The 230,686-nt window shown below is 61.6% G+C and carries 185 protein-coding genes, 2 tRNA genes, 1 pseudogene and 1 riboswitch (1 of these 189 cut by a window edge); of the genes and pseudogenes, 83 read left to right on the forward strand and 105 right to left on the reverse strand.

Annotation, left to right across the window (positions count from 1 at the left end; translation table 11 throughout):
* From M2400_RS03415 to M2400_RS03425, 3 genes are all read right to left on the reverse strand, one after another.
* The coding region (locus M2400_RS03415) for a contractile injection system protein, VgrG/Pvc8 family (protein ID WP_259195359.1) at positions 1 to 343 on the reverse strand (343 nt) is incomplete at its 3' end.
* A gap of 180 nt (positions 344 to 523) precedes the next feature.
* Positions 524 to 1,312: a response regulator transcription factor gene (locus tag M2400_RS03420; protein WP_177076254.1), complete on the reverse strand. Its 789-nt coding sequence runs from the start codon at positions 1,310 to 1,312 to the stop codon at positions 524 to 526.
* 113 nt (positions 1,313 to 1,425) lie between these two features.
* On the reverse strand, positions 1,426 to 1,911 hold the full coding sequence (locus M2400_RS03425) for a prepilin peptidase (RefSeq protein ID WP_177076252.1): 486 nt from the start codon (positions 1,909 to 1,911) through the stop codon (positions 1,426 to 1,428).
* Positions 1,912 to 1,982: 71 nt separating this feature from the next.
* Here M2400_RS03425 and M2400_RS03430 point away from each other — a divergent pair, with 71 nt between their 5' ends.
* Both M2400_RS03430 and M2400_RS03435 read left to right on the forward strand, forming a co-directional pair.
* The gene (locus M2400_RS03430; protein WP_177076250.1) at positions 1,983 to 2,423 is read left to right on the forward strand and encodes a TadE/TadG family type IV pilus assembly protein; all 441 of its coding nucleotides are present in this window, start codon (positions 1,983 to 1,985) and stop codon (positions 2,421 to 2,423) included.
* The gene (locus M2400_RS03435; RefSeq protein WP_259195357.1) at positions 2,420 to 5,167 is read left to right on the forward strand and encodes a PAS domain-containing protein; all 2,748 of its coding nucleotides are present in this window, start codon (positions 2,420 to 2,422) and stop codon (positions 5,165 to 5,167) included. The genes M2400_RS03430 and M2400_RS03435 overlap by 4 nt, the downstream gene beginning before the upstream one ends.
* Here M2400_RS03435 and M2400_RS03440 read toward each other — a convergent pair.
* From M2400_RS03440 to M2400_RS03460, 5 genes are all read right to left on the reverse strand, one after another.
* Positions 5,164 to 7,188 carry a pilus assembly protein TadG-related protein gene (locus M2400_RS03440; protein WP_259195356.1) on the reverse strand — a complete coding sequence of 675 codons (2,025 nt, stop codon included), beginning with the start codon at positions 7,186 to 7,188 and terminating at the stop codon, positions 5,164 to 5,166. The two genes, M2400_RS03435 and M2400_RS03440, sit on opposite strands and share 4 nt — an antisense overlap.
* Positions 7,189 to 7,279: 91 nt before the next feature.
* Positions 7,280 to 7,837, reverse strand: coding sequence for a DUF4136 domain-containing protein (locus M2400_RS03445; RefSeq protein ID WP_003212927.1), 558 nt, complete (start codon positions 7,835 to 7,837; stop codon positions 7,280 to 7,282).
* Between the two features lie 45 nt (positions 7,838 to 7,882).
* Positions 7,883 to 8,488 carry a DUF4136 domain-containing protein gene (locus tag M2400_RS03450; RefSeq protein ID WP_177076244.1) on the reverse strand — a complete coding sequence of 202 codons (606 nt, stop codon included), beginning with the start codon at positions 8,486 to 8,488 and terminating at the stop codon, positions 7,883 to 7,885.
* A gap of 24 nt (positions 8,489 to 8,512) precedes the next feature.
* Entirely contained in the window at positions 8,513 to 9,262 is a 750-nt protein-coding gene (locus M2400_RS03455; protein ID WP_076017967.1) for a methyltransferase domain-containing protein, read from the reverse strand.
* A complete protein-coding gene (locus M2400_RS03460) occupies positions 9,259 to 9,564 on the reverse strand; it encodes a MazG-like family protein (protein ID WP_177041441.1) in 306 nt (101 codons plus the stop codon). Before M2400_RS03460 ends, M2400_RS03455 begins: the two co-directional genes overlap by 4 nt.
* Positions 9,565 to 9,717: 153 nt before the next feature.
* Between M2400_RS03460 and M2400_RS03465 the strand changes: the two genes are divergently transcribed.
* The 3 genes from M2400_RS03465 (at position 9,718) to M2400_RS03475 (ending at position 12,111) form a co-directional block, all read left to right on the forward strand.
* Positions 9,718 to 10,011 carry a hypothetical protein gene (locus M2400_RS03465; protein ID WP_076017968.1) on the forward strand — a complete coding sequence of 98 codons (294 nt, stop codon included), beginning with the start codon at positions 9,718 to 9,720 and terminating at the stop codon, positions 10,009 to 10,011.
* A gap of 294 nt (positions 10,012 to 10,305) precedes the next feature.
* The gene (locus tag M2400_RS03470; RefSeq protein WP_177129885.1) at positions 10,306 to 10,608 is read left to right on the forward strand and encodes a DUF6124 family protein; all 303 of its coding nucleotides are present in this window, start codon (positions 10,306 to 10,308) and stop codon (positions 10,606 to 10,608) included.
* A 156-nt stretch (positions 10,609 to 10,764) separates the two neighbouring features.
* Positions 10,765 to 12,111, forward strand: coding sequence for an MATE family efflux transporter (locus tag M2400_RS03475; RefSeq protein WP_177041421.1), 1,347 nt, complete (start codon positions 10,765 to 10,767; stop codon positions 12,109 to 12,111).
* On the opposite strand, the gene M2400_RS03480 is transcribed toward M2400_RS03475, so the two are convergent.
* The 5 genes from M2400_RS03480 to M2400_RS03500 all read right to left on the reverse strand — a co-directional run bounded on the left by M2400_RS03480 (position 12,095) and on the right by M2400_RS03500 (position 17,527).
* Entirely contained in the window at positions 12,095 to 12,958 is an 864-nt protein-coding gene (locus M2400_RS03480; protein WP_259195353.1) for an alpha/beta hydrolase, read from the reverse strand. The genes M2400_RS03475 and M2400_RS03480 overlap by 17 nt on opposite strands.
* Before the next feature lie 167 nt (positions 12,959 to 13,125).
* A complete protein-coding gene (speA, locus tag M2400_RS03485) occupies positions 13,126 to 15,039 on the reverse strand; it encodes an arginine decarboxylase (protein ID WP_177041417.1) in 1,914 nt (637 codons plus the stop codon).
* Positions 15,040 to 15,251: 212 nt separating this feature from the next.
* On the reverse strand, positions 15,252 to 15,623 hold the full coding sequence (locus M2400_RS03490; RefSeq protein WP_167664869.1) for a translation initiation factor Sui1: 372 nt from the start codon (positions 15,621 to 15,623) through the stop codon (positions 15,252 to 15,254).
* 297 nt (positions 15,624 to 15,920) lie between these two features.
* A complete protein-coding gene (locus tag M2400_RS03495; RefSeq protein WP_063034071.1) occupies positions 15,921 to 16,457 on the reverse strand; it encodes an NUDIX hydrolase in 537 nt (178 codons plus the stop codon).
* A 2-nt stretch (positions 16,458 to 16,459) separates the two neighbouring features.
* Positions 16,460 to 17,527: a DUF2333 family protein gene (locus tag M2400_RS03500; RefSeq protein ID WP_259195347.1), complete on the reverse strand. Its 1,068-nt coding sequence runs from the start codon at positions 17,525 to 17,527 to the stop codon at positions 16,460 to 16,462.
* Between the two features lie 274 nt (positions 17,528 to 17,801).
* Between M2400_RS03500 and M2400_RS03505 the strand changes: the two genes are divergently transcribed.
* From M2400_RS03505 to M2400_RS03565, 13 genes and pseudogenes are all read left to right on the forward strand, one after another.
* Entirely contained in the window at positions 17,802 to 19,472 is a 1,671-nt protein-coding gene (locus tag M2400_RS03505) for a PleD family two-component system response regulator (RefSeq protein ID WP_259195346.1), read from the forward strand.
* A gap of 1,519 nt (positions 19,473 to 20,991) precedes the next feature.
* A pseudogene (locus tag M2400_RS33455) lies at positions 20,992 to 21,486 on the forward strand (methyl-accepting chemotaxis protein); the annotation flags it as partial.
* Between the two features lie 239 nt (positions 21,487 to 21,725).
* Complete coding sequence (gene aroQ, locus M2400_RS03515; protein WP_003217307.1) at positions 21,726 to 22,181, forward strand: type II 3-dehydroquinate dehydratase; 456 nt, start codon at positions 21,726 to 21,728, stop codon at positions 22,179 to 22,181.
* A gap of 25 nt (positions 22,182 to 22,206) precedes the next feature.
* A complete protein-coding gene (accB, locus tag M2400_RS03520) occupies positions 22,207 to 22,665 on the forward strand; it encodes an acetyl-CoA carboxylase biotin carboxyl carrier protein (protein ID WP_177041411.1) in 459 nt (152 codons plus the stop codon).
* A gap of 17 nt (positions 22,666 to 22,682) precedes the next feature.
* On the forward strand, positions 22,683 to 24,044 hold the full coding sequence (accC, locus tag M2400_RS03525) for an acetyl-CoA carboxylase biotin carboxylase subunit (RefSeq protein WP_177041409.1): 1,362 nt from the start codon (positions 22,683 to 22,685) through the stop codon (positions 24,042 to 24,044).
* Between the two features lie 291 nt (positions 24,045 to 24,335).
* The gene (gene prmA, locus M2400_RS03530) at positions 24,336 to 25,214 is read left to right on the forward strand and encodes a 50S ribosomal protein L11 methyltransferase (RefSeq protein WP_177120474.1); all 879 of its coding nucleotides are present in this window, start codon (positions 24,336 to 24,338) and stop codon (positions 25,212 to 25,214) included.
* 30 nt (positions 25,215 to 25,244) lie between these two features.
* Entirely contained in the window at positions 25,245 to 26,489 is a 1,245-nt protein-coding gene (locus M2400_RS03535; RefSeq protein ID WP_259195343.1) for a DUF3426 domain-containing protein, read from the forward strand.
* A 185-nt stretch (positions 26,490 to 26,674) separates the two neighbouring features.
* Positions 26,675 to 27,688 (forward strand): tRNA dihydrouridine synthase DusB, encoded by a 1,014-nt coding sequence (gene dusB / locus M2400_RS03540; protein ID WP_177076227.1) that lies wholly within the window; start codon positions 26,675 to 26,677, stop codon positions 27,686 to 27,688.
* Positions 27,685 to 28,005 carry a DNA-binding transcriptional regulator Fis gene (gene fis / locus M2400_RS03545; protein WP_003186237.1) on the forward strand — a complete coding sequence of 107 codons (321 nt, stop codon included), beginning with the start codon at positions 27,685 to 27,687 and terminating at the stop codon, positions 28,003 to 28,005. The genes dusB and fis overlap by 4 nt, the downstream gene beginning before the upstream one ends.
* Positions 28,006 to 28,086: 81 nt before the next feature.
* A complete protein-coding gene (gene purH / locus M2400_RS03550) occupies positions 28,087 to 29,694 on the forward strand; it encodes a bifunctional phosphoribosylaminoimidazolecarboxamide formyltransferase/IMP cyclohydrolase (protein WP_010174016.1) in 1,608 nt (535 codons plus the stop codon).
* Between the two features lie 167 nt (positions 29,695 to 29,861).
* The gene (gene purD, locus M2400_RS03555) at positions 29,862 to 31,154 is read left to right on the forward strand and encodes a phosphoribosylamine--glycine ligase (RefSeq protein WP_259195339.1); all 1,293 of its coding nucleotides are present in this window, start codon (positions 29,862 to 29,864) and stop codon (positions 31,152 to 31,154) included.
* A gap of 102 nt (positions 31,155 to 31,256) precedes the next feature.
* Positions 31,257 to 34,031, forward strand: a complete 2,775-nt coding sequence (locus M2400_RS03560) for a hybrid sensor histidine kinase/response regulator (RefSeq protein WP_177076223.1) — start codon at positions 31,257 to 31,259, stop codon at positions 34,029 to 34,031.
* Between the two features lie 158 nt (positions 34,032 to 34,189).
* A complete protein-coding gene (locus tag M2400_RS03565; RefSeq protein ID WP_003217330.1) occupies positions 34,190 to 34,786 on the forward strand; it encodes a MarC family protein in 597 nt (198 codons plus the stop codon).
* A 3-nt stretch (positions 34,787 to 34,789) separates the two neighbouring features.
* Here M2400_RS03565 and M2400_RS03570 read toward each other — a convergent pair whose 3' ends face one another.
* The 5 genes from M2400_RS03570 to cobG form a co-directional block, all read right to left on the reverse strand.
* On the reverse strand, positions 34,790 to 35,578 hold the full coding sequence (locus tag M2400_RS03570) for a hypothetical protein (protein ID WP_259195335.1): 789 nt from the start codon (positions 35,576 to 35,578) through the stop codon (positions 34,790 to 34,792).
* Between the two features lie 301 nt (positions 35,579 to 35,879).
* Positions 35,880 to 37,520 (reverse strand): precorrin-3B C(17)-methyltransferase, encoded by a 1,641-nt coding sequence (cobJ, locus tag M2400_RS03575; protein ID WP_259195334.1) that lies wholly within the window; start codon positions 37,518 to 37,520, stop codon positions 35,880 to 35,882.
* Entirely contained in the window at positions 37,520 to 38,251 is a 732-nt protein-coding gene (locus M2400_RS03580; RefSeq protein WP_177076217.1) for a precorrin-2 C(20)-methyltransferase, read from the reverse strand. Before M2400_RS03580 ends, cobJ begins: the two co-directional genes overlap by 1 nt.
* Positions 38,251 to 38,877: a precorrin-8X methylmutase gene (locus M2400_RS03585; protein WP_010174005.1), complete on the reverse strand. Its 627-nt coding sequence runs from the start codon at positions 38,875 to 38,877 to the stop codon at positions 38,251 to 38,253. Before M2400_RS03585 ends, M2400_RS03580 begins: the two co-directional genes overlap by 1 nt.
* Entirely contained in the window at positions 38,870 to 40,171 is a 1,302-nt protein-coding gene (gene cobG / locus M2400_RS03590; RefSeq protein ID WP_310503508.1) for a precorrin-3B synthase, read from the reverse strand. Before cobG ends, M2400_RS03585 begins: the two co-directional genes overlap by 8 nt.
* A gap of 95 nt (positions 40,172 to 40,266) precedes the next feature.
* Between cobG and cbiE the strand changes: the two genes are divergently transcribed.
* Positions 40,267 to 41,481, forward strand: a complete 1,215-nt coding sequence (gene cbiE, locus M2400_RS03595) for a precorrin-6y C5,15-methyltransferase (decarboxylating) subunit CbiE (RefSeq protein ID WP_259195333.1) — start codon at positions 40,267 to 40,269, stop codon at positions 41,479 to 41,481.
* On the forward strand, positions 41,478 to 42,197 hold the full coding sequence (locus tag M2400_RS03600; RefSeq protein WP_177076215.1) for a cobalt-precorrin-6A reductase: 720 nt from the start codon (positions 41,478 to 41,480) through the stop codon (positions 42,195 to 42,197). The genes cbiE and M2400_RS03600 overlap by 4 nt, the downstream gene beginning before the upstream one ends.
* 121 nt (positions 42,198 to 42,318) lie before the next feature.
* On the opposite strand, the gene M2400_RS03605 is transcribed toward M2400_RS03600, so the two are convergent.
* A complete protein-coding gene (locus M2400_RS03605) occupies positions 42,319 to 42,570 on the reverse strand; it encodes a DUF6124 family protein (RefSeq protein ID WP_177041387.1) in 252 nt (83 codons plus the stop codon).
* 395 nt (positions 42,571 to 42,965) lie between these two features.
* Between M2400_RS03605 and M2400_RS03610 the strand changes: the two genes are divergently transcribed.
* The 10 genes from M2400_RS03610 to M2400_RS03655 all read left to right on the forward strand — a co-directional run bounded on the left by M2400_RS03610 (position 42,966) and on the right by M2400_RS03655 (position 53,593).
* A complete protein-coding gene (locus tag M2400_RS03610) occupies positions 42,966 to 43,376 on the forward strand; it encodes a DNA-binding protein (RefSeq protein WP_259195331.1) in 411 nt (136 codons plus the stop codon).
* 135 nt (positions 43,377 to 43,511) lie between these two features.
* The gene (locus M2400_RS03615) at positions 43,512 to 43,907 is read left to right on the forward strand and encodes a DUF2946 domain-containing protein (protein ID WP_259195330.1); all 396 of its coding nucleotides are present in this window, start codon (positions 43,512 to 43,514) and stop codon (positions 43,905 to 43,907) included.
* A 46-nt stretch (positions 43,908 to 43,953) separates the two neighbouring features.
* The gene (locus M2400_RS03620) at positions 43,954 to 44,436 is read left to right on the forward strand and encodes a copper chaperone PCu(A)C (protein WP_076017993.1); all 483 of its coding nucleotides are present in this window, start codon (positions 43,954 to 43,956) and stop codon (positions 44,434 to 44,436) included.
* A gap of 64 nt (positions 44,437 to 44,500) precedes the next feature.
* The gene (locus M2400_RS03625) at positions 44,501 to 44,860 is read left to right on the forward strand and encodes a DUF2946 domain-containing protein (protein WP_177041381.1); all 360 of its coding nucleotides are present in this window, start codon (positions 44,501 to 44,503) and stop codon (positions 44,858 to 44,860) included.
* A 94-nt stretch (positions 44,861 to 44,954) separates the two neighbouring features.
* Positions 44,955 to 47,021, forward strand: coding sequence for a TonB-dependent copper receptor (locus M2400_RS03630; protein ID WP_259195329.1), 2,067 nt, complete (start codon positions 44,955 to 44,957; stop codon positions 47,019 to 47,021).
* A 118-nt stretch (positions 47,022 to 47,139) separates the two neighbouring features.
* Positions 47,140 to 48,522, forward strand: coding sequence for a PepSY domain-containing protein (locus M2400_RS03635; RefSeq protein WP_259195328.1), 1,383 nt, complete (start codon positions 47,140 to 47,142; stop codon positions 48,520 to 48,522).
* Between the two features lie 153 nt (positions 48,523 to 48,675).
* Positions 48,676 to 50,781, forward strand: coding sequence for a TonB-dependent siderophore receptor (locus tag M2400_RS03640; RefSeq protein ID WP_259195327.1), 2,106 nt, complete (start codon positions 48,676 to 48,678; stop codon positions 50,779 to 50,781).
* 72 nt (positions 50,782 to 50,853) lie between these two features.
* The gene (locus M2400_RS03645; protein WP_177041377.1) at positions 50,854 to 51,642 is read left to right on the forward strand and encodes an ABC transporter ATP-binding protein; all 789 of its coding nucleotides are present in this window, start codon (positions 50,854 to 50,856) and stop codon (positions 51,640 to 51,642) included.
* On the forward strand, positions 51,639 to 52,586 hold the full coding sequence (locus M2400_RS03650; RefSeq protein WP_177041375.1) for an ABC transporter substrate-binding protein: 948 nt from the start codon (positions 51,639 to 51,641) through the stop codon (positions 52,584 to 52,586). The genes M2400_RS03645 and M2400_RS03650 overlap by 4 nt, the downstream gene beginning before the upstream one ends.
* Complete coding sequence (locus M2400_RS03655; RefSeq protein ID WP_177041373.1) at positions 52,583 to 53,593, forward strand: iron ABC transporter permease; 1,011 nt, start codon at positions 52,583 to 52,585, stop codon at positions 53,591 to 53,593. The genes M2400_RS03650 and M2400_RS03655 overlap by 4 nt, the downstream gene beginning before the upstream one ends.
* A 47-nt stretch (positions 53,594 to 53,640) precedes the next feature.
* Here the strand turns inward: M2400_RS03655 and M2400_RS03660 are convergent, their stop codons facing one another.
* Positions 53,641 to 58,266, reverse strand: a complete 4,626-nt coding sequence (locus tag M2400_RS03660) for a DUF4329 domain-containing protein (RefSeq protein ID WP_259195326.1) — start codon at positions 58,264 to 58,266, stop codon at positions 53,641 to 53,643.
* A 242-nt stretch (positions 58,267 to 58,508) separates the two neighbouring features.
* Here M2400_RS03660 and urtA point away from each other — a divergent pair, with 242 nt between their 5' ends.
* The 11 genes from urtA to ureC all read left to right on the forward strand — a co-directional run bounded on the left by urtA (position 58,509) and on the right by ureC (position 68,555).
* The gene (gene urtA / locus M2400_RS03665) at positions 58,509 to 59,774 is read left to right on the forward strand and encodes an urea ABC transporter substrate-binding protein (RefSeq protein WP_177041371.1); all 1,266 of its coding nucleotides are present in this window, start codon (positions 58,509 to 58,511) and stop codon (positions 59,772 to 59,774) included.
* A gap of 141 nt (positions 59,775 to 59,915) precedes the next feature.
* Positions 59,916 to 61,418 carry an urea ABC transporter permease subunit UrtB gene (gene urtB, locus M2400_RS03670; RefSeq protein ID WP_259195324.1) on the forward strand — a complete coding sequence of 501 codons (1,503 nt, stop codon included), beginning with the start codon at positions 59,916 to 59,918 and terminating at the stop codon, positions 61,416 to 61,418.
* Positions 61,418 to 62,497 carry an urea ABC transporter permease subunit UrtC gene (gene urtC / locus M2400_RS03675; RefSeq protein WP_259195323.1) on the forward strand — a complete coding sequence of 360 codons (1,080 nt, stop codon included), beginning with the start codon at positions 61,418 to 61,420 and terminating at the stop codon, positions 62,495 to 62,497. The genes urtB and urtC overlap by 1 nt, the downstream gene beginning before the upstream one ends.
* Positions 62,494 to 63,354 carry an urea ABC transporter ATP-binding protein UrtD gene (urtD, locus tag M2400_RS03680; RefSeq protein WP_371132039.1) on the forward strand — a complete coding sequence of 287 codons (861 nt, stop codon included), beginning with the start codon at positions 62,494 to 62,496 and terminating at the stop codon, positions 63,352 to 63,354. Before urtC ends, urtD begins: the two co-directional genes overlap by 4 nt.
* Positions 63,355 to 63,470: 116 nt before the next feature.
* Positions 63,471 to 64,169: an urea ABC transporter ATP-binding subunit UrtE gene (gene urtE, locus M2400_RS03685; RefSeq protein ID WP_010173963.1), complete on the forward strand. Its 699-nt coding sequence runs from the start codon at positions 63,471 to 63,473 to the stop codon at positions 64,167 to 64,169.
* Positions 64,170 to 64,199: 30 nt separating this feature from the next.
* Entirely contained in the window at positions 64,200 to 65,039 is an 840-nt protein-coding gene (locus M2400_RS03690) for an urease accessory protein UreD (protein WP_177041367.1), read from the forward strand.
* Between the two features lie 3 nt (positions 65,040 to 65,042).
* Positions 65,043 to 65,345, forward strand: coding sequence for an urease subunit gamma (ureA, locus tag M2400_RS03695; protein ID WP_032878149.1), 303 nt, complete (start codon positions 65,043 to 65,045; stop codon positions 65,343 to 65,345).
* A gap of 9 nt (positions 65,346 to 65,354) precedes the next feature.
* Positions 65,355 to 65,876 carry a GNAT family N-acetyltransferase gene (locus M2400_RS03700; protein ID WP_177076200.1) on the forward strand — a complete coding sequence of 174 codons (522 nt, stop codon included), beginning with the start codon at positions 65,355 to 65,357 and terminating at the stop codon, positions 65,874 to 65,876.
* Between the two features lie 5 nt (positions 65,877 to 65,881).
* Positions 65,882 to 66,412 (forward strand): N-acetyltransferase, encoded by a 531-nt coding sequence (locus tag M2400_RS03705; RefSeq protein WP_010173956.1) that lies wholly within the window; start codon positions 65,882 to 65,884, stop codon positions 66,410 to 66,412.
* Positions 66,409 to 66,714, forward strand: a complete 306-nt coding sequence (locus tag M2400_RS03710) for an urease subunit beta (protein ID WP_177039716.1) — start codon at positions 66,409 to 66,411, stop codon at positions 66,712 to 66,714. The genes M2400_RS03705 and M2400_RS03710 overlap by 4 nt, the downstream gene beginning before the upstream one ends.
* A 140-nt stretch (positions 66,715 to 66,854) precedes the next feature.
* The gene (gene ureC, locus M2400_RS03715; RefSeq protein ID WP_177076196.1) at positions 66,855 to 68,555 is read left to right on the forward strand and encodes an urease subunit alpha; all 1,701 of its coding nucleotides are present in this window, start codon (positions 66,855 to 66,857) and stop codon (positions 68,553 to 68,555) included.
* Here ureC and M2400_RS03720 read toward each other — a convergent pair.
* The 6 genes from M2400_RS03720 to M2400_RS03745 all read right to left on the reverse strand — a co-directional run bounded on the left by M2400_RS03720 (position 68,552) and on the right by M2400_RS03745 (position 88,735).
* On the reverse strand, positions 68,552 to 73,699 hold the full coding sequence (locus tag M2400_RS03720) for a dermonecrotic toxin domain-containing protein (RefSeq protein WP_259195313.1): 5,148 nt from the start codon (positions 73,697 to 73,699) through the stop codon (positions 68,552 to 68,554). The two genes, ureC and M2400_RS03720, sit on opposite strands and share 4 nt — an antisense overlap.
* A gap of 198 nt (positions 73,700 to 73,897) precedes the next feature.
* On the reverse strand, positions 73,898 to 80,875 hold the full coding sequence (locus M2400_RS03725) for an NEL-type E3 ubiquitin ligase domain-containing protein (RefSeq protein ID WP_259195312.1): 6,978 nt from the start codon (positions 80,873 to 80,875) through the stop codon (positions 73,898 to 73,900).
* Positions 80,876 to 80,999: 124 nt separating this feature from the next.
* Entirely contained in the window at positions 81,000 to 87,008 is a 6,009-nt protein-coding gene (locus M2400_RS03730) for a dermonecrotic toxin domain-containing protein (RefSeq protein ID WP_259195310.1), read from the reverse strand.
* Entirely contained in the window at positions 87,005 to 87,361 is a 357-nt protein-coding gene (locus M2400_RS03735) for a hypothetical protein (protein ID WP_177114141.1), read from the reverse strand. The genes M2400_RS03730 and M2400_RS03735 overlap by 4 nt, the downstream gene beginning before the upstream one ends.
* Positions 87,362 to 87,479: 118 nt before the next feature.
* Positions 87,480 to 87,785 (reverse strand): chaperone modulator CbpM, encoded by a 306-nt coding sequence (locus M2400_RS03740; RefSeq protein ID WP_177041353.1) that lies wholly within the window; start codon positions 87,783 to 87,785, stop codon positions 87,480 to 87,482.
* Positions 87,786 to 87,787: 2 nt separating this feature from the next.
* Positions 87,788 to 88,735, reverse strand: coding sequence for a DnaJ C-terminal domain-containing protein (locus tag M2400_RS03745; RefSeq protein ID WP_177041351.1), 948 nt, complete (start codon positions 88,733 to 88,735; stop codon positions 87,788 to 87,790).
* Between the two features lie 288 nt (positions 88,736 to 89,023).
* Here M2400_RS03745 and M2400_RS03750 point away from each other — a divergent pair, with 288 nt between their 5' ends.
* Positions 89,024 to 90,292 carry an Hsp70 family protein gene (locus tag M2400_RS03750; protein ID WP_093202293.1) on the forward strand — a complete coding sequence of 423 codons (1,269 nt, stop codon included), beginning with the start codon at positions 89,024 to 89,026 and terminating at the stop codon, positions 90,290 to 90,292.
* Between the two features lie 117 nt (positions 90,293 to 90,409).
* Here the strand turns inward: M2400_RS03750 and M2400_RS03755 are convergent, their stop codons facing one another.
* From M2400_RS03755 to M2400_RS03765, 3 genes are all read right to left on the reverse strand, one after another.
* A complete protein-coding gene (locus tag M2400_RS03755; RefSeq protein ID WP_003217402.1) occupies positions 90,410 to 91,423 on the reverse strand; it encodes an AI-2E family transporter in 1,014 nt (337 codons plus the stop codon).
* A gap of 183 nt (positions 91,424 to 91,606) precedes the next feature.
* Positions 91,607 to 91,921 (reverse strand): PsiF family protein, encoded by a 315-nt coding sequence (locus M2400_RS03760; RefSeq protein WP_177041349.1) that lies wholly within the window; start codon positions 91,919 to 91,921, stop codon positions 91,607 to 91,609.
* A gap of 71 nt (positions 91,922 to 91,992) precedes the next feature.
* Entirely contained in the window at positions 91,993 to 92,781 is a 789-nt protein-coding gene (locus M2400_RS03765) for a helix-turn-helix transcriptional regulator (RefSeq protein ID WP_177041347.1), read from the reverse strand.
* A 97-nt stretch (positions 92,782 to 92,878) separates the two neighbouring features.
* On the opposite strand from M2400_RS03765, the gene M2400_RS03770 reads away from it, so the two are divergent.
* Positions 92,879 to 93,766 carry a DMT family transporter gene (locus M2400_RS03770; protein ID WP_259195309.1) on the forward strand — a complete coding sequence of 296 codons (888 nt, stop codon included), beginning with the start codon at positions 92,879 to 92,881 and terminating at the stop codon, positions 93,764 to 93,766.
* A 124-nt stretch (positions 93,767 to 93,890) separates the two neighbouring features.
* Here the strand turns inward: M2400_RS03770 and M2400_RS03775 are convergent, their stop codons facing one another.
* Positions 93,891 to 94,196 carry a multidrug efflux SMR transporter gene (locus tag M2400_RS03775; protein ID WP_177041343.1) on the reverse strand — a complete coding sequence of 102 codons (306 nt, stop codon included), beginning with the start codon at positions 94,194 to 94,196 and terminating at the stop codon, positions 93,891 to 93,893.
* A 1-nt stretch (position 94,197) separates the two neighbouring features.
* Positions 94,198 to 94,839, reverse strand: coding sequence for an FMN-dependent NADH-azoreductase (locus tag M2400_RS03780; RefSeq protein WP_259195308.1), 642 nt, complete (start codon positions 94,837 to 94,839; stop codon positions 94,198 to 94,200).
* A gap of 124 nt (positions 94,840 to 94,963) precedes the next feature.
* Between M2400_RS03780 and M2400_RS03785 the strand changes: the two genes are divergently transcribed.
* A complete protein-coding gene (locus tag M2400_RS03785) occupies positions 94,964 to 95,875 on the forward strand; it encodes a LysR substrate-binding domain-containing protein (protein WP_259195373.1) in 912 nt (303 codons plus the stop codon).
* Between the two features lie 99 nt (positions 95,876 to 95,974).
* Positions 95,975 to 96,505 carry a bacterioferritin gene (locus M2400_RS03790; protein ID WP_259195307.1) on the forward strand — a complete coding sequence of 177 codons (531 nt, stop codon included), beginning with the start codon at positions 95,975 to 95,977 and terminating at the stop codon, positions 96,503 to 96,505.
* Between the two features lie 128 nt (positions 96,506 to 96,633).
* Here the strand turns inward: M2400_RS03790 and M2400_RS03795 are convergent, their stop codons facing one another.
* On the reverse strand, positions 96,634 to 98,703 hold the full coding sequence (locus M2400_RS03795; RefSeq protein WP_177041337.1) for an AsmA family protein: 2,070 nt from the start codon (positions 98,701 to 98,703) through the stop codon (positions 96,634 to 96,636).
* Positions 98,704 to 99,071: 368 nt separating this feature from the next.
* Between M2400_RS03795 and M2400_RS03800 the strand changes: the two genes are divergently transcribed.
* The gene (locus M2400_RS03800) at positions 99,072 to 99,521 is read left to right on the forward strand and encodes a hypothetical protein (protein WP_177041335.1); all 450 of its coding nucleotides are present in this window, start codon (positions 99,072 to 99,074) and stop codon (positions 99,519 to 99,521) included.
* A 151-nt stretch (positions 99,522 to 99,672) separates the two neighbouring features.
* Positions 99,673 to 100,305, forward strand: a complete 633-nt coding sequence (locus M2400_RS03805) for a TetR family transcriptional regulator (RefSeq protein ID WP_177041333.1) — start codon at positions 99,673 to 99,675, stop codon at positions 100,303 to 100,305.
* A gap of 4 nt (positions 100,306 to 100,309) precedes the next feature.
* On the opposite strand, the gene M2400_RS03810 is transcribed toward M2400_RS03805, so the two are convergent.
* Positions 100,310 to 100,789, reverse strand: a complete 480-nt coding sequence (locus M2400_RS03810) for a C40 family peptidase (RefSeq protein WP_259195306.1) — start codon at positions 100,787 to 100,789, stop codon at positions 100,310 to 100,312.
* Between the two features lie 337 nt (positions 100,790 to 101,126).
* On the opposite strand from M2400_RS03810, the gene ureE reads away from it, so the two are divergent.
* From ureE to M2400_RS03835, 5 genes are all read left to right on the forward strand, one after another.
* Positions 101,127 to 101,627, forward strand: coding sequence for an urease accessory protein UreE (gene ureE / locus M2400_RS03815; protein WP_177041329.1), 501 nt, complete (start codon positions 101,127 to 101,129; stop codon positions 101,625 to 101,627).
* Positions 101,624 to 102,298, forward strand: coding sequence for an urease accessory protein UreF (locus M2400_RS03820; protein ID WP_177041327.1), 675 nt, complete (start codon positions 101,624 to 101,626; stop codon positions 102,296 to 102,298). The genes ureE and M2400_RS03820 overlap by 4 nt, the downstream gene beginning before the upstream one ends.
* 23 nt (positions 102,299 to 102,321) lie before the next feature.
* Positions 102,322 to 102,936, forward strand: coding sequence for an urease accessory protein UreG (gene ureG / locus M2400_RS03825; protein ID WP_003217431.1), 615 nt, complete (start codon positions 102,322 to 102,324; stop codon positions 102,934 to 102,936).
* A 24-nt stretch (positions 102,937 to 102,960) separates the two neighbouring features.
* Complete coding sequence (locus tag M2400_RS03830) at positions 102,961 to 103,533, forward strand: HupE/UreJ family protein (RefSeq protein WP_177076174.1); 573 nt, start codon at positions 102,961 to 102,963, stop codon at positions 103,531 to 103,533.
* 168 nt (positions 103,534 to 103,701) lie between these two features.
* Positions 103,702 to 104,832, forward strand: coding sequence for an AGE family epimerase/isomerase (locus M2400_RS03835; protein ID WP_177114145.1), 1,131 nt, complete (start codon positions 103,702 to 103,704; stop codon positions 104,830 to 104,832).
* Here the strand turns inward: M2400_RS03835 and M2400_RS03840 are convergent.
* The 9 genes from M2400_RS03840 to M2400_RS03880 form a co-directional block, all read right to left on the reverse strand.
* Positions 104,804 to 105,709: a cation diffusion facilitator family transporter gene (locus M2400_RS03840; RefSeq protein ID WP_177114147.1), complete on the reverse strand. Its 906-nt coding sequence runs from the start codon at positions 105,707 to 105,709 to the stop codon at positions 104,804 to 104,806. The two genes, M2400_RS03835 and M2400_RS03840, sit on opposite strands and share 29 nt — an antisense overlap.
* 224 nt (positions 105,710 to 105,933) lie before the next feature.
* A complete protein-coding gene (locus M2400_RS03845; protein ID WP_169386496.1) occupies positions 105,934 to 106,701 on the reverse strand; it encodes an SDR family oxidoreductase in 768 nt (255 codons plus the stop codon).
* A 792-nt stretch (positions 106,702 to 107,493) separates the two neighbouring features.
* On the reverse strand, positions 107,494 to 108,210 hold the full coding sequence (locus tag M2400_RS03850; RefSeq protein WP_003217439.1) for an ABC transporter ATP-binding protein: 717 nt from the start codon (positions 108,208 to 108,210) through the stop codon (positions 107,494 to 107,496).
* Positions 108,207 to 109,082 (reverse strand): ABC transporter ATP-binding protein, encoded by an 876-nt coding sequence (locus M2400_RS03855; RefSeq protein WP_010173909.1) that lies wholly within the window; start codon positions 109,080 to 109,082, stop codon positions 108,207 to 108,209. Before M2400_RS03855 ends, M2400_RS03850 begins: the two co-directional genes overlap by 4 nt.
* On the reverse strand, positions 109,079 to 110,356 hold the full coding sequence (gene livM / locus M2400_RS03860) for a high-affinity branched-chain amino acid ABC transporter permease LivM (protein WP_177041321.1): 1,278 nt from the start codon (positions 110,354 to 110,356) through the stop codon (positions 109,079 to 109,081). The genes M2400_RS03855 and livM overlap by 4 nt, the downstream gene beginning before the upstream one ends.
* A gap of 2 nt (positions 110,357 to 110,358) precedes the next feature.
* On the reverse strand, positions 110,359 to 111,273 hold the full coding sequence (locus tag M2400_RS03865) for an ABC transporter permease subunit (RefSeq protein ID WP_003217447.1): 915 nt from the start codon (positions 111,271 to 111,273) through the stop codon (positions 110,359 to 110,361).
* A 253-nt stretch (positions 111,274 to 111,526) separates the two neighbouring features.
* Positions 111,527 to 112,663: a branched-chain amino acid ABC transporter substrate-binding protein gene (locus M2400_RS03870; protein WP_177133081.1), complete on the reverse strand. Its 1,137-nt coding sequence runs from the start codon at positions 112,661 to 112,663 to the stop codon at positions 111,527 to 111,529.
* A 376-nt stretch (positions 112,664 to 113,039) separates the two neighbouring features.
* Positions 113,040 to 114,323, reverse strand: coding sequence for an FAD-binding oxidoreductase (locus M2400_RS03875; protein ID WP_177041317.1), 1,284 nt, complete (start codon positions 114,321 to 114,323; stop codon positions 113,040 to 113,042).
* Positions 114,324 to 114,479: 156 nt separating this feature from the next.
* Positions 114,480 to 115,970, reverse strand: a complete 1,491-nt coding sequence (locus tag M2400_RS03880; protein ID WP_177041315.1) for an aldehyde dehydrogenase family protein — start codon at positions 115,968 to 115,970, stop codon at positions 114,480 to 114,482.
* A 155-nt stretch (positions 115,971 to 116,125) separates the two neighbouring features.
* On the opposite strand from M2400_RS03880, the gene M2400_RS03885 reads away from it, so the two are divergent.
* The 3 genes from M2400_RS03885 to nadE all read left to right on the forward strand — a co-directional run bounded on the left by M2400_RS03885 (position 116,126) and on the right by nadE (position 119,281).
* Positions 116,126 to 117,022 (forward strand): LysR family transcriptional regulator, encoded by an 897-nt coding sequence (locus M2400_RS03885; protein WP_177041313.1) that lies wholly within the window; start codon positions 116,126 to 116,128, stop codon positions 117,020 to 117,022.
* A 213-nt stretch (positions 117,023 to 117,235) separates the two neighbouring features.
* Positions 117,236 to 118,450, forward strand: a complete 1,215-nt coding sequence (pncB, locus tag M2400_RS03890; RefSeq protein ID WP_177041311.1) for a nicotinate phosphoribosyltransferase — start codon at positions 117,236 to 117,238, stop codon at positions 118,448 to 118,450.
* 3 nt (positions 118,451 to 118,453) lie between these two features.
* Positions 118,454 to 119,281: an ammonia-dependent NAD(+) synthetase gene (gene nadE, locus M2400_RS03895; RefSeq protein WP_177041309.1), complete on the forward strand. Its 828-nt coding sequence runs from the start codon at positions 118,454 to 118,456 to the stop codon at positions 119,279 to 119,281.
* Positions 119,282 to 119,587: 306 nt separating this feature from the next.
* Here the strand turns inward: nadE and azu are convergent, their stop codons facing one another.
* Positions 119,588 to 120,034 (reverse strand): azurin, encoded by a 447-nt coding sequence (gene azu, locus M2400_RS03900; protein ID WP_177041307.1) that lies wholly within the window; start codon positions 120,032 to 120,034, stop codon positions 119,588 to 119,590.
* 337 nt (positions 120,035 to 120,371) lie between these two features.
* Between azu and M2400_RS03905 the strand changes: the two genes are divergently transcribed.
* On the forward strand, positions 120,372 to 120,959 hold the full coding sequence (locus tag M2400_RS03905; protein WP_063033377.1) for a TIGR00730 family Rossman fold protein: 588 nt from the start codon (positions 120,372 to 120,374) through the stop codon (positions 120,957 to 120,959).
* A 68-nt stretch (positions 120,960 to 121,027) separates the two neighbouring features.
* Complete coding sequence (locus tag M2400_RS03910; protein ID WP_010173886.1) at positions 121,028 to 121,216, forward strand: hypothetical protein; 189 nt, start codon at positions 121,028 to 121,030, stop codon at positions 121,214 to 121,216.
* A 109-nt stretch (positions 121,217 to 121,325) separates the two neighbouring features.
* Here the strand turns inward: M2400_RS03910 and M2400_RS03915 are convergent, their stop codons facing one another.
* The 13 genes from M2400_RS03915 to rnr form a co-directional block, all read right to left on the reverse strand.
* Positions 121,326 to 122,216 (reverse strand): transglutaminase family protein, encoded by an 891-nt coding sequence (locus M2400_RS03915; RefSeq protein WP_177041306.1) that lies wholly within the window; start codon positions 122,214 to 122,216, stop codon positions 121,326 to 121,328.
* Complete coding sequence (locus tag M2400_RS03920) at positions 122,216 to 124,702, reverse strand: circularly permuted type 2 ATP-grasp protein (protein ID WP_259195298.1); 2,487 nt, start codon at positions 124,700 to 124,702, stop codon at positions 122,216 to 122,218. The genes M2400_RS03915 and M2400_RS03920 overlap by 1 nt, the downstream gene beginning before the upstream one ends.
* Positions 124,703 to 124,855: 153 nt before the next feature.
* Complete coding sequence (locus M2400_RS03925) at positions 124,856 to 128,149, reverse strand: DUF2126 domain-containing protein (RefSeq protein ID WP_259195297.1); 3,294 nt, start codon at positions 128,147 to 128,149, stop codon at positions 124,856 to 124,858.
* 187 nt (positions 128,150 to 128,336) lie between these two features.
* Positions 128,337 to 128,786, reverse strand: coding sequence for a hypothetical protein (locus tag M2400_RS03930; RefSeq protein ID WP_259195296.1), 450 nt, complete (start codon positions 128,784 to 128,786; stop codon positions 128,337 to 128,339).
* Positions 128,783 to 129,703, reverse strand: coding sequence for an NAD synthetase (locus M2400_RS03935; protein WP_177041301.1), 921 nt, complete (start codon positions 129,701 to 129,703; stop codon positions 128,783 to 128,785). Before M2400_RS03935 ends, M2400_RS03930 begins: the two co-directional genes overlap by 4 nt.
* Positions 129,704 to 129,908: 205 nt before the next feature.
* Positions 129,909 to 132,212, reverse strand: a complete 2,304-nt coding sequence (locus tag M2400_RS03940) for a YgiQ family radical SAM protein (RefSeq protein ID WP_177041300.1) — start codon at positions 132,210 to 132,212, stop codon at positions 129,909 to 129,911.
* 99 nt (positions 132,213 to 132,311) lie between these two features.
* Positions 132,312 to 133,706, reverse strand: a complete 1,395-nt coding sequence (gene dnaB / locus M2400_RS03945) for a replicative DNA helicase (protein WP_064450415.1) — start codon at positions 133,704 to 133,706, stop codon at positions 132,312 to 132,314.
* Between the two features lie 120 nt (positions 133,707 to 133,826).
* Positions 133,827 to 134,273: a 50S ribosomal protein L9 gene (rplI, locus tag M2400_RS03950; RefSeq protein WP_003171376.1), complete on the reverse strand. Its 447-nt coding sequence runs from the start codon at positions 134,271 to 134,273 to the stop codon at positions 133,827 to 133,829.
* 18 nt (positions 134,274 to 134,291) lie between these two features.
* Positions 134,292 to 135,179, reverse strand: a complete 888-nt coding sequence (locus M2400_RS03955) for a hypothetical protein (protein ID WP_010173874.1) — start codon at positions 135,177 to 135,179, stop codon at positions 134,292 to 134,294.
* 36 nt (positions 135,180 to 135,215) lie between these two features.
* Positions 135,216 to 135,446: a 30S ribosomal protein S18 gene (rpsR, locus tag M2400_RS03960; protein WP_002551829.1), complete on the reverse strand. Its 231-nt coding sequence runs from the start codon at positions 135,444 to 135,446 to the stop codon at positions 135,216 to 135,218.
* Positions 135,447 to 135,474: 28 nt separating this feature from the next.
* The gene (gene rpsF, locus M2400_RS03965) at positions 135,475 to 135,897 is read right to left on the reverse strand and encodes a 30S ribosomal protein S6 (protein WP_003217491.1); all 423 of its coding nucleotides are present in this window, start codon (positions 135,895 to 135,897) and stop codon (positions 135,475 to 135,477) included.
* Positions 135,898 to 136,206: 309 nt separating this feature from the next.
* Positions 136,207 to 136,962 carry a 23S rRNA (guanosine(2251)-2'-O)-methyltransferase RlmB gene (gene rlmB, locus M2400_RS03970; RefSeq protein ID WP_177041299.1) on the reverse strand — a complete coding sequence of 252 codons (756 nt, stop codon included), beginning with the start codon at positions 136,960 to 136,962 and terminating at the stop codon, positions 136,207 to 136,209.
* Positions 136,959 to 139,592 (reverse strand): ribonuclease R, encoded by a 2,634-nt coding sequence (rnr, locus tag M2400_RS03975; protein ID WP_259195295.1) that lies wholly within the window; start codon positions 139,590 to 139,592, stop codon positions 136,959 to 136,961. The genes rlmB and rnr overlap by 4 nt, the downstream gene beginning before the upstream one ends.
* Before the next feature lie 224 nt (positions 139,593 to 139,816).
* Between rnr and M2400_RS03980 the strand changes: the two genes are divergently transcribed.
* From M2400_RS03980 to M2400_RS03995, 4 genes are all read left to right on the forward strand, one after another.
* A tRNA-Leu gene (locus M2400_RS03980) sits at positions 139,817 to 139,903 on the forward strand.
* Positions 139,904 to 140,079: 176 nt separating this feature from the next.
* Positions 140,080 to 140,166 (forward strand) — tRNA-Leu (locus M2400_RS03985).
* Positions 140,167 to 140,310: 144 nt separating this feature from the next.
* Positions 140,311 to 141,336, forward strand: coding sequence for an extracellular solute-binding protein (locus M2400_RS03990; protein WP_177041295.1), 1,026 nt, complete (start codon positions 140,311 to 140,313; stop codon positions 141,334 to 141,336).
* Positions 141,336 to 142,901, forward strand: a complete 1,566-nt coding sequence (locus M2400_RS03995) for an iron ABC transporter permease (RefSeq protein ID WP_259195294.1) — start codon at positions 141,336 to 141,338, stop codon at positions 142,899 to 142,901. Before M2400_RS03990 ends, M2400_RS03995 begins: the two co-directional genes overlap by 1 nt.
* 108 nt (positions 142,902 to 143,009) lie before the next feature.
* Here M2400_RS03995 and M2400_RS04000 read toward each other — a convergent pair whose 3' ends face one another.
* The 12 genes from M2400_RS04000 to M2400_RS04055 form a co-directional block, all read right to left on the reverse strand.
* A complete protein-coding gene (locus tag M2400_RS04000; RefSeq protein WP_177041291.1) occupies positions 143,010 to 144,944 on the reverse strand; it encodes a methyl-accepting chemotaxis protein in 1,935 nt (644 codons plus the stop codon).
* Between the two features lie 139 nt (positions 144,945 to 145,083).
* Positions 145,084 to 146,373 (reverse strand): adenylosuccinate synthase, encoded by a 1,290-nt coding sequence (locus tag M2400_RS04005; protein WP_177041289.1) that lies wholly within the window; start codon positions 146,371 to 146,373, stop codon positions 145,084 to 145,086.
* Between the two features lie 54 nt (positions 146,374 to 146,427).
* Positions 146,428 to 147,615 (reverse strand): ATP phosphoribosyltransferase regulatory subunit, encoded by a 1,188-nt coding sequence (locus tag M2400_RS04010; protein ID WP_093202353.1) that lies wholly within the window; start codon positions 147,613 to 147,615, stop codon positions 146,428 to 146,430.
* Between the two features lie 301 nt (positions 147,616 to 147,916).
* Positions 147,917 to 148,783, reverse strand: coding sequence for a protease modulator HflC (hflC, locus tag M2400_RS04015; protein ID WP_003217510.1), 867 nt, complete (start codon positions 148,781 to 148,783; stop codon positions 147,917 to 147,919).
* The gene (gene hflK, locus M2400_RS04020) at positions 148,783 to 149,961 is read right to left on the reverse strand and encodes an FtsH protease activity modulator HflK (protein WP_177041285.1); all 1,179 of its coding nucleotides are present in this window, start codon (positions 149,959 to 149,961) and stop codon (positions 148,783 to 148,785) included. The genes hflC and hflK overlap by 1 nt, the downstream gene beginning before the upstream one ends.
* A 96-nt stretch (positions 149,962 to 150,057) precedes the next feature.
* On the reverse strand, positions 150,058 to 151,359 hold the full coding sequence (hflX, locus tag M2400_RS04025) for a ribosome rescue GTPase HflX (RefSeq protein ID WP_177041283.1): 1,302 nt from the start codon (positions 151,357 to 151,359) through the stop codon (positions 150,058 to 150,060).
* A gap of 12 nt (positions 151,360 to 151,371) precedes the next feature.
* Positions 151,372 to 151,635, reverse strand: a complete 264-nt coding sequence (gene hfq, locus M2400_RS04030) for an RNA chaperone Hfq (protein WP_003217515.1) — start codon at positions 151,633 to 151,635, stop codon at positions 151,372 to 151,374.
* A gap of 94 nt (positions 151,636 to 151,729) precedes the next feature.
* The gene (gene miaA, locus M2400_RS04035) at positions 151,730 to 152,701 is read right to left on the reverse strand and encodes a tRNA (adenosine(37)-N6)-dimethylallyltransferase MiaA (protein ID WP_259195292.1); all 972 of its coding nucleotides are present in this window, start codon (positions 152,699 to 152,701) and stop codon (positions 151,730 to 151,732) included.
* Complete coding sequence (gene mutL / locus M2400_RS04040; protein ID WP_259195371.1) at positions 152,701 to 154,599, reverse strand: DNA mismatch repair endonuclease MutL; 1,899 nt, start codon at positions 154,597 to 154,599, stop codon at positions 152,701 to 152,703. Before mutL ends, miaA begins: the two co-directional genes overlap by 1 nt.
* Before the next feature lie 14 nt (positions 154,600 to 154,613).
* Positions 154,614 to 156,047, reverse strand: a complete 1,434-nt coding sequence (locus M2400_RS04045; protein ID WP_218170869.1) for an N-acetylmuramoyl-L-alanine amidase — start codon at positions 156,045 to 156,047, stop codon at positions 154,614 to 154,616.
* A 3-nt stretch (positions 156,048 to 156,050) separates the two neighbouring features.
* Entirely contained in the window at positions 156,051 to 156,521 is a 471-nt protein-coding gene (tsaE, locus tag M2400_RS04050) for a tRNA (adenosine(37)-N6)-threonylcarbamoyltransferase complex ATPase subunit type 1 TsaE (RefSeq protein ID WP_177114209.1), read from the reverse strand.
* Complete coding sequence (locus tag M2400_RS04055; RefSeq protein WP_259195289.1) at positions 156,509 to 157,369, reverse strand: NAD(P)H-hydrate dehydratase; 861 nt, start codon at positions 157,367 to 157,369, stop codon at positions 156,509 to 156,511. Before M2400_RS04055 ends, tsaE begins: the two co-directional genes overlap by 13 nt.
* Before the next feature lie 62 nt (positions 157,370 to 157,431).
* On the opposite strand from M2400_RS04055, the gene queG reads away from it, so the two are divergent.
* A complete protein-coding gene (queG, locus tag M2400_RS04060; RefSeq protein ID WP_177076150.1) occupies positions 157,432 to 158,514 on the forward strand; it encodes a tRNA epoxyqueuosine(34) reductase QueG in 1,083 nt (360 codons plus the stop codon).
* On the opposite strand, the gene M2400_RS04065 is transcribed toward queG, so the two are convergent.
* Both M2400_RS04065 and orn read right to left on the reverse strand, forming a co-directional pair.
* Positions 158,493 to 159,110 (reverse strand): trimeric intracellular cation channel family protein, encoded by a 618-nt coding sequence (locus M2400_RS04065; protein ID WP_176159752.1) that lies wholly within the window; start codon positions 159,108 to 159,110, stop codon positions 158,493 to 158,495. The two genes, queG and M2400_RS04065, sit on opposite strands and share 22 nt — an antisense overlap.
* 205 nt (positions 159,111 to 159,315) lie before the next feature.
* Complete coding sequence (orn, locus tag M2400_RS04070) at positions 159,316 to 159,858, reverse strand: oligoribonuclease (RefSeq protein ID WP_003217529.1); 543 nt, start codon at positions 159,856 to 159,858, stop codon at positions 159,316 to 159,318.
* 106 nt (positions 159,859 to 159,964) lie between these two features.
* Here orn and rsgA point away from each other — a divergent pair, with 106 nt between their 5' ends.
* On the forward strand, positions 159,965 to 160,996 hold the full coding sequence (rsgA, locus tag M2400_RS04075) for a small ribosomal subunit biogenesis GTPase RsgA (protein WP_177041275.1): 1,032 nt from the start codon (positions 159,965 to 159,967) through the stop codon (positions 160,994 to 160,996).
* 155 nt (positions 160,997 to 161,151) lie between these two features.
* On the opposite strand, the gene motB is transcribed toward rsgA, so the two are convergent.
* Together motB and motA are read right to left on the reverse strand one after the other, a co-directional pair.
* Positions 161,152 to 162,174, reverse strand: a complete 1,023-nt coding sequence (motB, locus tag M2400_RS04085; RefSeq protein ID WP_177076148.1) for a flagellar motor protein MotB — start codon at positions 162,172 to 162,174, stop codon at positions 161,152 to 161,154.
* A 3-nt stretch (positions 162,175 to 162,177) separates the two neighbouring features.
* A complete protein-coding gene (gene motA / locus M2400_RS04090; RefSeq protein ID WP_003217532.1) occupies positions 162,178 to 163,029 on the reverse strand; it encodes a flagellar motor stator protein MotA in 852 nt (283 codons plus the stop codon).
* A gap of 166 nt (positions 163,030 to 163,195) precedes the next feature.
* Here motA and M2400_RS04095 point away from each other — a divergent pair, with 166 nt between their 5' ends.
* The 3 genes from M2400_RS04095 to asd are packed head-to-tail and all read left to right on the forward strand — an operon-like array spanning position 163,196 to position 166,482.
* A complete protein-coding gene (locus M2400_RS04095) occupies positions 163,196 to 164,731 on the forward strand; it encodes an HDOD domain-containing protein (RefSeq protein ID WP_177041271.1) in 1,536 nt (511 codons plus the stop codon).
* A 58-nt stretch (positions 164,732 to 164,789) separates the two neighbouring features.
* The gene (locus M2400_RS04100; RefSeq protein WP_177120449.1) at positions 164,790 to 165,605 is read left to right on the forward strand and encodes a rhodanese-like domain-containing protein; all 816 of its coding nucleotides are present in this window, start codon (positions 164,790 to 164,792) and stop codon (positions 165,603 to 165,605) included.
* 16 nt (positions 165,606 to 165,621) lie between these two features.
* On the forward strand, positions 165,622 to 166,482 hold the full coding sequence (asd, locus tag M2400_RS04105) for an archaetidylserine decarboxylase (protein WP_177076142.1): 861 nt from the start codon (positions 165,622 to 165,624) through the stop codon (positions 166,480 to 166,482).
* Between the two features lie 86 nt (positions 166,483 to 166,568).
* On the opposite strand, the gene serB is transcribed toward asd, so the two are convergent.
* Complete coding sequence (serB, locus tag M2400_RS04110; RefSeq protein ID WP_003217536.1) at positions 166,569 to 167,783, reverse strand: phosphoserine phosphatase SerB; 1,215 nt, start codon at positions 167,781 to 167,783, stop codon at positions 166,569 to 166,571.
* Between the two features lie 134 nt (positions 167,784 to 167,917).
* Between serB and M2400_RS04115 the strand changes: the two genes are divergently transcribed.
* On the forward strand, positions 167,918 to 169,453 hold the full coding sequence (locus tag M2400_RS04115) for an AhpA/YtjB family protein (RefSeq protein ID WP_177076140.1): 1,536 nt from the start codon (positions 167,918 to 167,920) through the stop codon (positions 169,451 to 169,453).
* A 186-nt stretch (positions 169,454 to 169,639) separates the two neighbouring features.
* Here M2400_RS04115 and M2400_RS04120 read toward each other — a convergent pair whose 3' ends face one another.
* The 9 genes from M2400_RS04120 to M2400_RS04160 all read right to left on the reverse strand — a co-directional run bounded on the left by M2400_RS04120 (position 169,640) and on the right by M2400_RS04160 (position 178,892).
* The gene (locus tag M2400_RS04120; RefSeq protein WP_177041260.1) at positions 169,640 to 170,347 is read right to left on the reverse strand and encodes a membrane integrity-associated transporter subunit PqiC; all 708 of its coding nucleotides are present in this window, start codon (positions 170,345 to 170,347) and stop codon (positions 169,640 to 169,642) included.
* A gap of 177 nt (positions 170,348 to 170,524) precedes the next feature.
* A complete protein-coding gene (gene parC / locus M2400_RS04125) occupies positions 170,525 to 172,789 on the reverse strand; it encodes a DNA topoisomerase IV subunit A (protein ID WP_169386512.1) in 2,265 nt (754 codons plus the stop codon).
* Between the two features lie 10 nt (positions 172,790 to 172,799).
* Positions 172,800 to 173,321 (reverse strand): TIGR02281 family clan AA aspartic protease, encoded by a 522-nt coding sequence (locus tag M2400_RS04130; RefSeq protein ID WP_177041258.1) that lies wholly within the window; start codon positions 173,319 to 173,321, stop codon positions 172,800 to 172,802.
* Complete coding sequence (locus M2400_RS04135) at positions 173,318 to 174,313, reverse strand: esterase-like activity of phytase family protein (protein ID WP_259195284.1); 996 nt, start codon at positions 174,311 to 174,313, stop codon at positions 173,318 to 173,320. Before M2400_RS04135 ends, M2400_RS04130 begins: the two co-directional genes overlap by 4 nt.
* Positions 174,313 to 176,217, reverse strand: coding sequence for a DNA topoisomerase IV subunit B (parE, locus tag M2400_RS04140; RefSeq protein WP_177041254.1), 1,905 nt, complete (start codon positions 176,215 to 176,217; stop codon positions 174,313 to 174,315). The genes M2400_RS04135 and parE overlap by 1 nt, the downstream gene beginning before the upstream one ends.
* Positions 176,218 to 176,261: 44 nt before the next feature.
* Positions 176,262 to 176,870 (reverse strand): YqiA/YcfP family alpha/beta fold hydrolase, encoded by a 609-nt coding sequence (locus tag M2400_RS04145; protein WP_177041252.1) that lies wholly within the window; start codon positions 176,868 to 176,870, stop codon positions 176,262 to 176,264.
* A gap of 49 nt (positions 176,871 to 176,919) precedes the next feature.
* Positions 176,920 to 177,735 carry a 3',5'-cyclic-AMP phosphodiesterase gene (gene cpdA / locus M2400_RS04150; RefSeq protein ID WP_259195370.1) on the reverse strand — a complete coding sequence of 272 codons (816 nt, stop codon included), beginning with the start codon at positions 177,733 to 177,735 and terminating at the stop codon, positions 176,920 to 176,922.
* A gap of 99 nt (positions 177,736 to 177,834) precedes the next feature.
* Positions 177,835 to 178,284: a DUF1249 domain-containing protein gene (locus M2400_RS04155; RefSeq protein WP_003209507.1), complete on the reverse strand. Its 450-nt coding sequence runs from the start codon at positions 178,282 to 178,284 to the stop codon at positions 177,835 to 177,837.
* A complete protein-coding gene (locus tag M2400_RS04160) occupies positions 178,275 to 178,892 on the reverse strand; it encodes an NUDIX domain-containing protein (RefSeq protein WP_259195283.1) in 618 nt (205 codons plus the stop codon). Before M2400_RS04160 ends, M2400_RS04155 begins: the two co-directional genes overlap by 10 nt.
* Positions 178,893 to 179,103: 211 nt before the next feature.
* Between M2400_RS04160 and M2400_RS04165 the strand changes: the two genes are divergently transcribed.
* The gene (locus M2400_RS04165) at positions 179,104 to 179,850 is read left to right on the forward strand and encodes an RsiV family protein (RefSeq protein WP_177041247.1); all 747 of its coding nucleotides are present in this window, start codon (positions 179,104 to 179,106) and stop codon (positions 179,848 to 179,850) included.
* Here the strand turns inward: M2400_RS04165 and cytX are convergent.
* Together cytX and thiC are read right to left on the reverse strand one after the other, a co-directional pair.
* Entirely contained in the window at positions 179,819 to 181,108 is a 1,290-nt protein-coding gene (gene cytX, locus M2400_RS04170) for a putative hydroxymethylpyrimidine transporter CytX (protein ID WP_259195282.1), read from the reverse strand. The genes M2400_RS04165 and cytX overlap by 32 nt on opposite strands.
* Positions 181,109 to 181,297: 189 nt before the next feature.
* A complete protein-coding gene (gene thiC / locus M2400_RS04175; protein ID WP_177041244.1) occupies positions 181,298 to 183,187 on the reverse strand; it encodes a phosphomethylpyrimidine synthase ThiC in 1,890 nt (629 codons plus the stop codon).
* 148 nt (positions 183,188 to 183,335) lie between these two features.
* Positions 183,336 to 183,441, reverse strand: a riboswitch (TPP riboswitch).
* A 196-nt stretch (positions 183,442 to 183,637) separates the two neighbouring features.
* Between thiC and M2400_RS04180 the strand changes: the two genes are divergently transcribed.
* Positions 183,638 to 185,077 carry a TolC family outer membrane protein gene (locus M2400_RS04180; protein WP_177041242.1) on the forward strand — a complete coding sequence of 480 codons (1,440 nt, stop codon included), beginning with the start codon at positions 183,638 to 183,640 and terminating at the stop codon, positions 185,075 to 185,077.
* A 118-nt stretch (positions 185,078 to 185,195) separates the two neighbouring features.
* Here the strand turns inward: M2400_RS04180 and waaA are convergent, their stop codons facing one another.
* A complete protein-coding gene (waaA, locus tag M2400_RS04185; RefSeq protein ID WP_177041240.1) occupies positions 185,196 to 186,473 on the reverse strand; it encodes a lipid IV(A) 3-deoxy-D-manno-octulosonic acid transferase in 1,278 nt (425 codons plus the stop codon).
* 23 nt (positions 186,474 to 186,496) lie between these two features.
* A complete protein-coding gene (locus tag M2400_RS04190; protein WP_010169325.1) occupies positions 186,497 to 187,387 on the reverse strand; it encodes a LysR family transcriptional regulator in 891 nt (296 codons plus the stop codon).
* A gap of 199 nt (positions 187,388 to 187,586) precedes the next feature.
* Here M2400_RS04190 and M2400_RS04195 point away from each other — a divergent pair, with 199 nt between their 5' ends.
* From M2400_RS04195 to M2400_RS04210, 4 genes are all read left to right on the forward strand, one after another.
* Positions 187,587 to 187,922 carry a multidrug efflux SMR transporter gene (locus M2400_RS04195; RefSeq protein ID WP_177114223.1) on the forward strand — a complete coding sequence of 112 codons (336 nt, stop codon included), beginning with the start codon at positions 187,587 to 187,589 and terminating at the stop codon, positions 187,920 to 187,922.
* A gap of 122 nt (positions 187,923 to 188,044) precedes the next feature.
* Complete coding sequence (locus M2400_RS04200) at positions 188,045 to 189,220, forward strand: FAD-binding oxidoreductase (protein WP_259195281.1); 1,176 nt, start codon at positions 188,045 to 188,047, stop codon at positions 189,218 to 189,220.
* Entirely contained in the window at positions 189,217 to 190,029 is an 813-nt protein-coding gene (locus M2400_RS04205) for an aldo/keto reductase (protein ID WP_259195280.1), read from the forward strand. The genes M2400_RS04200 and M2400_RS04205 overlap by 4 nt, the downstream gene beginning before the upstream one ends.
* 41 nt (positions 190,030 to 190,070) lie before the next feature.
* Positions 190,071 to 191,039, forward strand: a complete 969-nt coding sequence (locus tag M2400_RS04210; RefSeq protein ID WP_259195279.1) for a metal ABC transporter ATPase — start codon at positions 190,071 to 190,073, stop codon at positions 191,037 to 191,039.
* Positions 191,040 to 191,165: 126 nt separating this feature from the next.
* Here the strand turns inward: M2400_RS04210 and hldE are convergent, their stop codons facing one another.
* Positions 191,166 to 192,587 carry a bifunctional D-glycero-beta-D-manno-heptose-7-phosphate kinase/D-glycero-beta-D-manno-heptose 1-phosphate adenylyltransferase HldE gene (gene hldE / locus M2400_RS04215; RefSeq protein WP_177041227.1) on the reverse strand — a complete coding sequence of 474 codons (1,422 nt, stop codon included), beginning with the start codon at positions 192,585 to 192,587 and terminating at the stop codon, positions 191,166 to 191,168.
* 156 nt (positions 192,588 to 192,743) lie between these two features.
* On the reverse strand, positions 192,744 to 194,549 hold the full coding sequence (gene msbA, locus M2400_RS04220) for a lipid A export permease/ATP-binding protein MsbA (RefSeq protein WP_177041225.1): 1,806 nt from the start codon (positions 194,547 to 194,549) through the stop codon (positions 192,744 to 192,746).
* Positions 194,550 to 194,708: 159 nt separating this feature from the next.
* Between msbA and M2400_RS04225 the strand changes: the two genes are divergently transcribed.
* Entirely contained in the window at positions 194,709 to 196,586 is a 1,878-nt protein-coding gene (locus M2400_RS04225; RefSeq protein ID WP_259195277.1) for a bifunctional O-antigen ligase/aminoglycoside phosphotransferase family protein, read from the forward strand.
* A 51-nt stretch (positions 196,587 to 196,637) separates the two neighbouring features.
* Here M2400_RS04225 and M2400_RS04230 read toward each other — a convergent pair whose 3' ends face one another.
* The 6 genes from M2400_RS04230 to M2400_RS04255 form a co-directional block, all read right to left on the reverse strand.
* Positions 196,638 to 197,522, reverse strand: coding sequence for a glycosyltransferase (locus M2400_RS04230; protein WP_177076117.1), 885 nt, complete (start codon positions 197,520 to 197,522; stop codon positions 196,638 to 196,640).
* Positions 197,519 to 198,667, reverse strand: a complete 1,149-nt coding sequence (locus M2400_RS04235; protein WP_177076115.1) for a glycosyltransferase family 4 protein — start codon at positions 198,665 to 198,667, stop codon at positions 197,519 to 197,521. Before M2400_RS04235 ends, M2400_RS04230 begins: the two co-directional genes overlap by 4 nt.
* 86 nt (positions 198,668 to 198,753) lie before the next feature.
* Positions 198,754 to 200,160, reverse strand: coding sequence for a PIG-L deacetylase family protein (locus tag M2400_RS04240; RefSeq protein WP_259195276.1), 1,407 nt, complete (start codon positions 200,158 to 200,160; stop codon positions 198,754 to 198,756).
* Positions 200,157 to 201,053: a GNAT family N-acetyltransferase gene (locus M2400_RS04245; RefSeq protein WP_177076111.1), complete on the reverse strand. Its 897-nt coding sequence runs from the start codon at positions 201,051 to 201,053 to the stop codon at positions 200,157 to 200,159. Before M2400_RS04245 ends, M2400_RS04240 begins: the two co-directional genes overlap by 4 nt.
* Complete coding sequence (locus M2400_RS04250; protein WP_259195275.1) at positions 201,054 to 202,811, reverse strand: carbamoyltransferase; 1,758 nt, start codon at positions 202,809 to 202,811, stop codon at positions 201,054 to 201,056. It abuts the gene before it with no gap.
* 142 nt (positions 202,812 to 202,953) lie between these two features.
* Positions 202,954 to 203,295: a YceK/YidQ family lipoprotein gene (locus M2400_RS04255; protein ID WP_177120441.1), complete on the reverse strand. Its 342-nt coding sequence runs from the start codon at positions 203,293 to 203,295 to the stop codon at positions 202,954 to 202,956.
* A 149-nt stretch (positions 203,296 to 203,444) separates the two neighbouring features.
* Between M2400_RS04255 and M2400_RS04260 the strand changes: the two genes are divergently transcribed.
* On the forward strand, positions 203,445 to 205,535 hold the full coding sequence (locus tag M2400_RS04260; RefSeq protein ID WP_259195274.1) for a TonB-dependent receptor: 2,091 nt from the start codon (positions 203,445 to 203,447) through the stop codon (positions 205,533 to 205,535).
* A 66-nt stretch (positions 205,536 to 205,601) separates the two neighbouring features.
* Here M2400_RS04260 and M2400_RS04265 read toward each other — a convergent pair whose 3' ends face one another.
* Genes M2400_RS04265 through glnE form a run of 8 tightly spaced genes read right to left on the reverse strand, consistent with a single transcriptional unit; the run spans position 205,602 to position 215,545 of the window.
* On the reverse strand, positions 205,602 to 207,044 hold the full coding sequence (locus tag M2400_RS04265) for a lipopolysaccharide kinase InaA family protein (protein WP_259195273.1): 1,443 nt from the start codon (positions 207,042 to 207,044) through the stop codon (positions 205,602 to 205,604).
* Positions 207,044 to 207,796 carry a lipopolysaccharide kinase InaA family protein gene (locus M2400_RS04270; protein WP_177041206.1) on the reverse strand — a complete coding sequence of 251 codons (753 nt, stop codon included), beginning with the start codon at positions 207,794 to 207,796 and terminating at the stop codon, positions 207,044 to 207,046. Before M2400_RS04270 ends, M2400_RS04265 begins: the two co-directional genes overlap by 1 nt.
* Positions 207,793 to 208,527 carry a lipopolysaccharide kinase InaA family protein gene (locus tag M2400_RS04275; RefSeq protein ID WP_177076103.1) on the reverse strand — a complete coding sequence of 245 codons (735 nt, stop codon included), beginning with the start codon at positions 208,525 to 208,527 and terminating at the stop codon, positions 207,793 to 207,795. Before M2400_RS04275 ends, M2400_RS04270 begins: the two co-directional genes overlap by 4 nt.
* A complete protein-coding gene (rfaP, locus tag M2400_RS04280; RefSeq protein ID WP_259195272.1) occupies positions 208,527 to 209,333 on the reverse strand; it encodes a lipopolysaccharide core heptose(I) kinase RfaP in 807 nt (268 codons plus the stop codon). Before rfaP ends, M2400_RS04275 begins: the two co-directional genes overlap by 1 nt.
* Positions 209,330 to 210,454 (reverse strand): glycosyltransferase family 4 protein, encoded by a 1,125-nt coding sequence (locus M2400_RS04285; protein WP_259195271.1) that lies wholly within the window; start codon positions 210,452 to 210,454, stop codon positions 209,330 to 209,332. Before M2400_RS04285 ends, rfaP begins: the two co-directional genes overlap by 4 nt.
* Entirely contained in the window at positions 210,454 to 211,512 is a 1,059-nt protein-coding gene (gene waaC / locus M2400_RS04290) for a lipopolysaccharide heptosyltransferase I (protein ID WP_177076099.1), read from the reverse strand. Before waaC ends, M2400_RS04285 begins: the two co-directional genes overlap by 1 nt.
* A gap of 1 nt (position 211,513) precedes the next feature.
* Complete coding sequence (waaF, locus tag M2400_RS04295; protein ID WP_177041197.1) at positions 211,514 to 212,548, reverse strand: lipopolysaccharide heptosyltransferase II; 1,035 nt, start codon at positions 212,546 to 212,548, stop codon at positions 211,514 to 211,516.
* Positions 212,549 to 212,605: 57 nt separating this feature from the next.
* Positions 212,606 to 215,545 carry a bifunctional [glutamate--ammonia ligase]-adenylyl-L-tyrosine phosphorylase/[glutamate--ammonia-ligase] adenylyltransferase gene (gene glnE, locus M2400_RS04300; protein ID WP_259195270.1) on the reverse strand — a complete coding sequence of 980 codons (2,940 nt, stop codon included), beginning with the start codon at positions 215,543 to 215,545 and terminating at the stop codon, positions 212,606 to 212,608.
* Between the two features lie 383 nt (positions 215,546 to 215,928).
* On the opposite strand from glnE, the gene aceE reads away from it, so the two are divergent.
* The 4 genes from aceE (at position 215,929) to msrA (ending at position 223,963) form a co-directional block, all read left to right on the forward strand.
* On the forward strand, positions 215,929 to 218,574 hold the full coding sequence (aceE, locus tag M2400_RS04305) for a pyruvate dehydrogenase (acetyl-transferring), homodimeric type (protein ID WP_177041194.1): 2,646 nt from the start codon (positions 215,929 to 215,931) through the stop codon (positions 218,572 to 218,574).
* A gap of 11 nt (positions 218,575 to 218,585) precedes the next feature.
* Entirely contained in the window at positions 218,586 to 220,235 is a 1,650-nt protein-coding gene (gene aceF / locus M2400_RS04310; protein WP_259195269.1) for a dihydrolipoyllysine-residue acetyltransferase, read from the forward strand.
* Positions 220,236 to 220,550: 315 nt separating this feature from the next.
* A complete protein-coding gene (locus M2400_RS04315; protein WP_259195268.1) occupies positions 220,551 to 223,241 on the forward strand; it encodes a bifunctional diguanylate cyclase/phosphodiesterase in 2,691 nt (896 codons plus the stop codon).
* 74 nt (positions 223,242 to 223,315) lie between these two features.
* The gene (gene msrA, locus M2400_RS04320; RefSeq protein ID WP_177041524.1) at positions 223,316 to 223,963 is read left to right on the forward strand and encodes a peptide-methionine (S)-S-oxide reductase MsrA; all 648 of its coding nucleotides are present in this window, start codon (positions 223,316 to 223,318) and stop codon (positions 223,961 to 223,963) included.
* A gap of 98 nt (positions 223,964 to 224,061) precedes the next feature.
* On the opposite strand, the gene M2400_RS04325 is transcribed toward msrA, so the two are convergent.
* The gene (locus M2400_RS04325) at positions 224,062 to 224,898 is read right to left on the reverse strand and encodes a 23S rRNA (adenine(2030)-N(6))-methyltransferase RlmJ (protein ID WP_076015494.1); all 837 of its coding nucleotides are present in this window, start codon (positions 224,896 to 224,898) and stop codon (positions 224,062 to 224,064) included.
* 174 nt (positions 224,899 to 225,072) lie between these two features.
* Between M2400_RS04325 and M2400_RS04330 the strand changes: the two genes are divergently transcribed.
* Complete coding sequence (locus tag M2400_RS04330; RefSeq protein ID WP_177076093.1) at positions 225,073 to 226,350, forward strand: O-acetylhomoserine aminocarboxypropyltransferase/cysteine synthase family protein; 1,278 nt, start codon at positions 225,073 to 225,075, stop codon at positions 226,348 to 226,350.
* Here the strand turns inward: M2400_RS04330 and M2400_RS04335 are convergent.
* Positions 226,336 to 227,049: a DUF4123 domain-containing protein gene (locus M2400_RS04335; RefSeq protein WP_259195266.1), complete on the reverse strand. Its 714-nt coding sequence runs from the start codon at positions 227,047 to 227,049 to the stop codon at positions 226,336 to 226,338. The genes M2400_RS04330 and M2400_RS04335 overlap by 15 nt on opposite strands.
* Positions 227,046 to 229,067 carry a type VI secretion system tip protein VgrG gene (locus M2400_RS04340; protein ID WP_259195265.1) on the reverse strand — a complete coding sequence of 674 codons (2,022 nt, stop codon included), beginning with the start codon at positions 229,065 to 229,067 and terminating at the stop codon, positions 227,046 to 227,048. The genes M2400_RS04335 and M2400_RS04340 overlap by 4 nt, the downstream gene beginning before the upstream one ends.
* 187 nt (positions 229,068 to 229,254) lie before the next feature.
* Between M2400_RS04340 and M2400_RS04345 the strand changes: the two genes are divergently transcribed.
* The 3 genes from M2400_RS04345 to M2400_RS04355 form a co-directional block, all read left to right on the forward strand.
* Positions 229,255 to 229,749, forward strand: coding sequence for a DUF2165 family protein (locus M2400_RS04345; protein WP_259195263.1), 495 nt, complete (start codon positions 229,255 to 229,257; stop codon positions 229,747 to 229,749).
* Positions 229,750 to 229,922: 173 nt separating this feature from the next.
* On the forward strand, positions 229,923 to 230,525 hold the full coding sequence (locus tag M2400_RS04350; RefSeq protein ID WP_259195262.1) for a hypothetical protein: 603 nt from the start codon (positions 229,923 to 229,925) through the stop codon (positions 230,523 to 230,525).
* Positions 230,515 to 230,686, forward strand: partial view of a hypothetical protein gene (locus tag M2400_RS04355; RefSeq protein ID WP_177120433.1) — the beginning only. The gene runs 218 nt beyond the window's last position; 172 of the gene's 390 nt are visible here — the first part of the coding sequence; its start codon is at positions 230,515 to 230,517; the stop codon falls past the right edge of the window. The genes M2400_RS04350 and M2400_RS04355 overlap by 11 nt, the downstream gene beginning before the upstream one ends.

Genomic DNA, 230,686 nt, shown 5'->3' on the forward strand with positions numbered 1-230,686 from the left:
GGGTGATTTCGTAGCGGGCTTCATCAACGGAGCCGGACAGGCGTTTGAAGCCGGTGACTACGCCATGCAGCGTGCGCAACTGCCTGGCAGGCGGCTGGATGAAACCGCGCATCGGCGATTGCTGCGGTGCGCTGTACAAGCTGAACGTGGCGTTCTGACCGAGCATTTTCTCGACAGCGATGTCGCGGGCGGTGCTGGTGAACTCCACGCGGTAGTTGAACAGTTCGCTCAGGCCTTCGGTGCCCTCGAAGGCGAGAACGTCGAGCCGTGCATCGACGTTGCGAACGGTGAGTTTGTGGCGACTGTGGTCGAAAAACGGGAAGGGTGATGCGCTGAAGGTCATGCCTTTTCATCCCTGGACTTTGCGAGAGGCCAGAGAGTAAAGATTTGCTATCTGCGAATAATGTCGGAAAGTTCGCCTTTGAAAGTAGGGTGCTTCCCAATTGGGTTTTGCCACCTACAAACTAGCGATCACCGTCACCATCGGGTGCTTGTGCCTAGGCGCCCTGAATACTCGGTAGGTTCAGTGGGCAGTAACACGCTGGCGCGCCGCGGAGTTACTCGGCGACAACGCCAGCGCCAACTGGGTGCGGTTGTGCATATGGGTCAGGCGCAGCACCTGGGACACGTAGAGTTTCACGGTGTTTTCAGTGATGCCCAGCTCACAGGCAATTTGATAGTTGGTCTGGCCCTTGCCTACCAGCCTTGCGACATCCAGCTGGCGCGGGGACAGTTGATTGAAGATCGCCGGGATTTCAACACGCTCGATGTCGCTGACGTCGCCATCCGCTTCATTCGGCACGGCGGATTGCGGGCTGCTGCGCACCTTGTCGAGGTCATGGTAAAGATCGTCAATGGACGCCGAAAGAAACTGCAGCTTCTGGTTCAGATTCCCCAGCTCAAGGTTTTTTTGCCGGTCTTGCAGCGCCACGGCCTGGCGCTGTAAGCCTTCCAGCAGTTCGTCCAGGTTGATTGGCTTCTGGTAGTAATCGGCAATCCCGGCGCGCAGGGCCTTGATCACGTCTTGCTTGTCTGCGCGACCGGTCAACATGATGGCCTCAAAAGCGCGCTGCTTGCCGGCCAGGCGTTGCAGGGCCTGGACCAGCTCGATCCCGTCCATCTCTGGCATATGCAGATCGCACAGCACCAAACCGATCCCGGCATCGTCGCGAAAGCGCTCGATAGCCTGCTGGCTGGAGTGGCAAGGGACACAACGGTAACCGTTGCTTTCAAGAAATTCGCAAAGCTCTTCCACGATCAGGGGCTGATCATCGACAACGAGCACTTTCACTTCAGAGGTAAGCTTGTTCACGCGCTACTCCATGCCTGGGCAAGCCAAAGACCGACCGATCCATTCCGACCACTTTCCTATACAACCTACCCATAAACGTAGACGTACTTTCCTACTATGTACATAGCGATACCCTACGTGGCGACTAATGGGATCCAAAGCCAGGCGAGGCCAAAACCGGCCAATAAAAACGGCACGAACGGCTGCTTGGCCGAACAGGCCGGATCCAGGTGCTGCAAGGTATTCCTAACCCCTTGATTCATCAGCGGCCACAGCCTGGGGGCCAGTAGTAGCCAAGCCGCGCTGGCGAGGCCTGCGCCGATAAACGTGCCCAGAATGTAGAGGGAGTTGGTCGCCAGTCCCAAGGCCGCGATCAGTTTCACGTCACCGGCCCCCAGACGGCCCAGCGCGTAGCCGGGCAGGGTGAACAGCAGCGCCAGGACAAAGGCCACGCCACCCTCGACAGCCGGCGCGCCGAGCCAGGTGGTACCGCTCCAAAGCAGGTAGACCAGCGCCAGCAGGCCGGCGCCGAGGGTCAAGCAGTTGGAGATCTGACGTACACGGATGTCTTGCACAGCGCACAGCGCCAGCCAAACAAATAGGACGAGGCTTTGAATCACGTAAAAAAAATCCCTTTTTGCTGAATGATTCTATGCTGATATCAGGTAGTAGCAGTCAGGGTAGACGAGTCATGAAAAAAGACCTCCCTAGAAAGCAGAAAGGTGCCGCCGCGCTGGAGTTCGCGATGGTCTTCATGATTTTTTTTGCCGTGTTTTATGGTTTGGTCAGCTACAGCCTGCCGTTACTGCTGATGCAGTCCTTTACCCAGGCCGCCGCCGAGGGCGTACGGCGCAGCGTCGCACTGGACCCCGCCACGGCCAGCTACCCAACGGCACTGCCCCAGCAGGCCATCGCTGCCGCCCAGGCGCAACTGACGTGGATCCCTCCCCAGTTCAAATTCCTTCCCACGTACGTCACGGCAACCTACACCCCGGCGGGCCTGTTGACGGTGTACATCAACTACCCGACGTCCAGCCTCCAGAGTGTGTTGCCGTTCCTGGTACTGCCAGGCTTTGGAACCGTCCCCGCCCTGCCCCCCACACTGTCCACCCAGTCGAGCATGCAGTTTTGACCTCAGGGGATAAACTGTTCGGCCGCCTGCTCGGACGCGGCAATCCGTTGGCCGCCGATGCGCAGACAGCGACGCCAACCACCGCCGCGCTGCTGTTCTACCTCGACACCCTGGGCCAGGTGGTGGACATCCAGGGCCCGCTTCGTCATCGACTGGAACCGCCCGGCACGCACTCGCAACAGCCGGCTTCGCTGCTCGAATACCTCACGCCACAGAGCAGCCTGGTGATCGAAGGCATGCCCGGCGACTGGCAAGGGCAAAGCCTGGACCTGGCGTTCAAGGGGCTTGCCGGGCAAACCCTGCATACCCGTGGCTGGGTGCAACCGGAGGGCAAGGGTTGGCTCCTGCAACTGCTGGACATTGGCGACCTGGTTGCCCATCGCCAACTCACCCAGGTACGCGAACACAATCAGCGCGTCAGCGATCAGATCAGCGAACATCTGCGGGTATGCAGCCTGGCACGCCTGCCCGAGGTGCTGCAGGACACGCTCCAGACCGTTTCCCAACACTGGCATATCCCCAGCGTCGCCCTTGCCGTGCTGGACGAGGCAGGCCAGGAGTGGCGTATCCAGGGCCATTACACCTCACACGATGCGCCGGCACTCTGGAGCAACGGGCAAGCCCTGGGCACCAGTCTCGACAGCCTGGGGGCCACGGCACCGGTGAGCCTGGAAGTACACCGTGGCCACAGCGACCACCCGCGCCTGCAAGGCCTGTTTGGCAATACCGATGGTTTTCTGGTGCCCTACCGCGACGCCCATGGCGTCGCCGCGTGGCTGCTGTGCGGCTTTTACCGGGCACAGGCCCACACCAACGACCGTGACTGGCTGCAACTGGCCGCCGCCGTCGCCACGCCCCTGCTCAACCGCCTGCGGGAACAGCGCCACCAGCAGCAGCTGGATCGCCTCGAAGCGCTGCAAGGGCTGCTCGGCACCGGCTGGTGGGAGTTGCCCCTCCACAGCGAAGACATCGAGCTCGCCCCGCAGCTGTTGCACACCCTCAGCCAGGGCGAGGCGGCCACCCGGCTATCGTTGCCGATGTGGCTCAACCTGATCCACCCCGCCGACCGGGAAGAACTCGCCAGCCGCCTGCAAGACCTGAAAAACCTGGGCAAGCCGCTCTCCACCAGCGTTCGCCTGCAACGTGCCGACGCGGGGTTGAACCCCATTTGGTACCGCGTGCAAGGACAAGCGCTGGGCTCGGGTGAGCACCGTCGGCTGGTGGGCTTCATGCTCGACATCAGCGACATAAAAAACCAGCAACAACAGGCGGCCGCCGCCCACGCACGGCTGGACAACCTGATCGCCAGTTCCCCGGCCGTGATCTACGTGCAGCGCTATGTCGAAGGCACGTTGCAACCGGTGTTCTTCAGCGACAGCCTGCTGCCATTGCTGGGCCGCACCCTGGCCGACTTCACCCCGGCGGCGCTGAACCAATGGGTCCACCCCGAAGACCGCGACCTCTACTTCGACCGCACCCGCCAACTGTTGCGTGAAGGCCACGTGAGCTGCCGCTACCGGGTGCTCGACAAACAGGGCGATTACCACTGGCTGCTGGATGAAGCCCGGCTGCTGCGCGACGACCTGGGCCTGCCCGTGGAAGCTGTGGGCCTGTGGCTGGACGTCACCGAATCGACCCTGGCCGCGCAACGGGTCAAGGACAGCGAGGAGCGCTATCGGATCCTGGTGGAAGACTCCCCGGCCATGATCTGCCGCTACCGCCCGGACCTGACCCTGACCTTCGGCAATACGCCCCTGGCCAACTACATGGAATGCCGGCCGGACCAGTTGCCGGGAATGAACCTCAGCCAATGGCTGTCGGCAGAACAACACGAGGCATTTGTGCAGCGCATCCGGCAACTGACCCCGGAGTTCCCCGTGAGCACCGCCGAAATCAGCCTGCAACTGCCGGGGCGTACACACGCCTGGTGGGTGTGGTCGGACCGTGGCGTATTCGACGAAGAGGGCCGGTTGCAGGAAGTGCAGGCCGTGGGCCGGGACAACACCGAAGTGCGCCGCTCCCAGCAGCAACTGACCCAGAGCGCCAAAATGGCCACCCTCGGCGAAATGGCCACGGGCCTCGCCCACGAGATCAACCAGCCGTTGAACGTGATGCGCATGGCCATCGTCAATGTGCTCAAGCGCCTGAGCAATGGCGATGCCCAAATCGACTACCTGACGGAAAAACTCCAGCGCATCGACGCCCAGGTCCAGCGCGCCGCCCGCGTGGTGGACCACATGCGCGTGTTCGGCCGCCGTTCGGAAGTCGAACAGCAGCCCTTCAACCCGGCGCAGGCGGTGGAAGGCACCTTGTCGTTGCTCAGTGAAGGCCTGCGCGGCAAAGGCGTTGAACTGCGCGTGGTACAGCCGGACGTTTCGGTGCAGGTCAAAGGTTATGTCGACCAGTTGGAACAAGTGCTGATCAACCTGATGGTCAATGCCCGCGACGCCCTGCTGAGCAAGCGCGAGCACAACCACGATTTGCAACCGTGGATCTCGGTGCAGATCGAGCACGACAGCCGCCATGTACGCATCTGGGTGGAGGACAACGGCGGCGGGATTGACCCGCGGCTGCTGGAGCGGATTTTCGAGCCGTTCTTCACCACTAAACCGATTGGCGTGGGCACCGGCCTGGGGTTGTCGGTGAGCTATGGCATTGTGGAGAGCATGGGCGGGCGGCTGAGCGTCGCCAACAGTGAGCATGGGGCGAAGTTTTGTGTGGAGTTGCCGGTGGTCGAGGCCTAGTTCACCAGGGCTGCTTGCCCGTGAGGCCGGCAACTGAGGTTGGCGCCCACTTCCACCGCATTCAGGTTCACCCCAAGGTTCGACAGCAAGGTGTTCACCAATGGATCGAGGATCGGGCTGAGCACTCCGCCGATAATCGTGCCCAGGGAGCTGTTGAGCCCGTTGAGCAGCGTGCCTGTCGTCTGTAGTAATCCGCCCAACAGATTGAACCCCGTCGGCTTGTAGACCTGGAACTGAATGCCGCTTAACGCGTTGCTGATGGCGCTCAACAGGTTGGTCGTCGACGAGGCGTAGTACTGCGCCGGTATGACGTTGATTTCGGGCGGCTGATTGTAGGTGTGAGGAGGCAGCGTTTGCACGGCGGCACCCACCTGAGCACTGACGCTGAGGCCTATGCCGCCACCGTAGAACGGCTTGCGGGTCGCCGGGTCGCACGTCGTCGGGCCGAGCCCCAACAACGGTTTGAAACAGGTAATCGCGCCGATATCGACCACCGGCAGCGGCGCGACCGGATCGAGAGCCGTGTTGTTGTTGAATGCGTTGATCAACTGCGGGCTCTGACCAATTTTCACGTTCACCAGTGAGGCGTTGGTTTGGGTGGTCAGGGTCTTGGTGGCATCACTGGCGCAGGTGAAGCCGGTGACATAGCTTTCAGCCGTACCCAGTTCCAGCACCACGTCGATCCTCGCCGCCGGCGGGTTCGAGGAAGAGGACAGCACTTGCAGGTCCGTACGCTGGCAATAGCCGCCCAGCACACACAACAGCGAACTCACCGTTCCGCCCAGGTTCAAGCTCAACAGGTTGTTCAACACGTCTGAAAGTGGCCCGACCAAGCCGTTCAAGGCGGTGTCCACCACCGGCAAGTCCAGCACCGGCAAGCCCAGAGTCAGGCCGACGCTCATTTGAGCCGTTCTTACATAAATTCGCGTCGCCGGGGTTTTATCTTTGGCATAGGTAGGGTCACCGATCGCTGACAACTGCGGTGGCTGAATCACCTTTACCTGAACACCTGCATTCACCAGCCCCGGGATATTCACCGGGATAGTTGCCACCACCCCGTTCTTGGTATTGGCCAATTGCACAAAGGCTTCCGCCAATTGGAACACGTTCAGGCTGGTGTTCAGCCCCGCCGACACCGCCCCTGTTTGCAACTGCAACAGGCTGCCCAGGGTCACATCCAAGTTGCCGATTATCGCCTTGATACTGGTGAGGCCACTGACCGCCACGCTGGCCGTACTGCCGCCGGCATTGAGCACTGTAATCGCCGCATCGAGTAGTTGGCTGATCTTGAGGTTCTTGGTCAACAGTTGATCGTAGGCCCCCGCCGTGACGCCTACATTCAACGCCAACTGGTTGAGGAAACTCAGCAAGTTGATGTTGGTGTCGACCAAGCCTTGCCAACCGGCCACGCTCAGGTTCAACGAACCGCCCAACAGTTGGCCGAACAGCAGGTTCAGCGCGGCCGACTTGGTCGAATCCACGGTGACCAGCGTTGATTTGATCGTCAGCTGTGCCTGGGGCGGCAGGATCTTCGGCGCCGCCACGGCGACGGCAGCCAGTTGGGTGTTCACGTTGTAGCCGCCACCATTGGCCATTGCCCATAGGCCCCCGGCAACACTGGTCATCACCGGGCGCGAAGCGGTCACCTGGATGGCGTCGGTCTTGGTCGAGTCGGCGGAGAACACCCGCTGGTTGGTGGCCCCGGTCGTCAGCACCCCACACTTCACTATCAGCGCACTTCCCGGCGGGATCACATAACCGTTGCGCACAGCACTGGCACCGGCATACGTGGGCGCGGTGTTGGTGGCGGCCAGGCAATCACCCTTGCGCTGCACCGCCTCCAGCGCCGCAATGTCGGCGATCGCCTGCAACTTGCGCTTTTCCATGTACAGGCGACCGCTGTCGACGACCAGCAGCAGAAACACCAAGGCGATGCCCAGGGTCGCGGCCGCCATCAAGCCAATCGCACCACGCTGCCCAGCAGGCCCGGCCACGCGGCCGCAACGAACTCGGGGAGACATCAAGCACTCCTTTGCCGGCTCAATGCCGGGCGCCTACTCTCCTGTGTTGAGGTTGAGTGTAGACAAGGCTGCGTGGCGTGCTGGCCGGATCTCAGTGCGGCGGGTAGTTGGAAAGCACCTTGGTCACCGTGGCACGAATCGCTGCGCTGCGGTCCTGCGGCTCGGGGGAACTGGCGAGGATCTGCTCATCGCTGCCACGCCACACCAGTTTGCCATCCTTGCCGTCGAGCAAATCAATCTGGATGGTCGCCACCTTGTAGGTGATGTTGCGGGTTTCGTTGTACATCGGCGCGCCCCAGTAACCATTCCACGGGCCGCCCCAGGCGCCGCCGTAGTTGGTGGTGACTTGTTGCTGGCGGTCTTCGACGATCAGGTAGGTCTGTACATTCAGGTCAGCCTTGGTGCCCGGCGCCGCAGGGCGCAGGCCACGTTGGTCGAGTTGCTCGCCCACGGCCTGGCGGATGCGCTGTTCGGTGAGGTCACTCTTGATCCGCGGGTCGTCCGGGCGGTATTGCAACGCGGGTTCTTTCCAGCTCCAACTGCGGTACGCGCCAAAGTCCCGGCTGGCGTCAAAATCGTGGTTGACCTGACTGGTCTGGCAACCGCCCAGCAACACAACAACAGCAAGTGCAGCGATACGACGAAGCATGGTTGTTCTCCAAAAGACGATCCGGGCCTGAGATGAGAATAGCTGCTAACTGGGCGGGTAGGCAGTCATTGCCTTTTGCATCGCCTCACGCAAGGCATCGGCGCGCTCGCCGAGGCTGCCCTGGCTCGCGGTTTCTGCGCTGGTGCTCCATACCGGCTGGCGGGTGCGGGCATCGAACAGGCTGATGCGCGCCACCGCCACCGTCACTTCATAGGTGCGTACCACCGGCACGCTGTTGTACATGCCGTAGCCGTTGCCATAGCGGTTATAGCCGCCGTAGCCGTAGCCATAATCGTCCTGGACCTGGCGCAGGCGTTTTTCCAGGCGCACATCGGCGCTCACCAGCAGGTCGGGGGCACGGTTGTCATGCAGGGGGCGCAGGCCACGCTGGTCGAGGGCGCCGCTGACCGCTTCGGCAATCTGCGCCGAATCGGCCCAGGCCGAACCCGCCGGCAACTGGTTGTTGAGCCAGGCCCAACTGCGGTAGGCGCCGTAGTCACGCACCGGCGCCGGGTAGGCGCTGGCATCAAAGGTATTGGCCGCCTGGGCAGGCGCCGGTGGCATCGGGGCAGACGCCGCCACATACGGGTTGGGGCTTTGGCAACCCGCCAGGCCCAGGCCCAGCAGGATCAGTCCAAGACAGCGCTTCATTTCGACCTCCGCAGACTGGGCCGCTTAAACCGGACGGCAGATCCAGTGCAAATAACGCCCAAGTCCGGCAAAGCTTGGGTGACGACGGTGTGCGAGCTCCATCTCCAACAAGTCCTGCAATTCGGCGCGTGCCTGGAATTCCACCGGCATATAGTCGTGGAACACCCGCACGCCACTCTGGGTTTCGACCTGCCACAGGCCCTCGAGTTGCGTCGCCAACTCCCGTGGGTCAAGGGGTTGTTGCGGCGTGAGGCTCTGTTTTTCGCCGGCCATGTCGTTCTTGCGCATTTTGCGGAAGTGGCCTTTGAGCAGGTTGCGGTAAATCAAGGCGTCGCGGTTGTAGAACGCCAGGGACAGCCAGCCACCGGGGGCGGTCAACTGGTGCAACACCGGCAGGATCGCGTGGGGCTCGGCCAGCCATTCCAGTACGGCGTGGCACAGCACCAGGTCGTAGGGTTCGGTGAGTTGGCCCAGCAGATCCTGCCACGGTGCTTGAATGAAAGTGGCCGTCTGCCCGGCTTCGGCGAAACGCTGGCGGGCGCCTTCGAGCATCGGCTCGGCAGGTTCGGCCAGGGTCACGTCGTGACCGCGTTCGGCCAGCCACAGCGACATATGGCCCAGGCCGGCGCCGATATCCAGCACCCGCAGTGGGCGATCCGGCAGCGCTTCAATCAGGTCGGCCTGGAGCACCGCCAGGCGAATCGCACCTTTGGCGCCGCCGTAGATCTTCTCGGCGAAACGGGTGGCCAACTGGTCGAAATGACGGTCGCTCATTTGGCAAACCGCCGTTCGCTGTCGGCCAGTTTGGCCTGTACCACTTGATCCATGTCCAACCCCAACTCGCTGCACAACAGCAGCAGATACAGCACGATGTCACCGACTTCCTGGCCGGCATGGGCGAGTTTGTCGGCGGGCAACTGGCGCGACTGGTCTTCGCTCAACCACTGGAAAATCTCCACCAGCTCGGCCATTTCAACACTGGCGGCCATCGCCAGGTTCTTGGGGCTGTGGAACTGCTTCCAGTCGTTGGTATCGCGGATGCGGTGCAGGCGTTCGGTGAGGTGTTCGAGATTCATGGGGCGCTCCTGAAGGTGCATAGCTTCGGGCGCAAGCCGCGCGAAGGCAAGTGAATCCCTGTAACGCGTAAACCTCTATGCTAGTAGGGAACTAGGGTTGAGTATTAACGACCAAAGCCTCAGCTACGCCCACCTTTTCATCAGGACACACACATGCAGGTAGAAAGCTTCTTCGAATGGCTGGGCCAGGCGCTCGGTTCCGTGATCCGCTTTATCGTCGACGGGCTCAGCGGGTTGTTCAATGCGCTGACCCACGCGGGCGGGAATTTTATCGACGGGCTGTCGCGTACGCTGGGCATGGATACCTCGATCATCAGCATCCTCACCCTGATCATCGGCCTGATGCTGCTGTACTCGGCGGTGCGCGCGTTCATGCGGGCGTCGATCATCATGGGGATTATCTGGTTGATGCTGGGGTTGTGGTTGTTGAGCTGGGTGGTTCGTTAATAAAGGGCCAGCAGGGTAAATCCCTTTAATTTGACGGACGTTTCCGAGACAATCTTTCGGCCTTGTGCCTGCCAGGACCGGTGGCTAGTCTTCGCTCCTTCACTGCATATCAGTGATCGGGTTTAGTCGCCCGGAATTAGTGAGCGCAAGTTGTCGCCATGCTTCATGGTGGCTGTGCGCAGGGCACCTTCGGGTGCGCCGGGTTCCACTAGCCGGTCGACTAACCTGCGTACAGCCGCCACCTTCGTTTAGTCGCGCGGGTGTCAGCTCCTTGCCTACTAGTGGAGTTACACCATGAATAAGATTGTCCCCGATCCACCCAGCGACATCCTCAACGACCGCGCCGCCTTCAATCGCGCCCTCGAACACTACCTGCCATCGCAAGGCTTCCACACCATCAACGAAGACCTGAGCTTCGAAGATTCCCTGCTCTACACCGCCAGCCTGCTGAGCAGCGCCTCGGCCACCGCGCTTGATTGCGGCGAGCTGCTGGAAAGTCCACAGCGGGCGAAGATCCTGGCCGTGTGGCACTTGCTGGAAATTGCCAAGACTACTGTCGACCGATCCATCGAATGCCTGCACCCGCGTAAGACTTAAACCTTCATTGCCTGGCCGTCAGCTATCGCAGGCAAGCCAGCTCCCACAGGAGGAATGCATTCCAAGTGTGGGAGCCGGGCTTGCCCGCGATAGCGATCGCCCAGGCAACAGATAAGCGTGCAGCCAGTTACACTACCGCCCCCCAAAGGAGCCCGCATGACTTCCCTGCTGACCGACTGGCGCGACCGCCCTACCCACCGCCGCGTGTGGGCCCTCGCCGCGCCGATGATCCTGTCGAACATCTCCGTGCCGCTGGTAGCGCTGGTGGACAGCATGGTCATCGGCCACCTGCCCCACGCCCATCAACTCGGCGCCGTGGCCGTGGGCGCCAGCCTCTATACCTTTCTCGCCTGGGCCATGGGCTTTTTGCGCATGGGCTCCACCGGCTTTGCCGCCCAGGCCGCCGGGCGGGGTGATGGTGCGGCGCTGCGGCAGATTCTGTTGCAGGGCTTGTTGCTGGCGCTGGGGCTGGCGATGTTGCTCGGCAGCATCGGCATTCCCTTAAGCGGCCTGGTGCTGGACTGGATGCAGCCCTCGCCCGAGCTGAACCAACTGACCCGCGAATTCTTCCACACCCGCCTCTTCGGCCTGCCCGCGGCCCTGGCCAGCTACGCCCTGGTGGGCTGGTTTCTCGGCACCCAGAACGCCCGCGCGCCGCTGGCGATTCTGCTGACCACCAACCTCGTCAACATTGCCCTCAACCTGTGGTTTGTCCTGGGTCTGGATTGGGGCGTGGTCGGCTCGGCCCGCGCCTCGGTGATCGCCGAATGGACCGGCGCCCTCCTCGGCCTGGCCCTCACCCAAAAAGCCCTGCGCGCCTACCCCGGCCATATCGCCTGGGCCGCCCTCAAACTGTGGCAAAGCTGGCGCCCGTTGCTGGCGGTAAACCGCGATATCTTCATCCGCAGCCTGGCCCTGCAATCGGTGTTTTTCATGATTACCGTGCAAGGCGCCCGCTTGGGTGATGCCACGGTAGCGGCAAACGCGCTGCTGCTAAACGGCTTACTGCTGACGGCTCACGCCCTGGACGGACTGGCCCACGCCGTGGAAGCGTTGTGCGGCCACGCCATCGGCGCCCACGACCGCCAGGCCTTGCGCCGCTCGCTGGTGGTGGCCTGTGGTTGGTCGTTGCTGGCCAGCGTCGGTTTCGCGATCCTGTTCGCCGTGTTCGGCCACCTGTTTATCGCCATGCAAACCGACATCCCGAGCGTGCGCGAAACCGCCGACATCTACCTGCCTTACCTGGCCGTGCTGCCGTTGATTGCAGTGTGGAGCTACCTGCTGGATGGCTTGTTCATCGGCGCCACCCGCGCCCGGGAAATGCGCAACGGCATGCTGCTGACGGTGGTGATTGTGCTGCCGTTCGCCTGGGCCTTGCAGGGGCTGGGCAACCACGGGCTGTGGATAACTTTCCTGCTGTTCATGGCCCTGCGCAGCCTCACGCTGTGGGCGATTGCCTGGCGCCTGAACAAACAGGACCGCTGGCTTACTGGCCCGGCGTGAACTTGATATACGCGGTGACCCGGTCCAGCACCGGCGCCAGCCAGCGCAGCGGCCGGGCCATGGACGCTACCAATGTCGCGTGGCTGGTTTTGCTGAAGTAGAACTCCTCAACCGGCACACCCGCCGCCCGCAGCTTGTTCGCCAGGCCGCCGGTGTTGCGCTTGGGGTTGACCAGGTTGTCGTCCACCGAGGCAATCAACAGGCTCGGCGGTGCGTCATGGCTGACGTGGTTGATAGGTTGGGAGTCGGGCGGCGAATCCGGGTAGAAGAACACCGGGCGCACATCGCGGTTTTCAATCGGCAGGAAATCATACGGCCCGGCCAGGCCGATCCAGCCTTTGAAGACTGACGGCGACAGGCCGACCCCGGCCAGCCACTGTGGATCCAGCGCCAGCATTGCGGCGTTGTAGGCACCGGAACTGTGGCCCATCACATAGAGCTTGCGGGGATCGCCGCCGTACTCGGCACTGTGCTGGTGCGCCCAGGCGACGGCTTGGGCGCCGTCCTGCAAAAACGCTGGGTAGCGCACTTGCGGGTAAAGCCGGTAATCGGCAATCACCACCACGATGCCGCGCGAGGCCAGGGCTTCGCCGACAAAACCGTAGTCATCCTTTGAGCCGCTGTTCCAGCTGCCGCCGTAGAAAAACACCACGACGGGTGCATCGGGCAAGGCGGTGACGGGACGGTAGATATCGAGTTTCTGGCGGGGATCGTCGCCGTAGGCGATGGAGGATGTTTTGGTGAAGGTGCTGGAGGGTGTGAGTGCGTTGAGCACTTTGATCGGGGAGCAGGCCGCGAGCAGAGTCGCGATGGCCAGGGTGAACACTTGCAGGAGTTTGCTCGACATCGTTCAGGCCCTATAAAGAGGGTACTGCCGAAACGCTGATCAAATGTGGGAGCTGGCTTGCCTGCGATGGCGGTGGGTCAGCCGGCCCATTGGCTGCCTGACCCACCGCCATCGCGGGCAAGCCCGGCTCCTACATTAGAGCCGGGTCGACCTTTGGAGCGGTGTACTTACGAGGACAGGTAAGACGAACGCGTCAGCCCAAGACGCAACGCATCCAGGAACTGAGTGCGCTCCGCCGCCGTGATCTTCGCGCTGGCGCACTTGTCACGGTAGTGAGTCATCAACTCCTCCGGCGACAAGTGCACGTAGCGCAGCATGTCTTCGATGGTGTCGTGGGTCTCGATCCCGGCGCTGTACACCGAACCGTCGTCACGCTGGTAGATGTTCACCGAGTCGGTGTCACCGAACAGGTTGTGCATGTCACCGAGGATTTCCTGGTAGGCACCCACCAGGAAGATCCCCAGCAGGTAATCCTCACCCTCTTTCACCGCGTGCACCGGCAAGCTGGTCTCGATGCTCTGCTCGTCGACGTACTGCTTGATCTTGCCGTCGGAGTCGCAGGTCAGGTCTTGCAGCACGGCACGGCGCAGCGGCTCTTCATCGAGGCGATGCAGCGGCAGGATCGGCAGTACCTGGCCGATGGCCCAGGTGTCCGGCAGGCTCTGGAATACCGAGAAGTTGCAGATGTACTTGTCGGCCAACTTGTCGTTGAGCTCGTCCAGCACCTGGCGGTGGGAACGCTGGCGGGCCTTGAGCGAGTCGTGCAGGCGGCGGCAGACGGCGAAGTAGCACTGCTCGGCCAGGGCTTTTTCGGCCAGGGTGATCTTGCCGTCGGCGTACTGGGTGGCCACGTCGCTCATGTAGTGGGTGGCGCGCCAGTAGGTTTCGGTGACCATTTCAATGTCGGTCGGGCCCAGCAGGTCCACCAGCCATTGCACGGTTTCCGGCAGGCTTTCCTTGTTCTCGATCACCGGCACGTCGTCGTTGTGTTTCTCGACGTCGGTGACTTGCACCACCAGCATGGCGTGGTGGGCGGTCAGGGAACGGCCGCTCTCGGAGAAGATGTTCGGGTGCGGCAGGCTCTGCGCATCGCAGAATTCCTTGAGCATGCCCACGACCACGCCGGCGTAGTCGTCCATGTCGTAGTTGATGGAGCTGGCGTTACGCGAGTGCGTACCGTCGTAGTCCACGCCCAGGCCGCCGCCCACGTCGATGTGGTCTACCGGCAGGCCGAGGTTGCGCAGTTCGCCGTAGTAACGAATGGCTTCCTTGAACCCGTGCTGGTAGTCGGCCAGGTTGGCGATCTGCGAGCCCATGTGGAAGTGCAGCAGGCGGATGCCCTGGTCCAGGCCGGCCGCGCGGAAGCGCTCGACCACCGACAGCAGTTGCGCCGCCGACAGACCGAATTTGGATTTCTCACCGCCGGTGTCTGCCCACTTGCTCGACGCCAGGGACGAGAGGCGCACCCGCAGGCCCACCTGAGGCTTGACCTTGAGGTTGGCGGCTTCTTCGATCACCAGGCCGACTTCGGATTCTTTCTCGATCACGATGAACACGTTGTGGCCGAGCTTCTGGCCCATCAGCGCGAGGCGGATGAACTCACGGTCCTTGTAACCGTTGCAGACGATGGTGCCGCCTTTCGGGGCCAGGGCCAGCACGGCCAGCAGCTCGGGCTTGGAGCCGGCTTCCAGGCCGATGGACACGTCCTGGGTGGCGATGATGTTCTCGATCACCGCTTCCTGCTGGTTCACCTTGATCGGGTACAGCGCGGTGTATTTGCTCTGGTATTCCAGGCGCTCGATGTTCGCGTCGAAGGCACCGGTCAGCTGGCGCACGCGGTCTTGCAGGATGTCGGGGAAGCGCACCAGCAACGGCAAGGACAGGCCGCTTTTGCGCAGCTCGTCGACTTGCTCGTACAGGTCGACGGGCGTGCTGTTCGGGCCGTTCGGACGGACTTCAACGCGACCGGCATCATTGATCGCGAAATACCCGGCCCCCCAATGGCGAATCCCGTAAACACTGCGGCTGTCCGCAACTGTCCATTGGCTGCCATCGTCTTTGCGTGTGCGTCGTACGGACATCGAAGTCCCCTATAAATGAAGTCGAAGTGCACCGGCCTGATCAGAGGCTGGCGCAGTCTAAAGAATGAAAATGACGATTTGCCTGTGAGAGGGGTAGACCCCACTTGCAGGACAGAGTTTAGACACCGGTCAGGAACAGGCTCTGTGAAAACCATGGGGACGACAGTTCGCGTTCAGCAAGCGGGTCATCGGGGTGGTTTTCACAGAGGCTGCTAGCCGCCGGATTTCTTCGCCTTGTAACCCAGCTTGATCAGCTCGGCCAACAGCAACTCGACGTGGTCGCCCTGAATCTCGATGATGCCGTCTTTCAGGGCGCCACCGGTGCCACAGCGCTTTTTCAGCGTGGTGGCCAGCTCCTTCAGGGCATCTTCGGCCAGGGGCACGCCGGTGATGGTGGTCACCGTCTTGCCGCCACGGCCCTTGCTCTCGCGACGTACGCGGGCAATACCATCGCCTTCGGGAATCAGGGTTGTTTTGCAGGTACACGCGTCCACGGGCTGGCGACAGTCCGGGCAGTGTCGACCTGCGTCGGTGGAAAATACCAGGCCACCAAGGGCGGCGAAGGATGCGGCTTTTTTGGCCACCGGCAATCCTCTTGGGAGGACAAAGACTGATCGGTGCGATCACCGACCGCGAAGCCCCACTCAGGCAGGGGCAGCGCTACTGAGCCGCAGGCATTCAACCCACTGTAGGAGCGAGCTTGCTCGCGAAGGTCGTCAACGATAACGCGGGCATTCAGGCAGCACGCGTCGTGCTTACGTTTTTCGCGAGCAAGCTCGCTCCTACAGGGTGAAGCAACAACGGTTCAGCTTGAAAAGTCGCGCAGTGTAACGGCAAAAAGGCCCCTTGCTAAGAGCCTAATGGCGCCAATTTATGCAACTTTAGCGACGCAGGGCCAAATAACGACGCAACCCTTCCTGGGCATCCGGGCAATAGGGCTTTTGCTCGGCCTCCTCCAGCACCGTCGCCAGTGGCAGAAAGCGGGCTTCCATGACTTCTTCCGGCTGGATCCGCAGCGGCCCGTCCCACACGGCCGAGAACGAAGTGCACCAGAGCCGGCTGTCGCCGTCTTCGAAATAGAAATGGTCGTGAGCGGTGAGTTCGACGCCGCTGACGCCCAATTCCTCTTCCAGCTCCCGGGCCGCCGACTCGGCGTAGGATTCGTGGGCCGCCACCATTCCGCCGGCCGCCGTGTCCCAGAACCCCGGGTACATGGCTTTGCTGAGGGTGCGCCGGTGCACACACAGCTCACCGGCCGAATTGAACAGGAAGATAAAGGTGCAGCGCCCGATCAGCCCTCGCTGGCGCAAATCGGAACGCACCAGGGAGCCGAGCAGGTTGTCCTGCTCGTCGACCCAGGCGATCAGTTCGGCGTCGGAGGCGGCGCGGTGCGCCGCCTCTCGGGTGGAAGCGTCCATCATCAACCCTGGTTCAGGAGCTGACGCAAGTCGATCACTGCAGCGTTGGCCCGGGAAATATAGTTGGCCATGACCAGCGAGTGGTTGGCCAGGATGCCAAAACCGCTGCCGTTCAGGATCATCGGGCTCCACACAGGTTCCTGCGAGGCTTCCAGCTCACGAATGATCTGGCGCACGCTGACGGTGGCGTTCTTCTTGGCCAGCACGTCGGCGAAGTCGACTTCGATGGCGCGCAGCAGGTGGGACAAGGCCCAGGCCTGGCCACGGGCCTCGTAGAACACGTTGTCGATCTGCATCCATGGGGTTTCCACCACTTCTTCATCGACCTGCGGCACTTCACCCGGCGCCAGCGCTTCGGTTTTCAGCGCGGTGTTGAGCTTGACCCGGCCCACACTGGCCGACAGCCGTTGCGACAGCGAACCCAGACGGGTCGCCACATCACCCAGCCAGTTGTTCAGGTTGTCGGCACGCGCATAGAACAGCGCGCCTTTCTGGTTTGGGTCAGACAAACGGGCTTCGTAGCGGCTCAGGGAGTTGATGCCTTCCTGGTATTCCGACTCGCTGGACGGCAGCACCCAGCTCTTGTTGTCGAAGTTGAAGCGCGGCTCGGCCTTGGCCAAATCTGCGTCTTCCGCCGACTGCGACTGCGAACGGGCGAAGTCCTTGCGCAGGGCACGGGTCAGGTCACGCACCTGCACCAGCACGCCGTATTCCCAGCTGGGCATGTTGTCCATCCACAGGCCCGGCGGGAAACGGTCGTTGGAAATGTAGCCACCCGGCTTGTTCAACAAGGTGCCGACTACGGTCTTGAGGGTTTCGACGGTGGTGAAACCCACCACCATTTGCTTGCCATCCTTCTCGGCGGCAATCTGCGCGTTCTGCTGCACCGGGAACAACGCGGGCTCTTCGCTCCAGTACCAGCCCAGGGCACCGGTGACCAACAGGTACAACGCAACCAGCGAGAGCAACGCACGGCTCATCAGCAGGTTACGGAAATAGCTGCGGGGGGCCGACTTGGTTTCGGGGGCCTGGCCCTTTGCACTGCCTGCGCGGTTTTTCCAGTCCAGCATGGCGATATCCTTTCAATCACTTGAGTTCAATAGCTACGACCACAACCCTACCCCATCGTGCCGAGCATCGGGGCGCTTTTAGTCGGGGTGGCGCGTATGCGCAGCTCGACTATAAAGGATGCACGCTTTTTACGCCCGCGCGACTGCAGGGTCGACAAATGAATATCCAGGACCTCGCAGTTAATTGACGTATGACACTCGTGCAAAGGAAAAGAGGTGCTAGCATAGAGCCATCAGTTCGACCTCAGCATGCAGCCTAACTAGTAGTCAGGATATGACCGAGCCAGAAGACCCCAGCCGTGAGCGTCTCAAGCACCATTTTGCCCAGCGGGTAATTCATCAGGCACGTCAAATTCTTGAGATCTGGCAGCGCCTGCAACGCAGCGAATGGTCGACCACTGACTTGTCCGAGCTCAGTGAGGCCAACCTGCGCCTGCTGCGTTTTGCCGAACGCTTCGAGCAGCCGGAACACGGCCAGTTGGCGCACCTGATCAGCGATTCACTCAAGGCCGTGGACGACAACCGCGGTCGCCTCAGCAGCCACCTGATCACCGAACTCAACCGTTTGATGCAGCGCCTGTCCCGCACCGGGCTGCGCCAGGGCGACCAGCTTGAGCAAACGCTCCTGCCGCCGATGCGCAAACCGATCTACGTGATGCTGGCCGACCACGACCGTGCCGAGCGCCTGGCCAAGCAGCTGGAGTTTTTTGGATTGAGCGCCCAGTCCCTCGACAGCGTGGCGGCGTTTCGCGCCTCGATGTCCGAGCGCTTGCCCGCGGCTATCGTGATGGATGTGGATTTCTGCGGCGCCGGCCTCGGCCTCAAGCTTGCCGCCGAAGCCCAGGAAGGCCTTGAACAAAAACTGCCGTTGCTGTTTTTCAGCCTGCACGAAACCGATACGCCCACGCGTCTCGCGGCCGTGCGCGCCGGCGGCCAGGAGTTCCTCACCGGAACCCTGGAGGCCTCGAGCCTGCTGGAAAAAATCGAAGTGCTGACCTGCGTCGCCCAGTACGAACCTTATAAAGTGCTGATCATCGATGACTCGCGGGCCCAGGCCATGCACACCGAGCGCCTGCTCAACAGCGCCGGCATCGTCACCCGCACCCTGATCGAACCGATCCAGGCCATGGCCGAGCTGGCGGACTTCCAGCCCGACCTGATCATCCTCGACATGTATATGCCGGCCTGCACCGGTACCGAACTGGCCAAGGTGATCCGCCACAATGACCGCTACGTCAGCGTGCCGATCATCTACCTCTCGGCCGAAGACGACCTGGACAAGCAACTGGACGCCATGAGCGAAGGCGGCGACGACTTCCTCACCAAGCCGATCAAGCCCCGGCACCTGATCACCACCGTACGCAACCGCGCGGCGCGGGCGCGCAACCTCAAGGCGCGGATGGTGCGCGACAGCCTCACCGGGCTGTACAACCACACCCACATCCTGCAACTGCTGGAAGACTGCAGCTTCCGCGCACGCCGCGAAAACAAGCCGCTGAGCTTTGCGATGCTCGACATCGACCACTTCAAGCGGGTCAACGACAGCCACGGCCACCCCATGGGCGACCGGGTGATCAAGAGCCTCGCACTGTTTCTCAAGCAGCGCTTGCGCAAGACCGACTATATAGGCCGTTACGGCGGCGAAGAATTTGCCATCGTGATGCCCGACACCGACCTCGACAGGGCCTGCCAGGTACTGGACGAGATCCGTGGGCGCTTCGCCGAAATTCACTACCCCGCCCAGCCGCAGGATTTGTGGTGCACGTTCAGTGCCGGCGTGGTGGAGCTCTGCGACGGCTCCGACAGCCTGATGATGGCCGCCCAGGCCGACGAGGCGCTGTACCGTGCCAAGGATGCCGGGCGTAACCGGGTCGCGTCGGCCCGGGCATCAAAGCAAAGTGCCACCTTTTCACCGGAATCCACCGAATCCGTCATAACTCTGTAATGGAAACGCAATAACTTCAGGCACTTACTTCTGCTGTCGGTTGAAACCACGCATGCGCCTGAAGCTGCTGACGAATCTGAACACCCTCCTGCTGGTCGCCGTTTGCCTGGCCCTGGGCGCGACACTCTGGTGGTCGCAACGCGCCCTGGAACGGCCTTACCTGCTGATGGAGCGCTACCTGGGCCTGTCGCAGACCTTTCAGAACCAGGCCGCGCGCAATATCGACGATTACCTCGCCAGCGGCGACGCCCTGCGCCTGAGCAGCGCCAGCCAGAGCCTGGAGAACCTGCTGCAGCACCTGGATGAGTTGCCGCCGGACCTGGCGCAGAACCTGCGACCCAGCCTTGCCGACCTGGATACCTTCAGCAAGACCGACCTGCTGGCCGCCGGCAAACTGGCCGGCGACCCGCAAGCCCTGCTGCTGCAAGCCGAACGCGAACTGGGTGCCAACCTGGAGCAATTGAACCGGTACGCCAGCGGGGTGAATTCGCCGGAGTCTGCGCGTTATTTGCCGCCTTTATTGGCCGCGTCCCAGCATCTGGCCAAACTCTCCCTGGCCCGGGACAAACTGGTGAGCAGCGGGCGCAGCGAACTGGCTGATGATGTGGAGCGCGAAGTCAGCAATATCCGCAGCCAGGCTGACGTGCTGGGGCAATTGCCCTTGCTGGGCGTGACGGCCAGCAGCGAGTCCAATACCGACGATTTCTCGGCCATGATGGGCCTGGAAAACACCGAAAAAACCGTAGCCCAGGACACCGGCGTCGACCTCAAGCGCGAGCTCAACAGCCTGCTGACTCGCTACCCCGCCGAGCTGAAACGCACCCGCGAGCAAATCCAGCAGCGCACCGAACTGGCCACCAGCACCCATCTGAAAATCAATGCGGTACAGCAGGCCATCGCCGGGCTGGAGCCCGTGGTGCGCGCCCAGCACGGGAAAATCCAGGGCGAAGTGCGCCTGATGCAAGGCGTGATGATCGGCCTGATTTTGCTGATCGCGCTGTTGATCGACACCTTGCAGCGGCACCTGGCACGGGTGCTGACCAACCTGGCGCCGGCCTTGTCCACCTGGGCCGAGGGCGATTTCAGCCAGCCCATTGCCTTGGGCAAGACCAACCGCGAACTGCACGATATCGAAGAATCCCTGAACCGCCTGCGCGCCTACCTGGTGGACCTGGTGGGCACCATCAGAGGCAACGCCGAGCAAGTGGCCGGCAGCAGCAGCGCGCTGGCGGAACTGAGCAGCGGCATGCACGACGGCGCCGAACGCCAGGCCGGTGACACCGCGCAGATTCGCGATTCCCTGGGCGAACTGGAGGCCACCATCCAACAGGTTGCCGGCGACGCCAGCCAGGCCGCCCAGGCCAGCCGCAGCGCAGGCGAGGCAGTGGAGCAGGGCCAACGGGTGATCGGCTTAAGCCTGACCGGGCTGCACGCCTTGGTGGGCGAAGTGCAGATCAATGCGCAGATGATCGAAAAACTCGCCGAGGAATCCGCGACCATCGGCGGCGTACTCACGGTGATTCGCTCGATTGCCGACCAGACCAACCTGCTGGCGCTGAACGCCGCCATCGAAGCCGCCCGCGCCGGTGAGGCCGGGCGCGGGTTCGCCGTGGTCGCCGACGAAGTTCGCTCCCTGGCCCAGCGCACCGCCGGCGCCACCGCCGAAATCCAGCACCTGATCGCCGGCCTGCAAACCGCCGCCCGGCAATCGGTGGAAGGCATGCGCGCCCAGGTCGAACACGCCGAAGCCACCGCCGAGCAAGCGCAGGCGGCTGACGGCGCGCTGGATGAAATCGTCGGGGCGATCCAGACCATTTCCGACACCGCCGTGCGGATTGCCGATGTCACTGCCCAGCAAAGTGGCGCTGTGAGTGAAATCCGCGATAACAGTGAGCGAATTCACCAGTTGGGCGAGGACAACTTGCTGCGAATTGGCCAGGGACGCCGCCAGGGAGAGCATTTGCTGGTACTGGGCGGGCAACTCAACACCGCCGTGCAGGCATTCCGCGTCTGACCCAATGTGGGAGCTGGCTTGCCTGCGATGGCGGTGAATCAGTCAAAAAACCTGACACTGACACACCGCCATCGCAGGCAAGCCAGCTCCCACACTGACCGGATTCAGCCTTGCGGTCACATATTTTGCGCAATCCTCGCTAATCGTGCTGCCTACTGCATAGAACTGGACAGTCACAAAGCCTTTGCGGCATAGTCGCCGGGTTCTACCGTGCCCACATCAATAACAAGGAACAGCCGATGGCGACCTTACTGGTTCTTCACGGACCCAACCTGAACCTGCTCGGCACCCGCGAACCGGGCGTCTACGGGGCAGTGACCCTCGAACAGATCAACCTCGATCTGGAACGACGGGCACGTGATGCCGGCCACCATCTGCTCTACCTGCAAAGCAATGCCGAGTACGAATTGATTGATCGCATCCATGCCGCGCGCAGCGAAGGCGTGGACTTTATCCTGATCAATCCCGCCGCTTTTACGCACACAAGCGTTGCATTACGTGACGCGCTGCTGGCGGTGAGCATCCCATTCATCGAAGTGCATTTATCGAACGTGCACAAACGCGAACCTTTCCGCCATCACTCTTACTTCTCCGACGTTGCGGTAGGAGTGATCTGCGGCCTTGGCGCCAGCGGTTACCGACTGGCCCTGGAGGCCGCCCTGGAACAGCTTGAAGACACGGCCAAGCGCCCCTGACCGACCCTTTGGGAGTTGATGATTCATGGATATCCGTAAAGTTAAGAAACTGATCGAACTGCTGGAAGAATCCGGTATCGACGAGCTGGAGATCAAGGAAGGCGAGGAATCCGTACGGATCAGCCGTCACAGCAAGACCCCGGCCCAACAGTTCTACGCGCCACAGATGCAAGCGCCAGCCCCTGCCGCTGCGCCAGTGGCTGCTCCGGTTGCGGCCGCTGCCGAAGCACCTGCTGCACCTAAACTGAACGGTTTCGTGGTCAAGTCGCCAATGGTCGGTACCTTCTACCGCACTCCGGCACCGACCTCGCCAGCCTTCGTTGAAGTCGGCGCAACCGTGAAAGTGGGCGACACCATCTGCATCGTTGAAGCGATGAAGATGATGAACCACATCACGGCTGAAAAAGCCGGCGTCATCGAATCCATCCTGGTAGAAAACGGTCAGCCGGTTGAGTACGACCAGCCGCTGTTCACCATCGTTTGAACCGCGGAGCGCCTTCGATGTTGAAACCTGCGAAGAAACTGCAAAAAGTCCTGATCGCCAACCGCGGCGAGATCGCGCTGCGTATCCTGCGCGCCTGTAAGGAAGAGGGCATCAAGACCGTCGCTGTTTACTCGACGGCCGATACCGAATTGATGCACGTGAAACTGGCGGACGAAAGCATTTGCATCGGCCCGCCACTGGCCACGAACTCGTACCTGAAAGTCTCGAACATCATCGCTGCCGCTGAAGTGACCGGCGCTGATGGCATCCACCCGGGCTACGGCTTCCTCGCGGAAAACGCCGACTTCGCCGAACAGGTGGAGAAATCCGGGTTTGCCTTCATCGGCCCGAAAGCCGAAACCATTCGCCTGATGGGCGACAAGGTATCGGCCAAGGACGCCATGATCGCTGCCGGCGTGCCAACCGTTCCAGGTTCCGACGGCCCGCTGCCTGAAGACGAGGCCACCGCCCTGCGCATTGGTCGCGAAGTCGGTTACCCGGTGATCATCAAGGCCGCCGGTGGCGGTGGTGGTCGCGGCATGCGCGTGGTGCACAAGGAAGAAGACCTGATCGAAGCCGCCAAGCAGACTCGCTCGGAAGCTGCCGCCTGGTTCGGCAACCCGATGGTCTACCTGGAAAAGTACCTGACCAACCCACGTCACGTGGAAGTGCAGGTGCTGTCCGACGGCCAGGGCCACGCCATCCACCTGGGCGACCGCGATTGCTCGCTGCAACGTCGTCACCAGAAGGTACTGGAAGAAGCTCCGGCACCGGGCCTGGACGAGACCGCTCGCCAGGAAGTACTGGCTCGCTGCGTCAAGGCGTGCATCGACATCAACTACCGTGGCGCGGGCACTTTCGAGTTCCTGTACGAGAACGGTCGCTTCTACTTCATCGAGATGAACACTCGTGTGCAGGTAGAGCACCCGGTTTCGGAAATGGTCACCGGTATCGACATCGTCAAGGAGATGCTGAGCATCGCCGCTGGCAACGAGCTGTCGTTTACCCAGGATGATGTGAAGATCCACGGCCACTCGCTGGAGTGCCGGATCAACGCCGAAGACCCGAAAACCTTTATCCCAAGCCCTGGCCTGGTCAAGCATTTCCACGCGCCCGGCGGCAACGGCGTACGTGTGGATTCGCACCTGTACAGCGGCTACAAGGTTCCGTCCAACTACGACTCGCTGATCGGCAAGCTGATCACCTGGGGCGCCACCCGCGACGAGGCCATGGCCCGTATGCGTAACGCCCTGGACGAAATCGTGGTAGACGGCATCAAGACCAACATCCCGCTGCATCGGGATCTGGTTCGCGATGAAGGCTTCTGCGAAGGTGGTGTGAACATTCACTACCTGGAACACAAGCTGGCTAATCAGTAAGCGAAGTGCTCCACCCAACAAAGCCGCCTTCGGGCGGCTTTGTTGTTTGTGGGATACAGAAAACACCACAAAACCCTCTGGGAGCTGGCTTTTGTGGGAGCCGGGCTTGCCCGCGATGCAGACACCTCGATTTATCAGCCAGACCGAGGCGACGCTATCGCAGGCAAGCCAGCTCCCACATTTAGCCTGCGTTCAGTCAGTGGTGTCGTCTTCTGCTGTTCGCTCGCGTAAACTTGCGCGTCTTTCGCAGCCCTACCCCGCTGCACACTCATTTTTTCAAAGGTGCCCGCCATGCCTTGGCTGCAAGTCCGTCTCGCCATCAGCCCAGAACAAGCCGAAACCTACGAAGACGCGTTCCTCGAAGTGGGCGCCGTGTCGGTGACCTTCATGGACGCCGAAGACCAGCCGATCTTCGAACCCGAGCTGAACACCACCCCACTGTGGTCCCACACCCATCTGCTGGCCCTGTTCGAAGACGGCACCGATGCCGCCAGCGTCCTGGCCCACATGGAACTGCTCACCGGCGGCCCGTTGCCGGAACATCACAGCGAAATCATCGAAGACCAGGACTGGGAACGCAGCTGGATGGACAACTTCCAGCCGATGCGTTTTGGCCAGCGCCTGTGGATCGTGCCGAGCTGGCACGCCGCCCCCGAGCCTGACGCGGTGAACCTGCTGCTGGACCCGGGCCTGGCGTTCGGCACCGGTACCCACCCGACCACCGCCCTGTGCCTGGAATGGCTCGACGGCCAGGACCTGCAAGACTGCAACGTGCTGGACTTCGGCTGCGGCTCGGGGATCCTGGCGATCGCCGCCCTGCTGCTGGGCGCCAAGGAAGCCGTCGGTACCGACATCGACGTGCAAGCCCTGGAAGCCTCCCGCGACAACGCCGGGCGCAATAACATCGCCGAAGAGAAATTCCCGCTGTACCTGCCGGAGCAATTGCCCCAGGTGCAGGCCGACGTGCTGGTGGCCAATATCCTGGCCGGGCCGCTGGTGGCCCTGGCGCCGCAGCTGTCGAGCCTGGTCAAGCCGGGCGGGCGCCTGGCGCTGTCGGGCATCCTCGCCGAACAGGGCGAAGACGTTGCCGCCGCCTACGCCCGGGATTTCGAGCTGGACCCGATCGCCAACCGCGACGGCTGGGTACGCATCAGCGGTCGTCGGCGCTAGAATGAGCGCCTGCATGAATCGGATGGCCGCATGACCGACAGTTTCGTCACCCAGTGCCCACATTGCCAAGCGCGCTTTCGCGTCAGCCATGCTCAATTGAGCGTGGCCCGTGGCGTGGTGCGCTGTGGCTCGTGCCTGCAAGTGTTCAACGCCGCTCGCCAATTGCTGGAGCAGCGGGCCAATGCGCCTGCGGCCCAGCCACCGGCAGCCGTAGAACCGCCACCCGAAGCACCGCGGGCCATCAGCCAGAAGCAATGGACCGCCGAAGAGCTGGACCTGGATAACCTGGACCTCGACGAAGAACTGGCCAAGCTGGAGCGCCGCGAGATTCAACACACCCAGCCTGTGGGTGCAGACCGTCGCCAACCCGGCGCCGACCGTCGGCAAAAGGAAGACTCCCTCAGCGCCAGCCGCGACACCGCCAAGGCCGAGGAAGAGCAATGGGCCGCCAGCCTGTTCAGCGAGCCGCGCGACGAAAGGGCACAAGCCCCGCAACCGAGCGACGACGAACCGCAACCCGCCAAGGCAAGCCCCGGCAAACCCAAGCGCACCGAACCGTCGATGTCGTTTGAAGCGGCCGAGCCTGACGACGAACCGCCGCTGCACGCAGCCGCCGTCGATGACGAACCCAATCCACCGGTGACCGCCGCAGCAGAAACGCCGGAACCCGAACTGCCGGAGCGCGCGCAGCCCAAACGCAAACGCCCTCGCCCAGAGGCGGGCGCCCACGACGACCTGCTGTCGGACCTGGAAGACGACCCACTGCACCTGTATTCCCAGAAGCGCTCTTCGGGCTGGGGCCGCCGCCTGTTCTGGGGCCTGTTGGTACTGTTGGCCGCCGCCGGCCTGGCAGGTCAATACGTCGCCTACCAATTCGACGACCTGGCACGCCAGGACGCCTACCGCCCGTGGTTCCAGGAACTGTGCCCGAAACTGGGCTGCACCGTGCCCTCACGCGTTGATATCGCCCACATCAAGAGCAGCAACCTGGTGGTGCGCAGCCACCCGGAGTTCGCCGGCGCCCTGGTAGTGGACGCGATCATCTATAACCGCGCGACATTCTCCCAACCGTTCCCGTTGCTGGAGCTACGCTTCGCTGACATGAACGGGAATATGATCGCCAGTCGTCGCTTCAAGCCGGCCGAGTACCTCAGCGGCGAGCTGGCAGGCCAGACCGAGATGCCCTCCCAGACGCCGATTCACATCGCCCTGGACATTCTCGACCCGGGCAACAAAGCGGTGAATTACAGCTTGAGCTTCCACTCCCCCGAGTGAAACGGGTCATCGGCCGGGGTTTGACGGCAGATTATTGACTGCACGGCCTTGGACCAAACCAGCGGCGATAAGAAAATAACTGTTCAGATTTTATCCAATTCAGCCTTTATCCAGTCATCGAGAGCGGGTATCATGCCAACCCTTTTTCGAACTCTAATGATCCGGCCCCACAACAGGGAAGTCCTATGTCGGCGGTACGCATCGGCCCATACACATTGCACAACGGCTTGATCCTCGCCCCGATGGCGGGTGTCACCGACCAGCCCTTTCGTCAGCTTTGCAAGCGTTTGGGCGCAGGGCTTGTAGTCTCGGAAATGGTCACCAGCGACATGAGCTTGTGGAACACCCGCAAATCGCGGATGCGCATGATCCACGAAGGTGATCCCGAGCCCCGCTCGGTACAGATCGCCGGCGGTGATGCGCAAATGCTGGCGGATGCGGCCCGGGCCAACGTGGAGTTGGGGGCGCAGATTATTGATATCAACATGGGTTGCCCGGCCAAGAAGGTCTGTAACAAGGCCGCAGGCTCTGCCCTGTTGAAGGATGAGCAGTTGGTGAGCGAGATCCTGCATGCCGTTGTCGCTGCAGTGGATGTGCCGGTTACCCTGAAGATCCGCACCGGCTGGGACCGGGACAACAAGAATGGCCTGACGGTGGCGAAGATCGCCGAGCAGGCGGGCATTACAGCGCTGGCGGTGCATGGCCGCACCCGCGCCGACCTTTACACCGGTGAAGCCGAGTACGACACCATTGCCGCGATCAAGCAGGCGGTGTCGATTCCCGTCTTTGCCAACGGCGACATCGATTCAGCCGAGAAAGCCCGGCGCGTGCTGCACGCGACCGGCGCCGATGGCCTGTTGATTGGCCGGGCTGCCCAGGGGCGGCCGTGGATTTTTCGTGAGATCGAGCACTTTCTGCGTACCGGCGAAATCATGCCGGCACCGGAGTTGATCGAGGTGGAACGTATTCTGCTAGAGCATCTGGCCGCCCTGCACGCCTTCTACGGAGACGTGATGGGAGTACGCATTGCTCGCAAGCATGTGGGCTGGTATCTCGCAACCTTGCCGGGCGCCAGGGAGTTTCGCGCCCACTTCAATCGTTTGGATGATACGGAAGCACAGTGCGCCAACGTTCGTGAGTTCTTCAGCGAGCGTTACAAGAGCCTGGTGACAGGGGACGGAGAAGGGGTGGCCGCATGACGATGATGACCGAGACTTTAGTGAGTGGAACAACACCCGTGAGCGACAACGTCAATTTGAAACAGCACCTCAACACGCCGAGCGAAGAAGGCCAGACCCTTCGCGGGAGTGTCGAGAAGGCGCTGCACAATTATTTCGCCCACCTTGAGGGCGCTGCCGTCACGGACGTGTACAACCTGGTGCTCTCCGAAGTCGAAGCGCCGTTGCTCGAAAGCGTGATGAACTACGTCAAGGGCAACCAGACCAAGGCCAGTGAGCTGCTCGGTCTGAACCGTGGCACGCTGCGCAAGAAACTCAAGCAGTACGATTTGCTGTAAGCATTCAATCAAACCAGAAAGGCGCCCGCGTAAAAACGGTCGCCTTTTTTGCTGACTCCTTTGCTTTTGATGGAAATTGAAATGACCGACCAGACTACCCGCCTGCCGATCCGCCGTGCCTTGATCAGTGTCTCCGACAAGACCGGGATCCTCGAATTTGCCCGGGAGCTGGAAGCCCTGGGCGTGGAGATTCTCTCCACCGGCGGGACCTTCAAACTGCTGCAGGACAACGGCGTGGCCGCAGTGGAAGTGGCGGACTACACCGGTTTCGCAGAAATGATGGACGGTCGGGTCAAGACCCTGCACCCGAAAATCCACGGCGGGATCCTCGGTCGTCGCGGTATCGACGACGCCATCATGACCGAGCACGGCATCAAGCCGATCGACCTGGTGGCCGTTAACCTCTACCCGTTCGAAGCCACCATCAACAAGCCAGGCTGCGACCTGCCGACCGCCATCGAAAACATCGATATCGGCGGCCCGACCATGGTTCGCTCCGCAGCAAAAAACCACAAAGACGTGGCCATCGTGGTGAACGCCAGCGACTACGCCAACGTGCTGGAAAGCCTGAAAGCCGGCGGCCTGACCTACGCCCAGCGCTTCGACCTGATGCTCAAGGCCTTCGAACACACCGCCGCCTACGACGGCATGATCGCCAACTACATGGGCACCGTGAACCAGGCGGCTGAAACCCTCAGCACAGAAGGCCGCAGCCAGTTCCCGCGCACCTTCAACAGCCAGTTCATCAAGGCCCAGGAAATGCGCTACGGCGAGAACCCGCACCAGAGCGCGGCGTTCTACGTTGAAGCCAAGCCTGCCGAAGTCGGCATCGCCACCGCAACCCAACTGCAAGGCAAAGAGCTGTCCTACAACAACGTGGCCGACACCGACGCCGCGCTGGAATGTGTGAAGAGCTTCGTCAAGCCCGCCTGCGTGATCGTCAAGCACGCCAACCCGTGCGGCGTGGCCGTGAGCCCGGACGCTGAAGGCGGCATCCGCCAGGCCTACGAACTGGCCTACGCCACCGACACCGAGTCGGCTTTCGGCGGCATCATCGCCTTCAACCGTGAGCTGGACGCCGAGACCGCCAAGGCGATCGTCGAGCGTCAGTTTGTTGAAGTGATCATTGCCCCGTCCGTGAGCGACGAAGCCCGCGCCATCGTTGCTGCCAAGGCCAATGTGCGCCTGCTGGCCTGCGGCGAGTGGTCGGCCGAGCGTGCCGCTGCCTGGGACTACAAGCGCGTCAACGGCGGCTTGCTGGTACAGAGCCGCGACATCGGCATGATCGGCAGCGCTGACCTGAAAGTAGTGACCAAGCGCGCCCCGACCGAACAGGAAATCAACGACCTGATCTTCGCCTGGAAAGTCGCCAAGTACGTTAAATCCAACGCCATCGTCTACGCCAAGAACCGCCAGACCATCGGTGTCGGCGCGGGCCAGATGAGCCGCGTGAACTCGGCACGTATTGCCGCGATCAAGGCGGAACATGCCGGCTTGCAGGTGCAGGGTTCGGTGATGGCGTCCGACGCATTCTTCCCGTTCCGTGATGGCCTGGACAACGCCGCGAAAGCCGGTGTTACCGCGGTGATCCAACCGGGCGGTTCGATGCGTGATGCTGAAGTCATCGCTGCTGCAGACGAAGCCGGCATCGCCATGGTCTTTACCGGCATGCGTCACTTCCGCCACTGATCCAATTGACTGGTGGGCACTGGCTCCTGTGGGAGCTGGCTTGCCTGCGATAGCATCACCTCGGTGCACCTGATACACCGAGGCGCCCGCATCGCAGGCAAGCCAGCTCCCACAGAAAAGCCACCCACCGTGGTCTTCAGAATTCAGCGTCATCCGAGGTTTTTGAAATGAATGTTTTGATCATTGGCAGCGGTGGCCGTGAACACGCCCTGGCCTGGAAAGTTGCCCAGGACCCGCGCGTCCAGAAAGTTTTCGTTGCACCCGGCAACGCCGGCACCGCCATTGAAGCCAAGTGCGAAAACGTCGCCATCGACGTGCTGGCCCTTGAGCAGCTGGCAGACTTTGCCGAGAAAAACGTTTCCCTGACCATCGTCGGGCCGGAAGTGCCGCTGGTAGCCGGCGTTGTGGACCTGTTCCGCAGCCGTGGCCTGGATTGCTTCGGCCCTACCGCCGGCGCTGCCCAGCTGGAAGGCTCGAAAGCCTTCACCAAGGACTTCCTGGCTCGCCACAAGATCCCGACTGCCGACTACCAGAACTTCACCGAGATCGAGCCAGCCCTGGCTTACCTGCGTGAGGTCGGTGCACCGATCGTGATCAAGGCCGACGGCCTGGCCGCCGGCAAAGGCGTGATCGTCGCTATGACCCTGAGTGAGGCCGAAGACGCCGTACGCGACATGCTCGCCGGCAACGCTTTCGGTGAAGCGGGTTCGCGCGTCGTCATCGAGGAGTTCCTCGACGGCGAAGAAGCCAGCTTCATCGTGATGGTCGACGGCAAGAACGTGCTGCCGATGGCCACCAGCCAGGACCACAAACGTGTTGGCGACGGCGACAGCGGCCCGAACACCGGCGGCATGGGTGCCTACTCCCCTGCCCCGGTAGTCACCGCCGAAGTGCACAAACGCGTGATGGACCTGGTGATCTGGCCAACCGTGCGCGGCATGGCCGACGAAGGCAATGTGTACACCGGTTTCCTGTACGCCGGCTTGATGATCGACAAGGCCGGCAACCCGAAAGTCATCGAGTTCAACTGCCGCTTCGGCGATCCGGAAACCCAACCGGTGATGCTGCGCCTGCAATCGAGCCTGGTGCTGCTGGTGGAAGCTGCGCTGGCCCAGGCCCTGGACAAGGTAGAAGCCCAGTGGGACCCGCGCCCGAGCGTCGGCATCGTGCTGGCCGCCGGCGGCTACCCGGCCGACTACGCCAAGGGCGATGTGATTGAAGGTCTGGATGCGGCTGCTACGCTGGAAGGCAAGGTGTTCCATGCGGGCACCGCGCTCAAGGATGGCAAGGTTGTCACCGCCGGTGGTCGCGTATTGTGCGCAACCGCCATGGGCAGCAGCGTAGATGCCGCCCAGCAACAGGCGTACATGCTGGCGGCAAAAATCGACTGGAAGGGCTGCTTCTATCGCACCGACATTGGCTACCGTGCCATTGCCCGCGAGCGTGGCGAAAGTCAGTAAACAGCTATCCGTTCGGTTAGGCAGGGGCGTTTTGCCCTTGCCCTACTCTTGTGGCCCCGCGCATAGTTATACCCATGCATCAACCTACGAAGGGATTTCGCCGTGCGCTGGCTCAGGATCGCCATAGGTTTCACTGTCAGTCTGCTGACCTTGCTCTGCTTGCTTCCGGCCCAGGCCGCCGCACAAGGCAGTGGCTGGGCGGTATTGCTTGATGAACAGGCCGATCTGCAACTGAGCGATATCCGCTCGCCCCGCTACATCAATCAATTCAGCCCCATCGAACTGGACCGGATTACCGCCGCGCAACCGGACGGTGCGTTGTGGGTACGTTTCAGGCTGCAACCCGGCAAGCACGAGCAAGTGCTGCGGGTATTCGCCCCTGACCTGTCACACCTGAACCTGTACGTACTCGACGGCGACACCCTGGTGGAGCAGCAAGCCACCGGCACCCGCCAGCCCCAGGCCGAGCGCCCGCTGCCCAGCAGCGACTTCATGCTGCCGATGCCTCAGAGCCAGAAGCCGCTGGACGTGTACCTGCGCCTGGTCTCGGAACACGAACTGCGCCCGTACATCACCCTGGAGCCCGCCGTACTGGCGGCGGCCAACCAGAACCAGACGCTGATCTACGGGCTGCTGTTCGGCTGCCTGGTGATGCTGATCCTGCACAACCTGACTCGCTACGCCTACCATCGCTCCCGCAGCAGCCTGTGGCTCGCCGCCTGCGAAGTGCTGTTGCTGCTCAGCCTGGCGCTGCTGCTCAATGTGGTGGGGCCATGGCTGCCGAACTGGCACGCGGTACAAACCCCCGGCGCCTACCTCGCCCTGCTGCTGACGGCGCCATGCGGGCTGATGTTCGCCTACCGTTTCTTTGCGCCCCTGGGCCCGCATCCGCTGAACAAGCTGTTGATGGCCGACATCCTGCTGATCGTCCTGGTCGGGCTGTTGCTGCTGTTCGTCAACACACTGCCCCTGAACATCATCACCTACGCCCTGGTGGCGCTGGCCGGCCTGAGCATGTTGTTCGTTTCGGCGTATCACTGGCAAAAAGGTTATCGCCCGGCGCGGCTGTTCATGCTGGCGATGGTGATCTTCAACATTGGCACCCTGATTATCCTGCCCGCATTGCTGGGCCTGACACTGGTGGCGCCCCAAGGTCTGATCGTCACCTTGCTCGGTTTTATCTGCCTCAGCGGCTTGTTGATGAGCCTGGCCCTGGGCGAACGCCAGCGCGCCATCACCGAAGACAACTTCAGCCTCAGCCGCGACCTGGCGGCCAGCAATGCCGAGATCGCCGCCAAGGCCGAGTTCCTGGCGAAGATCAGCCACGAAATCCGCACCCCCATGAACGGCGTGCTGGGCATGACCGAACTGCTGTTGGGCACGCCGCTGTCGGTCAAACAGCGGGACTATGTGCAAACCATCCACAGCGCCGGCAATGAACTGCTCACCCTGATCAACGAGATCCTCGACATCTCCAAGCTGGAGTCCGGGCAGATCGAACTGGACGACGTGCAATTCGACCTCAACGCGCTGATCGAAGACTGCCTGAGTATTTTCCGCGCCAAGGCCGAACAGCAGAACGTCGAGCTGATCAGCTTTATCCAGCCCCAGGTGCCACGGGTGATCAGCGGCGACCCGACCCGCCTGCGCCAGGCAATGTTGAGCCTGCTGGAAAACGCCCTGCAAAAAACCGATGAAGGCGAAGTGCTGATCGTCGTCGCGCTGGACGAGCGCAGCAGCAAACCGCGCCTGCGCATCGCCGTGCAAGACAGTGGCCTGCCAATGGAACCCGCCGAGCGCGACGCCCTGCTGCACAGCGAGTTGCACAGCAAGAATTTCCTCTCGGCCACACGCCTGAGCGGCCATCTGGGCCTGGTCATCGCCCGCCAGTTGATCCTGTTGATGAATGGCGAATTCGGCATCAAGAGCGGCAGCCAACAGGGCAGCACCTTGTGGCTGACCTTGCCGCTGGACCCGGAACGCCTCGAGCATCCGACCTCCGACCTCGACGGCCCGCTCCAGGGCGCTCGCGTGCTGGTGGTGGACGACAACGACACCTGCCGCAAAGTGCTGGTGCAGCAATGCACGGCCTGGGGCCTGAACGTCAGCGCTGTGCCTTCGGGCAAGGAAGCCCTGGCGCTGCTGCGCACCAAGGCGCACCTGCGGGACTATTTCGACGTGGTGCTGCTGGACCAGAACATGCCCGGCATGACCGGCATGCAACTGGCGGCGAAGATCAAGGAAGACCCGAGCCTGAACCACGACATATTGCTGATCATGCTCACCGGCATCAGCAACGCGCCGAGCAAGATCATCGCGCGCAACTGCGGGATCAAACGCATCCTCGCCAAACCCGTGGCCGGCTATACCCTCAAGACCACGCTTGCCGACGAGTTGACCCAGCGAAGCAAAGGCACCGTGCAACCTCGCCAGCCCGCGATCAGCGCGCCCGTCCCGGTGACGGTGCCGAGTGATTTCCGGATCCTGGTGGCGGAAGACAACAGCATCTCCACCAAGGTGATTCGCGGCATGCTCGGCAAGCTCAACCTGCAGCCCGACACTGCCAGCAACGGCGAAGAAGCCCTGCAAGCGATGAAGGCCCAGCGCTACGACCTGGTGTTGATGGACTGTGAAATGCCGATCCTCGACGGCTTCTCCGCCACCCAGCAACTGCGGGCGTGGGAAGTCAGCAACCAGCGCATTCGTACGCCGATCGTGGCGCTGACGGCGCACATTCTGTCAGAACACAAAGAGCGTGCACGCCAGGCCGGGATGGACGGGCACATGGCCAAGCCAGTGGAGTTGTCGCAACTGCGCGAGCTGGTGGAATATTGGGTGGCGCAACGGGCACAACGGCCGGAACACGCCCCTACCTGACCTGAAACAGGATCTCCCTGTGGGAGCTGCCTGCGATGGCGGTGTATCAGCCACAAACATGGGTGCCTGACACACCGCCATCGCAGGCAAGCCAGCTCCCACATTTGTTCCGTGGCGCCTGATAGACTCCCCACACGTCCCCGCCGCGAGCCGCGCCCATGCTCCATGTGTTATTCAGCGTTTACCTGAAGATGCTGGTGCTCTACAGCCCCTTCTTCGTGCTCTCCTGCTTTATCAGCCTGACCCGCGGCTACTCCAGCAAAGAGCGGCGGCGCCTGGCCTGGAAAGTGGCCCTCGCCACCCTGGTCTCGAGCGTGTTGCTCTACCTGTTCGGCCGGGTGATTTTCAGTGTGTTCGGCATCACCGTCGACGCCTTCCGCATCGGCGCCGGCAGTGTGCTGTTTATCTCGGCCCTGGGCATGGCCCAAGGCAAGTCGGCCGTGCAGACCGACAACGTGCAGCAGGACGTGACCATCGTGCCGCTGACCATTCCCCTGACCGTCGGCCCCGGCACCATCGGTGCACTGCTGGTGATGGGCGTCAGCCAGCCGCACTGGGACGACAAGATCACCGCCATCCTCAGCATCGCCCTGGCCAGCCTCACGGTGGGCGTGGTGCTGTACCTGTCCAACCGTATCGAACGCATCCTCGGCGACCAGGGCTTGCAGATTGTCAGCCGGTTGATGGGGCTGTTTGTGTGTGCCCTGGCCGCGCAAATCATCTTTACCGGTGTACGCGGCTACCTGGTGCCGTAACGCTCAAATCCTGTATTTGGCGATAGCCAGGCGGACCTTGTCCCCTGCGCTGTCCCGCAGCAGTTGAATCGTGGATTCATTGACCACCGAGCTGTTCAGCACCAGGCACGTGCGGCCACTGAAGGCTTCAACGGAGGCACTGTCCCACTCCAGAAACGGTATGCCCAACTGCTTGCTGACGCCGTGGGAACTGTAAGTCACCAACACCATCGAGACCTCTCCGGCCGTTTCCGAACAGGACGCCAAGCCGAAATCACCACCGTCGCGGGTCGTGGTATTGCGTTTGAACAACTCGAACGAGGCCGGAAGCTGCTTCAAGGCCTCCACTGCATCACCCACCAGCTTGGGCAGCGCACTGATCAGCGGCCCCGACAGGAACGTCGAAGCCACCGTGGCCGCTACCAGGTTCAGCGCCGCCAACTGCACCGACAGCCCTTTGCGGGTCGTGTACACCCGCTCAAAACTGCTCCTCACCGGGATCCAGCCCAGGCTGGTCATCACCTTGATGAACTCGTCGTACCAGGCCTCGCTTCCCCGGGCGATGCGCAACACATCGCTGACGTAGCTGCTCGCCAGCAAATAGCTCTTGCGGGTGTACTCCTTGTTGAGACTGGTCATGCCGTCCACAAACGACATGACGCTGTTGTTCACCACCGCCGCATTCAAATCATCATCGTCAGCCTTTATCGGCGGGCTCGACCCGGACGACAGGCTGGACGCCCCCGGAAGCCGGTAAGCGGAAATCAGCCTCCTCCTTTTTGCGCTGTTGATCCGTCTGTTATTTCGCTCCATAGCCATTTCTCCATAACCCCCAACATGGGGCTTAACGCCAACACTAGTCGAGTTGCCGGAGATCTTGAGCTACAGGAAATTGACGACAGGACGCGCTGCTGCACGCAGGAAAAATCAGCCCGTGCGGCGACGCTGAGCAAACATTGGGGATGAACCTGTGCTGCGAAAAGACGCGGTGTTTTTCTTCGCCCCGTAGAGAAAGGTAAGACTCGATCTGGCGCCAGAACGGCTCGGCAAGCAGACCTTTCTTCCATCACCTGATGGCTTTTTCAAGGTGGCCCCATTGCGGGGCCACCGTGTTTCAGGAGGCCGGTTTCTCGCCGTACCAACGTGGCGTGTACACCCACTCACCGCCACCGGCGCGGGGGAATACGCAGGTGGTGGACGAGCCGATGAGCACCATGGTGCGCATGTCCACCTGCTCCGGGGTCAGTTGCCCCAGTGTGGTGACGCGCAGGGTCTGCCCCGGACGACCGATATCACGGCCCAACACCACCGGCGTCTCGGCCGCGCGGTGCTGCGCGACGATCTCCAGGGCGCGCCCCAACTGCCACGGCCGCGCACGGGAAATCGGGTTGTAGAACGCCAGCGCCAGGTCGGCCTGGGACGCCAGGTCCAGGCGCTTCTCGATGATCGCCCAGGGCTTGAGGTTGTCCGACAGCGACATCACGCAGAAGTCATGCCCCAGCGGTGCTCCCGCCTGGGCCGCCGTGGCCAGGGATGCCGATACGCCCGGCAGGATCTCCAGGTCGACCTGATGCCAGGCCGGGTCGCTGGATTCGTGCAAGGCTTCGATCACCGCAGCGGCCATGGCGAATACGCCCGGGTCACCCGAGGACACCACCACCACCGAACGCCCCTGCGCCGCCAGCTCAAAGGCGTGGCGGGCGCGCTGCATTTCTTCGCGGTTGTCGGTGCAATGCTGGATCTGGTCCGGCCGGAACGGCCCGGCCATGCGCACGTAGGTTTCGTAACCCAGCACGTCGGTGCAGCGGGCCAGTTCGGCCTTTACCGCCGGCACCATCAGCTCGGCAGCGCCGGGGCCCAGGCCGATGACTGCCAGGCGTCCACGAGGACGACCGATCAAGGACAGGTTCAGAGGGGCATCGGCGACCGTGATCGCGATGTCGGCCTGGGTCGCCAAATCGGCAAAGCGCAACGGTACGTCCAACTCGACTGAAGCTTCGTGCAATGACGAATCAGCCATCTCCGTTTCAGCCGCCAGCAGGCACGCCAGTGACTGCACGGCGAGCCCTGCATCCTGCAACGCCGCACGAATGCGCGAGGCCAATTGCGGCCCTGGCTGGCAGGTGACCAACACGTTCTTCGGATAAATCAGCAGTTCATTCGCCGCAGGCGTGCGCTGGGCACTGCCCACGTGGATCGCCAGTCGCGCCTGCTGATCCTGGGGCAAATTGGCCTGATCCAGCCACGGCGCAGCACCTTCGATGCGCACCGATTCGCCCGCCAGCAAGTCCGACACAAAGCGCTTGCCCAGCTCCAGATCTGCGAGCTGATAACCGCTGGGAGGGTTGAGCAGGCAGGTGCCGAAACGCAGCTCGCCACTGGTGGTGATCGCAGCGGCAACGCCCAACGCAGCAGCGATTTCACGCGCCATTACGTTCACACCGCCGAGGCCACCGAGCAGCGGCACTACCGCGCTGCCGTCTTCGGCGACTGCCAGCACGGCAGGCTCCACGCCTTTCTCCAGCAGCAGCGGCGCCAGGGTGCGGATCACAATTCCGGCGGCGCACAACGCAATGATCGACGTGCCCTGTTGATACAACTGGCGCAGGGTTGCGCCGAACTCGGTGTAGGACTGGTCTGCGCCCTCGACCCGCCCGGCCAGGCCGTGGATCAGCGCGTCGGGATACACCTGCTGGATAGCCCGGGCCGTGGGGAGGCTGCCCTGCCCCAGGATGACAATCGCGGGACTCGTCATCAGCCTTGCCACCTTTCACCAGGAACGATGATCAGCGAGAAATATGGCGAGGACGTTGGATCGACTTCGTTCAGGGCGACGATTTTCTGATTGGCCATGGTCGCACGCTCGACGTACAACGCCCGGCTCGCCAGGCCCAGTTCTTCCAATACCTGGCGCACCTTGGTGAAGTTGCGCCCCAGCTTCATGATCACCGCCGCATCGGCATCCGCCAGGCGACGCTTGAGTTCGTCGTGGGGCAACACGCCGGAGAGCACCGACAGGCTCTGGTTGCGATACACCAACGGCGCGCCCAGCACCGAGGCGCCACCGAGCATCGAGCACACGCCCGGGATCACCTGGGCTTCGTAGCGCTCGGCCAGGCGGTCGTGCAGATACATGTAGGAACCGTAGAAGAACGGATCGCCTTCGCAGATCACCGCCACATCGCGCCCGGCATCCAGGTGCGCGGCAACGTCGACACTGGCGGTGTCGTAGAAGTCGCTGATCACTTGCTCGTAGGACAGCGGCGCCGGCAACACTTCGGTGGTCACCGGGTACACCAGCGGCATCAGGGTTTGTTGCGGCACCAAATGGTCTTCGATGATGCCGAAGGCGTTGCCCTTCTTGCCCTTGGCCACGAAGTACGCCACCACCGGCGATTCGCGCAACAGGCGCAGGGCCTTGAGGGTGATAAGTTCCGGGTCACCAGGGCCTACGCCCAGGCCAATCAAACGTCCGCGTGCCGGCATTATTCGACCTCCGTGGCCAAGGCGTTCACCGCGGCGGCGGCCATCGCACTGCCGCCCAGGCGGCCCTGCATGATCACGAACGGTACGCCACGGCTGTCTGCAGCCAGCATCGCCTTGGATTCGGCGGCGCCGACAAAACCCACCGGGAAACCGAGGATCAACGCGGGTTTTGGCGCACCGGCGTCGAGCATTTCCAGCAGGTAGAACAAGGCGGTCGGGGCATTGCCAATCACCACCACACTGCCTTCCAGGTGCGGGCGCCACAGCTCCAGGGCGGCGGCGGAACGGGTGTTGCCCAGCTCGCGGGCCAACTCCGGCACGCTGTCATCGCGCAGGGTGCAGATCACCTGATTGTTGGCCGGCAGACGGGTGCGGGTTACGCCTTCGGAGACCATCCGCGCATCACACAGAATCGGCGCGCCGGCGGCCAGGGCTTCGCGCCCGGCCTTGCCCGCGCCCTCGGAAAATTGCAGGCCGTCGATGGCGTCGACCATGCCGCAGGCATGAATCACCCGCACGGCGAGTTTTTCCAGGTCGGCAGGAATGCGATCAAGCTTGGCTTCTGCGCGAATGATCGCGAAGGAGTTGCGATAGATCTCCTGACCGTCGCGGATGTAATCAATCATCGGTGTTGCTCCGTGGGTGGGCGCGCAACACGGCGCCCGCCGCTTCAATGGAAAGAGTGCGCGCGTGCAGGCGGCCGAAACCGGGCAGGCCTGCGTCGCGAAAATAGAGGTCGTAGTGGCCGGGGCTCACCGCCAGCAAGGTGACCGGCGCGGTGTGTGCGGCAGCGCAGGAACGCGGGCAGCCGGACAGGTGCACGTTGTGGCCGGGGGCAAGCGTGGCCAGGTGCAGGGCGTCGGCCTTGGTGTCGCAAAGGCCTTTGGCGCAGCCGCTGGAACCGGTGCAGGCGATCAGGCGCGCCAGGGGTTGGTCCACAGAACACAGAAAGCCAAGCTGTTCGAGGCGTTCGGTCACAGCCGCCGCGTCCCGGATATTGGGCAGCAGCAGGCCTTGCCAGGGCGTGACACGCAGGGTGGCGTCGCCATGGTCGACGGCCAGTTGCGCGGCGCCCCTGAGCATCGCCGAATCGAGGCGGCCCAAGGGTGCGACGCCGGCAACGTAGACCCGGTTTTTTTGGTGCTGTGGATAACTTCCCAGGTGCAGCGGCGCAGGGTTTGCGCGGCGCGAGAAGCCGTCGACAGGCTGCAACGGCAGGCTTATTTGCCCCAGGAAGTTATCCACAGACGTTTCGGCCAGCAGGTGCCGCATGCGGTTTTGTTCAGGCCGGGCCAGTGCAAGGAAGCGTTCCAGAACCGCCACCACCAATGCATGCCCTTGCGCCAAAGGCACGGCCGCCAAGGGCGCGTCCTGCGCCGGGCAACCTGCCAGGCCGAACGCCAACAGCGTCTGGCCATTGGCGTCGAAGGCCGACAGCCACAGGTCGTGGTGATGCTCGAGCATCGCCAGGGCTTCACCACCGTCCAGTTGCACGGCGAACTTGGCCGACAACTCATGAAAGCGTGGGTGGGTTTCCAGGGTGACGAGGATCTCGTCCGCCAACGGCCGGGTGTCGAACAGCATGTCGCGGTCGATACCGGCGCTGGGGCTGAGCATCAGGTTGCGCACATCGTCCCCGGCGGCGCTTCTGGGGCCCAGGTCGGCGGCCAGCAAGGCCGCGATCAATGCATCCTGTTCGGCGCCAATTCCGCGGATTTGCAGGTTGGCGCGGTTGGTCGCCTCGATCACCCCGCCGGCATAGGCCTGGGCCGCGTCGGCCACGGCAAACGCCTGCTCGGCGCGGATCGAACCACCGGCCAGTTTGATCCGGCAAATCCCGCCATCCAACGCCTGGACAATACGCAGCAACCCCGGACAGGCCGAGGGGCGCAAGGTATTGGACGATGGTGTTGGTTTCACAGGGCTACCGGTTCACGGGTAAAGGCGCGGTATTATGCCTGCTTTGTCCGGCGGCATGAAAAGCCTGCCCGTCGGATGTCGTTCAAGGAATTCATATGTCGCCCTGGCTGACGGTAGTAGGCATCGGTGAAGACGGCTTCAAGGGCCTGGGCAGAAACGCCCGGCACGCTCTGTTGCGCGCCTCTCGCATAGTTGGCGGCCAACGCCAGCTGGACTTGTTGCCCGTGTGCATTCGCGGCGAACGCCAGTTGTGGCCCAGCCCGTTTTCCCTGGAGCCGGTGCTGGCGCGCCGTGGTGAGGCGGTGTGCGTGCTGGCCAGCGGCGATCCGATGTTCTATGGCGTGGGCGCGAGCCTGGCGCGGCAGCTGCCCGCCGATGAGCTGCTGATTCTGCCGGCGCCTTCTTCCGTGTCGCTGGCGGCGGCGCGTTTGGGCTGGCCGTTGCAGGACGTGGTGACACTGTCGGTGGTTGCCCGGCCGTTGGCGGCGCTGAATGCGCACCTGGCCACCGGCGTGCGTTTGCTGGTGCTGAGCAATGATGGCCAGAGCCCGGCGGCTGTCGCAGCGCAGTTGGCCGAGCGTGGGTTTGGCGCAAGTCGCCTGAGTGTGTTTGAACACCTGGGTGGGCCGGATGAGCGGCGCGTCGACGGTATCGCCCAGGACTGGCAGGGCGAGCCGATTGCTGCATTGAATCTGGTGGCCATCGACTGCGTGGCTGACGCCAACTCACCGCGCCTGTCACGCCTGTCACGCCTGGCGGGGTTGCCGGATTCGGCGTTCAAGCACGACGGCCAGTTGACCAAGCGTGACGTACGCGCCATGACCCTCGCCCGCCTCGCGCCAATGCCCGGCGAACTGCTGTGGGATGTGGGCGCGGGCAGCGGCTCCATCGGGATCGAATGGATGCGTGCCCACCCCAGCTGCCGGGCCCTGGCCATCGAGGCCGATGAAGGCCGGCAACTGCTGATCGAGCACAACCGTGATGCCCTGGGCGTCCCCGGCCTGCAACTGATTCGCGGCACTGCGCCCCACGCCCTCGCAGACCTCGAAGCGCCGGACGCAATCTTCATCGGCGGCGGCGTAACCCGTGACGGCGTGCTCGACACCTGCTGGCAACAGCTGCGCCCCGGCGGCCGGCTGGTGGCCAACGCCGTGACCCTGCAAAGCGAAATGACCCTGATGGCCTGGCGCGAACAACACGGCGGCGAGCTGACCCGCATTCACGTGGCCCAGGCCCAGCCGCTGGGGGGCTTTGATACCTGGCGCCAGGCGCTGCCGATCACCTTGCTGGAAGTGACCAAGCCGCTATGAAACGCATCCTGCTGCTGGGCGGCGTGACGGAAGCCCTGGCCATTGCCCGCACACTGGGGCCCGAGCATATCTACAGCCTGGCGGGCGTTGGCCGCGTTCCGACCGACCTTAGGTGCCAGGTGCGCGTCGGCGGCTATGGCGGCGCTGAAGGCTTGGCGCAGTTCATTCGCGATGAAGGTATCGAGCTGGTGCTGGACGCGACTCATCCATATGCCGCACAGATCAGCGCCAATGCAGCCCGCGCCGCCGGTTTGTGCGACGTTGCCTGCTGGGCCCTGCGCCGCCCGGCATGGCAGCCACAGGTGGGTGACGAATGGCGCGAAGTCAGTGACTGGGCGCAGTTGATCGAAGCCCTCAAGCCCTTCAAGCGACCGCTGTTCACGCTGGGCCGCGAGCCGTTGCAGCACCTCGACGAAATTCCCTCCGAGCAGTTCTGGACGTTGCGCGCACTGGATGTGTACCCCGGCAACGAACGCTGCGAAGTGATTGGCGCCCGTGGGCCGTTTTTGATCGAGGACGAGCGGGCGTTGTTTGAGCGGCGGCAGATTGATGTGCTGATCAGCAAGAACAGCGGCAGCACGGCTACGGAGCCGAAGCTGGAAGTGGCAAGGGAGCGTGGGGTGCCGGTGTTGGTGTTGAGGCGGCCGGTGTTGGCGAGGGTGGATATGGAGTTCACGACAGTCAACTCGGTACTGGAAGCATTCCAGTCTGTATGACGCAACACGAAACAAAGGTGGGAGCTGGCTTGCCTGCGATACAGACGACGCGGTCGTTCAGATACACCGCAGCGATGCCATCGCAGGCAAGCCAGCTCCCACACTGATTTGCGTCGCGCTGTCAGCTCCGCGTGGCGGCCGCCTGTTCGGCAGCATCGTGCACCCGATCAGCCAGCAACTCCGCCAGTTCGATCAACTGAGCAACGCCCAGCAATTCCTCTCGCTTCGATCCTTCCAGGCTAAACGCCAAGTCGCAACTCAGCGCGTTGGCCGAGGCAAGTGTTTCGATGAGGTTGACCAGCAGGTCTTCGGTGCTGATTCCGTCGGTTACGGTGAACAGCCGAAAAGGGGGATTTGGGGTAGGTTTAATCATTGTGAAGCTCCTAAGGGAAGTGGAGCTGCCACTGATCGCCGCGACGCGATGGAGGGTGGCAGCTGTGCGCAGGTTCGCGGACCGGTCCCTAGGCAACCCGGCATACCCGAAGGTATCCCGCGCACAGCCACCATAGCGCCGCACAGTAGACGATAAAAAAGCGCCAACTGAAAGCAGACGATGGCGCTTAGCGCCTACAGGAATCCGGGCCGCGACGCCCGCCCGCTGAGTTTGCAGCGGTGTACGGAGACTAGAGATTGAGTTTCCCAAGGACAACCGCCAATCGCTGTCGGAAATTTCTGTGGAGCATTCCCGTATCCAGGTTACATGGGGGCCCAATGAGAAGCTGCCTACACAGACACCAGAACCCGCTGACTACCGGAATAAGTATTCCCTTGGCGATGATCTTCAACATTTCGTCCACCGACGTTAAACATGAGGTTCATCGCATGACTGAAAAATCCCATCCCCGACGCTTAACTCGACCTGCTGAACATACGATTATCGAACACATAATCGCGAATCCCGAGCTTGCGCACGCGATTGGCCTTGAAGCGGAAGCCCCTAAATCGGATGAGCCCGAAGTCGCAGAACGATTGAACCAATGGCTGGAAAAAGCCCAATGCCTGCCTGACACAAAGACACAGTTCACGCGTTTCGATGCTGCCAACCATCTACGTACACAAGAAGAGATCGACTCTTATCTGGAAGCCTGCATCGAAGAAGACCCAGGCGATGGCTCATTGGTCAGCACAGCGCGAGAGACCATTGCCCGAGCAACCCGCAGGCTGAATACCAGGCAATAGCCGAATACAATCCCTCAGTTCCCGTCTATCCTCAAACCCAGCACTGCGACACCAAACCACACCGTCCCTTTTTACTTATCCCCCCCGATCAGGCTAAATACCCACCTGATCGCTTAACCCTACGGATTGTCCGCCATGGCCCGTCAACGCTTTGCAATTGCCTGGATAGCCTGCCTTGCAGTGCTGTTCAATGCGTTTGCCATGCCGCTGGCGGGTGCGATGCAGCAGGCGGATGACCCGGTCAAGCAATTGCTATGGGGCAGTTTCTGCTCCTCCAATGCCAACAAGCTGACGGCCATTGCCCTGGGCAAGCTGGAGATTCCGGCGCCGCAGCAGGACGATCACTCCACCATGCAGCATTGCTGGTGCTGCTCGGGCTCGGCGCCGTTGGTGGCGCTGCCGGGGCATTCGCCAACACTGTATTTCGCACGATTCGACGCAGTGCAAGACCTGCCGCCGCCGTCATTGCAATCCCCTGCCCCGCGCCAGCAATGGCCGAGCCTTAACCCCCGCGCCTCTCCAACGGTCTGATTTCTTCGCAAGTGAACTGCGTTTAGAACCGTTCTGGAGAACTGCCATGCTCAAATCTTCCCTGCTTCTGGCTGCGTTGTTGCTGCCGGTGTGTGCTGCTGCCAATGCCGAAGACTTCAAGGTCGGCGAACTGGTGGTCAGCGAACCCTGGTCTCAGGAACTGCCGCCCAACGCGCCGACCGTCGCGGCGTATTTCGTGATTCATAACCAGGGCGAGCATGCGGACCGCCTGCTCAGCGTCGACACGCCCGTGGCCGCCAAGGCCGAGCTGCATGAGCATGTGATGCAGGGCGACCTGATGAAGATGCAACAGGTGACCAGCGTCGCGGTGCCGGCCAAAGGTGACCTGACGTTCGCCCCCATGGCCTACCACGTGATGCTGCTGGACCTGAAGGACCGCAGCGTATTGCGCGACGGCCAGCATTTCCCGCTGACCCTGAATTTCGAGAAGGCCGGCCCCGTGAAGGTGGAAGTGTCGGTGCAGAAGCAACCGCCCATGGCCGGCCACGAGCACATGCACGCCCAGTAGATAAACCTTGATGGGCGCCCCACGCGCCAGGTTGCCCGCACACCGCCGTAAGCCGATGAGCCTTATGCGCGGCAGCTGGATCAGCCTGTTCGCCATGCTGATGATCTTTATCGGTCCGCTGATTTCCCAAGCGATGCCGATGGATCATCACGCCGGTATGTCGATGGCAATGTCCATGGACATGCCGAGCTGCCATGGCGACGCAAAACCTCAAAAGGCCCCCGACGAACACCACGTGCTGTGGGAAAAGTGCGGCTATTGCAGCCTGCTTTTCAGTTGCCCGGCGCTGCCTGGCAGCGTGTCGTTTGTCACCCTCGGCAGCCCACCGCCCGCCAACGCCCTCACCCCCGCCCCACGCCTGGGCCATGCCCGGCAAACCGTGTTCCCCGGCGCCCGCAGCCGCGCGCCACCCATCATCGCGTAAGCACTTCACACCGTTACTTCACACCGGCCGACTTTCAAAAAGACAGCCGCAGGCTGCTGGCCGTGTTGTTTACGACTGATTGATGGAATTTTTCATGTCCAGGTTTTCTGCTGACACCCGTTTGGGATGCACTCCCGTCTTCGCCGTTCTGTGCGGCGCGCTGCTGGTTCCACAGGCCCACGCCGATCAGGCTGACACTGAACTGAGCCCGACGGTGATCACCGCGATCGCCCCCAGCTCGCCACTGACGATCGTCACCAACCCGAAAGACCCGCGCCAACCGGTGCCCGCCAGCGATGGCGGCGACTACCTCAAGACCATCCCCGGCTTTGCCCTGGTGCGCAACGGCGGCACCAATGGCGACCCGGTACTGCGCGGCATGTTCGGCTCGCGCCTGAATATCCTCACCAACGGCAGCATGATGCTCGGTGCCTGCCCCGGCCGGATGGACGCGCCCACCTCCTACATCTCGCCGGAAACCTACGACAAGCTGACCGTGATCAAGGGCCCACAAACCGTACTCTGGGGCCCGGGCGCTTCCGCCGGCACGATTCTGTTCGAGCGCGAGCCCGAGCAGTTCGGCACCTTGGGTACACGGGTCAACGCAAGCATCCTGGCGGGCTCCAACGGGCGCTTCGATAAAGTCGTCGACGCGGCAGCCGGCGGGCCATTGGGTTATGTGCGAGTGATCGGCAACCAGGCCCACGCCGATGACTACAAGGACGGCAACAACGACACCGTCGCCTCGCGCTACGACAAGTGGAATGGCGACGTGGCCGTGGGCTGGACCCCGGACGCCGACACTCTGCTGGAACTCACCGCCGGCCGTGGCGACGGCGAGGCGCGTTACGCCGGGCGCGGCATGGACGGCTCGCAGTTTCTGCGGGAAAGCCTCGGGCTGCGCTTCGAGAAGTCGAACATCGGCGAGGTACTGGACAAGGTCGAGGCGCAGGTCTACTACAACTACGCCGACCACGTGATGGACAACTACACCCTGCGCGTCCCGTCGGGCACCGGGATGATGGCCGGCCCCATGGCGGCCAACGTCGATCGCCGCACCCTCGGCGCACGCATCAAGGCCACCTGGCGCTGGGCCGATGTGCAGTTGATCAGCGGCATCGATGCGCAAACCAACGAGCACCGCGAACGCAGCGCCATGGGCGTCGACACCTACAAGGACCTGCCCCGCAGCAAGGACGCCAACTTCCACAACTACGGCGTGTTCGGCGAGCTGACCTGGTACGCCGCCGACCGCGACCGCCTGATCACCGGCGCCCGTGTGGACCGTGCTTCGGCCAAGGATTTCCGGCAAACCATCGACTCAGGGATGATGAGCAGCCCCAACCCTACTGCCGATAAAACCCGCGCCGACACGCTGCCGTCGGGCTTCGTGCGCTATGAGCACGACCTGGCCGACAGCCCGACCACCGTGTACGCGGGCCTGGGCCACTCAGAGCGTTTCCCGGACTACTGGGAGCTGTTTTCGCCGAACACCGGCGCGGTGGGGTCTGTGAATGCCTTCGACGGCGTGAAGCCCGAAAAAACCACCCAGCTGGATTTCGGCCTGCAATACAAATCCGCCGACCTCGACGCCTGGGCTTCGGCCTACGTCGGCCAGGTGCGGGATTTCATCCTGTTCGACTACCAACCGGGAATGATGGGCACCACCTCACAGGCGCGCAACGTCGACGCACGAATCATGGGCGGTGAACTGGGCGCGGCGTACAAGCTGACCGCCAACTGGAAGGCCGATGCCACCTTCGCCTACGCCTGGGGCAAGAACAGCAGCGACGGCAAGCCACTGCCACAGATTCCGCCGCTGGATGCGCGTTTCGGGCTGACCTACAGCCAGGACGACTGGAGCGCCGGCGCCTTGTGGCGGGTGGTCGCGGCGCAAAACCGTATCGACCAGAACAAGGGCAACGTAGTCGGCAAGGACTTCGACAAGAGCTCGGGGTTTGGCGTGTTCTCGCTGAACGCGGCGTATCGCATCAATAAGAATTTCAAGGTCAGCACCGGCGTCGACAACCTGTTCGGCAAGGCGTACGCCGAGCACCTGAACCTGGCCGGCAACGCCGGGTTCGGCTACCCGGCCAATGACCCCCAAGCCATCAAGGAACCGGGGCGCACGCTCTGGACCAAGGTGGACATGAGCTTCTAAGAGCATCGCAGGCAAGCCAGCGCCCACAGTTGAAATGCATTCCCCTGTGGGAGCGGGCTTGCCCGCGATGGCGTCCTCGATAACACAAAAAATCCAAGCCTTTGCGGAGCACACCCTGATGAACCCACCGAAGATTTCCTTCTACAACCTGGCCTGGCGCTGGCATTTCTACGCCGGGCTGTTTGTCGCGCCGTTCATGGTGCTGCTGGCCCTGACCGGCATCATCTATCTGTTCAAGCCCCAGCTCGACCCGCTGATGTACGGCCACCTGCTGACCGTGCAAAGCGCCGAGCACGCATTGAGTGCCGACGAGCAACTGCAACGCGCCCAGGCCGCCTACCCACAAGGCAAGATCAGCAAGTACCTGCCGCCGGCCGACGCCACCAGCAGCGCGCAATTCGTCATGCAAAACGACGGGCACGAAGTGAGCGTATTCGTCGACCCCTATCGCGGCACCGTCCTCGGCGAACAGGACGCCAAGAAAAATCTGCAGGCCATCGCCCGTGCGCTGCACGGCGAGTTGATGATCGGCACCGTCGGCGATCGCCTGGTGGAACTGGCCGCCGGCTGGGGCGTGATGCTGGTGATTTCTGGCCTGTATTTGTGGTGGCCGCGGGGCAAGTCGGCGGCGGGCATTCTGTGGCCACGAATGGGCAGTCGCGGTCGCTTGTTCTGGCGCGATTTGCACGCGGTCGCCGGTTTCTGGGGTGCGGCCTTTCTGCTGGTGATGCTGCTCAGCGGCATGACCTGGACCGGCTTCTGGGGCAAGCAATACGCCGAGCTGTGGAATAAATTTCCGGCGGCGATGTGGAACAACGTCCCGCAGTCCGACCAGCAGGCCCGCATCCTCAATACGGCAAGCCAGCAGACCGTGCCGTGGGCCATGGAAAACACACCAATGCCGATGTCCGGCGACCACGCCGAGCACATGAAGCATGGCGGCATGACCAAAGGCCCGGCAGCGCCCACCATCAGCCTGCAACACGTCACGGAACTGGCGCGCTCGCGCAACGTCGATCCCGGCTATAGCATCACCTTCCCCACCACCGCCGAAGGCGTGTTCACCATCGCGGTGTTCGCCAACGACCCGCGCAACGACGCCACCCTGCATGTGGACCAATACACCGGCAAGGTCCTGGCCGATGTGCGTTGGGAGCACTACAACACCGTGGCGCGGGTCACCGAATCCGGCGTGATGCTGCATGAGGGCAAGATGTTCGGCGTGGTCAATCAGATCATCGTGCTGCTGATTTGCCTGATGATTTTGCTCAGTGCCGTCAGCGGCCTGGTGATCTGGTGGAAGCGCCGGCCACAGGGCGGCCTGGGGGTTCCGCCGTTGCGCCATGACTTGCCGAAGTGGAAAACCGCGATGGCGATCATGCTCGGGCTGGCGATTGTCTTTCCGCTGGTGGGCGCCTCGCTGATCGTGGTCTGGGCACTGGACCGCCTGGTGCTTTCACGCCTTTTTGCACAACGTGAATCTGCCTCAGGTTCGGCATGAAACAGGCGAGATGCCCTATATAGAGGCGTTAGGTAGTCTTGCGCGGGCTTTCACCCACGCCATGGCAAGTGTTATAGTATAACACTTGCTGTATATTCCCGGCTTGCCGCGCCCTGCGGCAAGTACCGCCTCGAAGAAGCGATTTATCGTCCGATGAACAAGTACCTTGCGTCCGGCCTGTGCCTGCTCGCCCTGCATAACAGCGCCCAGGCTCTGACTCTCCCAGCCAGCCCCGTCACCGCGCCTGCGGTGGACGATGAACGCGTCGACCTGAACACCCCGACCACGGCTGGTTCGCGCCTGAACCTCACAGCCCTGCAAACTCCGGGCAGCGTTGAGAGCCAGACCGGCGAACAGATCCGCGCACGGGGCGACGCCACGGTGCAGGACGCCATTTCCCGGGCCACCGGCATCAGCCGCACCGGCACACCTGGCGACGGCGGCACCTCATTGTCGGCGCGCGGTTTCACCGGCCAGAGTTCGGTACTGCAACTCTACGACGGCGCCCGCATGTTCGATGGCGCGGGCACGTCCACTTTCCCGGTCGACACCTGGTCCGTGGAGCGCGTGGATGTACTGCGCGGTCCGGCCTCGGTGATGTATGGCCAGGGCGCCACCGGCGCAGTGATCAACACCATCCCGAAGAAACCTTTCGAGGGCGAGATCGAAAACCATATCCGCCTGGGCTACGGTTCTTATGATCGCCAGCAGCAAGCCCTGGACAGCGGCGGCTCGCTGACCGATACCCTGAGCTACCGCCTGAACATCAACCGCCTGCGCAGCAATGGTTTTATCGACCGTGGCGAGTCCGCAAGCGACTTCGTCAGCGGTGCCCTGCGCTGGCAGGCAGCCGACAACCTGAGCTTCACCCTGGCCACCGACTACGGCGACCAGATCCCGCAAAACGATTACGGCACGCCGCTGATCAACGGCCAGTTGCACAAGGGCCTGCGGGACAAGAACTACAACGTCAGCAACGATATCCAGCATTACAACGACCAGTGGACGCGCCTGACCAGCGAGTGGCAGATCAACGACAACGTCACCGCCACCAACGAACTGTCCTACCTGAAAAACCAGCGCCGCTGGCAGAACGCCGAGAGCTACAACTTTGTCGACGGCGGCCTGGTGCGCCAGAGCTACCTGGGCATCAAGCACAACCAGGAACAGGTCGGCGACCGCCAGACCTTTACCTTCAAGCACACGTTGTTCGGCCTCGACAGCCAGACCGTGACAGGCGTCGAGTACAACCGCATTCGCTTCCGCCTGGCCAGCAACTCGCCGTTCAATGACCTGACCGACGGCCAACCGGTGGACATTCTGCATCCGGTGCCGCAGCCGTTTGAAAGCGCCAGCCCGTTCATTCCACAGTCCGTCAGCACCACCAAACAGCTTGCCGCGTTCGCCGAAAACCGCCTGCAACTGACCGACAAACTGTCGCTGATCACCGGCGTGCGCCGCGACTATCTGCACATCGATCGTGAAGACCTGACACAGAACAACAGCGACTCCAACAAGACCTTCACCGGCAACAACTGGAAAGCCGGCCTGGTCTACGCGATCACCCCGGACACCTCGGTCTACGGCCAGTACGCCACCAGCACCGATGGCGTAGGCAGCCTGATCACGCTGAGCCCGAGCCAGCAGCAGTTCGGCCTGTCGACCGCCAAGCAGACTGAAATCGGCATCAAGCAGGCCTTCTGGGATTCCCGTGGCGAATGGACCCTGGCGGCCTACCACATCATCAAGAAAAAACTACTGACCGATGTGCCAGGCACCGACCTCAAGGAACAAGTCGGCCAACAATCCTCCAACGGCCTGGAAGCCAGCCTTGACCTGCAACTGCCCAACGCCTGGCAACTGCAAGCCAACGCGGCCATCGTGCGGGCGCAGTACGACGACTTCTCCGAAGTGGTCAACGGCCAGGCTGTGTCCCGCGACGGCAACCGCCCCACCGACGTCCCGCGCCGCACCGCCAACCTGTGGCTGAGCAAAGCGATCACTGACGACGTGCGTGCCGGTGCCGGTGTGCGCTACGTTGACGCGCGTTATGCCGACACCGCCAACACCAGCGAAGTGCCAAGCTACACCGTGGTCGACGCCAGCGTGTCATGGAAAGCCATGCGCAACACGACATTGGGCCTGCAATTGAATAACCTGTTCGACCGCACCTACGCCGTCAGCCAATACAATAACGGCCAGCAATGGATCCTTGGCGAGCCGCGCTCGTTCTTCGTGACAGCGGACTACACCTTCTAAAGCAACGAGAATCCAGTGTGGGAGCTGGCTTGCCAGCTCCCACAGGGGCCCGTATCGAACCTGAGAGTAAAGATGACCTCACTCAACCTCACCGACCTCGCCTGGACCCCGCCAGGCCACGAGCACTGTCATCACCAGTTCCAACTGCGTGACGCCAGCCTGCACGTGAGCGCCGGTGAGTTTGTCGGCCTGATCGGCCCCAACGGCAGCGGCAAGACCAGCCTGCTGCGCTGTGCCTATCGGTTCAGCAAACCGGCCGAGGGCGAGGTGCTGCTGGAACACCAGAATGTGTGGAAGCAATCCTCGAAGTGGTGCGCGCAGCGTATCGCCGTGGTGCTCCAGGAGTTTCCCGATGCATTCGGCCTGCGGGTGGATGAAGTGGTCGCCATGGGCCGCACACCTCACAAGGGCCTGTTCGACAGCGACACGGTTGAAGACCAGGACCTGATCCGCCAGGCCCTCGAAAACGTCGGCCTGCTGGGCTTTGAAGACCATGCCTTCGCCACCCTGTCGGGCGGTGAGAAGCAACGGGTGATCCTCGCCCGCGCCCTGGCCCAGCAACCGCAATTGCTGATCCTCGACGAGCCGACCAACCACCTCGACCCACGCTACCAGCTGCAGTTGCTGCAACTGGTCAAGCGCCTGAACATCGGCACCCTGGCGAGCATCCACGACCTGAACCTGGCCGCCGCGTTCTGTGATCGCCTGTACGTGATCAACCACGGGCGCATCGTCGCCAGCGGCACACCTCATGAAGTGCTGACCGCCGAACTGCTGCGCGAAGTGTTCGGCGTTGAAGCATTGATCGACACCCACCCCTTGTCCGGCTACCCCCGAATCACCTGGATAACCCAACCATGATCCTGCGCTCCCTGCTGTCTCTCGCTTTGTTGCTCGGCACTTCCCAGGCGTTCGCCGAAGCGACCCGTTACCCGCTGAAAATCCAGAGCTGCAACCGCGAAGTGACCTTCGCCGAGGCACCCAAGCACGCGGTCAGCCATGACATCAACATGACCCAGATGATGCTCGCCCTGGGGCTCAAGTCGCACATGGCCGGCTACAGCGGGGTCACCGGCTGGAAGTCGGTGACCCCGCAAATGGCGCAGATCCTCGACGGCCTGCCGGAGCTTGCGAGCAAGTACCCGTCGGTGGAAACCCTGCTGAATGCCAACGTAGATTTCTTCTTCGCCGGCTGGGACTACGGCATGCGCGTCGGTGGCGACCTCACCCCGCAAACCCTGCAACCCTTGGGCATCAACGTCTATGAGCTGACCGAGTCCTGCGCCTTCGTGATGAAGCGCCCGGCCGCCACGCTGGAAGACACCTATAACGACCTGCGCAACCTGGGCAAGATCTTCGATGTGCAGGACCGCGCCAATGCCCTGATCGCACAGATGCAGGGGCAAGTGGCCGAAGTACAGAAAACCCTGCCCGCCGAAAAACCTCGCGTGTTCCTCTACGACAGCGGTGAAGACCGCGCCATGACCTCCGGCCGCCTGGGCATGCCCCAAGCGCTGATCGACGCCGCCGGCGGGCGCAATATCCTCGACGACGTGGACGCCAGCTGGACCCGCGTCAATTGGGAAACCGTGGTGGAGCGCAACCCGCAGGTCATCGTGATCGTCGACTACAGCGAAATCACCGCCGACCAAAAAGAGCAGTTCCTGCTGAACAACCCGGCCCTGCAATCGGTGGACGCCATCAAGAACCAGCGCTTTATCGTGATCCCCTACGTCCAAGCCACGCCCGGCATCGACAACGTGCTGGCGGTTGAAACCCTGGCCAAGGGGTTCCACGGCGAATGATCACCCGTCGCTATGCCCTGCTGCTGAGTGCCCTTGGCGCGTTGTTGCTGATCTCGTGCGTGGTCTCGCTGGGGTTCGGCTCGGCGCGGGTGCCGGTGGACGTGGTGTGGCGGATTTTGCTGCATAAAGCCTTCGGCATGGGCGAGGTGGACTGGAGCGCGGGGCAGGAACATATCGTGTGGCTGATCCGAGTGCCGCGCATGTTGCTCGGTGCCCTGGTGGGCGCCGGGCTGGCGTTGATCGGGGCGGTGTTGCAGGCCGTCACCCGCAACCCGCTGGCCGACCCGCACCTGCTGGGCGTGACCTCCGGCGCCACCCTCGGCGCGGTGATCGTGGTGCTGCATGTGGGTGAAGTGATCGGCTTGCTGACCCTGCCCATCGCGGCGTTCATCGGTGCGTTGCTGAGCATGATCGTGGTGCTGGCAGTGGCCAGTCGCAACGGTCGGCTGGAGAGTGACCGACTGCTGCTGTGTGGCGTGGCGGTGTCGTTCGTGATGATGGCGGTGGCTAACTTGCTGCTGTTCATGGGCGACCACCGCGCGGCATCGGCAGTGATGTTCTGGATGCTCGGCGGCCTCGGTCTGGCGCGTTGGGAGTTGCTGGCAATTCCCTTCGCTACGGTGTTGCTGGGGCTGGTGTTGCTGCTGGGCATGGCGCGTCCGTTGAACGCGCTGATGGCCGGTGAGCAGACCGCCGTGACCCTGGGCCTGAACGCGCGCAATGTGCGCTTGAAGGTGTTCCTGATCGCCTCGCTGATGACGGGCGTGCTGGTGTCCATCAGCGGCTCCATCGGCTTTGTCGGGCTGATGGTGCCGCACATTGCCCGGCGTCTTGTGGGCGCTGAACACCGGCGGTTATTGCCGGTGTGCGTGCTGCTGGGCAGTGTGTTTCTGGTATGGGTCGATGTGGCTGCCCGCACAATGATCGCGCCTGAAGACCTGCCCATCGGCGTGGCCACGGCGGCCATCGGCGGGCTGTTTTTTATCGGGCTGATGCGCAAGCGCTGACGCCTTGCCTTCAGGCCGCTGCGCTGGACAATTGCCCAGACGCACCGTCAGAGCTCATCGTGCTCAAGCACGTCCTGATCCTCCGGTTGGTGCTGCACGTCCTCGACTTGCCACTCTTCACCGAGGGCACCCTGGTGTGTCCAGAACGCGTCAGTGTCCAGCACTGAGAGTTGGCCGACTCTTCTCAGTTGACTCACTAACTTGCTGGGGGTGGGCGGTAAGCTGGGTTGCAGCAGTGCGGTTTCCTGGGTGGAGAAACTGGGCACGTACTTGAGCAACGCGCCGCCCCGGCAGCTCAGGTAGCAACTTTGGGCCTGCGGCAAATTGCGCTGCAGCACCTCCACATAGCGCCGCAGGTCATGCGTGGAGACAAAGCTCTGCAGCAGGTCCTGGTCAATGAGCTCACGGCTCACCGTCGAGGCAATCGTTTTGTAGAACGCGTGTATCGCCACGATGCTGTACGTGGATAGCAAATGCGTGGGAAGCACATAGAAACCCTGCTTATCGGACCAGAACAACAAATCCAGGCTGTTCGGGCTGCCAATGCCCCAGTCAGCGTCTTCCACCGGGTCCAACGCCACATAGCCGGCTGTTTCGGGCGGCGCCATTACTGCGCCTATGTACTCTTTTGCGGCGAATGCCCCCACCCGGCTCAGCGCCGACCGGGCCGCGTCATCGATATGACCGAACAGCGGGCCACAAAACGAATGAAAGTGCGGATCGCTGATGGCGCTGTCGGGCGGTAACTGGGGATGCCATCGCTCCGTCACGCGTTGCTTCTTGCCCCAGATGCGGCTTGTCACACGGATATACAGCTCCCCCTTGGTCGCCAGGTCGAGGATGTAGTCACGCCCACTCAGGGAACCCTCCAGCAAGCGGGTTCGTGCGCTACGCGCCTTATTCATCAAGCCAAATACCGCTTTCTGCGCCGTCAACTGATAGCTGAGCAACGCGCCGTCGGCACACATCAGGTACAAAGGAGAGATACGTCCATTGCCGGATGTCTTGAGGAAGTTCAGGGCATTGGCAATGTCCTGCGGGCTGAAGAAGCTATACACCATCTCATCGCCAGGTTCGGTGAATGGCTCATCGTGAGCGCACAAGTAAAACCCTTCCAGCCTGAAACCTTGGGGTAAGAGGCCATCGATGAACACCTGCGCAAGATGGGCGTAGTTTTCCCGCACCAGTGGCATGGTGGCCATGTACAGCGGTTTTTTCTGTGACTTGAACACATAGCCAAACTTCACCTGTGTATCGGCGCGGTACTGCAAGTGAACGTGCCGCACCGCGTCAAATGCCTGGGTAAATATCGGGCTATAGCGTGGGTCCGCGCTCGTGGCTCGGATCGACAATGGACCAGGTCGCAGGACGGAGGGAACAAACGTGCCCTTGAGCGTCCTGGCCGGCCCCCACATCGGGCTGTCCTCAACCACACGCAGGGTGCCGGCCTTGGCAACTTGAGTGACAAAGTCCGACGGCAGCAGGCGCCCTTCGCGAATGTCCTGCTCAATCTGGTTGTCGGCAAGGTCGCCTCTCACCAGGTTACGCGCGGCCAGAGCGCGTTTTAGGGCCAACTCCGCGGCAGACTGGGACGCTCCGTAGCTGAGTATCGAACCGTTGGGCCCAAACACATATTCGCTGCCGATATGCGCCTCATGAAACAGCAGGTTCGCCAGTACCGCACTGGGGATCATGGAGGTGTAGAGGGTTTTCTGGGAAGCCGACAGCAGGATGGGCACCTCCCGTTCCACCAGCGAGGAGTAACGTGCTACGACGGTACTGCCGGGCGGGTACAGGCCCATCGAAATGCTTGGGTTCGGGTAAATCCAGTCGGTGGTGAACCCCCGGGGCGGCACCACCAGCGGCTCGGTGGCCGCGAACAGCCCATTGACCAGCCTGAGGACCACGCCCCCATAGGTACGCCGCAGCCTCGGCCCCACCTGCGCCGCGACATGACGTATCGCGTCATCGGGGTTGGCGAAGGAAGGACTCAATCGCCGTCGCACCAGGTTCTCGTAGCCCGACCAGGTTTCACCCACCACGCCCAACTTGTCCCAGCACTGGCTGGTGCGCACCACGCGAAGCTGGCCACGTTTAGCCCACTCGCGGACAAAATCCAACGACGTCTTCTGACCCGAAGCCAGCAATGCAGTAGCCTGCGTAAATTCGGCTTCCACCAGCCCGCCCTGTCCGATAACGATTGGCGCGGGCAAGTAACAGAGCAGCGCACCGTCCAGGGTCGATAAATACACCGGCAGGTTTGTGCCCTTGTTGTATTGGCGCCCCCTGCGTTCGGAATCGTACACCGCGACATACAGCACCATCGGCATCACAAAGTAAGTCGTCAACCACGCACTGCTCGTACTCAGCCCCGTGGGTTGCCAGTGCTGCGAGCGAAACAACGCATGCAATACAAACCCCTCAGGAAACCGGAAGCCCGAGGCGTCATCGACGGCAAACAGGCTATTGAGTTTGAATAACGTATTGGCCCCCTCCACACACACCACCTCGGTGGCGATGTATTGCTCCCGGTCCTTGTGCTTGAGGACAAACGCAAAACAGTCCTGGGTTGTCCGGTTACTCCCATGCACGCGGGCATGCAGGTTACGTGCGGCGGCATCGGCAGTGCCGAACAGGGCGCCGTAGGTGACGTACTCGGGCGGGCCGAGAGGCTGAGAGTAGGTGGCATGGGGCATCCAGTCACTGCCAATCTTCGCCCGTGGGCCCCATAACGCATTGCCTTCTATCACGCGCAGATCGCCGCTTGCCGCCAATCGTACGACCCACTGGGCAGGCGTCAGCGAGGGATCGGCGAACGGCCCTGTCCAGGATGGGCCGCCCGGCGTATAGGCCAGCAGGCAGTCTTGCCCCGCCGACAAATAGGCAGGGCGCTGTGAAGCGATGATCGAGGCGGTTTCCTCGGGGGAAAACACCTGCAAATTGATCATCGCCGCTTCGCGCGTCCAGCCACGCGCCTCGACCCACGCAGGGTCGACCATCGACAAGGCCGGGTGGGAACCGTAACGCCCATGCACCTCATAGCCCACCTGCGGAATCAGCGGCCCGCGATCGCCCAAGGGGAAGAACAGCGTACCGTCAAAGGGGTTGCTCGCACTTTCCCGGGGGATCGTTGCGACAAAACGCCCATCTTCACTCTTGAGAATATAGCCACCGTAGTAACGGCCACGCCGCGAGCCGATTTGTAGATGGGCATACACCGCCGCATCATGGGCGGTGCGGAAATGACCGTTCCAGGTCGCGTTGGGGAACGCGGCAAGCAATGGCGAACGCGTGTCCACCGGGCCCACATCGCGCCACAGCGCACCACGCCACACCACCGATAACTCAGTGACGGCAAGCACCCGGCGCACGTAATCACGCGGTGTCAACGTACCAGCCACCAGCTCAGCCTCGGCCCCATTATCATCGAGTACACCGTCGGGACTCTGCCGGGCCAGGTCACCGGCAGCACTGACAGCGGGCACCTTGAGTTTGAGCAGCGCGCCGTCCGGGACCAGCGCATACAGCTGCAACCCACGGCTCGTTTCCTGGTTTATCCGGGTAGCTCTTTCCTGAGAGATAGCTGCGAGCAGCTCGGCCGGTTTAATAAAAGTGGAATACAACCAGGGCTCCCGCGCGCTGGTCTCGGTGGGCGAAGGCGACGAACGGAAGTAGATGGCTTCAAGGGCATAGTTGGCAGGCAACGCCCATTCGTAATCGCCTTTGTGCGGGAATGTGCCCTTTGGAGAGAACAACGGCGTGCTTTCGGCCCTGGGGAAAGTTGCCACGTAGTGTTCGCCGTTGCGGTGTTTGAGCAAAAAACCGAATGTGCGGCCCTCCGGGGTGATAACGGACTCAGCTTGCGCGGCCTTGATTGCGTCCTCCGCCCGCTCACAAATCGATGTGTACAGCGGTTGGCTCGTAACGGCTGTTGATGTGAAGGGTTCGAACACCACCCAATCGGCCGGCACGACGCCCATCGAACCACCCCACAAATCGGTGGGTACGATCAGGCTGAGTTCTCCCAGCGTGGAGATTTTTTTCACCAACTCGCTGAACGGACCATAGACCCCGACCTTATTCCCCGCCGGCTTTCCCGCCCGCAGCCACAACGCAAAACTGCGCTCTTGCGGCGAGCCACTCGGCGCGTAACGAATCAGCGAGCCGTCCGGCCCCGAGAGATAGGCCGCCTGGAAAAACAGTCGATCATCGACATCGTGAGAAAAGTCCGACCCCGAAAAAAATCCGAGGAAAGCCTTCACCATTCGGGCATCAAAACTCGGGTTTCGTTGCCCGATTCGCTCATGTTGCGCCGGGTGTGAATGGTAGCTCGCGACGCACGTGTAGCCCTTGGGCTGCTGGTAATACCCATCGTCGCCAAGCGCGAGTACTTTGAGCAAATTGAACTGCATGTCGTCGCCAGGCAGTGGTTCGGTGGCGCGGTACAGCCCTGTCGGCCCGCGCACAATTACGCCGCCGTATTCTCGTTCGCGGCGTCCGCCAATTTTATTGTGTGCCCAATAAGCCGCATCCGCCTCATGCACAAATGCGTCGCTCAGTGCCGGCAGTCGGGCAGCGCCCCTGTTTGAGCCGGCGGCGCGTTGTTCCCGCGATAATCTGATGGCCATGCGAACTCCCTTTAAAAACGCTGGATCGGTGTTGTCGTGGGCCATTTTCGCCACCGGTAACCCGACTCAAGCGGTAGGTAGTTAACGATTTGCCTCAAGCGACGTTGCGCGCCCCGTTCCGGAGCAGCGTCACGCACCACCACCAGACACTGCCTTTTTGTGGTGCGCCACCGCCGGGCCGCATCGGGCAAAAACGGCGAATACATACCTGCAACCGACTAGGCACACCCCTTGCAATGTCTCCAGCATCTGCCCTTACAACAACATTGAGTTCTGGAGATCGCACCATGAAGCGTCGCAGCTTGATCAAGGCTTTCACTCTCTCGGCATCCATTGCCGCCATGGGCATGACCTGGACCGTGCAGGCCGCCGAGACCATCAAGGTCGGCATCCTGCACTCGCTGTCCGGGACCATGGCAATCTCCGAGACCTCGCTCAAAGACATGGCGCTGATGACCATCGACGAGATCAACGCCAAGGGCGGTGTGAACGGCAAGATGCTCGAACCGGTGGTGGTCGACCCGGCCTCCAACTGGCCGCTGTTCGCCGAAAAGGGCCGCCAGTTGCTGACCCAGGACAAGGTCGCCGTGGTGTTCGGTTGCTGGACCTCGGTGTCGCGTAAATCGGTGTTGCCGGTGTTCGAAGAACTCAACGGTTTGCTGTTCTACCCGGTGCAATACGAAGGCGAAGAGATGTCGCCCAACGTGTTCTATACCGGTGCGGCGCCGAACCAGCAGGCGATCCCGGCGGTGGAATACCTGATGAGCGAAGAAGGCGGCGGCGCCAAGCGCTTCTTCCTGCTGGGCACCGACTACGTGTACCCGCGCACCACCAACAAGATCCTGCGTTCGTTCCTGCACTCCAAAGGCGTAGCGGATAAAGACATCGAAGAGGTCTACACCCCGTTCGGCCACAGCGACTACCAGACCATCGTGGCCAACATCAAAAAATTCTCCGCCGGTGGCAAGACTGCAGTGATCTCCACCGTGAACGGCGACTCCAACGTGCCGTTCTACAAAGAGCTGGCGAACCAGGGCCTGAAGGCTACCGACGTACCGGTCGTTGCGTTCTCCGTGGGCGAAGAAGAACTGCGCGGCATCGACACCAAGCCGCTGGTGGGCAACCTCGCCGCCTGGAACTACTTCCAGTCGGTGGAGAACCCGGTGAACAAGAAATTCGTCGCCGACTGGAAGGCCTATGCCAAGGCCCACAACCTGCCAGGCGCGGACAAAGCCGTGACCAACGATCCGATGGAAGCCACCTACGTGGGCATCCATATGTGGGCGCAGGCGGTGGAGAAAGCCAAGTCCACCGACGTCGACAAAGTGCGTGAAGCCATGGCCGGGCAGACCTTTGCCGCGCCGTCCGGTTTCACCCTGACCATGGACAAGACCAACCACCACCTGCACAAGCCGGTGATGATCGGTGAGATCCAGGCCGACGGGCAGTTCTCGGTGGTGTGGCAGACCCAGGAGCCGATTCGTGCGCAGCCGTGGAGCCCGTACATCCCTGGCAATGACAAGAAGCCGGATTACGCCGTCAAGAGCAACTGAACCAAGGGGTGTCGGCACCTGAGAGCCGACACAAACCCTGTGGGAGCTGGCTTGCCTGCGATGCGGACACCTCGATAGGTCTGATGCACCGCTATCGCAGGCAAGCCAGCTCCCACATTTGTTCGAGCAAGGCCCAAGAATATGCCCACTGCCCTCCACCGCTTCATCCTCGCCGCCCTGCTGTTGCTGCCCCTCGCCGCACACGCCAGCGACGCCGAAGACTTCCTTGCCGCCAACCCGATGCAACAAGCCAAGCTGCTCCAGGACTGGGCCGCCCAGCCCGACCCGGCGCGCATCGAGCTGGTGGACGCCCTGCAACAAGGTCAGATCACGGTCAACGGCGAAACCAAGACCGTACGCCTGAACAATCGCCTGCGCGGCCTGATCGACAACGTGCAAGCCAGCCAGCAACTGCTCGCCGCCGACCCCAAGGTGCGCCTTGGCGCCGCGCAAACCCTGCAAAAAAGCGCTACACCTGCGCAGCTGAAATTCCTCGACCAGCAACTCGCCGGCGAAACCAACGACGACGTGCACACTGCCCTGAGCCTGGCCCTGGCCAACCTGCAACTGGTGGACACCGACCCGGCCGTGCGCCTGGCCGCCGTGCGTTTGCTCGGTGGCACCGGCGACCCGCTGGCCCGCACTCGCCTTGAAGCCCTGCTCGCCCCCGGTGTCGAAGCCGACGCCGCCGTGCACACCGCCGCCGAAACCAGCCTGGCCCAGGTCAAGCGCAAACTGATGGTGGGCGAGATCCTCGGCCAGGCCTTCAGTGGCATGTCCCTGGGTTCGATCCTGCTGCTGGCCGCGCTCGGCCTGGCGATCACCTTCGGCCTGCTCGGGGTGATCAACATGGCCCACGGCGAGATGCTGATGCTCGGCGCCTACTCCACTTATGTGGTGCAGTTGCTGATGCAGCGCTACGTGCCCCAGGCCATCGAGTTCTACCCGCTGGTCGCGCTGCCGGTGGCGTTTTTTGTCACCGCCGCCATCGGCATGGCCTTGGAACGTACGGTGATCCGTCACCTGTACGGCCGCCCGCTGGAAACCCTGCTCGCCACCTGGGGCATCAGCCTGATGCTGATCCAGCTGGTGCGTCTGGTGTTCGGTGCGCAGAACGTTGAAGTGGCCAACCCCGAGTGGCTGTCCGGCGGGATCCAGGTGCTGCCCAACCTGGTGCTGCCGTACAACCGCATCGTGATCATCGCCTTCGCGCTGTGCGTGGTGGTGCTGACCTGGCTGCTGCTGAACAAGACCCGCCTGGGCCTCAACGTGCGGGCCGTGACCCAGAACCGCAACATGGCCGCCTGCTGCGGCGTGCCCACCGGGCGCGTGGACATGCTTGCCTTTGGCCTCGGCTCCGGCATCGCCGGCCTCGGTGGCGTTGCCTTGAGCCAGATCGGCAACGTCGGTCCGGACCTCGGCCAGAGCTACATCATCGACTCGTTCCTGGTGGTGGTGCTCGGAGGCGTCGGCCAGTTGGCCGGCAGTGTCATGGCCGCCTTCGGCCTGGGGATAGCCAACAAGATTCTCGAACCCCAGATCGGTGCCGTGCTCGGCAAGATCCTGATCCTCGCGCTGATCATTCTGTTCATCCAGAAACGCCCGCAAGGACTCTTCGCACTGAAAGGACGGGTGATCGACTGATGAACCAGCCATTGATGCTCACGGCCGCGCAAAAGGCCGGCCCCAAGGTGACCGTCGCGGTCGGTGCAGTGGTGCTGATCCTGCTGCTGGCGCTGCCGTTGTTCTCGCTGCTGTCACCGGAAAACCCGCTGCACGTTTCCGCCTACACGCTGACGCTGGTGGGCAAGATCCTGTGCTACGCCATCGTCGCCCTGGCGCTGGATCTGGTGTGGGGTTATGCCGGGATGTTGTCCCTCGGCCACGGCCTGTTTTTCGCGCTGGGCGGTTATGCCATGGGCATGTACCTGATGCGCCAGGCGTCCGGCGATGAGCTGCCGGCATTCATGACCTTTTTGTCGTGGACCGAATTGCCGTGGTACTGGACCGGCACCAGCCACTTCCTCTGGGCGATGTGCCTGGTGGTGTTGGCGCCGGGCTTGCTGGCGCTGGTGTTCGGGTTCTTCGCCTTCCGCTCGCGGATCAAGGGTGTGTATTTCTCGATCATGACCCAGGCCCTGACGTTTGCCGGGATGCTGTTGTTCTTCCGCAACGAGACCGGGTTTGGCGGCAACAACGGCTTTACCAATTTCCGCAGCATCCTCGGGTTTGGCATCACCGAGCCGGGCACGCGGGCGGCGCTGTTTGTGGTCACCGTGGTGCTGTTGGTGGCGAGCCTGTACATCGGCTGGCGCCTGGCCCAGAGCAAGTTCGGCCGGGTGCTGACCGCGCTGCGGGATGCGGAAAACCGCCTGATGTTCTGCGGCTACGATCCACGCGGCTTCAAGCTGTTTGTGTGGGTGTTGAGCGCGGTGTTGTGTGGCCTGGCGGGTGCGTTGTATGTGCCGCAGGTGGGCATCATCAACCCCAGCGAAATGTCGCCGACCAACTCCATCGAAGCTGCCGTGTGGGTGGCCCTCGGTGGTCGCGGAACACTGATCGGCCCGCTGCTGGGCGCCGGCGTGGTCAACGGCATGAAGAGCTGGTTCACCGTGGCGTTTCCTGAGTATTGGCTGTTCTTCCTGGGTGCGCTGTTCATCATCGTCACCCTGTATCTGCCCAAGGGTGTGATCGGCCTGCTGAAGAAAAGGGGCGACCAATGAGAATCACTGCGACGGCGGAATTCATGCTCGAACCCATTCTGGAACCGAACAAAGACCAGGGCAGCGCCCGTGATGCCATCGGCCTCGGCCAGTCGGCCGGCAAGGGCCTGAACACCCGCCATGGAACCATCCTGACCCTGGAAGACATCAGCGTCAGCTTCGACGGCTTCAAGGCCTTGAACGACCTGAACCTGTACATCGGCGTCGGCGAACTGCGCTGCATCATCGGCCCCAACGGCGCGGGCAAGACCACGCTGATGGACGTGATCACCGGCAAGACCCGGCCCAGCCACGGCAAGGCCTGGTTCGGCGAAACCCTGGACCTGACCAGCATGAGCGAAGTACAGATCGCCCAGGCCGGCATCGGGCGCAAGTTCCAGAAGCCCACGGTGTTCGAAGCCCTGAGCGTGTTCGAAAACCTGGAGCTGGCGCAGAACACCGACAAATCGGTGTGGGCCAGCCTGCGGGCGCGCCTGAGCGGGGAGCAGAAAGACCGCATCAGCGAAGTCCTCGACACCATCCGTCTCACCGCTTCGGTCAATCGCCCCGCCGGCTTGCTGTCCCACGGCCAGAAGCAGTTCCTGGAAATCGGCATGCTGCTGATGCAAGACCCGCAACTGTTGCTGCTGGACGAACCGGTGGCGGGCATGACCGACGCCGAAACCGAATTCACCGCCGAGCTGTTCAAGCGCCTGGCGGGCAAGCACTCGCTGATGGTGGTGGAGCACGACATGGGCTTTGTCGGCTCGATTGCCGACCACGTCACGGTGCTGCACCAGGGCAGCGTGCTGGCCGAAGGGTCGCTTGCACAGGTGCAGGAAAATGAGCGGGTGATCGAGGTTTACCTCGGTCGCTGATGCTTTATGTGGGAGCTGGCTTGCCTGCGATGGCATCGACACGGTGCAACTGATACACCGCGTCGCCCGTATCGCAGGCAAGCCAGCTCCCACAAGGAATTGAGGAGATTTTGAACATGCTGCAAGTCGACAAGCTGCACCAGTACTACGGCGGTAGCCACATCCTGCGCGGGCTTTCCTTTGAGGTAAAAGTCGGCGAAGTCACCTGCCTGCTGGGCCGCAATGGCGTGGGCAAGACCACCCTGCTCAAGTGCCTGATGGGTTTGCTGCCGGCCAAGGAAGGTGCGGTGAACTGGGAAGGCAAGGCCATTACCGGCTTCAAGCCGCACCAGCGGGTGCACGCCGGTATTGCCTACGTGCCTCAAGGCCGGGAGATTTTTGGCCGGCTGACCGTTGAAGAAAACCTGCTGATGGGCCTCTCGCGCTTTCCCGGCGCCGAGGCCAGGGAAGTGCCAGCCTTCATCTACGAACTGTTCCCGGTGCTGCTGCAAATGAAGCAACGCCGTGGCGGCGACTTGTCCGGTGGCCAGCAACAGCAACTGGCTATCGGCCGCGCCCTGGCCAGCCGCCCGCGGCTGTTGATCCTCGACGAGCCCACCGAAGGCATCCAGCCGTCGGTGATCAAGGAGATCGGCGCGGTGATCAAAAAACTCGCAGCACGCGGCGACATGGCGATTCTGCTGGTGGAGCAGTTCTACGATTTTGCCGCCGAACTGGCCGACCAATACCTGGTGATGTCCCGGGGCGAAATCGTCCAGCAGGGGCGTGGAGAAAATATGGAAAGCGAGGGTGTGCGCGGGCTCGTTACGATCTAATCTGTAGCGTCCTAACGATAAGCACTGACCATGACTCTACCTGCCCCCACCGCGCTGTTCACCCCCAGCTGGCACGCCGAGCTGGAACTCGGCTACGCGCGTTTCGGCGACACCACGCGCCCGGTGATGCGTCGCCACCTCGGCCCGCTGCGGGTGCAAAAGCACCTGTACGCCGAAGGCCCCGAGGTGTGCCAACACATCATCGTGCACCCGCCGGGCGGGATTGCCGGCGGTGACCGCCTCGACATCACGGCCCATGTCGCCGAAGGTGCCTGGGCACAACTGACCAGCCCCGGCGCAGCCAAGTGGTACCGCGCCAATGGCCCGGCCTTTCAAACACTGGAGCTGACGGTTGAGGCGGGCGCCACCCTGGAGTGGCTGCCGCAGGAGACCATCGTGTTCAGCGCCGCCCAGGCCGAACTCACCACCCGCATCGACCTGCAAGGCGATGCCCGGCTGTTTTACTGGGACGTGGTCGCCCTCGGACGCCCCGCCAGCGGTGAGCGTTTCGACCTCGGGCACTTCCAGTCGCACCTGGATATCCGCCGCGACGGCCAGTTGATTTGGCATGAGCGCCAGCGCATTGTGGGCGCCGACGGTTTGCTCGACTCGCCCATCGGCCTGGATGGGCAACCGGTGTTCGCGACGTTGCTGGTGACCGGTGAAATCGACAGTGAATTACTCGAACAATGCCGCTCCCTGCCCCACGCGGTACGCGGCGACCTGACCCAATTGCCCGGCTTGCTGGTGGCCCGCTGCCTGGCCAGTGAAGCGCTGCAGGCGCGGGGCTGGCTGATTGATTTATGGCGGCTGCTGCGCCCGGCTGTGCTGGGCCGTGAAGCCGTCTCACCGAGAATCTGGAGCACCTGAACCATGGACCTGACCCCACGGGAAAAAGACAAACTGCTGATCTTCACCGCCGGCCTGGTGGCCGAGCGGCGCCTGGCGCGCGGCGTGAAACTCAACTACCCGGAAACCATCGCCTACATCTCCGCCGCACTGATGGAAGGCGCCCGCGATGGCCGCACGGTCGCCGAGTTGATGCACTTCGGCACCACCCTGCTCAGCCGCGAACAAGTGATGGAAGGCATCCCGGAAATGATCCCGGACATCCAGGTGGAAGCGACCTTTCCCGACGGCACCAAGCTGGTCACCGTCCACCAACCTATCGCCTGAGGCCCGGCCATGTCCTTTTTGATTCGTGATGCGGTGCACGCCGATTTGCCAGGGATTCGCGATATCTACAACGACGCAGTGCTCAACACTACGGCGATCTGGAACGAACAGCCGGTGGACCTGGGCAACCGCCAGGCCTGGTTCAGCGCGCGCCAGGCGCAGTTTTACCCGATCCTGGTGGCGGTCGAGGATGAGCAGGTCATCGGCTATGCCTCGTTCGGCGACTGGCGGCCCTTCGAGGGCTTTCGCCACACCGTCGAACATTCGGTGTACGTGCGCAGCGACCAGCGCGGCAAAGGCCTCGGCCCGCAGTTGATGCAGGCACTGATCGAGCGGGCGAAAACCTGCGACAAACACGTGATGGTTGCCGCCATCGAGAGCGGCAACCAGGCCTCGATCCGCCTGCATGAGCGCCTGGGTTTTGTCACCACCGGGCAGATGCCCCAGGTCGGCACCAAGTTCGGCCGCTGGCTGGACCTGACCTTCATGCAACTGACACTCAACCCTGGCGCCGAACCGCCCAAGGAGTGACACCGATGAACGCCCAACTGCGTCGAGTCAATGCCGAGAGTTTTGCCCATTACCGCCAGGGCCTGGTTGAGCTGTTGCTGGACGCCGTAAAGCACGGCGCTTCGGTAGGCTTCATGGCCGACTTCGACGAAACCCAGGCCCGCAGCTACCTCAGCGGCGTGCAGGCGAGTATCGAAGACGGCAGCCTGCTGCTGTGGGTGGTGGTGCGCGATGAAGTGGTGGTGGCCAGCGTGCAGTTGGCGCTGTGCCTGAAGGCCAACGGCCTGAACCGTGCCGAAGTGCAAAAGCTGCTGGTGCACAGCGAGGCCCGGCGCCGAGGCCTCGGCCAACAGCTGATGGCCGCGCTGGAACTGAGCGCCCGCCAATACAAGCGCGGGCTGTTGTACCTGGACACCGAAGCCGGCTCCGGCGCCGAAGCCTTCTACCAGTCGCTGCGCTACACCAAGATCGGTGAACTGCCCAACTACTGCCAAAGCCCGGACGGGCGCTACACCCCGACCGCCATCTACTTCAAGACCCTGGGACAACCTGCATGATTCCTGGCGAATTTCAGATCCAGCCTGGCGACATCGAACTCAACGTGGGCCGGCGTACCGCTACCCTGAGCGTGGCCAACAGCGGCGACCGGCCGATTCAGGTCGGCTCCCATTACCATTTTTTCGAGACCAACGACGCGTTGACCTTCGACCGTGCCGCCAGCCGTGGCATGCGCCTGAATATCCCGGCGGGCACGGCTGTGCGCTTTGAGCCGGGGCAGAGTCGTGAAGTGGAACTGGTGGAGCTGAGCGGCAAGCGCCGGGTGTTCGGGTTTGCCGGACGGATCATGGGCGACCTGTAGTTTTTCTGGTGTCTGCTCGGGCCTCATCGCAGGCAAGCCAGCTCCCACAGGGGAATGCGTTCCAAATGTGGGAGCGGGCTTGCCCGCGATAGAGAGCGAAGCGAACGATTTCAAACTTTCCTGAATCTCAAGGCATGCACATGAAGATTTCCAGACAAGCCTACGCCGACATGTACGGCCCCACCGTCGGTGACAAGGTCCGCCTGGCCGACACCGAGCTGTTCGTCGAAGTCGAACAGGACTTCACCGTCTACGGCGAAGAAGTCAAATTCGGCGGCGGCAAGGTGATCCGCGATGGCCAGGGCCAGAGCCAACTGCTCGCCCATGAAGTGGTCGACACCCTGATCACCAACGCGCTGATCATCGATCACTGGGGCATCGTCAAGGCCGACGTCGGCCTGAAAAACGGTCGCATCTTTGCCATCGGCAAAGCCGGCAACCCGGACATCCAGCCCGGCGTGACCATCTGCGTCGGCGCCAGCACCGAGGTGATCGCCGGTGAAGGCATGATCCTCACCGCCGGCGGTATCGACACCCACATCCACTTCATTTGCCCGCAGCAAATCGAAGAAGCACTGACCAGTGGCGTCACTACCATGATCGGCGGCGGCACCGGGCCGGCCACCGGCACCAACGCCACCACCTGCACCTCGGGCCCGTGGCATTTGGCACGCATGCTTCAGGCCTCCGACTCGTTCCCGATGAACATCGGCTTCACCGGCAAGGGCAACGCGAGTTTGCCGGAGCCGTTGATCGAACAGGTCAAGGCCGGCGCCATCGGCCTCAAGCTCCACGAAGACTGGGGCACCACCCCGGCGAGCATCGACAACTGCCTGAGCGTGGCCGACGAGTACGACGTGCAGGTGGCGATCCACAGCGACACCCTCAACGAATCCGGCTTTGTCGAAACCACCCTCGCCGCGTTCAAGGGCCGCACCATCCACACCTACCACACCGAAGGTGCCGGTGGCGGTCACGCACCCGACATCATCAAGGCCTGCGGCTTCCCCAATGTGCTGCCCAGTTCCACCAACCCGACCCGGCCGTTTACCCGCAACACCATCGACGAACACCTGGACATGTTGATGGTCTGCCATCACCTGGACCCGAGCATTGCCGAAGACGTGGCCTTCGCCGAAAGCCGCATCCGCCGTGAGACGATCGCCGCCGAAGACATCCTGCACGACCTCGGCGCGTTCTCGATGATCAGCTCCGACAGCCAGGCCATGGGCCGCGTCGGCGAAGTGATCACCCGCACCTGGCAGACCGCCGACAAGATGAAAAAACAGCGCGGCCCGCTGCCGGGAGACGGCGCAGGCAACGACAACTTCCGCGCCAAGCGCTACATCGCCAAGTACACCATCAACCCGGCGATCACCCACGGCATCAGCCATGAAGTGGGCTCCATCGAAGTGGGCAAATGGGCGGATCTGGTGCTGTGGCGCCCGGCGTTTTTCGGGATCAAGCCGACCTTGATCCTCAAGGGCGGCGCGATTGCCTCAAGCCTGATGGGAGATGCCAACGCCTCGATCCCAACGCCGCAGCCAGTGCATTACCGTCCGATGTTTGCCAGCTTCGGCAGCTCGCTGCACGCCACCAGCCTGACGTTTATCAGCCAGGCGGCGCTGGCGGCAGGCTTGCCCGAGCAATTGGGATTGAAAAAGCAGATTGCGGTGGTCAAGGGTTGCCGCAGCGTGCAGAAAACCGACCTGATCCACAACGACTACCTGCCGGATATCGAGGTGGATCCGCAGACCTACCAGGTCAAGGCCGACGGTGTATTGCTGTGGTGTGAGCCTGCGGAGGTTTTGCCGATGGCCCAGCGTTACTTTCTGTTCTAGGCAAATTCACTGATCGCCTGGTCGGTCAACCTCTGGTTCAGGGTTATCAGCTCGGCGTTAATGCGGTCGAATGCGTCGCCATATTCCGAGTCGGACATTAGCCGCCCAGGCTCACTGTCAGCGCCAGAGCGGCCCAGGCGTTGCGCCGCCTGGCCGATAGTCTGGCGCAAGGCCTGCCTTGCACTCTCGCTCAGGCCGGCATCACCGGCCCACTTTTTCTGCGCAGCCTGGTAATCGATCAACGCGTCGAATTTTTCGGCAACCACTGCGTACTCAGCGTGATGGGCACGCTGCAGGAAGTCAGTCCACATTGGCTGTTCAAGCAAGTGGGTACGCAGCTGTTCCCCTTGATCGAGCGCTTTTACGCGTTCGAACGCCGAATCGACCATCGACGGGGTCACGTAGTCCTCGCGAAACATCATGGTCCTGGATTGCCACGGTAAATCCAGCCGGGTCGCCAACGGGACGGTATACGCCAAATAGATCTCGACCTCATCGATGTCGTCGATGGGCTCTCCGTGAGCGTCTTCATGCTGAACGCGCTGGCCCTGTTCGTCATACTCCGGAAATTTGACTCCCTGCTCCAGCAGCCGCGCCACGCGATCATGAGCAACGCGCCCCAGCTCATCCAACCGCCACTTGCCCCGGGCGAGTTTGAACACAGCCCGGCGCACTGAGGCCACATCCTCGCTGAAATAGGCTGACCGCAGCAGTACCACAACCCCCATCGAATTGAACAACTGTGCGCCAGCATCAACGCAGGCCGTGGTGTCTCTTGCCATCAAGAACAACTCTTCTCGCAGCAACACGTCTTCACCCATGGCCTCCAGCATGCGCCAGACTTTGGCGGTCAGTTCCGGCAACCATCGACCGCCTGGCGCCAGCGCATCGCCGGAATTCCTGACTGCTCTGATTACGTCGAAAAAACCTTCCGAGCCAAACGCTCCCTCAAGCATTTCCCATAACAGCTGCCTGGAAGGCCACTCCTCATCCGAATAACCGGTTTTCCACAGGTCACTGTCAAGACTCCCTCTGGCAGGCATACGGCGATCCGGATCCCGCCCGGCAGCCTCAATGTACGACTTGAACCGTGCAAGCTCATCAGGCTCCAACCCGTCGCGGGAGAGGAAGGTTCGCGCCACAATCAGCGCCTTATCGGAGCCGGGCGCAAATTCGGGAACCCGAGATAGAGGGTTGCTCTGCATATCCAGGATGAAATCCGCTGGCCGGGGCACGCGGAACACGCCGGTGGGCCATTCCTGCAGGCCTGTGTCATTCAGTAAAAGTCTGCGCAACAGGGGCATCCGGCTGACATCGGGTGACAAGCCAAGCGGGTTAATGCTCAGGGCCAACTCTCTCAACTGCACACAGCCCTTCAGCCGCAGGACATCTTCAGACGTCAAGACAATGTGGTTGCCCCCCAGCGACAGCCGCCTCAGGTGTGGCATCTGCTCGATGGCCGCCGGCAGTTGAGTCAGCTCGCAGGCCTCCACATTCAATCGACGTAGCCCCCGAAAGTTTGCAAGGAACGGCACGATGTCCGCATCCGTCACATCCACGTCATACAACCCGACGTAGGTGACATGATCGAAGTTTGCCGTTAACGCAGGCAACGCTTGCAACTGCTGACCCAGTTCCACTTCGTGCCATTCTATTTTCTGCCCCAGATAGCGACCATGGGCATCGAGGTGCCCTGGGCCGACTCGTTTCCAGGCATCAATCAGCGTGTCATAAATCCTGCGTCTGGCGCTAAGCACCTTGCGGTCCTCTGCGCCAAAACGCTCCACACCTTCCTTATGTGTGGTCATCCACCTCATCAATGTGGATTGCATGGTTTTGTACTCATCCTCTAACGCCTTGAGCCACGTGAGATCAAGGGCGCCCCGCTCCTGGATCATTGTGAGCATTTCGTCACGCGCCATATGCGGGTAAAGCTTACGAACCCGCTCCTGCGTGATCTGATCCCATTGATTCCCCCCGCGCCCACTCAACGGATACCCGCGACGGCCATCAGGGAAGGTCTGCCACGGCGGAAAAGATGTCCGTCTTGCCGGTTGCATACCCAAGCTGCCAGCCAACTGCTCACGGGGAATCGCATGTTGAATCACCAACACTTTCAACTCCTCCCCCTGACCAACATGGGGCAGACCGATCCTGTTGCGATGAGCATCGGGCAACGCGTGTTGCAACGTGCCATAGAGACCATTGATGCCATGTAATTGCTGACCGCGGCCGTCAAAAGCCTGATAGCGCCCATCACCCACCCGTACCAGTATTTTGCGATCTGTCGCGTTCTTCGGACCAAGGCTGGCCCGCAACACCCCCTCAACGCCTGCCTCGCGTATTTCCAGGCGCAGGTTATCCGACCAACCCGGCAACGCCGGTAGGGTGTTGAGCACCAGGGCTTCAGTGTCAGGACCCGCCATGGCTTCCAGGTACAACCCCTCATAGGCCAGCGCAAGGCGAAACCGGCGCTGCATCACCCTGGCATTTTCAGCCAACTCCAGCGGAATACGTCGGCTGTCGACCATTTTCTGTAACTGCTTCGGCGGGACGTCTGCCAGCAGCTCTTGCGCCATCAGGCCAGGCAGGCTCGGGAAATCGCGTTGAATCAAGGCGACAGGACTATCGACCTTTGGCCGCTGCGTCTCGTAGATACTGCGCATCAAGCGCACCTTGGCGCCTTTGGCATGGTTTTCCAGCTGATCGCGCAATGCATCAATGCGCGCCTGCGGGTCTTTTGGGGGATAGATCTCTATCAAGTCCTCCAGCTCGCGTTCATCCAGAAACTCGACAATACGCCTGGGCAATAGGCCGTTCACCAAGTCATCACGGCTGACCCTCAAGGTCTCGGCTCTGCTGGCACTCTGGTTACCGTATTTGACCGAGTCGCCCTCCAGGGTCGTCGCCACAAACGCCTCAATGGCCTTGGCCTTCGGCCACCTCGGCATTTCCACTGCAAGAGAGGCCGAGTAACTGCATAAGGCGTCGGGGAGCAGGTTGGCCCGGATGCCTTGCGCTACCTGTTCAGCATCGTGGTAGGCCCTGAACTGGCGCAGCGTGTCGAGCAAAATGGCCGGTACCGGCTCGCCCTCCACGTGCACGCGGCGCAGCACATCCTCGCTCACATCCGCCACGTGTCGAACCTGCTGCAACTGGGTATCGCTCAAACCCTCCGTCATCGGCCCCAAACGCCGCATCAGCTTCACGCCCTCCCAACTGTGCGGGCTCTCTGCCTCATGATTCCAGAGGCCAGCGCCATTTTCCGTCAGTTTCGGTTGGTAGGCGTCTGACCGGGTGGGATGGGTGATGCTGTACCGGTCAAGCACTGGGTCTTTCTGCAACGCATACCGCCGGCCTTCCAAGAGCAGCAGGGTTTTACCATTGAAGGTGTGCAACCCCCGCTCATCAGACGTGGCGGTTCCAGGTAGCGGCGAGGTGTGCTCGTAGGCTGACAGGTCCGGTTTCCATAGGCGGGTATTGCCGCTGGGCAAGGTCACCGCCTTGAGCTGCTCGATGAAAGGCGAGACCGTAAAGTGCAGCGCCGCTCCCTGCACCACCAGCAACGCCAGGTTTTCCAGCACATCGGTGATGTGCGACCAACCGGCCTCGCGGTCACCTTGGCTCAGTTCGGTGACGCCTTCAACGATCTCGTAGAGCAGTTGGCCGGCCGTCACGGCAGTCATCACCACGCCCAACGGCGGCACGGCCATCCCCACCAGGTTCAAGGCGAACATGCCGATGCTCAAGTAATGCGCCGCTCGCCGTGAACGCGAGGCCTCGTCAGCCTCCGCAGTGCTCACCGCCTGGTTTCGGGCATCCGCCAGCATCTGCCCGCGCAAGCTGGCATAGCGATACACCCAAAGGTCCACGCTCGTCACAAGACCGTTGAGCTCGTAGGCCTGGATATTGAATTCGGGGTCGGTCGCAGAAACGCGCACAGACGGCTGCGGCTCGTCATAGGAGGGTTCAGTGGAAAAAGACGGCGCCGTCAGTAACCGCCCCCACTCCGAACGCAACCACTGCTCCCCGAACGGCTGGGGAGGAGCGTCCACCACCAGTTCCGTCAGCCTGCGGTAGTAGTACGCACGATCCGCGTCGGCTACGAACCTTGCGAAAAATTGCTGATACTGCGTGGCTGTCCAGCCGTTGGAGCGGTCGGCGGTCCTACTGGCGCTCGCCGTCAAGCGATCGGTCAGCTCCTTGCTGAATTCCTCGAATGACTCATAACGCTTGATGGGATGGTCGGGGTCATCGGGGATGTAGACAATAACCCAGCACGGAAGACGAGGCTGGCGACAGGGAGCGATGATCAAGCATTCACGCAAGGCCAGGTTCATCAGGCTGAGGCGGCGGTACCGGACCCGTTTGCCGTCGAGCATGATGCGCTTTTCTCCCGTTTCCACGCGCTGCAACAGCGCGTAATCGCTGTGGCCGATATCGCCCTTGATCAGCGCCAGGTGAGCCGCCACCTTGAAGGCGTCTATCTGATAGCGGACATAGGGCTTGCGGCCGTCGGGATGGTGCAACATTGGCCGCAGGTAAGTCTGATATTGATCGCCCAGATCCAGCTCACGGCACAGTTGTGCGAAGGTATGGATTTCCAGGGTTGTGGTGTGGCGCTCGAAATGGCCCTGCTCATTCGGTGCCGTGATAAACCCCGAGGCGCTGTCGAAAAAATCCTCCTCGGCCTCGCGCGCCTCAAAGTTGCAGAGCGCGGCTTTGAGCAACGAAAACGTCTTGACCTTGAAACCGCCGGTCTTTGCACCAAAGGCGTTTTCGACCGGGAAATACAGGCGTAGCCAGGTTTGATTGACGTCCAGTACATGGCCGGACGCTTTTAATTTCGCCTCCAGCAATGGCTGGGCAAACGCTTGCAGCAGTTGGATGCTGCTGAAGTATTTCTCCAGTTTGTTCTGCGAAACACAACGGGCGTCCAGCAGCGTGCTGAGCTGATCCTTCTGCGCCTGGGAAGCAGCGGCATACCAGGCAGGAATATCTGGCGAGGTTTCTTTGAGGGCCCGGCGACGCGGTGGAGAGCTGTTGATGAGGCAAGTCGGAATCGCCTGTTTGATCAACGTGTAATGTTGCCCTTTATCTCCGGGCGGGAGGGTTGGTGGGGTGGTAACCGTGAGATCCGGCATGGGATGACAACCTCGTAATGAGTAAGGTTGCCATCTTATGCAGTGGTTTTTTGAAGCATGTGATAACTATATAGCAGGGCTCGATCAGAGCAGCTCACGCGGATTGGACGCCGCTTTCCGTGCCTCCACGTCCCTCCTGAAGACGCACGTGTCCAGGAGGAACGCACCGCGGCATCAAGCCTCCCGATGTGAAAAATATTACGTGAACAACGTTTTTATCATCTCGTCGGAGTATTGGTAATTCATGCGCAGTTCTGCCCCCGCTGGAATATCTTGCGTCGCAAATACCACTGGCAGGGTGTAGTCCTTTCTTTTTGGTGTGGCGCTCTCGCCCACTCCCAGCATCAGGTCCGCCTCAATCTCGAAGGACACGGCTTCCACGTTATAGCCCTGGGCAGCCTGGCGTAGCGGCTTGCCATCCGCGTCATATTCCAGAACGGTGTTTATTCTGGAAAGGATGTTGTCTCCCGACAGGAAGATCGGCTCACTGGTGAGCACGTCTATCTTGAGGGTCGGCCTGTCGCCGACACGCATGGTGTAGGTGTGCCCTTCGGACCCGAAAATTCCTGTGGGAAGAATGGTCCCGCCATACACACCGACTATTTCGCCTTTGGCGATACGCCGGTTGGCAACGACCATGTTTTGTCCTATCAGGGACTTTTCTTGCGGCACCTGCATATCCTGCTCGTTGAACGCGCGCACCTGCAGTTTTTCTTCATACAGCGCGCCGACGCCCTCATATCCTTCAAACTTGATGTAAGGCTTGATGGGCTCTGAGGTGTAGTGAGTACCGGACTCCAGGGTGATGCTTCTCTCCAGCTTGCGAATACGCACCGGCCTGCCCTGGAGATCTCTCAACGGGTACTTGCCGTTGTTGGCACGCACGTAAGTCCCCGGCGGGTGTTGCCTGACCGTAAAGTGAATTTGCTGCCTCATGGTGCGAAGTTCGTCTGACGTATAGGGCGCCGCCGCCATGGATTCCACGGCCTCCTCAAATTCACTGTCAGACCCGCCGCCCGCCAAGCCTCTGCGCGTCCAGCCTCCCGCCACCTCCGGCTTGGCGACAATGCCGCTGCTGACCAGTTCGTAGGGGTTATTCGGGTTCTGCACCCACAACAGATAATGCTGACCGTCGCCCGCGTCCGGCATGCTTGCAATAAAATACGGTGCCTTGTTGAACTCAATGGCACGCGCCTGTGAAAGCTGCAAACCCGGCACCGCGTCGGCTTCAACCAGCGCCTCAAGGGGTTCCCGGGGGAGCCGCATTTCGGCGATTTCCTGGCGGGTCAGCCTGCCGATCAGTTCGCCCTCCTTGATTGCCAGTTGCGCATGCAGGTCATCGGCTTTCTCTTTGTAGACGGTCGCCGACAGTTCCTGGGCCTGCTGTTTTTCATGCAGCGCGGCCAACTGTTGCTGGTAAGGCTCGCTTTGGGCATCGAACTGCGAGCGGTATTTCCGGGTGACATAGTCTTGCCAGAATTCCCGAGACAGCAGCGCCTGAAACTCTTCGGCGGAGTTATCCAACGCGATCACCTTGGCATAGGCACCGTCCAGCATCGTGGGCGTGACCCCCGCCATGCCGATGAACGTGACGTGCTGTGGCTGCCCCGGTAATTGCAGGCGGTCCTTGAGGCCGTAGCGATAGGCCAGACGGATTTCCACCTCCTCTGCCAAACGCTGCCTATGGGGCAGTTTATCGGCCGTGGACACGGCAGGGTCGTTGACGATGGCTTCGCTGCGCTGGATGTCCGCCGCCGCGATCTTGTCGACCTCATGCAAACGCAACAGCCCCTTGGACAACTCGGACAACTGTGTGCCCAGGGTCTGATCCATGGCCTGCGTCCGGGCCTTGTAGAGCAGGGTCCTGACCTCCAGGTTACTGAACGAATACGCAGCACGGTCGCAGCAACCCGGCTCGCCGGCCAGGTCGAACAGTTCCTTGCTCAGGCGTTGGGACTCGGGGGTGTTTTCGCTGATGCTGTCGATCACCTCCCAGACTCGGCGCCGCAGGTCGCTGCTGTCGGCCTTCGTCAGGTCCAGGCGCTGCAGAATCTCGAAGAAAGGTGCCGCGCCTTCCTGCTCCTGCAATACACGCCATTGGGCGCGGCGCAGCGTGACTTGGTCCCCGGGCAACCCAAGGACCCAGCGCTGGAACGGGTTTTGCGAAGCCGTGCCCACTGGCGCTCTGGTCGAACTATTCAGTGCCGTGGCGACCAGGCGGCTGGGGTTATCCGGAGTCGCCAGCCGGGCCTGTTCAAGGCGGGCACGGTAGGCGCTCACCTGTTGCACAGTGGCCACCGACAAAGGGTTATTGCTCACGTCGGTCACGTTATTCACCTGGGCCATGCGGCCCAGGTTCGCCTCTGACGGGGCGATGACCGCATCCGGGATCGTCGTGATCTGGTTATTGTTCAGGTATATCTCGTTAATCCCCGTGTGCTCGGTCAGCCCGGTAGGCCACGTATCAATGCCGGTATTTCTCAGGTCCACCGTACGTATGTCAGTCAGCAGGCTGAAGTCCGGTGCCAGGCCCAGCGGGTTGTTAGACAGCCACAAGGCCCTGAGGGTGATGCGCCCAGACAGGATGCCGACGGCTGTCGGGGTCAGCCGGATCTGGTTGCCGTTCAAGGTCAAACGAGTGAGGCCATTCATTTCGCCCAGCGCCAGCGGCAATGCCAAGAGTCGGTTGTTCGACATATCCAGCCAGCGCACCTGTCGGAATCGCGTGAGAAACCCTTCCGGCGAAGCATTCAGGCCCATGTTTTTCAGTTTGAGCGAGGCCACATGGCTGAAATCGACATCCAGATCCGGCAGGCTGGGCAGACTCAGGCCACTGAGGTCCAATTCATAGCCGATCGGTGTACCGTCGAAGGCGCTCACCTGCTGGCCTTCCTTGCGCCAGCACTGGAGGATCCGTTGCCGCGCCATGAACCTGTCGTCGGCGGCCGAGAAGTTGAGGCCCCGCTCCGAGGTGAGAACGTAATGCTGACTCGTACCGCCCCCCGAAAACGCCCAGGCGTTCAGCTGTCTTTCCAGCGTGTCAAATTCCCGTTCGACCTTGAGCAGGTCGTCTTCTGACGCCCCCCAGATAAACCGCTTGAGTTGCGCAATGGTTTTCTTCGGATAGATGCGCCGAAACCTTTCAAGCCTGGGGTTGGGGCTGTCAAACGCGTCGAGATGCTCGGCGTTCATCAACTCGGGCCGCACCAGGTCCACGCGTTTCCAGTAACGGTCAAACTTCATCCAATAATCGGAGGGAAATTGATTACCGTGAAGCAAGGTCACGTTGTTGATCCTGGCCATCGCTTCCAACTGATCGTCCAGCGGGTTGAGGTGTGAGGAGGGCGCTTCCCTTAGTTGGTTGTAACGCAAGTCGAGGAGCTGCAGGCCCGTCTGATGTTGCAACCCCGTCGGCCACTGAGCCAGTTGCGTGTTGCTCAACCTCAGCTTCTTCAAGCGGTTCATGCCACTGAAGTCCGGGGTCAGGCCCAGCGCATTACCCGACAGGTCGAGCTCTTCAAGGTTGCCCAAGGCGCCCAGTGTTGCGGCGCTTTGCGGGGTCAAGCGGATGCGGTTGGAGCGCAGATTCAACAAGGTCAGGTTGTTCATTTCGCCGATCACATCAGGCAGCTCGGTGAGCCCCACGCTGATAATGCCCAGCTCTTTGACGTGGGTGAAACGCTTGATAAATGCTTGAGCCGTATCGGACCACTTGATGCCATACAGCTCAAGCGCCCGAACATGGCTGAAATCTGCATTCAGCACCGGTAACTCCTGCTCAGGACCTGCGTGCAACGAGAGGGTGTCGGTCTTGCGGCGCCAGCAGCTTTCGATCCTATCGGCAAAACCGCGCGCCCAACCTCCTGCACGGTCATACGCAGTCACCGGATTTTTCGGGGCATTGGCTCGCACCCAGACCTGCAGGTCACGTTGGAAGGTTTTGTATTCGAGTTCCAGCGCCGTCAACCTGGCGTGCGGGTCGGGCGCCAGTGAAGCAATAAAGTGGGTGAGTTCTGCCTCGTTTAAGGTCGGATACAGTACCCGGGCCCGGGTTTTCGCCCTGGCCCGCGAAGAGCTGAAAACGTCGGCGACCATCTTTCGAATACCGCTACCGCCCAACAGACGCATGGAGGGGTCGTAGGCCGGTTTACGCACAGGATTGGCCAGCAACACAGCGCGCAACTGTTCGCGAGGCAAGGGGGAAGCTGTAACGGCCTGCTTTAACTGGCGTGCGTCGGTGATCGCCAAGGCCTGACGCTGCGCGACAGACAAGGCATCCCAGGCAGCGGCGTAAACGTCCCCGGGCATGGGCGCCTCAAACAAACCGTCTTCCCTCAGGACCAGCGTCTTGACCTGCACCGCGTTGGGGGAACCGATCGCATCCAGCAGCGGCCCCGTGGCCGAATATTGGCGCAGTTCCATCCGCGTTCCTTGCGGCCATCCAGGCAACGTTTCCACGCTATGCAAGGCCAGGCGCAGGCTGTCCAGATTGCCCGGCGTGTCCAGGTGAAGCCCCTCATAGGCACGCGACACCCGCACTTCCTGCTCATACCACTTCGCTTGCTCGATGCGCGGAGGTGGCAACAAGCCGGTGTCGTGAAACGCCTGCTGCGCTTCGACCGTCAACCCGCTGAGTAACTGCTCAGCCACTGACGTCGGCAGCATGGGGTGGCTGGCCATCACCCTCTGCACGTCGGGATCGACGGAGGCAGTCAATGCCTTGTAACGCTCTTCAATCAACGCGCTTTTGAACGTATCGACGGTGTCGGCGATGTGCTGACGTAATTTACCCGCCCGTACCGCCTGCGCGTCCAACGCACTGCCCGGGACGTCCTTGAGCTGCGGATCAATGCCCTGCAACGTGTTCAATACTTGCTCAAGTAACTGCCCCCGAATCAGTTGCTCGTCCGTGAGTACGACCACTCGCGTGGGCCAGGACGCCAGAGCCTCACTCTGCCAGAGCACCCTGCCGTGACTGGCCAGGACCCGCAACGCCACGTCTGTGGGCAACATGCCGTGTCGCTGCATAATCTGCAGTTGCAGCGCCGGATCGGCCTTGGCGTACTCGGCAGGTTCAGCGCTGCTCATTTGCTCGACAAAGGTCGTCAAGGCTTGATGGGCCTTGAAGCGCTCGAGGGTGTCGTTGAGCATCAGGGGCACCGGCTCATGCTCGACAACCGCCTGACGCAACACGTCATCCTCCACACCGCTGGCGGCACGGGCTTGCTCCAGCCGCTCGGGACTAAGCGGCGTCTGTTCAAGCCCCAGGCGCCTGATCAGGGTCTGACGGTCCCAGGTCAGCGGCGCGTCCACCTCGTGGCTCCAGACACCGGCATGGTTATGCCCAAGCTGCGGTTGATAAGCATCGGCTCGGGTGGGGTGGCGAATATGATGCTGCCCTGTTTCAGCGTCCTGTACGACACGGAAATAATCGCCATCGAGGGCCAGGATGGTCTGGCCGTTGTGCTGGTAAAGCCCCAACTCATCCGGCGTTGCATCGGCGCCCAACTCAATGGGCACCTTGTAAGGCGACAGGTCAGGGTTCCACAGCAGCTGCTTGCCCGACGCCAGGGTGACGGGCCTCAGATTGTCGACCACTCCCGCTGTGTTGATACTCGGCAACACCTTGGCCCCGACGCCCAGCATCGCGACATTGAGGGCAACGCTGGAAAAGTGTGCCCACATCGTTTTCACATCGCCTCGCTCATAGGCTTCGATGCCTTCATACACTTCAAAGCACATCTGCGTCGCACCCACGAGCAGCATGACCGGGCCCAGCCCCGGCACGACAAAAGCGGCGAGATTGAACACGCTGATCACCGCATCCACGTAGCCCTCCAGTCGCGCGATGCGTGCCTTTTGGTCTTCATCCCCGGTGGGCACCGCGACGGCGCGGGCATCGGCCAGAATCTTGCGCACCTGCGCCTTACGCAGTTGTTCCCACAGGTTGCCGTTGACGCCCGTCTCCTCTATGGGCAATCGCTTGGGCGTTGCCGCCAGCGGGTAATCACCCGCCACGCCGTTGCCATTGGCGGGTTTGTACAGCAGGTTGAATTGCCGGAAAAACCTGCCCTGGTCGCCCTGGGGCACGAATCGGCTGAAAAAGCGCCGGTACGACACACCGTGCAAGCGGGTTCTGAGGTCGGCCATGAACTCGCTACTGGACGCATACTCCTTGAGCGGTTGCTGTGGGTCATGGGGAATGTGTACCAGCAGCCGCTCGACCCTGTCAGAGTCGAGACGCGCGGGGCCAATCAGCAAGGGCCCCACCAGCACACTGCCGAACACCTTCAGCGCGGCAAACGTCACGGGTTTGCCATCGAGAGTGGCCTTGCCCGGGTCAGTGATGACCTGTTGGATCATGCGATAGCCGTCGGCGCTGATCCCCCATTCGGGCTGGTGCATCGCCACCTCGGCGCTCAGCGCCAACAGTTGTCGCTGATGCTCTCGCAATTGAGTTTCCAGAGCGGCGCGCTGGCTGTTATCCGTGGGTTGGACAATCGCCTTGAGGTGCTTCTGATACAAACCGCCCAAGTCCAGGGTGCGGCACAGCTGGGCAAACTCATGGGGGTTTATGGCCAGGGCGGCACCTTTGATCGCCTCGGGGCTCGGGATGATTTCGCCGTCATACGCGCTCCAGGTTGTGATGACCTGGCAATCTGCACACTCACTGGCTTTTTCTTCGTCGGGAACGAAATTGGCCAGGGCCGCCTCCAGCAGGGAAATACCCCGGTACTCAAAGCGTTGCGACGGGCCACGGTGCTGGTCGAAGACAAACGCACCGCCCAGATCGCCGCGAGCGTTAACCTCATACTTGCTGGCGAAATAGACGTTGTTGACGTCCAGATCCAGGTTGAAGCGTTGCTTGATGGCGTCTTTAAGCGGCTGCTCGGCAAACGCCTTTACGTCCCTGATCTCGCCCAGGGTGTTCTCGACCTGGTTCAGGGCCTCGCGATAACGGGTATGGCTGTCAGCCAGGTCAGCCTTTTGCTGATGCGTGGCGTTCAGGTACCAGTTGGGCAGTTCCATCTGGTGGTTGGCGAGTTCTTCCTGGCGCCGGTTCAAGGCCCCAAGAAACCAGGCTGGGACGCGGTTTTTGAGAAAGTCGTAATGCACACCCCGAAGGTCAACGTTGAACGTGCCTTCGGGGGTGGGGTTAATGGGTTGTTCTGACATATCGGGCCATCCATGACGGGCTGTAAAGAATCCAACCTATCGAATTGCGCTGCCTGAACGTCCCTAGATATGTAGGTGAATCAAAATGCTCACCGGCAATGAACGACACCTGACGCAGGTGTACTTAGAGCGGATGCTTTTCCAGCAGCTCTCGGCTCAACGTCTCGATCAACTCGGACTCTTCTATCTGCCACTGCGCTGCCAGCGTATCGGCCTGCTCGGTATAAGCGCTGCCCGACAGTTCGCCCGATGAAGAGCGATCATGCAGGCTGGCCTGATGCACATCAAACGGTTTGCGCTTCGCCTCGAACTGCGGGCGGTAGGTGTTGGTCACATAGTCTTTCCAGAAGTCCCGCGCCAGCAATGCTTGAAATTCCGCCGGGGAGTTGTCCAGGGCAATGACCGCGTCGTACGCCTGATTGAGCATCGGCGCAGTGACTTGCCCCAACTGGATGAACCTGGCCTGGCTGGGCGCCGCCGGCAGCTTGAGGCGGTCCTTGAGGCCGTAGCGGTAAGCCAGGCGGATTTCGACTTCTTCCAGCAGGGCAATGCGGGCATCTTGTTCCAGAAGCGTCAGCCCCGGCGTGCTGCGGATCGCCGCCGTCCGACGCTCGATATCCGTCAGGGCCATTTTCTCCACTTCATCCAGGCGGAACAGCCCACGTGCCAACTTCAACAGCTGCGCCGCCTGCTGCCCCTGCTCTGCCTGGGACTCGGCCCGGTAGACCAGCGACATGATCTCCAGATTGCTGAACGACAAGGACGCACGGTCACAACACGCCGGGCGTCCCGCCCATTCGAACATTTGCTCGCGCAATGCTTCAGACTTGACACTGTCCTGGGTAATCGTATCGATGACCGCCCACACCCGCTGCTGCAGATCTTCTTCGCCAGCGCCGGCGTTTTCCAGGCCCGCGAGCAGGTTAAAGAACCCGTCAGCTTTCTCATGCCTGGCCAATGCTGACCATTGCGCCTCGCGCGTCGCCAGTTGGTCCGCTGGCAGGTCGACAGTCCAGCGCAGGATTTGCATAGAAACCTGAGGGTTCGGTCGAGTCGGCACGCCGGCGCCCACGGAATAAAACCTGAAACCCGATTCAGCCCGGTTACGTGCCAGGTCAGGATGCTCTCGCTCAAGGCGATCCCAGTAATCATTCAGCCGTTGCTGGGTTGCCTCGGACAGTGGGTTGTTGGCGAGGCTTGTTACGTTATTGGTCCGTGCGATCCGCTCCAGGTTTTCAGCCGAGGGTGCCACCACGCTGTCGGGAATGGTGGTGATCCGATTGTTGTCCAGCACAACCCAATCGAGCGACGGTTGCTCAAACAAACCCACCGGCCACGCCTCAAGTTGCGTATTGCCGAGAGCGAGTCCACGCATATCGGTGATTGCGCTGAAATCCGGCGCCATGCCCAGGGGATTATTCTGCAGCGACAACACTCTGAGGGTGGTTCGCTCGGACAACACTCGTGCGGTTTCAGCGGTCAATCGAATGCGGTTGAAGCTTAGATTCAGGCGGGTCAGGCCGTTCATGTGCTCCAGTGCCTGGGGCAGCCGTGTCAATTGGTTGCCCGCCATGTCCAGCCAGCGCACGTGCCGAAATCGCGTCAGAAAACCGTCCGGCGAACTGCTCAGCTCCATTTTCCTCAACTTCAACGAACCCACATGGCTGAAGTCGGCATCCAGGTCCGGCAGGCTCGGTAACCGCAGTTCGCTCAGGTTAAGTTCCAGGCCGATCGGAGTGCCGTCGCTAGCCAGTTGTTGTGCGGTCTCGCGCCGCCAGCAGCGCAGGATGCGACCCATCGCCTGGTACCGATGCTCTTGGGCAGCGTCCGCTTGTACTACCCGTCGAAGCGCCCTGTATCTTTGCGACTCGCCCACTCCGGAGAATGCCCAAGACGACAGCTGGCTGTTCAACCGCTCGTACTCTTGCTCCAGGGCTGCCAATTTCGCCTCCGCCTCCGCCTGCTCCAGCGGTTGCAGGAAGGCTTGCACCTGCTCATCGTCGAACTCGGGGTACAGATCGCGAACCCGGGTGGCCAGCGGGTCCAGTACCTCAAAGGCGCCGGGCTGCCCGCCCACCAATAGCTCCGGCCGCGTATCTGTCAGCCGTTGCGAATACGCCTTGAGCTGTTGATAGCCGTCCAAGGAAAACGGATTTCCTTGCAGCAGGGTCACGCGATTGATGCGGGCTTGCGCCTCCAGTTGTTCAGGCGCGGGATTGAGGATGGCGGGCGGCACTTCCCGCAATTGGTTGTTGCGCAGATCCACCAGTTGCAGGTTCGGTTGTTCCACAAGCCCAGTGGGCCACTGGCTGATGCCGGTGTCACTCAGGTTGAGACTCTGCAATTGGCGCAGCCCGCTGAAATCCAGCACGCGCCCCATCAACACATTTCGCTGCAGGTTCAGGGTTTGCAGCGTACTCAACCCCTCCAGCAGGGCGATATCCCTTGCACTCATGGGAATCAGGCAGTCACTCAAGTCCAGGTGAGCCAACTCTTTCATGTCGGCAACCGCCTCGGGAATACGGCTAAAAAACGCGACCTTGATACGCAGGCGCTTGAGCCGGGTAAACCTCTTGAGGAACCCACCGGCGCGATCCTTAAAGGTCGAACCATCAAGGACCAGTTCCTCAATATGGTTGAAGCTTGCGTTCAACGGGGGCAACTCTCTCGCCAATTGCAGGTTCAGTGTCGTACCACTGCGACGCTGCCAGCAGCGCTGGAGCTTGAGGGCGATGGCCTGTCTTTCCGCGATCTTCCAGCGGTGGTCGCCAGGTTGTGAGGCCGGCTCTTGCACCCAGGCCGACAACTCCTGTTTCAAGGTCGCAAACTCGCCCTCCAGCCGGCTCAATTCATTACGGGGAGAGCCGCCCAGGTTTTGCAGAAATGCATCGGCTTCACCCTCGGTAAAGTCGGGGTACAACTTGATGATCCGACCGCGTGGTGTGCGCAACAGGCTTGCCAGTTGCTGACGCAGGGGCATGCCACCGATCAGCCGCGAACCGGGCGCAAGATCAGGCTTGAGCACCCGCTGTTCATGCAACACCGACCGCAAGTCATCCCGTGGCAACGGCGCCTGTTCCACAGCCTGTTTCATCCGCAGGCCATCGCGCAAGGTGAAACCCAGCGCCTGCCGTTCCTCGGGCGACAGGTAGGACAGCACCGCGCAATACAGGCTGCCGGCACCGTCCTGGGCAAAGCCGGAGCCATCGTTGACCGACAACACGCCCCGCACTGGCGACTGCGCGTCGCCGATGCTGTCCAGCAGCCGGCCCTGTGGCCCGCCTTCTCGCAATTCAAACCGCGCCTGCGCCGGCCAGCCGGGCAGGGTTTCAAGGCTGCGCAACGCCAGCCGTTCGCTGTCGACACCGGCGGAAATATCCAGGTGCAGCCCTTCATAGGCCCGGGTCAGGCGCAGCTCCTGCTGGCACCACTGCGCCCACTGATCGATCCGTGGCGGCAGTTCACCGGGGCGGCCGAGGGCTTCCAGTTCCGCCTCGGTGGCGTGTTCCAGCAGTTGCTCCACCACGGCGTCCGGCAGGTGCCGGTAGCGCGCCTTGACCCGCCCGATCAAAGGGTCGGCGGCCGTATTCTGCGCATCGTAGAGGGATTCAAAAAGCGTCAGCCGGTTGTGCTGCGCATCGGCTGCGATCTCTTTGCGCCACGCGCGGGCCCTCTCGGCCACGCTCATCTGCGAGGTCCCGGGCACGCTGCTCATGTCCACTCGGTTGGCCTTGAACAGAACCAGCATGCTCTCCAGCAACGAGCCCTGAGTACGGGTGTCTTCACTGACCACAAACGTGACGCGCTGGGAGCTTCCTTGCGGCCCGGGCGGGTCTTCCCAGATAACCTTCATCCGGCTGTCCAACACCCGCCAGGCCGGCTTCTGCGGCAACAGGCCCTGGCTGCGCATGATTTTGAACTGCAAGCCCAGGTCCGCCTGGGCGAAGACTCGGGGATCATCACTGGCGATCTGCTGCGCGAAGGTTTCAAGGTCATGCTCGATACGAAAACGGCTGAGGGTGTCGCTGAGCTGCGCCGACGGCCGATCCTGCTCGACATACTGGCGGCGCAAGGTGTCGTAGTCGGCACCACAGGCCGTGCGCACGCGCTCAAGCTGGGCATCGCTCAGGGCCTGGGCGCGATACCCCAGGCGCTGCATCAGGGTCGGGCCGTCCCAGGTCAGCGGGTCTTCAGCGCCATGGGTCCAGATACCCGCTCCGTTGTGTTCCAGGGGCACCGCGTAGCCATCGGCACGGGTTGGATGGGGAATTTGATACTCGCCACTGACCGGGTTTTGTTCCACCACATGGTTGCCGCCGTCGAGGGGCAGAATGTGCTGGCCGTCATGGCGATGCAGGCCCAGCTCATCGGGCACTGACTCGGCGGGCAGCTTCACGTCGCTGCGATAGGGCACAAGGTCCGGTTTCCACAGGCGTTGCTCGCCGTTGGGCAACTTGACAGGCTGAAGTTCGTCGATCAACGGCGGCGTCTCAACCTTGGGCAATTTCGCCAGGCCCTTGCCGACCCCGGCCATCAGCCCCAGCATGGCCAGGTTCTGTGCCACGTCGATCAGGTGCTGCCGAGCGGCCTCGCGGTCACCCTGTTCCCACTCCATCACCCCTTCGAACGTCTCGTACAGCAGTTGCTCGACCATCACCGCCATCATCACTTCGCCCAGCACCGGCACGAACATCGACAGCAGGCCAACCGCCGCAAATCCGCCTTCCAGCCAGTGCGCAAGTTTCTGTGCGCGAACCCGCGCATCCACATCGGCGGTGGGCACGGCCTGGTGACGCGCATCGGTAATGATCTTGTCGCGCCCGCTCTCATACAAGTCAGTCCACAGGTCGACATTGGCCGACCACAGCCCATGCCGGGCGACGACCATCGGCTGCAGTTCAGCCCCCGCATCGGTTTGGCGTGTGGCCGTTTTTTCCGGCGGCCATTCCTGAGGCTTGAGCAGCATCGACGCGAGCGGGTTCGTCACGTCGAAGACGCTCTGGAACACCGGCGACTTCACGACGGTGCTGAGCATTGAAGTGGCGTTCGACTCGGCCCGGGTAAACCGACTGAAGTAATACGGGTGCTTGGCGGCGTCGACAAACTGGCTGAAAAACCGCTGATAACGCGTGGGTTGCGGGCCCGTCGCCGCCGTGACCTGGGCCGGGTCCGTCGCCAGCAATTGGCGGGTGAGTTCTTTCTTCAAGTCATCAAAGCGGTTGTAACGCTTGAACGGATGCTCGGGATCATGGGGCACGTAGACAATGGAGACTTCGCCGTAGCGGTATTTTTCGGTGAGCTCGAACGACACGCAGCCCTTGAGCTTGAGCCCCATGACACTGAGCGAAGAAAACCACACCGGCTTGCCGCGCAGCGTAGGGTTGCGTTCGCCGTTAATGACCTGCAGCACCATGGCGTAGTCATCCGCCTCGATGTCTTTCTTGACCAGGGCCATGTAGGCCGCCGCTTTCATCGCATCCTTCTGGCTGGTGATGATGGCCTCGCGCAGGACGGTGTCGACGTGCGCCTCTTCGGTCCCCAGGTTGTCCTTGAGGTAGGCCTGGTACTGCGCGCCAATGTCCAGGCTGCGGCACAAGTTGATGAACTGCTCGATAGTCAACGAGGTACTGACCGGCGCACCGTCCTTGGTGACGAATTTGGACGCCTCGTCATAGAAGTCCGCGCCGCCTTCGTCCGCTTCGAAGTTGTGCAAGGCCGCGTGCAGGAGCGAGACGTTCAACACATTGAACTCCCCGACCTTGAGGTCAAACACCCCCAATTTCACGGACTTTTCCAGCTTGATAAAGGTGTCGTCGACATCCAGTTCAACCTTGAAACGATCCTTGAGCGCCTTGACCAGTAGCGGTTTGGCAAACGCCTCGACCGCCGGCACGTTGGCCATGCGGCCATCCACCGCTTGCTGCGATTGCAGGCTGGTGCGGGTGTAGCGTTTCAGGGTCTGGCGTTGCTCGGATGTCAGGCCCTGGAACCAAGGCAACTGATCAAACGCATTCACCTGCTTCTCCAGACGCTGTCGGGCAAATGCCTGGATCAGCCACTCGGGCACTGCATGGGTAATAAAGTCCTGATTGGACAGGGACAGGTCCGGAGTGCTTGCTTGCCGTGATGTCATGCTCGCGCGCTCTGCACGTTGAATGAGGGTTGCAAGCCCAATGCCCTTGAGCACCGTTCCGGCCCCCCTTGGCTGGATAGTCTGGTGGCCCACAGGATCTGGTCGGTCAACGCCACGAATCGGGCGAAGAATTGCTGATGCTCCGTGGGCTCGACCATGGTTGGGCGACCGAGGCCCGGTTTGGGCCAGTTTTTCAGCCGGCGCGTCAGCTCCTGCTCGAACGGGTCAAAGGTTTCATAACGCTTGATCGGGTGTTCCGGGGTGGCGTGGATCAGGCTCTGGGGAATGGCAGCCTTGATGTGGTCGTAGTGACGGCGCTGAACGCCGGAAACGGGCGTTTGAGAGGTTGGCATACACACCTTCCTTGGAAGAGGAGAAAGGTGATTACCTTAATCACCCACCTTCCAGGGCCGGGCGTAACTATGTAGCGGGCAGGTAGCGGACAGGTAGCGGGCAGGTAGCGGGCAGCGCTTACTCGACGACGAGGCGGCCCAACCGCTGCTTGAGCATCTGGTTTTCGGCACGCAGTTGCTGCACTTCTTCCAGCAGGTCCAGCGCCAGGGCGACGCCTTCCCATTCCAGCTCCAGGTCCTTTTGCAGCGCCGACGCACGCTTGGCCAGGGCCAGTTCGTAATCGGTGAAACGCCAGGACTCCGGACTCGTCCCCACCGGTTCAACAATGCCGTGCTCGACGATTTCGATCACGTAGGCCACCGACAGATCGGTGGCCTCACAGAATTCTGCCATGTTCACTTGAACCAAACGGGGACTGCTCATCGTTAGCTACTCCATGATTCTCTTGGATCGAAGGCGGCTTTTTGTGCCAGTTCCTGCCACAACGCCTTGACCTCGTCGTCGGTGTTTTTCGGCATCACCGCCTTGAGTTGCACAAACAGGTAACCGCGCTGCCCGGCCTTGTTCAACAAGCCGTGGCCCTTGGCGCGCATGCGCTGGCCGTTCTGGCTGCCGGCGGGCACCTTGAGGTTGATCTTGCCAGTGAGGGTCGGCACCGCCACCTCGGTACCCAGCGCGAGCTCCCACGGGGCCAGCGGCAGGGTGATGATCAGGTCTTCGCCTTCCACATCGAATTTGGGGTGCGGCGCGAACTTGATGATCAAGTACAGATCACCTGCGGCCCCACCGCCAATCCCCGGCGCGCCCTGGCCCTTGAGGCGGATGCGCTCGCCGTCGGTCACACCGGCCGGGATCTTCACGTTCAGGCTCTTGGTGGTGTTGCTGACGTGCTGGCCGGCCGCGTTGTACTGCGGCACCTGGAAGTTGACCTGCTTGGACTCGTTGGACAGGGTCTCTTCGAGGAAGACCGGCAGTTCCATTTCCACATCTTGCCCTCGACGCCCGGCACTGCGGCCCTGGGCGCCACCAAAACCGTTGCCGCGGGAACCGAAGATCGAGCTGAAGAAGTCCGAGAAGTCGCCGGTGTCCTGGCCACCGCCGCCGTAGCCGCCACGGCTCTGCCAGCCTGGCGGGCCCTGGAACGGCTGGCCATGCTGGCCGTATTTGCGCAAATCGTCGTATTCGGCGCGCTTGTCGGCGCTTTTCAACGCTTCATAGGCTTCGGACGCGTCCTTGAACTTGGCTTCAGCGTCCTTTTCCTTGCTCACGTCGGGGTGATATTTGCGCGCCAGCTTGCGATAGGCGGCCTTGATCGTCTTGTCGTCGGCAGTCGGCTCGACGCCGAGAATCTTGTAATAGTCTTTGAAGTCCATCGGGGGTTTCACCGTCCGTTATCGATATCGCACTGCCAGCGTCACAGCATGCGCCTGTTTGCGGCGTCTGGATTGACCGATCTCAATCTTGTGACCGAAGGGTGCGTCAGAAGTTTATCGGCGCTGCGGGCAGAATCCTGCAGCCACCAACCGTATGGAGGGGATTTGGGGGCAAACACCGGGCTTTCAAGGTAACAAGTGTGCTGTATTTAGCGGATAGTCGGCCTACGCATCTGCACGCGGGTGGCATACACTGCGCGGCCGTTTTTCAACCGGAACCCGATTGACATGAAAAACCCATCCCCAGCCCGTGCCTGCGGTATCGACTTCGGCACGTCCAACTCCACCGTCGGCTGGATTCGTCCCGGCATGGAAACGCTTATCGCGCTGGAGGACGACAAGATCACGCTGCCGTCGGTGGTGTTCTTCAACTTCGAAGAGCGCCGCCCGGTGTACGGCCGCCTGGCCCTGCACGAGTACCTGGAAAACTACGAAGGCCGGCTGATGCGCTCCCTCAAGAGCCTGCTGGGTTCCAAGCTGATCAAGCACGACACCAGCGTATTGGGCACGGCGATGCCGTTCACCGATCTGCTGGCGCTGTTTATCGGCCAGCTCAAGAGCCGCGCAGAGACCACCGCCGGGCGTGAGTTCGACGAAGTGGTGCTGGGCCGCCCGGTGTTCTTCGTCGATGACGACCCGATGGCCGACCAGGAAGCCGAAAACACCCTGGTGGACGTGGCCCGCAAAATCGGCTTCAAGGACATCTCGTTCCAGTACGAGCCGATCGCCGCGGCGTTCGACTACGAGTCCACCATCGAGAAAGAAGAGCTGGTGCTGATCGTCGACATCGGCGGTGGTACCTCCGACTTCTCCCTGGTGCGCCTGTCGCCCGAGCGTCGCCAGATCGACAACCGCCACGACGACATCCTCGCCACCGGCGGCGTGCACATCGGCGGGACCGACTTCGACAAGCAACTCTCCCTGGCCGGCATGATGCCGCTGTTCGGCTACGGCAGCCGCATGAAGAGCGGCGCCTACATGCCCACCAGCCACCACATGAACCTGGCGACCTGGCACACCATCAACTCGGTGTACTCGCAAAAATCCAAGCTGGCATTGGGCAGCATGCGCTACGACATCGAGGACACCGGCGGCATCGACCGCCTGTTCAACCTGATCGAACAGCGCGCCGGGCACTGGCTGGCGATGGAAGTGGAAGAAACCAAGATCCAGCTGACCCAACAGGACAGCCGCCATGTGCTGCTGGACCGGGTTGAGCCTGGGTTGAGCGTGGAATTGAGCCGGGCGTTGTTCGAGTCGGCCATTGATGGCCTGCTGGAGCGCGTGCGCAACAGCGTGACCCAGTTGCTCAACGATGCCTCGGTGGACGTGGCCCAGGTGGACACGGTGTTCTTTACCGGCGGTTCCAGCGGGATCCCGGCGCTGCGCCACAGCATCTCGGCGATGCTGCCGAATGCGCAGCATGTGGAAGGCAATATCTTTGGCAGTATTGGCAGTGGCCTGGCGATTGAGGCCAGCAAGCGCTACGGCTACTGATTACACGGCTTGTGTGGCGAGGGAGCTTGCTCCCGCTGGGGTGCGAAGCGCCCCTAAAAACTGGGCCTGCTACGCAGTCCAACGGGAGCAAGCTCCCTCGCCACAAAAAGCGGATCGCTACACCATCCCCGCCAGCTTCAACTCACTCTTCAAGTACGCGTAATAAATCGGCCCCGCCACCACGCCCGGCAGGCCGAAGGCGGCTTCGAACACCAGCATCGCCAACAACAATTCCCACGACTTGGCACTGATCTGCCCGCCGACAATCCGCGCGTTGAGGAAATACTCGACCTTGTGGATCACGATCAGGTAACCCAACGCCGCCACCGCCACCCAGATCGACAGCGACAAGGCCACGATGGTGATCAAGGTGTTGGACATCAGGTTGCCGATCACCGGCAGCAGGCCCAGCAGGAACGTCAGCACGATCAGGGTCTTGGTCAGCGGCAGGTGAATCCCGCACAGCGGCAGCACCACCGCGAGGAAGATCGCCGTGAACGCAGTATTCAGCGCGGCGATCTTGATCTGGGCGAAGACGATGTTGCGAAAGGCCTGGACCAGCAGGTGCAGGCGATCAAACAGGGCAGCCGCCAGGGGTTTGCGCTTGGTGAGGTCCGGCACGCGTTGCAGGGCGATGATCGCGCCCAGCACCATGCCGATCAGCAGGGTCACGAACATGTGCGCGGCGTCTTTGCCCACCAGTTGCAGTTCGCTGAGGTGTTTGCTCAGCCATTCGCCAATGGCCACGCGGAACTCGGCAGCACTGGCCGGCAGGTAGGCGTCGAGGAACGGCGGCAACTGGCCGCGGGCACGGTCGACCACGCCCATGAATTTATCGAGGGAAGCCCCAGGGTTTTCCGCTTCGTGCAGCAGGAAGCTGATGGCCCCGGCAAAAATCAGGGTCAGGATGCTGACGATCAAGGTCCCCAGCAACGCCACTGCCAACCAGCGCGCACGCCGGCCTTCGATCAGGCGCTGCAATTGCGGGGTGAGCATGTTGACCAGCTCATACACCAGCAGCCCGGCCAGCAGGCTCGGCAGCAACTTCAACGGCAAAACCAGCAGCAGCCCGCCAAAAATAAGCACGCAACTGACCAACAACAACACGTGACGCTGAGAAAACGTTGGCATACAGCCTCAAAACGAACGGCGTTAAAGGATGGGCAGTCTGCCAGCCTTGGGGAAATCAAGCGAGAAGTCTAAACGCGGTCCAATGTGGGAGCTGGCTTGCCTGCGATGGCGGAGGGTCAGTCAGCAGAGGCATCGACTGTCAGATCGCGATCGCAGGCAGGCCAGCGCCCACAGGTTTGTGCATTATTTCTTCAGGCAGGTGCTCATAAAGGTTTTACGCGCATCGCCGGTCAGCGCCTGGGTTTTCGCCGTGGCGTTGCAGTCTTTCATCTTCTGCTGCTGTGGGGTGAGGGTCTTGGCGTCGTTGGCGGCCGGGGCGGCCGACAGGCACGTTTTCATGAATGCCTTGCGATCATCACCGGTCTTGCCACTGGTCTTGGCTTCGGCGTTGCACGAGGTCATTTTTTGTTGCTGAGCCGTCTGTGCGGCAGTCGCGGCAAAGCCTTGAGAACACAACAGCAAGCCCATCATCAACAGCGGAATACGCAGCATCTTCATGGAGTTTTCTCCCTGTTACCGTGCCGAGGGGCACGGCCTCTCCAGCAGTGTAGTCAAACCCTGTTACACGTTCACCTGCTGCGGATATTCGTCCGACGGTACTGCTCCGGAGTGCAGCCCGCCTGGCGTTGAAACATGGCGATGAACGCCGAGGCGGTGCTGTAGCCCAGGTCAAACGCCACTTCCTGGACGCTGCGCGAGCTGTCCAGCGCTTCGATGGCCACAAGAAAACGCAGGCGTTGGCGCCATTCACCGAAACTCATTCCCAGTTCGCGTACGAATTGCCGGGCCAGGGTGCGCTCGCTGACATGTGCCTGTTCCGCCCACTGGGCCAGCGCGCGGTTATCGCCGGGATCGGCCTGCATGCCCTCCAGCACGCCGAGCAGCCCGGGATGGCTGGCATACGGCAGGAAACAATCATGCACCGGGGCCTGCCGGAGCTGGTCGACCAGCACCTGGGCCAGGCGCACATCGGCTTCATTCTCGGGAATATTCACGTCGCGCTCGGCGAAGTCACTGAGGATCGCCTTGAGGATATCGCTGACGCTCAGGGTGCACGGCTGCGCCGGCAAGTGCTCGCACAGCGCGGGCGCCAAGTACACCGAGCGATAGACAATCGCCTGGGCGTTGTAGGAGCTGTGCTGGGTGTTCGGCGGGATCCACACCGCGTATTGCGGTGGCGACATGAAGCGGCTGCCCGCTACTTCAAAGCGCATCACGCCACGGGCCGAGTAGTCCAAAGAACCCCATGCATGCTGGTGGGCGCTGGCGTGGGTGTCGGCCTCGAACTCCGAATATCGGAAGTACACCGGGGACGGCAGTTGGTCGAAATCGGGAAGGTTGATGTACTTCTTGAGCATATTGTCTGGATACAAAGGTCGGATGGCTGGATCGAAGTATAGGCTTCGATCCAGACAAAGGATAATTGGCCCTCATAGACGCAACGGGTTCCTTTCCATGCAATACGCTTATCCGTTACTGGCCATTTTTATCTGGGCCGGCAATACCGTGGTCAACAAGCTCGCGGTGGGGACGATTTTTCCCGCCGAGATCGGCTTTTATCGCTGGCTGCTGGCGGGGTTGCTGTTTACCCCGTTCATGCTCAAGCCGGTCATCGCCAACTGGCCGCTGATCCGCCCGAACCTGGGCAAGATCTTCATCCTCGGCGTGCTGGGCATGGCGGTGTATCAGAGCCTGGCGTATTACGCCGCAAGCCTGACCTCGGCCACCAACATGGGCATCATCCTCTCGCTGATGCCGCTGATGGCCCTCACGGCCGCCATCATCAGCCTCGGCCAGCGCCTGACCTTTGGCGCCCTCACCGGTGCCGTGCTGTCGTTCGCCGGCGTGGTGGTGGTGGTTTCCGCCGGCAGTCTCAGCGCCCTGCTGCAACACGGGCTGAACCTGGGTGACGCGATGATGCTGGTGGCCACCCTCGCCTACGCGGTCTACAGCACCCTGCTGAAAAAATGGCAGCTGCGGTTGCCGCCACTGGTGTTGCTGTATTTGCAGATACTGGTGGCGGTGGTGGTGCTGTTTCCACTGTTCCTGTTCTCCGACAAGGCCGGCCTTGGCTGGTCGAATATCCCGCTGGTGCTGTATGCCTGCCTGCTGGCCTCGATGCTCGCGCCCTTGGCCTGGATGCACTCGGTGAAAACCCTGGGCCCGAGCCGCACCACGCTGTTTTTCAACCTGCTGCCGTTGATCACCGCACTGATTGCCGCGGTGGTGCTGAAGGAGCAGTTGGCGATGTATCACCTGGTGGGTGGCTTGCTGACGTTGGGCGGGGTGATTTTGTCGGAGCGCTGGACGACGCCGGTTCGCAGCAAGGTCAGTGTTGCCTGATCTGACGCCATCGCAGGCAAGCCAGCTCCCTCATTTGATCGGCATTTAGCCGGACAACTCGGTCCAGTGTGGGAGCTGGCTTGCCTGCGATGAACGATAACCCGGCCTGCCGGTTGCCATGACGCTACTTGAGCCCCACCACACCGGCGACGATCAGCCCCACCGACACCAGCTTGACCAGCGTCAGGCTCTCCCCCAAAAACATAAACCCGAGAAAGACCGTGCCCAATGAGCCGATGGCCGTCCAGATCGGGTAGGCAACACTCACCGGCAGCTCCCGCATGGCCAGGGTCAGGAAATAAATTCCGCCCACCGCCGCGATGACCGTGATCAACGATGGCCACAGGCGGGTGAACCCCTCGGCGTACTTCATGCTCATGGCGAACGTCACTTCGAACCCGGCCGCGATCAACAGGAAGAACCAGGACACGTCAGAAGCTCCCGGCCAGATCGCGCAATTGGCCCTCAACGGCGTCACAGGAACGGCGGAACACCTGCGGATCAGACTCCTCGCCCTCGGCCGCAATCACCGTGACGTCGGTGATGCCGATAAACCCCAACGCCGTTCGCAGGTGCGGATCGGCATGGTTCATCGCCTCGTTTTCACCGCCCGGGCCAAAGCCACTCCCGCCGCGACTGGTGATGATCAGGGCCTTTTTGCCCAGCAGTAACGGCTGGTACTGGGCGATGCCCTGGCTGTCCTGGGTGATGTCCACGGTGTGGCCCATGCGCACGACCTGGTCGATCCAGGCCTTGAGGCCGCTGGGAATCCCGAAGTTGTACATCGGCACGGAAATCACCAGCAGCTCATGTTCGATCAACTCGGCTACCAGCTCATTGCTCAGCTGCAAATCGGCGTGCATGGACAAGGGCATCGACTGCGGCTCGGGGTGGAAGCTGGCGGCAATGAACGCTTCGCTGACATGGGGAATCGAGGCACGGCCGACTTCGCGGCGGGTCAGGTGCGCGTCGGGGTTCGCGGTGTGCCACCCAGCGAGAAAGACCTCGGCCAGGCGCCGGGAATGGGAACGCTCACCACGGGGGCTGGAATGGATCGCAAGCATTTTTTTCATCTGTAGACCTTCACGCGCTAGACTCAGGCAACCTGAATGGCTGCCTCTGTTGCACACAAATCTAGAGATGCGCAGCTTGCCTCACAAATGAGCAATAGTTGCTTTGGATGAGATCAATTCATCCATGGAGCCTTACATGTTTGCCTCGCTGCCCCTGACCGCCCTGCGCGCCTTTGAATCGGCCTCGCGCCTGCTGAGCTTCAAGGCCGCCGCCCAGGAGTTGTCGGTGACGCCGACGGCCGTGTCCCATCAGATTCGCTCCCTGGAAACCTGGCTCGGCGTGCCCCTTTTCGAACGCCTTCCGCGCCAGGTGCGCCTGACGGAATGTGGCGAGCGGCTGTTCCACAGCCTGCACGGAGCCTTGCTGGACGTAGCGCAAAGCGTCGACACCCTCCGCCCGCAGCGCAGCGCCGGCCATCTCACGCTGTCTACCACGCCCGCGTTCGCCGCCTTGTGGCTGGTGCCGCGCCTGGGGCGCTTCTATGCCGCCCACCCGGATATCAGCCTGCGCCTGGACACCAACTGCGATGCGGTCAACCTGCAGCAGGATGCAAGCATCGACCTGGTGATTCGCTACAGCGCCAGCAGCTACCCCGAGCTGTTTGGTTTATGCCTGTTCGATGAGTCGTTCGCGGTGTATGGCTCACCCGCACAGGTCGCACTGGCCGCCCGGCAGACGCCACAGTTGATCAGCGTGTATTGGCACAGTTGCAAACTCTTCACCGCCGCCTGGAAAGACTGGTGCGCCAAAGCCGCTGAGAACTGGCTGCAGTCACCACAGTTGATCCGCGAATACGACGAAGAACACTACGCCCTGCAGGCAGCGATTGCCGGCCAGGGCCTGGTATTGGCCAGCAACATCCTGGTCTCGGAAAGCGTGGCAAATGGACTGCTGGTGCCCTACCGGCCAGAGATCAGTGTCGACGGTTCCGGCTACAGCGCCCTGTGCGTTCCGGGCCGTGAACGGCACCCGCCGGTCCGGGCGTTCTTTGAGTGGTTGCAGGAGGAAGCGCAACTGTCGGGGCACGCGCTGTAAAATCCGATAAAACTTTTTGCGTTGCCTGGGACTCACAATTGGATGCGATCACGCCGACAGAGCGTGGCGTAAAACCGGATCAGCCCCAGGAGAATCAAGATGACCGACTCACATTTGTCTGACATAGCCACCCTGCGTGACCGCGCCCGCAAGAACGTCGAAAACGGTGCCGTGACTGAAGGCTACGACGCCGATCGCCAGGAAATCCTGCGCCTGCTCAACGAATCCCTGGCCACCGAACTGGTGTGCGTGCTGCGCTACAAGCGCCACTATTTCATGGCCAATGGCGTCAAGGCCCATGTCGCCGCCGAGGAATTCCTTGAGCACGCCACCCAGGAAGCCGAACACGCCGACAAGCTGGCCGAGCGCATCGTGCAATTGGGCGGCGAGCCGGAGTTCAACCCCGACCTGCTGTCGAAGAACTCCCACGCGCAGTACGTGGCTGGCAACACCCTGAAGGAAATGGTCTACGAAGACCTGGTGGCCGAGCGCATCGCGGTGGACAGCTACCGCGAGATCATCCAGTACATCGGCGACAAAGACCCGACCACTCGCCGGATCTTCGAAGACATCCTGGCCCAGGAAGAAGAACACGCCGATGACATGGCGGATATTCTGCAGGACCTCTAACTAACACCGCAAAACTCATGTGGGAGCGGGCTTGCCCGCGATAGCATCACCTCGGTGCAACTGAAATACCGAGGTGCCTGCATCGCAGGCAAGCCAGCTCCCACATTTTTTGGTCCCGGCTTCTCCAGTTAGCCTTTCACCGTCTTCGGTGCCTTGCCTTCCTTCATCTGTTGCAGCAACGGCGCACACTGGTTCGGCTCATCACCGCTCGGTGCCACCAGCGCCAGCAAGCCCGCCGCCGGTCCGGCAATCACGCCGAGCGCAACCATGCCCGCGCCACGCAACATCAACGGCACGGCCTTTACCCCCGCATTGGGCTTGATAAACGGCCCATTGACGTACAGCGGCGAGCGCAGTGAAAACAGGCGGAAGCCCTTGGACTCCGGCGTGATGGTCAGGTCCAACTGTTCGCTGGCCATGTTCGCCGTGCCATCGATGTAGATGATGGCGTTCTCGGTATCGAACACAAACAGGCGAGTCGTCGCCAGGCCGGACTTGATACCGAAGTCGGCGGCCGCGCAGTTGATCTTCACTTCCTTGTCGCCAAACAGGCGGCCGACCACGTAGTTGCCCACGTTGAGCCCGGCGATTTCCATCAGGCTGCGGCTGATGGCGCCGTCGTTGATCAACATCTTCAGATCGCCATTCGAGGTGCCGAGCAAGGCTGCGACAGAGTTGCCGCGCCCGGAAATGTCCGCGTCGCCGTTGAGTTCACCAAAGCTGGTCTTCATCGGCTCGAAGGTCGGGAACAACTGCTTGAGCTTGAAGTTGCGAGCGGTAAGTTTGGCCTGGCCTTCCATCGGCGTGATGCGCCCGTTGAGGCGGATCTGCGCGTCGAGCTTGCCGCCGGCCACGCCGAAACGCAGGGGCTCCAGGCTCAACTGGCCGTCGTTGAGCACCAGGTGGGTATAGAGGTCGGTGAACGGCAAATCAGCACTGTGGACGATGCGCTTGCCGGTGAATTCAACGTCGGCATCCATATCGCGCCAGCGCTCGGTGCGGAACTCTTCCACCGGCAGCACCTTGGTTGCCGGCTGCTTGCTTTCGCCGCCACGGGCCTTTTGTTTGGCGTTGGAGTCGGCACCAATCAATGGCGCCAGGTCAGTCATCAACAATTGGTTGGAGACCAACGCACCCGTGAGTTTGGGCCGGGGTTGGCTGGCGACATAGCCCAGGTTGCCGTGGATATCGCTGTTGCCGATCTTGCCGTTGAAGTTTTCATACTGGAACGACGCACCGCTGGCCTCATGCAGCTTGGCGATCAGGTGGCCGTCGGTGGAATAGGCCGGCGAATCCGGCAAGGTCACGCCGGTCAGCGGGTACAGGTTGCCCAGGCTGCTGCCGGAGAGTTTGAGGCGCAGGTCGAGAGCGCCGAGGTTCATCGGATCGGTCAGGGTGCCGGCCAGGGCGATGCTGGTGTCGCCGATCCTGGCCTGGGCTTGCAGCGGGAACGGCTTGGCCGCGTCCTGCAGCGCCAGCAGGCCACCGATCTTGCCGGTGCCATCGAGTTTCTGGCCGTGGTACTGGCCTTTGACCTTGAGGCCGAACGCGTAATCCTGCGGCGCCGAGCCTTTTTCCAGGGCCTTTTTGGCATCGGCATCACCGACGATCTCGCCGAAAGGAATCGGCTTGCCCAGCAGGTCGATCACCACGTCAAGCTGGGTCTTGAGGGTTTGGTCGTCGAGGGTCACGTGGCCCTTGTCGAAGCCGATGGCGCCGATATCCACCACCCAGTTGGACGGTTCGGCGTTGGGGTCCTTGGGGTCGAACTTGAAGGTCCAGTTGGCGCGACCATCGGCGAGGCGCTGCAATTGCGCGCTCGGTTCGGTGAGGTCGATACGCGGGATCACCACGCGCTGGGCCAGCAACGCCAGGGGCGAGATGCGCAGTTCCACGCGCTTGAGGGTGACCATCTGCGGGGTTTTCGACCAGTCGGGGTTGCCCAGGGTCAGGTCTTCGGCAATCACATGGGGCCACGGAATCCAGGCGCGCCAGCCGCCTTCGTCAGGCTCGCGCTGCCACACCACGGCCAGGTTGCCGTTGATAGCAAAGTCGCGATGCAGCTCTTCGGAGACCTTGGCGTTGAGCGGCGGCTTGATCCGGTTCCAGTCGAAGAACACCAGCACCAATACCACGATGGCGATTAACAAAACGAAGCTGGCGCAGCTCCAGGCGAGAATTTTACGAGTGCGCGTCATTGCACAGGACTCCAGGTTACGACTGAGCGGGCGCCTTGGGGCGCACGTTTTGACTACAGCTTATATGGCTACGACTGACAAACGGCGCGGGGGTTTAACCCCATCGATGAATTAGCCGTAAAAACAGATTTTTCTGATCAACCGGACAGCTTCAATCATCAACGACGCACCGTTGTTACCCACGATCGTGTCGAAAATACCCACCACGGTGCAAAACCGCGGGCTTGAGACGTGCGAGATAGAGCCCTCGCAGGGAACAATCAATTCTGTTGATTATTACCATTGTGTTTATGAACTTTTATATCGACTTATCAAGAGTAGCATTAGCCCTGTACCCAATTTATCGCCCTCCCAAGGAGCAACCCATCATGAAACGCCAATTACTCGCAAGCTTTGTACTTTCCGTCCTGGCCACCAGCGCATTTGCCCTGCCAGCTGCTGAACAGGCCACCCCACAAGTGAAAGCCGATGCATCCCACGTAAGCCAGACCCTGGCCCGCAGCGGTGCTTCGGACAAGAACAACACCGACTACAACGGCAGCATCACTGAAAACGGTTCGGAACAAGCCAACAAACGCGCTTACACCGAAGGCGTTGCTGAAGGTGGCCGTGATCGTCTGGAACAGAAAGGCCTGGTTGAAGGTGGCGCTGATCGCCTGATGGAACGCAACGCTGTTGCCGAAGGTGGCCGTGATCGCCTGGAACAGAAAGGCCTGGTTGAAGACGGTTCGAGCCGTGCCAACAAACGCGCTTATGCTGACGGCGTAGTGGAAGGCGGTGCTGACCGTCTGCAAGAACTGCATCAAGCACAGAGCTAAGCCCGTGCTGGCCCTGGAAAAAAGCCCGATCACCCGATCGGGCTTTGACTTTGTGTGAACCGCAACGCCCTTCTCCCTTTTGAAGTTCGACGCTGGCAAAGCTGATTTGCTAGAGTGCGTCGCTGTCCTTGTCCACAAAGCCCGCCTGCCAATGCTGCCCCGTGCCGAACAGAAGCAACAGACCCGACTCGCCCTGATGGACGCAGCCCGCCATCTGATGGAGTGTGGCCGTGGGTTTGGCAGCCTGAGCCTGCGTGAAGTGGCCAAGACCGCCGGCATCGTGCCCACCGGTTTCTACCGTCACTTTGCCGATATGGATCAGTTGGGCCTGGTCTTGGTCAGTGAAGTCGGCCAGACCTTTCGCGCGACGATCCGCCTGGTGCGCCACAACGAATTCGTGATGGGCGGCATCATCGACGCCTCGGTGCGAATTTTCCTCGATGTGGTCACCGCCAACCGTTCGCAATTCCTGTTCCTGGCCCGTGAGCAATACGGTGGCAGCCTTGCCGTTCGCCAGGCCATCGGCGCCTTGCGCGAAGACATCGCCAGCGACCTCGCCGCCGACCTGACCTTGATGCCCAAGCTCCAGCACCTGGATGCCGACGGTTTGCACGTGATGGCCGACCTGATCGTCAAGAGCGTGTTCGCCACCTTGCCCGACATCATCGACCCACCGGCAGAAGCCTTGCCGCCGCACCTCACGCCTCAAGCCAAGATCACTCAGCAACTGCGCTTTATCTTTATCGGCCTCAAGCACTGGCAAGGCCTGGGCAGCACCGAATAGGCCGTCAGTGGAAACGCTTGGCCGTGATGTAGTTCCTGCTCCAATAACTGTTGGCGAGCGAATCGATGCGCACACTCTTGCCCGTGCGTGGCGAGTGAATGAATTTCCCCTCACCTATATAGAGCCCGACGTGGCTGACCTGCCCGCGCCCATTCCCACGGAAAAACACCGCATCCCCCGGTTTCAATGCATCGCGCTTGACCGTGGCCGCCGTTGACCGGTGCATCGCCGTCGTGGTGCGAGGCAGATGAATGTTGGCTTCGGTCTTGAACAGGTAAACCAGGAAGCTGCTGCAATCGAAGCCCTGCCTCACCGAGGTGCCACCCAGCTTGTAGGGCGTGCCCAGCAGTGAATGGGCGCGTTCGATCACGTTGTCGATAGAAGACGATGGTGCGAAGGACGGGGCACGCTGGAGATTGGCCGAGGCGGATGAAATCGCCAGCGACAGGCTGACAATCAATAAACAGAGAAATGACTTGAACATGGTGGAAACCGCTGTGGATTAAATACGGAGCGGAATCCTAATGAAACGGCGCGTAACTCGACGCACGGCAAATCCTGCAAGTGCGTAGGGAAAATCCCAAGAAACCAAAACTCGCAAAAGATGAAAGAAATTTCATGCAGCGAGCAATGGAATTCAACGCTGAGCGCCCGAATCCGGTGCTATAAATCCATTCACGCACCAAAATGAAACATTTTGGAATAATTTCCTGCGCCATGAGGTGGCACACGCCGCCTGCCTACAGGGAATTCCCACTCCCCGCGTGGTTGGCAAGACCCTTGCTCTAGCTTGCTTATCGCTCATAGCTGGAAGCTTTCTGATGCTGGTGATCCACCGCCGAATCGCCCCCGAACCCGTCTGGGCCGCCGAGTTGCTGCTGAATTTCGAAGCCCGCAGCAAAAGCCGCCTGCGCTGTTTCAGTGCCGAAGGAGAAGACGTCGGCCTGTTTCTGGAGCGCGGCCAGCCGCCGCTGCACGATGGTGAATTCCTACAGGCTGAAGACGGACGCGTCGTACGCGTGTGCGCCCGCCCTGAACAACTGCTGCACGTCACCTGCGGCAACGCCTTTGAACTGACCCGCGCCGCCTATCACCTCGGCAACCGCCACGTGGCCCTGCAAGTGGGTGACGGCTGGCTGCGCCTGCTCGATGACTACGTGCTCAAGGCCATGCTGGATCAATTGGGCGCCACCACTGAAACCCTTTCAGCGCCGTTTCAGCCGGAACACGGCGCCTATGGCGGCGGCCACCATCATTCCCGTCATGGCGACGAAGACTTCAACTACCCGCCCAAGCTGCACCAGTTCGGCGTTCGTCCATGAACCCAGCCTGGGCGCTGTTGCGTCTGGCCAGTCCGCAGTTGCCGATTGGTGGCTACAGCTATTCACAGGGCCTGGAAATGGCCGTGGAGCAAGCCCGCGTGACCGACCCGGCGAGTGCCGGGCGCTGGATCAGCGATCAATTATTGCTCAACCTGGCGCGCTTTGAGGCGCCGCTGCTGCTCGCCCACTGCAAGGCTGGCGCAGAAGAAGACTGGCCGCGCCTCGCGCAGTTGTGTGAAGAACACCGCGCCAGCCGCGAAACCCGCGAGCTGTATCAGGAAAGTCGGCAGATGGGCTATTCCCTCGCGCAACTGCTCAACGGCTTGCCGGAGCTGGACGCCGCCGCTCGGGATTTTCTGGCGCAACGCGGCGAACCGCATCTCGCACTCGGCTGGGCCCTGGCCGCCCGCGCCTGGCAGATCAGCCCCGACGACGCCCTGGCCGCCTGGCTGTGGAGCTGGCTGGAAAACCAGCTGGCGGTGCTGATGAAGACCTTGCCCCTGGGCCAGCAAGCCGCCCAGCGCCTGACCAGTGAACTGCTGCCGCTGTTGCAACAAGCCCAGCAGGGCGCCAGCCAACTCGACCCCAATCACTACGGCAGCGCCGCGTTTGGTCTGTCCCTGGCGTGCATGGCCCATGAGCGCCAGTACAGCCGCCTGTTCCGTTCCTAGGGCCCCTTATTTTGGAGAATCACATGAACACACAACCCCTGCGCGTCGGCATCGGCGGCCCGGTCGGCTCCGGCAAGACCGCCCTGACCCTGGCCCTGTGCCTGGCCCTGCGCGACCGCTACAACCTGGCGGTGGTCACCAACGATATCTACACCCGCGAAGATGCCGACTTCCTGGTGCGCAACCAGGCCCTGGCGCCCGAGCGCATCATCGGCGTGGAAACCGGCGGCTGCCCCCACACCGCGATTCGTGAAGACGCCTCGATCAACCTCGAAGCCGTGGACCAGTTGAACCGGCGCTTTCCCGGCCTGGACCTGATCCTGGTGGAATCCGGCGGCGACAACCTGTCGGCCACGTTCAGCCCGGAACTGTCGGACCTGACCATCTACGTGATCGACGTGTCGGCTGGCGACAAGCTGCCGCGCAAGGGTGGCCCGGGGATCTGCAAATCCGACCTGCTGGTGATCAACAAGATCGACCTGGCGCCGCTGGTGGGCGCGTCCCTGGAGCTGATGAACAGCGACACCCAGCGCATGCGCGGCGGTAAACCCTTCGTCTTCAGCAATCAGAAAACCGGCGTCGGCCTGGAAGAAATCGTCGCCTTCATTGAACGCCAAGGTCTGCTGACTGCAGCCTGATCAACCTGAACAAGGAGCCTGTCCATGCGCCTCAACACACTTCTCGCCGCCGCAGCCTTGCTGCTCACTCCCGCCCTCGCCTTCGCCCACCCCGGGCATGGCGACAACGGCCTGGTGGCCGGTATCAGTCACCCGCTGGGCGGCATTGACCATCTGCTGGCGATGCTCGCCGTGGGCTTGTGGGCCGCTCAACAAAAGGGCTCGGCGCGCTGGGCGCTGCCGTGCACCTTTGTCGGCACCATGCTGATCGGTGGGATGCTGGGCTTTGAAGGCCTGGCATTGCCGGCGCTGGAAAGCGGGATTGCCGCGTCGGTACTCGCGCTGGGCCTGGCGGTGGCGCTGGCGGTACGGCCGCCGTTGTTTGTGGCGGTGGCGGCGACGGCGCTGTTTGCACTGTTCCATGGCGTGGCTCATGGTCTGGAACTGCCGGACATGTCCAGCCCTTGGGCGTATGCCGCAGGGTTTGTGGCTGCGACGGCGGTTCTGCATGCGGCGGGTTATGCCGTGGTGCGTTTCCTGCCGGCGGCGGCAGCGCCGTTGGTACGGGTGGCCGGGGCGGCTTCGGCGGCGACTGGGGTCTGGTTGCTCGCTGCCTGAGATTTACGGCGTTTCTAATGGCCTCATCGCGGGCAAGCCCGACTCCCACAGTTGACTGAGTACTCCTGTGGGAGCCGGGCTTGCCCGCGATGACGGACTCACAGCCACCACCTACCTCAAGCCTGATACCATGTCGCGCAAACACCCCTGCCGTGACGACGCCAGCCGATGCCCATCGCTCCAAGCTCCGCCCTCAAGCCTCAATTGACCGCCGTGTTGACGCACTTCCACAACCTGATCGTGCCGCTCTGGCAAGGCCCGGGCTGGAATGCCGACCTGGCGCTGCCTTATGAAGCCCTGGACGCCGACCATCGGCCTTTGCCCCCGCAACGCTACCGCGCCATGGCCTGTGCCCGGCAGTTGTACCTGTTCGCCAGCCTGATCGCCGAGCCCGGCGCAGCCTTTGCCGAAGAGCGCGCCGCCGCGCTGTTCCGCTCCCTGCAACGGCACTTCCACGACGCCGAGCACGGCGGCTGGTTCTACAGCATCGACGCCCACGGCAAGCCGCTGGATAAACGCAAAGACCTCTACACCCACGCCTTCATCATCTTCGCCTGCGCCCACTATTGGGCCAAGGTGCGTGAGCCGCTGGTGGAATCGGTGCTCGATGCCGCCCTGGAAGTGGTCGCCGAACGCTTCGCCACCGGCGACGGCCTGTACGAAGCGGTGCTGGAACGTAACTGGTCGTCGCTCAAATCCGGCCCCCTGCAAAACCCGCTGATGCACCTCGCCGAAGGCTTCCTCGCCACCCTGGCCGTGCGTGAAGACGCCGTGACGCAAGACGCCTTGCTGGACCTGGCCAACGCCATGCAGAAGCGCTTCATCGACCGCCAGCACGGCGTGATGATGGAGAAACCGCTGGGCGCTGTGGATAACTGGTTTGAGCCGGGGCACCAGTTCGAATGGTTCTTCCTGCTGGAATCTTCAGACCTGTTGCGTGGCACACCGCTGCACACATCGCTGAACAAAGCGTTCAGCTATGCCGAGCAGAAGGGTGTGGATAACGCGACGGGCGCGGTCAGCGGCATGCTGGCCCTGGACGGCAGCGTGCGCGACGGCACCCAGCGTATCTGGGCCCAGGCCGAATACCTGCGGGCGCTGACCTTGCGGCCCAACAGCGAAGCCGTGCTGCAACGCCAATTGCTGGCGCTGCAACAGCGCTTCCTGCACGACAAAGGCTGGAATGAATGCCTGGATGCCAAGGGGCAAGTCAGCCGACGGGATATGCCGTCGACCACGCCTTACCACTTGGCCACGTGCTACCTGGGCCTTACGCAATCCATTTGCGATCCCCGGTAAAACTGATCGTCAGCCAGCGCGCCGCGTCTGGCTTGCCCAGCCCTGTGGATATCTCTTCGCGCAGCCCGTCCAGGGTGGCGACGTTATCCACCGGGTAATCCGCCGGCAGCACCACATGAATCTCGATAAACCGCGCCCGCCCGTGCTTCTGCACGTAGGACACGTAGTCGTCGAAACCATGCCTGGCCACCGCAGCATCCATCACTTCGCGCACTTTGCCGTCCAGTTGGTCCGGCACGATCCCCAGCACATCCCGCAGCGCCGGGCGCAGGATCTTGAAGGCCGGCGCCAGCATGCTCAGCGCCAGCAGGATCAGGATCAGCGGGTCGACATACACCGCCCACTGCCCATAGCCCTGGGACTTGAGCAACAGCGCAGCCAGGAAGCTCACCAGCAGCCCCACCGACAGCATGGCGTCCACCAGCCAGCTGATGTTGTCGAACTGGATCAGCGACGATTTGAGCGTGCGATTGCGGTAGCGTACGTAGAAGAAATAGGCGAACTCGACAACGGTAAACACCGCCGCGTAGATGATCACCAGGCCCAACTCGATATCGCGCCCGCCATTGATAATGCCGAACACACCATTGAGAAACGCATAGATGGCGATCAACAGCAAAAAGCTGCCTTCGATCAGCAGCACCATGGGTTCCAGGTGCCAGTAGCCGAACTGGAAACGCTCGTTGCTTTTCTTGGCGATCAGCTTGGCCGTGATCAGCATTAACACCTTGATGGCGGTGGCGATCAGCGAGAAAAAGCCGTCGAATAAAATCGATTGGGCGCCCGACACCACACCCGTGACAATCCCGGCGATCGCGACCGCGAACATCAGAATCGTCGATTGTTTGAGCAGCGACTGCTCACCTCGGTTACTCACATATCCTCCTGTCAAAACCTTGAAACCGCAGAGCGCGGCGGGGTTTTCCGGAGTGGAGTGTACCTTATGTCCTGTTTTGGCCGATTTGCCGCATTTTCCAGGCTGACAAAAAACCTGTGGCGAGGGAGCTTGCTCCCGCTGGGGCGCGGAGCGGCCCTGGCTTTTTTGGGGCCGCTTCGCAGCCCAGCGGGAGCAAGCTCCCTCGCCACAAAAGCTCGGTGTGCTTAGCCCTTGGCACCACGCTCAATCGCAAACCCGGCCCAGGTCTGGCTCACCGGCATCAGCTCCAGGCGGTTGATGTTCACGTGCGCCGGGGTGTTCAGCACCCAGAAGATCGTGTCCGCAATATCCTGCGGCTGGATCGGCTCGGCACCGGCGTAGGTCGCGTCATAACGCGCCTGGTCACCGGCAAAGCGCACCAGGGAGAACTCGCTTTCACACAGGCCCGGCTCGATGTTAGTCACCCGCACGCCCGTGCCTTGCAAATCACAGCGCAGGTTCAGCGAGAACTGTTTGACGAAGGCCTTGGTGCCGCCATACACGTGGCTGCCCGGGTACGGGTAGCTGCCGGCGATGGAACCGAGGTTGATGATGCCGGCGCCACGGCCATGGGCGATCAGGCGCGGCAACAGCAGGCTGGTGGTGGTCAGCAGGCCCTTGATGTTGGTGTCGACCATGGTTTCCCAATCGTCGAGGCTGCACTTGGGCGCCGGGTCGGTACCCACCGCCAGGCCGGCGTTGTTGATCAGGCCGCGCAGGGTGCTGAAGGATGGCGGCAGGTTGGCGATCGCCTCTTCCATGGCCTTGCGGTCACGTACGTCCACCACCAAGCCGTGCACTTCGGTCTGCTTGGAAAGCTCGGCGCACAGGGCGTTCAAACGCTCTGCGCGGCGGCCGGTGAGCACCAGTTTCCAACCGGCTTCGGCAAAACGCCGGGCACAGGCTTCGCCAAAACCCGAGGTCGCGCCAGTAATAAACAGCGTATTGGACATGGTGTTCTCCTTGCAGGGCTACGAGGTAAAAAATCAGCCAGCAGAATGCCCGGCCCGCGGGCTGGCGGCAACTGATACACGCTGTGGACAGAGGTGAACGCCTCTCATGTTGTACAAAATTCAACCAATCACTCGAAACCCACACAGGCCGTGGCATGCAGCCATGTGCGCGCACGTTATCCACAGCCCCGTCCACAGTCTTTGGGGGCAAGTGCAAAAGCTGAAAGCCGCGGTATACAAGGCTTCCAGCGCGATTCAAAAAGTTTTTTGCTTGACCTTGGCCCAGCCGTATGTAGCCCGGTTCAAAACGGTGCAACCAGGACGATGGCTCCAGGCCAGTCATTCCGGCCTCTGCGGCACTCTTTCCAGAGTTTAGTCACAGACTTATCCACAGGATGGAGTGACATATTCCGGTCATATACCTGTGTCTTTAAACAGGTTGACAAACCCCGCGGACGGCCGCGAAAAAACCGCTGATCAAAAAATAACCACCACGCTGCAAGCCGCGAAAACAAAGGCCTCCAGCCAGCTACTCCCACGTTACCCACAGCCGGTTCCACAGTGGTTGGGGACAAGTCAAAACTGTGACAAAACAGGGATTTGCGGCGGCTATATGTCGCGCTTTGGCAGGTGCCCGGATTTGTTGTCCACAATTTGGGGAAAGCCTGCAGGCGACGCAAAAAAATGTGGGAGCTGGCTTGCCTGCGATGCAGACACCTCGGTCATTCAGGCAAACCGAGGTGATGCTATCGCGGGCAAGCCCGGCTCCCACAGGAGGGTTATGCGCCAGGCTTAATGCCCGCCGAGGTAGGCGTTACGCACTTCCTCATTCACCAGCAGCTCCTTGCCGGTGCCTGTGAGGCGAATCTCGCCGTTGACCATCACGTACGCCCGGTCCGACAAGCGCAACGCATGGTTGGCGTTCTGCTCCACCAGAAAGATGGTCATGCCGGTGGACGCCAACTCCCGCAGTGTGGAAAAAATCTGCTTCACCACAATCGGCGCCAGCCCCAGGCTCGGCTCGTCCAACAGCAACAGCTTGGGCCGGCTCATCAGCGCACGGGCGATGGCGAGCATCTGCTGCTCACCACCGGACATGGTCATCGCCCGCTGGTTACGCCGCTCCTTGAGCCGCGGGAACAGTTCGAACATGCGCTGCATGTCCTCGGTGGCAAACTTGTCGCCAATCGGGATGGTGCCCATCAGCAGGTTTTCCTCGACGGTCATGTCGGGGAACACCCGCCGCCCTTCCGGCGACTGCGCAATGCCGTTGGAGGCGATGTAGTGGGACGACTTGTGGGTAATGTCGACGCCGCGGTAGATGATCTGCCCGGACTCGGCCCGTGGCTGGCCGAAGATCGACATCAGCAGCGTGGATTTACCCGCGCCGTTGGAGCCGATCAGGCTCACGGTTTCGCCTTCGTTGATGTGCAGCGAGACTTTTTTAAGCGCCTGGATCGGGCCGTAGAACACGTCCAGGTCTTTCAGTTCGAGGATTGGCTCACTCATACCAGTTCCTCTTCATCAGCGCCCAGGTAAGCCGCGATCACTTTAGGGTCATTGCGGATTGCTTCAGGGCCGCCCTCGGCAATCACGTTGCCGTGGTCCAGCACCACGATGTGGTCGGAAATACTCATCACCATGCCCATGTCGTGTTCGATCAGCACCACCGTCAGGTCGTGTTCGTCCCGCAGCAGGCGAATCATCGCGCTGAGGGCTTCGGTTTCCTGGGGGTTGAGGCCGGCCGCCGGTTCGTCGAGGCAGATGATCTGCGGCCGGGTGCACATGGCGCGGGCGATTTCCAGGCGGCGTTGTTGGCCGTAGGACAGTTCGCCGGCCAGGCGGTTGGCGCAGTCCACCAGGTCCACCACTTCCAGCCAGTAGAACGCATGGTCGAGGGCGTCGCTTTCAGCCTTGCGGTAGCCCTTGGTGTTGAGGATACCCGCGAGCATGTTGCGGTTGACCCACATGTGCTGAGCCACCAGCAGGTTCTCCACCACCGACATTTCCTTGAACAGGCGAATGTTCTGGAAGGTGCGCGCCAAACCGGCACGGTTCACCAGGTGAGTACCACCGAACATTTTGTAGAACACGCGGCTGAAGAAGCTTTTCGGTGAGACAAAGTCGGTGGCCTTGAAGCGCTCGCCGAGCAACTGGATCACGTTGGTCTGCTTGCCGCGCACATTCAGTTCGATCTTGCCGCCGGAGGCTTTGTAGAAACCGGTCAGGCAGTTAAACACCGTGGTCTTGCCGGCGCCGTTGGGGCCGATCAGGGCGAAGATCGAGTTGCGTTCGACCTTGAGGCTCACATCGCTCAAGGCCTTGATGCCACCGAAGTGCATCATCAGGTGTTCAACGGAAAGGACGACTTCCTTACTCATGGCGCCACTCCTTTACGTGGGACGACACCGGTACGGCTGATGCGGATCAGCCCGCGTGGTCGCCAGATCATCATCACCACCATCAACACGCCGAACAGCAGCACGCGGTATTCAGAGAAGCTGCGCAGCAGTTCCGGCGCCACGGTCAACACGAACGCGGCAATCACCACGCCGACGGTGGAGCCCATGCCGCCCAACACCACGATGGCGAGGATCAGCGCCGACTCGAAGAAGGTGAACGACGACGGGTTGACGAAGCCCTGGTAGCTGGCGAAAAACACCCCGGCCAAACCGGCAGTGGACGCGCCGATGGTGAACGCCGAGAGCTTCACCAGCACGTGGTTGAGGCCCATGGAACGGCAGGCGATTTCATCTTCGCGCAAGGCTTCCCACGCGCGGCCCACCGGCATGCGAGTCAGGCGGTGCTTGATGTACAGCACCAGCAGCACCACCAGGAACAGCACGATGTAGATAAACAGGAATTTGATGTTGGGGTTGTAGTCGATGCCGAAGAACTCGTGGAACGGCACCCCGCCATCCTTCGCCTTGCGCACAAACTCCAGGCCGAAAAACGTGGGCGACGGCACCGGCATGCCGTTCGGGCCACCGGTAAACGACAGCCAGTTGTTCAGCACCAGGCGGATGATTTCACCGAAGCCCAGGGTCACGATCGCCAGGTAATCGCCGTGCATTCGCAGCACCGGGAACCCGAGTATGCACCCCGCCAACGCGGCACAGATCGCTGCCAACGGCAGCACCGACCAGAAGCCCAGACCGAGGTATTGATAACCCAGCGCCAGGCCGTAGGCACCGATGGCGTAGAACGCCACGTAGCCCAGGTCGAGCAGCCCGGCCAGGCCCACCACGATGTTCAGGCCCAGTCCCAGCAACACGTAGATCAGCCCGAGGATCACCACGGTCAGCAGGTATTTGTTGGCGAAGAACGGGAACACGATGGCAATCACGATCAACGCCGGGATGATCCAGCGCAGGCGCGATTTGTAGTCCGGCTTGAGTACATGCACACCGGAGCCGGTGCTTTCAAAGCCCTGGAGAATCCGCAGGCCCCTGGGGGTTTGCAGGAACAGGCTCATGGCAAACCGGCCGACCATCACAATGGCCACCAGGATGCCGACACGCGCCGGTTCCAGGTTGAAGCTGTAGCCGTCGAGGACCACGCCGACGATCGGACCGAACACGATCAGCGAAATCAGCCCGGCGAGTACCGCATCGACGACACTTTTCTTGATATCGATAGAGTAGGCAGCAGACATAGTTATACCTTCGCCACGAGTGGGCGACCGAGCAGGCCCTGGGGACGGAAAATCAGGATCACCACCAGCAGGGAGAAACTGAACACGTCTTTGTAGTCAGAGTTGATCAACCCCGAGAACAGCGACTCGGAAATACCCAGGATGATCCCGCCCAGCATGGCCCCAGGCAGGGAACCGATGCCGCCGAGTACCGCTGCGGTAAATGCCTTGATGCCGATGATGAAGCCGGCATAGAAGTCGAACGTGCCGTAGTTCAGGGTGATCAGCACACCGGCCAACGCGGCCATGGCGGCACCGATCACGAATACGTAGGAGATAACCCGGTCGGTGTTGATACCGAGGATCGACGCCATTTTGCGGTCTTGCTGGGTTGCGCGGCACATGCGGCCGAGCTTGGTGTACTTGATGATGTAGGTCAGCAGGCCCATGCCGACGAACGCGGCCACCAGGATAAACACCTTGGTGTAGGTCAGTTGCACGAACCCGGTGCCGATATCGACTCTCCAGGCGCCGGCCAGCAGCGTCGGGATGCCTTGTTGCTTGGCGCCCTGGGCGATCTGCGCGTAGTTCTGCAGGATCAGCGAGATACCGATGGCGCTGATCAGCGGTGCCAGTCGGGTGGAGTTGCGCAGCGGTTTGTAGGCGACACGCTCGATGACCCAGCCGTAAACGCCGGTAACGACGACGGTGAAAATCAGGGTGCCAAGGATGAGCAGCGGGAAGGATTCGATGCCGAAGTAAGCCAGCAGTGCCAGACTGATCGCCGCGAGGTAAGCGGAAATCATATAAACCTCGCCGTGGGCGAAGTTGATCATGCCAATGATGCCATAGACCATTGTGTAGCCGATGGCGATCAAGCCATAGACCGACCCGAGGGTCAGCCCATTGACCAGTTGCTGCAGGAAAATACCATCCATAACGCAATCTCACGCAGTGAGAGCCTGCACACCTGTGGGTGTGCGGATCTTCTAGGAGGAAAAGACAGACACAAAAGGGGCTGGCAACCAAGTCCCCGTGTGGGAGCTGGCTTGTGTGGGAGTCGGGCTTGCCCGCGATGCAGACACCTCGCAATGTCAGTCAAACCGAGGTGACGCTATCGCAGGCAAGCCAGCTCCCACAAAAGCCCGGCTCCCACAGGGTCAAGTGGCGTCTAACCGATCGCGCTAACTATTACTTCTGCTTTTCCAGCTGGTGATACTTGCCGTCCTTGTCCCACTGGTAAACCACATAGTCGGAGACTTTCAGGTCGCCCTTGGCGTCCCAATTCTTCTCGCCCATGACGGTTTTGACCGGGTGGGCTTTGAGCCATTTGGCCGCGTCTTCGCCCTTGTTGGACTTGGCGCCATTGAAGCCAGCGGCCAGGGCCTGGATCGAAGCGTAGGCGTACAGGGTGTAGCCCTCAGGCTCGGTGCCATTTTTGCGGAACTCTTCCACCACGGTCTTGCTGTCTGGCAGCAGGCGCGGGTCGGCGCCGAAGGTCATGTACACGCCGTTCACGTACTGTGCACCACCGGCGGTTGCTACCAGTTCATCGGTGACCACACCGTCATCGGACATGAACTTGACGTCTTTGAGGCCCGCTTCACGAATCTGGCGAACCAGTGGACCGGCTTCCGGGTGCAGGCCGCCGAAGTACACGACGTCAGCACCGGTGGAGCGGATCTTGGTGACCAGGGCGCTGAAGTCTTTCTCGCCACGGGTCAGGCCTTCTTCCAGCACCGGCTTCACGCCGCGCTTGGTCAACTGCGCCGCGGTGGCGTCAGCCAACCCTTTGCCGTAGGTGTCCTTGTCGTTGATAACCGCGACTTTCTTGCCCTTGAGCACGTCGACGATGTAGTCGCCAGCCACGATGCCCTGCTGGTCGTCACGACCACACATACGGAACACCGCCGACAGGCCGCGCTCGGTGACCTGTGGGTTGGTGGAGCCCGGGGTGATCATGATGATGCCCGCTTCGTCGTAAACCTCAGACGCCGGGATAGTGTTGGACGAGCAGAAGTGCCCGACCACGCCGATCACTTTGTCCTGGTCTGCCAGACGGTTGGCCACGGCCACCGCTTGCTTGGGTTCGCAGGCGTCGTCGCCGGCCACCAGCTTGATCTGCTCGCCGTTGATGCCGCCAGCCTTGTTGATGACATCGGCTGCCGCCTGGGCACCCTTCATGTACTGCTCACCAAATGCCGCGTTGGCGCCGGTCATCGGCCCCGCTACGCCAATCTTCACATCAGCTTGAGCAAACGCAGAAACACCCAGCGCAGCAGCAACTGCGAGGGCTACAAAACCTTTCTTGTAAAACGTCTGGGACATGAGTGGTGCTCCGAGGTTTTTGTTGAATTGGCACTGCAGCTTCACTTCAAAAACTTTCAGCGAAAGCCCAGAGCAAGCGGCGTGCCATTACGTTTTTATTATTCAAAAAGACACGGTGTCATTGTTATTGCAGGTTTTTGGGCGCCTTTTGATTGGACGTGCAACCGTCTATCTCAGCCGGGTGCAACCATTGGATCCATAAAGTGCAACCCGACTGATCAAGCACTGCAACCCGGCCATTAAAGGGCCACCCTTGAACCTGTAACAGCGTGCGTAACGGAAGTGCACATTTACAGTGCGTTACTGCTACGACTCGCACCAATACAGATTAGTAGCCGGCTAAGAAAATGCAGGCTTCTGAGCGGTATTTCGTTGATCAGATCACGATCCGCAGGCATTGGCCCGCGTGATACAGCGAGAATCCCGCCTCATACAAACAGCTGCGCAGGCCGACACCGGCCAAGGGCTGCATCGGTGCGAACGGGATCGGCAGCGCCTGTGGATCCTGGTGACACAGGTAATCGGCAAAGGCTTTGCCCACCACACTGCCGGTCGTCACCCCACGCCCGTTGTAACCGGTGACCGCCACCAGCCCCGGCGCCGGTTCGAACAGGCGCATCAGGTGGTCCGGGGTGAAGGCGATGCAGCCGGTCCAGGTGCATTCCCACTGCACCGGCTTGAGGTACGGGAAGTAGTGCTGCTGCACCCGATCGGCCCAGGCCTTGAGGAACCACGCGGGTTTCTGGTTGCCATTGCCCAGGCTGCCGAGCAACAGCCGGCCTTCGGCATCGCGGCGGATGCTGCTGAGAACCTGGCGGGTGTCCCAGGAGCCCTGGCCGCCGGGGAGGATTTGTTGTGCGGCGTCGTCGGTCAGCGGGGCCGACGCCACCTGGTAGTAATAGCCGGGGAAAAAGTTGCGGCGCAGCTCGGTCCACTCGCCCTCGGTGTAGGCGTTGGAGGCGATCACCACTTGTTCGGCCTGCACCGAGCCCTGGGCAGTTTGCACAGACCAGCGTTGGCCCTGGCGCTCCAGTTGGGTGACCGGGGAATGGTCGAACAGTTGCCCGCCCAACCCGACGGCGGCATTGGCCAAGCCGCTGGTGTAGGCCATCGGGTTCAGGGTGCCCGCACGCCGATCCAGCAAGGCGGCGGCGATCTTTTTAGTACCGGTGGCTTGCTCGCAGGCCGCGCCGGTCAACAGCTCCACCGGGGCGCCGCGACGCTTCCATTGTTCTTCACGACTGCGCAGATCCGCCTCGCCACGGGCGTTGTGCGCCATGTGCAAGGTGCCCTCGCGGCGCAGTTGGCAATCAATGTTGTATTTGTCGATCAGGCTGAACACCAGGGACGGTGCCGCGCCGAGCATGCGGTTGAGCTGGCTGCCTACCGCTTCGCCGAAACCGGCTTCGATCTCGTCCGGAGGAATCCACATCCCGGCGTTGACCAGGCCCACGTTGCGCCCCGAACCACCGTGGCCGGTGCGATGGGCTTCGAGTACGACGACGCTTTTACCTTGTTCCAGCAAGTGAATGGCCGCCGACAAACCGGTGATACCGGCACCGATCACGCACACATCCACGTTGACCTCGCCCTTGAGCGCGGCACGATCCGGCCGGCCAGGGGTGAGTTGTTCCCACAAACATGCTTCGCGTAATGCCATTGCCAGACTCCGATGAGACCTAACAAACCACTATTTTTGATGTGCGAACCCGATCAAATGTAGGAGCTGGCTTGCCTGCGATAGCATCAACTCGGTGTAACTGATGTACCGAGTTATGCGTATCGCAGGCAAGCCAGCTCCTACATGAGCAGAGACTCAGTCGAAGGTAATGCCCTGGGCCAGCGGCAGTTCCAGCGAGTAGTTCACGGTATTGGTCTGGCGACGCATGTACCCGCGCCACGCATCCGAACCCGACTCACGCCCGCCGCCGGTCTCTTTCTCACCGCCAAACGCGCCACCAATCTCCGCGCCGCTCGGGCCGATGTTGACGTTGGCGATCCCGCAGTCGCTGCCCACAGCCGACATGAACTGCTCGGCTTCACGCACGTCGGTGGTGAAGATGCACGACGACAGGCCTTGAGGCACGGCGTTGTTCAGGCGCAGCGCTTCGGCGAAATCGGTATAGCCCACCACGTACAGGATCGGGGCGAAGGTTTCGGTGCACACCACGTCACTCTGCTCCGGCATTTCCACGATGGCCGGCGACACGTAGTAGGCATTGGGGAATTTATCTTCCAGTTGACGCTTGCCGCCAAACACCCGGCCGCCTTCGCTCAAGGCCTGTTCCAGGGCGTCCTGCATGTTGTCGAAGCTGTGCTTGTCGATCAGCGGGCCGATCAGGTTGCCTTCCAGCGGGTGGCCGATGCGCACCTTGGAGTAAGCAGCCTTGAGACGGGTGACGATTTCTTCTTTCACCGACTCATGGGCGATCAACCGGCGCAGGCTGGTGCAGCGCTGGCCGGCGGTACCGACGGCGCTGAACAGGATGGCGCGCACGGCCATGTCCAGGTCGGCGCTTGGGCCGAGGATCATCGCGTTGTTGCCGCCCAGTTCGAGAATGCTGCGGGCAAAACGCGCGGCGACTTTCGGCGCCACTTCGCGGCCCATGCGGGTGCTGCCGGTGGCGCTGATCAGCGCCACACGTGGGTCATCCACCAGTGCGGCACCGGCGTCACGACCACCGATGATCACTTGGCTCAGGTACTCGGGGGCACCGTCGAACTTCTTCAGCACGCGCTCGAACAACGCCTGGCAGGCCAAGGCGGTGAGCGGGGTCTTTTCCGAGGGTTTCCAGATCACCGCGTTGCCGCATACCAGCGCCAGCGCGGTGTTCCACGCCCATACGGCCACCGGGAAGTTAAAGGCGCTGATCACGCCGACTACGCCCAGCGGGTGCCAGGTTTCACGCATATGGTGGCCCGGGCGCTCGGAGGCGATGGTCAAGCCATACAGTTGGCGCGACAGGCCGACAGCGAAGTCGCAGATGTCGATCATTTCCTGCACTTCACCCAAACCTTCCTGGGTGATCTTGCCGGCTTCCCACGACACCAGCTCGCCGAGGTCGGCCTTGTATTCACGCAACACGTCGCCGAACTGGCGCACCAACTCACCACGACGGGGGGCGGGCACCTTGCGCCAAGCGTCGAATGCATGCTCGGCGCGACTGACCTGTTGCTCCACCTCGGCGGCGCCTTCCCAGTGCACGCTGGCAATCCGGCTGCCATCAATGGGCGAATGCACGGGCTGTTTGCCCGACTGGTACAGCGCCGGGTTTACCCCGAGACGATCAAGCAATGCGGCAACCATGGGTCACTCCTTCAAGCTACAAATACAAAATATGCGCCGCCAGTTCCCGCGACGATCCAGACCTTATTTGTAGCTGGCCCAAGACTTGCCAACAAACGACGATTAGGCGAGATATCATTCCGTTTATTCATGCTAAGAACAAAAAGAGGCGTGCCGTGCTCAATAAAAGACATTTGCCCTCGATCACCGCCTTGCAGTGTTTCGAAGCGGTCACCCGCCACCTGAGTTTTACCCGCGCCGCCGAGGAGCTGAACCTCACCCAGAGCGCCGTCAGCAAACAGGTCGCGCAGCTGGAAGAACTGCTGCAGCACCTGCTGTTTCGCCGGGTGCGCCGCCGCTTACAGATGACCCCGGCGGGCGATCTGTACCTGGTGGAAGTGCGCAAGATCCTCACCCAGGTGGAAATGTCCACCCACTACCTGCGCTCCTACGGCGGCGAGACCGAAGTGCTGCGGGTGTCCACGCCGTACACCTTCGGCGCCCGCTGGCTGGTGCCGCGCCTCAAGGGCTGGCGGCTGCGACATCCGCAGATTCACCTGGACCTGTGCAACGAACAGGAGCCGGACGAGTTGCTGCAAGGCAAGGCCGACCTGGCGTTCTACTTTGGCCAGGGCTCACGGCCCGGCACCGAGAGCCTCAAGCTGTTCAGCGAAGAGCTGGTGCCCGTGTGCTCGCCCGACAGCCTGCCCGCGCAACCCTTTACCGACCCCACGCAACTCAGCGAACTGGTGCTGCTGCAAAACGCTTCGCGCCCGCAAGGCTGGCACGACTGGTTCGCCGCCCAGGGTTATCACACCGAACACAGCTACCACGGGCCGCGCTTCGAGACCTTTTATATGTGCATCCGTGCCGCCCAGGTCGGCTGTGGTGTGGCGCTGTTGCCACGCTTCCTGGTGGAGGAAGAATTGGCCGAGGGCAAGCTGGTGATCCCCTGGCAGCACGCGATGCCGAGCCAGGATGCGTATTACCTCGCCTACCCCGAGCACTCGGCGGAAGTGCCCAAGGTGCGGGATTTTGTGAAGTGGATGATGGAGCAAGTCGAGCCTGTTTGATTTTCTTTGCCTGCAATACCGCTATCGCAGGCAAGCCAGCTCCCACCTTTTGGAATGCATTCACCTGTGGGAGCTGGCTTGCCTGCGATGGCGTCAGTGGTCCCACCGAAAAAACTGCTGGCAAAACAGCACAGGTCTATGCGCCACTAGCACCATTCCTTAATTGTGCGTAAAGGTCGGCGCCCATCGCCGACCCGTCTGGAGATTCCCGTTATGAGCGAGAGTGTGTTTGCCGATCGCATCGTGCAGAACCTGCTCGACACCGACTTCTACAAGCTGACCATGATGCAGGCGGTGCTGCACAACTACCCGAACGTGGAAGTTGAATGGGAGTTTCGTTGCCGTAACAGTGAAGACCTGCGCCCGTACCTGGCGGAGATCCGCTACCAGATCGAGCGCCTGGCCGAGTTGAGCCTGAGCCCCGACCAACTGGGCTTCCTGGAACGCATCAGCTTCATGAAGCCGGATTTCCTGCGCTTCCTCGGGCTGTTTCGCTTCAACCTGCGCTACGTGCACACCGGCATCGAAAACGGCGAGCTGTTTATCCGCCTGCGTGGGCCATGGCTGCATGTGATCCTGTTTGAAGTGCCGATGCTGGCGATTGTCAGCGAAGTGCGTAACCGCTATCGCTACCAGAGCGTGATCCTCGAACAGGCCCGCGAGCAGCTGTATCGCAAGTTCGACTGGTTGACCGCCAACGCCAGCGTCGAAGAACTGTCCGAATTGCAGGTGGCGGATTTCGGCACCCGCCGGCGCTTCTCCTACCGCGTGCAGGAAGAAGTGGTGAACGTGCTCAAGCACGACTTCCCCGGGCGTTTTGTCGGTACCAGCAACGTGCACCTGGCCCGCGAGCTGGACATGAAGCCCCTGGGCACCATGGCCCACGAATGGATCATGGCCCACCAGCAACTGGGCCCGCGGCTGATCGACAGCCAGATCGCCGCCCTCGATTGCTGGGTACGCGAATACCGTGGCCTGCTGGGCATCGCCCTGACCGATTGCATCACCACCGACGCGTTCCTCGGCGATTTCGACCTGTACTTCGCCAAGCTGTTCGACGGCCTGCGCCACGACTCCGGTGACCCGGTGCAATGGGCCGAAAAGGCCATCGCCCACTACCACAAGCTGGGGATCGAGCCGATGAGCAAGACCCTGGTGTTCTCCGACAGCCTGTCACTGCCCAAGGCGCTGGAGATTTTCCGCGCGCTGCGGGGTCGGATCAATGTGAGCTTCGGCATCGGCACCAACCTGACCTGTGATATTCCAGGTGTGGAACCGATGAGCATCGTGCTTAAAATGACTGCCTGCAATGGCCAGCCCGTCGCGAAGATTTCTGATGAAGCGGGCAAGACCCACTGCACCGATCCGAATTTCGTCGCCTATTTGCGCCACGTTTTCAAAGTACCTGCCCTACCCAGCAAGGAGTGAATCATGCAAGCCGTACAGCGCGAGATTGCTGAACAGCTCAAGGTCCAGCCGCCATTCAAGGACCAGGCCGCCCTGGAGGCGGAGGTCGCCCGGCGCGTTACCTTTATCCAGGATTGCCTGCTCAATTCAGGCCTCAAGACGTTGGTGCTGGGTATCAGCGGCGGCGTCGATTCCCTGACCGCCGGCCTGCTGGCCCAACGCGCGATGGAAGAGTTGCGGGCCGCCAAGGGTGACGAGGCCTACCGCTTTATCGCGGTGCGCCTGCCCTACGAGACCCAGTTCGACGAACACGACGCCCAGGCGTCCGTGGACTTTATCGAGCCCGACGAGCGTCACACCGTAAACATCGGCCCGGCGGTGAAATCCCTGGCCAATGAAGTGGCGGCGTTTGAAGGCAAGGCGGCGGTCTCCCGGGACTTCGTGCTGGGCAACACCAAGGCGCGCATGCGCATGGTGGCGCAGTACACCATCGCCGGCGCGGCCGGTGGGCTGGTGATCGGTACCGACCATGCGGCGGAAGCGGTGATGGGCTTTTTCACCAAGTTCGGTGATGGCGCCTGCGACCTGGCACCGCTGAGCGGGCTGGTGAAAAACCAGGTACGCGCGATTGCCCGGCACTTTGGTGCACCGGAGTCACTGGTAGAGAAAATCCCGACGGCCGACCTCGAAGACCTGTCGCCAGGCAAACCGGACGAGGCGTCCCACGGCGTGACCTATGCCGAGATCGATGCCTTCCTGCACGGCGAGCCGGTACGCGAGGAAGCGTTCCGGATCATTTGCGAGACCTATCGCAAGACCGAGCACAAGCGGGTGATGCCGTTTGCGCCATAAGCTGACGTAGCAGCTCATTCTGGCAAAAGGGCTTACTGTGGTGAAGGAGCTTGCTGTAGCGAGGGAGCTTGCTGTAGCGAGGGAGCTTGCTGTAGCGAGGGAGCTTGCTGTGGCGAGGGAGCTTGCTCCCGCTGGGGCGCGAAGCGCCCCCCGAAACCCGCTTACCGCTTTTTCTGATGCTACGCGGTGACCTTATTGGGGCTGCTCCGCAGCCCAGCGGGAGCAAGCTCCCTCGCCACAAAAGCAGCTTGCCTACAGCTCAAAAAAAAGCGCCCCGAAGGGCGCTTTTTTTTGCCTGAAGAATGATTACTTCAGGGTCACAGTGCCTTTCATCATCGAGATGTGGCCTGGGAACGAGCAGAAGAACGAGTAGTCAGTACCTGCCGCCAGCTTCGACACGTCGAAGGTCACGGAGTCTTTCTCGCCGGCACCGATGATCTTGGTGTGGGCGATGATGCGGGTGTCGCCATCTTTCAGGTAGTTCTTGTCGATACCGGCAGCCATGCCGTCGCTGGCGATGCCAGGCATGTCGGCGGTGGAACTCAGCACCCAGTTATGGCCCATGACGTTTTTCGGCAAGCTGCCGGAGTGGGTCAACTCAACGGTGAACGTCTTGCAGCTCTTGTCGATTTCGACGGCCTTGGTGTTGAAGGACATCTGGTCAGTGGAGTCGACAGTGACCTTGCACTCTGCAGCAAGCAACTGGCCGCTAGCCAGAGTCAGCAGGGAAACAGCAACGAGTTTGGCAAACATGTGAATCTCCAGGGCAGGGTTTAAAAAACGCATATTGCGACAAGGGTGCCTGAGTCAGGCAGGACTTCATATGATCTGTATCAACAGATTGTATACAACTTTAGGCTATCAGACTCATCGACACAATCTACCGGCCAAAGTCCCGAGGCCAGCCTATGATCGGCTCATCTTCCTCCTGGAGTCCGAGCCATGCACCTCAATAGCCTGTTCCGCAGCCTGCTTGCCGCCTACGCCTGTGGTGCCAGCGGCACGTACGAAACACCTCAACGCGAGGTTTAATCCTTTGAGAGACGCAAGCCAGCCTTTACTCTTTAGCCACAACTGAGTGGAGTCAGGTATGTCTTTGAAGTCTGTCTGTGTGTTTTGCGGTGCCAGCAGCGGCACCAACCCGGCCTACCGTGAAGCGGCCGTGGCCCTTGGGCGCGCCCTGGCCGAGCGCAAGCTCACCCTGGTGTATGGCGGCGGCGCCGTGGGCCTGATGGGTATCGTCGCGGATGCGGCCCTGGAAGCCGGTGGCGAGGTGATCGGGATTATTCCCGAAAGCCTGAAAGTCCTGGAAATCGGTCACAAAGGCCTGACCCGCCTGGAAGTGGTCGACGGCATGCACGCTCGCAAGGCGCGCATGGCCGAGCTGAGCGACGCGTTCATTGCGCTGCCGGGCGGCCTGGGCACCCTGGAAGAACTGTTCGAAGTCTGGACCTGGGGCCAACTCGGCTACCACGGCAAACCGCTGGGTTTGCTCGAAGTGAACGGTTTTTACCGAAAGTTGACCGATTTTCTCGATCATATCGTCGGCGAAGGTTTCGTCCGCGCACCGCATCGTGCCATGCTGCAAATGAGCGAATCGCCGGCTGAGCTGCTTGACGTACTGGATGCCTGGCAACCGCTGGTCCTGCCCAAATGGGTAGACCAAAAACCCGATTAACCCTTGGGACGCGATTAAAGGCAGAATACGCGCCGCTCAACCTCACCTTCGACCCCAGAGGATCGCCCATGGCAAAACCTAATTACTCCTTCGCCAAACGTCAGAGAGACTTGGCCAAAGAGCAGAAGAAAGAGGAAAAGCTGCAGCGCAAGAAACTTGCAGCCGACGAAGAAGCCGGTGCACTGAACCCGGATGCTGAAGGTACAGTGGCTACAGACGAAACCGAAGCACCGAAAGATCAGGCGCCGGACGCCTGAGAACCACTGGATTTATGTAGGAGCCGGCTTGCCGGCGATCGGGCCGAATGATCACCAGAGATCTCAAGGCCGCCATCGCCGGCAAGCCGGCTCCTACAGTGGATCTGCGCTATTCCAGCGGCATCACCGTCACCCGCACTTCCGGGTCATGGCTCCCTCCCCCCAGAATTACCCCTCGCAACGGCGAAACATCAGAAAAATCCCGGCCCCAGGCCAGGGTGATGTGTTCCAGTGCCGGCTGCACATTGTTGGTCGGATCAAAATCCACCCAACCCGACACCGGGCAAAACACCGACACCCACGCGTGGGATGCATCCGCGCCGATCAGCCGTGGCTGGCCGGGCGGTGGCTGGGTCAGCAGGTAACCACTGATATAACGCGCCGCCAGGCCCCGGGAACGCAGGCACGCGAGCATCAGGTGGGCGAAGTCCTGGCACACGCCCCGCCGGCGCTCCAGCACTTCCACCAGCGGCGTGGCGACTTGGGTGGCTTCGGCATCGAAGGTGAACTCGCTGAAGATCTTTTGCATCAGCGCCTGCACACCCAACAGCAATGGACGACCGGCGGGGAAACAGTCTTCGGAGAACTCGACGAAGCTTTTCTTCAGATGCACGTAGGGCGATTCAAACCGATAGCGACAGGCTTCGATCACCTCGGCCGACAACGGCTGGCTGCTGTAGGTCAGGCCGTTGCGTGTCTGGTCCCAGGCCGGCGACAGGTTGAAGTCCAGTGCCGGCCGCGCCAGCACTTCCACGGTCAGCCCGGCATTCACCAGCAGTTCATCATGGGGCCGCTCGAACGCCAGCCGGGTGATCGGGTTGCCAAACACGTCCAACTCATCCCGGCGCGAGGTCGGCTCGGGGCTTATCTCCAGTTGCTGCGAGCTGCAGCGCTGCCAGGCACACGGCCGCGGCCACAGGTGCGCCAGCTGCTGGGCCAGGGACACCGGGCTGTCGTAGTGGTAATGGGTATCGTGGAAAATCTGGTAGCGGGCACTCATCACACAGACACCGTTTGCTGGCTGACATCATCCACATGGGCAAAATGGCGCAAGGCCAGGCGGTCGGAGACTTGCCCGCTTTCGTCAGCCACCGCTTGCAGCAGGTCGGCCAGGCCATCCAATGCGGCACGCACGCTGGACTCACCGAACAGCGGGTTCTCCAGGCAGCCCAGGTCAAAGCGCGCCAGGCGCTCCACCAACGGCGCCAGCCCGGTTTCCCGAGGCACGCCGAAATCGTCATTCAGGCGACGCAGGGTGCGGCTCACCAGTTTCAGCTGGAACAGCACCGCGTGGGGGTTTTGCTCATCCAGCAGCAACAGGTCCAGCACCGGGATCAATTGCGGCACCGCGAGGTAACGCGAGCGATAGGTGATGCTGCTGTTGCCCAGCTCCAGCAACCACTCCAGCCCGGCCTGATCGAACACCGCCACGCCCCGCAGGAAGGCCGCGAGGCTGCTGCTGAGAAACTGCAGACGCTCGATGCGCCGGCCCATCATCAGGAAGCGCCAGCCTTCGTCGCGCGTCATGTCGTCGAGGGCAAAGCCCGACAGCGCCGCGAGGGACATCACCAGCCGGTTGAGGAAGTCGAGCAGTTCGCCGAAGTCCGGCTCTTCGCTTTCCAACTCCAGGGCTTCGCGCTGCAATTCCACCAGCGCCTGCCAGTTTTCCCGGGACAACTTGCCGCGCACCTGGGACGCCGCCCACTGCAAACGCTGCAAGTTGGCCCGCAGGCTCGACGGCCAGTCATCCCCGAGCAACGCCGCCTGAAGCCGCTCAGGCAATTCGCCCTCCTCCGGCAACAGTCGCAGGTTCTCACCCAGCTCAACCGCTGCCTGCAGCGCCAGCGGGTCATCTCCGTCGACATAGCGGGCGAGGACGATCCGCAACCAGCGCGCGCTGTCATCACAGCGCTCGCAATAGCGGCCAAACCAGAACAGGTTCTCCACCACCCGCGACGGCAGGTACGGGTCACGCCGCACCAGGTCGTGGGCGCCAATGGCTCGCTGGGCACGCCACTGTTCGACGCCGTGGGCGCGCTCGCCGAGCACCCAGGTGTCCTTGCTCGCGCCGCCGCGCTGCATTGACACCACTTCGGCATCGGCTTCGGCGGCCACTCGGGTCAGGCCGCCGGGCAGTACCCGGTAACCTTCAGCGCTGGCCACGGCGTACACGCGCATGCCGATGGCGCGGTGTTGCAGGTGATCGTCCACCGTGTGCCAGACCGGCGCCTGGGACAGTTGCGCGAGTTCCTGGGCGACGTAGGCGTAAGGTCGCGCCTGCATGCGTTCGGCCAGGGCCTGGCGCTGCTCATCGTTCAAGTCGCGGCCAAATACCGGGGTGAAACTTTGCGACGGGAACGCCGGTTTGATCAGCAGCTCCGGGAGCTTTTCCAGGGCTTCGGCCAGTACCGGCGGCTCACCGCACCACCAGGTGGCGATGGACGGCAGGATCAATTCTTCGCCAAACAGGAATTGATTGATCTTCGGCAAAAAGCCCAGCAGGCCGGGGGATTCCAGCACGCCGCTGCCCAAGGCATTGGCCACCAGCACGTTGCCTTGTCGCACCGCTTCCAGCAGGCCGGGCACGCCCAGGGCCGAGTCGGTGCGCAGCTCCAGCGGGTCGCAGAAGTCATCGTCCAGGCGGCGCATGATCGCGTGTACCCGGCGCAGGCCACTGAGGGTCTTGAGGTACACCGTGGCGTCGCGCACGGTCAGATCACCACCTTCCACCAGCGGGTAGCCGAGCTGACGGGCAAGGTACAGGTGCTCGAAATAGCTTTCGTTGAAACGGCCCGGGGTCAGCAGCACGATCAGCGGCGGCTGGTCATCGCTCGGCGCCTGGCGGGCCAGGGTTTCCTGCAAGGTGCGGAAGAAACCGGTGAGGTGCTGCACCTGCAAGTCGCGGTACAGGTCCGGGAAGGCGCGGGACACGATGGTGCGGTTTTCCAGGGCATAACCGGCGCCGGACGGCGCCTGGGTACGGTCGGCAGTGACCCACCAGCGGCCATCCGGCGTGCGCGCCAGGTCCACGGCGTACAAGTGCAGAAACGCGCCGTCGGGCGGCTGGATGCCCTGGCACGGCCAGAGGAAATTGTTATGGCCAAACACCAGCTCTGCCGGCAGCAAACCTTCGGCGATCAACCGTTGCGGGCCGTAGAGGTCGGCCAGGACCGCATTCAGCAGGCGTGCGCGCTGGGCGATGCCGGCGGAGAGTTGCTTCCACTCATCGGCGGCCAGCACGTGGGGCAACAGGTCCAGCTCCCACGGGCGATCGGCGCCCTTGGGGTCGGCGTAGACGTTGTAGGTCACGCCGTTTTCCTGGATCTGCCGGGTCAGCAAGGCCTGGCGCTGGGCCAGTTGCGCCGGAGTGCTGCGTTGCAGGTGATCGAGCAGGCGCTGCCAATGGGCACGAACCGCGCCACTGTCGTCCAGCAGTTCGTGATAAGTGCCCGCGGTCAGCGGGTAACGGTCGAGCAAGTCGGGCATGGAACGCTCGGCAGAGGCAAAGGAAGTCAGTATGTAGGAGCCGGGCTTGCCCGCGATGCAGGCACCTCGGTGCATCTGGTGTACCGAGGTGATGCTATCGCAGGCAAGCCAGCTCCCACATTAGGGATTTGTCGCTTTCGGGATTATGTACATTCAATCCTCTGTTTTTTTTGCAAAGCGCCGCAAATCCAGGGTCATTGGCAGTTCATCATTGATCACCACACTCGGCACCGGCAGTTTCCCGGGGCTGTGTCCCAGGCGGAAAAACCGCGCCATCCGCCGGCTTTCAGCTTCGTTGGCGTTCACCGGCAGGCTGTCGTAATTACGCCCGCCAGGATGGGCGACATGGTACTGGCAACCACCCAGCGAGCGCTGCATCCACGTGTCCAAAAGATCAAATACCAGCGGCGCATGTACCGGGATGGTCGGCTGCAAACAGTTGGCCGGTTGCCAGGCGCGATAGCGCACACCGGCAACAAACTCGCCTACACGCCCGGTAGGTTGCAGCGGCACCGGAATGCCGTTGCAGGTCAGCAGATAACGCTGGGGCGGCAGGCCGCTCAACTTGACCTGCAAGCGCTCCAGGGACGAATCCACATAACGCACCGTGCCGCCCACCGCGCCCTCCTCGCCCAGCACATGCCAGGGTTCCAGGGCCTGGCGCAGCTCCAGTTCGATACCACTGACGGCGTAGTCGCCGACCTTGGGAAACCGGAATTCCAGGTGCGCGGCAAACCATTCGGCCCGCAGCGGGTAACCGGCAGCGTTCAACTCGACGATCACGTCGGCAAAATCCTGCTCGATAAAGTGCGGCAGCAGGAAGCGGTCGTGCAGCTCCGTGCCCCAGCGCGCCAGCTTCGGCGGCGCATAGGGTTCACGCCAGAAACGCGCGACCAGTGCCCGCAGCAACAGTTGCTGGGTCAGACTCATGCGTGCGTGGGGCGGCATTTCAAACGCCCGCAGCTCCAGCAGGCCCAGGCGTCCGGTGGCGCCGTCCGGCGAGTAGAGCTTGTCGATGCAGAACTCGGCGCGGTGGGTGTTACCGGTGACGTCGATCAGCAGGTTGCGCAGCAGGCGGTCCACCAACCATGGCGGGCACTCTTCGCCTACTTCGGGCATCTGGGCGAAGGCAATTTCCAGCTCGTACAACGCATCGTTGCGCGCTTCGTCGACCCGTGGCGCCTGGGACGTCGGGCCGATGAACAGGCCGGAAAACAGGTAGGACAAAGACGGGTGGTTATGCCAGTAGCTGATCAGGCTGCGCAGCAGATCGGGGCGCCGCAGGAACGGCGAATCCTTGGGCGTCGCGCCGCCGAGCACAAAGTGGTTACCGCCGCCGGTGCCAGTGTGGCGGCCGTCGATCATGAATTTTTCGGTGGTGAGGCGGGTTTGCCGGGCTTCTTCATAGAGAAACTCGGTGCGCTCTACCAGTTCGTCCCAGGTGGCGGACGGCTGCACGTTGACCTCGATCACGCCCGGGTCCGGCGTCACCCGGAAGTTGCTCAGGCGCGGATCGCTCGGTGGCTCGTAGCCTTCCAGCAGTACCGGGCAATGCAGTTCTTGCGCAGTGGCTTCGATGGCCGCCACCAACTCCAGGTAATCCTCGACCCGCTCCAGCGGCGGCATGAACAGGTACAGCCGGCCTTCCCGCGCTTCGGCGCACAGGGCGGTGCGGGTCAGCCAGTCGGCGGATTCGTCGATCTTCGGGATACGGTCCTGGCTCGCGGCTGCCTCGCCATGGCTTTGCAGTTGTGAGCTGCTCGACAGGTCTGCCAGCTCCTGATTGGGATCGGTGGGGTGCACGAACGGATAATCCGCCGCCGTCACCCACGGCTGCGAGGCCAGGGGCAGGCGATAACCCAGGGGCGAATCGCCCGGCACCAGGCGGCAATGGTTGTCCCGCAGGTACCAGCGGCCGCTCTGCCAGCGATCATTGGCCGCCGTACGCGCCAACGGCAGCACCTGGCCGATGACTTTATCCAGGCCCTGGCTGAAGACTTTGCGCAGGCGTTCGCGCTCAAGCTTGTCATCCAGGCGCGGATCTTCGGCGCTGACGTTTTGCGGCAAGGCGCCTTCGCGCCACAGGTAATAGAAATTGTCTTCGTAGGCCGGGAATACAAAATGCGCAGGCAGTTTCAGGCGCTCGGCGACACTCGCCAGAAAACGCCCGGCCATCACGCCATCGGCGCCGTAGCTTTCCTGCTCATCGGCGATCAGCGCGCTGTTGTGCCAGATCGGCACCCCATCGCGGCGCCAGTAGCAGTTCAGGGACCAACGCGGCAACTGTTCACCGGGGTACCACTTGCCCTGGCCGAAATGCACCAGGCCCTTGGGTGCGTAGTGCTTGCGCATGCGCTGGAACAGCTCGGCAGACAGCCGGCGTTTGTCCGGACCAAGGGCGGCGGTGTTCCATTCGGCGCCGTCGGGGTCGTCGATGGAAACGAAGGTGGGTTCGCCGCCCATGGTCAGGCGCACATCGTCCTTGATCAGGTCGCCATCAATCTGTCGGCCCAAAGCCTGGATCGCCAGCCACTGCTCTTCGGTGTAGGGCTTGGTAACCCGTGGGGCTTCCCAAATCCGCTCTACGGACATCTCGTGGGTAAATTCGCACTCGCAAGGCTCCACCAAGCCACTGATGGGCGCAGCGGAAGAAGGATCAGGACTACAGGCCAACGGGATATGACCTTCGCCGGCGAACAAGCCGGAGGTGGCGTCGAGGCCGATCCAGCCGGCGCCGGGCAAATACACTTCACACCAGGCGTGCAGGTCGGTGAAGTCCACTTCGGTGCCGGACGGGCCGTCCAGGGCTTTGACGTCGGCGGTCAACTGGATCAGATAGCCGGACACAAACCGCGCCGCCAGCCCCAGGTTACGCAGCAGTTGCACCAGCAGCCATGCCGAGTCGCGGCAGGAGCCGGAGGCATTTTCGAGGGTGAATTCCGGGGTTTGCACGCCCGGTTCCATACGGATCAGGTAGCCGATATCCGCCGCCAGACGCTGATTGAGCCCCACCAGGAAATCCACGGCCGGCAACGGTGTGCGGTCGATACCCGCCAGGTAGGCGGCGAATCTCGGGGTCAACGGCAAGGTTTCCAGGTACGGCGCCAGCTCGCGCTGCTCATCGGCGGCGTAGCTGAAGGGGATTTTCTCGGCGTAGGGCTCAAGGAAAAAGTCGAACGGGTTGAACACCGCCATCTCGGCGACCAGGTCGACTTCGATGCGCAACTCGTCGGTCTTTTCCGGGAACACCAGACGCGCCAGGTAATTGCCCTGGGGGTCTTGCTGCCAATTGATGAAGTGCTGCTCCGGCAGCACTTTCAGCGCGTAGGACAAAATCCGCGTGCGGCTATGGGCCGCCGGACGCAGACGAACAATCTGTGGGCCGAGTTCGACCGCGCGGTCGTAGCGGTAATGCGTAACGTGGTGCAACGCGACATGAATCGACACGGCGGCCTCCTGCGAGCCAGGGCATGGAAACAAAGCGCGCAAGACTTATGCCAGAGCGGCCGTCATTGCGCTTTATCGTGGGACCCGGTGCAGTACAGCACCAAAACGGCGCGATGGCCGCCGTCGTGGTGCGAGGGTTGCACATATTTGTGGCGGGCGTGTGAGGGCGGGTGGTGAATCTACCCAGTCAACGGGCTTTGTGCCTGGCGATCACGGCGTCGCGCAGGTGGCGGACTTCCAGCAGTTTCTGGCGCATTTCGCGGTGGCGCTTGCTGTTGAGCACCAGCAGCGCCAGCAAGGGTAAAAGCACGCTCATGCCATAAATGAACGGATGCGGCCGATACCCGATCGTGGGCAGCACACACACAAAACAAACACCCAGCAACCCCACCAGCGGCCACACCCATTGCGGACGTCCGCGGGCGATCATGAAGTTGCAGTGCACGATGACCAACGTCAGGGCGATTCCGCCGAAAAAGGAGTACCTGGCGTTATCCGCCAGGGGCAGGTCCTGAAAATAGCTGTCAAAAAACAAAGGCACCGCAAACACCAGGGAAAACACGGCGGCAAATATCGCCCCCATGAAGACCGGAAAGTACCGGGATAGAAAACCGCGAATGCTCGGTACTTCGTTCATTGCTCGATCTCCTCATACAGGCCCACGGCAAGGGTTCGAACGTTGCCTGAGAGCGCACTGCCAGTGAAGCCAATGGAGGCACCCAGCGCGTCCTGTATTTGCGTGACCGTTGCGTGCTTGAGCTGAGTGGGCGTGAAGCGCTTGGGCAACTCACCGGATAACTGTCGCAACTTGAGCATCTTCGACGTCAGGCGCGGGTCATTGATGCTCAGCAACTCCTTGGTCAGTTTGGCGCGCTCCTGCCGATTCAGGCCCTTGAGCACCTCCCGCAGACTTTTGCCGGTTGTCGCCTTGTTCAGCCTGACCAGCTTGAGGGTGGTCAGTGAAGAAGCGCCGACGCCGACCAACGACGCAGCGTCCAGCGCGATCATGGTGTATTGGTACCACTCCTCGCCGTCGAGCTGGTCGTTGCGCGACGGATTTCTTATTTCGTTGACGGTGCGATAGCCGCCGGCAAAACACTGCACGGTACTGGCTGCCGCAGCGGTGTAGCCGAGCGCGGCAATCACCGTACTGGCACCCGCTGAAAACGGGATCGCAACGGAGCCGCTGAGCACCACTACCCAGCCGATGACAGCACCGGCACACGACAGCGTGGTGTTGATCGCTTCACCCACCAGTCGCGACTCGCGCGGGTTGTCTTGCACCTGCTGGGCGAACTGCGCAGGTGCAATGTACCTCTGCGCTTCACGCAGGATCACGCGCTTGGGCGCAATGCTGCAGATGGGTTGGAATTCGCGCAGGGTGACGACATTGAAGTCAGCATCGATATACACCACACCTGCACCTACGATGCCGGGGTCGGCGTCGATGGCGGCAAACAGGCGCGGCAGGTTGATCTGGCTTTCGATGCGCTGGCGGGCCATGAACTGGGAGCGGTTGGAGTCCATGCCAATGCCAAGCAGGGGGCTGCTCATGGGGGCGTTCTTCCTTGAAAGTGATGGTGACCTGACTGGCCTCATCGCGGGCAAGCCCGGCTCCCACATGTGGAATGCATTCCCCTGTGGGAGCTGGCTTGCCTGCGATGGCGCTCGAATGGGCGCCACCTTAACAAACAGGCTACCCACCCGCTAGAAAGCAAAACGCCAGCACGAGGCTGGCGTTTTGCGATTCAGGCTGCGATCAACGCGGCACCACCGGCTTGCGGGCTGGCTTCTTGCCTTTGCCCTTGGCCGCGTCAGTGCGTTCCTTGGCGGCCTGCTTGTTGCGCGCCATGGCCGCGGCCTTGGCTTGCTCGCGCTTGTCCCAAGGGTTGCTGCCGTCACTGCCACGCGGCGGCAAGCCGGTGTGCTGGGTGAGGATTTTGGTGGTGGTTTCCTTCGCGACCTTGTGGCTGCCAGCCGGCGTCGAGTTCTTGCGACGGGCGCTCTGGTAGCTGTCGGTGGACGGCTGGTGCAACGGAATCAGTTGCTCCTTACCCGGCCCGATCAAGTCGCCACGGCCCATGCGGGTCAATGCTTCACGCAGCATCGGCCAGCCTTTCGGGTCGTGGTAGCGCAGGAAGGCCTTGTGCAGACGGCGCTGTTCTTCGCTCTTGACGATGGTCACCGCGTCGCTCTTGTAGGTGACCTTGCGCAGCGGGTTCTTGCCCGAGTGGTACATCGCGGTGGCGGTGGCCATTGGCGACGGGTAGAACGCCTGCACCTGGTCGGCGCGGAAGCCGTTGCCCTTGAGCCACAGGGCCAGGTTCATCATGTCTTCATCGGTGGTGCCCGGGTGGGCGGCGATGAAGTAAGGAATCAGGTACTGCTCCTTGCCCGCTTCCTTGGTGTACTTCTCGAACATGCGCTTGAACTTGTCATAGCTGCCAATGCCCGGTTTCATCATCTGGTTGAGCGGACCTTCCTCGGTGTGTTCCGGGGCGATCTTCAGGTAGCCACCGACGTGGTGGGTCACCAGCTCTTTGACGTATTCAGGCGACTCGACCGCGAGGTCGTAGCGCAAGCCGGAAGCGATCAGAATCTTCTTCACACCCGGCAACGCACGGGCGCTGCGGTACAGCTGGATCAGCGACGAGTGGTCAGTGTTCAGGTTCGGACAGATGCCCGGGAACACGCAGGACGGCTTGCGGCACGCGGATTCAATTTCCGGGCTCTTGCACGCGATGCGATACATGTTCGCGGTCGGGCCGCCGAGGTCGGAGATGACGCCGGTGAAGCCGGGCACCTTGTCGCGGATCTCTTCGATTTCGCGAATGATCGACTCTTCGGAACGGTTCTGGATGATCCGGCCTTCGTGCTCGGTAATCGAGCAGAAGGTGCAGCCGCCGAAGCAGCCTCGCATGATGTTCACCGAGAAACGGATCATGTCGTAGGCCGGGATCTTCTCCTTGCCGTACGCCGGGTGCGGGACACGGGCGTAAGGCATGCCGAACACGTAGTCCATTTCTTCGGTGGTCATGGGAATGGGCGGCGGGTTGAACCACACGTCCACTTCACCATGCTTCTGCACCAGGGCGCGGGCGTTACCCGGGTTGGTTTCCAGGTGCAACACGCGGTTGGCGTGGGCGTAGAGCACCGAGTCGCCACGGACCTTTTCCACGGACGGCAGACGGATGACCGTCTTGTCGCGGGTCATGCGCGGGCTGGCCAGGATCTGGACGACCTTGGCTTCTTCCGGGTCTTCCACCGGGCCCTTTTCCTGCTCGATGGCGCAGGCCTGGGTGTCCTGGGTATTCACGTACGGGTTGATGATCTTGTCGATCTTGCCCGGACGGTCGATACGGGTGGAGTCCACCTCGTACCAGCCCTCAGGCGTGTCACGGCGAATGAACGCGGTGCCGCGCACGTCGGTGATGTCTTCGATCTTGTGGCCCCACGACAGGCGCTGGGCAACTTCGACGATGGCCCGCTCGGCGTTGCCGTACAGCAGGATGTCGGCGCAGGCGTCGATCAGGATCGAGTTGCGTACACGGTCCTGCCAGTAGTCGTAGTGGGCAATGCGGCGCAGGGACGCTTCGATGCCGCCGAGTACGATCGGCACATGCTTGTAGGCTTCCTTGCAACGCTGGCTGTACACCAGGCTGGCGCGGTCCGGACGTTTGCCGGCCATGCCACCCGGGGTGTAGGCGTCATCGGAACGGATTTTCTTGTCGGCGGTGTAGCGGTTGATCATCGAGTCCATGTTGCCGGCCGCGACGCCGAAGAACAGGTTCGGCTCGCCGAGCTTCATGAAGTCGTCTTTGGACTGCCAGTTGGGCTGGGCAATGATCCCGACGCGAAAGCCCTGGGACTCCAGCAGCCGGCCGATGATTGCCATGCCGAACGACGGATGGTCCACGTACGCGTCACCGGTGACGATGATGATGTCGCATGAATCCCAGCCAAGCTGATCCATCTCCTCCCTGCTCATCGGCAGGAATGGCGCAGGACCGAAACATTCGGCCCAGTACTTGGGATAGTCAAATAACGGCTTGGCTGTTTGCATGACGGTGACCGGTGTTGAGATGAAAAATCGCGGGCGCGGAATATAGCACAAAATTTGACCAATTCCGACCTTTGCAGTCGGAATTGGTGGGCAGCGCTTTTACTCGTCGTCGAAGTTATAGCTGCCTGGCGCCAGGTTTTCGAAACGGGTGTATTTACCGATAAACGCCAGGCGCGTGGTGCCGATGGGCCCGTTACGCTGCTTGCCGATAATGATTTCGGCGATGCCTTTATGCTCGGTTTCCGGGTGATACACCTCGTCCCGGTAAACGAACATGATCACGTCCGCATCCTGCTCGATCGCTCCGGATTCCCGCAAGTCGGAGTTGATCGGGCGCTTGTTGGGACGTTGCTCCAGGGAGCGGTTGAGCTGCGAGAGGGCAACCACCGGGCAGTTGAATTCCTTGGCCAGGGCTTTCAACGAGCGGGAAATCTCGGAAATCTCGTTGGTCCGGCTGTCGCCGCTGGAGCCCGGGATCTGCATCAGTTGCAGGTAGTCGATCATGATCAGGGCGATGTCGCCGTGCTCACGCACCAGGCGCCGGGTACGTGCACGCATTTCCGACGGGCTGATGCCCGCGGTGTCATCGATGAACAGCTTGCGGTCATTGAGCAGGTTGACCGCCGAGGTCAGGCGCGGCCAATCGTCGTCTTCCAGGCGACCGGCACGCACCTTGGTCTGGTCGATTCGGCCCAGGGACGACAACATACGCATGATCAGCGATTCACCTGGCATCTCGAGGGAGTACACCAGTACCGCCTTGTCGCTGCGCAACACGGCGTTTTCCACCAGGTTCATCGCAAAGGTGGTTTTACCCATGGACGGACGGCCGGCGACGATGATCAGGTCAGACGGCTGCAGGCCGCTGGTCATGCCATCCAGGTCGGTGTAGCCGGTGGACAGGCCGGTGATCGCGTTGTCGGTGTTGAACAGGGTATCGATACGGTCGATGGCCTTGGTCAGCAGGTCGTTGACGCTGACCGGGCCGCCGGTTTTCGGCCGGGCCTCGGCGATCTGGAAGATCTGGCGTTCGGCCTCGTCGAGAATCTCTTCAGCGGTGCGGCCTTCGGGGTTGAAGGCGCTGTCGGCAATCTCGGTGGCGATGCCGATCAACTGGCGCAACGTGGCCCGCGCACGGACGATCTGCGCATAGGCCTTGATGTTGGCGACCGATGGAGTGTTTTTCGCCAGTTCACCCAGGTAACCGAGGCCGCCCACTTGGGACGTCTGGCCTTCCTTGTCCAATTGCTCGGCCAGGGTCACCACGTCGATCGGTGAGTTCTGGTCGGCCAACTTGGCAATGGCGCGGAAGATCAGGCGGTGGTCATGACGGTAGAAATCGCCGTCCGAGACTTGATCCAGCACGCGTTCCCAGGCGTTGTTGTCCAGCATCAAGCCACCGAGCACGGCCTGTTCGGCCTCGATGGAATGTGGCGGCACCTTCAGGGCAGCGGTTTGCAGGTCATATTGCTCAGGAGCGGAGATATCGTTCATGGCCACTTGGAATAGTTGGAGAATCAGGGGCTACAGAAAAACAAAAGGCACGACCTGTAAACAGGATCGTGCCCGATGTTAACCGGCTGACACGCGTGGTGCCAGTCAGTTAGGTGCTGCTTAAGCTGCTACCACAACAACGCGTACGGTGGCTTCAACTTCAGCGTGCAGGTGCACGGCTACGTCGAATTCGCCTACGTTGCGGATGGTGCCGTTCGGCAGACGAACTTCGCTCTTCTGCACTTCAACGCCGGAGGCGGTCAGTGCATCAGCGATGTCGTGGGTGCCGATCGAACCGAACAGCTTGCCTTCGTCACCGGCGGTGGCAGTGATAGTCACTTCCAGCTCAGCCAGTTGGGCAGCGCGAGTTTCGGCCGAAGCTTTTTTGTCTGCTGCTGCTTTTTCCAGCTCCGCACGACGCTCTTCAAACGCAGCCAGGTTGGCAGCGGTTGCAGCGGTGGCTTTGCCGTATGGCAGCAGGTAGTTACGACCGTAGCCGGCCTTAACGTTCACTTTGTCGCCCAGGTTGCCCAGGTTGGCGACTTTTTCCAGAAGGATCAGTTGCATGTGAAAATCCTCTAACTTTTAACCTTCACCGTTCGCGTTATCGGCGTCTTTCGGCGCCAGACGACCGCGAAAATCAATCAGGCCGTCGACAATGGCCAAGACCACGAGTAACGGATAGATCAGCTGCATGAACAGCAACAGCGTCACGTACAACCCCACCAGCCAGAATCTGCCCAGTCGCTTTTGCGCCACCAGCCCATGAATCAGGGACAGGCCGGCGAATACCAGCGGTACGCTGCACAACGGCACCAACAGCGCCAGGCCAAACGTCGGCCCGACCACCATGAACGCCAGCAGCAACATCGCGGGTCCTGCGGGGATTCTGATACTGCGAAACTCGCGACCAAAACCGCCCGGGTTATACAACAACGCCTGCCAGTAACGCCCAAGAATCAGGCTCAGCACGCTGACGATCTGCAACAAGGCCGCAATCAGGCCGGTAAGCATCGGTGCAATCACTGACGCGAGACGCGCTCGCTCCTCTACCGATAACTGCTGGTAGAGATCCCCGAGGGCCAGCGGCAGGATCTTTATGATCTCCTGCGCCAGCGCCTCGATTTGCGGGCGGAAAGCCGCGCCAAGCGCCAGTGAATACACCAACCCCAATGCCACGCTGACCAGCAGCGTACGGACCCAGGACTCACTTGCGCGTAAAACCAACGCAAGGGTCGATGAACCGAGCAGTACCAGAAGTACCCGTGGATCATCGAATTTCAACCACCAGACCAAGGCCGGCAGTATTCCCAGGGCAAGAACGCCAAGGGCGTCCTTCAAACCGCGCCGCAGCAGCACAAGGCAACCTGCGGCAGCACCCAACCAATACAACAACGGCAATGCTGCACATCCAGCCACTACCAGAGTGGCCTGCACACGACCGCGCATGATGAACTCAGCTAAGGCGCGCATGCATTCAATCCCTTACTACTTGTCGACTGCCCGGTCTCAGCGGCCGTGGCTGTCGGTGTAGGCCAGCAGGGCCAGGAAGCGGGCGCGCTTGATAGCGGTGGCCAGCTGACGCTGATAACGAGCTTTGGTACCGGTGATGCGGCTTGGAACAATTTTGCCGGTCTCGGATACGTAGGCTTTCAGAGTGTTGAGATCTTTGTAATCGATCTCCTTCACGTCTTCAGCGGTGAAGCGGCAGAATTTACGACGACGGAAGAAACGTGCCATTTGATAGGCTCCTTAAAAGGTCCGTGGATTACTCGTCAGCGTTATCGCTGTTGTCGCTGTCATCACTATCAGCGCTTTCAGCGCCTTCGTGCTCAGGACGGTCGCGACGCTCACGGCGCTCACTGCGGTTTTCTTCAGCCTTGAGCATCTCGGATTGGCCGGTAACGGCTTCTTCGCGACGGATGACCAGGTTACGGATCACAGCATCGTTGTAGCGGAAGTTGTCTTCCAGCTCGGCCAGGGCCTTGCCAGTGCACTCAACGTTCAGCATCACGTAGTGAGCCTTGTGAACATTGTTGATTGCGTAGGCCAGTTGACGACGGCCCCAATCTTCCAGACGGTGGATTTTGCCGCCGTCTTCTTCGATCAGCTTGGTGTAACGCTCTACCATGCCGCCGACTTGCTCGCTTTGATCCGGGTGGACCAAAAAGATGATTTCGTAATGACGCATGAATGCTCCTTACGGGTTGTAGCCTGCCGCTCAAAAACGGTCAGACAAGGAGTGAATGACACTTATGGATCTTGCCGAAGGGAGGCACATGCGTGCCTGCCATGAAGGCAAGGGGCGCAATTGTAGAGAAGGGGGAGAAAGGGCGCAAGGTGATTGGTGATTATTTGAACAGTCACCCCACCTCACAAAAACAAATATGGGAGCTGGCTTGCCTGCGATGACAATGGCACAGGCAACATCTCTGCTGGCTGACACACCGTCATCGCGGGCAAGCCCGGCTCCCACAGGGTCTTGCGTCGATCTCAAGTCTTACTTTTTAGCTTTAGCCTTGGCACCACGCTGGCGCCGGGCTTCGAACAGGCAGACGCCCGTTGCGACTGAAACGTTGAGGCTGCTGACGCTACCGGCCATCGGCAAGTGCACCAGGTAGTCGCAATGCTCGCGCGTCAGGCGACGCATGCCCTTGCCTTCGGCACCCATGATCAGGATGGTCGGGCCGGTGAGGTCCTGGTCATAAATGCTGACCTCGGCCTCCCCCGCCGTACCCACGATCCACAGGCCGCGTTGCTGGAGTTTCTCCAGGGTACGCGCCAGGTTGGTCACGGCCACCAGCGGAATCACTTCCGCCGCGCCGCAGGCGACTTTACGCACCACAGGCGTCAGGGTTGCCGACTTGTCTTTAGGCACGATCACCGCCAGCGCACCGGCAGCATCGGCAGAACGCAGGCAGGCGCCGAGGTTGTGCGGGTCGGTCACGCCGTCGAGCACCAGCAACAGCGGTGCGCCTTCGGTGCGATCGAGCAGCTCGTCGAGCATTGCTTCACCCCAGACCTGGCTCGGGCTTACGTCCGCGACCACGCCTTGGTGAACACCTTCGACCCAAACGTCCATTTCGCGACGTTCGGCCTGGCCGATGGCAACCTTGTTTTGGTTCGCCAGCTCCACCAGCGCTTGAACGCGCGGCTCGCTACGGCCTTCCGCCAACCACACCTGTTTGACGCGTTTCGGGTGGTGACGCAGCAATGCTTCTACGGCGTGTACGCCGTAGATTTTTTCCAGACTCATGACTTGGCCTTAGGTTTACGCGACCCGCCGCTTTTGGCGGGGGCCGAACCCGCTTTTGGCGGGCCTTTACGGTGTTTACTCGGCTTGCTCGACGGTTTTTCCGCCTCGCGGGACTTTCCCCCAGACGCCGCTTTACCACCGCTTTTGGCTTCGTTGAGCAGCTGCTGCTTCAACTCGCGACTCTTGCGCAGCTCGGCGTTTTTCGCCGCAGCGTCGCTTGGGCGGTAGGCTTCAGGGGCCTTATCCTTGGCAGACGAACGACGCGGCGCCTTGGCTGGCGCAGGCTCGGCGACCGCTGCTTTCGCAGGAGCACCTTTGCCTTTGGAGGCCGGGGCTGCAGTTTCGCTGCCACGTTTTTTACGACCAGTCGGTTCGGCTGGCTTGTCCGGCATGCCGAAGTCGATCTTGCGCTCGTCGAGGTCGACGCGCATGACCTGCACTTCCACGGTATCGCCCAAACGGAAGCTGCGACCGGTGCGCTCGCCCGCCAGGCGGTGATGCACAGGGTCGAAGTGGTAGTAGTCACCCGGCAAGGCGGTGACGTGCACCAGGCCCTCGACGTAGATGTCGGTCAGTTCGACGAACAGGCCAAAACCGGTCACGGCGGTGATCACACCCGGGAACGATTCGCCAACGCGATCCTTCATGAACTCGCACTTGAGCCAGTTCACTACGTCGCGGGTGGCTTCGTCGGCACGGCGCTCGCTCATGGAGCACTGCTCGCCCAACTGTTCCAGGGCCGCTTCGTCGTACGGATAGATCCGTGCCTTCGGAATGGTCATGGCACCGGCGCGCTTGACGTGCGGGGTGTTCTGCTTGGAATGGATCACGCTGCGGATCGCCCGGTGCGTGAGCAAGTCCGGGTAACGGCGAATCGGCGAGGTGAAGTGGGTGTACGCCTCGTAATTCAGGCCAAAGTGGCCCTGGTTATCAGCGCTGTACACCGCCTGGCTCAGGGAGCGCAGCATAACGGTCTGGATCACGTGGTAATCCGGACGGTCCTTGATGCTGGCCAACAGTGCCTGATAGTCCTTCGGCGTCGGGCCGTCCTTGCCTTTGTGCAGGGACAGGCCGAGCTCACCGAGGAACGCGCGCAACTTCTCCAGACGCTCCGGCGGCGGGCCGTCGTGCACCCGGTACAACGCAGGAATCTCGTGCTTCTTCAAGAATTCTGCGGTGGCCACGTTGGCGGCCAGCATGCATTCCTCGATCAGCTTGTGAGCATCGTTGCGTGTGGTCGGGGTGATCGCGGCGATCTTGCGCTCGGAACCGAAGACAATCCGGGTTTCCTGGGTTTCGAAGTCGATCGCGCCACGCACGTGACGAGCGCCCAGCAGCACCTTGTACAGCGAATAGAGCTGCTTGAGGTGCGGCACGACATGGCCGTACTCACCGCGCAAGGCTTTGGCTTCGCTGGTTTTCGGCTGTTCCAGGATGGTGCTGACCTTGTTGTAGGTCAGGCGGGCCTGGGAGTGGATCACCGCTTCGTAGAACTGGTAGTCAGTCATTTCGCCGGTTTTCGAGATGGTCATCTCGCACACCATGGCCAAACGGTCGACTTTCGGGTTCAGGGAGCACAGGCCGTTGGACAGCTGCTCAGGCAGCATCGGGATTACGCGCTCAGGGAAGTACACCGAGTTGCCGCGCACCTGGGCTTCGTTGTCCAAAGCCGAGCCGATCTTCACGTAGCTGGACACGTCGGCAATCGCGACGAACAACTTCCAGCCGCCGGAGAACAGGCGCAGTTTGCCGGGCTTGGCTTCGCAGTAGACCGCATCGTCGAAGTCGCGGGCATCTTCGCCGTCAATGGTGACGAACGGCAGATGACGCAGGTCGATGCGTTTCTCTTTGTCTTTTTCTTCCACTTCCGGCTTGAGCTTGGCGGCTTCTTTCAGCACCGCCTCAGGCCAGACGTGAGGGATATCGTAGGTGCGCAGCGCAACATCGATTTCCATGCCCGGCGCCATGTAGTTGCCGACCACTTCAACGATATCGCCCTGTGGCTGGAAGCGCGCAGTTGGCCAGTGGGTGATTTTCACCTCGACGAACTGACCGACCTTGGCGGCGCCATTACGGCCCGGGGTGATCAGCACTTCCTGCTGGACCTTCGGGTTATCCGGCACGACAAAGCCGATGCCGCCTTCTTCGAAGTAACGGCCGACGATGGACTCGTGGGCACGGGACACCACTTCGACGATCACGCCTTCGCGGCGACCGCGACGGTCGAGGCCGGAAACGCGCGCCAGGGCACGGTCGCCATCGAACACCAGGCGCATTTGCGCCGGGCTCATGAACAGGTCGTCGCTGCCATCGTCCGGGATCAGGAAGCCGAAACCGTCACGGTGGCCGGCGATGCGGCCGAGGATCAGGTCGAGCTTGTCCACAGGGGCGTATGTGCCACGGCGGGTGTAGATCAACTGGGCATCGCGCTCCATGGCGCGCAGGCGGCGACGCAGGGCTTCGAGTTGGTCTTCGGTGGTCAGACCGAATTCTTCAACCAGCTGCTCGCGGCTAGCAGGCGAACCCCGATCGGCGAGATGCGCCAGGATCAGTTCGCGGCTAGGAATAGGGTTTTCATATTTTTCCGCTTCACGAGCGGCCTCGGGATCGAGGGACTGCCAATCGGCCATTAGAGAGTTTTCACCTTGTCTATATGCGGGTTAGTTTGGCATACGCGTATTGAAACGGGAAATTTCAGGTGTCAACAAGCCCGTAAAAGCACTTTGTAGCCCTTGGAATGCACCTTGCGCGACCGCCCGCGAAATTTTCCAGGCTTTTTTGATAACGGGGCTTTACAGCGCAAAAAGCGGTCCGTATAGTGCGCGCCATCGACGACGGCAACGTTGTTGATGCTGCCCAGGTGGTGAAATTGGTAGACACGCCAGCTTCAGGTGCTGGTGATCGCAAGGTCGTGGAAGTTCGAGTCTTCTCCTGGGCACCAATTTCAAACTCAAGGTTCTTCCTCGAGTCTCCAAAAACCCGCGAAAGCGGGTTTTTGCGTTTCAGGCCTTTGATTTTTAACAAGAATCTTGATTTATATTTTTGAATCAGGGGTTTACAGATCAAAAAGCCCTCCGTATAGTTCGCTCCATCAACAGCGCAAGCGTTGTTGATAATGCCCAGGTGGTGAAATTGGTAGACACGCCAGCTTCAGGTGCTGGTGATCGCAAGGTCGTGGAAGTTCGAGTCTTCTCCTGGGCACCAAATTCAGATCAAACCCGCGAAAGCGGGTTTTTTCGTTTCCGGGGTTTGAAAACCTTCCCGGTGATTTTCCCCTCGTCCGCACTTGAGAAGTTTTATCGTTTATCCTTGTAAGGATTTGTTGCACTCAAGTGAGGAAAACCCCGGATGATGATCCGCGATACCCGTCTCAAGACATCCCTTCTGCGTGGCCTGACCATCACTCTGCTCGGCCTGACCCTGCTCTCGCCCGCTGCCTATTCTGCCGACAAGGTTGCACTGACCTTGTACAACGGCCAACACAAGGAGGTCGGCGATGAACTTGCCAAGGCCTTCGAAGCCAAGACCGGTATCCACGTCAACGTGCGCAAGGGCAGCAGCAACCAGCTGGCCAGCCAGGTCGTGGAAGAAGGCGACCGCTCCCCTGCCGACGTGATCTACACCGAAGAATCGCCGCCGCTGAATAAGCTCGGCGAGCAAGGCCTGCTGGCGACCATCGACGCCAGCACCCTCGACGTTCTGCCCAAGGAATACGTGGCCGCCAACGGCGCCTGGATGGGCGTGACCGCACGTACCCGCGTCGTGGCTTTCAACCCGAAACTGATCGCCGAGAAAGACCTGCCCAAGTCGGTACTGGATTTCGCCGGTCCCGAGTGGCAAGGCAAGGTCGGCTTCGTACCCACCAGCGGCGCGTTCCAGGAACAGGCCGTAGCAATCATCAAGCTGCACGGGCGCGAAGCGGCTGAAGAATGGCTGACCGGCCTGCGAGCGTTCGGCAAGGTCTACAGCAACAACATGGTTGCGCTCAAGGCCGTGGAAAACGGCGAAGTCGCTACGGTACTGGTGAACAACTACTACTGGTTCGCCCTGAAGAAAGAAAAAACCAACCTGGATTCGCAACTGCACTACTTCACCAACGGTGATGCGGGCGGCCTGATCACCGTATCTGCCGCGGCTGCGCTGAAATCCAGCAAGCATCCAAAAGAAGCCCAGCAACTGCTGGCCTTCATGGCCAGCGAAGAAGGCCAGCGGGTGATCACCAACACCTCCGCTGAATACCCGCTGCGCAAAGGCATGCAATCCAACCGTGGCCTCAAGCCTTTCAGCGAGCTGCAACCGCCGAAAGTCACCCCGGCCGACCTGGGCAACGCCGAAGAAGCCCTGGAACTGGAACGTGACGTTGGCTTGAACTGATGAACCCATCGCTCCCCGCCCCCGCCCTGCGCGGGGGGTTTACGCCGAGACGCAAACGCCCTTCGATCTGGTTATTGCTGCCCGTCCTGCTGCTGGTAGGCCTGAGCCTGCTGCCGCTGGCGTATGTCGGCCTCAAGGCCTGGCAAGCAGGCTGGGCCGAGGCCGTGCACTTGCTGTGGCGACCTTATGTGTTCGGACTGCTGCGCAACACCCTGGCGCTGATGGTCGGCGTGACCGTGGCGTGCGGCGTGATCGGCCTGTCGCTGGCCTGGCTGCTGGAACGCAGCAATTTGCCGGGGCGGCGTATATGGGGAGTGGTTCTGTGCCTGCCTTTTGCGGTGCCAGCATTTGTCAGCAGCTTTACCTGGGTTTCGCTGAGCGCCAACTTTGAAGGATTGGGCGGAGCAATCCTGGTGATGACCCTGTCCAAATACCCGCTGGTGTTCCTGCCAGTGGCGGCGACCCTGCGCAATCTTGATCCGTCCCTGGAAGAATCGGCCCGCACCCTGGGACTGAATCGCTGGGGCGTGTTCTTTCGCATCACGCTGCCCTTGCTGTGGCCCTCACTGCTGGCCGGTGCACTGTTGATTGCCCTGCACATGCTGGTGGAGTTTGGCGCGCTGTCGATCATTGGCCTGCAGACTTTTACCACCGCGATCTATCAGCAATTCGAGCTGGAGTTCAGCAACGCCAATGCGGCGATGCTCTCGGCGGTGCTGCTGGTGATGTGCCTGACGCTGCTCTGGCTGGAGCTGCGGGTACGCGGCAACGGCCGGCATGTGCGCACCGGCCAGGGCGCGGCACGGAATGCCGAACAGGTTCGACTGGGTAAATGGACATCGCTGGGGCAACTGTATTGCTTGCTCCTGGCGATCATTGGCAGCGGCATTCCATTGGGCATGCTCGGCTATTGGCTGGCTGTGGGCAGCTCGGCAGCATTTCCGGTCGCCGAGATCAGCGAGGCGCTGCTGTCTTCCCTGGCACTGTCCCTGGGCGGCGCAGCGCTTTGCCTGTTGTTTGCCGTGCCGGTGGGCTTGCTGGTGGTGCGCTACAAGGGCCAGCTCGCGCTGTGGGCCGAACGCCTGCCGTACTTGCTGCACGCCCTGCCCGGCCTGGTGATTGCGCTGACGCTGGTGTATTTCGCCCTGCATTACGTGCCGGCGCTGTATCAGACCTCGGCGTTGTTGCTGATCGCGTATGCGTTGCTGTTTTTGCCGCTGGCCCAGGCGCCGATTCGCACGGCGCTGAACAAGGCGGCACCGCAGCTGGAAGAAGCGGCGAGAACGCTGGGAGCGTCGTCCTTCAGTGCGTTTTGTCGGGTGACGTTGCCGATTATTTTCCCGGCATTGGGGGCGGCGTTCGCGCTGGTGTTTCTGGATGCGATGAAGGAATTGACGGCGACGTTACTGCTCAGTCCGACCGGGCTGAATACCTTGGCGACTGCCGTATGGGCGCATACCTCGAATGTGGAATTCGCGGCAGCGGCGCCTTATGCGGCATTGTTGATTCTGGTGTCGGGACTGCCGGTGTATCTGCTTACGACACGGATGTATCTGAGCCGCTGAAGTCGCCATCGCAGGCAAGCCAGCTCCCACACTCGACCGAGTTCCAACTTTGGAATGCGGTCAAATGTGGGAGCTGGCTTGCCTGCGATGAGGCCCAACCAGACAACATCAAGCCCGAAATTGCCCCAGGCTCGCCTTCAACTGCGCCGCCAGCCCATCCAGCACCTTGCCACTGGCGGTAGTCTCCACCACCGCCTGAGCGGCCCGCTCAGCCTGGGCATGGATGATTTCCACCCGTCCACGCACCGCATGCGCACCTTGGGCCTGATGCTCAGCCGCACGCGTCGCCAGGCCAATCGCGGCATGCACCTGCTCCACCGAAGCCTGTACCGACTGTTGCAGGCGCACGCTGTCGCGCAACACCAGCAAACCTTCACTGGCTTGGCGCCCGGCCTTGCCGATGGTCTCCACCGCCTCTCGGGCACCTTGCTGCAACGCCACGATATGGGCCTGGATGTCGCCGGTAGAACTCTGGGTTTTACTGGCCAGGGCACGCACCTCATCCGCCACCACGGCAAATCCGCGACCGGTCTCACCGGCTCGCGCCGCCTCGATCGCCGCGTTGAGCGCCAATAGATTGGTTTGCTCGGCTATCCCATGGATCACTGTCAATACCACCTCAATCTGCTCGCTCTGCTGAGCCAGCCGCTCGATCACCTTGGACCCGGCCTGCACCTGCCCGGCCAACGCCTCGATCAGGCTGCCCACTTCGGCAGAAGTACGCGAGTTTTCGTCGGTCGCCTGGCGGATATCCACCACCTGCTGCAAGGCCGCCTGCATCGCATGGCTTTCCGCCTGGGCCTCATCCGCCATTTGCGACAGCGCCCGCAGGCTTTCGGCAACCTCATCACGCTGCAAACCGGCAGCCGCATCGGCACCGGCGTTGCGCAGGGTCATCGCGCCGATTTCCACGCCGGTACGCTGGGCCACATCCCCCGCCTCACGCACGATCGGTTGCAACTTATCCACAAAGCGATTGACCGCCGAGGCCATGTCACCGATTTCATCCTGGCTGTTGATCTGCACGCGCTTGGTCAGGTCGCCCTCGCCCGCCGCCAGATCGTCCATCGCGGCAATCAGCAGCTTCAGGCGATTGACCACCCGACGCCCGAGCACCACAGCAATCAGCAACAGCACGCCAAAGCCGACAACCGCCAGGCCCATGCCGATGCGCCAGCGCAGCGTGCCTGCGGCCTCTTGCACGGCGCTGGTGGTATTGGCGGTCATTTGGGTCGCGGTGGCTTGCGCCGACTGCAAACGCGCGCCCATGGCCGCAGCGCTGTCAGCAGCAGCACCTTTAAGACTGTCGCCCACCAACTGGTCACCGCTGGCGATCAGTGCAGCAAACCGCTTATCCAGCGCAGCCAGGTCAGCTTCTACTGCGGCGGTCGAAACCCCCATGCGGACCTTGCCGATCTCTACGCCGTTGGGGCTGATGGACGCTTCGACGTAGAACACCGAGGGATCATTTTTCGCCGCGTCCAACACTTTATCCAGGGCGCGATCACCCTTGCCCTTCTCCAGCAGCGCCTGGTTGATCGGGTTTTCACGGTTGAGGTAACGGGTCAGATGCTCGCCAGCCGCGTCGTCATACACCACGAACAACACGTTGGGATTACGCTGGGCTCTGCGGGCAAACTCCGACAGCGTCGGTACGTCACTGTCCCACATGGCGCGTGGCGCCACCGAGGCGAGCAGTTGCGCCATGTCACTGGCAGAGTCCTGCAGGTCTTTTTCCAGGGTCGCACGCAGTTGCTTTTGCTCTTCCTGCAAACGTGAAGACAAACCACTGGTGAGCCGCTGGCGCGTGCTGGACGACAAACTGTCCAGGCTGGATGTCACCTCCTTGCCGGCCTGGGCCAGCTCGCCGGACAGTTTCTGGCTGTCGACGCCCAGGCGATTGCCCAAATCCGCTTCCAATGCAGTGACGGTGCTTCGCGTCAGGGCGACGGCCACCAGTACTTGCACCAAAAGAGCGATACCTAGGGTAACGAACACCGGCCGCAACAGCCGGCTTTGTAACAATGAGAGAACGGCAGACACTGGGAATCCCTCCACCACGGGTGCCATTAATTTGATAGCACCGCGAAAGAAAGAACCATAGCAAGGGTCGTGCCGCTTAGCAGGCGGAAACGACAAAGGGCTCCCGAAGGAGCCCTTTGCTTTTTACATCAACAGCTTATTAAGCGAACGGGTGACGCAGAACGATGGTCTCGTTGCGGTCCGGGCCCGTCGAAATAATGTCGATCGGTGCGCCGATCAGCTCTTCAACGCGCTTGATGTAAGCACGAGCGTTGGCCGGCAGTTCTTCCAGGGTCTTGGCACCCACGGTCGACTCGGTCCAGCCCGGCACTTCTTCGTACACAGGCTGCAGGCCTACGTAGCTGTCAGCGTCAGTCGGAGCAACATCCTTGCCTTGCGCATCTTTGTAGCCGACGCAGATGTTGATGGTTTCCAGGCCGTCGAGTACGTCCAGCTTGGTCAGGCAGATGCCCGAGATGCTGTTCACATCGATAGCGCGACGCAGGATAACGGCGTCAAACCAGCCGCATCGACGGGCACGGCCGGTAGTGGCGCCGAACTCGTGGCCTTGCTTGGCCAGGTGGGCACCGACATCGTCGAACAGCTCAGTCGGGAACGGGCCCGAACCTACACGCGTGGTGTACGCCTTGGTGATGCCCAGGATGTAGTCCAGGAACATCGGGCCAACACCCGAACCGGTGGCAACGCCGCCAGCGGTGGTGTTAGAGCTGGTCACGTACGGGTAGGTACCGTGGTCGATGTCCAGCAACGAACCCTGGGCGCCTTCGAACATGATGTCTTTGCCAGCGCGACGCAGGTCGTGCAGCTCGGCCGTGACGTCGAGCATCAGCGGCTTGAGCAGCTCAGCGTATTCCTTGCACTCGGCCAAGGTCTTTTCAAACTCGATGGCAGGCTCTTTGTAGTAACCCACCAGCATGAAGTTGTGGTAATCCACCAGTTCACGCAGCTTGTCTTCAAAGCGCGGCATGTTGAGCAGGTCGCCCACACGCAGGCCACGACGTGCAACCTTGTCTTCATAAGCCGGGCCGATGCCGCGACCGGTAGTACCGATCTTCAGCTCGCCACGGGCCTTTTCACGGGCCTGGTCCAGCGCAACGTGGAAGGACAGGATCAGCGGGCAGGACGGGCTGATACGCAGGCGCTCACGCACTGGCACGCCTTTCTCTTCCAGCTTGGTGATCTCGCGCAGCAGGGCGTCAGGTGCAACCACCACGCCGTTGCCGATCAGGCACTGCACGCCTTCGCGCAGTACACCCGACGGGATCAGGTGCAAGACGGTTTTTTCGCCATCGATGACCAGGGTGTGGCCAGCGTTGTGGCCACCTTGGTAGCGCACTACGGCGGCAGCATGTTCGGTCAGCAGATCAACGATCTTGCCTTTGCCCTCATCACCCCATTGGGTGCCCAGGACTACGACATTCTTACCCATAACACTTGTCCTCATTCGCGCAAACTTGGTGCCGGCAGCGGCCGGCAGGAAAACTCAAGAAGCCAGTGGCGAAACTTGCCAAAGCCCGTTCTGCTGAATCAATTGCCGGTCGCAGTCCGCATCACGGGCGGCGGCCAATGGCTGCCCAGGCAAGGCCTGGACCACACGTTGACCCTCACTGCGCAACTGGCAAACCTGCTGCCAGAGTGCTGCGTCCGTACTGTCGGGCATCCAGATACCGCCAGACGGCAGCTCGACCTCAGCACGCCCCAGGGTCACCAGGGTTTTCAAATCGGTAGAAAAACCGGTCGCCGGACGGGCGCGACCGAAGTCAGCGCCGATGTCGTCATAACGACCGCCCTGGGCGATGGCTTGGCCAACACCCGGGACAAACACCGCGAACACCACACCGGTGTGGTAGTGGTAGCCGCGCAACTCACCCAAATCGAAATACAACGGCAACTGCGGGAACCGCGCCGACAACTGCTCGGCAATCGCCAGCACGTCGTCCAGGGCTGCCAATACGTCAGCCGGCGCATTTGCCAGGCGATCACGGGCAGCGGTCAGTACTTCACGGCCGCCACACAGGTCTACCAGCGCACGCAGCATGCCGGCCAGGTCGGCAGGCACGCCCGCCGTCAGGGCGATCACTTCATCGATGGCCTTGCGTTGCAGGGCATCGAACAACTGTTGTTCCACTTCACCCGACAAGCCGGCCGCACGGGCCAGGCCGCGGTAGATGCCAACATGCCCGAGGTCCATGTGCACATCCGGCACATCGGCCAGTTGCAGCATGGCCAGCATCAGGCTGATGACTTCAACGTCGCTGCTCGGGCTGGCATCGCCGTACAACTCGGCGCCCAACTGGATCGGGCTACGGGAAGACGACAAGGCACGCGGCTGAGCATGCAGCACGCTGCCGGCGTAGCACAGGCGGCTTGGCCCTTCACGACGCAGGGTGTGCGCATCAATGCGCGCGACTTGCGGCGTGATGTCGGCACGAAAGCCCATTTGCCGGCCCGATTGCGGGTCGATGACCTTGAAAGTGCGCAGATCCAGGTCCTGGCCCGCGCCGGTCAGCAGGGATTCCAGGTACTCGATATGGGGGGTCACGACAAACTCGTAACCCCAGCTCTGGAACAGATCCAACACCTGGCGGCGCGCGATTTCAATGCGCGCAGCTTCTGGTGGCAGTACTTCTTCGATGCCATCTGGCAGCAGCCAGCGGTCTACCGTTGCCATTACGCCATTCCCCTATGATCCGGGCGGCCAGCCCTCGGGCGAGCCTTGAGTGAAGCAGAAAATACCCGGCCCCTGCATAAACCACGCGCAAGAGCGACGTGACGAACGACCAACAATCGGCCTCGTCGGGCACTTTCCTCGAAAAACCTGTGGCGCCTGCAGCGCACAACCACAATCAAACATGCAGACGCAAAAAAGCCGGGAATTTCCCGGCTGCCGCATCATACACCCGTTTTCTGAAAGGATCACCCCGCCCGGCATTTTAGCCGCCCGACGGAGTGATTCTCAGACTACATGCGGGTTACTTGGACTTTTCCAGGTAGCGGAAGAAATCGCTACTTGGGTCCAGCACCATGACGTCGGTTTTGTTCGCAAAGCTTTCACGGTAGGCACGCAGGCTACGGTAGAACGCGTAGAACTCCTGGTCCTGGCCATACGCCTTGGCGTAGATCGAAGCGGCTTGAGCATCACCATCACCACGGGCCTCTTCAGACTCGCGATAGGCTTCAGCCAACAGTACGCGACGCTGACGGTCGGCATCCGCACGGATCCCTTCTGCCAGTTCGTTACCCTTGGCGCGGTGCTCACGAGCCTCGCGCTCACGCTCGGTGCTCATACGCTCGAACACGCTGCGGTTCACTTCCTTCGGAAGGTCGATGGCCTTGACCCGAACATCGATCACTTCGATGCCCAGCTCTTTTTCTGCCATCGCGTTCAACGAACGCGTGATGTCAGCCATCAGCGCATCACGCTCACCGGATACCACCTCGTGCAGGGTGCGCTTACCAAACTGGTCACGCAGGCCCGATTCCAGACGGCGCGACAAACGCTCGTCAGCAATCTGCTTGAGGCCGGAGGTCGCGGTGTAGAAGCGCTCGGCGTCCTTGACGCGCCACTTGGCGTAGGCGTCAACCATCACGGCTTTCTTTTCCAGGGTCAGGAAGCGTTGTGTCGGTGCATCCAGGGTCATCAGGCGGCCGTCGAACTTGCGCACCTGGTTGACGTAGGGGACTTTCACATGCAGGCCCGGCTGGACATCCGCCTGGACCACGCGACCGAATTGCAGCAACACCGCGCGCTCGGTCTGAGACACGATATAGAAGCAGTTCCAGGCAGCGATGACCACGACGACGCCCACAATCAGGGCGGTCAGCGATTTATTGCTCATCAACGACTCTCCCTGGTACGTGTTTGCTGTTGCAGCAAGTCAGCGGCCGCACGGGCGCTCGCTTCATTGGCAGCGGCATTGGAACCGGTAGCCGGTGCGTTGGTGCTGCTACGACCACCTTCGATCATCTTGTCCAGCGGCAGGTACAGCAGATTGTTCTGCCCGCCCTTGCTGCCGGTCACGAGAACCTTGCTGGTGTTGCTGAAGACTTCCTGCATGGTGTCCAGGTACAGACGCTCACGGGTGACTTCCGGTGCCTTGCGGTACTCGGCCACCAGCTTGGTGAAGCGGTCTGCCTCACCCTTGGCGCGGGAGACCACTTCGTCGCGGTAACCGTTGGCATCTTCAAGGATGCGCTGGGCCTGACCACGAGCTTCCGGCACGACGCCGTTGGCGTAGGTTTCAGCCTGGTTGCGCGAACGCTGCTCGTCTTCACGGGCGCGGATCACGTCATCGAAGGCTTCCTGTACTTCACGCGGTGCGGCTGCGCTCTGTACGTTGACCTGGGTCACGGTGATACCGGTGCGATACGTGTCGAGGAACCGTTGCAGGCGCTCCTTGATTTCACTGGCCATCAATTCACGACCTTCGGTCAGCACCTGGTCCATGGCGGTGGAACCCACCACGTGGCGCAGGGCGCTTTCGGTCGCATGTTGCAGGCTGATTTCCGGCTGATCGACGTTCAGCACGAAGTCCTGCAGGTTGCTGATCTTGTACTGCACGGTCAGCGGCACTTCGACGATGTTCTCGTCTTCGGTCAGCATCTGGCCCTGCTTGGTGTAGGCACGCTCACGCGTGACGTTCTCCATGTACTTCTTGTCGATCGGCGGGAAGTAGATGTTCAGGCCCGGGCCGACGGTCTCGTAGTACTTGCCGAAGCGCAGCACCACGGCTTGCTCCTGCTCGTCCACGACATAGACGGCGCTGTACAGCCAGACGGCCGCCAGCACGACAAGGCCGATGCCGAGCAGGCCGTAACCACCGCCCTTGCCCGAACGACCGCCTTCGTCACCACCACCACGTTTTTTTCCACCACCGAACAACCCATTCAGGCTTTCCTGCAGCTTTCGGAAGGCCTCGTCGAGATCTGGTGGCCCCTTGCGGTCGCCATTATTGCGGCGTTTACCACCCCAAGGATCCTGATTATTCGAGTTGCCACCCGGCTCATTCCAAGCCATAGCGCTCTCCATCTGATAAAGCAAAGACGCACCCACGGCGCGCCGACCAATGCTACAGAATGCCTGTCACAGCGGCACAACCGCTTTCTCAGGCTTTTATTGCAAAGTGTGTTGTTCGATGAACTCCGTCGGCACAACGCCTTCACGGCTGACCAGCCGATTCAGCTCCGAGCGCGGCAATCGAACGGCCAGCAAGCTGACGCCTTCTTCGTCGTGTTCTTCTTTCTGTACCGCGCCCAGCTCGAAAAACTGTGCACGCAGTCGAGCAAAACGCTGAGGCAAGCGCAAGGTACCAACAAACAAATCGCTGCCCAACAACTCGGCAATGGCTTGTTCGAGCAATTCCAGGCCACTGCCATCACGCGCCGACAGCCAGACCCGCTGGGGCTTGCCGTTCTCGTCGCGCTGGATTTGTGGCTCAACGCCTTCAAGCAAATCGAGTTTGTTATAGACCTCGAGGATCGGCAAGTCCTGGGCACCAATCTCGCCCAGCACCACCATCACCTGCTCAATCTGCAACATGCGATCCGGTTCGGCCGCATCGATCACGTGCAACAGCAGGTCGGAATTGCTCGACTCTTCGAGCGTAGACCGAAATGCCTCGACCAGCTTGTGGGGCAAGTGACGAATGAAACCCACGGTATCGGCCAGGACAATCGGCCCCAGGTCGTCCAGTTCCAGACGGCGCAAGGTCGGGTCGAGGGTCGCAAACAGTTGGTCGGCCGCGTACACGTCCGATTTCGTCACGTTATTGAACAGCGTGGATTTGCCGGCGTTGGTATAGCCCACCAGGGAAACGGTAGGGATATCCGCCCGCATGCGGCCACGGCGCGACTGTTCGCGCTGGCTGCGCACCTTTTCCAGGCGGCCCTTGATCTGTCGCAGGCGCACCCGCAGCAAACGCCGGTCGGTTTCCAGCTGGGTTTCACCCGGGCCGCGCATGCCGATACCGCCACCCTGACGTTCAAGGTGAGTCCAGCCACGAACCAGCCGGGTGCTCATGTGGTCAAGCTGGGCCAGTTCTACCTGGAGCTTGCCTTCATGGGTACGGGCGCGCTGGGCGAAAATATCGAGAATCAGACCCGTGCGGTCGATCACGCGACACTCGAAGACACGTTCGAGGTTACGTTCCTGACTGGGCGTGAGGATGTGATTGAAAATCACCAGATCGGCCTTTTCGGCATGGACCAGGTCGTGCAGCTCCTGGACCTTACCGCTGCCAATCAGGAATTTGGCGGTTGGCCGATGACGCGGCACGTTAAAAAACGCGACGGTCTCGGCGCCGGCCGAATTTGCCAACTCCTGAAACTCCTGCGGATCTTCGCGCGCCTCAGGGTCCTGTCCATCCAAGTGAACGAGGATTACTCGCTCACCACCACCGTGGCGCTCAAAGAACAAAGGAGACTCCTATCAGGCGTTACCCGGTGCAGGCTCGGCGTCACCCTGTTCTTCGGTTGCGCTAGGCAGACGAATTGGACGAACCGGCACTACGGTCGAGATAGCGTGCTTGTAAACCATTTGGCTTACGGTGTTTTTCAGCAGGATCACGAACTGGTCGAACGACTCGATCGTACCTTGCAGCTTGATACCGTTGACCAGATAGATGGAAACCCCAACTTTCTCTTTACGTAAAGTATTCAAGTAAGGGTCTTGTAGCGAATGCCCTTTTGACATGTGCCGCACTCCTTTAAGGATCAATAATAAAAAATCGGAAAATAGATAGCTCATGGCCGTCACACCCCCAAGGATAGACGGCAATTGCAAGGACTCAGCTCAATATGGAGACCGTTCCCAAGTATTTCAAGGCGCGTGACAGATTGTCGCAATCCAGACTGTCCAGCCAGTGCAAATCAGTCCAGCTGCGCAGCCATGTGAACTGGCGCTTCGCCAATTGGCGCGTGGCAATGATGCCGCGCTCCTGCATTTCGGCTGACGTCAGCTTGCCATCCAGATGATCCCAGACTTGGCGGTAGCCTACAGCACGTATCGAAGGCAGCCCGGGATGCAGGTCACCTCTTGAACGCAGTGCTACGACCTCGTCCACAAACCCCTGTTCCAACATAATTGTGAATCTTTGTGCAATTCGTTCATGCAGCACCTGGCGATCCGTCGGAGCGATGGCCAGATTCGCCACAGTATAGGGCAATTGTGACTGTCCCGAAGCGCCTGCTTCAGTACTTTGCGCAGTTTGTTTCAGCCTGTGTTCAGTCATGGTCTGGCCACTGACCCGCCAGACTTCCAGGGCCCGTGTCAGGCGCTGGGGGTCATTGGGATGAATCCGCGCCGCGGAAACGGGATCCACAACGGCCAATTGGTCGTGCAAGGCTTGCCAGCCAAGGCGTGCAGCCTCTTCTTCAAGTTCGGCGCGCACTTGCGGGTCGGCCGGCGGCATGTCGGCCAGGCCTTCCTGCAAAGCCTTGTAGTAGAGCATCGTGCCGCCCACCAGCAGCGGAATCTTGCCCCGCGCAGTGATATCGGCCATGACCGCCAGGGCATCGGTGCGAAAATCCGCCGCCGAATAGCTCTCGCTGGGATCGATAATGTCGATCAACCGGTGCGGATACTGGGCCAACAGCTCTTTTGAAGGTTTGGCGGTGCCGATGTCCATGTCCCGGTAAACCAGTGCAGAGTCGACACTGATCAGCTCGCACGGCAAGACCTTGGTCAGCTCGATAGCCAGGTCGGTCTTGCCGGCGGCCGTGGGGCCCATCAGGAAGATGGCGGGGGGCAAGGCACTCATCAACGGCCGCGCAAGAACAGTTTGTCCAGGTCGTCCAGGCCCATTTGGGTCCAGGTCGGCCGGCCATGGTTGCACTGGCCGCTGCGCTCGGTGTTTTCCATGTCCCGCAGCAGGCCGTTCATTTCCGGCAAGGCCAGGCGGCGGTTGGCGCGGATAGCGCCATGGCAGGCCATGGTGCCGAGCAGTTCGTTGATGTGCGCCTGGATCCGGTCGCTGGTGCCATATTCCATCAGGTCCGCCAGCACGTCGGCCACCAGCCGGTTGGCCTCGGCCTGTTTGAGCAAAGCGGGAATCTGCCGGATAGCCAGGGTTTCCGGGCCCAGGCGCTGCAGTTCAAAGCCGAGTTTCTGGAATACGCTGACGTGCTCTTCGGCACAATCCGCCTCGCGCTGGCTCACCGCCAGGGATTCCGGCACCAGCAGCGGCTGGCCGCTGAGGCCTTCGCTGGCCATGGTGATCTTCAGGCGCTCGTACATGATCCGCTCGTGAGCGGCGTGCATGTCCACCAGCACCAGGCCATGGGCGTTTTCCGCAAGGATGTAGATACCTTTTAGCTGGGCCAATGCGTAACCCAACGGCGGCACGTCGCCCTGGCCTTCCGGCAAGGCCGCAGCACCCGATTCGGCACCCGGCAGCGGCGCGAAAAACTCGCGGTAGGCCGCCTGGGCCTCGGCCACCGGCACCGCCGACTGCGGGCGCGGCGTGTACTGGTATTGATAACCGGCGCCAGCCCCCGAGCCGGGCGCGGTGTAGCTCGGCTGGGCTTGCGGCGATTGCAGCAGGTTGGCCGCCAGGCTCATTTCGCCCTGGGGCCCGAATTCACCGGCTTCCGGCCCCGTAGGACGGACAATGGCCGTGACAATCGGCGCACCCAGCTGATCATCCGGGCGCACATCGCCCAAGGCGCGGTGCAAGGTGCCGTAGAGGAAATCGTGAACCATGCGCCCGTCACGGAAGCGCACTTCGTGCTTGGTCGGGTGCACGTTAACGTCCACCACCGACGGGTCGACCTCGAAAAACAGCACAAACGTCGGATGCCGCCCGTTGAACAGCACGTCGCGATACGCCTGACGCACCGCGTGGGCCACCAGTTTGTCGCGCACCGCCCGGCCATTTACAAAGAAGTACTGCAAGTCAGCCTGGCTGCGGGAAAAGGTCGGCAATCCCACCCAGCCCCACAGGCGCAAGCCATTGCGCTCAATCTCGATCGGCAGCGCCTGCTCCAGGAACCCTCCGCCGCAGATGGCCGAGACACGCCGTGCGCGGGCCGCATCATCATGGGCCTCGTGCAGGCTGAGGATGGTCTTGCCATTGTGGCGCAAATGGAAAGCCACATCGAACCGCGCCAACGCCAGGCGCTTGATGACTTCCTGCAGGTGATCGAATTCGGTTTTCTCGGCCTTGAGGAATTTACGCCGGGCCGGAGTGTTGAAGAACAGGTCGCGCACTTCCACCGAGGTGCCTACCGGATGCGCAGCCGGCTGGACCCGGGGCGCCATATCGCGGCCTTCGGTTTCCACCTGCCAGGCCTGGTCGGCGTCGCGCGTGCGGGAAGTCAGGGTCAGACGGGCCACGGAACTGATGGAAGCCAGGGCCTCACCACGAAACCCGAGGCTCATCACCCGCTCAAGGTCTTCCAGGTCGCGAATCTTGCTGGTGGCGTGACGGGCCAGGGCCAGCGGCAGGTCGTCGGAAGAGATACCGCTGCCGTCGTCGCGCACCCGCAGCAGCTTGACGCCGCCCTGCTCGACGTCGACATCAATGCGCTTGGCGCCGGAGTCGATGCTGTTTTCCAGCAATTCCTTGATCACCGAAGCCGGCCGCTCGACGACCTCACCCGCCGCGATCTGGTTAGCCAGGCGCGGGCTGAGCAGTTCAATGCGCGAGGTGTTGCTCAAGACTGTTTCGCTCATTATTGCGCCGCCAGTTCAGTGCCCGGGATGGTCAACACCTGGCCGACCTTCAGTTCATCGGTCTTCAGGTTGTTGGCGCTGCGCAAGGTCGCCGCAGACACCTGGAAACGCACCGCCAGCATCGCCAGGGTGTCGCCCGGCTGCACGCGATGGTCGCGCGGGCCCTGGGCGATTTTCCCGGAGTCACGCAGCCAGGCGATATAAGTGCCTGGCGGCGGGTTCTGCTGGAAGAACTGGCGAACACCGGCGCTGATGGAGCGCGCCAGCGCCTGCTGGTGGCTGGCCGAGGCCAGTTTCGAGGCTTCGTTGGAGTTGGAGATGAACCCGGTTTCCACCAGGATCGATGGAATGTCCGGCGACTTGAGCACCATGAACCCGGCCTGCTCCACACGTTGCTTGTGCAGCGAGGTGACGCGGCCAATGTTGCTCAGGACTTTCTGCCCGACGTTCAGGCTGGAGGTCAGCGAGGCCGTCATCGACAGGTCGAGCAATACACCGGCGAGCATCTTGTCCTTGTCATCGAGGGACACGTTGCCGGCCCCGCCGATCAAGTCGGAACGGTTTTCACTGTCCGCCAGCCAACGGGCCGTCTCGGACGTGGCGCCGCGATCCGACAGGGCAAACACCGAGGCACCAAACGCAGCAGCCGAAGGCGCAGCGTCGGCGTGGATCGAGACGAACAGGTCGGCGCCCTTCTTGCGGGCGATTTCGGTACGGCCACGCAGCGGGATGAAGTAGTCGCCGGTACGGGTCAGCTCGGCGCGATAACCCTTCATGCCATTGATCTGGCGTTGCAGCTCGCGGGCGATGGCCAGTACCACGTCTTTTTCGTGCTGGCCGCGAGAACCGGAGGCGCCTGGGTCTTCGCCGCCGTGGCCGGCATCGATCACCACGATGATGTCGCGCTTGCCCGCCGGAGCAGGCGGCGGTGGCGGCAACTTGACCTGGGGTTGCGATTGGGAGACCGGCACCGCAGGCACCGTCGCGACGCTTGGGGTTGGCGCAGGCGGCGGCGCAGCATCGGCGGCGTTGTCGAACAGGTCGACCACCAGCCGGTTGCCATATTGTGCGTTGGGGGCCAGGACGAAGCTTTTCGGGGTCACGGCCTTTTTCAGGTCGATGACCACCCGCAGATCGGTCGGCGTACGCTGGGCCGAGCGCATCGCGGTAATCGGGGTATTGGCCATGGCGACTTTCAACGGCGCGGCCAGGGTTGCACCGTTGATATCAATCACCAGGCGATCAGGCGCCGTGAGGGTGAAGACGCTGTGCTGGACCGGGCCAGACAGGTCGAATACCAGTCGCGTGTTATCCGGCGCCCGCCACAGGCGAACGCTTTTCACCTGTGAGGCCGCCAGTGCATTGAAAGTCATTGCCGCAAGCAACACCCCTACGACAGTAACCAACGCGCGAAAGCGCATACCTAACCCCATCAATTATTTGAATTCCAATGCCAAGGCGGCGCACCACGACTCGCCGCGCGCGCTCTGGGACAACAACTTCAGCTGACGTCCATGCTTATGCGGGGTAATGGTAATGGTCAGGTCCGGCTTTGGCAAAAAGCCTGTGCCTTTATCTGGCCACTCGATCAGGCACAACGCGTCTTCATCGAAGTAATCGCGGATGCCCATGTATTCCAACTCTTCCGGATCCACCAGCCGATATAAATCGAAATGGAAGGCGCGCACTGCGCCAATCTCGTAGGGCTCCACCAGGGTAAACGTAGGACTCTTTACCGCACCCGTATGGCCCAACCCGCGAATGATGCCCCGGGACAAGGTGGTTTTCCCGGCGCCGAGATCGCCTTCCAGGAAGACCAGGCCCGAGCCTTTTGTGACTTGGGCAATACGGCTGCCGAACGCGACCATGGCATCTTCATCGGCCAGGAAAAGGATTACTTCAGACACGGCGATTGCTCCTCCAGCAACTGACGAATGGCGGGAATCAAGTCACTGGCGGCCAGCCCGCGACCATAGGTGCCTTGGCGATCACCGGCCATGGCGTGCAACCAGACGGCCAGGCAGGCGGCGTCGAATGTCGGCATGCCTTGGGCCAATAAAGCACCGACAAGGCCGGCCAACACGTCGCCCAGGCCGGCGGTTGCCATGGCAGGATGGCCCTGATCACAGCGGGCAACGCGACCGTCGGGGCTGGCGATCAAACTGCCCGCGCCCTTCAGGATCGTTACCGCGTTGAATTTCTGACTCAGCGCGCGCGCAACGTTAGGGCGATCGGCCTGAACCTCGGCTGTCGAAATCCCCATCAAACGGGCCGCTTCGCCGGGATGCGGCGTGATCACGCAATTGGCCGGCAGGCTGACGCTGCCCGTCGACAGCAAGTTCAAGGCATCGGCGTCCCAGACTTGCGGCTGTTTGGCGTTGGCCGCCACCGACAGCAGGCTTTTACCCCAAGAAGCCTCGCCCAGGCCCGGACCAATGACGATCACGGAAATCTTTTCCAACAGGCCCATCAACTGATTGGCCGAGTGCACGCCCACCGTCATCACTTCCGGCAACCGCGCCAGCGCCGCGCCAACGTGCTCGCTGCGGGTCGCGAGGGAAACCAGCCCGGCACCGCTGCGCAAGGCGCTTTCGGTGCTGAGCAGGGCGGCGCCGCCGAAACCCCGGTCGCCGCCGATCAGCAATACATGGCCGAACTGGCCTTTATGGGCGTCCGGGGAACGCGCAGCGAGTTGCGGCAATTGGCCGGGCAACAGGTGCTGAACGTCGGGTATTTCGTGTTTTGTCTGCGGCATGCGTCTTCAAGCTCCGATGTCTGGCAGAATTATACGCATCTAACCTGCGGTTTCTCTTGTTCATGCCTGCTATTACCTACGACCTGCCCGCCCTCGCCCAATCGATCAAAGACTGGGGCCGTGAGCTGGGTTTTCAACAAGTGGGCATCAGCGGCCTGGACCTCGCCGAGCATGAGCAGCACCTGCAACGCTGGCTCGAGGCCGGCTACCACGGCGAAATGGACTACATGGGCGCCCACGGCAGCAAGCGCTCACACCCTGAAGAACTGGTGCCGGGCACCTTGCGCGTGGTGTCCCTGCGCATGGACTACCTGCCCGGCGACACCCAAATGGCCCAACTGCTGGCCAAGCCCGAAAAAGCCTACATCTCCCGCTACGCCCTGGGCCGCGACTACCACAAGCTGATCCGCAAGCGCGTGCAGCAACTGGCCGACCGCATCCAGGCACAGATCGGCCCGTTCGGCTTTCGCGCCTTTGTCGACAGCGCCCCGGTGCTGGAAAAAGCCATCGCCGAACAGGCCGGGCTCGGCTGGATCGGCAAGAACACCCTGGTGCTCAATCGCAAGGCAGGCAGCTACTTCTTCCTGAGCGAGCTGTTTGTCGACCTGCCGTTGCCGGTCGATCCACCTCACACCACCGAACACTGTGGCCGTTGCACCGCCTGCCTGGACATCTGCCCTACCAACGCCTTCGTCGGGCCTTACGTACTGGACGCCCGACGCTGCATTTCCTACCTGACCATCGAGCTGAAAAGCGCGATCCCGGAGGAGCTGCGCCCCCTGATCGGCAATCGGGTATTCGGCTGCGATGACTGTCAGATCGTTTGCCCGTGGAATCGTTTCGCACGGCCTACCGGCGAAGGCGATTTCAAGCCACGGCACAACCTGGATAACGCAGAACTGGCCGAGCTGTTCATGTGGGACGAGGACAAATTCCTCAGCAACACCGAAGGTTCGCCCCTGCGCCGCGCCGGCTATGAGCGCTGGCTGCGCAACCTGGCGGTGGGCCTGGGCAACGCGCCGTCAAGCATTCCGGTGCTGGAAGCATTGAAGGCGCGACGGGAATACCCGTCGGAACTGGTGCGCGAGCATGTGGAGTGGGCGCTGAACCAGCACGCCGAGCGTCAGTGCACGTCGTCGTTGTAGACGAACTTGGGCATTTCCCAGTGAAAGCGGATCGCCAACAGGCGCAATAGAAAGCCGCTGAACAACGTCAACAGGATGGATTGCTCGCTGGGCAGCTCAAGGTAGAGGCACAGCATGTAGAACCAGGCGGCGAGGAACGACACGCTGGCGTACAGCTCGCGGCGGAAGATCAGCGGAATGTCGTTGCAGAAGATGTCCCGCAGGATGCCGCCGAAGACTCCGGTGATCACACCGCTGACCGATGCCACCAGCATGCCATGGCCCATTTCCAGGGCTGTCATGCAGCCGATCAGGGTGAAGGCCACCAGGCCCACGGCGTCCAGCGCCAGGAACAGCGAGCGCAGATGGCGCATCAGCGGCGCGATAAAGATCGTCACCAAGGCCGCGATGGAGGTCAGCACCAGGTATTCCGGGTGTTTGACCCAGGTCAGCGGGTAGTGGCCGAGCAACACGTCACGCACCGAACCACCGCCCAGCGCCGTCACACAGGCGATCAACACCACACCGAACCAGTCCATGCCGCGCCGCCCGGCGGACAAGGCGCCGGTCATGGCTTCGGCGGTAATGGCGATGAGGTAGAGCATCAGCAGCATGATGGCGATCCTTGCAAAGAGGCGCGCAGTCTAATCATTTGGTGATGGCACCAAAAGGGGGCGAGCGCTTGAGAGCTTAAAGCTCTTGCTGATGTGGCGAGGGAGCTTGCTCCCGTTGGACGGCGCAGCAGGCCCATTTTTCAGGGCCGCTTCGCAGCCCAGCGGGAGCAAGCTCCCTCGCCACAACAGCTCCTCACTACGCCGCGAGTCAGAACTTGATGAAATGCTTGCGGTAATGCTGCAGCTCGGCAATCGACTCGCGAATATCATCCAGCGCCAGGTGAGTGCTGCCCTTGTGGAAGCTGTCTTTGACTTCCGGCGCCCAGCGAGCGGCCAGTTCCTTCAGGGTCGACACGTCCAGGTTGCGGTAGTGGAAGTAGCTTTCGAGCGCCTTCATGTGGGTATAAAGAAAGCGGCGGTCCTGGCAGATGCTGTTGCCGCAGATCGGCGACTTGCCCTTGGGCACCCACTTTTCCAGGAAGGCGATGGTCTCAGCTTCCGCCTCGGCCATGCTCACGCGGCTGTCACGCACACGCTGGGTCAGGCCCGAGTTGCCGTGGGTGCGGGTGTTCCACTCGTCCATGGTGGCCAGCACCGCGTCGCTGTGGTGGATGGCGATCACCGGACCTTCGGCCAAGGTGTTGAGATTGCTGTCGGTGACAATGGTGGCCATCTCGATGATGACGTCGGTGTCAGGGTTCAGACCGGTCATTTCCAGATCGATCCAAATCAGATTCTGTGGGTTTTGCATGTCGTGGTTCCTTGGCACCTTGGCGTAGCTGCGCAGTTTAGCAGGCAGGGCGTGCTAGACTCGCGACCGTTTTACCTAACCTTTGCATTATCGACACGGAACACCAATGGCCAAACGCCAGCTCAACCGTCGCCAAAACTGGCGCATCGAAAAGATTCAGGGTGAACGCGCTGCCCGCGCCGCCAAACGTGAATCCTCCGCCGTGGAAGCGCTTGAGGGCGGCGACCTTGGCCCCGAGCAAACCGGCCTGGTGATCGCGCACTTTGGTGTGCAGGTCGAAGTCGAGGCCACCGAAGGCGATATCGCAGGCCAGGTGTTCCGTTGCCACTTGCGCGCCAACCTGCCTGCGCTGGTGACCGGCGACCAGGTAGTGTGGCGTGCCGGCAACCAGGGCATCGGCGTGATCGTCGCCCAGTTGCCGCGCACCACCGAACTGCGCCGCCCCGACAGCCGTGGCCAGCTCAAGCCAGTGGCGGCCAACGTCGACATGATCGTCATCGTCTTCGCGCCACTGCCCGAGCCCCACGCCAACCTGATCGACCGCTACTTGGTAGCGGCCGAGCACGCCGGCATTCGCCCGCTGTTGCTGCTGAACAAGTTCGACCTGATCGACGAGCAGAACGCCCCTGCGCTCAATGCGCTGCTGGCGGTGTACCGCACCCTCGGCTACCCGGTGCTGGAAGTCTCGGCGCATCACGGCAATGGCATGGAACAGTTGCAGACCGAACTGGACGGGCGCATCAGCGTGTTCGTCGGCCAGTCGGGCGTGGGCAAGTCGTCCCTGGTCAACAGCCTGTTGCCGGAAGTTGAAACCCGCGTGGGTCCATTGTCGGAGCTGTCCGGCCAGGGCACCCACACCACCACCACCGCGCGGTTGTTCCACTTCCCGGGCGGCGGTGAACTGATCGACTCCCCGGGGATTCGTGAATTCGGCCTGGGCCACGTCAGCCGTGCCGACGTTGAAGCGGGCTTCATCGAGTTCAACGACTTGATCGGCACCTGCCGCTTCCGCGATTGCAAACACGACCGCGAGCCGGGTTGCGCCCTGCTCAAGGCCCTGGAAGACGGCCGCGTGCAGCAGCAGCGGATGAACAGCTATCGCTCGATCATCGCCAGCTTGCCCGAGACCAGCTATTAACGTGTAGGAGCGAACTTGCTCGCGAAAAGCTTGAGGACGCCGCGTACATTCAGATGGCACGCGCCATCGTTAACGTCCTTCGCGAGCAAGCTCGCTCCTACAGGATGGGGCAGATACAAAAAGGCCGCGATCATCGCGGCCTTTTTGTATCCGGCTTACGAGCCAGTGGCTGGCTGAGTCGGATCCTTCACCCCGCCATCATCAAACAGGTTCAGCTTCTGCCGTAGCTCATGAGCCGGCAACGGCTCCTGCCCCGGTGGCAGTGCGTTCGGGTCCACCGGCACTTCGCCGGGCGCCCCTTCACCCTGGGTCGGTGCCGGCGGCGTCGCCGGTTGGTCACCTTCAATCGCACGCTGGGCCTTTTTGGTCAGCACGACGATATCGATGCGCCGGTTGATCGGGTTGAACGGATCCTTGGGATCAAACAGCTGCGAGGAAGCAAACCCCACCACCCGCGCCACTTGCGGGTCCGGATAGCTGCCGGCGACCAGTGCGCGACGCGCGGCATTGGCGCGGTTGGCCGAGAGTTCCCAGTTGCCGAAGTCGCCCTGGCCCGCATACGGTTTGGCGTCGGTGTGGCCGCTGATGCTGATCTTGTTCGGCACCGCCTTGATGGTGTCGGCCATGGCCAGCAGGATGTCTTCAAAGTACGGCTTCAACCGCGCACTGCCAGAGTCGAACATCGGCCGGTTGGCAGCGTCGGTGATCTGGATGCGCAAGCCGTCCGGGGTAATCTCGAAGGAAATCTGATCCTTGAATTTCAGCAGTTGCGGGTTTTCCTCAACCTTGGTTTGCAGCTCTTGCAGTAACAGCTCCAGGCGTTCCTGCTCGACCTGGTCAGCCATGGCCTCGACGGTATCGCGCTCGATCGGAATTTTTTCCTGGGGCGAATCGGTCTTGATTTCCGGGTTGATGGTGCGCTCGGGCGCCAGTTGCGGCGAGCCACCGAGGTCGATCACAAAAGGCGTACCGCTCTCGGAGAAACCGATGGGGTCCTTGAAGTAACCGGCAATGGCGATCTTCTGTTCCGGCGTGGCGGTGGACATCAGCCACAGCACCAGGAAGAACGCCATCATCGCCGTCGCAAAGTCGGCGAAGGCGATTTTCCAGGCGCCGCCATGGTGTCCCGCAGCGAAGCGCTTGACGCGCTTGATGATGATCGGCTGGTTGTTTTCCATGGCTTAGCGACCGCGAACCGCTTGTTCCAGCTCAGCGAAGCTTGGACGGTGCTTCGGATACAGAACCTTGCGCCCGAACTCCACTGCCAGCGATGGCGGCATGCCGGAAGCCGACGCTACCAGGCAGGCCTTGATCGCTTCGTACAAATTCACTTCTTCCTTGGCATCGTGGGCCAGGGAAGTGGCCAGCGGGCCGAAGAAACCATAGGCCGCGAGAATACCGAAGAAAGTACCCACCAGTGCCGCACCTACGTGCATGCCGATGGCCTTCTGGTCGCCTTCACCGAGTGAGGCCATGGTCACCACGATCCCGAGAACCGCGGCAACAATACCAAAGCCGGGCATGCCGTCGGCGATGCCGGTCACGGCGTGGGACGGGTGCTCCAGCTCTTCCTTGAGGCTGAACAGCTCCATGTCGAACAAGCCTTCCAGCTCATGGGGCGCCATGTTGCCGGACGACATGATGCGCAGGTAATCGCAGATGTAGGCGGTCATGCGCTCGTCTTTGAGTACCGCCGGGTACTTGGCGAAAATCGGGCTCGCCGCGGCGTCTTCAATGTCGCCTTCGATGGCCATCATGCCTTCACGGCGGCTCTTGTTGAGGATCTCGTAGATCAGCCCCAACACTTCCAGGTAGAAGGTGTGGGAGAAGCGCGAGCTGAACATGCCCAGCGACTTCTTGATCACGTGCATGGTCATGTAGCCAGGGTTGGCTTGCAGGAATGCGCCGAACGCCGCACCGCCGATAATCAGCACTTCGAAGGGCTGGATCAGCGCCGCAATCTTGCCGTGGGAAAGGACGTATCCGCCGAGCACGCTCGCGATGACGACGATGATGCCGATAATTTTAGCCATAGGGGATGAGTACTTGCGCCGTCGGGTTCAGGGTCATATTCGCAAGAGTTGAAAACTCTTGTTCTACTTATCGGCAAATCTGCGCCAGACTATAGCGCGTTAAGGCGAAAAAACAGTTCGGCCCGTCCCGGGCGTGTTGACCGCAAGTGATGATCGCGCCCCAATCATGGCAAACGAAACGACAGTCCCAACTCAAAAACCCAATTCGCTGGCCGCCTGGATAAAGCGCCTGGACGCCGTGCTATTGCCTGTTCCGCAGGCCAGCCACGACCGCGTGTGCAAGGCCATCGGCGACAACCGCAGTTCGTTGCGGGATATTGCAGAGCTGATGCAGAACAGTCCGGCGCTGGTGCTCAGCGTGATGCGCGAGGCCAACAACCAGGCCCACGGCAGCCTCGCAGAGCCGGCGGAAAATCTTGAAGTGGCGATCAATCGCCTCGGCCTCAAACGCACCGAGGAACTGCTGGCTCGCCTGCCTTCGGTGCCACTTGGTGAAATCCCCTTGGCCCTGCGCCAGTTGCAGATGATCAGCCAGCACGCTTCGCAACAAGCCAGCGGCCTGTTTGCCAGCCGCCTGGCGCGCTTGTGGCAAGACATTCACTGGGGCAGCCTGCTGTTCCTTTCGCCGCTGTGGCCGATGGCGATTGCCTATCCCAAGCTGCTGGAAGAGTGGGAACTGCGGGTGATCCACAAAGGCGAATCGGCACGCACCGTCGAGCAGGAAGTGTTCGGCGTGCGCCTGCTGGACCTGTGCCTGGGATTGACCGAGGCTTGGCGCCTGCCGATCTGGGTGTCCCAGGGTTATACGTTGCTGCTCACGGAGCAACGCCTGCTGGTCAAGGCGCTGCACATTGCCCGTGAAGACGAGCCCTTGCGCCAACAGCAGTTGCTGGATGCCGACCCCAACCTGCGCCGCTGGCTGAACCAGCCGGCCAATACCGTGTTGCTCGCCAATGGGCTGGCGCTGGCGGCGCAGGAATCGTGGACCTGCCCACACACCCAGCGCTGGCAATACCTGACTGCGCTTTACCTGCAACAACCGTTGGCCGAGGTGCAACAACAGTCTCACCAACACGCGGCGATCAGTGCCCGCACGACCCTGATGCGCGATCTCTGGCATCCGGCGCTGTCGTTGATCTGGCCATGGGACGTACAACGCGTTCACCACGGCTTGCTGCCGGCACCGCCGCCCACTGCCGAAGCCTTGGCGATCTGGCGCAAGCGCTGTACCGAATTGCTCGTAGAGCCAAACCGCTTTGCCAACGCCATGCACCTGACCACCTGCGCCAAGGAAGCCCTGGTGGCCTGTGGCATGCAGCGGGTGATGCTGCTGATGGCAGACAAAACCCTGAGCACCCTGCGGGTGCATCAAGTCGACGGCCTGCCGAAGGACGCCGACCACATGAGCCTCGACGTGGCGCAAAGCACCCTGCTGCAACGCCTGCTGGCCAAGTCCGCCCAGGTGCGCCTCAACCCCGACAACCACGCCCAGTTCTCGGCATTGCTGCCGCCGGAACTGCGCCGCCTGTTCAAGGGCGAGCACCTGCTGCTGCGCTCCCTGAGTTGCAACGGCCGGGTGGTGATGCTGATGGTGGCCGACCAGGGCGGCGGGCCGCTCTCGGAAACCACCGTGCAGGCTTTCGGCAAAACCGCCCAATGCATCGAAAAAGCCCTGCACAGCTTTACCAACCGCAGCGCCTGATGCTTGCGCTACAATCGCCCTCCTTTAGCGCCCAACTTTTATGCCCAGGAGACCTCACATGCCTGACTTCTCTGGCTTGCCGCTGGTCATCGAGGCCAGTGACCTGCTCGGTCGCCTCGATGCCGAACATCTGATTCTGGTGGACCTCACCAGCGCCGCGCGTTACGCCGAAGGGCATATCCCCGGCGCACGTTTCGTCGACCCCAAGCGCACCCAACTGGGACAGGCGCCGGCGCCGGGCCTGCTACCGAACAAAGCCGACCTTGAAAAGCTGTTCGGCGAACTGGGCCACACCCCGGATGCCACCTACGTGGTGTACGACGACGAAGGCGGTGGCTGGGCCGGCCGATTCATCTGGATGCTCGATGTGATCGGCCACAAGAAATACCACTACCTCGACGGCGGCCTGCTGGCGTGGCTGGAAGAACAACACCCCGTATCCACTGAGGTCCCGGCCAGCGCCGGCGGCCCGGTCAGCCTGACACTGCATGAAGAACCCACCGCTACCCGCGAGTACCTGCAAAGCCGCCTCGGCGCTGCCGACCTCGGCATCTGGGACGCCCGCGGCCCGCTGGAATACTCCGGGGAGAAAGTCCTCGCGGCCAAAGGGGGTCACATCCCGGGCGCGGTGAACTTCGAATGGACCGCCGGCATGGACAAGGCACGCCAACTGCGCATTCGCCGCGACATGCCGCAGATCCTCGAAGACCTCGGGCTGACCAAGGGCAAAGAAATCATCACCCACTGCCAGACTCACCACCGTTCTGGCTTCACCTACCTGGTGGCCAAGGCGCTCGGTTATCCGCGAGTCAAAGGTTATGCCGGTTCCTGGGGCGAATGGGGCAACCACCCCGACACCCCCGTCGAGATTTAAGGTTTAAGGACAGTTAATGAAAAAGCAGTTGTTCATCCTCAGCCAGTACTTGCTGCCCCACCACCTGCTGTCGCGGCTGGCCGGCTGCATTGCCGAATGCCGCGTGCGCTGGTTCAAGAATGCGTTCACCGCGTGGTTCGCCAAGCGTTATCAAGTGGACATGTCCCAGGCCCTGGTTGAAGACCTGACGGCTTACGAGCACTTCAACGCCTTCTTCACCCGCGCGCTGAAAGACGGTGCCCGGCCACTGGATCAAACCCCAGGCGCCGTATTGAGCCCGGCCGATGGCGCCGTCAGCCAGTTGGGCCCGATTGAGCACGGCCGGGTGTTCCAGGCCAAGGGCCACAGCTTCAGCGTACTGGAATTGCTCGGCGGTGATTCGGCGGTGGCTGCGCCGTTCATGGGCGGCGATTTCGCCACCATCTACCTGTCGCCAAAGGACTACCACCGGGTGCACATGCCACTGGCCGGCACCCTGCGGGAAATGGTCTACATCCCGGGCCGCATCTTCTCGGTGAACCAGACCACCGCCGAAAACGTGCCGGAGCTGTTTGCACGTAACGAGCGTGTTGCCTGCATTTTCGACACCGAACGCGGCCCGATGGCCGTGGTACTGGTGGGCGCGATGATCGTGGCGTCGATCGAGACCGTATGGGCTGGCCTGGTAACGCCGCCGAAGCGCGAGCTGAAAACCTTCCGCTACGACGAAGCCGCCCGTGGCCCGATCCACCTGGAAAAAGGTGCGGAACTGGGACGCTTCAAGCTGGGTTCGACAGCCATCGTGCTGTTTGGGCCGGACCAGGTGAAATGGTCGGAAGAACTGCTGGCGGGCACGCCAGTGCAGATGGGCCAGGGCATCGCGCTGCCGAAAGCCTGACTACGACCTCTGTAGGAGCTGGCTTGCCGGCGATGCGATCTTGAGGACGCCATCGCCGGCAAGCCGGCTCCTATAAAGTGTTTGTACTAGAGCTGACCGTCACGGTCGCGGAAGCCCAACAGGTACAACACCCCATCCAGCCCCAGGGTCGAAATCGCCTGCTTGGCCGATTGCTTGACCAGCGGCTTCGCCCGGAACGCCACACCCAACCCGGCAATCGCCAGCATTGGCAAGTCGTTCGCCCCGTCGCCGACCGCAATGGTCTGCTCCAGACGCAACCCTTCCTTGTGTGCCAATTCCCGCAGCAGATCCGCTTTACGCTGAGCGTCGACAATCGGCTCTACCGCCACGCCTGTCACCTTGCCGTCCACCACTTCCAGCTCGTTGGCGAACACATAGTCGATGCCCAGCTTGGCCTGCAATTGCTTGGCGAAGTAGGTGAAGCCGCCCGACAGGATCGCCGTCTTGTAACCCAGGCGCTTGAGTTCGGCGAACAGGGTCTCGGCGCCTTCGGTCAGGCGCAGGGAGGCGCCGATGGAGTCCAGCACGCTCACATCCAGGCCTTTGAGCAAGGCCAGGCGCTCCTTGAAGCTGGCACGGAAATCCAGCTCGCCGGCCATGGCCCGCTCGGTGATTTCCGAAACTTGCTCACCCACGCCGGCAGCCTTGGCCAATTCATCGATGACTTCGGCTTCGATCAGCGTCGAGTCCATGTCGAACACCGCCAGGCGGCGATTGCGACGGAACAGCGAATCCTCCTGGAAGGCGATATCGACATTCAGCTCCTGGGCAACGCTCAGGAATTCAGCACGTAAAGCCTGTGGGTCCGCCGGTTCGCCGCGCACGGAGAACTCGATGCAGCCCTTGCCTTTGTCCGCCGGGGTGTCCAGCGGCATACGACCCGACAGACGGTCAATATGGTCGATATTCAAACCGTACTGGGCGGTAATCGAACTGACACGCTGCAATTGTTCCGCCGTCACCTTGCGGGTCAACAGCGTCACGATATGGCGTTTCTTGCCCTGGCCGGCGACCCAGCTCTGGTAGTCCTCTTCGGACACCGGGGTGAAACGCACCTGCTGATCCAGCTTATACGCCGTAAACAGGATGTCCTTGAGCACGGACGACGCCTGCTCGGTGCTTGGGATTTCCACCAGGATGCCGAACGACAGCGTGTCGTGAATCACCGCCTGGCCGATGTCGAGAATGTTCACACCACCCTGGGCCAGAACACCGGTTATGGCGGCGGTGAGACCCGGACGGTCCTCACCGGTGATGTTAATCAGGACAATTTCGCGCAAAGCGCACCCCCGAGCTGGAAAAAAACCGCATTCTACCCACTTTCAGTGACCATCGGGCACAGCCAGCGCTTTGCCGGTCTTGGGCCTGTCGCTATACTGCGCGTCAACTTCACGGACTAAAGAGCCGAGCTTAAGTGAACCGGCCCACGCCAGTAAAAACCGATAACTTCTTCCTGCTGATCTTCCGGGCACTGCGCCACCGCCGTGTACCGATCGCATTACGCATCGCCAGCCATAACGTGATCCTGGTCGCCCTGGCCCTGGTCATCTACGCCTGCGTGATGGGTTTGCAGTTCAAACAGGCCATGCACGAGCAAGCCGACGCCCTGGGCGAGAGCCTGACCACCCAGACCGCCACCTCGGCGACTGAGTTGTTGGTGTCCAATGACATCCTCAGCCTCAACGTGCTGCTCAACAACCTGACCAAGAACCCGCTGGTGGCCCACGCCGCTATTTATAGCGTGGACAACCGGATCATGGCCGAAGCCGGGCAGCGCCCGAAAAACGGCCTGCTGGGTGAAGCCGAAGGCCTGTACCAGAGCAATATCACGTTTCAGGACGTGAAGGCCGGCCAACTGCGCATCAGCCTGGACATGCAACAGTTCCAGCAGCCGATGACCATCAGCCTGCAAAGCATGGGCATCCTGAGCGCAATCCTGCTGGCACTGTCCCTGGCCTTGAGCCTGCGCCTGGGCCGGCATATCTCCACGCCACTGATGCAACTGCGCATCTGGCTGCGGGATATCGACGAACATACCCCGGCCACCGACCGCCAGGACGAAATCGGCGACCTCGCCCGCCAATTGCACACCAGCTTCGCGCCGGAGCCTGTGGTGCCCGAGGTTGAACCCGAGCCCGAGTTCGACGATACCGATTACGAAGACGACGAACCCGAGTTTGAAGTACGCAACCTGCGCGACCCGAGCTTCGACGAGTCAGCACCGGTGGCGGGCCTCAAGCCGGCTGCCCGTCATGTGATCAAGGCAGAAGAAGACGAACTGGACGAAGAAGACCCGTTCGCCGACCTTCGCGACAATTCAGCGCCAACCACCGCCGTTGCGCCGCAACCGGCTCCGGTGCGAAATACCCAGCCCCAGCACAGCGCCGTATTGGCCGTGCAGTTGGGCGCGCAGGATCAACTGCGCCGCCTGCCACGGGCACGCCTGACCGAGTTGCTGGAACGTTATCGTGATTGCCTCGACCAGGCGGCCTCGCTGTATCAGAGCGAGCTGCACACCCTGAACGACGGCAGCACGCTGATGCTGTTCCACAGCGAAGACAGCGGTGAAGATTACCTGACCAACGCCATCTGCTGCGGTGAACTGCTGCGGGCCCTCGGCCATGCGCTGCAGATCGAAGTGGCTGACAGCGGCATCACCCTGCAGCTGCAATTGGGCCTGACGGTGGGCGACGACCTGTATGGCATGAGCCAGATTGATCTGCTGCTGACCGAGATCGCCCAGGACGCCCTGGCCTTGTCGCAACACAGCCGCAACCTGCTGCTGGTGGAGCGCAAGATCAGTGACGACGTACTGATCCGCCAGCGTGCGCGGATCCGCCCGATTGCCAGCCCTGAAGGTGCGTGCTGTGTGGAGCGGTTGATGGAGCCTTACCCGTCGATGCTTGAGCGCCAACTGGCGCGGATGCATGAGACGCGGGCAAAGAACTAACCTTGAGCCAATAAAAAGCCCGCCAATGATCACTCATTGGCGGGCTTTTTTATGGCTCTCTGTAGGAGCGAGCTTGCTCGCGAAGATCGTCAACGATTACGCAGGCTTACTGAGAAAACGTGTCGCTCTTGTGTTTTTCGCGAGCAAGCTCGCTCCTGCAGTGGGCCTTTTCGTTGGTGTGTCAGGTCAGAACCTGAACACTTCCATATCGGTACGAATCGGCACGGCCATCGGCATCTTCGGCTTCTCCGGAGCTGCCGGCTTGGCCTGCGCCGGCGCCTGTTTGCGTGGCGCCTCTGCAACCGCCGGCTGATTGGCCAATGGCTTGAGGGCCACGGACAACTGCTGTGCCAGGTTCTGCAACAGGACGCCCTGGGCCTGAACCTGGGACGCCGTGGTGCCGGAGTGTTCTTCCTGCAAATGCACGATGCGGTTATCCCGCACCTGGCCGCGACGGTCGATCAACCGCCACTGTGCATCCAGGATCGCCGGCTGGGACACGCCCGAGTCCAGCCGCGTGATGGTCAGCAAAACCTGCACGTCCGGGGTGAAACCCGTCGGTGCCGGCGCCAATACCACCCGCTGGCTGTCCAGATGGCCAGCCACCTGGCGCAACATCAACTGATTGATGTCGGACGACAGGCTACCGGCCCAGCGACCATCGGTGGAACCTTGCAGGCTGCCGTCGTTCTGACGTTGCAGCAGGGTTTCGCGTTGCAGGTAGTCGGCCACTACCACCGGGCCGAGCAATACGGCCATGCCGGCACTTTGTGCAGGCTGAGCCGGACTTCCACTGTCCAGCTGATACAGCGACACAGGTTGATGTGTGCTGCAACCCGCCAGGCCCAAAAGACCAGCGAGCAACAAAATTAAAGGAAGGCGCGGAGCAGTCATCATCCCATCCAGGTGGCTGCCACAAGGCGAACCACAATGTAATACTCAAAAATAACCTGTACGCGCTCAGCCACGCCGGCGCTGGAAAGGCCATATCATCCGTGAATATGCGCCGTGACTCCAGCGCGAAAGCGTCGATCTACGGGTTAAATCGTAGATCGGGCGCTCTATATCGCGTTAAACGGGCGTTTCCACCAGTAATGCGTCCACTCGCTGGAAGCCGCGCGGCAGTTTGTTGCCGCGACGACCCCGCTCACCCTTGTAGTGCTCGAGGTCGTCAGGGCGCAGCGACAACGTGCGCTTGCCGGCCTGCAGCACCAGGGTCGAGCCTTCCGGGATCACTGCGATGTCGGTCACGTACTCTTCGCGACTGGCCACCCGCTCCCCGGGAATACCAATAATCTTGTTGCCCTTGCCTTTGCCCAACTGCGGCAAGTCACTGATCTTGAACACCAACAGGCGACCTTCAGTGGTCACCGATGCAAGCCAATTGCCTTCACGGTCTTCCACCGTACGCGGCAGGATCACCTTGGCGTTGTTCGGCAGGCTCAGCAACGCCTTGCCCGCCTTGTTCTTGGCCTGCAGGTCTTCACCCTTGACCACGAACCCGTAGCCGGCATCGGAGGCGATGACGTACAGCGAATCATCGTCCGGCAGCAGCACGCATTCAAAATTCGCTCCCGGCGGCGGTGTCAGGCGCCCGGTCAACGGCTCGCCCTGCCCCCGTGCTGACGGCAAGGTGTGCGCCGGTACCGAATAGCTGCGACCGGTGGAGTCGATAAACACCGCAAACTGGTTGGAACGCCCGGCCGCGGAGGTTTTGAAACCATCGCCGGCCTTGTACGACAAGCCAGTGGCGTCAATATCATGCCCTTTGGCTGAGCGAACCCAACCCTTTTCCGACAGAACGACGGTAATTTTCTCGTTGGGCAGCAGCTCGGTTTCGGTCAGGGCCTTGGCTTCGGCGCGCTCGACGATCGGCGAGCGGCGGTCGTCGCCATAGGTTTCGGCGTCCTTGATCAGCTCGGTGCGCACCAGCTTCTTCAGCTTGGCCTCGCTGCCCAGCAGGGCCTGGAGCTTGGCTTGCTCCTTGAGCAGCGCGTCCTGTTCGTCACGCAGCTTCATTTCTTCGAGGCGTGCCAACTGACGCAGACGGGTGTCGAGGATGTAGTCGGCCTGGATTTCGCTGAGCTCGAAACGCGCGATCAGCTCGGCCTTCGGGTGCTCGGCGGTCCGGATGATATGGATCACTTCATCCAGGTTGAGATAGGCAATCAGCAAGCCGTCCAACAGGTGCAGGCGGCGCTCGACCTTGTCCAGGCGGAATTGCAGGCGACGACGCACGGTCTGTACCCGGAACTCCAGCCATTCCACCAGCAATGCCCGCAGGTTCTTCAACTGCGGCTTGCCGTCGAGGCCAATGATATTGATGTTGACCCGGTAGCTGGATTCCAGCTCGGTGCTGGCGAACAAGTGCTGCATCAGCACTTCATGGTCGACCCGGCTGTTGGTCGGGATGATCACGATGCGGCATGGGTTTTCGTGATCGGACTCGTCACGCAGGTCGGCCACTTGCGGCAGCTTCGACGGCTTGGCCTGCATCAGCGCGGCGATCTGCTCCAGCACCTTGGCGCCGGACACCTGGTGCGGCAGCGCGGTGACAATGATGTCGCCGTCTTCGATGTGGTACACGGCGCGCATGCGCACCGAGCCTTTACCGGTCTGGTAGATTTTCAGCAGGTCGGCGCGAGGCGTGATGATTTCAGCTTCGGTCGGGTAATCCGGGCCCTGGATATGCTCGCAGAGCTGCTCCACGGTCGCCTTCGGCTCGTCCAGCAAGCGCACGCACGCGGTGGCCACTTCCCGCAGGTTGTGAGGCGGTACGTCAGTGGCCATGCCCACGGCGATGCCGGTGGTGCCATTGAGCAGGATGTTCGGCAAACGTGCAGGCAACACCAGCGGTTCGTCGAGGGTGCCGTCGAAGTTCGGGCCCCAGTTGGCCGTACCCTGGCCGAGTTCGCTGAGCAGCACTTCCGAATACCGCGACAGGCGTGCTTCGGTGTAACGCATTGCCGCGAAGGACTTGGGATCATCCGGCGCACCCCAGTTACCCTGGCCGTCCACCAGCGTGTAGCGGTAGCTGAACGGCTGGGCCATCAGCACCATGGCTTCGTAGCACGCCGAGTCGCCGTGGGGGTGGAACTTGCCGAGCACGTCACCGACGGTACGCGCCGACTTCTTGTGCTTGGAGTCAGCGTCCAGGCCCAACTCACTCATCGCATAGATAATGCGCCGCTGTACGGGCTTCAGGCCGTCGCCGATATGCGGCAAGGCACGGTCCATGATCACGTACATGGAGTAGTTGAGGTAGGCATTTTCGGTGAAGTCAGCCAGCGACCGGCGTTCAACGCCGTCTAAGCTGTCTGCAAGGATGTCACTCATGCGGGCCTCATCATTGTTTGGTCTGGCGCAGCAGCAAGGTGCCGCTGCGCTGGGTAAATTCAAGTTGTTTCAATGCACTCATGCCCAGCAATACCTGGTCATCGCCCAGCCCCGGCACCACCAGGGCACGCACGTCCTGCAGGACGATATCGCCCAGTTGCAGGCGGCCCAGCTCGGTCCGAAAACCTTGGGTTCGCCCGTTGGCAGTGCTCACGCCAACCGGCATGCCGCGCTTAAGCCCGAGACGGTCGGCCAATTCGGCCGGAACCGCCACGTCGGTGGCCCCGGTGTCGAGCATGAACTCCACCGGCCGGCCGTTGATCTGGCCAGTAGCCACAAAATGCCCTTGGCCGTTGCCCAGCAGTTTTACTTCGACATAACCCTCGTGCTGTTCCGAGGTCACCACGGCATTGGGATTTTCCTGATGCTTTTCCCACTGCCCAAAAAACCGTGTTGCCAAAAACAATCCGGCGCCCCATGCCACGAACATCAACACTCGTCCGGCGCGCTTGCCGGGCGCCTGCGCACTCATGGCTTGGCGCTCCAGCCACCCGCAGGGGCGGCGAAACGATAGACCACCGGCCGCTTTTCGCCATCGGCGCGTGCGCCGAAGTTGTTATCCAGGCCAATCCAGGCACCCTCGCTATCCACCACCAACGCTTCGGCCAGGCCGTAGGGCTGATTGTATTGGCGTTGCGGCGCCAGCATTTCATCGGCGTAGGACCAGCATTGCTCGACCTTCGCCGTCACGGTGTCACGACGGCACAACTGGAACTGGCTGCTTTCGAGGGTAAACAGCTTGCCCTCGAACAGCGCAACGTCAGAGAAATTCCGCGAAACTGCCTTGGCCTTGGGCATCTGTGCCGGCTGCATCTCGGTGCCCGCCTCGCTCAACAATACGCAAGCGCCGTCACAATCCCAGAGGGTTTGCGGGCGCTTGATGGAAATCAACCCACGCCGCTCACGCTCGGCGGCCAACCAGATCTGATTGCCCTCGGGGTTCACCGCCAGGCCTTCAAACAACGCATTGAAGTGCAGCAACAAGCCACTGGCCCGCGCTTCACGAACCATGCCCGGGGCGATCTTCAGCCACTCAGGCTCACCGGCCACCGGCACCTGCAGCACCGCCGCGTGGGCTTCGCTGACGATGTAGCGGTTACCCGCGGCATCGCAGCTGATGCCCTCAAAATCCAGGTCACCACCCCGAATCAACGAAGCTGCCTTGGTGCGCGAACGCAAACCAAAGGGCAACCCGGACTCCGGCACCGGCGGCACATTGATCTTCACCGTTTCGGCCTGCCAGGTATCGGCACTGATATCCAGCCGGTAGATCTGGTCGTCGTCGCGGTCGGACACCGTCCACAAGTCTTTACCGCACAAGGCCAGGCCCGACAGGTTACCGCCGCGCATGCCTTCCACCGGGTGTTCCGACAACAACTTCAGCTCAGCCGCAGGCGCTGCGACCACCTGGGTGGCCGCCAACCCGCTCAACAACAGAATCGCCAGGGCGAAACCGCTGCGCATCAGCCCAGAACCTCGGCCAGGTTGCCCTTGGACTCCAGCCAGTTCTTGCGATCCGGCGCACGTTTCTTCGCCAGCAACATGTCCATCATTTCCGACGTGGCGGCGAAATCTTCCAGGGTCAATTGCACCAGGCGCCGAGTGTTCGGGTCCATGGTGGTTTCCCGCAGTTGCGGCGGGTTCATCTCACCCAGACCTTTGAATCGGGTGACCTGAGGCTTGCCGCGTTTCTTCTCGGCCACCAGGCGGTCGAGAATGCCATCGCGCTCGGCTTCGTCCAGGGCGTAGAAAATCTCTTTGCCCAAGTCGATGCGGTACAGCGGCGGCATGGCGACGTAGACGTGACCGGCATCCACCAACGGACGGAAATGCTGGACGAACAGCGCGCAAAGCAAGGTCGCGATGTGCAAGCCGTCGGAGTCGGCGTCGGCGAGGATGCAGATCTTGCCGTAGCGCAGCTGGCTCATGTCCGCCGCGCCCGGGTCGACACCGATGGCCACGGCGATGTTGTGCACTTCCTGGCTGGCCAGCACTTCGCTGCCGTCGACTTCCCAGGTGTTGAGGATCTTGCCGCGCAGCGGCAGGATCGCCTGGAATTCCTTGTCCCGCGCTTGCTTGGCGGAACCACCGGCGGAATCACCTTCCACCAGGAACAGTTCAGAACGCATCGGGTCTTGCCCGGCGCAGTCCGCCAGTTTGCCCGGGAGTGCCGGGCCCTGGGTAATGCGCTTGCGCTCGACTTTCTTGCTGGCCTTCAGGCGGCGGCCGGCGTTGTTGATTGCCAGCTCCGCCAGGGCCAGGCCCAATTCAGGGTGTTCGTTGAGCCACAGGCTGAACGCGTCCTTGACCACCCCGGAAACAAACGCAGCGGCCTCGCGGGACGACAGGCGTTCCTTGGTCTGGCCGGAGAATTGCGGCTCCTGCATTTTCATCGACAGGACGAACGCGATCCGCTCCCAGACGTCTTCCGGCGCCAGCTTCACACCACGCGGCAGCAGGCTGCGGTATTCGCAGAATTCGCGCATGGCGTCCAGCAGGCCCTGGCGCAACCCGTTGACGTGGGTGCCGCCCTGGGCGGTCGGGATCAGGTTGACGTAGCTTTCCTGGACGCTGTCGCCGCCTTCCGGCAGCCACAGCAAGGCCCAATCCACGGCTTCTTTATTACCGGCCAGGCTGCCGCAGAACGGCTCGTTGGGCAGGCGTTCGAAGTCGCTGACGGAGTCTTCCAGGTAGGAGCGCAGGCCGTCTTCGTAGTGCCACTCGACCTTTTCGCCGGTGCCTTTGTCTTCAAAGCTGACCAGCAGGCCCGGGCACAAAACGGCCTTGGCCTTGAGCACGTGCTTGAGGCGGCTGATGGAAAATTTGGGTGAGTCGAAGTATTTCGGGTCCGGCGCGAAGTACACGCTGGTGCCGGTGTTGCGCTTGCCGACGGTGCCGATCACTTCCAGGTCGGTGGCTTTGTAGCCATCGGCGAAGGTCATCTGGTACTCGTTGCCGTCGCGCTTGACCTTGACCCGCACGTGGTTCGACAAGGCGTTGACCACGGAAATACCCACACCGTGCAAGCCACCGGAGAACTGGTAGTTCTTGTTGGAGAACTTGCCACCGGCGTGCAGCTTGGTAAGGATCAGCTCGACGCCCGACACACCCTCTTCCGGGTGAATGTCCACCGGCATGCCGCGACCATCGTCGGACACTTCCAGGGAATGGTCGGCGTGAAGGATGACTTGTACCGACTTGGCGTGCCCGGCCAAGGCTTCGTCGACGCTGTTGTCGATGACTTCCTGGGCAAGGTGGTTCGGCCGACTGGTGTCGGTGTACATGCCGGGGCGTTTGCGCACCGGGTCGAGGCCCGAGAGGACTTCGATGGCGTCGGCGTTATAAGAGCTAGCGCTGGGAGTGGCCATGGGGTCTCGTCGTGAGTCGTTCGATTAAAAAGTAACCTGCGGTTTCACAATGCGGTGAAATCGAAGGATTGGTACTGATCTGCGCCAATGCCGGCAAAACTCAACAGCGCCGGTAACTGTTGCGCGAAGCCCTGGTAACCATGATCGCCACCGGCCTGGATGCGCAAGGCACAGGCCCGGTAATACTGCTGGGCGAGCCGATAATCCAGTGTTTCATCGCCGGTCTGCAACCACACCTGATAACGCTGGCCGTCCTGGGGCGCCGGCACTTCCAGCTCGGCCAGGGCCGCGACGTGGTCGTGGGTCAATTCCCAGGTCTCATCGGTGTAGAGGTTCTTCTGGGTGCCCAGGTAACCGTCGAACATCCGATGAGGGCTGACCGCCGGGTTGACCAGCAAGGCGTTGAGGCCATGGCGCTCGGCAAGATGGGTTGCATAGTAGCCGCCGAGTGAGCTGCCTACCAGCAGTGGCCTTCCGAGGTCACGGATAGCCGCCTCCAACTGGGGGATCGCCTCGCGGGGGTGGTGATGCAGGGCCGGCACGCGCAGTTGGTCGGCCAGACCGAGGCTGTCCATCACGGTGATCAGTTGGCTGGCCTTGTTGGAGGCCGGCGCGCTGTTGAAACCGTGGATATACAAGATCGATGCGGACATTCCGGGTCCTCTGTGGGTCAGCCAAAGAGGCGCAGTTTACAGGGAAATTTCAGTAGCCGTTGCTACCGTAATCCACCTGGAAAGCAAAGCCTTGGACCCTTTCGACGCCGGTCTCCAACCGTCCGTCGGCATGCAGGCGCAGCCAGCGGTAACCGGGCGCCTGCTCGCTCACCTTGAAGTCCTCGCTGCCCGGAGCGAACTGGATGCAGGTAGACGGCGACGCCAGCAGGCGCACGCCGTTGCGTTCGCGGTCGATTTCCTGATGCACATGGCCCCAGAGCACCGCGCGCACCTGCGGGAACCGATCCAGCACCGCAAACAACGCCTCGGGGTTGCGCAGGCCGATGGGTTCCATCCAGGCGCAACCGATGGACACCGGATGATGGTGGAAACACACCAGATGATGACGAGTCGGCGCTTCGCTCAACGATTGTGCCAGCAGTTGCAGTTGCTGGTCCTGCAAGTAACCCGGCACCGAGCCCGGCACCGCCGAGTCCAGCAAGGTAACGCGCCAGTTACCCACGTCCACCACCGGCTCCAGCAAGGCACTGTTGATCGCCGCGTGCTGCATCACCTGCGGCTCATCGTGGTTCCCCGGAATCCAGCGTGCCGGCGCCTCGATCTGCCGGCTCATGTCGCGAAACGCCTGATAGGACGCAAGCGTGCCGTCCTGGGACAAATCCCCGGTGGCCAGCACCAGGTCAATCTGCGGCTGCTGCGCCAGCACCGTTTCGATGACCCGCTGCAGGCTGTCGCGGGTATTCATGCCCAGCAGCCCGCCGTCCGCCTCGGCAAACAGGTGGCTGTCGGACAACTGCACCAACAACGCCGAAGCGTCAGGATTCAAGGCGGATACGCTCGGCAAGGCGTTCTCCCAGGGCGTGATCACAGGAATGGACATTTGAGGCGATTATGCTGGGGCAGGACACAAAGAGGAAACCCGTGAAGCGGACACAGTTCACATCTATCGAACGACTTCGAACTCGTGGCCCAGGGCCAGGCAGTGGCTCAACCATTCGCCGAGGAACACATTGAGCTGTGCTTTCTCATCGGGCTGGTGCATGAACACGTTGGGGTAAGGATAGATGCTGCGAAAGCGTCGTGCATGTTCGGCGCTGATCACTTCGGCCATGCGCGCGTCGTGGTACACCTGCACTTCCAGCTGCGGCACCGGCAGCCAAGGCAGGCTGTGTTCCTGGCGCACCCGCAGGGTGGTGGTGTACGGGCAGTTCACGATCACTTCCAGGGTCAGCACGCCGAGCATCTGGTCCCCGTGGGTGACGGCGATGCGCCGCGCCTCGGGGGTGTGGCGCATGTCTGGCAGCAGCCGCATCAGCCGTGCATAGTTGGCCTCGCAGGCTGCTTGCAGCCCGATCAGGTCAACCCGATATCGCTCCCGTGCCTTTACTGCCATAACCCCCTCACTTCCACGCGATTAAGCGCAAGCCATTGCAGGGCAATAATGCTCGCTGCGTTGGAAATTTTACCGTCACGTACCGCTTGCAGGGCGTCTTCAAAGGCCCAGACGCTGACGCGGATATCTTCGGCTTCCTCTTCCAGTCCATGGACGCCACCGGCCCCGGCGCTTTCGCAACGCCCCAGGAACAAGTGGACAAATTCGGTGCTGCCACCCGGCGACGGAAAGTACTTGGTGATCGGCCAGAGTGCGGAGAATGTAAGGCCAGCTTCCTCTTCGGCTTCGCGGTGTGCAACCTCCTCGGGTTGCTCATCTTTATCGATCAGGCCGGCGACCATTTCGATCAGCCACGGGTTGTCGGTACGGCCCATGGCGCCTACGCGAAACTGCTCGATCAGCACCACTTCATCGCGCTGCGGGTCGTAGGGCAGCACGCACACGGCGTCATGCCGAACAAAGACTTCGCGATTGAGCTCACGGCTCATCCCGCCATCAAACTTCTCGTGCCGCAATTGCAGCCGATCCAATTTGTAGAAGCCCGTGTAGGCATTGTCGCGCTGAACAATTTCGATCTTGCTCGGCGTCGATTTCGCTGTGTCCGTCATATCAACCCTCGTTTATTGCCTTGCGGTGTCGAGGCGGCCTCGACATCGCGCCATCCTAACGCGCTCGCGCCCCTTGATGCAGCCCCTTTCCGGTTGCCGGGATAGACGGCGGGCGTCAAACTCACTCTAATCAGCTTAGTGGCGAACTGACTGCCCTGTCGGGAGTCGAAGCTCCACATTTTCACCTTTCCTCGATTTATGAAGGACACACATGTCGCTTTTAAAAATCGCCTCCGTGGCCTGTATCGCCTTGACCCTGGGTGCTTGCCAGAGCCTGTTCCAACCGAGCTATCTCAAGCCGCTGGACACCACCGCCGACGCCTCGGAGCAGATCAAGCCCGGCTGCAGCAGCCCGGATTGCCCGCTGGTCAATATCGATACCGTGCACTTCCCGTCCGAGCCGCAATTGGACCAGATCGTCGAAAAGCGTCTGTTGCAGATGGCCCGCACCTCGCCAGGCCAGGCTATGCCCGCCACGCTGAGCGCCTACCGCGACCAGTTCCTGCGTGAGTCGCCTGACCGCAACAGCATGTACTTGCAGGCCAAGGTACGTGAGCAGCATGACGGACTGGTGATCGTCGAAGTCTCCAGCTACCTGGACACCGGCACCGCCCACGGCGAGCCGGGCCGCGGCTTCATCAACTATTCACGCGTGCTGCATAAAGAGCTGAGCCTGACCGACATGCTGCTGCCGGGCCAGGAGGATGCGTTCTGGAAGACCGCAAAAGTCGCCCACAACAACTGGCTGATCAACTCGCAGATGGACCGCGACCCGGAGTTCGTGAAGAACTGGCCGTTCCAGAAAACCCCGAATGTGGCGCTGACCAGCAATGGCGTGGTGCTCAAGTACAACGTCACCACCATCGCCCCGTACGCATTGGGGCTGATCGAAATGACCATCCCCTATGCGCGCCTGACCGGCGTGATCAAGCCTGAGCTGGTGCCCGCACGCCACTGAAGGCCCGGCCCAGGATGAAGTGCAACAGCCCTGCCAGCACCAGCGCCGGCAGGGTCGCACCGACGTCCGGGTACAGATTCGCCAGCAGGTGATAGGTGCTGATCCCGCCGAGCCAGGCCAACAGTGCCGGCCAGCGCAGCTTGGCGGCAACCCCATGGCCACGGCGGCGCAGGATGAAGTGATCCACCAGCACCACGCCGAACAGCGGCGCGAACACCGAGCCGATCAGCAACAGGAAGTTCTGGTACTGCGCCAACGGTGCGAAGCAGGCAATCAGCGTGCAGATAACGCCGATGGCCAACGCCAAGTGCTCGACCTTCAAGCGCAACAGAATCCCGCTGGACACGGCCGCCGAGTGAATATCGGCGAAGGCGTTTTCTGATTCATCCAGCAGGATCAGCAACAGAGGAATCCCCAGGCCAGCCCCGGCCAATGCCAACAGCAATGCGTTCACTTCACCGCTCGGCGCAAACGCCAGGGTGTAGGCCACGCCCAGGCTCATCAGCCAGAAGTTACCGATAAAGAAGCCCAGCGCAGTGCCGCCGAACACGCTTTTGGCGCGTTTGCCGAAGCGTGAGTAGTCGGCAATCAGCGGCAGCCAGGACAACGGCATGGCGATAGCGATATCAAAACCCACCGCAAATGGCATCGAACCGTCACCGGCCTGGGCCCAGAGTGCGGCCAGGTCGGCCTTGGCAAACAGGTTCCAGGTCAGCCACAGGCAGGCGGCCAGCAACAGCCAGATGCCCCACTTGCGCAGGATCTGCCGCACAAAGGTCAGCGGGCCGCTGACGGCGAGCAAGGTCGCGAGGGCGCCGAATACCAGGGTCCAGAACAGCGGGTTGGCCAACAGGCTGCCGTCGCTGAAGGCGCGGGTGCCCAACAGGCTGGCGGCGTCGCGCATCACGATGATTTCGAACGAGCCCCAGCCGATCAGCTGCAGCAGGTTCAACAGCGCCGGCACACTGGCGCCCTGGGTGCCGAGGCTGAGTTTCAGGGCGGCCATGGAAGACAGGCCGGTGTCGCTGCCGATCACGCCGACGGCGGCCAGCAACAGCACGCCCACCAGGGTGCCGAGGAAGATCGCCAGCAAGGAGCCGGAGAGGCCCAGGCCCGGCGCCAACAGCGCGCCGGTTTGCAGGACCATCAGGCCGATGCCCAGGGAGAACCACAGGGAAAAGAGATCGCGGGCGCCGAAGACGCGTTTGTCGCTGGGCACCGCGATGTCTGGGGAATAGGTGCTGGGTTGAATGCTCAAGGGTGTTATCTCAGAGGGACACTATTATTTGAATCAGGAAAGCCCCCTGTGGCGAGGGAGCTTGCTCCCGCTGGGCGGCGAAGCCGCCCCAAAACCTGCAACTGATGAGTGTCAGTTAAAACACCGATCCAGATTCTGGGAGCGCTGCGCACTCCAGCGGGAGCAAGCTCCCTCGCCACAAGTTCTGATTCAGACCTTTTTGTACAGCTGGCTGCCTTCCTGCTTGAACCGCTCCGCCTGCTCCGCCAGTCCCTTGGCCACGTCCACATCCACCGCTTCAATGCGCTGGTTGGCCGCGTATTCACGTACCTCCTGGGTGATTTTCATCGAGCAGAATTTGGGCCCGCACATCGAACAGAAATGCGCGACCTTGGCCGAATCCTTCGGCAAGGTTTCATCGTGGTACGAACGCGCCGTGTCCGGGTCCAGGCCCAGGTTGAACTGGTCTTCCCAGCGGAATTCGAAGCGCGCCTTGCTCAACGCGTTGTCGCGAATCTGTGCGCCCGGATGGCCTTTCGCGAGATCCGCCGCATGCGCCGCGATCTTGTAGGTGATGATCCCGGTCTTCACGTCATCCTTGTTCGGCAGGCCCAAGTGCTCCTTCGGCGTGACGTAGCAGAGCATCGCGCAACCGAACCAGCCGATCATTGCCGCGCCAATACCGGAAGTGATGTGGTCATATCCAGGCGCAATGTCGGTGGTCAGCGGGCCGAGGGTGTAGAACGGCGCCTCGTCACAGCACTCCAGCTGCTTGTCCATGTTCTCCTTGATCAACTGCATCGGCACGTGGCCCGGGCCTTCGATCATGGTCTGCACGTCGTGCTTCCAGGCGATTTTGGTCAGTTCGCCGAGGGTTTCCAGCTCACCGAATTGCGCAGCATCGTTGGCGTCGGCAATCGAACCCGGGCGCAGGCCATCTCCCAGGGAGAAGCTGACGTCGTAGGCCTTCATGATCTCGCAGATTTCGTCGAAATGGGTGTAAGTGAAGTTCTCTTTGTGGTGCGCCAGGCACCACTTGGCCATGATCGAACCGCCACGGGACACGATGCCGGTGACACGCTTGGCGGTCAGCGGCACATAGCGCAGCAGCACGCCGGCGTGGATGGTGAAGTAGTCGACGCCCTGCTCGGCCTGTTCGATCAGGGTGTCGCGGAACAGCTCCCAAGTCAGGTCTTCAGCGGCGCCGCCGACTTTTTCCAGGGCCTGGTAGATCGGCACGGTACCGATCGGCACCGGTGAGTTGCGGATGATCCACTCGCGGGTTTCGTGGATGTGCTTGCCGGTGGACAGGTCCATCACCGTGTCCGAACCCCAGCGAATGCCCCACGTGAGTTTCGCCACTTCTTCTTCGATGGACGAACCCAGGGCGCTGTTGCCGATGTTGCCGTTGATCTTCACCAGGAAGTTACGGCCGATGATCATCGGTTCCAGTTCAGTGTGGTTGATGTTGGCCGGGATGATCGCGCGGCCGCGGGCGATTTCTTCGCGCACGAATTCCGGAGTGATGATTTTCGGCACGCTGGCGCCGAAGCTGTGGCCTGCATGCTGCTGGTCCAGCAGGCCGGCGGCACGGGCCTCTTCCAGCTTCATGTTTTCGCGGATGGCGACGTATTCCATCTCGGCGGTGATGATGCCTTTACGGGCGTAGTGCATTTGGGTGACGTTGGCCCCGGCCTTGGCACGGCGCGGGTTTTTCACGTGGGCGAAACGCAGCGCGGTCAGCTCGGCATCGCTCAGGCGTTGTTGGCCGAAGTGCGAGCTCAAGCCCGACAGGCGCTCGGTGTCGCCACGGGATTCGATCCATGGCGAGCGCACATCGCCCAGGCCTTTGCGCACGTCGATGATCACATTCGGGTCGGTGTACGGGCCGGAGGTGTCGTAGACCACCACGGGCGCGTTGATTTCGCCGCCGAAGTCGGTGGGGGTCACGTCGAGGCTGACTTCACGCATCGGCACACGAATGTCCGGGCGGGTGCCTTGCACATAGATTTTCTGCGAGCGGGTAAACGGCTGCACGGAACCGGAGTCGACCTTGGCCGATTCACTTAAATGCACGGTGTTTTTTAGTTTTGTAGTCATCACGGGCTCTCCAACTATCCAGGCGGTGGATTTTTGTCGGAGCGAACCTGTGACGGATGGACGCACTGAAACCAGTGCTGTGCTTGGCGCACAAGAGCTGTTCGATTGTCGAACAACATCCCGGACGAAGCACAAGAGGACTCGCCGGGGGACGAGAAATCTTGTTCCCTACGCAGGCGTTAACCTGATCAGGTTCAACGGGATCCGGTATTTACCGATCTCAGCCTTCCAACAAGGCACCCCGACAAGAACGCGGCCAGTCTAGACCATGGAGCAGGCAAATTGCCAATGGCGGTGCATTCATCGTGATGAATGGCGTAATTACAGGATTGTTGTGCCGTGATAGCGCCACTACACTCGATGACTGCTCAAGGTCTTGACGCCAGGAATGGGCCGCCTTAGCCTTGGGCTCCAAATTATCGCCGTAATATTTAATCTAGGGATCGCCTCATGCTGCGCAAACTTTCACTGGCTCTTGCCGTGTCTTGTGCGACCAACGGACTGGTCTGGGCAGCTGAAGCGCCCCTGACGACCAAAACCGACCTGGTCAGCGTCTACCAGGAAGCGGTGGACAACAACGCCGACCTAGCTGCCGCCCGCGCCCAATACGGTGCGCAGAAAGAAGTGGTGCCCCAGGCCCGCGCCGGTTTGCTGCCGAACCTGTCGGCCGGTGCCGACATCAACAACGTGCGCACCCAGCTGGACCAGCCCGCCGCCACGGTCGACCGCGACGCCCATTCCTGGCGCGCGACCCTGAGCCAGCCGCTGTTCCGTGCCGATCGCTGGTTCCAGTTGCAAGCCGCCGAAGCGGTCAACGAACAAGCTGCGCTGCAACTCTCGGCCACTGAACAGAACCTGATCCTGCAAAGCGCCGAAAACTACTTCGCCGTGCTGCGGGCCCAGGACAACCTGGCGTCCACCAAGGCCGAAGAAGCCGCGTTCAAACGTCAACTGGACCAGTCCAACGAACGCTTTGACGTCGGCCTGTCGGACAAGACCGACGTGCTGCAATCCCAGGCCAGCTACGACACCGCACGGGCCAACCGGATCCTGGCCCAGCGCCAGGTGGACGACGCCTTCGAAGCGCTGATCACCCTGACGAACCGCCAGTACAACTCGATCCAGGGCATCGTCCACACGTTGCCGGTGCTGCCACCGACGCCGAACGACGCCAAGGCCTGGGTCGAAACCGCCGGCCGCCAGAACCTCAACCTGCTGGCCAGCAACTACGCCGTCACCGCCGCCGAAGAAACCCTCAAGCAACGCAAGGCCGGCCACGCGCCGACCCTGGATGCGGTGGCACAGTACGAAAAAGGTGACAACGACGCCCTGGGTTTCAGCAACCCGAGTGCCTTTGGCCAGCCGTATCACGGTGATGTGTCACAACGCACCATAGGCTTGCAGTTGAGGATCCCGCTGTACAGCGGCGGCCTCACCAGCTCGCAAGTGCGCGAATCCTATTCCCGCCTGGGCCAGACCGAGCAGCAACGCGAAGGCCTGCGTCGCCAGGTGGTGGAAAACACCCGCAACCTGCACCGCGCGGTCAACACCGACGTGGAGCAGGTACAGGCGCGCCGCCAGTCGATCATCTCCAACCAGAGCGCAGTGGAAGCCACGGAAATCGGTTACCAGGTGGGTACGCGCAATATCGTCGATGTGCTGGACGCCCAGCGCCAGCTGTACACCTCGGTGCGCAACTACAACAACAGCCGCTACGACTACATCCTCGACAACCTGCGTTTGAAGCAGGCCGCCGGGACGTTGAACCCGGGGGATCTGCAGGATCTGGCGCGGTACCTGAAGGCCGACTACAACCCGGACAAGGACTTCCTGCCGCCGGACCTGGCCAAGGCGGCCGCGGCGCAGTTGAAGGCTAACCCGGGTTACTGAAGACAACACATAAACCATGTGGGAGCTGGCTTGCCTGCGATTGCATCACCTCGGTTTGACTGATGTACCGAGGCGTCTGTATCGCAGGCAAGCCAGCTCCCACATTTGATGTGTGTTGTCAGTGGTTGAGCAGTCTGCCCAACCCATCCAGCAAACGCTTCAACGCGCCCTGATTGGCGCGCATCACCGCCAGCCCCGCCTGCCCCATCTTCTGCGCGTCCTGCGGCAGCTCGAACAAGCGCTGCACCGCCACCGCCAAACCTTCGGCATCGTCCACTTCCTGCAACGCGCCGGCGTCGCGCATCATCGCGCTGATTTCAAGGAAGTTGAACACGTGGGGCCCACAGATAACCGGCTTGGCCAAGGCCGCCGGCTCCAGCGGGTTATGCCCGCCGGTGGCCACCAGGCTTCCGCCGACAAACGCGCTATCGGCCAACGCATACAAAAACAGTAACTCGCCCATGGTGTCCCCCAGCAACACCGAGGTTTGCGCGGTCACTGCCTCGCCGTTGGAGCGGCGCACCGTAGCGAAACCCTGTTGCTGGCACAACTCGAACATCGGGTTGAAGCGCTCCTGATGCCGGGGCACCAGGATCAGCAAGGCATTGGGGTAGCTGGCGAGCAATTGGCGATGGGCGGCGAGTACCACTTCATCTTCGCCTTCGTGGGTACTGGCGGCGATCCACACCGGGCGTTCGCTGGCGTGCCATTGCTCACGCAAGGCGGCAGCGCGCTCCAAAAGTTGCGGGTCGATGGTCAGGTCGAACTTGATCGAGCCGGTGACCTCGACCGTCTCGGGCCGTGCACCCAGGCTGCGAAAACGCTCGGCCTCGGTTTCGGTCTGGACGGCAAACAGGCTCATTTCCGCCAGCATCGGCGCGGTCAGCTTGGCGAAACGCCCGTAGCCCTTGGCCGAACGCGCCGACAGCCGTGCGTTGGCCAATGCCACGGGAATCCCGCGTTTGGCGCACTGATGGATATGGTTGGGCCACAGCTCGGTCTCCATGATCACCGCCAGTTTCGGCTGCACACGATCAAGAAAACGCTTGGCTGCACAGGGCAAATCGTACGGCAGGTAGCAATGCTGGATGCGCGGCTCGTTGGCGAACAGCGCCTGGATGCGCTCGGAACCGGTGGGCGTCATGCAGGTGACCGTGATCGGCAGCTGTGGATAACGTTCCAGCAGCCCGCGAATCATCGGCGCGGCGGCGATGCTTTCGCCCACCGATACCGCATGCACCCAGATTCCGCCGGGTTGCATCACCGGCAAGCCCCAGGAAAAGCGCTCACCCACGCGCTTGGCGTAAGCCGGCGCCTTGCGGGCCCGCAGCCACAGACGTAAAGCCACCAACGGCAGCGCCAGGTAAAACAGACAGCTGTAGAGAGTTCTATTCATGGCGGCGGAGTTTATCGGCTTTTTCAGTCGATCGCCTGCAAGCACTCGGCAAAACGTTCGGCGAGGAAACGCGCGGCCGGGCCGAGGGGCTCATCGCGACGCCACACCAGTTCCACCACCAGAGCCGGCGGGGTCCATTCGCTGTTCAGTTCGACCATCTGGTTCTGATAGGCCGGGTACTGCACCACATGCCGTGGCAACCAGGCCCAACCCAGTCCACGTGCCAGCCATTCGGCCAGCACGTAGAAGCTATCAGCACGCCACACTTGCGGGCTGGCGGCCTCACTCCCGGGATACACGCTGGTCTGGGTCGCCATCAGCAACTGGCGAAACTGTGCCAGGCGCTGGCAATCCACGAACTTTTCCCTGGCCATGGGATGACTGATGCCGCACACGGTCACCATCTCCACACTGCCCAGCACCCGGCGCTCCAAGGCTTCGGGGATTTGATCGTGGTAGAACAGCAGGCCTAGATCGGCCTTGCGCTCCACTAGTTTGCGCGCGACATCGCCTTGGGCGGCGCTGGACAACTGCACCTCCAGGCTGGGAAATTTTCCCGCCAGCGATTCGAGGCTATCGAGCACCGGCTGATAGAGCATGGCCTCATCCTGGGCCAGGCGCAGGCGGGCTTCTTCCCCCCGCATCAACGACAAGGCACGGCCATTCAGGCGCTCGCACTGACGCAAGACTTCCCGCGCCTCTTCAAGCAACGCGGTGCCGGCCTCGGTCAAGCGGGGCTGGCGGCCGCTGCTGCGATCAAACAGGCACACGCCCAGGTCCGCCTCCAACAGGGCAATCCCATTGCTGACTGCCGATTGCGCCCGGCGCTGGTCCCGCGCCACCGCCGAAAACGAACGCTGCTCGGCGACGCTGACAAACAGACGCATCTGCTCAAGGCTCCATTGCACGCTCATGGTTCAACCCATCTTCAATTCGGATAGGTAATGACTTTACCGCATCTGGCAAGTCTCTAGAATGCCAACCTTTGTAGGAGCGAGCTTGCTCGCGAAAAACCAGAGAGCGCCGCGTTAAACCAGATGCGCTGCGTTATCGTTGACGATTTTCGCGAGCAAGCTCGCTCCTACGGTTGAACCCGTACCGAGGATTTACCCCATGAACGCCGCCTACTATTACCTGGCCATTGCCATTTGCTCGGAAGTGATCGCCACCGTTTCCATGAAAGCGATCAAGGGTTTCAGCACGCCGATCCCGCTGTTGCTGGTGATCGTCGGCTATGGCGTGGCCTTCTGGATGCTCACACTGGTGGTGCGCACCGTGCCGGTGGGCGTCGCGTATGCGGTGTGGGCCGGGATGGGCATCGTGATGGTCAGCATCGCCGCGCTGTTTATCTACGGGCAGAAACTGGATGTCCCGGCGATGCTGGGGATGGCCCTGATTGTGCTGGGGGTGGTGGTGATTCAGTTGTTCTCGAAAACCGCCGGGCACTGATCGTTCACGCCAGACTCAAGTGAAGCTGAGATTCGCAGCCTCGTTTCACTCGACAGCTCCTACAGTGTGCATGACATGAGCCTGTATACTGCGCAGCCTGTCTTGAACACTGAGGTCGCTGCATGCCATCCGTTATTTCCACCGACGTTCTGATTGTCGGCGCCGGGGTTGCCGGCCTCTGGCTCAATGCGCGCCTGCGCCGCCAGGGCTTTTCCACGGTGCTGGTGGAAAGCGCCACCCTCGGCGGCGGGCAAAGCGTGAAGTCCCAGGGGATCATCCATGGCGGTGCGAAATACGCGCTGCACGGCGCCTTGACCGGCGCCTCGGAAGCCATCGCCGACATGCCCCGTCGCTGGCGCGAAGCCCTGGCGGGCAACGGTGAGCTGGATCTCTCCGGCGTGCGCCTGCTGTCCGAAGCCCACTACTTGTGGTCGCCGGGAACCCTCGCCGGCAACCTCACCAGTTTCTTCGCCAGCAAGGCCGTGCGTGGCCGCGTCGACCAGGTGAAGGGCGACGACCTGCCGCCGGCCCTGCAAGACCGCCGCTTCAAGGGCAAGGTCTATCGCCTGGCCGAGTTGGTGATCGACGTCCCGAGCCTGATCGAACGCCTGGCGCAACTCGCTGGCGACGGCCTGCTGGCCGGTGAGCATATCGAACCGTTGCTGGAAGACGGCACACTGATCGGCCTGAAGGTCGATGGCCGCGAGATCCGCGCCCAACGCATCGTCCTCAGCGCCGGTGGCGGTACTGCCGACCTGCTCAGCGCCCTGGGCCTGACCCAGCCCGCCATGCAACGCCGGCCGCTGCACATGATCATTGCCAAGGGCCCCGGCCTGAAGCCGCTGTACGCTCATTGCCTGGGTGGCGGCACCAAGCCGCGCATCACTGTGACCACGCACCCGGCGGCCGATGGCAATTGGGTGTGGTACCTGGGCGGCGATATCGCCGAGGCCGAAGGGGTGGCCCGTACTCCGGAGCAACAGATCGCCACCGCCCAAAAAGAACTGGCACAGCTGCTGCCCTGGATCGACATGAGCCAGACCCAGTGGGCCACCCTGCGCGTCGACCGCGCCGAGCCGCTGCAGTCGGGGCTGACACGCCCGGACAACGCCTTCCTTGCCGAACAGGACCGCCTGCTGGTGGGCTGGCCGACCAAGTTGGCACTGGCGCCGGACTTCGCCGACCGGGTGATCCACGCGCTGGAACGTGACGGCATCAAGCCAGGCCCCCACGAAAAACTGCCCGAACTGCCGAAACCCGCTATCGCCCAACCCGCCTGGGAGCAACTGCTGCCATGAGCCTGCCGACCCTGCACGACCTCCACCGCCCGCTGGGCAGCACCGGCCTGCTGGTCTCGCCGCTGGGCCTGGGCACCGTCAAGCTGGGCCGCGACCAAGGGGTGAAATACCCCAGTGGCTTCCAGATTCCTGATGACGATGCGGCGCGGATGCTGCTGCGCCAGGCCCGCCAGTTGGGCATCAACCTGATCGATACCGCGCCCGCCTACGGCCGCAGCGAAGAACGCCTCGGCCCACTGTTGCGCGGCCAGCGCCAGGACTGGGTGATTGTCAGCAAGGTGGGCGAAGAATTTGCCGAAGGCGTGTCCCATCATGATTTCAGCGCGGCCCATACCCGGCTGTCCGTCGAACGCAGCCTGAAACGACTGGAAACGGATTTTATCGACCTGGTGCTGGTGCACTCTGACGGCAACGACCTGCATATCCTCAATGATTGCGAGGTTTACCAGACCCTGGCGGACCTCAAGCGCGAGGGCAAGATTCGCGGTTTCGGTTTCTCCGGAAAAACCGTCGAGGGCGGCGTAAAGGCTCTGGAACAGGGCGATTGCGCCATGGTCACCTACAATCTGAACGAACAGGCCGAAAAAGCCGTCATTGATTATGCGGCCGACCACGGCAAAGGCATCCTGGTGAAAAAGGCGCTAGCCAGTGGCCATGTCTGCCTGGAATCAGGAGTGGATCCAATTCACGCGAGTTTCACGTTGTTGTTTGCGCAAACTGGCGTCGCCAGTGCTATTGTCGGGACCATTAATCCGCTGCACCTCGCTCACAACGTAGCGACCGCTGCCAAGGTCATTCGCCAACTCTGATGCCGCCGACGCGGCCGACCCCGACGCAAGAAGGAGCCGACATGGCGCGAACGCTCATTAGAAAAAACCCGAGTAACTTTAAAACACTGCCGCTGCATGTCGAGGCCACCCCCGAAGGCTTGAGTTACCAGAGCGTCGGCATGCCGCTCAACTTCGCCCAGACCCTGCAGCGGCGCAAGCCGGTGGAAGTGAAAGACACTGAGCGTTTTGTGCTGGAGTTGGCCAACCTGGGCGTCTCGGTGCGCCTGACCCTGCACTGGCAGAATCGCGATTACTGGGTGCTGGTGCGCCAGCGCCGACAAGACCGCGGCGACGTGGTGCTCAAGCTGATCTCCGGGTATGTGCCGGCCCACGAACTGAACCTGCCACTGCACACCGCCATCCAGGAAATCGCCGAGGAATGCCTGCTGGAAACCCCGGAAGGCTGGCTGGGCGGGCGCTTCAACGACACCTGGCTACCGGCCCCCTACTCATCCGCCCTGCACTACCGCGAAGCATTGCCGTTCCGTCTTTCGCCGTTGTCTGGAGCGGCCCGCCCGGTACGCTGCGCCACCATGCAATTGATTGAGCGACCCCGGGCCTACGTGCATCTGCCAACGGCTTCGCTGCAACTGATTTATGACTTGCGCCTGGAAGTCCCCAAGGAGGCCAAGTCCCTGAGTCTGTTTCATGTGGATGAGCGCCTGGAGGGTGACCAACTGGTGGCGCGCCTGGACCGTCAGCGTCCGGACCTGTACCTGATGCCGCTGAAAGACGGGCAGCCGTGTGCGGAGCTGTACACCTTGAAAAAGGATCAGCTGTATCCGGCGAGTACGCGAGGGTTGTACCTGGCAGAGAGCTTTGCCCAGCAGGAAGGCTGGATCGTGCGCGACGAGCGGATCCGGTGGAAGGATTGGCTGCGGCAACAGGGGCTGAGTGCGCCCGAGAAAGAGTCGAAACTGAAGCGGTTGACGGGTAAGGCGCGGCAGATCTTGCGCAGGATCGTGCCGAAGAAGAAGCAAAGCCAGTAACCGGAGCCACAAGCACCACCCAACAATGTGGGAGCTGGCTTGCCTGCGATGCAGCCGCCTCGGTGTATCAGTGATACCGAGTTGAGGCTATCGCAGGCAAGCCAGCTCCCACAGTTGGTTTTTGCCTCAGTTGCTGCGGATCTTTTCCACAATCGCCGTGGTCGAGCTGTTTTCCACCAGCCCCAACACTTTGACCTTGCCGCCATAGGCACTGACGATATCGGCACCCACCACCTGGTCGACCGAATAATCCCCACCCTTGACCAACACGTCCGGCTTGACCTGGGCCAGCAGGTTTTCCGGGGTCGCCTCGGCAAAGCTGATCACCCAGTCCACCGCGCCCAGCCCCGCCAGCACCGCCATGCGACGGTCGACACTGTTGATCGGACGGCCCGGCCCTTTCAAGCGACTGACCGACGCATCATCGTTGACCGCCACGATCAAACGATCGCCCTGGGCCCGCGCCTGTTCCAGGTAGGTCACGTGGCCGGCGTGGAGAATATCGAAGCAGCCATTGGTGAAGACAATGCTCTCGTTATGGGCGCGGGCATCGTCAATCGCCAGCAGCAATTGTTCGAGACTCAGCACGCCGCGCTCCGAACCTTCGGACCGCTGGATCGCGCGGCGCAGCTCAGGTGCGCTGATGGCGGCCGTACCCAACTTGCCGACCACAATGCCTGCCGCAAGATTGGCCAGGGCCACCGCGTGGGGCAGCTCTTCACCGGCGGCAATGGAGGCCGCCAGGGTGGAAATCACCGTGTCGCCGGCACCGGTCACGTCAAACACTTCACGGGCACGCGCGGGCAGGTGCATGGCCGGCTGATCGGGACGCAACAAGGTCATGCCGTGTTCACCACGGGTCACCAGCAAGGCGCCGAGGTCGAGGTCAGCCATGAGCTTGGCGCCCTTGGTCACCAGTTCGTGCTCATCGACACAGCCGCCGACGATGGCTTCAAATTCGCTGAGGTTCGGCGTGATCAGGCTGGCGCCCCGATAAATCGAGAAGTCCTTGCCCTTGGGATCCGCCAGCACCGGAATGCCACGGGCCTTGGCGGCCTGGATCAGCATCTGGTGATTTCTCAAGGCGCCTTTGCCGTAGTCGGACAGTACCAGCACCTTGATGCCTTCGAGCAACTCATCGACCTGGGCACTGAGGGCCAGGGCATCGGTGGCGAAGGGTTCTTCAAAATCGATACGCAGCAGTTGCTGGTGACGACTCATCACCCGCAGCTTGACGATGGTCGGCTGATGCGGGATGCGCTGGAACAGCGCACGCACACCCGCACCGCGCAGGCTGTTGGCCAGGCTGTCGGCGGCTTCGTCGTCGCCGGTCACACCCACCAGGGAGGCCGGGGCGCCGAGGGCGGCAATATTGAGGGCAACGTTGGCAGCGCCACCTGGACGGTCTTCGATTTGCTCGACCTTGACTACCGGTACCGGTGCCTCAGGGGAAATCCGTGAGGTACCGCCATGCCAGTAACGGTCGAGCATGACATCGCCGACCACCAAGACAGGGGCTTGATCGAATCGCGGCATGGACAACTTCATGGAGCAACCCACATACAAAATGAACAGGGGCGCGATATTACCACAGGGTTGTCAAAGGCTTGTGCAATGTAGGAGCCGGCTTGCCGGCGATGCGGTCACGGCGGTTTTTCAGTGCAACCGCGGTGAGGCCATCGCCGGCAAGCCGGCTCCTACAGGTCAGGTGATGTCGGCCGGGACCGGCTCGTCCAGGCCCATGGCATGCAGGCGGGCGTAATAACCGTTTTGCGCCAGCAGTTCGCCGTGGGTACCGCGCTCGACAATCCGGCCATCGTCCATCACCAGGATCAGGTCGGCTTTCTCGATGGTCGACAGGCGGTGGGCAATCACCAGGGTCGTACGGCCTTGCATGACTTTGTCGAGGGCCGCCTGGATATGGCGCTCCGACTCGGTGTCCAGCGCCGAGGTGGCCTCGTCGAGGATCAGCAAAGGCGCGTTCTTGAGCAAGGCACGGGCAATTGCCAGGCGCTGGCGTTGGCCGCCGGAAAGCAGCACACCGTTTTCGCCGACCTGGGTATCGAAGCCTTTGGGCAGTTGGTCGATGAAGTCCTTGGCATAGGCATCGGCCGCCGCCGCCTCGACATCGGCCCGCGGTGCGCCGGCCAGGTCACCGTAGGCGATGTTGTTGGTCACGGTGTCGCTGAACAGGGTCACGTGCTGGGTCACCTGGGCGATATGTCGGCGCAGGTTGAGCAGGCGATAGTCTTCGATCTCTACGCCATCGAGCAGAATCTCGCCGCTCTCGTGGTGGTAGAAACGCGGGATCAGGCTGGCCAGGGTGGACTTGCCGCTGCCCGAACGCCCCACCAGGGCAACCATCTGCCCAGGTTCTGCGGTAAAGGTAATGTCCTTGAGCACGTGGCGCTCGGTACCCGGGTAGGTGAAGTTCAGGTTGCGCACTTCCAGGCGGCCACTGACCTTGTCGCGCTCGATGGTGCCGCGATCGATTTCAACGTCTTCGTCCAGTTGCTCGAAAATGCTTTCGGCACCGGCCACGCCTTTCTGGATGGTCGAGCTGACTTCAGAGAGCTGGCGAATCGGCTTGGGCAGCAGGCCGGCCAGGGTGATGTAGGCCACCATGTCACCCGCCGAGGCATCGCCACGCAGGTACAGCACCAGGAACATCAGCACCGCCATGGCGCTGTAGATCACCAGTTGCAGCGCCGGCGTGTAGATCGCGCCGGTGCGGGTCATGCGCAGTTGCTTGTTGGTGTTGCTCAGGCTGGCCTTGAGGAAGCGCTTCTGCTCATACACCTCGCCGCCGAAGCTGCGCACCACGCGGTAGCCCTGGATGGTTTCCGAGGCAACGTGGGTGACATCACCCATGGCGACCTGGATCTTCTTGCTCTGCTTGCGGAATTTCTTGCTCGCGGTGCGGACCATCACGGCAATCAACGGCAGGATGGCGATCATCACCAGGGTCAGCCGCCAGTTCATGAACAGCAGCGAGGCGAACAGGAAGATCACCGTCATGCCTTCGCGAATCACTACCTTGATGGCATCGGTCGCCGCACCGGTGACCATGGTCACGTTGAAGGTGATACGGGAAATCAGGTGCCCGGAGTTGTGATTGTCGAAGTAGCGGTTCGGCAGGGTCAGCAGGTTGTTGAACAACTGCACCCGCAGGTCGTGGACCAGGCCCAGGGAAACCTTGGCCAGCAAGTAGTTGCCCAGGAACGAGCCCAGGCCCTGCCAGGCGGCGATCAGGATGATCAGCAGCGGCACGGCCTGCAGCAGTTGCAGGTCACGCAGGAAAGGTACCGTAGGGAACAGCACCGCTTCAGGGTTGGACAGGCCGTCGACAAAGTACTTGAGGATGTACCCCAGCATCGGCTGGGTCGAGGCGAAAATCAGAAAGCCGACGATACTCAGCGCGAACAAGCCGGCATAGGGCTTAACGTAGCTGAGCAGGCGGAAGTATATTTTCAAGCTCGAAGGGCTTGCGCTCGGACTGGAGTCGGTCATATCACGCGGCGGTTTTGAAAAAGGAGGCTGACTTTAGCACAGCTTCTCTGTTGTACTTGCACGCGGCACAACCGCGCGGCCGTTGGATCCAACGGGCGACATTATATAGCCACTACTTTAGTATGCTCGGCTTTCTTTATTCTGGAACGGCTTTTCTGTATGCACTCCAAGCGCCTTACATATGGCTCAAATCGCGTTTTCGACTTCCTCTGTTTGTGGATTCTGCCCATAGGCTTGCTGTTGCTCCTGAGTTCGCTGTTTTTTGTCACCAATCGAAATGTCCTGCACAAGTTCTACTACGTGCTGTTCAGCGCGCCGACCCTGTTGTTGCTGTGCCTGCGCCCGGCGGAATTCAAGCAGGTGCTGCGCGAGCCCCTGGCGATCGCATTCCTGGTATTTTCAGGCTGGGCACTGACCAGCATGCTGTGGAGCCCGGAACACAGCATCGACGCCGACTTGTATCGACGACCACTGCATACCTTCATGTTGTTTGCAGGCTGCGGGCTGCTGCTGCATTACCGCAATGAGCTGTTCAAACCGATCTTCTTCTGCGCCGCACTGATTGCGCTGGTTTCCAGTGCCTGCAGCCTGGTGGCTTTTGCTCCCTTCTTCTCGCAGGGGGCGCGAATGATCGGCGGGCGCGGAGCCCTCGATAACCCGCTACTCAGTTCTCACGTATTCGGATTCTTCTGCGTTTACTGGCTGTACGTATGCATGACCACCAAGCGTCCCCACGTGCTCTGGTTCAGCGTTCCAGCGCTGGCAATCATGGCCGCCGCGGTGCTGGCCACCGGTTCGAGAACACCAATGGTTGCACTGGTCCTCGCCGTGCTCTGGATGAGTTTCACCAGCCGCAATCGTCGCTCGGCCCTGCTGATCGGCTGTATGGTGCTGGGAGCTGCGGCACTGTTGCTGTTCTATCCCGAACTGATCACCAATCGTGGCAGCTCCTTCCGTTTCGAACTCTGGGGCATGTCACTTGAGCGTATCGCCCAGCACCCCTGGATCGGCCACAGCTACGACTCAGAGTTGTACCTGACGCTTGCCGACGGCAATCAACTTCGCGAACCCCACAGTTTTGCCCTGGGTGTGATCTATTACGTTGGCATCATCGGCTTCATCCCGTGGATCTTCATGCTCGGCTGGGGCCTGTACAAAAGCCTCAAGGAACGGGCACAGCCGTTGTTTATCCTGGCCTCTTCCCTGCTGGCCTATGGCATCGGTGCCGGCCTGACCGAAGGCGGTGGAATTCTCTCGCGGCCAAAAGAGCACTGGTTTCTGCTATGGATCCCGCTGGCACTGATCGCCGGACTGAGCATCGCCCAGCGTCGCCGCAGCCTGCTGCGCATGCCCGTTCAAAGCCTGAAGCGTCAAGATTTCGAGCAGTTGTGCACCAATGCTTACGTGATTGAAGCCGATGGCCTGGGCCCAAAGGTCCTGCGCCTGGAAGACGGGAGCTTCCTCAAGCTGTTCCGCCCACGTCGCTGGTATACCTCAGGCAGCTTCAACCCCTATTCGGAGCGTTTCGCCAGCAACAGCGAGCAACTGCGAGCCTTGGGCGTTCCATCGCCAATCATCCTCAATCTCTACCAGTTACAGGATGCGAGCAGCGCCGTACGTTATCAGCCACTGCCCGGCCTGACCCTGCGCCAAGCCCTGCAAAGCCTGGACAGTAGCCTGCGGGAATCGCTGATTGAGCGGTTCGGCGGGTTCATGGCCCAACTCCATGATCGCGGCGTGTACTTTCGCTCACTGCACCTGGGCAACGTACTGTTAATGGATGATGGCGAGTTCGGCTTGATTGACGTGGCAGACATGCGCATCTACCCATCGCCCCTGCGCAACGCCCTGCGCCAGCGCAACCTGCGGCACATGCAACGTTATCCACAAGACCGTAATTGGCTGTTCGAAACCCATTTCGAGCAATTGGCCAAGGGCTATGCCTCGGTGGCCTCGCCAAGCGCCACGGCGAAGATCCGTGAGCAGGTGCTCAAGCTCAATCGTCCGGCGGCGCCGGTAGCAAGCCCGGCAAAGTGATAGCTTGAGCCGCCTGGCCATTGCGGTTTACGCAATGGCCAGGCCGAAGCCTTACGAACTGCGCTGCGGCGCCAGGTACAGGCGCACCAACCCACGCAAGGTCTTGCGACCCCAGAACTTCAAGGGAATCTGCTTGAGAATCTCCCGCGCCAGCGGGCGGTCACGGTCGGCGGTCTTGAGGAACATCGAGTTCAGGAAGTTATAGCGAACCTGATCGTAGGCAGGATGATCGCTGAACAACCCGTAGGTCTTGAGGATGTTCTGGATCATGTAGCGATGATTCTTGTAGGTGTTGGTCGCGTGTTGGCGATAGCGCGCCATCACCACATTCAACACGTCGATGGTGTAACCGGCGTGGGTGATCTTCAATTCGATGAGCAAGTCTTCCAGCGGAATCAGCGGATCGAAACCCCCGACCTCTTCCAGCGCCTGCCGGCGGATCATAAGGGTCGGCGCCGGAGGAAAGGGCTTGCGATCCAGGAACAGATCATCGAAATCCAGGCTGCGAAACGGCAAGTCGCGGCGTTGTTTCTTCTCCGGATACGGTTTGCCGTCACCATCAATCAATTCGATATTGCCGGCACAGATTCCCACCTTCGGCTTGCCTTCCATGTAGGCAACCTGCGTAGCGATACGCTCGGGCAGCATGATGTCATCGGAGCCAAATGGCGCGATCAGGCTGCCTTTGGCGCGGGCGATGGCACCGTTGAGGGTATTGGTCAGGCCCTGGTTCTGCTGGACCTGGAAATCAAACCCGTGTTCAGCCTGCAAGCGCTGGATGCGCTCCACACTGTCATCCTTGGAGCCGTCGTCCACCACCAGCAACTCAATGTTGGGGTAGGTCTGGCCGAGCACACTGAGGATGCTCTGCTCGATGTACGGGCCGTGGTTGTAAGACGCAATGATCACAGTGACCAGGGGTTGCTGCAGACTCATGCTCTACCTACTTCACGCAGACCGGTTTCGATCAGATTCAAATATTTGCGCCGGAACTCGTCCAGGGTGTGGTTTTCTTCCAGGTAGCGGAACACTTGTTCGCCCTTGGCACGCAACTGTTCGTCGCTCAGTGCCAGGTAAGTATCCAGCGCCGCCGCCAACTGCTCGACGTTGCCCGGATCATGGGACAGGCCGCCCGCCCCTTGCACCAACGGCAACATCGCCGGGCCATTGGAGGCAATGACCGGCAGATGCCCGCTCATGCCTTCCAGCAGCGCCAGGCCCAGGCCTTCGAACAGCGATGGCATGGTCCAGATGTCAAAAGCGCGCACGTACTGCATGCCATCTTCACGAAAGCCCAGCAGGTGTGCGCGACCGGTCAGACCCAGGCGCTCGATATCGGCACGCAGGTCCGCTTCGGCGCGGCCGGAACCGATGATCCCCACCTGGGCCTGCGGGTATTTGTCCTTGAGGGTGGCGAAAGCCTGCAGCAAATGGGTGTGACCCTTGATCGGCACCAGTCGGCCCAGGGCACCAATCATCCGTGCATCCAGCGGCAAGCCGAGCACCTGCCGCGCTTCATCGCGAGGCAACTGCAAGGCTTCGGCCTGTGGAATGTCGATGGCGTTGGTGACGAAGGTGGTGTTTTCACGGGTAAAACCGCAGTTGAGGTCCACCAGGTAATCCTTGACCGCCTCCGAGACCCCGACAAACCGCCACGCCGGGCTGACCCACTTCTGCGTCTGGCGCCGGCGGTAGCCACGGGCGTACTCGCCAAAACCGTGGGAAATGCCGATGCACAGGGGGATCTTCAGCCAACGGTTGAGGGACAGCATCATGTTCACCGACTTGAAGCGGTTACAGATGACCACGTCGAATTTCTGCTCGCGGCAAAACTTGTAGATCTGCCACATGGCGCCGAAACGAATGCCCTTGAGGGATTTTTCCGGCAACTCGAAGTAATGGGAGTGTTCAGCCACGCTCAGGGGCTGGCCGGGCAGCGGACGGCCGCTGAGAAACCCGGATGTGACCTCGAAACGTTCAGCCGGCAAGGCCTTGACGATCTGCTCGCCGAGGTCGGCGAAGTCGTGGGTCTTGACGTTGTAGTCCGGCTGTAACTGTAAAACCTTGAAACGAGGCTTCATAACTCTCCATGCTGCAATCTGGCTGCGGGCACGCAGCCCGGCGAAAAAGGGGCGGCAGGCGCTGCACACCTGCCTTCAATAAGGTCTCAATCCTGCTTCAACACCCAGAGCAACTCATGACGGCGTACCGCCTTGCGGAAGAATTCATTCTCTCCGTAAGGCGATGGACTGCGGCCCGCCAGTAATTGCTGCAACCACCTGCGCACGCGGCGCTTGAACGGCGCCCTCGGCTGCAAGTCGTGCATCATGCCCAGGGCCATGGCCTTGTCCTGCTGCTGGCCCAGCGTCAACCGCAGGCTGCAAGGCACAAGCTGCGGCGTGGCATCAAAACGCGGCGGCAAGGCCACGCCCGCGCCCGAATCGCCCATGGGCCAACGATCATTATCATGCAGGTGGTTGGCATAGCCGAGCAATGTGCCCGGCTGCCATTCCAGGCCTTGCAGGGCTTCGATGATCGCAGCGTGCGCGCAGATGTGATCCGGGTGCGGGTCCAGCAGCGGCGTCGGCAACACGATCACCTGCGGGCGCGCCTTGAGCAGCAACGCCCGCAGGTCTGCAATCAGGTTGCTCCAGGTCGGGGCGCCGTCTACATCCCCGGGTAAGGCCAGGGCGTTGAACTGGCGAAACAGCCGCGTATCGTCCAGTTGTGCTTCCCGGGACGCCTGGGGCTGGTCCGGCGCGGCCTGCATGGCCGGCAGCTGCATGCAGAAGTAACCCAACTGCACGCACTGCGCCTCGGGAACGCCCGCCCAACGAGGCACGGTAACGCTGTCCCAGGCACGCAAGCGGCCTTTTAGCCGTGCGGCATCGGCCTTGGGCAGGCCCATCTGTTGATAGTGATCGGCTTCGATTTCGCCCGCCGTGAGGGTGACGATCCAGCTCTCATCGGCCTGGCTGTAAAGGCTGAAGGCGGCCAGTTCGGCATCGTCGGCATGGGGGGCGATCACCATCACCCGCTGGCGACGGTAATCCGGCTGGCGGAACCGCCACAGTGTCGGCTGCCCCTTGATCCGGCAGAAACGCCCGCGCAAACGCAGCTTGCCGCCGGCCAGTGCTTCGCCCGCACCGGTCAGGTTGAGGTAACGCCGACCTGCGACGCCACGCTCGAAGACTTGCCGGTCCGGCGCATCCAGACCCAACACGTCCACCGCCGGATCGAGAAAACGTCCGAACCAAGTGCTTTTCAGTTCAACCCCGACGATCAGGGTTTCATCGTCAGCCAAGGGCGTATCCATCACCAGCCGCCCCGATTCGAGACGCAGGCCCGCGCACGAGCTCCCCTCGGGAAACGCGTATTGATAGTCGTCTTTGGGCGAGTAGAACAAATGGTCGGCAAACCAGGCTTCATGGGCGGCCCACATCACCACCGCCAGCAGCAGCGGCAACCACCAGGCCACCAGCACACCGACAGCCACCAGCAGCAACAGGCCAACCAACAGCGCGATACGCTTGTTGCGTCGATGCTGCTTGAGCAATTGCTGCTTGCGGCTCATACGCTGAACACCGGCACCGGGTTGCACCAGCGCTCTTTGTATTCACGGTCGGAACGCCCGAAAGAGAAACGCAGGGGCTTGTCGCTGGCCCGCGCTTGCTCCCAGGCACTTTGGGTATTCAGGAAACTCAACACGCTGCCAGGACTGAATGCCTTGGTTTCAGGGTCGACGCCGCCGTTGACGTACTCGGCACTGACCCACTCCGGTGCCTGCACCTGATACACCAGTTGCACGGCAATCGCGGCGTCATTGAGAAACAGCACCGAGCCGAACAGGAACTCCTTGAGCAGCTCCAACACTTCGGCCAGACGCTCGGCGCCCGCCGCCGGGAAACCCCAGCGCCGCTGGAACAGGTCGCAGTAAATCGCCGCCAGTTCATGGCTGGAAAACTCGCTGACCGCCCGCACCAAGCCGCCCGCCTCTTCCAGCAAGCGCAATTCACGGCGCTGGTTGTAGCGAAACTTCTTCGACAGTTCTTCCGGCGTGCGCGCCATGGCCAACTGCTCGGCCTGGGGCTTGAGGGTGCTTACGCGCCCCTCATTCAGCGCCGACAGGTACCGCGCGCGGTGGCGCAACGGCAACTGTGCATCGGCGGCAATCGGCAGGATGATTTCGGCGTTACCCAAATCGAACAGGCCTTTTTTGCCTTTGCGCTTGAGCACGTCCTTGGACAGGGCCAGGTCGCGCCCCCAGGTGGCAATCGCGCCTTTGAGCTCGCCATCCTGCTCCCAGCCCAGGTAACGCACGGGAATCTGCGCCAGGTGCGCCAGCCGCTCGACGATCTGCGGATGAGTCGCCACGCTGCCGCCAAAACGCTGCCAGGCCTGGGCGTAAACCTCGGCCTCGACAGGCGTCCAGCCACGTTCACGCCAGCCCTGGAAGCGGTTCAGCATTTAAACCACAGCGTCATAAGGGTCCACGCCGTCCTTGACCACGAGGATGTCTTCCATGATCAGGTACTGCAGGTCGGAACCGAAGAACATGTCCAGCGCGTCTTTCGGCGAGCAGATCATCGCTTCGCCACGGCGGTTGAGCGAGGTGTTCAGCGACACGCCGTTGCCGGTCAGCACTTCCAGCTCTTTCATCATGTCGTAGTAGCGCGGGTTGTACTCGCGCTTGAGCACCTGGGCACGTGAGGTGCCGTCTTCATGCACCACTTCCGGCACGCGGGTTTTCCACTCTTCCGACACTTCAAAGGTGAAGGTCATGAACGGCGCCGGGTGGTCGACCTTGATCATCTGTGGCGCAACGGTGTCGAGCATCGACGGGCAGAAAGGCCTCCAGCGCTCGCGGAACTTGATCTGGTGGTTGATCCGGTCAGCCACGCCGGTGGCGCTCGGGCAACCGATGATCGAACGACCGCCCAAGGCACGTGGGCCAAACTCCATGCGGCCCTGGAACCAGGCCACCGGGTTGCCGTCGACCATGATCTTGGCGATGCGCTTCGGGGTGTTTTCGATCTGGCGCCACACTGGCTTGCTCGGGTGCTTGGCGCACGCGGCAATCACGTCTTCGTTGCTGTAGGACGGGCCGAGATAGACGTGTTCCATCTTCTCTACCGGTACACCACGGGCGTGGGACACGTAGGCTGCCGCACCGACCGCGGTGCCGGCATCGCCGGACGCCGGCTGCACGAACAGCTCCTTGACGTCGTCACGGGCAATGATCTTCTGGTTCAGCTTGACGTTCAGCGCACAGCCGCCGGCGAAGGCCAGCTTGCCGGTGTCTTTGAGGATGTCGCCCAGGTAGTGGTCGATCATCTGCAACGCCAGCTTCTCGAACAGCGCCTGCATGCTGGCCGCGTAGTGGATGTACGGCTCGTCGGCGATGTCGCCTTCGCGCTTGGGCCCCAGCCACTCGATCAGTTTCGGCGAGAAGTAGAAGCCCTTGCCCTTCTCTTTGTAGCGGCGCAGGCCGATGACGTTGGCGTAGTCGGTGTTGATCACCAGCTCGCCGTTCTCAAAGGAGGCCAGGCGCGAGAAATCGTACTTGCTGGCATCGCCATACGGCGCCATGCCCATGACCTTGAACTCACCGTCGAGCATCTCGAAACCGAGGAACTCGGTGATCGCGCCATACAGGCCGCCCAGGGAGTCCGGATCGTAGAATTCCTTGATCTTGTGGATCTTGCCGTTTTCGCCGTAGCCGAAGAAGGTGGTGGCGTACTCGCCCTTGCCGTCGATCCCGAGGATCGCGGTCTTCTCCTGGAAGCCCGAGCAGTGATAGGCACTGGAGGCGTGGGCCAAGTGGTGTTCAACCGGTTCGATCTTGATTTTCTTCGGATCGAAGCCCAGTTGCTCCAGGCACCAGACGATCTTGTTGCGATAGCGCTTGTAGCGACGGTTGCCCATCAGGATCGCGTCGAGGGCGCGGTCCGGGGCGTACCAGTAACGCTTGGCATAGTGCCAGCGGGCTTCGCCGAACAGGCTGATGGGGGCGAACGGGATCGCCACCACATCAACGTCGGAAGGCTTGATACCGGCTTGTTCCAGGCAGAACTTCGCCGATTCGTAGGGCATGCGGTTCTTTGCATGTTTGTCGCGTACGAAGCGCTCTTCTTCGGCGGCCGCAATCAGCTTGCCGTCGATATACAAGGCTGCGGAAGGATCATGGCTAAGGGCGCCGGACAGGCCAAGAATCGTCAATGCCACAGGGGTCTAGCCTCTTTTAGTCTGCATGCAGGCGCGTCACGCCTGAAAAAAGTGTGCTCCCCGCCTGGGCGAGAAACAGCTAAAGGGCGGGATTATAGCGTAAAAGCAGCAGGAAGCTGTTAGCTGCAAGCGGCAAGGTGGCCTAGCGGAAAATCTCGATGCTGCCGTCCTTGTTCTGGCGATAGACGGTGTAGGGCAGCACGAGGGTGTCCAGCAAGCCGGAGGCCAGGAGCTCGGCGGCGAAGATCGGCAGAGAGCCGGAGGCATCGCGCGTGTGCTCTTTGGTGGTGTCGGGGGCGCCGTTCAATGTGCAAAAACCGTAGATCACCCCGCTGTAGATACGCGGCACATTTTCACAATAACTGCGCGATTCCTTGAGGTTCTGGCTGGCGACAGCGTCCGGGCGAAACACCGTGTTGATGGTGCCGCACGCGGTGATCGAAAGGACCATAGCGGCGAGTAGAAGATTCTTTGTAGGATTCATGAGCAATTCCCTTTGGCAGCAGCCAGACAGCTTAACCCAGGGTTGCGTATGACGTGGCAGCGGCAGACGGCAGGAAGAGTATTCGGCAAAGAGCGGCTGAATCGTTAAACTCGCGCGCTTTTGCGTGCTCTATGGATGTTGGTTTACTCATGAAAGCTGTTGCTCCTACTCGTTTCGCGCTGCTGCTTCCCGGTCTTTTGGGGCTGTGTCACAGCGCCCAGGCCGACGAAGCACCGCTGGTCCTCGACCCGAGCGTGGTCACCGGCTCGCGCAGCGCCAGCCCGTCGTTTGACCTGCCTTACTCGGTGGACAGCATCAGCGGTGAGCAGATCAGCGACGGCCAGCTGGGCATCAACGCCTCGGAAGCCCTGTCTCGCGTTCCTGGCCTGGTGGTGCAAAATCGCCAGAACTACGCCCAGGACTTGCAGATTTCATCCCGCGGCTTCGGCGCCCGCTCGGCGTTTGGGGTACGCGGCATCAAGCTCATCGCCGACGGCATCCCCGCCAGCACCCCGGATGGCCAGGGCCAGGCCGCCACGTTCAACCTCGACACCGCCGAGCGCATCGAAGTCCTGCGCGGCCCGGCCGCCACGCTGTATGGCAGCAATGCGGGCGGCGTGATCCAGATGTTTTCCCGCAACGGCGAAGGCCCGCCGCGCATCGGCGCCGAGACGCTGGTGGGCAGTGACGGCCTGAGCAAAAACCACCTGACCGCCGAAGGTGCGGCAAACGGCGCAGGCTTCGTGCTCGACGCCTCGCGCATGGACACCGACGGCTATCGCGACCATAGCAGTGCGCGCCGCGACCAGACCTTCGCCAAGCTGAATTTCGAGCCGGATGACGACAGCAAGCTCGCGCTGATCTACAGCAGCCTGGAGCAGAACGGCACGCAGGATCCGCTCGGGCAGGCGTGGGATGCATACAAGGCGGATCCGCGCTCGGTGAGCAGCGCCGCCGAGCTGTACAACACTCGGAAAAGCATCGACCACCAGCAACTGGGGATGAACTACGAGCGGTATTTTGGTGATGCGACGCTGCAGGTGAATGCCTATACCGGGCGGCGGAGTGTGATTCAGTATCTGTCGATTCCCAAAGGCACACCCGCCAACGAACGCGGCGGCGGCGTGGTGCAGTTCGACCGCAAGTTCTACGGCGGCTCCGTGCGCTGGATGCAACCGATTGACAGCGTGCCGGGCGAACTGATGATCATCTCCGGCGTGGATTTCGACCAGAGCGAAGACAGCCGCCACGGCTATCAGAACTACAGTGGCAACACCCTGGGCGTAAAAGGCCAGCTACGCCGGGATGAAATCGATACGGCCCGCAGCCTCGATCCGTACATCCAGGCCAACTGGGCCATCGACCGCTGGACCCTGCAAGCCGGGGTACGCCACAGCACCATGGAACTGGACGTCGACGACCAGTTCCTGAGCAACGGCGACTCCAGCGGCAACAAGACTTACCAGAAAAACACCCCGTCAGTCAGCGTGATGTACGCCTTCACCCCCGAGTTGCACGGTTACGTCAGCGCCGGCAAGGGTTTCGAAACACCGACCCAGGCGGAACTGGCGTATGCGCCGGGCAATATCGAAGGGTTCAACTTCGGCCTGAAGCCCTCCGAAAGTACCCAATATGAGGTGGGACTGAAGGCGCGGTTGAATGACACACGGGTCAACGCCGCCGTCTTCCAGATCACCACCGAGGATGAATTGGTGGTGGACCAATCCATTGGCGGCCGCACCAGCTACCAGAACGCCGGCCGCACCCTGCGCCGTGGCTTCGAGTTGGGCATCGAAAGCCAGCTCAGCGAACAGTGGAGCACCAACATCGCCTACACCCGCCTGCAAGCCACCTACGACAGCGACTTTATTGGCGGCGGCAAACCCGTGGACAAAGGCAACTACCTCCCCGGCGTCCCGCAAACCACGTTGTTTGCCGAACTCAACTGGAAACCCCGGGACTGGGTCAGCACCGCCGTGGAAGGCATGTACCGCAGCAAGGTCTACGTCGAAGACACCAACCAGCAACACCCCGCGCCGGGCTACAGCGTCTTCAACTGGCGCGCACGGTTTGAACAGAAGGTGGAGCACTGGACATTCCACCAAACCCTGCGCCTGGATAACCTGCTGGATCGCCAGTACGTAGGGTCGGTGATTGTCGGGGACGGCAACGGCCGCTATTACGAAGCGGCGCCAGGACGCTCGTGGTACGCCGGCGCAGGCGCCGAGTACACCTTTTAGCAACCGACACCGGACTTGTGGCGAGGGAGCTTGCTCCCGCTGGGCCGCGCAGCGGCCCTAAAACCTCTAACCCACTTCTTTCGGCAACCGCTGATCAATCACCCGATACAACGCGCTGCTCTCGGGCCAGTTACGCATAAACCGCGCCCGATCCCTGGCATAGGCCGGGGCGAAGCTGCCCAGGGAGCCATGCTGACACATCGAATCCAGGTCAATCAGCGCCCAGCGATCCTCATGCCAGAACAGGTTATGCCCCTTGAAATCCCCATGACTGATGCGCTCGCGGATCAGCTCGGCGAACAGGTAATCAAGGGCAACCAACTCAGCCTCAGGCGCCTCGCCACTTTCAACATACGGCGCAAACCGCTCAATGATGTCCGGCCCCGGCAGGTACTCGGTCACCAGGTAAGCCCGGCTGCGCAGCCACAGGAAACGCTTTTCCAGCAACGCCAGCGGCTTGGGCGTGGCGATACCGAGGAACGCCAGGCGATTGCCTTCGCGCCAGGAATGCCAGGCCCGGCTCGGCCGCCAGAAGCGCTTGAGCCAATGGGCAAAACCCTTGATGTTGTAGCGTTTGATCACCAGCGGCCGACCGTCAATGTCGACCTTGGCAACGCTGGCCGCCCCGCCGGTCTTATACAGGTGGCCCTGGTCGAGCAGCGCATCGGCCCGGTCCAGCACCGGCAGCATCGCCGCTTCTTCCTCGCGGCGAATCGCGCGCAGGGCAAACGGCCCGCGCACCACGCTGAACAGCGTGCACTCGCGGCCAACCTTGTTCAGGTAGTCTTTCAAGCGCCAGGTGCTGACTTTGCGCACCTGCTTCTGCAACGCTTCCAGCGGCAGCGCGTGTTCGCCATTGCTCAGCAGGTAATACACCAGCAACTCCTCGGTAAACGGCTCGATATTTTTCGGCAACTGCGCGAAAAACACCCCGAGGTTTTCCAGCACCCGGTTGCGGGACAGCGGCTTGCCCGCCTCTTCGACGCAGATCCCGGCACCGTCGATCAAATACAGTTTTCCATCCTGGCGCAGCAGGTTGTCCAGGTGCAGGTCTTCCTGCCACAGGCCCTTGGCGTGCATTTGCGCAATCGCACCCAGCGCTTCGGCGAGCACCGCCTGTTGCTCGTCAGCCAACGGCGGCAAGCCTTCAACGGCGTGCCAGGCATCGGCCAGGCTGTCGGCGCCTTCCAGAAATTCGAACAGCAGCCAACCGCCCTCGCCTTCCTGCAGACCATCGGCCAGCAATAGCGGTGTGGTCAGGCCTTGCTCGGCCAACAACCGCACGCCCTTGAGTTCACGCTGAAAATGCCGCGCTGCCTTGCTGCCCACCAGCAGTTTGGCCAGCACCGGGCGGCCGCGCCATACGGCTGCGCCGACATAGCGCTGGCCCGGCAATACCCGCAGCAGGTTGAGCAGTTGCAACTGCCCAGGCCCGGCGGCGTCCGCCAGTTCGATGCTCAAGGGCAGGCTGGGTGTGCGGCCGGCTTTTTTCAGCTCGGACAAACGCATCAGCGGTTCTCCTTGTGACTGCGCCGTGCCGCCAGCCGTTGGTGCCACGTTGCGACCAGCGCACTGTCCTCAGGCTGAGCCAGATACGCCGCCAATAACTGGCGAACCTGATCGTGCGACCACTGCGGCGCACGGCGCAACAGCGGCTCCAGGTCCTTGACCCGGTCACGCCAGCCGAACAACAGCGGGCGGGTTTTCTCCAGGTCGATCAACTGCGCCGCATAACCATCGCCGCTGGCCTGCAGGAAAATATGCTTGGGGTAAAAACAGCCATGCACCTGGCCCACGCTGTGCAGACGGCGCGCCAATTGACCGCAGGCCAGCAGGATCGCCCGCTGCTGCGCCTCGCTCAATTCAGGCCATTGCTCCAGCAACGAATCCAGATCATTCCAGCCATCCAGCGCCCGGGTCAGCAACATCGCCCGATGCTCGCCCGCCACTTTGCGCTCGCCGAAAAACGCCGCCTGCAACGCCGGAATTCCCAGCTGCCGATAGCGACTGATGTTACGAAACTCCCGGGCAAAACTCGGCTCGCCGAACGGCCGGTGCAGGGTGCGCGTCAGGTAGTTGCTCTGACGCTTGAGGTAGTAACCCTGGCCTTCGAGTTCGAGGCGAAACACGCTGCTCCAGCCGCCGCGACTGGTGTTGGGCTCGTCCACTGCATCCAGTTGCTTGGCCCACAGCGCGTCAAACGTGTCGAGGCCGTTGCGCTCGAGCAGTGCCCGATCTTCGGCCGCCAGGAAATCACTCATTCTCGCCCCTCGAAAAACTTCACCACGTGGCGAATTCGCTGTTTGTCCGACGCGCCCAGGTGTTTGCGCTGACGGTACTGCATGTAGAAACGCAGGCGCTGGGTGGCCGACAGGTGATACTTGGCCACCTTGTCCAGGCAGGCCAGGTCCTTGGTGATGCGGTATTTGAGCCAGAACCCGCGCCAGAAATCGCCGTTGGGGCAATCGATCAGGTACAGGGTTTGCTGGTCGTCCACCAACAAGTTGCGCCACTTCAAATCGTTGTGGGTAAACCGGTGGTCGTGCATGGTCCGCGTGTATTCCGCGAGCTGGCGACTGATGTTGTTGACCCACACCGGGTCAGAAAGTCGCGGGTCGTTGCGCTCGGCCAATGCCGACAGGTCTTCGGTCTTCGGCAGTTCGCGGGTGATCATCGCGCCACGGTGATAAGCCAGGCCTTTACGCTCCAGGCCCCAGGCAATCACGTCGGCGGTGGGAATACCCCACTTGGCGAAACGCTTGAGGTTCTGCCATTCGGACTTGACCCGTGGCTTGCCCAGGTAGCGGCGCAAGCCCTTGCCCGCCCCGACGTAACGCTTGACGTAATAATTGACCCCGCCGCGCTCCACGCGAATCACTTCGGACAACGGATCACGGGTCAGCCGCTCGCCTTGCAAGGCGAACACCGCCTCCAGGCTACCAAAGTCATCCGCCAGGGCGGCGTAGGCAGGTTCCAGGTTCCAACCCGCCATCAGAGCGCATCCCCGTATCGTTGCTTGCGTGCGTAAAGCTTGGCAGCCATGCGTTCCAGCGCCGCCAGCAGCGCGCTTTGCTCGCCCAGGATCTGGCGCAAAGGCTGCTGGAAGTAGGCCTTGAGAAACCGCAATTTGTCGCGCCGGGTCAAACCAATCTCCAGGGCGGAGTAGTAAAGCCCCGCCAGGTCCTTGTCACGCCAGCGCCGTGGAATCTTCGAACGCACCTGGGCACGGTGCAGGTCGATCACCGAGAGCTTGATGTTGTGCACGCTGACCGGTTGGTCGGTGTGCAACAGGAAGTGGCACAGATAGCAATCACGATGGTTCACGCCACCCCGATGCATCGTGCCCAGGGTGCGCGCAAGTTCAACGGTCAGGGCGTGCCGAATCGCCGGCACGGGCGGCTGCTTGACCCAGTCCATGGTCAGGTCTTCAAGGCTGACAATGGGCGCCAACTCTTGCGTGACGATGAACGAGTGCTGATCGGCCGGGTTGCTGCCTTTTTCACCGAAGGCCACGCCGGTCATGGTGGGCACGCCGAGCTCCTGCAGACGCTGGATCGCATCCCACTCCTGGCCCGCGCCCAATACGGGCAACTTGGCCGTGATCAGATTCTTGAGGATTTCACCCCAGCCGATTCCCCGGTGGATCTTCACAAAATAATGGCGGCCGTCCACTTCCGTACGCAGGGTACGGCGCGCGGCCAGCTCACGAAACACCTGGCCGTCCAGCTTCTCGACTTCGGCGAACGCATCGCGTCCGGCCCACAGGGTCTTGAACGGTTCGGCAAGAATCAACTTCATCGGTTTGGCTCCGCCAGAATCAGGTCCGCAGCGTACTGCGGCATGCTATAGAGGTCGGCCGTCTCAGCGAAGGCCAGACCATTGCGGCTCCAGGCCGCGCGCGCTTGTGGATCGTCGAGCATCTCCACCAGGTACTGGTTGAGCTGGGCCTGCTCGAACGGTTCGTCCAACACCCGACCACTTTGGGCCTTGTCGATGTAAAACGCGTAGCCGCAGACCTTGCTCACCAGCACCGGGAGGCCGGCGACCACCGCTTCGATCAGCACCATGCCGGCCGCCTCATTGTATGCGGGGTGGATCAACAGGTCGGCGCCCAGCAGAAAACGCGGGATATCGCTGCGGCCCTTGAAGAACTGCACCTGGTCGCCCAGGCCCAACGCAGCACTCTGCAACTGGAATACTTTGGGGTCGTCCTGCCCGATTACAAATAGCCGGGCGCGTTTCTTCAGATTCGACGGCAGCGCGGCCACGGCCTTGAGGCTGCGATCGACGCCCTTGGTCTTAAAGCCCGAGCCGATCTGAACCAGCAGCAAATCTTCGTCGGCCAGGCCGAATTCGCGACGAAACTCGGCACGGATCTCGGCAGCGTTGGGCGGCGCGCGGCGGTCGCGGGCGATACCTGGCGGCAGCAAATGAAAACGCTCGGCCTGGGTGCCGTAATACTGGGTGAACAGCCGCTGCTGGTGCTCGGAAAGCACCATGATTTGCGTCCTGGCGTCTTTGTCGAACACTGCACGCTCGTATTCGGCGAAGTGCTTGTACCGGCCGAACCAGCGATACATCGGGTTGCGCAGGGTCTGTGCCTTGTCTTCGAACACACCGTCGGCGGCGAAGTACACGTCCAGCCCCGGCATCTTGTTGAAACCCACCACGCGGTCAACCGGCCGCTTGGCCAGGTCGGCCTGGATCCAGGCGTAGAGCTTTTCATTGCGCCGATGGTTGACCAGCGCCTTGACCGGCGCCACCAGCACTTCAAAGCCCGGCGGAACATCGCCTTCCCAGATCAGCGTGTAGACGCGAATCTGGTGGCCGCGCTGCTGACACTCCAGGGCAATGCGCATGAAGTCGCGCTGCAGGCCGCCAAAGGGGAAGTATTTGTAGAGGACAAAAGCCAGTTGCATCAGTGTTCCTCAGCCAATAACAACGTGCTTAATCGCGTTGCGACACGCTCAGGGTTCAGGCGAGTGAAGCACAGTGGCCACTCGCGCTTGAGATCAAACCGGCGCTGGTCTTCGGCGGTCGGTTGATAGGTGCATTTCTTTTGCAGGCACGGCGCACACGGGAAGTCGCTGGCCAGGTGGATCTGCGCCTTGCCGTAGGCGCCGGTCAGGCCGGGATTGGTGGGGCCGAACAGGGAAATCGTCGGCACATCCAGCGCGGCGGCGAGGTGACCGAGACCGGTATCCACCGCAACACACGCCTTGGCGCCCGCCAGCACACGGGCAACGCCCGCCAGGTTCAGCTTGGGCAGCACTTCGGCGTTTTTCAGGCCTTGGGCCAGGCGTTCGGCACGGGCTTTTTCGGCGGCGTTGCCCCACGGCAATTTCACGTCCACGCCAAAGCGGTCCATGCGCTCGGCCAGGTCGCGCCAGTAGGCTTCCGGCCAGTGCTTGGTGTCCCAGGTGGTGCCGTGCAGCAGCAGTACAAACGGTTTTTTCGGCGGCAGGCCCAGCAGTTTTTCGACGCTGAGGCCGTAATCACCCAGGCCTTTTGGCAAGTCGTAACCGAGGGCGACGGCAAACAGTTGGCGCAAGCGCTCCACCGCATGCTGCCCGCGGGCCACGGCCAATCGCCGGGAATAGAAATGCGCCGCCAATGGCTCACGAGCCGACTGTTTGTCGAAGCCGGCCACCGGCGCGCGCACGTAGCGGGTCAGCCAGGCACTTTTCAGCAAGCCCTGGGCGTCGATCACCAAGTCGTATTTGGTCGACTGCACGCTCTTTTTGAAGCGCCGCCATTCGCCACTCTTGAAGGTCTGCCAGAGGTTCTTGCGCCAGCGGCGGATCGCCACCGGGATCACCTTGTCCACCGCCGGATGCCAGGTGGGAATCTCGGCGAAGCCTTCTTCCACCACCCAGTCAAACCGGATGCCCGGGATCGCCCGCGCCGCGTCGGTCAACGCCGGCAAGGCATGAATCACGTCGCCCAGGGATGAGGTCTTGATTACCAGTACCCGCAACTTAACGGACCTCGACCACAGTGCCCTGCAACCGCTGCAACGCATCGCTGACGGGTTGCGGCAGCAACTGGCGCAGGCAGTTGTAGTGGCCGAAACGGCAGGTGCGGTCGAAACACGGGCTGCAATCCAGGCCCAGGCGCACCACTTCCACCTGGTCGGCCAACGGCGGGGTAAACCCTGGCGACGTCGAGCCGTACACCGCCACCAGCGGGCGGTTCAGCGCCGCGGCCACGTGCATCAGGCCGGAGTCGTTGGACACCACCGAGTCGGCGCAGGACAGCAGGTCGATGGCCTCGGCCAGGGACGTGTCGCCACTCAGGTTGACCGCCTCTTCGCGCAGGCCCGGGATCAGGCGCTGGCGAATATCCTCGCCCACCGAATGATCGTTTTTCGAGCCGAACAGCCAGACTTGCCAGCCCTCGCGGATCTTCATCTCCGCGACTTTGGCGTAATGCTCCGACGGCCAGCGCTTGGACTCGCCAAACTCGGCGCCAGGGCACAGCGCCAACACCGGACGGTCCAGCTCCAGCCCGAACTTGGCCAGGGCAGCGTCGCGGGTAACCGGGTCGATTTGCAGGCTCGGGCGCGGATAAGGCGTCGGCAACTCGGCACCCGGCGCGTAGGCCAGGGCCATGAAGCGCTCGATCATCAGCGGGTAGCGGGCCTTGTCGAGCTTGCGCACGTCGTTGAGCAGGCCATAGCGAAACTCGCCACGCCAGCCGGTGCGCTTGGGGATACCGGCGAAAAACGGCACCAGTGCCGACTTCATCGAGTTAGGCAGCAGGATCGCCTGATCGTACTGGCCGGCCAGGGACTTGCCGATGCGTCGGCGGGTCGCCAGCTCCAGTGCGCCGTGGCCGAGCGGGAAGCTCAAGGCCTGGCGCACTTGGGGCATGCGCTCAAGAATCGGCCGGCTCCACTCGGGGGCGAGCACGTCGATTTGGCAGTCGGGATGGCGTTGTTTGAGGCACTGGAACAGTGTCTGCGCCATCACCATGTCACCGACCCAGCTGGGCCCAACGATCAGAATATTCATGTAGTTTCCACAAACGATACGGGGAGGCTCATGCCTCCCCGCCTTATATATAGTGTTTCAGCTTAACCCCAGTTCATGCCAGATTCGCTGCACCTGACGCCGCTCGTCAGCGAACTGGTCCCCGGCCACCGTACCGGCCTCGTTCTGCAAGGCCTGGCGGTGAGCGGCGGAACGGTAGGCTTTATACACCTCGCGCAACAAATGGGCATCGGCGGCGGGCATCAACCCGACCTGCTCCAGGCCTTCCAGAATGCGGATATTGTCGGTGTAGCGCAGCAACGATGGATGTTGCGCAGACCACGCCAAAGCCGCGTATTGCACCATAAATTCAATATCGACGATACCTCCGGCGTCCTGCTTGAGGTCGAACGCCACCGTGGGTTCGAAGGCATTCGCCGCCGTTCCCGCCGCGGTGGACTTGGTGCCGAGGTTGTCGCGCATCTTCGCGCGCATCTCGCTGACCTCCTGGCGCAGCTTGTCCAGGTCCTGTGGGCGGCCCAGTACTTGGGCCCGCACTTGCTCAAATGCACGACCGACATCCTGGCTGCCCACCAGCACCCGCGCACGGACCAGCGCCTGGTGTTCCCAGGTCCAGGCTTCGTTTTCCTGGTAGCGCGCAAACGCCCCCAGGGAACTCACCAGCAAACCGGAGGCGCCCGACGGCCGCAGGCGCATGTCCACTTCATACAGCTGCCCGGAGTTGGTCTGGGTGGTCAGCAAGTGAATGATCCGCTGGCCCAACCGGGTAAAGAACTGCGCACCGTCGATCGGCTTGGCGCCATCGGTTTCGGCTTGCGGGTCACCGTCGTGGATGAACACCAGGTCCAAGTCCGAACCATGCCCCAATTCGATGCCGCCGACTTTCCCATAACCGACAATGATGAAGCCAGGATCGCACAAGGTGCCGTCCACCCGCTGTGGCGAGCCGTGGCGCGCGACGGTCTGGCGCCAGGCCAGGGCCAGCACTTGCTCGAGGATGGCTTCGGCGAGCCAGGTCAGGTAGTCGCTGACTTTCATCAGCGGCAGGCTGCCGGCGATTTCCGAGGCGGCCACCCGCAGGCGGTGGGCCAGCTTGAAGTGACGCAGGGCTTCCATCTGCTGCTCAAGGTCATCCTCGGGGATGCGTGTCAGGCGCTCGCGCAACTCGGCGGCCAGTTCCGGTGCCAATGGCGGCTTGAACAGGCGACCTTCGTTGAGCAATTCGTCCAGCAGCAGCGGGAAGCGGGTGATCTGCTCGGCAATCCACGGACTGGCGGCGCACAGGGTCAGCAGGCGACGCAAGGCGTCGGGGTTTTCCGTCAGCAGTACCAGATACGCAGAACGTCGGGCCACGGCCTCTACCAGCGGCAATACCCGTTCAAGCACCAGGTCCGGGTTGGCGTGCTCGACGGCCTGGGCCAGCAGGCGCGGAATAAACGCATCCAGACGCTCGCGCCCCAATCTCTGCATGGCGCGCAATTGCGGGCTGCTGCGCAGGCCAGCCAAGGCTTTCAAGGCTTTGGGCGCTTCGGTAAAACCACCTTCCTGCAACTGCCGGCAAGCGGCCTCTTCGTCCTGGGACTCTTCCCACAGGGGCAACCACTCACCGCCCACCACCAACTCGCTTTCTTCGCCCTCTTCTTCGTCCGGGTCGGCGATCACCTGACGGAAATGCCAGTCCACCCGGCCACGCCAGTACATCAGGCGCTCATGGAACGCGGCCCAGTCCGGGAAGCCCATCATGAAGGCAATCCGCGCCTGGTCTTCGGTGCCGTCCGGAAGCATTTGGGTCTGGCGATCGGCAATCGCCTGGATCGCGTGCTCGGTGTAGCGCAGGAATTCATAGCCATCGCGCAGCTCGGCGATCACCGCCGGCGGCAGGTAGCCCTGGCCTTCCAGCGTGCCCAGCACTTTTAGCAGCGGCCGCTGTTGCAGGCTCAGGTCGCGGCCACCATGGATCAGCTGGAACGCCTGGGCGATAAATTCGACTTCGCGGATGCCGCCCGAGCCCAGCTTGATGTTCTCGGCCATGCCCTTGCGCCGCACTTCCTGCTGGATCAGCTGCTTCATGGTGCGCAGCGCTTCGATGGCGGAGAAATCCAGGTAACGCCGGTAGACAAACGGCCGGAGCATGTCGAGCAATTGCGCGCCGGCCACCTGGTCACCGGCCACCACCCGCGCCTTGATCATCGCGTAGCGTTCCCAGTCGCGGCCCTGATCCTGGTAGTACTGCTCCAGCGCGTTGAAGCTGAGCACCAGCGCCCCGGCTGAACCGTAGGGCCGCAGGCGCATGTCGACGCGAAATACAAAGCCGTCGACGGTCATCGGGTCCAGGGCCTTGATCAGTTTTTGACCAAGACGGATGAAAAACTCCTGGTTATCCAGCGAGCGCTTGACGCCCACGGTGTCGCCACCTTCCGGGTAGGCGAAGATCAGGTCGATATCGGACGACAGGTTCAACTCCACGGCGCCGAGCTTGCCCATGCCGAGGATGACCATGTGCTGCGGCTCGCCGCTGCGACGGCCGGTGGGCGTGCCGAACAGGACGCAGTGGCGCTGGTACAGCCACTGGTATGCCTGGTCGATGCTGGCGTCGGCCATGTCCGAGAGGTCGCGGCAGGTTTGCACCAGGTCCGCCTGTCGGGTCAGGTCGCGCCAGATGATGCGCACTTGCTGGCGGGTGCGCTGGCGGCGCAGCACGCGGCCCAGTTCGTCTTCTGTTTCGGCTTGTTGCACGGCAGCCGCAATCTGGCCGCACAGCTCACCAGGGGCAAAGCTGCGGTCCAGTTCGCCCCAGGCCACCAGCTCCAACAACATCAAAGGGTCACGAACACTCTGTTCAATGACGAAATCACTGGCGGCGCACACACGGGCAAAGTCAGCCCAACGTTGCGGCGTCCACGCAGAAAGGCCATTATCGCCGTCCAATCCGGCCACGGCGTCACGAAATGACTGCTCGGCCCGCTTGGCAAATGGAAGCAGGATGGCCGGCAATTCGGCCTGCACTGGAAGGCTCATGGTCTATCCTTGATCGGCGCGTAAATGGCTTGTTGCTGTGAACGCAAGAACCACGCTCGGTGAAGGACTGTCGAACAAAGGTTATAAATAGCTGAAATTAAATTTATTTTGGCAGGCAACATCAAGATTTCACCTTTTCTTGTTCGCAAATGACCAACAATAACGATTATGCTCGCCAGCTAGACCGAGCAATCCGCTCAGTCTTGTGTAGTTTTACTACTCGTATATACATTCGAAAGGCTGAAATGGCCGACGATTTGTAGTAAAACTACAGGACGCCGAAGCAACCTTCGGCCATCCAAGAATTTATGTCGTCTGCCCACAAGGCCAGTCGCAAACTTCAGGCAACCGATTCTGGTAGCCTTTCCGCCCTGGAGCAAGCCATGCAAGACCTCGATCCCGTCGAAACCCAGGAATGGCTGGACGCCCTGGAATCGGTTCTCGACAAAGAAGGCGAAGACCGTGCGCACTACCTGATGACCCGTATGGGCGAACTCGCAACCCGCAGCGGTTCGCAATTGCCCTACGCCATCACCACGCCATACCGCAACACCATCCCCGTTACCCACGAAGCACGCATGCCTGGCGACCTGTTCATGGAACGCCGCATTCGCTCGCTGGTACGCTGGAACGCCATGGCGATGGTAATGCGCACGAACTTGAAAGATTCTGACCTGGGCGGTCACATCTCCAGCTTCGCTTCCAGCGCAACCCTGTATGACATCGGCTTCAACTACTTCTTCCAGGCCCCGACCGAAGAACACGGCGGCGACCTGATCTACTTCCAGGGCCACACCTCGCCAGGCGTCTACGCCCGTGCGTTCATGGAAGGCCGCATCACCGAAGAACAAATGAACAACTTCCGCCAGGAAGTCGACGGCCAGGGCCTCTCGTCCTATCCGCACCCTTGGCTGATGCCTGATTTCTGGCAGTTCCCGACGGTATCCATGGGCCTTGGCCCGATCCAGGCGATCTACCAGGCACGCTTCATGAAGTACCTGGAAGCCCGTGGCTTCATCCCTGAAGGCAAGCAGAAAGTCTGGTGCTTCCTGGGCGACGGCGAGTGCGACGAGCCGGAATCCCTGGGCGCCATCTCCCTGGCTGGCCGCGAGAAGCTGGACAACCTGATCTTCGTCATCAACTGCAACCTGCAGCGCCTCGACGGCCCGGTTCGCGGCAACGGCAAGATCATCCAGGAACTCGAAGGTGTGTTCCGCGGTGCTCAGTGGAACGTGACCAAAGTCATCTGGGGCCGTTTCTGGGACCCACTGCTGGCCAAGGACGTCGACGGTATCCTGCAACGTCGCATGGACGAAGTCATCGACGGCGAGTACCAGAACTACAAAGCCAAAGACGGCGCGTTCGTACGTGAACACTTCTTCAACACGCCTGAACTCAAGGCAATGGTTGCAGACCTGTCCGACGACGAGATCTGGAAACTCAACCGTGGCGGCCACGACCCGTACAAGGTCTACGCGGCGTACCACGAAGCGGTCAACCACAAAGAACAACCTACCGTCATCCTGGCCAAGACCATCAAGGGTTATGGCACCGGTGCCGGCGAAGCGAAAAACACGGCGCACAACACCAAGAAAGTCGACGTCGACAGCCTGAAGTTGTTCCGCGACCGCTTCGACATCCCGGTCAAGGACGAAGAGCTGGAGAACCTGCCGTTCTTCAAGCCGGAGCCAAACAGCGCCGAAGCCCGCTACCTCAGCGAGCGTCGCACTGCCCTGGGCGGTTTCGTGCCACAGCGCCGCGCCAAGTCTTTCGACATTCCTACACCGCCACTGGATACCCTCAAGGCTATCCTGGACGGCTCGGGCGACCGTGAAATCTCCACCACCATGGCCTTCGTGCGAATCCTCGCGCAGCTGGTCAAGGACAAGGAAATCGGCTCGCGTATCGTGCCGATCATCCCGGACGAAGCCCGTACCTTCGGTATGGAAGGCATGTTCCGTCAGTTGGGCATCTACTCCTCCGTCGGCCAGCTCTACGAGCCAGTCGATAAAGACCAGGTGATGTTCTACAAGGAAGACAAGAAGGGCCAGATCCTCGAAGAAGGCATCAACGAAGCGGGCGCCATGAGCTCCTTCATCGCTGCCGGTACTTCGTACTCCAGCCACAACCAGCCGATGCTGCCGTTCTACATCTTCTACTCGATGTTCGGTTTCCAGCGTATCGGCGACCTGGCGTGGGCAGCAGGCGACAGCCGTACCCGTGGCTTCCTGATCGGCGGTACTGCCGGCCGGACCACGCTGAACGGCGAAGGCCTGCAACACGAAGACGGCCACAGCCACATCCTGGCGGGCACCATCCCGAACTGCCGCACCTTTGATCCAACCTACGGCTATGAGCTGGCGGTGATCATCCAGGACGGCATGAAGAAGATGACCGAAGAGCAGCAGGACGTTTTCTACTACATCACCGTGATGAACGAGTCCTACCAGCAGCCAGCCATGCCGGCCGGTGTCGAGGAAGGCATCATCAAGGGCATGTACCTGCTCGAAGAAGACACCAAGGAAGCCGCTCACCACGTGCAACTGATGGGCTCCGGCACCATCCTGCGCGAAGTGCGTGAAGCTGCGAAAATCCTGCGTGAAGAGTTCAACGTCGGCGCTGACGTATGGAGCGTTACCAGCTTCAACGAACTGCGTCGCGACGGCCTGGCCGTAGAGCGCAGCAACCGCCTGCACCCGGGCCAGAAGCCTGCGCGCACCTACGTTGAAGAGTGCCTGGCTGGCCGTAAAGGTCCGGTGATCGCCTCTACCGACTACATGAAACTGTTTGCTGAACAAATTCGTCAGTGGGTACCGTCCAAGGAATTCAAAGTCCTGGGCACCGACGGTTTCGGCCGTAGTGACAGCCGCAAGAAGCTGCGTCACTTCTTCGAAGTCGACCGTCACTTCGTGGTGTTGGCAGCCCTGGAAGCCTTGGCTGACCGTGGTGAAATCGAACCTAAGGTGGTAGCAGACGCTATCGTCAAGTTCGGGATCAACCCGGAAAAACGCAACCCACTGGACTGCTGAGGAGACTTTCTGTGAGCGAACTCATTCGCGTACCTGACATCGGCAGCGGTGAAGGTGAAGTAATTGAACTGTTTGTGAAGGTCGGCGACACCGTCGAAGCCGACCAGAGCATCCTGACCCTGGAATCGGACAAGGCGAGCATGGAAATCCCTGCTCCCAAGGCCGGCGTGGTCAAAAGCCTGAAAGTGAAGCTGGGCGACCGCCTGAAAGAAGGCGACGAACTGCTTGAGCTGGAAATCGAAGGTGCCGCTGATGCGGCCCCTGCGGCGGCCGCTCCTGCTGCTGCCCCGGCTGCCGCTGAAAAGCCTGCCGCTGCTGCCGAGGCCCCAGCGGCCCCGGCTGCTGCACCTGCACCTGCTGCTGCCGCTACCGTCCAGGACATTCATGTTCCGGACATCGGTTCGTCGGGCAAGGCCAAGATCATCGAGCTGCTGGTTAAAGTCGGCGACACCGTCGAAGCCGACCAGTCGCTGATCACCCTGGAGTCCGACAAGGCCTCCATGGAAATCCCTTCGCCGGCTGCCGGTGTGGTGGAAAGCATTGCCGTGAAGCTGGAAGACGAAGTCGGCACCGGTGACTTCATCCTCAAGCTGAAAGTAGCGGGCGCTGCTGCGCCTGCTGCTGCCGCTCCAGCCGCCGCTGCTCCGGCCGCCAAGGCTGAAGCTGCACCTGCCGCTGCGCCTGCGCCTGCTGCAAAAGCCGAGGCCGCACCGGCTCCGGCGGCTGCACCTGCGCCAAGCGGTGCCAAGGTTCATGCCGGCCCTGCCGTGCGCCAACTGGCCCGTGAATTCGGCGTCGAGCTGAGCGCGGTCACTGCCAGCGGTCCTCACGGTCGCGTGCTGAAGGAAGACGTGCAGGTTTACGTCAAATCCATGATGCAGAAGGCCAAGGAAGCTCCGGCTGCCGGCGCTGCTACCGGTGGCTCGGGCATTCCGCCGATCCGCACCGTCGACTTCAGCCGCTTCGGCGAAATCGAAGAAGTGCCGATGACCCGCCTGATGCAAATCGGCGCGGCCGGCCTGCACGCCAGCTGGCTGAACATCCCGCACGTGACTCAGTTCGACCAGGCCGACATTACCGACCTGGAAGCTTTCCGCGTTGCGCAGAAAGCCGTGGCCGAGAAGGCTGGCGTGAAGCTGACCGTGCTGCCACTGCTGCTCAAGGCTTGCGCGCACCTGCTCAAGGAACTGCCGGACTTCAACAGCTCGCTGGCGCCTAGCGGCAAGGCGATCATTCGCAAGAAGTACGTGCACATCGGCTTTGCCGTCGACACGCCGGATGGCCTGCTGGTACCGGTCATCAAGAACGTCGACCAGAAGAGCCTGCTGCAGCTTGCCGCTGAGGCTGCCGCACTGGCTGCCAAGGCCCGTGACAAGAAGCTCACCCCGGACGACATGCAGGGCGCGTGCTTCACCATCTCCAGCCTCGGGCACATTGGCGGCACTGGCTTCACGCCAATCGTCAACGCGCCGGAAGTGGCGATCCTCGGTGTTTCCAAGGCCACCATCCAGCCTGTGTGGGACGGTAAAGCGTTCCAGCCGAAGCTGATGCTGCCACTGTCTCTGTCCTACGATCACCGTGTGATCAATGGCGCGGCGGCTGCACGCTTCACTCAGCGCCTGAGCCAGTTGCTGAACGACATCCGCACCATCCTGCTTTAAGCCTCAACAGGTCTTCTGCCCGTGCAGAAGACCTGGTTTTACCGATTTCCGAGCGCCACGCTCGTACCTCAACCCCGCCAATTGGCGGGGCTTTTTTTGCCTGCTTTTCGCACAAAAGTTGGACACGGAAATTGAGCTTGTACACCGCCCATCACCCCGGTTGCAGAAAACCGCCCGCTGGCCGATAACCCACTTATAGCACTTAGCCTTCATCCTCTCTTGTCAGCCCGTGCTGCATGATGCAACCTTGCCGCAGGCAACAGTAAAGAGGGCGTGAGCCCGGCGCGATGCGCATTTTTCCAAGCGAGTTTCCCCATGAAAAGCCAACCCGATGTCGCCCGTACGGCGGCCGAGGTAGTGACGCAATTACCGGTGCCTTCGCGCCTCGGTATGCTGCGTTTCGAGCGGCTTAATGAGGCAAGCTGGGCCCTGCTGTACCTCGACCCCAACTGCGAACGCCAATTCGGCCTGCCCGCCGTGGATCTGTGCGCCCTGATCGGCTCGCCCTACGCCAGCCTGATGGAGCCCCAGGCACGCTATCAGTTGCATGACGCGATCCAGGAACAGCTGACCATCAGCCCGCATTACCTGGTGCGCTACACCCTGCACACCAATGACGGCCCGTTGAGCCTGCTGGAACTGGGCGAGGCCTACAAGCAACACAATCGCCACCTGCTGCGCGGCTACCTGATGGTGGTCGACGGCCTGTTCAGTGATATGCCGCTGGCCCCGGCGGCGGATCTCGAAAGCCAGAACAGCCGCCTGCAGATCGCCCTTGAGCTCAACCAGCGTGCCCAGCAGGAACAACTGCAACACCTTGAGCGGGTGCGCGCCCAGCAGGAGCTGATCCTGCTGCTGGCCCGCCAGCGCTACAGCACCAATAACTCACTGCGCGAAGCCGCCGAGCTGATCACCCGCAGTGCCTGCGATATCTACCAGATCGACTGCGCCAGCATCTGGAACCTCGAAAACCAGCATCTGGTACCGATTTCCGCCTACCACCGCGACGATCAGCAACACCACTTGCCTGAACCGATCGATGCGAGCAGCTTCCCGGACTATCTGGAGGCCCTGCAAACCAGCCGTGCCATCGACGCCACCAACGCCATGCGCGACCCGCGCACCCGCGAGATGGCCGAGAGCCTGCGCCCGCGGGATGTCCACGCCATGCTCGACGCCAGTATCCGCGTCGACGGCAATGTGGTCGGCGTCCTGTGCCTGGAGCAAAGCGGCAGCACCCGCGCCTGGCAGTCCGACGAGATCGCCTTTGCCGGAGAACTGGCCGACCAGTTCGCCCAGGTGATCAACAACCACAACCGCCGCACCGCCACCAGCGCCCTGCATTTGTTCCAGCGGGCGGTGGAGCAAAGTGCCAACGCATTCCTGCTGGTCAATTGCGACGGCGTGGTGGAGTACGTCAACCCCAGCTTTACCGCGATCACCCAGTACAGCACCGAAGAAGTCCACGGCCACCTGCTGTCGGAACTGCCGGCGCTGGAGAACCTCAGCGAGTTGCTGTTCGATGCACCTTCAAGCCTGGCCAAGAGCAACAGCTGGCAAGGCGAGTTCAAGAGCCGGCGCAAGAACCTCGAACCCTACTGGGGCCAGTTGTCGATCTCCAAGGTGTATGGCGATAACCGCGAGCTGACGCACTACATCGGCATCTACGAAGACATCACCCAGACCAAGCTGGCCCAGCAGCGCATCGAGCGCCTGGCCTACACCGACAACCTGACCAACCTGGGCAACCGCCCGGCGTTCATCCGCAACCTCGACGAACGCTTTGCCCGGGACAGCGACAGCCCCATCAGCCTGCTGCTGGTAGACATCGACAACTTCAAGCGGATCAACGACAGCCTTGGCCACCAGACCGGTGACAAGCTGCTGATCAGCCTGGCACGGCGCCTGCGCAACAGCCTGACTGCCAGCGGCAGCCTGGCGCGGTTTGCCAGTAACGAATTTGCCGTGCTGCTGGACGATACCGACCTTGAGAGCGGCCAGCAGGTCGCCAGCCAGTTGCTGGCCACCCTCGACAAGCCGATGTTCGTCGACAACCAGTTGATCAGCGTCACCGGCTCCGTGGGCCTGGCCTGCGCGCCGCTGCATGGCCGCGACCCGCAAACCCTGATGCGCAACGCAGGCCTGGCGCTGCACAAGGCCAAGGCCAACGGCAAACACCAGGTTCAGGTGTTTACCGAAGCACTGAACGCCGAAGCCAGCTACAAGCTGTTCGTGGAAAACAACCTGCGCCGTGCCCTGACCCAGAACGAGCTGGACGTGTTCTACCAGCCCAAGCTGTGCCTGCGCAGCGGCCGCCTGCTGGGCATGGAAGCGCTGTTGCGCTGGAACCATCCGGAAAAGGGCATGATCCGCCCCGATCAATTCATCAGCGTGGCTGAAGAGACCGGGCTGATCATCCCCATCGGCAAATGGATCGCCCGCCAGGCCTGCCGCATGAGCCGACAGCTAACGTCTGCCGGCATGGGCAACCTGCAGGTGGCGATCAACCTGTCGCCCAAGCAGTTTTCCGACCCGGACCTGGTGGCCTCGATTGCCGCAATCCTCAAGGAAGAACAGTTGCCGGCCAACCTGCTGGAACTGGAGCTGACCGAAGGCCTGCTGCTGGAAGCCACCGAAGACACACGCCTGCAACTGGACCAGTTGAAGAGTTTTGGCCTGACCCTGGCCATGGACGACTTCGGCACCGGTTACTCGTCGCTGAGCTACCTGAAGAAATTCCCGATCGACATCATCAAGATCGATCGCAGCTTCATTCATGAAATCCCGGACAACCAGGACGACATGGAAATCACCTCGGCGGTGATCGCGATGGCCCACAACCTCAAGCTCAAGGTCGTGGCCGAAGGCATCGAGACCGCTGAGCAACTGGCGTTCCTGCGCCGCCACCGTTGCGACGTCGGCCAGGGCTACCTGTTCGACCGGCCAATCCCGGGCTCCGAGTTGTTGAAGATGCTTAAACGTTATCCTCGCGGGCCAATCGCCTGACAGCGCGGTAACACTCGGGCACACTGGCAGTCTGAATTCTTATCTGTAACTCAATCTGACTGAGAGGACTGATGATGGTCTTGCGCTCGGAAATTCTGGTGAACAAAAACGTGCTTCCTACTCAAGAACAAGCTTTGCCTGGCCGTGAAACCCCGATGTCGCTGCCCGAGACGCACTTCGTCAATGGCAACCCGCTGCTGGGCCCGTTTGTCGACAACGTAGAGTTTGCGATCTTCGGCCTGGGTTGCTTCTGGGGCGCAGAGCGTCGTTTCTGGCAGCGTGATGGCGTGGTCAGCACGGTGGTGGGTTATGCCGGCGGCTACACGCCGAACCCGACGTACGAAGAAGTGTGCTCGGGCCTGACCGGCCACAGCGAAGTGGTGTTGGTGGTGTTTGACCAGGACAAGATCAGCTACGAAGAGCTGCTGAAAATGTTCTGGGAACTGCACAACCCGACCCAGGGCATGCGCCAGGGCAATGACATCGGCAGCCAGTACCGCTCGGTGATCTACGCGGTCAAGCCGGAGCACCTGGAGGCGGCGAAGGCCAGTGCACAGGCGTATCAGAATGAACTGACCAAGGCGGGCCTGGGCACCATCACCACGGAAATCGAAGAAGCGCCGACGGTGTACTTCGCCGAGGCGTACCACCAGCAGTACCTGGCTAAAAATCCGCAGGGCTACTGCGGGATCGGCGGCACAGGCGTGACCTGCCCGATCTGACGCCAAAAGCATCGCGGGCAAGCCCGGCTCCCACATTGGAATGCGTTCCAATGTGGGAGCCGGGCTTGCCCGCGATAGCGATCCAGCAAACGATACAACTATTCAGCGATCAGCCAATCCATCTGCCACCCACCCTGGGTTTGCCCAAGCTGCTTGGACAACCACGGCAGCAACTCACGCAACTCCTCTTCCAGCCCCCACGGCGGATTGGCAATCGCCAGGCCCGAGCCGGTCAGGGTGTTGGGCGTGTCCAGCGGATGCACCAGCAATTCCACCCGCAGCAGCTTCGGCGCACCGGTGCCGGCCAGGTCCTGGTAGAAGCGGCGCAGCATGCGCTGGTCTTTCACCGGGTACCAGATCGCGGCCACTGTCTGGCGCATCCGGCTCACGGCTTCCTTGAGGGAAGCGGCGCAGCGCTGCATCTCATCAAGCTTTTCGAACGGCGGATCAATCAGCATCAGCGCGCGTTTTTCCGGCACCGGCAGCAGCGCCCGTGGCACATGCCAGCCTTCGCCGAGGTGGACTTTCACCCGACGGTCGCCCTTCATGTTGTCCTTGAGCAGCAGGCCGTCTTCCGGGTGTTTCTCGTTGAGCAGCACACGGTCCTGAGGCCGTGTCAGGCGCCGCGCCAGCTCTGGTGAGCCGGGGTAGTAGCGCAACTCGCCATCCGGGTTCATCTCGTGCAGCACACGCATGTAATCGGCGGTCAGCGGCGGCAGGTCAGCCTGGCCCCACAGGCGTGCGATGCCTTCCAGGTACTCACCGGTGCGGTTCGCCTGGTCGCCCTGCAGGTCGTACAGACCAATGCCGGCGTGGGTATCGAGATAGGCAAACGGCTGTTCCTTGCGCGACATCAGGGCGATGAGGCGGGTCAAGGTCAGGTGTTTGAAGACATCGGCGTGGTTGCCGGCGTGAAAGGCGTGACGATAATTCATGGTTGCTCCTGCGCAGGGGGCGAAGTTTACCTTTTACGCAGGCAAAGGTGCAGGGCTGCGCGTCAGGTGGTGCTTATGCCGCAAACGCAGGAGCTGTGCCGAAAATAGTCTAATTGCCGGCACAGAAGCGGATTTATTGTGGCCAGCAATTATCCATGGAGGTCATAAAAACTCATGAAAGACGCCACCATCGCCCTGCACCACGGCTTCAAGTCGGACCCCACCACCAAGGCCGTCGCCGTGCCGATCTACCAGAACGTCGCCTTCGAATTCGATAACGCCCAGCACGGTGCCGATCTGTTCAACCTGGACGTTCCCGGCAATATCTACACCCGCATCATGAACCCCACCAACGACGTGCTGGAGCAACGCATCGCGGCGCTGGAAGGCGGCATCGCGGCCCTGGCCGTGTCGGCCGGCAGCGCGGCGATCCACTATGCGATCCAGACCCTGACCCGCGCCGGCGACAACATCGTGACCACTCCGCAGTTGTACGGCGGCACCTACACCTTGTTCGCCCACTTGCTGCCGAGCTTTGGCGTCGATGTGCGTTTCGCCCGTGACGACTGCGCCGAAGCCATCGCCGAACTGATCGATGACAACACCAAGCTGGTGTACTGCGAAAGCATCGGCAACCCGGCGGGCAATATCATCGACATCGAAGCCCTGGCCGATGTCGCCCACGCCCGCGGCGTGCCGCTGATGGTCGATAACACGGTGGCCACGCCGATCCTGTGCAAACCGATCCAGTTCGGCGCCGACATCGTCGTGCACTCGGTGACCAAATACGTGGGCGGGCATGGCAACTCGCTGGGTGGCGTAATCGTCGACAGCGGCACCTTTCCCTGGACGCAGTACCCGGAGAAATTCCCCGGTCTCAACCAGCCCGAGCCGGCCTATCACGGCGTGGTCTACACCGAGAAATTCGGCCCCGCCGCGTTTATCGCCCGAGCCCGCACTGTCCCCCTGCGCAACACCGGCGCGGCCCTGGCGCCGATGAATGCATTCCTGCTGCTGCAAGGTTTGGAAACCCTGGCCTTGCGCATGGAGCGCCATACCGAGAACGCGCTGAAGATCGCGCATTTCCTGCAAGACCACGAACAGGTGGAATGGGTCAGCTATGCCGGCCTGCCGGATCACCCGCACCATCATCTGGCGCAGAAATACATGCAGGGCAAACCGTCGGCGATTCTTTCGTTCGGCCTGAAGGGCGGTTACGAGGCCGGCGTGCGGTTCTACGACTCACTGCAAATCTTCAAGCGCCTGGTGAACATCGGCGATGCCAAATCCCTGGCCTGCCATCCGGCATCTACCACCCATCGCCAGATGAATGAACAGGAACAGGCAAAGGCCGGAGTGAAGCCGGAAATGATTCGCCTGTCGGTGGGCATCGAAGCCATTGAAGACCTGATCGAGGACCTGCAGCAGTCCCTGGCTTCAACCCAACTCTGAGGCCAGCCACGCAGCCAACGCCTGATGGCTGACATCCGGCCCGCGCGCAAAGTGAGCGACCTTGTGTTTCAAGGTCGCCGGCGCAAAGGCGCTGTGCAGGTCCGGGCGCTGTTCTTCCAGCCATTGCAGCAGGTTGTCTACCAGCGTGACGCTCGATTGGTCACTCAGGTGTTGGAGAACCTGCGGCGGCACTTTCCACCACGGGCTGGGCTTTGCCGCTCCCGCCGTCGAGATCGCGACCTCATGCGGGTGACCATTGATCCAGTAGCGACTGAATACAGGGAGCAACTCCCGCGCCCCAGGCCCTAGCGCCTGCAAAACAGGCAGCGTGTAGGCACCATCCCAAAAGCGAAAAAACACCGCCTGCCCATCCGGCAACAGCACCTTGGTCAGGCTGCGCAAATGCTCGGCAACGGTTTGCAGAGAACAGGACGACACGGCCAGCCAACCCCAGTCGGTACCTTCGCATTCAGCGGCCCATTCCAGAAAAGCACTATCAACGGCAACTACTGCAACGCAGGGCATCACCTCATCCCACGCTGCATACTCGGTACCCGCCCAGATTGGACTGAGTGCCCGCCCATCGGTACGACGCCAAGCCTCGAGCGGCTTGCAGTCACTGGCATTGCCCAACACCGCAAACAACTGCTCACCCGCCTTCAACGGCGCAGACTCAAGCCACTGCCCAGGAGAAATCATGGTGCACCTCCTGCCAACGATGCACTGCGATGCAAAGACGTATTGCACACGCCATTCCGGCAGCGCTCGCACTCCTCACAAAAGGGCGCACCGCGTTTCAGGCTGAACACCTGCACGGCACTCAGTGGTGCCGGAATTACCGCCAGCAGTTTTTCCTGTAGCCCTGGCATCAACGGTGCTCCCGCCGGTGCAGGCGCCCCGCCCAGCTGGATAGGAACGCTGCTGAAAATCCCGCCCGCCGACACATTGATCCACTGCCCACCAGCCTGGAGGGTCGCGCTGGCGCCCGCATCGATAACAATGCTTTGCCCCGCGCCGATTTGAATGGTCAGCCCGGCACGCACCTGCTGCGAGCCGGCGATCATCAGGTGATCGTCCTGCTTGAGTTCAGTCAGGCGGTTACCGTGAACGGTGCGCTGCTCTTCGCCCTGAAGCTCGTGACGGTCAAGACCTTTGATGATCACACTGCGTTGATTGTCGACCTGCACGTGCTGGTCGTGGAGTACGTGCTGGGTCCAGTTGCGCTGGGCCCGCAGGTAGATTTCCTCGGCGCCCTTGCGGTCCTCGATGCGCAACTCGTTATAGCCACCGCCGCCGGGGCTGGTCTGGCTACGGAAGATGCTGCGGGTCTTGTCCGCCGGCAGGTCCAGGGGCACCGGCGTCGCCGCGTTGGCCAGGCAGCCGACCACCAGCGGCGTGTCGGCGTCGCCGTCGACGAAGCCCACCAGCACTTCCATGCCCACCCTCGGGATCAACACCGCGCCGTAATGCTCATGGGCCCAGCCACTGGCCACCCGCAGCCAGCAGCTGGAGTGTTCGTTGTTTGCGCCAGCGCGATCCCAGGCCAGTTGCACCTTGACCCGGCCGTACTCATCACAATGAATTTCACTGTCGACGGGCCCGGTGACCAGCGCATTCTGGTAACCGGATATCGGCGTGCGTGGCGGCGGTAGCCCGGGGCGAAACACCGTGTCCCACGGCGTGGCGACGAAGGTGTTGCTGTAGCCCTGGGCGGCTCCATCGCCCACAGACTCTTCGAGCACCTGCGGCTGGCTGCCGGTATGAGTGACCTGCGTCACCAGCCACAGATCATTCCATTCCTCCCGTGGATGCGCTGCCAGCTTGAAGAACTGACCACTGACCAACGCCGGCTGATCACCACTGCCATGGGCCTGGCGATAGTCGCCGCGGTGCCGCTCAAGGGCCCGTTGCGCCAGGTGTTTGCCATGGGGACGGTCAGTGAAATGTCCGGGGTAATCGTGATTTTCCAGGGACGGGAGCTGTTCACCGAGCACTTCGCTTTCCAGCTGCAGGCGCGGTTTGCGAAAGTCATAATCCCGCAGGTTTACACCCGTTGTCCGGGTTTCCAGGCGCACTGAAAAGCGCTTGATCACGGGGGTATCGGCGACCATCCCTGAGCCAGGCGCATACTCCGTCGGCTGCTCGCCCTGGCTGAACACCGCCTGATCATCGCCAAACACCAACAGGTGCCCGTCGGGGCTGTGCTGGAAATGGTAGTGAATCCCCAATTCGGCACACAGCCGCTGGATAAACCCCAGATCGCTTTCACCAAACTGCACGCAATACTCGCGCTCGGGATACTCAGCGCCCAGCCTGAATTCGAATGCATCGCCCTGGATGCCCTGCCCCTCCAGCACCTGCCTGATGATCTGCGGCACGCTATGGTGCTGGAAAATACGTTGGTGACTGCTGTGTTGCAGGTACGCCAGGCGTGGCACCAGGCTGATCTGGTAGCGCGTCAGGCGCCGGCCGGAATCGCCTTGGGCAACGCGGTAGACCTGGCCGTGAACGCCGTGCCCCTGGGCATCAAAGCCCAGGAAGGCCTGGCGATGCAGGAGGCTCTCAAGGTCAAGGTCTGGCTGTTCGCTGACCAGTTCCAGGTCAAAGCGAAAAGGCTGGCTGATGGCTTCGTTGCCCTTGAACTCATAAACCTTGAGATCACTGGGCATACCGTCGAGGGTCAGGGTGAAAGCACTTTGATTGGCAGGAGCGAACATCCGGTGTTTCTCTGCGAGTAGTGGGCGAGCGATTCTGCACCAGCTTTTTGCCAAGCTGAGCGCGCCGCAGGCAAATCAGTAAATCCCTACATCCCAGGCGCTTTAATCTTCATGTATCAGGCGTCGAAGCCCTACCACCAGCGTGCTAGCGTATTCATCCCCATCGCCCCATGACAATGGAAAAAACATGGCCACCCGCTACGCAAAAATCGTCCTGACCCTGGCCGTGGCAGCCTTCGCCACACTCGTCGCCTTCAGCAACATCACCGACTACGGCTCCAACTTCGCCTTCGTCAAGCATGTGCTGAGCATGGACACCACCTTCCCGGGCAACGCCGCGATGTATCGCTCCATCACTACCCCGTGGCTGTGGCACGCTGCGTATTGGCTGATCATTGCAGGTGAAGCACTGACGGCAGTGTTGCTGGCACGAGGCGCGCTGGCCTTGTGGCGGGCTCGCCGTGCCACCGGCGCCGAGTTCCACCGCGCCAAGAAAGGCGCAGTCACGGGTCTGACCCTCGGGTTTGTGGTGTGGTTTTTCGGCTTCATGGTGATCGGCGGCGAATGGTTCCTGATGTGGCAATCCCATCAGTGGAACGGCCAGGAAGCCGCGTTCAAGTTTTATATGGCGATCCTGGGTGTGCTGATTTTTCTTAATCAGCCGGATGCTGATCACGGCTGAAAGACTACGAAATCGACGTCGGTGGATGCCCTTTCACAAACTACTGTCAGATAGCAGACGGTAGTTTGTAGCCCTTTTCCCAAAGTATAAAAAACGCCTCACATTCAACGCTCACATCCCCCAGGTGAGCCCTTAAATTGCGGTGCCATCTCCATCGGAAAGGACCGCATAATTTGCAGGACATTGGCAAAACGCTCGAAGAAATTGATGCACTGCACAAACAGTCCCTGCGCCAGGGCGGCGGTGCCGTGCGGGACGATTTCCTGGCGCGGCGCCGAACCCTGTTCGCCAAGCTGGAGGCGCAAATGCAAGGCTTTGCGCGTTACGGCACCCGTTTGCGCAATGAGGGTTCGATCAAGAAAATGCTCGGGATATCCACCCGAAGTTATCTGCACACCGGGGAAATCAACAGGTATTCCGAAACGCTTGCGCGGGTGTCGAAGACGGCCAAGCTGCTGAAAAATGGAACACCGCTGGGGATTGCGCTGAGCACTACGGCGTCGGCGCTGGAAATCAAGGAGGCTTGCTCTACAGGGAGAGAAGAGCAATGCAGGAAAGCGAGATATGTGGAGGTGGGGAAGTTGGCGGGCGGGATGGCAGGTGGGTTTCTAGGTGGTGCCGCGGGTTCCGCGTTGTGCTTTCTCGTATTGGCGCCCACAACTGGTCCTGGGTCATTAGGCTGCCTATTGATAGCGGGTGGTGTTGGGGGCGCTGCCGGAGGAAATCTGCTTGGGATTGCCGGCGAAAAAATCGGGGATCTATTGTATGAACATTGACCACGCCCTCCAGTACCCCTTGAAAGATCTGGTGCTTATAGGCTCCTCATTTCTCATAATTGCTTACGGCATGTTCGGAATGTACCTGGCTTACCGAAAGCTTGAGGTAATGGAAAGCCATCTCAACAAGTGTCGCCTTGTCGAGTTCCATAGTGGCTTCT

Origin of the sequence: Pseudomonas sp. BIGb0558 (assembly GCF_024807515.1) — a bacterium.
Classification (GTDB): domain Bacteria; phylum Pseudomonadota; class Gammaproteobacteria; order Pseudomonadales; family Pseudomonadaceae; genus Aquipseudomonas; species Aquipseudomonas yamanorum_A.

What these genes read in the sequence shown, in the direction of transcription:
- M2400_RS03430 (WP_177076250.1), top strand. Translation starts at nt 1,983, where the DNA reads ATGAAAAAAGACCTCCCTAGAAAGCAGAAAGGTGCCGCCGCGCTGGAG.
- M2400_RS03440 (WP_259195356.1), bottom strand. Translation starts at nt 7,188, where the DNA reads ATGTCTCCCCGAGTTCGTTGCGGCCGCGTGGCCGGGCCTGCTGGGCAG.
- M2400_RS03445 (WP_003212927.1), bottom strand. Translation starts at nt 7,837, where the DNA reads ATGCTTCGTCGTATCGCTGCACTTGCTGTTGTTGTGTTGCTGGGCGGT.
- M2400_RS03450 (WP_177076244.1), bottom strand. Translation starts at nt 8,488, where the DNA reads ATGAAGCGCTGTCTTGGACTGATCCTGCTGGGCCTGGGCCTGGCGGGT.
- M2400_RS03455 (WP_076017967.1), bottom strand. Translation starts at nt 9,262, where the DNA reads ATGAGCGACCGTCATTTCGACCAGTTGGCCACCCGTTTCGCCGAGAAG.
- M2400_RS03460 (WP_177041441.1), bottom strand. Translation starts at nt 9,564, where the DNA reads ATGAATCTCGAACACCTCACCGAACGCCTGCACCGCATCCGCGATACC.
- M2400_RS03465 (WP_076017968.1), top strand. Translation starts at nt 9,718, where the DNA reads ATGCAGGTAGAAAGCTTCTTCGAATGGCTGGGCCAGGCGCTCGGTTCC.
- M2400_RS03470 (WP_177129885.1), top strand. Translation starts at nt 10,306, where the DNA reads ATGAATAAGATTGTCCCCGATCCACCCAGCGACATCCTCAACGACCGC.
- M2400_RS03475 (WP_177041421.1), top strand. Translation starts at nt 10,765, where the DNA reads ATGACTTCCCTGCTGACCGACTGGCGCGACCGCCCTACCCACCGCCGC.
- M2400_RS03480 (WP_259195353.1), bottom strand. Translation starts at nt 12,958, where the DNA reads ATGTCGAGCAAACTCCTGCAAGTGTTCACCCTGGCCATCGCGACTCTG.
- speA (WP_177041417.1), bottom strand. Translation starts at nt 15,039, where the DNA reads ATGTCCGTACGACGCACACGCAAAGACGATGGCAGCCAATGGACAGTT.
- M2400_RS03495 (WP_063034071.1), bottom strand. Translation starts at nt 16,457, where the DNA reads ATGGACGCTTCCACCCGAGAGGCGGCGCACCGCGCCGCCTCCGACGCC.
- M2400_RS03500 (WP_259195347.1), bottom strand. Translation starts at nt 17,527, where the DNA reads ATGCTGGACTGGAAAAACCGCGCAGGCAGTGCAAAGGGCCAGGCCCCC.
- M2400_RS03505 (WP_259195346.1), top strand. Translation starts at nt 17,802, where the DNA reads ATGACCGAGCCAGAAGACCCCAGCCGTGAGCGTCTCAAGCACCATTTT.
- aroQ (WP_003217307.1), top strand. Translation starts at nt 21,726, where the DNA reads ATGGCGACCTTACTGGTTCTTCACGGACCCAACCTGAACCTGCTCGGC.
- accB (WP_177041411.1), top strand. Translation starts at nt 22,207, where the DNA reads ATGGATATCCGTAAAGTTAAGAAACTGATCGAACTGCTGGAAGAATCC.
- accC (WP_177041409.1), top strand. Translation starts at nt 22,683, where the DNA reads ATGTTGAAACCTGCGAAGAAACTGCAAAAAGTCCTGATCGCCAACCGC.
- prmA (WP_177120474.1), top strand. Translation starts at nt 24,336, where the DNA reads ATGCCTTGGCTGCAAGTCCGTCTCGCCATCAGCCCAGAACAAGCCGAA.
- M2400_RS03535 (WP_259195343.1), top strand. Translation starts at nt 25,245, where the DNA reads ATGACCGACAGTTTCGTCACCCAGTGCCCACATTGCCAAGCGCGCTTT.
- dusB (WP_177076227.1), top strand. Translation starts at nt 26,675, where the DNA reads ATGTCGGCGGTACGCATCGGCCCATACACATTGCACAACGGCTTGATC.
- fis (WP_003186237.1), top strand. Translation starts at nt 27,685, where the DNA reads ATGACGATGATGACCGAGACTTTAGTGAGTGGAACAACACCCGTGAGC.
- purH (WP_010174016.1), top strand. Translation starts at nt 28,087, where the DNA reads ATGACCGACCAGACTACCCGCCTGCCGATCCGCCGTGCCTTGATCAGT.
- purD (WP_259195339.1), top strand. Translation starts at nt 29,862, where the DNA reads ATGAATGTTTTGATCATTGGCAGCGGTGGCCGTGAACACGCCCTGGCC.
- M2400_RS03565 (WP_003217330.1), top strand. Translation starts at nt 34,190, where the DNA reads ATGCTCCATGTGTTATTCAGCGTTTACCTGAAGATGCTGGTGCTCTAC.
- M2400_RS03570 (WP_259195335.1), bottom strand. Translation starts at nt 35,578, where the DNA reads ATGGAGCGAAATAACAGACGGATCAACAGCGCAAAAAGGAGGAGGCTG.
- cobJ (WP_259195334.1), bottom strand. Translation starts at nt 37,520, where the DNA reads ATGACGAGTCCCGCGATTGTCATCCTGGGGCAGGGCAGCCTCCCCACG.
- M2400_RS03580 (WP_177076217.1), bottom strand. Translation starts at nt 38,251, where the DNA reads ATGCCGGCACGCGGACGTTTGATTGGCCTGGGCGTAGGCCCTGGTGAC.
- M2400_RS03585 (WP_010174005.1), bottom strand. Translation starts at nt 38,877, where the DNA reads ATGATTGATTACATCCGCGACGGTCAGGAGATCTATCGCAACTCCTTC.
- cbiE (WP_259195333.1), top strand. Translation starts at nt 40,267, where the DNA reads ATGTCGCCCTGGCTGACGGTAGTAGGCATCGGTGAAGACGGCTTCAAG.
- M2400_RS03600 (WP_177076215.1), top strand. Translation starts at nt 41,478, where the DNA reads ATGAAACGCATCCTGCTGCTGGGCGGCGTGACGGAAGCCCTGGCCATT.
- M2400_RS03605 (WP_177041387.1), bottom strand. Translation starts at nt 42,570, where the DNA reads ATGATTAAACCTACCCCAAATCCCCCTTTTCGGCTGTTCACCGTAACC.
- M2400_RS03615 (WP_259195330.1), top strand. Translation starts at nt 43,512, where the DNA reads ATGGCCCGTCAACGCTTTGCAATTGCCTGGATAGCCTGCCTTGCAGTG.
- M2400_RS03620 (WP_076017993.1), top strand. Translation starts at nt 43,954, where the DNA reads ATGCTCAAATCTTCCCTGCTTCTGGCTGCGTTGTTGCTGCCGGTGTGT.
- M2400_RS03625 (WP_177041381.1), top strand. Translation starts at nt 44,501, where the DNA reads ATGCGCGGCAGCTGGATCAGCCTGTTCGCCATGCTGATGATCTTTATC.
- M2400_RS03630 (WP_259195329.1), top strand. Translation starts at nt 44,955, where the DNA reads ATGTCCAGGTTTTCTGCTGACACCCGTTTGGGATGCACTCCCGTCTTC.
- M2400_RS03635 (WP_259195328.1), top strand. Translation starts at nt 47,140, where the DNA reads ATGAACCCACCGAAGATTTCCTTCTACAACCTGGCCTGGCGCTGGCAT.
- M2400_RS03640 (WP_259195327.1), top strand. Translation starts at nt 48,676, where the DNA reads ATGAACAAGTACCTTGCGTCCGGCCTGTGCCTGCTCGCCCTGCATAAC.
- M2400_RS03645 (WP_177041377.1), top strand. Translation starts at nt 50,854, where the DNA reads ATGACCTCACTCAACCTCACCGACCTCGCCTGGACCCCGCCAGGCCAC.
- M2400_RS03650 (WP_177041375.1), top strand. Translation starts at nt 51,639, where the DNA reads ATGATCCTGCGCTCCCTGCTGTCTCTCGCTTTGTTGCTCGGCACTTCC.
- M2400_RS03655 (WP_177041373.1), top strand. Translation starts at nt 52,583, where the DNA reads ATGATCACCCGTCGCTATGCCCTGCTGCTGAGTGCCCTTGGCGCGTTG.
- M2400_RS03660 (WP_259195326.1), bottom strand. Translation starts at nt 58,266, where the DNA reads ATGGCCCACGACAACACCGATCCAGCGTTTTTAAAGGGAGTTCGCATG.
- urtA (WP_177041371.1), top strand. Translation starts at nt 58,509, where the DNA reads ATGAAGCGTCGCAGCTTGATCAAGGCTTTCACTCTCTCGGCATCCATT.
- urtB (WP_259195324.1), top strand. Translation starts at nt 59,916, where the DNA reads ATGCCCACTGCCCTCCACCGCTTCATCCTCGCCGCCCTGCTGTTGCTG.
- urtC (WP_259195323.1), top strand. Translation starts at nt 61,418, where the DNA reads ATGAACCAGCCATTGATGCTCACGGCCGCGCAAAAGGCCGGCCCCAAG.
- urtD (WP_371132039.1), top strand. Translation starts at nt 62,494, where the DNA reads ATGAGAATCACTGCGACGGCGGAATTCATGCTCGAACCCATTCTGGAA.
- urtE (WP_010173963.1), top strand. Translation starts at nt 63,471, where the DNA reads ATGCTGCAAGTCGACAAGCTGCACCAGTACTACGGCGGTAGCCACATC.
- M2400_RS03690 (WP_177041367.1), top strand. Translation starts at nt 64,200, where the DNA reads ATGACTCTACCTGCCCCCACCGCGCTGTTCACCCCCAGCTGGCACGCC.
- ureA (WP_032878149.1), top strand. Translation starts at nt 65,043, where the DNA reads ATGGACCTGACCCCACGGGAAAAAGACAAACTGCTGATCTTCACCGCC.
- M2400_RS03700 (WP_177076200.1), top strand. Translation starts at nt 65,355, where the DNA reads ATGTCCTTTTTGATTCGTGATGCGGTGCACGCCGATTTGCCAGGGATT.
- M2400_RS03705 (WP_010173956.1), top strand. Translation starts at nt 65,882, where the DNA reads ATGAACGCCCAACTGCGTCGAGTCAATGCCGAGAGTTTTGCCCATTAC.
- M2400_RS03710 (WP_177039716.1), top strand. Translation starts at nt 66,409, where the DNA reads ATGATTCCTGGCGAATTTCAGATCCAGCCTGGCGACATCGAACTCAAC.
- ureC (WP_177076196.1), top strand. Translation starts at nt 66,855, where the DNA reads ATGAAGATTTCCAGACAAGCCTACGCCGACATGTACGGCCCCACCGTC.
- M2400_RS03720 (WP_259195313.1), bottom strand. Translation starts at nt 73,699, where the DNA reads ATGCCGGATCTCACGGTTACCACCCCACCAACCCTCCCGCCCGGAGAT.
- M2400_RS03725 (WP_259195312.1), bottom strand. Translation starts at nt 80,875, where the DNA reads ATGTCAGAACAACCCATTAACCCCACCCCCGAAGGCACGTTCAACGTT.
- M2400_RS03730 (WP_259195310.1), bottom strand. Translation starts at nt 87,008, where the DNA reads ATGACATCACGGCAAGCAAGCACTCCGGACCTGTCCCTGTCCAATCAG.
- M2400_RS03735 (WP_177114141.1), bottom strand. Translation starts at nt 87,361, where the DNA reads ATGCCAACCTCTCAAACGCCCGTTTCCGGCGTTCAGCGCCGTCACTAC.
- M2400_RS03740 (WP_177041353.1), bottom strand. Translation starts at nt 87,785, where the DNA reads ATGAGCAGTCCCCGTTTGGTTCAAGTGAACATGGCAGAATTCTGTGAG.
- M2400_RS03745 (WP_177041351.1), bottom strand. Translation starts at nt 88,735, where the DNA reads ATGGACTTCAAAGACTATTACAAGATTCTCGGCGTCGAGCCGACTGCC.
- M2400_RS03750 (WP_093202293.1), top strand. Translation starts at nt 89,024, where the DNA reads ATGAAAAACCCATCCCCAGCCCGTGCCTGCGGTATCGACTTCGGCACG.
- M2400_RS03755 (WP_003217402.1), bottom strand. Translation starts at nt 91,423, where the DNA reads ATGCCAACGTTTTCTCAGCGTCACGTGTTGTTGTTGGTCAGTTGCGTG.
- M2400_RS03760 (WP_177041349.1), bottom strand. Translation starts at nt 91,921, where the DNA reads ATGAAGATGCTGCGTATTCCGCTGTTGATGATGGGCTTGCTGTTGTGT.
- M2400_RS03765 (WP_177041347.1), bottom strand. Translation starts at nt 92,781, where the DNA reads ATGCTCAAGAAGTACATCAACCTTCCCGATTTCGACCAACTGCCGTCC.
- M2400_RS03770 (WP_259195309.1), top strand. Translation starts at nt 92,879, where the DNA reads ATGCAATACGCTTATCCGTTACTGGCCATTTTTATCTGGGCCGGCAAT.
- M2400_RS03780 (WP_259195308.1), bottom strand. Translation starts at nt 94,839, where the DNA reads ATGAAAAAAATGCTTGCGATCCATTCCAGCCCCCGTGGTGAGCGTTCC.
- M2400_RS03785 (WP_259195373.1), top strand. Translation starts at nt 94,964, where the DNA reads ATGGAGCCTTACATGTTTGCCTCGCTGCCCCTGACCGCCCTGCGCGCC.
- M2400_RS03790 (WP_259195307.1), top strand. Translation starts at nt 95,975, where the DNA reads ATGACCGACTCACATTTGTCTGACATAGCCACCCTGCGTGACCGCGCC.
- M2400_RS03795 (WP_177041337.1), bottom strand. Translation starts at nt 98,703, where the DNA reads ATGACGCGCACTCGTAAAATTCTCGCCTGGAGCTGCGCCAGCTTCGTT.
- M2400_RS03800 (WP_177041335.1), top strand. Translation starts at nt 99,072, where the DNA reads ATGAAACGCCAATTACTCGCAAGCTTTGTACTTTCCGTCCTGGCCACC.
- M2400_RS03805 (WP_177041333.1), top strand. Translation starts at nt 99,673, where the DNA reads ATGCTGCCCCGTGCCGAACAGAAGCAACAGACCCGACTCGCCCTGATG.
- M2400_RS03810 (WP_259195306.1), bottom strand. Translation starts at nt 100,789, where the DNA reads ATGTTCAAGTCATTTCTCTGTTTATTGATTGTCAGCCTGTCGCTGGCG.
- ureE (WP_177041329.1), top strand. Translation starts at nt 101,127, where the DNA reads ATGCTGGTGATCCACCGCCGAATCGCCCCCGAACCCGTCTGGGCCGCC.
- M2400_RS03820 (WP_177041327.1), top strand. Translation starts at nt 101,624, where the DNA reads ATGAACCCAGCCTGGGCGCTGTTGCGTCTGGCCAGTCCGCAGTTGCCG.
- ureG (WP_003217431.1), top strand. Translation starts at nt 102,322, where the DNA reads ATGAACACACAACCCCTGCGCGTCGGCATCGGCGGCCCGGTCGGCTCC.
- M2400_RS03830 (WP_177076174.1), top strand. Translation starts at nt 102,961, where the DNA reads ATGCGCCTCAACACACTTCTCGCCGCCGCAGCCTTGCTGCTCACTCCC.
- M2400_RS03835 (WP_177114145.1), top strand. Translation starts at nt 103,702, where the DNA reads ATGCCCATCGCTCCAAGCTCCGCCCTCAAGCCTCAATTGACCGCCGTG.
- M2400_RS03845 (WP_169386496.1), bottom strand. Translation starts at nt 106,701, where the DNA reads ATGTCCAATACGCTGTTTATTACTGGCGCGACCTCGGGTTTTGGCGAA.
- M2400_RS03850 (WP_003217439.1), bottom strand. Translation starts at nt 108,210, where the DNA reads ATGAGTGAGCCAATCCTCGAACTGAAAGACCTGGACGTGTTCTACGGC.
- M2400_RS03855 (WP_010173909.1), bottom strand. Translation starts at nt 109,082, where the DNA reads ATGAGTAAGGAAGTCGTCCTTTCCGTTGAACACCTGATGATGCACTTC.
- livM (WP_177041321.1), bottom strand. Translation starts at nt 110,356, where the DNA reads ATGTCTGCTGCCTACTCTATCGATATCAAGAAAAGTGTCGTCGATGCG.
- M2400_RS03865 (WP_003217447.1), bottom strand. Translation starts at nt 111,273, where the DNA reads ATGGATGGTATTTTCCTGCAGCAACTGGTCAATGGGCTGACCCTCGGG.
- M2400_RS03870 (WP_177133081.1), bottom strand. Translation starts at nt 112,663, where the DNA reads ATGTCCCAGACGTTTTACAAGAAAGGTTTTGTAGCCCTCGCAGTTGCT.
- M2400_RS03875 (WP_177041317.1), bottom strand. Translation starts at nt 114,323, where the DNA reads ATGGCATTACGCGAAGCATGTTTGTGGGAACAACTCACCCCTGGCCGG.
- M2400_RS03880 (WP_177041315.1), bottom strand. Translation starts at nt 115,970, where the DNA reads ATGGTTGCCGCATTGCTTGATCGTCTCGGGGTAAACCCGGCGCTGTAC.
- pncB (WP_177041311.1), top strand. Translation starts at nt 117,236, where the DNA reads ATGAGCGAGAGTGTGTTTGCCGATCGCATCGTGCAGAACCTGCTCGAC.
- nadE (WP_177041309.1), top strand. Translation starts at nt 118,454, where the DNA reads ATGCAAGCCGTACAGCGCGAGATTGCTGAACAGCTCAAGGTCCAGCCG.
- azu (WP_177041307.1), bottom strand. Translation starts at nt 120,034, where the DNA reads ATGTTTGCCAAACTCGTTGCTGTTTCCCTGCTGACTCTGGCTAGCGGC.
- M2400_RS03905 (WP_063033377.1), top strand. Translation starts at nt 120,372, where the DNA reads ATGTCTTTGAAGTCTGTCTGTGTGTTTTGCGGTGCCAGCAGCGGCACC.
- M2400_RS03910 (WP_010173886.1), top strand. Translation starts at nt 121,028, where the DNA reads ATGGCAAAACCTAATTACTCCTTCGCCAAACGTCAGAGAGACTTGGCC.
- M2400_RS03915 (WP_177041306.1), bottom strand. Translation starts at nt 122,216, where the DNA reads ATGAGTGCCCGCTACCAGATTTTCCACGATACCCATTACCACTACGAC.
- M2400_RS03920 (WP_259195298.1), bottom strand. Translation starts at nt 124,702, where the DNA reads ATGCCCGACTTGCTCGACCGTTACCCGCTGACCGCGGGCACTTATCAC.
- M2400_RS03930 (WP_259195296.1), bottom strand. Translation starts at nt 128,786, where the DNA reads ATGAACGAAGTACCGAGCATTCGCGGTTTTCTATCCCGGTACTTTCCG.
- M2400_RS03935 (WP_177041301.1), bottom strand. Translation starts at nt 129,703, where the DNA reads ATGAGCAGCCCCCTGCTTGGCATTGGCATGGACTCCAACCGCTCCCAG.
- M2400_RS03940 (WP_177041300.1), bottom strand. Translation starts at nt 132,212, where the DNA reads ATGCAAACAGCCAAGCCGTTATTTGACTATCCCAAGTACTGGGCCGAA.
- dnaB (WP_064450415.1), bottom strand. Translation starts at nt 133,706, where the DNA reads ATGAACGATATCTCCGCTCCTGAGCAATATGACCTGCAAACCGCTGCC.
- rplI (WP_003171376.1), bottom strand. Translation starts at nt 134,273, where the DNA reads ATGCAACTGATCCTTCTGGAAAAAGTCGCCAACCTGGGCAACCTGGGC.
- M2400_RS03955 (WP_010173874.1), bottom strand. Translation starts at nt 135,179, where the DNA reads ATGCGCGCCTTAGCTGAGTTCATCATGCGCGGTCGTGTGCAGGCCACT.
- rpsR (WP_002551829.1), bottom strand. Translation starts at nt 135,446, where the DNA reads ATGGCACGTTTCTTCCGTCGTCGTAAATTCTGCCGCTTCACCGCTGAA.
- rpsF (WP_003217491.1), bottom strand. Translation starts at nt 135,897, where the DNA reads ATGCGTCATTACGAAATCATCTTTTTGGTCCACCCGGATCAAAGCGAG.
- rlmB (WP_177041299.1), bottom strand. Translation starts at nt 136,962, where the DNA reads ATGAGTCTGGAAAAAATCTACGGCGTACACGCCGTAGAAGCATTGCTG.
- rnr (WP_259195295.1), bottom strand. Translation starts at nt 139,592, where the DNA reads ATGGCCGATTGGCAGTCCCTCGATCCCGAGGCCGCTCGTGAAGCGGAA.
- M2400_RS03990 (WP_177041295.1), top strand. Translation starts at nt 140,311, where the DNA reads ATGATGATCCGCGATACCCGTCTCAAGACATCCCTTCTGCGTGGCCTG.
- M2400_RS03995 (WP_259195294.1), top strand. Translation starts at nt 141,336, where the DNA reads ATGAACCCATCGCTCCCCGCCCCCGCCCTGCGCGGGGGGTTTACGCCG.
- M2400_RS04005 (WP_177041289.1), bottom strand. Translation starts at nt 146,373, where the DNA reads ATGGGTAAGAATGTCGTAGTCCTGGGCACCCAATGGGGTGATGAGGGC.
- M2400_RS04010 (WP_093202353.1), bottom strand. Translation starts at nt 147,615, where the DNA reads ATGGCAACGGTAGACCGCTGGCTGCTGCCAGATGGCATCGAAGAAGTA.
- hflC (WP_003217510.1), bottom strand. Translation starts at nt 148,783, where the DNA reads ATGAGCAATAAATCGCTGACCGCCCTGATTGTGGGCGTCGTCGTGGTC.
- hflK (WP_177041285.1), bottom strand. Translation starts at nt 149,961, where the DNA reads ATGGCTTGGAATGAGCCGGGTGGCAACTCGAATAATCAGGATCCTTGG.
- hfq (WP_003217515.1), bottom strand. Translation starts at nt 151,635, where the DNA reads ATGTCAAAAGGGCATTCGCTACAAGACCCTTACTTGAATACTTTACGT.
- miaA (WP_259195292.1), bottom strand. Translation starts at nt 152,701, where the DNA reads ATGAGTGCCTTGCCCCCCGCCATCTTCCTGATGGGCCCCACGGCCGCC.
- M2400_RS04045 (WP_218170869.1), bottom strand. Translation starts at nt 156,047, where the DNA reads ATGGGGTTAGGTATGCGCTTTCGCGCGTTGGTTACTGTCGTAGGGGTG.
- M2400_RS04055 (WP_259195289.1), bottom strand. Translation starts at nt 157,369, where the DNA reads ATGCCGCAGACAAAACACGAAATACCCGACGTTCAGCACCTGTTGCCC.
- queG (WP_177076150.1), top strand. Translation starts at nt 157,432, where the DNA reads ATGCCTGCTATTACCTACGACCTGCCCGCCCTCGCCCAATCGATCAAA.
- orn (WP_003217529.1), bottom strand. Translation starts at nt 159,858, where the DNA reads ATGCAAAACCCACAGAATCTGATTTGGATCGATCTGGAAATGACCGGT.
- rsgA (WP_177041275.1), top strand. Translation starts at nt 159,965, where the DNA reads ATGGCCAAACGCCAGCTCAACCGTCGCCAAAACTGGCGCATCGAAAAG.
- motB (WP_177076148.1), bottom strand. Translation starts at nt 162,174, where the DNA reads ATGGAAAACAACCAGCCGATCATCATCAAGCGCGTCAAGCGCTTCGCT.
- motA (WP_003217532.1), bottom strand. Translation starts at nt 163,029, where the DNA reads ATGGCTAAAATTATCGGCATCATCGTCGTCATCGCGAGCGTGCTCGGC.
- M2400_RS04095 (WP_177041271.1), top strand. Translation starts at nt 163,196, where the DNA reads ATGGCAAACGAAACGACAGTCCCAACTCAAAAACCCAATTCGCTGGCC.
- M2400_RS04100 (WP_177120449.1), top strand. Translation starts at nt 164,790, where the DNA reads ATGCCTGACTTCTCTGGCTTGCCGCTGGTCATCGAGGCCAGTGACCTG.
- asd (WP_177076142.1), top strand. Translation starts at nt 165,622, where the DNA reads ATGAAAAAGCAGTTGTTCATCCTCAGCCAGTACTTGCTGCCCCACCAC.
- M2400_RS04120 (WP_177041260.1), bottom strand. Translation starts at nt 170,347, where the DNA reads ATGACTGCTCCGCGCCTTCCTTTAATTTTGTTGCTCGCTGGTCTTTTG.
- parC (WP_169386512.1), bottom strand. Translation starts at nt 172,789, where the DNA reads ATGAGTGACATCCTTGCAGACAGCTTAGACGGCGTTGAACGCCGGTCG.
- M2400_RS04130 (WP_177041258.1), bottom strand. Translation starts at nt 173,321, where the DNA reads ATGAGTGCGCAGGCGCCCGGCAAGCGCGCCGGACGAGTGTTGATGTTC.
- M2400_RS04135 (WP_259195284.1), bottom strand. Translation starts at nt 174,313, where the DNA reads ATGCGCAGCGGTTTCGCCCTGGCGATTCTGTTGTTGAGCGGGTTGGCG.
- parE (WP_177041254.1), bottom strand. Translation starts at nt 176,217, where the DNA reads ATGGCCACTCCCAGCGCTAGCTCTTATAACGCCGACGCCATCGAAGTC.
- M2400_RS04145 (WP_177041252.1), bottom strand. Translation starts at nt 176,870, where the DNA reads ATGTCCGCATCGATCTTGTATATCCACGGTTTCAACAGCGCGCCGGCC.
- M2400_RS04155 (WP_003209507.1), bottom strand. Translation starts at nt 178,284, where the DNA reads ATGGCAGTAAAGGCACGGGAGCGATATCGGGTTGACCTGATCGGGCTG.
- M2400_RS04160 (WP_259195283.1), bottom strand. Translation starts at nt 178,892, where the DNA reads ATGACGGACACAGCGAAATCGACGCCGAGCAAGATCGAAATTGTTCAG.
- M2400_RS04165 (WP_177041247.1), top strand. Translation starts at nt 179,104, where the DNA reads ATGTCGCTTTTAAAAATCGCCTCCGTGGCCTGTATCGCCTTGACCCTG.
- thiC (WP_177041244.1), bottom strand. Translation starts at nt 183,187, where the DNA reads ATGACTACAAAACTAAAAAACACCGTGCATTTAAGTGAATCGGCCAAG.
- M2400_RS04180 (WP_177041242.1), top strand. Translation starts at nt 183,638, where the DNA reads ATGCTGCGCAAACTTTCACTGGCTCTTGCCGTGTCTTGTGCGACCAAC.
- waaA (WP_177041240.1), bottom strand. Translation starts at nt 186,473, where the DNA reads ATGAATAGAACTCTCTACAGCTGTCTGTTTTACCTGGCGCTGCCGTTG.
- M2400_RS04190 (WP_010169325.1), bottom strand. Translation starts at nt 187,387, where the DNA reads ATGAGCGTGCAATGGAGCCTTGAGCAGATGCGTCTGTTTGTCAGCGTC.
- M2400_RS04195 (WP_177114223.1), top strand. Translation starts at nt 187,587, where the DNA reads ATGAACGCCGCCTACTATTACCTGGCCATTGCCATTTGCTCGGAAGTG.
- M2400_RS04200 (WP_259195281.1), top strand. Translation starts at nt 188,045, where the DNA reads ATGCCATCCGTTATTTCCACCGACGTTCTGATTGTCGGCGCCGGGGTT.
- M2400_RS04205 (WP_259195280.1), top strand. Translation starts at nt 189,217, where the DNA reads ATGAGCCTGCCGACCCTGCACGACCTCCACCGCCCGCTGGGCAGCACC.
- M2400_RS04210 (WP_259195279.1), top strand. Translation starts at nt 190,071, where the DNA reads ATGGCGCGAACGCTCATTAGAAAAAACCCGAGTAACTTTAAAACACTG.
- hldE (WP_177041227.1), bottom strand. Translation starts at nt 192,587, where the DNA reads ATGAAGTTGTCCATGCCGCGATTCGATCAAGCCCCTGTCTTGGTGGTC.
- msbA (WP_177041225.1), bottom strand. Translation starts at nt 194,549, where the DNA reads ATGACCGACTCCAGTCCGAGCGCAAGCCCTTCGAGCTTGAAAATATAC.
- M2400_RS04225 (WP_259195277.1), top strand. Translation starts at nt 194,709, where the DNA reads ATGCACTCCAAGCGCCTTACATATGGCTCAAATCGCGTTTTCGACTTC.
- M2400_RS04230 (WP_177076117.1), bottom strand. Translation starts at nt 197,522, where the DNA reads ATGAGTCTGCAGCAACCCCTGGTCACTGTGATCATTGCGTCTTACAAC.
- M2400_RS04235 (WP_177076115.1), bottom strand. Translation starts at nt 198,667, where the DNA reads ATGAAGCCTCGTTTCAAGGTTTTACAGTTACAGCCGGACTACAACGTC.
- M2400_RS04240 (WP_259195276.1), bottom strand. Translation starts at nt 200,160, where the DNA reads ATGAGCCGCAAGCAGCAATTGCTCAAGCAGCATCGACGCAACAAGCGT.
- M2400_RS04245 (WP_177076111.1), bottom strand. Translation starts at nt 201,053, where the DNA reads ATGCTGAACCGCTTCCAGGGCTGGCGTGAACGTGGCTGGACGCCTGTC.
- M2400_RS04255 (WP_177120441.1), bottom strand. Translation starts at nt 203,295, where the DNA reads ATGAATCCTACAAAGAATCTTCTACTCGCCGCTATGGTCCTTTCGATC.
- M2400_RS04260 (WP_259195274.1), top strand. Translation starts at nt 203,445, where the DNA reads ATGAAAGCTGTTGCTCCTACTCGTTTCGCGCTGCTGCTTCCCGGTCTT.
- M2400_RS04265 (WP_259195273.1), bottom strand. Translation starts at nt 207,044, where the DNA reads ATGCGTTTGTCCGAGCTGAAAAAAGCCGGCCGCACACCCAGCCTGCCC.
- M2400_RS04270 (WP_177041206.1), bottom strand. Translation starts at nt 207,796, where the DNA reads ATGAGTGATTTCCTGGCGGCCGAAGATCGGGCACTGCTCGAGCGCAAC.
- M2400_RS04275 (WP_177076103.1), bottom strand. Translation starts at nt 208,527, where the DNA reads ATGGCGGGTTGGAACCTGGAACCTGCCTACGCCGCCCTGGCGGATGAC.
- rfaP (WP_259195272.1), bottom strand. Translation starts at nt 209,333, where the DNA reads ATGAAGTTGATTCTTGCCGAACCGTTCAAGACCCTGTGGGCCGGACGC.
- M2400_RS04285 (WP_259195271.1), bottom strand. Translation starts at nt 210,454, where the DNA reads ATGCAACTGGCTTTTGTCCTCTACAAATACTTCCCCTTTGGCGGCCTG.
- waaF (WP_177041197.1), bottom strand. Translation starts at nt 212,548, where the DNA reads ATGAATATTCTGATCGTTGGGCCCAGCTGGGTCGGTGACATGGTGATG.
- glnE (WP_259195270.1), bottom strand. Translation starts at nt 215,545, where the DNA reads ATGAGCCTTCCAGTGCAGGCCGAATTGCCGGCCATCCTGCTTCCATTT.
- aceE (WP_177041194.1), top strand. Translation starts at nt 215,929, where the DNA reads ATGCAAGACCTCGATCCCGTCGAAACCCAGGAATGGCTGGACGCCCTG.
- M2400_RS04315 (WP_259195268.1), top strand. Translation starts at nt 220,551, where the DNA reads ATGAAAAGCCAACCCGATGTCGCCCGTACGGCGGCCGAGGTAGTGACG.
- msrA (WP_177041524.1), top strand. Translation starts at nt 223,316, where the DNA reads ATGGTCTTGCGCTCGGAAATTCTGGTGAACAAAAACGTGCTTCCTACT.
- M2400_RS04325 (WP_076015494.1), bottom strand. Translation starts at nt 224,898, where the DNA reads ATGAATTATCGTCACGCCTTTCACGCCGGCAACCACGCCGATGTCTTC.
- M2400_RS04330 (WP_177076093.1), top strand. Translation starts at nt 225,073, where the DNA reads ATGAAAGACGCCACCATCGCCCTGCACCACGGCTTCAAGTCGGACCCC.
- M2400_RS04335 (WP_259195266.1), bottom strand. Translation starts at nt 227,049, where the DNA reads ATGATTTCTCCTGGGCAGTGGCTTGAGTCTGCGCCGTTGAAGGCGGGT.
- M2400_RS04340 (WP_259195265.1), bottom strand. Translation starts at nt 229,067, where the DNA reads ATGTTCGCTCCTGCCAATCAAAGTGCTTTCACCCTGACCCTCGACGGT.
- M2400_RS04345 (WP_259195263.1), top strand. Translation starts at nt 229,255, where the DNA reads ATGGCCACCCGCTACGCAAAAATCGTCCTGACCCTGGCCGTGGCAGCC.